This window comes from Bradyrhizobium algeriense, assembly GCF_003062295.1.
Taxonomy (GTDB): Bacteria; Pseudomonadota; Alphaproteobacteria; order Rhizobiales; family Xanthobacteraceae; genus Bradyrhizobium; species Bradyrhizobium algeriense.
On sequence record NZ_PYCN01000005.1, the window covers coordinates 1 to 228,598 of the forward strand.

Below are 228,598 nucleotides of genomic sequence, written 5' to 3' on the forward strand. Positions count from 1 at the left end.
AGCGTGCTTTGCCCACGATCCAGCCCCTCAACGAAGCGCTTCATCCGATTCCCCCGCAAATCGCGTGAGAATCATACTCCGAGAATCACTTCAATCCGCGCGTTTTCACACAGCCAGGGTCATTCGCGACGGTGTCGGGCTGCCAGCGAGCCCGGCCATGTCCGTTATGCCGCCAGCGGGTATCGACATGGTTGAGCTCCGAAGATTGCGCGATGCGAGGGAGACGCGTCATTGCAAGCGCCGCGGAGCAACCACCTCTCCTTCTGGGGAAGCATGGATTGCTTCCCCCTTCGCTCTTTGAGCTTCGGTGGACAAGTCGTCGCTGAGCCTGTCATCGGGCGCGCGTTCGCGCGACCCGGTGGCTCCCTTGCGCAAACGCTTCGCGTTTGTCGCAGGCAATGACGGCGGATAATTCTAATTCGCCGTCGCCAGCTTCCGCTGCTCGGCATCGCTCGGCCCCGCCTGCGCGATCAGCCGCTTCAACTCGGGAATGCAGGAGCCGCAATTTGTGCCTGCTTTCAGCTTCGCACCGATGTCCGCCGCCGAACGCGCGCCGCCCGCGATGGTATCGCAGATGGTGTTGCGGCCGACGCCAAAGCAGGCGCAGACGATCGGGCCGGCATTGGCGAGGCCATCCATCGATTTGCCCGACAGCAGCATGCGGCGCTGGTCGGCACTGAGCGTATCAGCGGCAAACAAACCCTTCACCACATTCCAGTCGCCGGCGTCCCGCGCGGGCCCGATGAACAGGCAGGTCTCGATGCGGTCGCCGCTAAAGCACGCCGCGCGATAGACGCCGCCGCCGAAATCCTTGTATTCGGCGAGATCGTCCGTCGTGAATGATTTCAGCCAGGATTGCCAACCCGCCAGATCGGCATTGTCGGCAAACAGGTAGCCGTGACCGCCGTTGACGGCGACGCGGGCGCTCCAGGCGTGCTCCGGCAAAGCCAGCGGCTTGCGCGACAATGCAAAGCCGCGGAAGACATATTCGTAAGGCGTAATCGATGCCGGCGTCGCCTTGTTCTCGGGCTGGCCGGAGAACGGATCGGTGATGGGCGCCACCAGCGAACCGACACGCGCGCCGGTCGCGTTGGCCTCGCTCCAGTGGATCGGCGCGAACAGCATGCCACGTTGCTGGCGTTCACTAACGATGACGCGAAGCGTGCACTGCCCGTAATCGGTGGTAACCCGCGCGAAGTCGCCGTCGGCGAGCCCGTGCCTGGCGGCATCGTCGGGGTGAACCTCTACGAAGGGCTCCGGCAAATGCTGGCCGAGCCGGGGGCTTTCGCCGGTCCGGGTCATGGTGTGCCACTGGTCACGGATGCGGCCGGTGTTCAGCCGCAGCGGCCGTGCCGCCGTGGTCTCGGTCCGCAACGCGGGAATTTCCGGTGCGACAAAGCGGGCCTTGAAATCGTTGGCGAAGAATCCACCCTCGGCGAAGAAGCGCGCCTGCGGCTCGTTGCCTTGCCGGACCGGCCATTGCACCGGCGCCATGGCGTCGAAATCGCTGTCCGACAGCGATTGCAGCGCGCCGATATCGAAATCGCGCGCGCCCTCGTTCTCGAAGGCCGAGAGCGCGGCGTGCTCGCGAAAGATATCCGCCGCCGAATGGAAGTCGAAGCCGGCGCCGAAGCCGAGGCGTCTGGCCACTTCGCCCATGATCCACCAATCGGGCTTGGCTTCACCGGGTGAGGAAAGGAACGCCCGCTGCCGCGAGATGCAACGTTCCGAATTGGTCACGGTGCCGGATTTCTCGCCCCAGGCCTGCGCCGGCAGCAGCACATGCGCGCCCACGTCGACCGTGTCGTTGGAAATCACGTTCTCGGAAACCACGAACAGTTCGAGCTTCTTCAGCGCCTCGCGAACGCCGTCGGCGTTCGGCAGCGATACCGCCGGATTGGTACCCATCACCCACAACGCCTTGATCTCGCCGCGCGCGACGGCCTCGAACATCTGGACCGCCTTCAGCCCCTCATGGGTGGCGATGCGCGGCGCCTTCCAGAACCGGCGCACGCGATCGATATCCGGCGGCGTAAATCCCATATGGGCGGCGAGCTGGTTGGCTAACCCGCCGACCTCGCGGCCGCCCATCGCATTGGGCTGCCCGGTCAGCGAGAACGGTGACGCGCCCGGCTTGCCGATCCGCCCGGCCGCGAGGTGGCAGTTGACGATGGCGTTGACCTTGTCGGTGCCCTGCGCCGACTGGTTCACGCCCTGCGAATACATCGTGACGACACGCTCGGTGCCCGCAAACATCTGGAAGAATGCCGCGACGTCCTGCTCGGAGAGGCCGGTCGCCAGCGCGGTGGCACTGAGGCTGCCGGCCATGCTGCGCGCCCGGGCGATCGCGTCGTCGAAGCCAGAAGTGTAGCGCTCGATGTAATCCCGATCGAGCGCACCGTTGTCGGCGAGGTAAACGAGCAGCCCGCTGAACAGCGCGGTATCGGTGCCCGGCTTCAACCCCAGGAACAAATCGTCGTCGCCGACGGTATCGGTCCGGCGCGGATCGATCACGATCATCCGCGCGCCGCGCTGCTGCTTGTTGACGAGCATGCGCTGGTACAGCACCGGATGACACCAGGCCGCGTTCGAGCCGACCAGCACCAAGAGGTCCGCCTCGTCGAGATCTTCATAGCAGCCCGGCACCGTGTCGGCGCCAAAGGCGCGGCGGTGGCCCGCAACCGAAGAGGCCATGCAGAGCCGCGAATTGGTGTCGACATTGGCGCTGCCGATGAAGCCCTTCATCAGCTTGTTGGCGACGTAGTAGTCCTCGGTCAGCAACTGACCGGAGAGATAGAACGCAACCGCACCGGGGCCGTCGCGCGCGATGATGTGCTGGAATCTGTGGGCGACATGGTCGAGCGCGTCGCTCCAGGCCACCCGCTCCATGATCCCCTTTCCGCAGCGGATCATCGGATAGAGCAGCCGGTTGGTCAGGCCGAGCGTCTCGCCGAGCGCCGACCCCTTCGAGCACAGCCGGCCGAAATTGGCGGGATGCGCGGGATCGCCCGATATCGCCGCCCCGCCCCGCCCGTCCGGCGTCGCCAGAATGCCGCAGCCGACGCCACAATAGGCGCAGGTGGTGCTGATGGTGCGTAGATCGGGATCGATGGCGGTCATGGCGGCAACCGGATTATGCAGCTTCCGAACGGATCGCGAGCGAGCGGCCGAACATCATATCGGCGCGAATTCTTTGCGTCGGCTGCCGCGTGCGGATCAGTTCGAGATACCAGAGCGCGTCGCCGACATCGCCGATCAGGACCGCACCGGTCAATCGCCCGCCGGCGATCACGAGCTTCTTGTAGGTGCCATGATTGATATCGGAGAGCACGATGGCCTCGCTGCCGTCGCCGCCGATGAAATCGCCGGCGGAGAACACACTGACCCCGGAGACTTTCAAATTGGTCGCAACGATGCTGCCGGCATAGGAAGCCTCACGGCCCGCGAGATGCCACGCCAACGCACGCGCCTGCTCATAGGCCGGCTCGACCAATCCGTAGCAGATGCCACGATGCTCGGCACATTCGCCGATCGCAAATACATCGCCCGCGCCGGTCTGCAAATGGTCGTCGACCACGATGCCGCGATTGACGGCAATGCCGGCTTCCTTTGCCAGGGCGATATTCGGCCGGATGCCTGCTGCAAAGATCACGGCGTCGGCCGGAATCAGGCGGCCGTCCACCAGTTCGACCCCTTCGACGCGCGTCACGCCATGGATGCGCGCGGTGTTGGCGTTGAGGAGGATTTCGATCCCCTTGGGCTCGACGAGGGATTTCAAAAGTTCGGCCGCGGGCGCGTCCAGCTGGCGCTCCATCAGGCGGTCCATCAGATGCACCAGCGTCACCGGCGCGCCGGCCTTGGCGAGACCATAAGCCGCTTCGAGGCCCAGCAATCCGCCGCCGACCACCACCACGCGCTTCTTCTGCGCAGCCAGCGCCAGCAACAAATCGACGTCGCGGCTATCGCGGAACGTATGCACGCCGGCGAGGTCGGCGCCCGGCACGTTGAGCCGCAGCGGCGACGAGCCCGTGGTCAGCACCAGTTTCGAAAACGGAACGCTCTCGTCATTCTCGATCTTCAGTTCACGGCGGTCGACATCGATCTCGGTGGCCGTGCAGCCGTATTTCAGGGTGACGCCGCGGTCGCGCCACCAGGAGGCCGGCCGCAGCTCGATGTCCTGCGAGGTGGTCTCGCCGGCCAGCACCGACGACAACAGCACGCGATTATAGGCGAGCCGCGGCTCGTCGCCGATCACGGCGATGGCGTAGCGGCCCAAGGCCACCTTGGCCAATTCGTCGACGAGGCGGGCAGCGGCCATGCCGTTACCGACGATGACAAGCGGTTCGCTCATGGTGCATCCTCATTCGGCGGCTTGGGCACCGCCGTAGGCTTCGGAGATCATGTAACCGGACAGCGTGCCGTAGGCCGCGGTCCAGGCGTCGGCGACTTCGGACGTCCAGGCCTCGCCGAGCCCTTTTTCCAGCGTCCACAACAGCGCGCCGCCAACGACGGGATAGTGCTCCGGCTTGGCGCCATAGCTGACGTGACGCTTTGCCAACGCGCTGGCGGCCGGTAACACCGATTCAAGATTGCTCAACCCGTTCACCACCACCGCCAGCGTCGTCATCAGCTTCTTGCGCTGCTCTTTCATGTCGGTGGGAAACATCGCCTTCACCGTTGGCGCGACTTCGAACAGACGATCGTAGAATATGACGGCCGCCTGCTCCGAAATCGGAGCGACTTTGGCGAAGCTCTCCTGAACCAGGTTGATTTGTATTGGATTCACCAAAACTCTCCTCGCGTGTTTTAAGGGCAATCCAGTTGGTCGTGCGGCGAGAACATTAGTTCACCGCCAACGCGAATAACGCAGCTACGCCGCCTCGACGAAGCGATGCCGCTCGTAGAGGAATTCGAGCACGCGCTGCCGGCACTTGAGGTAGCCGGGGTTGGTCGCGAGTTCGAGCCGCTTGCGCGGGCGCGCCAGCGGCACTTCCAGCACTTCGCCGATCCGTGCGCTCGGACCGTTGGTCATCATCACGATGCGGTCCGACAGCAGTACGGCCTCGTCGACGTCATGGGTGATCATCAGGATGGTGTTGCCGAGCTTCTGGTGCAGCGCCATCACCGAATCCTGCAGATGCGCACGGGTCAGCGCGTCGAGCGCGCCAAAGGGCTCATCGAGCAAAAGCACCTTCGGCTCCATCGCAAGCGCGCGGGCGATGCCGACGCGCTGCTTCATGCCGCCGGACACTTCGGACGGACGCTTGTCCTTGGCGTGGGCCATCTGCACCAGATTGAGATTGTGCATCACCCAGGCGTCGCGCTCGGCGCGGGTCTTGGTCGAGGCGAACACCTTGTCGACGCCGAGCCGGACGTTCTCATAGACCGTCAGCCAGGGCAGCAGGCTGTGGTTCTGGAACACCACCGCGCGGTCCGGCCCCGGCGAATTGACCTCGCGGTTCTCCAGCAGCACGCAGCCCTGGGTGGTGTCGGTGAGGCCGGCGACGATGTTGAGCAGCGTGGACTTGCCGCAGCCGGAATGGCCGATGATCGAGACGTATTCGCCCTTCTCGATCGTCAGGTTGATGTCCTTCAGCACCTCGGTGGTGGCGTTGCCGCGGGTGAAGGTCTTGTCGATGTGGTCGAGCTTCAGATAGGCCTGCATGATATGTTTCCTTCAGCTCAGTGCGGTGCCGCGGGTCACGATCTTCGCCATTCCCGCAATCAGGCGGTCGAGCACGAAGCCGATGATGCCGACATAGAACAGCGCCAGGATGATCTCGCTGATATGTGAGGAGTTCCAGGCGTCCCAGATGAAGAAGCCGATGCCGACGCCGCCGATCAGCATTTCCGCCGCGACGATGGCAAGCCAGGACAGGCCGATGCCGATGCGAAGACCCGTGAAGATGTAGGGCGCCGCCGCCGGGATCATGATCTTGGAGAAGAACTCCAGCGGGTTGAGCTGCACCACCGCTGCGACGTTGCGATAATCCTGCGGGATGTTGCGGATGCCGACCGCGGTGTTGATGATGATCGGCCACACCGAGGTGATGAAGATGACGAAGATCGCCGAGGGCTGGCCGTCGCGGAACGCGGCGAGCGACAGCGGCAACCATGCCAGCGGCGGAATGGTGCGTAGCACCTGGAACAGCGGATCGAGCCCGCGCATCGCCCACACCGACTGTCCGACCAGCGTACCGAGCGCGATGCCGACGATGGCGGCAATCGAGTAACCATACGCGACGCGCTGAAGCGAGGCGGACAGGTGCCAGAACAGGCCCTTGTCGATGCCGCCATTATCGAAGAACGGATCGAGGATCAGCTCCTTGGTGTCCTTGAAGACTTTCGATGGCGGCGGGAGCGTCGATCCGGTGCGGCGGCAGACCAGCTCCCAGAACAGCATCAGCAGCGCAATCACGACCAGCGGCGGCACGACGCGCACCGCGGCCTCTTTCGCCATCTTGATGTATTTCTCGGCACGGGGCGCCTGCTTCGGCGTCATCGTAACCACTGGCGCCGCCGTGTTCGGCGAGGTGCTCGAGGTGGTCGGAATGGCCACCGCGGCGGCTTCGGCTTTGATCGCGGGCATCGACATTGAAATTGTATCTCCGTGTTTCAATGAGCGGGCCGCCCGCATCCAGCGCGCGGCCCGGGCTTGATCAGACATCAACACGCTTGATCGACAGCGACTTCAGATACGCAGACGGATTTTCCGGATCGAACACCTTGCCGTCGAAGAAGGTCTCCTTGCCGCGCGAGGTCGAAGTCGGAATGTCGGCCGCGGCAACGCCCATTGTCTTGGCGGCCTCTTTCCAGAGATCCTCACGGTTGACCTTGGCGATCAGCGCCTTGCTGTCGAAGCCCGCTTCGTATTTGCCCCAGCGGATGTCTTCCGTCATGAACCAGAGATCGTGGCTCGGGAACGGATAGGAGGCAAAGTCACGCCAGTACTTCATGATGTGGGGCGAGTTCTCGACGACCTTGCCGGGAATTCCATAGTTGAACTTACCCTTGGCGCGATCGGCGATGTCTTCGACCGGGCAGTTGATCCACTGCCGCTTGCCCATGATGGTGGCGAGCTCGTCCTTGTTCTCCATCTTGTCGGCCCACTGCTGCGCCTCCATGACCGCCATCAAGATCGCCTTGGCGGCTTTCGGATTCTTGTCGACCCACGCCGCGCGCATTCCCAGCGATTTTTCCGGGTGCTTGCTCCAGATCTCGCCGGTATTGATCGCGGTATAGCCGATGCCCTGATGGACCAATTGTCCCGGCCACGGCTCGCCGACACAGAAAGCATCCATGGTGCCGACCTTCATGTTGGCGACCATTTGCGGCGGCGGCACCGTGATGGTCTCGACATCCTTGTCGGGGTCGATGCCGCCGGCGGCGAGCCAGTAACGAATCCAGAGATCGTGCGTGCCGCCCGGGAAGGTCATCGCAACCTTGGCCGACTTGCCGGCAGCCTTCTTCTTCTCGAACACGGCCTTGAGGGGCGACGCGTCAACGCCAACCTTGAGATCGGCATATTCCTTGGCGACCGAGATGCACTGCGCATCAAGATTGAGCCGCGCCAAGATGTACATCGGCGTCGGCTGATTGTTCTGCGTCACCTTGCCGGCCGAGATCAGATACGGCATGGGCGTCAGGATGTGCGCGCCATCGATGCCGTTGCCTTCGCTGCCGAGCACGAGGTTGTCGCGGGTGGTGCCCCAAGAGGCCTGCTTGGCGACTTCGACGTCGGGCATGCCGTATTTGGCGAACAGCCCCTTGTCCTTGGCGACGAACAGCGGGCCGGCATCGCTCAACGCGATGAACCCGAGCGTCGCCTTGGTGACTTCCGGACCCGCACCTTGCGCGAACGCGCCGGCGGGGAAATTCAGCCTGGCGGCGGCGAGCAGGGCCGCCGTACCGCCGGCCGCCTTCAGGAGCTGGCGGCGGCTGAGACCACGGCGTGAGGTCGGATTGGTGGGTTTCGTCATGGGCATCATTGTCCTTTTGCGTCAGTGCGTGAACGGGGCCGTCCGATTGGGGTCACCGCGCTAGGCGCAGAAAGGCACGTTCCAGGGAGGCCCCGGAATGGTGGCGACACAATTCGGATGAGTGGTCTCGAGGGACGGCTTCAATGGCGTCGACACAAGCTATTCAAGCTTCGTGCCAAGCCTTTTGCATCGCAAAAAACTTAGTTTTTTCAATTAAGTATGCGCCGGATGCGGCGGAATATCGCGCCATGTCCGGAACCGTTATTCGCATTCTAAATTTGCGATTCGCCCAATTCTTGTGCGCCGCACAAGAATTGGGCAGGCTGCATACTCGCTGCCTTAAGCGTCCTCGGTGGCCTTCGCCATCATCGGTTTCGGTGCACTTCCCCCGCCCGGCTTCATCCGGAATTCGTAGGTCATGAGGTGCCACGGGGCGGCCGCCGGCTTGCCGTCCGGCATCGTCGGATCGGTCCGCTTTTCGATTTGGGCGACCAGCTCGTCCTTGACCCCGAACACCACGTCGGAATCGAGATATTTGTCGCCGTCCATGAAGACATGCGTGATCAGCGGCTGGTGGCCGGGCGCGTCGACCAGGAAATGCACATGGGCCGGCCGCATCGGGTGGCGGCGGACCTGCAGGATCATCTCGCCGACCGGGCCGTCGGTCGGGATAGGATAGCTGCATGGCAGGATGGTTCGGAAGAAGAACCGTCCGTCGGCATCGGTGATGAAGCGCGCCCGCGAGGACGGCCCCTCCGTCGCGTAGGAAGCCTTCTGGGAATCATAGAAGCCGTCATCATCGGCATGCCAGATGTCCACCGGCACGCCGGCCAGCGGCTTGCCTTCGAGGTCGGTGACGCGGCTCTGCACGAACATCCGCTCGCCCGGCAGATTGGCCGAGATGTCGGTGCCATGCGGCGCCACCTTGTGCTCGCCGACATAGAACGGGCCGAGCACCGTGGTCTCGGTGGCGCCCTCGCGCTCCCGGTGGTTGACGGCATCGACCAGCATCGACACACCAAGCACATCGGAGAGCAGGATGAACTCCTGCCGGATCGGGGTGCACTTCTGGCCGGTCCGGGTCAGATAGTCGATCGCATATTCCCACTCCTCGAAGGTGAGATCGGTCCTGCGGACATAGTCGTGCAGCGATTTCACCAGTTCCTGCAGCAGGAATTTGGCGCGCGGATCCGGCGTATCGTCGAAACTGCGGATTACGGCGGCGGTCAGTTCGGTTTCGCTGAATTGGCGCATTTTTGCTGTCCTGCGGAATAAACGAGGGCTGGCGTCAGCCTATACCAGCGTCCCACGCCGGGTAAGCGCGGCTGGTTGGAACGGAGCACACTTTTCGGCTATCAAGGCTGCCAATAGCCAGCCGGAGACTCGTCCCGATGTTAGCCCCCACCCCCGCCTCGCCCGAGCAAGCCGGAATGTCGAAAGCGGCGCTCGATCGCCTCGAAAATCACCTGAAGCAGCGCTATGTCGACGGCGGGCGCTTCCCGGGGACGCAGCTCCTGGTCTACCGCCGCGGCAAGATCGTGCATTCGACCGTGCAGGGCTTTGCCGACCTCGAGCGCAAGGCGCCGGTCAAGGACGACACGATCTTCCGCATCTATTCGATGACCAAGCCGCTCACGAGCGTAGCCTTCATGATGCTGGTCGAGGAAGGCCGCGTCGCGCTGGACGAGCCCGTCCACAAATACATTCCGGAATGGAAGAACCTCGGCGTGTTCGTGGCCGGCACCCACCCGGCGTTCCTGACCCGCCCGCCGGCGCGGCCGATGCTGATCGTGGACCTGCTGCGCCACACCTCGGGGCTTACCTATGGCTTCCAGCAGCGCAGCAATGTCGATGCCGCCTATCGCGAGACCAAGATCGGCGAAGTGGTCAAGGCCGGCACGCTGCAAACCATGATCGACGACCTCGCAAAGATCCCGCTGGAGTTTTCACCGGGCGAGGCCTGGAACTACTCGGTCGCCACCGACGTGGTCGGCTATCTCATCGGCCTGATCAGCGGCAAGCCGTTCGAACAGTTCCTCAAGGAACGTATCCTCGATCCGCTCGGGATGAAGGATACCGATTTCTTCGTGCCAAAGGACAAGGCGCATCGCTTCGCGGCGTGTTATTCGGCCGACCCGCAGGGCGGCTTCAACCCGCTCGCCGCCGAGCGCAAGGGCACGCTGACGCTGCAGGACGATCCGGCGACGAGCTCGTTCCTCTCGCCGCCTTCCTTCATCTCCGGCGGCGGCGGACTTTGTTCGACCGCGGCCGACTACCTCACCTTCTGCCGGGCGCTGCTCAATGGCGGCGAACTCGGCGGCGTCCGCCTGCTGGGTCCGAAAACGCTGAAATTGATGACGTCGAACCACCTGCCCGGCGGCGCCGATCTGCCGGCAATGTCGCGCTCGCTGTTCTCGGAGGCCGCCTATCACGGAATTGGTTTCGGCCTCGGCTTTGCCGTCACCATGAACCCGGCGCAGACGCTGATCGCCGGCAGTCCCGGCGAGTTCAACTGGGGTGGTGCTGCGACGACCTCGTTCTTCATCGACCCCGTGGAAGAACTGATCATGATCTTCATGACGCAGGTGCTGCCGTCGAGCGCCTATCCGTTGCGGCGCGAACTGCGCACCATGGTGTATGCCGCCATCACCGACAGCAATCTCTGAGACACACGGTCATTCCAGGGTTCCGCGGCCAAGGCGACCACCACGGAACCTCGGCGCACTGTCGAGCGGATTTACATACCTCTAATATCCTTGGCGAAATTCAGCGGCTTCTCCTATGCTTCGGCCGATTGGCGCCGACCCGGGGCTTGCGTTGCCGAAACCTTCATTGCCAGTGCGTCTCGCCCTGCTGGTCGCGGGAACCACGCTGCCGCTGATCATTTTCGCGGCCGGCATCGTCTACAACAATTACAAGCAGGACCGGCAGAACGCGACCCAGCGGGTGCTCGAAACCGTGCGCAGCGTTCGCCTCGTACTCGACGCGGAGATGCAGCGGATCACCGGCGCGCTCCATATGTTGTCGCTGACAAACGAACTGCGCGACGGAGATATCGAGGGATTCCGCCGCATCTGCCAGGGTTTCCTCGACCAGTATGGCGAAGGCGGCATCGTGCTGGTGGCGAACCGCGAAGGCCGCCAGGTGTTCTCCTCGCTCACCCTGGACACGGCAAACCTGCCATTACGCAACAACCTTGCCATGGTCGAAAAGGTGTTCGCGGAAAAGAAGCCGGTCTATTCGAACCTGTTCTTCGGGTCGGTGAAGCAACGGCTGATCGTGACGGTCGAAGTACCTGTCATCCAAAATGACGAGGTGCTTTACGACATCTCTTTCAGTCCGCCGATCGAAATTTTTCAGGCCATGATCGAGCAGCAGCGGCCGAGCAAGGACTGGACCATCTCGATCTTCGACAGCGAAGGCACCAATTTCGCACGCGTGCCGAACCCGCAGGAGACCGTCGGCAAGCGTGCATCGCCCTCGCTCTATGCGGAAATGTCCCACAACCCCGAAACCACCGTGCCGACGGTATCGCTCGAGGGCGTGCCGCTGATTACGAGCTTTGCCCGCTCCTCGCTCACCGGCTGGACGGTTGCCGCCGGCATCGCCGAAAGCTCGCTGGTCGCGCCGCTCTGGCGCAACCTGGCGATAACGAGCGTGATGGGCGCTGTCCTGCTGATGGTCGGCCTCGCCTTTGCGGTGCGGATGGCGACCCAGATCGCCCGCGGCGAGATGCTTCACAATCTCCTGATCGAGGAACTCAACCACCGCGTCAAGAATACGCTCGCGGTCCTGCAGTCGATCGCCACCCAGACGTTCCGCAGCGCGAGCCGGGCGGAGCGCGAGAAGTTCGAGGGAAGGCTCGGCGCGCTGGCGGAGGCGCACAATCTGCTGAGCCAGGAAAAGTGGCAGGGCGCGGAGTTGCGGGAAGTGATTGCGCGGGTGCTGCAACCCTATCCGGAGCGGGTGCGGATGTTCGGGCCGCAGGTTCCGCTATCGCCGCGGCTCGCCGTGGTGCTGTCGATGATCGTGCACGAGATCGCGACCAATGCCGCCAAATACGGCGCGCTGTCGAACGACACCGGGACCGTCGCGGTGGACTGGGAGATCCTCGAGGAGAGCGACGGGCGCAAGCTGCGGCTGATCTGGACCGAGGCAGGCGGCCCGCCCGTCACGGCGCCGGTGCAGCGCGGCTTCGGGTCGCGGCTGATCGAGCGCAGCGCGCGCGACCAGCTCGGCGGCGAAGCGACCGTCGACTTCCTGCCGCGCGGCGTCATCTACACGGTGACTTGCGCGCTCGACAGGGACGAGTAGCTTTTTATTTTGACGCGTTTTCTTCACGCGAACCGGAATCCACTTCGCTCGAAAACGCTATGGCTACTTGAGCATTTCCGGCACGATCAGGCGCGGCAGGAACAGCGAGACGCTCGGCCAGATGATCAATGCAGCCAGCACCAGCATCATCGGTATCAGCATGATAATCGTGTCCTTTAGCGCATAGCGCAGCCGCACGCCCGCGATCGAGCAGGCAATCATCAGACACAGCCCGTACGGCGGCGTCACCAGCCCGAAGGCCAGCGATACGATCGAGATGATCGCGAACTGAACGGGGTGGAGATCGACCGACTTCGCCAGCGGCTCGAGCACGGTGCCGACGATGACGATGGCTGGAATGGCGTCGAGGAAGCAGCCTACCACCAGGAAGCAGAACGAGATGAAGAAGCCGGCCCCGATCGCGCCCATGCCCCAGGTCGAGACGTTGGCCAGCAGCTCCTGCGGAATCTTGTAATAGGCCAGCAGCCAGCCGAACGCGCTGGCGGTGCCGACGCAAAACAGCGCGACTCCCGCCAGTCGCCCGGTGTCGAGCAGCGCTTTGTAAAGCTCGCGCGCCCCGGTCTCGCGGTAGAAGAATGTCGAGAGCGCCACGGAATATAGCACCGCGACGCAGGCGGACTCGGTGGCGGTGAACCATCCCAGCAGGATGCCGCCGACGATGATGAACGGCGTCATCAACGCCGGTATCGAGCGCCAGATGGCGTAGACGATGTCGACCCAGCTGGATTTCGGGTAAGTCGGATAGCCGCGGCGCACGGCATAGACATGCACCGTCGCCATCTGCGCGCCTGCGATCAGCAATCCCGGCACGATACCGGCGAGATACATCGCCGCGATCGAGGTCGAGATCAGCCCGCCCCACACGATCATCAGGATTGAGGGCGGGATGATGACGGCGAGCACGGCCGACACCGCGGTGATGGCGATCGAGAACGAGAGGTCGTAGCCCTCCTTGGTCTGGGCATCGATGAAGATCTTGGATTGGCTCGCCGCGTCCGCGGTGGAGGAGCCGGAGATGCCGGCAAAGAACACCGACAGCACGACATTGATCTGCGCCAGCGATCCCGGCCAGTGCCCGACCATCGAGCGCGACAACGCGACCAGGCGGTCGGTGATGCCGCCGATGCTCATCAAATTGGCGGTCAGGAGGAAGAACGGCACCGCGAGCAGGATGAACGAGTTGTAGGCGTTGAAGGTCTCCTGCGCGAGCGTCATCATCGACAGCCGCGGCTCGATCAAAAGGATCGGCACACAGGCCAGGCCGAGTGCAAAGGCGACCGGCACGCGAATGATGAGCAGGCCGACGAAGACCCCGAACAGGACCATTGCGGCCTGTCCGGCAGAAAGAACATTGCCGCTCATCGTTTTGCCCCAAGCAGAATCCGCAGCTCATCAAGGATCTGTTCGCCCGCAAACACGATCCACGTCACGCCGGCCGCCGGCCAGGCGACATGAATCATCCAGAGCGGCAGATCCGCCAGTTCAGACGTACGGTTCCAGGCGAACCGCGTGAATTCGAGCCCGGCCCACACAAACACCCACGCCATCGCCAGCACGCCGAGCCGCGCGAGAATCCGCACCAAGGCCTCGCTTCGGCGTGACAGGTCGGGCCAGACGTCGACCTCGAAATGCTGCGACTCTCTGATACCGACCATGGCGCCGATCATGATCGTCCAGATGAACATGAATCGGGCCATCTCCTCGGTCCAGATGTAGGACGGAATGAACGGCGTGTAGCGCGAGATGATCTGCAGCGTGACCGGAATGACCAGGATGCCGACGCAGGCGGCCAGCAATATTTCCAGCAGTTTTGCATAGGCCGCCGTCGCTCGGCGCCATAGCGACGGGTTCGGCAGCATCGATATTTCAGTCATCATGGCTCCGGGGGATAACGATCACGGAATGGGGCAAGCCATCCGGCTTGCCCCGACTTCCTGCCGCGCGGGCAGCGACAATTCTCAGGCGACGTTGATCTTCTCGAAGATGCCTTCGGCGCCGATTTCCTTGGCGTAGGTGGCCATCACGGGATCAGCGAGCTTCTTCATGGCCTCGCGCTCCTCGAACGGAACGCGCTTGAGCTTGCCGGCCTTCTCCAGCGTGTCGAGCTTGACGACTTCCTCGCTCGACTCCAGTTGACGGCCGTAGTCGCCGGCCTCCTTGCCGGCCTTCATGATCGCGTCCTGCATATCCTTCGGCAGGGTCTTCAGCGTCTTCACCGAGAAGCAGATTGGCCGGATCGAGACCGCGTGCTGCGTCAAGTTGAGGTGCGGTGCCACTTCGTAGAACTTCATCGCCTCGACACCGGCCGCCTCGTTTTCGCCGGCCGAGATCACGCCGTTCTGGATGGCGTTGTAGACTTCGTTGTAGGCGATCACGGTCGGGCTCATGCCGACGGCGGCAAACGTCTTCGACCAGATCGGGGCGCCCTGCACGCGCACCTTGAGGCCCTTGAGGTCGGCCAGGTTCTTGAGCGGCTTGTTGGCGAAGATGTTGCGGATGCCACCGCCGGCATAGCCGATCAGAACGACCTCGGCCTTAACAGCGATTTCATCGGCGACCGGCGCCAGGATATTCTTCTCGACGACCTTGTTCATGTGCTCGATGCCCTTGAACACAAAGGGCGCATCGATGAATGGCGCCGCCTTGGCGAAGGTCGACATGTGGGCCGGCGAGACGATGCCGTAATCGACCGCCTTGCCCTGCGACATGTACTCGAAATACTGCTTCTCGAGACCAAGCGATGAATTCTTGTGCAGCGTGAAGTTGACGGGCTTGCCGTAATACTTCTTCACCAGTTCTTCAAACCGGGTCAGCGCCTTGGTGAAGGCGTGGTCGTCGTTGAACTGCACGGCTCCGTTGAGCGTGACGGGCGCTTGCGCCCGCAGGATCGATGGCATGCCCAAGACGCCGGCAGCCGCCGTCGCACCAAGGCCCGCAAGTACGGTTCTTCGCTTCATGGCGTTCCTCCCCTGTAATGCCCCGTCCCTTGTAAGCGGGACTTTGGCCTGGCCGACGACGCGGCCACTACCGCAAAGCGTATGCAAAACAGCGCGGCTGTGGAAGCCAATTTAAGTAGTACCCAAGGCCAATAGGCCGCAGACGCCGGGCCGATGATTGCAATCATTCGGCAAATCCCGCCCCGGAGGCGCGGGCCGAGCCGGTGTCCCATCCGCAAATAGCCGCAAGCACGCGTCACGGCTTCCCGGCATAATAGTTGCCGAGGCAACATCTCACGATTCCATCTGACGCCGACGACGATGTTCATTGCGCAGGCAACCGACACGCCGCAAATGTTGCGCGATGTCGGATCTGGCCCGCTCCGTCAGAGGCGCGGATGACGTGCGAGCACACGGCTTGCCGCAATTTCCCGTCACGCTTGATCCGAAAAACGGAACTGAACGTTGCTGCGTTTTGTCAGGCATCACTGCCCGCGGGCATTTTCGCGCGTTGCACGCCGATGTGGAGCCGGCACGCGCTGTGAGCGATCGCATCTTTGGCAGGCAAACCCCGTAAAAATCCGGGGCTTAAGCGCGACACAGTAATCATGCGGGCCAAAATCTGTGTCCTTTGAACTCGCGGTGGTTGTGGTTTGTCGAATATTTTGTCAAATGTAGAGGGCGGGGTTTTTCGCCAAGTTCGCCCCGGGTGCCGACAGCTTTAAGTGGTTGGCGGCGCCGGTATCAGGATGCTTCCAATGCGCGCATGCGTTTGGCTACCATCCAGTAATATCTCAGGATTCCTGTGGTTCACTTTACAACCTCACGGTTCGGACTGACTTTAAACACGGCAAATGCGGATGAACCTCTGACCTACTTTTGCCAGGGTTTCCCGATTGAAGGACGGTAAAACCAGAATGAACAGATCAGCAGCGAAGAAGATGAAACAGCGCAGCGCCGGCAAACCCGATATCGAGTTGGGCAAGCGGATTCGCCTGCGGCGCGTGGAACAGAAAATCTCTCAAGCGGAGCTCGGCGACAAGCTCGGCGTGAGCTTCCAGCAGGTCCAGAAGTACGAGAAGGGCGTCAACCGTGTCGGCGCAGCTCGTCTTCAGCAAATCGCTACCGCGCTCGACGTGCCCGTGACGTTCTTCTACGACGGCGACGGCAAGGCGCGGGAAGTCGAGAGCCTGCTGTTCCTGGACAGCGCGTTCAGCCTGAGGCTGTTGCGTGCCTACAGCAAGATCAAGGACCAGACCGTACAACGTCAGTTGGTGTCCTTGATGGAATCGATCGCCGCCAACGAGGGCTAGGCATTATCGCGCCTGGATCGCAGCACCGCGGACCCGATTAATCAACGCGAGAAATCGCCGGGTAGCCTGTTGCTGCGCTAGGCCACACATTGATCTGGCCGGAAAAGATCTTGATCTGGCCGGAAAAGATCAGCGCAACGCCATCATCTTTGGCGGAATTCGGTCGTCTGATACTTAGAACCCAGAATCTCAGGCCTCGCGGGCGCGGGCCGTTGATAAGATTTTCTGCTATTCGAACGTGGCGCCTTTTTTTATCATTGCCCAGCACTGATCCCGGTCTTGATGTAAGCCGCGAAGCCATCCGGTGTCGACGGCTCCGCCGAAACTGCCATTGGCTTGTTCCGGATTGCGTGATCAGCCATCAGCTGTTCAGGTCCGGGAGGCAACCATGACGATCCTTCAACACGGCTGGCGCTTGAGCGCTTCGCGCCGCGTCCGGCGTGCCTCGCGGAGAAGGGCCTCGCCTATGAAGGCCATGAGGTCGACATGGCCAAGATGGAACATCATTTGCCGGAATATCTGAAGATCAATCCGCTCGGCGTTATCCCGCGCCGGATGAGGAGACCGAAAGAAACACCCACGCGTCGCGGCGTGGTGGACTAGACTGCAGGCGCGGCCAGCCTACGCCCAGGCGAATTTCGGCCCCCTTTGTTGATTCCTGAAATGGACTGGACACTTCGATGCTAGACACCCCAAAGAACGCCGAAATACCTCATGCCGACGGCAAGATCCTGCAAAGCATCCGCGATGGCGTCGGAATCATCACCTTCAATAATCCCGACAAGCGCAACGCGATGTCGCTCGAGATGTGGGAGGGCCTGGGCAAGGCGCTGGTCGAACTGCGCGACAATCCCGATGTCCGCGTCGTAATTCTGGTCGGCGCCGGCGACAAGGCCTTCGTCTCGGGTGCCGACATCAGCCAGTTTGAAAAGACCCGCCACAATGCGGCGGCCTCGGAGGAATATTCGAAACGGAGCGAGGCGCAGCGCGCCCTGCTCGCGAGTTATCCCAAGCCGACGATTGCCTGCATCCGCGGCTTCTGTCTCGGCGGCGGCATGCAGGTCGCCATGCTCACCGACATCCGTATCGCCTCCGACAACAGCCAGTTCGGCATTCCCGCCGCCAGGCTCGGCATCGCCTATGGCTATGACGGCCTCAAGCATCTGGTCTCGCTGGTCGGGCCATCCTGGGCGCGGCTGATCATGTATACGGGCATGCGGATCGAGGCTGCGGAAGCCTTACGGATCGGATTGGTCGACCGCGTGCTGCCGGATGCGGAATTATGGGACGCCACCATGGAAATCGCGCGCACCATCTCCGGCAACGCGCCGCTGGCGATCAAGGCCGCCAAGATCACGATTGCCGAAGTGCTGAAGGACGAAAGCAAGCGCGACATGGACGCGATCAAGAAGATCGGCATGGCTTGCATGGATAGCGAGGATTTTCGTGAAGGGCGCACGGCGTTCATGGAAAAGCGCAAGCCGCAGTTCAAGGGGCGGTAATCTGTCGGCGAACGGAGACGGCACGCACTGCAGCCTCGGGCGCAACAATCTCCCCGTCGTCCCGGCCTTGAGCCGGGACCCATACTCCGCGGCCCATCGGTGACACGCCGGCATCCAATACCTTCCGCAACAACAAGCGCCGCAGGGTATGGGCCCCGGCTCAAGGCCGGGACGACGGGTGAAGGTTGTCCTACAACGCCGCGAGCACTGCCTTCGTGATATCCGCCGTGCCGTTGCTGCCGCCGAATTCCATCGGCTTGATTCCACCCGCATAGGCTTTGTCCACCGCGCGCTCGATGCGCTCGCCGGCTTCCGCGGCGCTTTCCAGCCCGTGCTTGTCGGCGAGCCAGTCCAGCATCATCGCGGTCGACAGCATCATCGCGGTGGGATTGGCCTTGCCCTGCCCCATGATATCGGGCGCGGTGCCGTGGCAGGGCTGGAACACGGCGTAGCGGTCGCCGATATCGGCTGATGGGGCCATGCCGAGCCCGCCGATCAGGCCGGCGGCCAGGTCGGAGAGAATGTCGCCGAACATGTTCTCGGTCACCATGACGTCGAAATCCCAGGGACGCTTCACCATCATCAGCGAGCAGGCATCGACATAGAGCCGATCGGCCTTGACGTCGGGATGGCGTTTGGCGGCGTCATCGAACATCTCGCGAAAGAACGCGAACGCCCTGAACACGTTTGCCTTGTCGACGCAGGTCAAGCCGCCGTTCGCCTTCCCGCGCGCCTTGCGGCGTTCGGCGAGGCGGAACGAGAATTCAAATAGCCGCTCCGAGGTCTTGCGGGTGATGACGAGCGTCTCGCGCGCCTCGGTGTCCGTCACCACGCCCTTGCCCATCGAGGCAAACAGGCCTTCGGTCGATTCCCGGATCAGCACGAGGTCGATGCCGCGCTGGTCGGCGCCGACGATCGGGCTCGGTACGCCCGGAACGAGCCGCGCCGGGCGCACGCCGGCATAGAGGTCGAAATGGAAGCGCAGTTCGATCTGCGGGGCGATCTCGGTATTGTCAGGGTAGCGCACCGAAGGCAGGCCGCAGGCGCCGAGCAGGATGGCATCCGCTTCCTCGCAAAGCCGCACGGTGCTGTCGGGCATCGATTTGCCGGTCGCGAGATAATTGTTGGCGCCGGCCGGAGCATCGGTGAAGCGGAATTTGAGGTCCGATGTCGCCTCGATCCTGCGCAGGACTTCCAGCGCTGGCGCCATCACTTCAGGACCGATGCCATCGCCGCCGAGCACGGCAATGTGGAGCGCGTTGTTTGCGGACATGGGATTCCTTAGGGGATCGGTGGATTTGATGTCGTCATTGCGAGCGAAGCGAAGCAATCCATATCGCGGCATAACGGATAGCTGGATTGCTTCGTCGCTTCGCTCCTCGCAATGACGGAAAGCTACGGCGTCAGCACCGCGCGGCCAACGAGTTTGCCCTTCTGCAAATCGGTCAGCGCTTCGTTCGCTTTCGCGAGCGGCATCGTCGTGACCGGAATCGGCGCGATCATCTTGTTGCGAACGAGTTCGAGCAATTCCTCGGTTTCGCGCAGATTGCCGACATAGCTGCCCTGGATCGTGATCGCCTTGATCGGGATCAGCGGCAAGGCCCAGGGCGCGCCGCCGCCGAACAGGCCGACGATGACGAGCTTGCCGCCCTTGGTCAGGCAGTCGAAGCCGAGCTGCGTGGTCTGCGCATTGCCGACGAGATCGATCACGGCGCGAATGGGTCCGCCGGCCGCCTTCGCCAGTTGCTCCAGCGCATCCGGCGCCTTGCCGTCGACGGTGGCGAGCGCACCGGCCGCTTCAGCGGCTTCGCGCTTACGCGCATCGATGTCGACGACGATGGCGCCCTTGCCGCCCATCGCCTTCAACAGCGACAGCGCCATCAGCCCGAGTCCGCCCGCGCCGAAGATGACGATCGGCGAGTTGAAGGCGAATTCGACCTTCTTCAGCGCGCTGTAGGTGGTGACGCCGGAACAGGCATAGGGCGCCGCGGTGACGGGGTCGAGCCCCCTGAGGTTCAGCAGATACTTCGGATTGGGCACCGTCATGTGATCGGCATAGCCGCCGTCGCAATAGACGCCGAGCGAGTTCGGCTTGACGACGCACATGTTCTCATCGCCGCCCACACAGGTCGCGCACTTGCCGCAACCGAGCCAAGGGTAGACCAATGCTGTGTCGCCGACCTTGAGATCGCCCTTATCGGCGGCGGTGACGTCGGGCCCGAACGCCACGACCTCGCCGACCGTCTCGTGCCCCATCGTGCGCGGCAGCGACACGCCGCGGTCCTTCAGCGACAGCGGCTTGCGGCCGTGGCCGAGATCATAGCCGCCTTCCCAGATGTGAAGGTCGCTGTGGCAAACGCCGGCCGCCTTCACCTTGATCAACACCTGCGTGCCCGTCGGCTGCGGCGTCGGCTGGTCCACCTCCTTTAGGGGTGCGTTGAACTCGGCCACCTGAAAACTCTTCATCGCTTCTCTCCCGTCATTCTAGTTCTTGAGCCCTGCGCAGACATTGCCACGTCCGTCCCATCGAGACAAACGCGTGCCGCGTTCGTCCGGTATTCAGATCAGCGGGTGATGGCCGGACACCAGTTGGCCGGGCGCCACGGCACGAAGTTCCGGAACCTCCGCACTGCATCGCGCATCCGCCCGGGGCAACAGGTGCGAAGCGACAGCCAGAGGGCGGCGCGATCGGCGACGGCGGCTCGCCCACCGGCACGGTCTCGGTGGGGCGACGCGCTCGATGACGCGGGTGACACCCGGCGACAGAGAGCGCCTGTTCCAGCGTACGCGGCTTTGCGGAACGAAAAGGAGACACAAGATAACGCAGGTTTCCAGAACAATGCTCAATTGAGCGAGCTGGCGAAACAATTAAACCGGCCTGCCCGGATCGTCACAAGGCCGCCCCAGCACATCGGTGCTGATCCGCCATCGGCATCGATCGCGAGATCAGATAGGGAAGACGCCGTGAAAATCAGTCGTGGTGGCAAATGTGCCGGCCCCGCATCAGAACTTCCCGTTGACAAAGTACATCGCGATCCAGGGTTGCCATATCACCAGCGCCAGACAGAACATCATCAGCAGGATGAAGGGTATCGCGGCAATGCAGAGTCGCCCGAACGGTTGCTTGAACGCGCTCATGGCCACGATCAGGTTCAATCCTACAGGTGGCGTGAGATAGCCGATCTCCAGATTGAGAATCATGATCAACCCGAAGATCACCTTGTCGTAGCCATAGGCCGCCGCAACGGGCGCCAGCAGCGGGGCCAGCACCAGAATCGCTTCGCCTGTCGTCATAAGACAGCCGACGAGCAGCAGCAGCACGTTGACGATCAACATGAACATCACCGGACTGGTGATGTAGCCCTGCATGGCCGTCACCAGCATTTGCGGCACGCGGTGCTCGGTCAGGATGATGTTGAGGCTGAGCGCGATCGCCAGCACCGGAAACAGCGACCCGCCGAGTTTCGAGGTATCGAGTACCACCTTGTAGAAGTCGGAGAATTTCAGCTCGCGGTGAATGAAGACCTCGACCAGCATGGCGTAGCACAGTGCCACCGCCGCGGCCTCGGTCGCGGTAAAGTAGCCGGTGTAGATGCCCCCGAGCAGGATGACCGGCATCATCGCCGACCAGATGCCGTTCCTGAACGCCTTCTTGAAGTGGGCGAAGTCAAACCGCTCGGTCGGCATATGCCGGTTGACCCAGACCGAATAGATGGACAGCACGACGGTGAGCAGGATTCCGGGACCGAAGCCGGCAGCGAACAGATCGGTAACGCTGGTCTCGGTCACGAGACCATAGATGATCATCGGGATCGACGGCGGGATGATGATGCCGAGGGTACCGCCGGACATGATCGCGCCGAGCGTAAAGTTCAGATTGTAGCCGGCCTGCCGCATCGCCGGATACATGATCGATCCAATCGCAAGCGTGGTCACGATCGAAGAGCCGGAAATCGCGGCGAATACCGCACAGGAAAGCACACAGGCCACCGCCATGCCGCCCGGCAGCGGGCGGGTGATCGACGCCAGAATATTGATCAGGCGCTGGGCGATCGAGCCGCGCGTCATCACATTGCCGCAGAGGATGAACAGCGGAATCGACAGAATCACTTCCTTGTCGAGGCCGACCCACATGTCCTCGATAATATAATCGAGTTTGGCCTGCCCCCAGACAATGTGAATGTAAGCGGCGACCGACATCAGTATGACGAGCAGCGGCTGACGCAGGATCAGCAGTGCCAGGACGATTCCTACCAGCAGGAGCGCGGTCATTCCTGGAATTCCGGCGGCAACGGCCTCAGACCCGGCCAGGCGGAAAACAGAAAATAGCGTACCGCCGCGGACACAAACCCCAAGGGAATCGCCAGCTGGAACGGCCAGACAGCCCAGTTGAGCACTGGCGCCCTCAAGTCGGTCGCCATCGAAGACTGAACGAAGTGGAAGCCGTAATAAGCGACGATCAGCAGGAACACTCCAGTGATGAGGTCGGCGAGACGGTCAAGTGAGGGGCCCCAGCGTTCCGGAACCAGATTGAAGGCCACGCGCGGCACCAGATGGGCGCCGGTAGCGGTAGCGATACCGATGCCGGCGAAGCTGCCGATCACCAGCGCAAACACAGACATCTTCTGCGCCGCAAATATTCCGGTGGCCTGCTTCAGCCCCATCAGACGGACGATCGGTCCAAGCAGTTCACGTCCGAGCACATCGAGCAACAAAATCACGGCGATGAAGGTGAAGGCCGCGACGGCCACCCAGCACTCCACGGTGTGCCAGTTGACGACCAAACTGTGGGCCCAGCGCGGCGCTTCCGCCGCTGTCGCCGCTTGCGAGTGCTCAGACATTTGCTGCGCCTGGATGAGGAGTGGGACGGGTCCAGCCGTTGCTGCGGCCGAACCCGTCCGCTGGAAGGAAGAAAATTCGGTCACTGCAAGTCTTGAGGGCGGGGCGCCCTCGGTGGCTTACACGCCGCAGCTCGCTCGTCCAGCTTCGATGGCCTTGAACAGGGCTTCACCTTCAGGGCCGATCTCCTTGATCATAGTCGGCCATACCGGCTTGATCTTCTTGCGCCATTCCTCGCGCTGTTCGCGCGTGATTTCGACCACCTGCCCGCCACCCTTGACGTGCAGGTCGCGCAGGGTCTGCTCGAAACTGCGGATTTCCTTGCGTAGCTGATCGGCCGAACGCCGCCCAATCGCCCGCTCCAGCGCCGACTTCTGATCGGCCGTGAGCTTGTCCCAGGCGGCCTGGTTCATCACGATGATGCCGGGCGCGTCCGCCAGCTCGACCCGGGTCAGCACCGGCGCGATCTTGTTGAGTCCGGACGGCAGGTAGAAGGTGACGACCTGCGCCTGCACGTCGACCAGCCCGGTCTGGAACGCCGACGATATTTCGGTGATGCCGATCGGGTTGGGGTTGGCGCCCAGCGCCGACCACAGCGCCGCGGAGACCTTGTTGCTGGCGGCGGCGGCCTTCAGACCATTGACGTCGTTGGGCGATACGAACGGCCGCTTGCCGATCACATCGCCCGTGCCGACCTCGGTCCATCCCAGGAACTTGACACCCTTCTTGGCGAGGCCGGCGGTTATCGGCGCGGTCATGTACTTGTCGATGATGCAGTCCTGCTCGGCCGTGCTGCCAAACAGGAACGGAATGCTGAGCACCGACAATTCCGGCAGCACCAGCGCCACCGCGCCGGTCGAAAAGCCGCCCATGTCGATACGGCCGCGGGCGATTTGCTGGATGGTGTCCTGCTCATTGCCGAGCTGGGCGGCGATGAAAGGGTCAATCTTGAGCGCGCCCTTGCTCTCTTCGTCGACATCCGCCGCGAAGCGCTCAAGCTGCGTTACCCAGGGCGTCTTGGCAGGGGCGCCCGTGGTGTAGCGAAGCGTCGTGGCCGGCGTGCCCTGCGCCGACGCGGTCGTGATTGACGCCGCTACACCGAATCCCGCCACAAGGAATATTCGCGCGAGCGCGCTCGAACGGATCGCCGCTTTCATGGTTGTTCCCTCCGATTTGTCATCCGTCCGGTATTCCGGATCGTGATCGCCGCGGTAAGATTGTCTGGAATTTCCGTCGCGGGCAAGGCCGTTCGCAACCCGCGGATGAAACGCCGCAAGTTTAATGTTTCGCTATGCGGATCGCGCGGTCAGCTGTGCGCGGCGGCCTGCGCCTTGCCGGCAAAGGATGCAATTTCATCCTCTGACAATCCGGTCTCCTTCAGGTAGGCGCGTGTATGTTCGCCAAGCGTCGACATGCGTCTCGCCGCCGACACGCTGGCGCCCGACATGCGGAACGGCAGGTTGAGCACCTTGAAGGTGCCGCCGCCGTCCTCGACCTCGGCCAGTGCGCCGCGATGGGCGATCTGCGGATCGCGCAGCGCCTCGGCGACGGTGCGATAGGCCGATGAGGGAACGCCGTGCGCGTTGAGCGCCGCGAGGCACTGTTCGGTCGTCACCGCGCCCGACCATGCCTCGACGCCTTCGATCAGGCTCGTCCAGTTTTCCCGGCGGTCGGAATATTTCGCAAAGCGCGGATCGCTCACCCACTCGGGGTGGCCGATCACCTGCATCAGGCTCTGAAAAGTTTTCTCGCTGGCGATCGCCATCATCACGTAGCCGTCCGTCGTCTCGATCGGACCGAACATCGGCCGCTGCGTCGGCTTCACCTCGAATTGCGACCACTGCAGTTCGTTCAGCGTCAGGCTCAGCATGGATTCCAGCATCGAGACGTCGATATGCTGGCCCTGCCCGGTTGTGTTGCGCTGATACAGCGCCGCCGAGATGGCGCCGAACGCGTAGACGCCGGTCAGCACGTCGGCATGGTAGATGCCGCAATAGTCCGGCCGGCTTCGCCCGGGCTGGTAGGCCAGATGCGCCATCTCATAGCCCGAGGCCGCGTGAATCACCGGCGCATAGGCCGGCAGCTCGGCCGACGGCCCGGTCTGGCCGTATCCCGAGATCGAGCAATAGACCAGCTTCGGGTTGAGCTCACGCAGCGAGGCATGATCGAGCTTCAATCGCCGCATCACGCCTGGCCGGAAATTCTCCACCAGCACGTCCGCGGTCGCGACCAGCCGGCGGACCGCCTCCGATCCCTCAGGTGACTTCAAATCCAGCACCAGGCTGTTCTTGCCGACATTGAGCTGGCCGAAGGCGGTCGAGCAATTATTCCGCACTGGCGGGCGGGTCCGCATCGTCTCGCCTTCCTCGGTCTCGATCTTGATAACCTCCGCTCCCATATCGGCGAGCATTCGTGTACAATGGGGGCCGGCAATCGTGGTGGAGAAATCGAGAACCCGCAGGCCTGTGAAGCTGCCTGTCAAATTCCTCTGATCATTGCCGGCTATGGTCATCGCGTGAAACTCCTTAGGCCTTTTGCGGCCATTCGTTTTGGTTGGCGGCCGAGACCCTAAATTGTGCAGCGTCGACAGGAAAGTAGTTCGCCAGGAACGATGGCCTGCAGCGCGCGTTGTGAACATGCATGGAAGTTGGACCCATTCTTGCATCAGTCTCATTGAGGCTGGAGTATCATTGCGGCTGGTACGAGGACGCATGTCTTGAAGGTCTTGTTCGTCACCACTGAAATGGATGACTTTGTCCGGGTGGGCGGGCTTGCTGCCGTATCCGCGGCGCTACCCCGGGCGCTGCGCCGCTGGAGTGACGTCCGGATCATGCTGCCCGGCTACCGGGACATCATCGAACAGTTCACCCACATTGAAATCGTTGGGGAATGCCCTTCTCTGGCAGAGATGCCCGCCTGCACGCTCGGGCGGGCAGCGACCAGGGATGGCCTGCCGGTTTATGTCCTGCTCTGCCCACAACTTTACGACCGACCGGGCAACCCCTATGGCGACGAATCGGGGCGCGACTGGCCGGACAACGACGTCAGGTTCGGCCGCTTCGCATCCGCCGCCGCCGAACTTGCCGCGGGCAGCCTGGACAAGAATTGGGCAGCAGACCTGATCCATGCCAACGACTGGCAGGCCGCGCTGGCGCCAGCCTATCTGGCATGGCGAGGCTCAAAGGTCCCCTCGATCCTGACCATCCACAACCTCGCCTATCAGGGGCTGTTCCCGCCGGACTCGCTGCGCCGGATCGGCGCGCCCGAAAGCTCCTTCCACATCGACGGGCTCGAGTTCTACGACCATGTCTCGTTCCTCAAGGGCGGCCTCGTCTACGCCTCGCATCTGACCACCGTCAGCGCCACCTATGCGAAGGAGATCACGACGCGCGAACTCGGCTGCGGGCTGGAAGGTCTGCTGCAGCGCCGCTCGAACGCCGCGCAACTGACCGGCATCTTGAACGGCATCGACGAAAGCTGGGATCCCAGCGCCTGCGCGCATCTGGCGCAGACCTTCGCCCCCGGCGATTGGGAAGGCAAGCAGGCGAATGCCGACTACGTCCGCAAGCAGTTTGGCCTGGCGCTGTCGCGCGGCCCGCTGTTTGGCCTGGTTGCCCGCCTGGTGCACCAGAAGGGCGTCGATCTCGTCCTGTCCGCGGCCGACGAAATCATCGAGGCCGGCGGACAGATCGTGGTGACCGGCAGCGGCGAGGCCCAGATCGAACAGGCGCTGGTCAACGCACACCGCCGCCGGCCGGATGCGATCGGCGTCACCATCGGCTTCAACGATGCCCAGGCGCGGCGGATTTTTGCCGGCAGCGATTTCACCCTGATGCCGTCGCGGTTCGAACCGTGCGGGCTGAGCCAGATGTATGCGCAACGGTTCGGATCGCTGCCGATCGGTCACCAGACCGGCGGGCTGGCGGAGACCATCAAGGACGGCGAAACCGGATTCCTGTTTCCGCAACCATCGGCGGAGTCTTTCCTCGGCGGCGTCAGGCGCGCGTTCGACGCCTTCCGCGCCAAGGACCGCCTCGACGCGATGCGGCGCAGCGCGATGGCGCGATCCTTTAGCTGGGATCTGTCGGCTGCCCTTTACAGCGCGCTCTATCGCAAGACGATCGCGCCTTCCATCATCGCGTGATTTGCGACTATTCCGCCGCTTCCGGCATGACTTCCATCTGCTCGTGGAGGATGACGCCGCAGAGCGGATCGAATTCGCCGATCCAGGGCTTTTTTTCGAGCACCGACCTGGTGTGACGGTAACCGGCATCCCAGCGCTGCATGATGCCGGACGGACTGAAATCGATGTCCTTGGTGTGGTCCTCGCGGCTGAGCTGCGGGGCCAGCAGCCGCACCACATGCATCCGGGTCGGGCAGCCATAACCGGTGAGCGCCCTCACCGCTTCGCTGTTGCGCTCGGACTCCGGCAGGCGCGCGGCGAGCTGGTTGATGACATGGCGCAGCCGATGCGCCTGCTGCTGCCGCGCAATGTGGCTCGCGATCCGGCTCGAATACTGCACATCCTTGTGCCGGTTCAGCACCTCCGCCATCGTGGTCGGCTCGGCGCCGGACGGATTCCAGAGGTGCACGGCGAAGATCAGCGAGTTCTTGCGCGGATTGTCGTCGAACACGGCCTCTGTCGGTGTGTTCGACAGGATGCCGCCATCCCAATAGAGTTCGCCGTCGATGCGCACCGCCGGGAAGGCCGGCGGCAGCGCGCCCGACGCCATGATGTGCCTGACGCCGAGTTCGCCATCGCGGCTGTCGAAATAGCGCATCTGGCTGGTGCGGACATGGGCGGCGCCCACCGTCAGGCGCGGCGTGCATTGATTGACCAGGTTGAAATCCACCAGCTCCGTCAGCGTCCGCTCCAGCGGCGAAGTGCAGTAATAGCCGGCATTGTCGGCGCCGAGCGGATAGCTGTCGCCGGCATGGGCCAGCGGGTTGGGCCGGAAGAAACCGGGAATGCCGTTGGTCACCGTTGACCAGTAAGAGAGCTTTTCGTTGAAGCCCGGAAAGATGTCGCGAAAACTCCAGATCGGATTCTGCTCCATCTTCTTCCAGAACTCGCGCAGGCGCGACAGCCGGTTCTGCGGCGCATTGCCGGCGATCAGGCTGGCGTTGATGGCGCCGATCGAGGTGCCGATGATCCAGTCCGGCTCAATTCCGGCCTCATGCAGCGCCTGATAGACGCCGGCCTGATAGGAGCCGAGCGCGCCGCCGCCCTGCAGCACCAGCACGACCTGGCCCGGCTCTGACCTGGCCAGCGATCGCAGGTTCGGCGAAGCGCCGACGTCCTGAACGTCCTTCATGTCACGCTCCCTGGATGTTCGTCGCTCTAGTGTGCAGTCCAGCCGCCATCGACCGGCAATGCCGTGCCGGTGATCGATGCCGCCGCATCGCTGGCGAGAAAGACCGTCAGCGCGCCCAATTCCTCAACGCTCGCAAAATGCTTGTTGGGCTGCTGCGCCAGCAACACGTCGTGAATGACCTTTTCGCGCGAAATGCCGTGCGCCCTGGCCTGGCTGTCGATCTGCGCCTCGACCAGCGGCGTATAGACATAACCCGGGCAGATCGCATTGCAGGTGATGCCGTCCTCGGCGGTCTCGAGCGCGGTCACCTTGGTCAGGCCGACGATGCCGTGCTTCGCCGCGACATAGGCCGCCTTGAACGGCGATCCGACCAATCCGTGGGCAGAGGCGATGTTGATGATCCGCCCGAACTTGTTCTGGCGCATCGCCGGCAATGCCAGCCGTGTGGTGTGAAACGCCGACGACAGATTGATCGCCAGGATCGCATTCCATTTCTCGACCGGAAACTGGTCGAGCGGCGCGACATATTGAATGCCGGCATTGTTGACCAGAATATCCAGCCGCCCGTGACTGGCGACGGTCGCCGCGATCATCTCGGCGATCGCATCACTACGGGTCATATCGGCCGCGGAATAACTGACCTCGACGCCGAAATCGGCAGCCAACTGATCTTTGGTCCTGTTGATCTCGGCCGCGACGCCAAGGCCGTTCAGCACCACCGCCGAGCCGGCTTCCGCCAGCGCGCGAGCAATCCCGAGCCCGATACCGCTGGTCGATCCCGTAACAAGCGAGACCCTGCCGGCCAGCGGCCGCACAGCCGCGGCACCTTGCGTTCTGACCTGAATATTCATGGCCGTCCTTTCGGGTGGGGAGATCAGCACCTTACGCTGACCATCTCCGCCCACCCTGCCCGGCTGCCCTCGGCTGAGGAAATGCCGTTTGGCTTCCAAAACCATACGCTGGCGCTATCGCGGTTATGGTGTCGTCGGACGCCGCGATCGGGTACGTTCTGCGCACCATAGACCGAGGCACGACCATGGAGATGCATCAGGTTCGCTACTTCCTCGCGGTTGCACGTGTGCTCAACTTCACGCGCGCCGCCGACGAGTGCAACGTCACGCAACCGTCGCTGACGCGCGCCATCAAGCAGCTCGAAGCCGAACTCGGCGGCGACCTGTTTCGCCGCGAGCGGCCCGCCGCGCAATTGACCGAGCTCGGCCAGCGCATGCATCCGCTGCTCAAGCAATGCTACGAGGCGGCGACCGGCGCGCGCGAACTTGCCTCGTCTTTCAAGAGCGGCGAAGTCGGCGCGCTCCGGATTGCGCTGACCCATTCCGTCGACCTGTCGCTGTTGATTCCGCATCTCGACCAGATCAAGCGGATGTTCAATCGCCTGGAGTTCCGCTTTCTGCGCGGCAACGCCCGCGAAGTCGCCGAGTTTCTAAAGAAAGGCGAAGCCGAGCTCGGCATTGCCGCCGAGATCAGCGAGGAGTGGGACCGGCTCGATACCTGGCCGCTGTTCACCGAAAACTTTCAGCTCGTCGTCAACAAGAATCATCCGCTGGCGGCTCGCGAGAAAATCGATTTCGGCGATCTTCGCGCCGAGCAATTGCTGTCGCGAAACTATTGCGAGCATGGCGCACGGGTGAACGCTTCGCTTCGCGAGCACGGTCTCGATGTGGATCGCGGCCATGAGATCGCTTCCGAACGCGATCTGATCGAACTGCTGGAAGCCGATATCGGCGTCGCCGTGGTGCCCGACACCGCCTCGATTCCGCCGACGCTGAAGCGTGCCCCGGTCGACGGGTTGGACGCGCGGCGGACCGTCAACCTCTATGGCGTTGCCGGGCGTGAGCGGACCGCCGTGGCATCCGCCGTGATGCGCATGCTGCGCGGCGCCGACTGGCAGCAATTCATCGGCAAAACCGCAGGCGCCTAGGGTTGTCAGGACGACCGCACGGAAGAAATAGTCCCTTTAGAAACTACCTAATCAAACGGTGGGGCCGTTGCCGCGCGATATGCCGCTTTGCTAGCTTCGCGGCATGACCTTTGTTGGAATTGCTCTAGCAAATTTGAAGGCGGCCAAGACGCGCAATCTCTTGCTGGCCGTTGCGTTCTCGGCTGCCTTTTGCCTTTTCGGCGTCCTGACTGCATTTGAGCAGGCCTTCAATGCGGAAGCCTCTACCGATGCAGGTCGATTGATAACTGTCAACAAGTTAAGCTTCATGCAGCCCCTACCGGCGACACATTTTGGCCGACTGCTGAATATCTCGGGTATTGGTGAAGCGACTTTCGCGAGCTGGTTCGGCGGTTACTACCGCGAGCCCAAGAATTCGCTCCATGCATTCGCAGTCGATCCAGCGACTTACCTGGAAGTCTATCGCTCAGACATCCTGCTTTCCGATTCTGAAAAGACGAGATTCAAACAGGATCGTCTGGGGCTTCTGGTCGGTGAAACGATGGCGGCGAAATGGGGCTGGAGGGTTGGAGATACAATTCCGGTTCTGAGTCGTTCCATTATTCAAAAGAACGGCTCTCGCTCCTGGCACTTCACGATTTCAGGAATCTTCAAGGGCGGATCGGCCCACGTCGATACCAACTTTATGTTTCTACGCCATGATTATTTCAATGATGCTCGCGCCATTGGCCAAGACACAATTGGCTGGATTGTGTTCCGCCCTCCTCCCGGTGTTGACAGCCAATCACTCAGCAATGCGATCGACCGGGAATTTCTCGTTGATCCTACCTCCACCACAACAGACACCGAGCGCAGCTTTAACAGAAGCTTTGCCGCACAGCTTGGCAATGTCGCGCTTATGACGTCGCTTGTAGTTGGCGCATCTCTGCTCACCTTGCTGATGATTGTTGTCAACACGGTCATGATTTCGGTGCGCGAGCGCCGCAAAGATATCGCCGTGATGAAGACGTTAGGATTTTCGCCGGCGCGGATTGTATCAATCTATTTTGCTGAAGTTTTGATCGTCGCAAGCTTGGGAGGGATTGCCGGAATGGTCGCGGCCTTCGGAGCGATAAAATCGATCGGCCCGATGCTGACTCAGATCGCTCCGGGAATGTCTCTCTCAGTTGAGATGTTGACGATTGCATCTCTCCTGATTGCCGCAACTTCCTTGCTGGCAGTCACGGCTCCTGCGATCTTTGTTTTACGACTGCCCGCGCTCTCATCGTTGCAGCGCTCTTAAATGACCTGACCGACGGGATGTATTCGCCGGCGTCCTTCAGCGTGACGAATTGCCGGCCATCTGGCAGCGGGATTGGATTCTCAAACTCAGCGCACTAATCGCCTCGATGTGGGAACTCTGGTTTCCGGGGCGAGTTTAGTCTCGGACAGGTTCCTCAGCGTCTGAGAGGACAGCCATGGAGCATATCCATTACCCCAATGAAAGCGTGGAATACCGGGCCGCCCGAAATACGCTTCTGGATGACGAGATTGCGCTTCGCGCGCAGATCGAGGCCGTTGCCGCGAAGCGTCGCGCGCTGCCGCCCGGCGGTGAGGTACCCGAGGACTACGTTTTCGAGTGGATCGGCAAGACCAGCATGCCGGAGAACGTGAAGATGTCCGAGCTGTTCGGTCCACACGACACGCTCATTCTGTACAGCTTCATGTACGGCCCCGAACGCGAATTGCCGTGTCCAGGCTGCACCCATTTGCTCGATGGGATAGACGGCGCTGCGAGACACATAGGCGAACGCGCTGCGCTCCACATCGTCGCCAAATCGCCAATCGCGCGTCTCGCCGCCTGGGCACACGAACGTGGCTGGGAGCATCTCTCGCTACTTTCGACCGCAGGCAACAGCTATGACGCGGACTACTTCGGTGACACGTCAAAATTTTCCAAGGGAATGCGCAGGCAACATCGAGTTCCCGACGGCGACGACTGGGACGAAACAATCTTCAACGTCTTCAGAAAGAAGAACGGGGCGATCAGGCACTTCTGGGGCTCAGAGATGAGCTTTGCCGCATCCGCTCCCAACCAGCACCATCGTGCTGGTGATCTCGCCGACCCGCTCTGGGGTCTTCTCGACATGACACCGGAAGGCCGGGGCGATTTCTTTCCAAAGGTGAACTACGATTGAACCACGCTTGACGGCGTACACAGAGCCACGTCGCTGCGCTACTGCTCTCCGCTCGCGCTCTTCAGCGCGGCGATCAGGTCGTCGATTTCCATGCGCTTGCGGAAATCAGGGTCGACGAAGCGGGCCTTCACCAATCCATCGCGGCCGACCACGAAGGTCGCCGGAATCGGCAACACCCAGCCGTCATTGCCCTGGAAGCTCGCCATGTCCTGGTATGACAGCAGCCGCTGGATTTCGCTGCCGAGCCAGATCGCAAGATTGAGCGACAGCGCGTAGCCGTTGTCGAGGTCGGTCAGTACCGGAAATGGCGCTTCCGCCTCGGACTTGAATTTCTCGGCATAGGCTTGCGTCTCCGGCATGATCGCAACCGTTTGCGCACCCAACGCCTTGATCCGGTCCTGGGCCTGGATCACCGCTCGCACATTCAACCGGCAATAAGGGCACCAATGACCGCGATAAAACATCACGGCAACCGGGCCGCGGTCGATCAGTGATTTCAGGCTGACCAGCCGGCCGGTCTCGTCCGGCAGCAGGAACGGCGGCATCACCTCGCCCGGACGCGGCGCGTTCTCGCCGCCGCCGTTCTCATTGAGCCGCGCCACCAGCCGATCGACCGCTTCGCCATAGGCCGGAAAGAACTCCCGCCCCGCCGCGGCGTAGGCCTCCAGCTGGTCGCGCAAGCTGCCTTCCATGTCACGGCATTGCTGGAACGCCTGCTTGAGGCGCTCGGCATTGGCGGATGATAGCGACGTCGTCATGATGTGCTCCGGCTTATCAGCATTATTTTCCGGTCCGGGCCGCCCCGCAAGGGCGGCCCAACGTTTCAGCAGCCAAAGGCTCAGGGCAGATAGAAGTTTCCGGTCGGGTCGAGCGTGCCGGAGGCCGAGTAGAGCTGGCCCTTGTCCATGAAGAAGACGGTATTGCTCGGCACCTTTTTGGCGTTCTTCATCATCGCATCGTGGTTCTTCGGCGTTGCCGCCATGGCCATTGCCGACATTTTCCCGGGGCCGGCATACATATAGGCCATGCCCGGATTGAATTCCCAGGGAACTTGCGAAAAGGCCGTGGTGGCAATGGCGGCAAACGCCGCGGCAGCGATCAGGGTCTTGGAAAAGGTTTTCATGGGGATTCCTCTGGATGAATGCTGACGCCCGCCAATCGGGCGCTGACCCATCAGAGGACCGCCTGACCTGAATGAGAAATGCCGTTGCACAATCGGTTCGATAGCCGCGACGCATTGAGAGCCGGCCAATAGTCCGCCGTATCGACTTCAGAGCGCATAGCGCGACGCTATGGACTTAAGAGCTAACCGGCATTTCCTCCTGCACGCGAATTCAATGATCGTCGTGGACGTAGCCGGCCGGATCATTCGGGGCCGCAAAACCTGAAGAGGAGACCACGATATGTCCAAATCCAACGTCACGTCACGTACGATCCGGCAAGGCCTCGTGCTCGCCGGAATGATCGCAGGCTCGCTTGCGACCACCTCGACCGCCATTGCGGGAGAATGCCCGGCCGGCAAGATGCAGCCAAATGTCCGCCCGATGGTCGACACCAAGCCGGTCGGCGTCACCGACGTCACGCTTGGCTCGATCAACCTCGAGAAGCAGCCGGCCAACATCAGGGATCGCGAGCTGCGCTTCCGCAAGCTGACGATCGAGCCCGGCGGCATCGTGCCCTGGCACAGCCATGACGACCGTCCCGCGCTGATCTACGTCCAGCAGGGCGAGATCGTCGAATACGCCAGCAACTGCGCCGATCCGATCGTGCACAAGGCCGGCGAGATCAGGCCGGAAGTCGCCGGCACCTCGCACTGGTGGAAGAACCTCGGCAAGGAGACCGTCATTCTTTATGTCGGCGACGTCCGCAAGGATCCGCACGACAACCACATGTAAGGAGTTGTAACGAGCGCCACCCGACGTCTCGTTGCTGGATGTGACGCCCTGGGGTCCCACGTGTCGCCCCACGCGCCCAGGCGTCACATCCTTTCTTTCTCATGAGTGACATTGAGAAGCGCCATGACGGACATTTCCGCGCACTTGAAATCGGAAGCGATGGAAATGCAGGGTCATTCACCCGGCGTGGTGCTGCGATCTCTCGTCATAGGCCTCACGGCGTTCCTGACCGTGGTCGATCTGTTCGCCACGCAGGCGATCCTTCCCTCGCTGACGCGGCATTACAACGTCAGCCCCGCCGCGATGGGCTTCGCGGTCAACGCCAGCACCATGGGCATGGCGATCGCGGGGCTCGTGGTCGGCTTCCTGAGCCCGCATATCGACCGCCGGCTCGGCATTCTCGCAAGCCTGGTCCTGCTCGCGATCCCCACCGCCCTGCTGGCTAGTGCCCCCAATCTCACCGTGTTCACGGTCCTTCGCGTCGCGCAGGGCCTCTGCATGGCCTCGGCCTTCGCGCTGACGCTGGCCTATCTCGGGGAGCAGTGCAATCAGATGGACACGGGCGGCGCGTTTGCCGCCTATATCACCGGCAATGTCGCCAGCAACCTGATCGGGCGGCTGGTATCGGCCGCCGTCGTCGATACGCTCGGGCTGGCCTCGAACTTCTACTTCTTCGCCCTGCTCAATCTTGCCGGCGCGGTGCTGGTGTACTTCACCATCCAGCGCGTCAAACCAATGCATGCGATGTCGATGGCGCAATCGCCGTTCGCTGCGACGATCGAGCATTGGCGCAACCCGGCGCTGCGCTCGGCCTTTGCCATCGGCTTCTGCATCCTGTTTGCGTTTATTGGCACCTTTACCTTCGTCAATTTCGTGCTGGTGCGCGCACCGCTGTCGCTCGGGCGGATGGATCTCGGCTTTGTCTATTTCGTGTTCGCGCCATCCGTCGTCACCACGCTGTTCGCCGGCAGGGCCGTGGCGCGCTTCGGCACGCGGCCGACAACCTGGGGCGCGCTTGCGGTCGCCGCTGCGGGCCTCCCCCTGATGCTGTCTTCGCATCTGCCCGAGGTGCTGACCGGCATGGTGCTGGTCGGCGTCGGCACGTTCTTCGCACAGGCCTGCGCCACCGGCTTCGTAGCCCAGGCCGCCAGCGACAACCGCGGCATTGCCAGCGGAACCTATCTTGCCTGCTATTTTCTCGGCGGCCTTGTCGGCAGCGCCGTGCTGGGCCAGTTGTTCGACCGCTTCGGATGGATCGCCTGCGTCGCCGGCGTGGGCGCGTCGCTGGCTATCGCAGCGCTATTGACCGCGCGCCTCACGCTCACTCAACCCGCCGGGTCTCCGGCATGAACAGCCAGATCACTGTCAGGCCCAAGGCTGCGATCCCGGCCAACCCGGTGAACGCGATGCTGCTGCCAAAGGTGTCGCTGATGTAGCCCGCCAGCACCGTGCTCAATGACGCGCCGATGCCGGTCGCGGTGCCGACGATGCCTAGCGCCAGATTGAAGTGGCCGCTTCCGAAGGCGACATCGGCCACGATCAGCGGCACCATCACGCTAAGTACGGCCGCGGTGATTCCGTCGAACACCTGCACGGCGACCAATAGATAAGGATCGCTGACAACCGCAAACAGCAGGCCGCGGATCGCCAGCGCGCCGAACGCCAGCAGCAGCAGCGGCCGCCTGCCCCACGCCTGCGCCTTGCGGCCGACCGAGGGCGAAGCCAGCGCGACGATGGCCTGCGGCACGATGATGCAGGCTGCGATCAGCACCGGCGCCCATTGGCTGGACCGCATGGTGACGACGCCAGCCATCAGCGGCAGCATGGCGGCGTTCGCGAGCTGAAACAGCAACACGCCGCCGGCAAAGATCAGCAGCGGACGTTGGCGTAGCAGATGGAAAACGCTGGTGGCCTCTTTATCGGGAACCTCCCGCACGACGGCGCCGTGGCTTTGAGCGACGTCGATCTCCTGCTCGCGGATGCTCGCAAGCGCCAGCAATGTCGGAATCGCGAGCATGAAGGTCACGAGAAACACTGCCTGGCTCGACAACAGGTAACCGGTCGCGCCCATCAGCGCCGCCGCCGAGCCGTTGCCCAGCGATGCAAAGCGGGCATTGCGCCCAAGCCGCTCCCCGATGGCGAACGGCCCGACCAGACCGAGACTGATCGCCGCGATCGCCGGACCCAGCACGCAACTCGCCAGCGCATGCAGAATGGCCGCCGCCGTCACCACCGGAAAGATCGGCCACAACGCATAGGCCAGCGCGGCGCAGCCGATGGTGGCGACCGCCAGGCCCGCCACCAGCCGCTCGGAACGCGCGTAATCGACGATAGCGCCGCCGGGCATCTGCCCGAGCAGGCCGATGATGCCGCCGATCGACAGCACAAAGCCGATCTCGACCTGCGTCCATTTCTGCGTAGTCAGATAGACCGCAATGAACGGGCCGAAGCCGGTCTGAACGTCGGCGAGAAAGAAGATGAACCAGTCGAGGCCGCGCTGGCTTTCGCGCGACGGCTTTGGCCTGCCGCCGGGCGCAGGCGGCAGCGGCACAACATTGCCCCCACCGGCGGACCGCCCTTGGCGATCGTCGTCAATCCGCCCAATCGACTGGGATGGACGCGCGAACAGGTCACGTCTCCTTCTCATTTGCGCATGATCTTCCCGGAAAGCCGGTATCCACTTTTCCGGATCATGCGCTAGTGATCGAAATCCCACGGCTGCAGACGGCCGGCCGCACCGAGAACGATAACCGGTGCGTCCTCCTTGTATTCGGGCGCCGCCGCAACCTGCGCCTTGGTCAGCTCGAGCGAGATGCTGTCACGCTTGTTGGCAACGCGGCCGAAACGCAGCACGCCCCAGTCGACGACGATCTTCCGACTGCCGACGCCGAGAAAACCGCCGAAATCGATCACGGCCGCGCGCACATTGCCCTCGCGATCCACGATCACATCGACGATGCGCCCCATATCTTCGTTCGCCGCGCTGCGAACTTCGCGGCCGAGAATGCCGTGGGCATCCCTGGCGCCAATCACGGTGACCGACGGCGGAGGCACGAGCTCCTTTGCAGCGTCGGGCGGCTTCGCTGCGTCCTGTGGCGCAGTGCGGCCACCCTGCGGCGCGCCGGTGTCCTCCGCCGCAGAAGCTGGCGGACCGCCGGCTAATCCAGCGATCAAACACAGAATGAGAATACCAATGCGCATGTGGCCTCCTGACTCCTAGATGCACGACCCGCGCATGGCTTCTAATGCGTCAATACGATCGACACCTGGATCTGGCCGCGTGTCCGCACCACCTCGAGCGACACTTCATCGCCGTGACGGCGAACCCTCAGATCGACGCTGGAAGGTCCGAGCCGCAGATCGCGCAACAGTACTTCGTTGAGGAATTCCGGCAACCGTGGATCGCGCAGACGGATTTCGCCGCGCGCGGCATCGAATTCGAGGCCGAGCGCCGCTTCCAGGAGGCTGAACGGCGTCGCGCTGGCCCAGGCCTGCGGCGCGCAGGCGACAGGATAGAGCACCGGTCCGCGCCGCCTCTCGCGTCGGAATCCGCAGAACAATTCCGGCAGCCGCCGCAGGTCCATGTAGCTCGCGGCGTCGAACAGGGCCTTGAACAGGTGCGCCACCGAATGCTTCAGGCCATAGCGCGCAAAGCCGAGCGCGATCAGCGCATTGTCGTGCGGCCAGATCGATCCATCGTGATAGGACATCGGGTTGTACCGGACTTCGCCGCGCGCAACGGTGCGGATGCCCCATCCCGAAAAGAATTTGTGGCTCATCAGTTCGACTGCGACCCGCCGCGCACGATCGGTTCGAGCTATGCCGGTGAAGAGAAGCTGGCCGGCATTCGAGGTTCGCACCTTGCACGGCCGCTTGGCACCGTCGAGCGCCACCGCATAGGTACCGAGTTCCTCGCACCAGAACGCCACCTCGAAGCGCTCGGCAAGGAGAAGCGCCGCGGATTCGAGCTGCGCCGCCCGATCGATCATTCCCAGGCGCCGGGCACAGCGCGCCGCCAGCCGCTTGCCGGCAAAGACATATCCTTGAACCTCCGCCAGCGCGATATAGCCTTCGGCGAGTTGCCCATCGGCATGAAAGATCGCGTCGAAGGAATCCTTCCAGCCCTGGTTGGCAAGCCCCTGCTCGGTGGCGCGCTGATATTCGACGAAACCGTCCTTGTCGGGATCGCCGGGGCCGTCGATCCATTGCAACGCCGCTTCGATCGCCGGCCACAACTCGGCCAGCGTCGCCTCGTCGCCGGTGCGCTCGACGTAAAGACCAGCCAGCAGAACGAACAGCGAAGTGGAATCGACGCTGCCGTAATACTGCGCGAACGGCACCTCGCGCAGCGCCGCCATCTCGCCGCCGCGCATCTCGTGCAGGATCTTGCCGGGCTCGGCATCAGCCAAGGGATCTGTGGTCTTGGCCTGGAAGAAGGCGAGCCGCCGCAACACGCCCTGGGCGATGCGCGGATCGACCCACAGCATTTGCAGCGCGGTGATCAATCCGTCGCGGCCGAACGTGGTCGAATACCAGGGAATGCCAGCATAAGGGTACCGCCCCTGCGGCGTTTCCGTCATCAGCATGTTGAGGTCGGCCATCGCCTGGCACAGCACCTCGTTGAAGATATCGTTCGACGTCTCGATGCTGGCCGCGCCGCTCGTCAAGCGTCGCATCTCGCGACGATGTGCCAACAGGCCGCGGTAGAACGGTATCGGCTTCTGCATGATCGGCTTGTTGCAGGATACCGCGACGAACAATGCGATCACTTCCTTCGGCGCCAGCTCGAAATGATAGGTCGCCGAGTTGACGGTGAGCCGTGTCGGCCGCGGCTCGAAATGCAAGGCGGTAATCCGGGTCTGGCCGTCGAGCCCGCTATATTCCAGCACGACATCGGCGGGGCCGAGCAACCGGCTGGAACCTATTCCCCGGCGCGGCCGGCGCTCGCCGCGCACCTCAAACAAATCGGCGAAATCATTGTCGAACAGCAGCGTCAGGTCGAAGCTCGCCGGCCGGTCGCCGTGATTTTGCAGGGCGATGCGCTGGTAGGCCGTGCCGCGCCACAGGAAAATCGAGCGCACGATGTGCAGCGTGTCCTTCTGCAAGGCCAGCCTGCCGTTGCGGTACACGTCGGAATTGGTGAGGTCGACGGTCAAGGCCGAATTGTCGTCGCGTAGATTGGTGCCGAGCAGCAGCGGCTGGACTTCGTCGAGCACCATCTCCAGCCGGGCGAGATAACGCGTATCGGCGTTGAACAGACCGTCGGGTCCGCCGGCAGAGGCGCCGATATCGCCATGGCTGTCCAGTACGATGAAGGTGTCGTCGTGCTTGAGTGTGCAGCGCCGCCGCGTCGCCGGGCCCGTCATAGGGATGTAGAACGACGATTCCGCAACGTGTTCGGCAGGCTCGATGGCGATCAGTTGGGTGACTTCGGCTGTCATCTGGACCTCAAGCGATTTCCTTGCGTTGTGATGGACGCATCGGGACGCAAACGCTACTGTCGCAGATCAGGCCGCATGGCTGGCGAGACGGCCCATTTCACGCGCGACCAACTCGCGATAGGGTCCCCTCCCCTGCACGAGAATATCCGGCGGTCCATCCTCGATGATCCGCCCGCCCTGCAGCACCACCACGCGGTCGAAATTGCGCAAGGTGGCGAGACGATGGGCGATGGCAATCACAGTACGCCCGCGCATCAGCCGTGACAACGCCTCGCGGATCGCCTCTTCGGATTCGCTGTCGAGCGCGGCAGTCGCTTCATCCAGCAACAGGATCGGCGCGTCCTTCAGGAAGGCGCGCGCGATGGCGATCCGCTGCCGCTGCCCGCCGGAGACCTTGATACCGCGATCGCCGACCATGGTCGCCATGCCCTCGGGGAGATTTTCGATGAAATCGCAACGCGCCGCAATCGCCGCGCGCAGGACCTCGTCGTCGGTCGCGTTCGGCCGTCCGTAGCGGATGTTTTCCATGATCGAGCGGTGGAACAGCGAGATGTCCTGCGGCACCACGGAGATTGCCTCGCGCAGGCTTTGCTGCGTCACCCGCGCGATGTCCTGGCCGTCGATGGTGATGCTGCCGTTCTGGATGTCGTAGAACCGCTGCAGCAGCGCGAACAGGCTGGATTTTCCACCGCCGGAATGGCCGACCAGTCCGACCCGCTGCCCGGGCTGAATGCGCAGGTTGAACTTCTCGAACACCTGAACGCCGCCTGGATAGTGGAACGCGACGTTGTTGAAGCCGACGGCGGCGCCGCTGCGGACCAGCGGCTCGGCCTCGGGATGATCCTTCAACTCGTGCGGCAGCAACAGGGTCGCGATCGCTTCGGTCAGGCGGGCGACGTGCTGGGTCACGTCGACCAGCGCCACCGCAAGGTCGCGCGTCGCGCTCAGGATCGAAATCCCGAGCGTGCAGACCAGCACGACATCGCCGGTGGTCGCCGCGCCCTGCTGCCAGAGCGTAATGACCCACGCCAGCAGCGCGATCGTCAACGCGATTGTCACGACGGCGTGAAGCAGCCGCAGCTTCTCGAGATAGCGAAGGCTGCGGCCACGGGCGTCGAGTTCCCGCTCGACGGTGGCGTCGAAGCGGTCGTGTTCGTAGCTGAGGCCGCAGAAAGCGCGGACCAGCGGCAGGTTGCTGATGACGTCAACCATCTCGCCGTCCACCGCGGCCGCCTTGTCAGCGAAGTCGTCATGCAGCGGCTTGCCCGCCGCGGCGAGGTGGAACATCGCCATCAACATGATACCCGCGATGACGATCAGTCCCGCAGACATCGCCAGGCTGACGGTTCCGATCAGGAGTATCGCCGAGACGGTCGCGATGCACGGCGGCAACACGTTCCAGACGAACATGTTTTCAACGGTGAAGACGGCGTTGGACGTCGCAGTGATACGGCTGGTCAGCATCCCCGGCAGCCGGTCGGAGAAGTAGCTGGGGGCGTGACCGGTCAGATGGCGGAACATGTCGCGGCGGAGATCGCCGGTGACGCCGACGAAGGTGAAGCTCGCCGTCCAGCTTGCGACCCGCCACAGCAAATTATCTGCCGCGATCAGCGACATGAGAAAACCGAATGCCAGCCATACGCTGTTCGCGTGCGCCGAACCGGCCGTCAGGCTGTCGACCAGATTCTTCACGCCATACTGCGTGCCCACCGAGCAGGCAACTGCTGCAACAACGGCAGACACGATGACCACATGGGCCGCGCGACGCTGGCGCAGATAGCGCAGCACGAAGGGAAACGGCCGTCGCACATATCCTGAAAGATTGTCCATGAGTTCCGCAAACCTGTTGAGAGTGAACGAGAATCCCTAACGCGTGTCGCACACGACGACGTGAAGAATGCCGCTTCGGGTTTCCGTGCGCATGGCCATCACTGCGCAACAATTCTGCAGCATCGAGACAGTCGTAACTGTGTTTGTGTCAAATGGCATCAGCAAGACAGTCGTGTGGAGGAAGCAAGATGTGCTGAGTAAGGGAACTTCGCAGATGCGGGAACGTTCCCGCTAATGACACGCCGGTGTCGATCGTGGGCTGAGGGCTTGTTCAACCACCATTCCAAACAGGAGACGCAAATATGCGCATCGCGCAGGTCGCCCCGCTGACGGAGGCTGTCCCCCCCAAATTGTACGGCGGCACCGAGCGGGTGGTGCACTGGCTGACCGAGGAACTTGTGGCACTGGGACACGAGGTCACACTGTTTGCCAGCGGCGATTCCCGCACCTCGGCGAAACTCGACGCCACGTGGCCGAAGGCGCTGCGCCTCGACGGCTCGGTCCGGGATCCCAACGCGCTTCATATGGTGATGCTGGAGCGCGTGCGGCAGAAATGCGACGATGAAGAGTTCGATTTTCTGCACTTTCATCTCGATTACTATCCATTCTCGCTGTTCTACCGGCAGCCGACGCCGTTCCTGACGACGCTGCATGGCAGGCTTGACCTGCCGGAGCATCAGCCGGTGTTCACAACTTTCTCCAAGGTTCCGGTGATCTCGATCTCCAACGCGCAGCGCCGGCCGGTGCCGCAGGCCAACTGGGTGCGCACCATTCACCATGGGCTGCCGGAGAATTTGCTGACGCCGCAGCCGGTGCAGCCGTCCTACCTGGCGGTGCTCGGCCGGATCGCGCCGGAAAAGGGCGTGGATCGTGCCATCCGCATTGCGACCCGATGCGGTATTCCGCTCAAGATCGCGGCCAAGGTCGATCGCGCCGACCAGGACTATTACGATGAGTTGATCTCTCCGCTCATCAAGGCCAACCCGCTGGTCGAATATATCGGCGAGATCTCAGACCGCGAGAAATCCGATTTCCTCAGCGGCGCGATCGGTCTCCTTGTTCCGATCGATTGGCCGGAGCCGTTCGGCCTCGTGATGATCGAAGCCATGGCCTGCGGCACGCCCGTGCTAGCCTATAACCGCGGGTCGGTGCCGGAGATCATCGACCCCGGCCTCACCGGCTTCGTCGTGGAAGACGAGACCAGCGCGGTTGCCGTGGTCGACCGTCTAGCCACGCTGGACCGCGCCGCCATCCGCAAGCAGTTCGAGGTCCGCTTCACCGCGCGCCGCATGGCGCTCGACTATCTCGCCGCCTATCGCGGCCTGATGGAGGAAGCCGAGCCGCGGATCAAGCTGGTCAGCAGCGCGGAGTAGCGTGACAAAGGTCGCCGTCATTGCGCGACTGTAGGGTGGGCACGCTTCGCTTTGCCTACCCTACGCCGCCGTCAACTCACCGCCGTCCGTTTCGGCTCGACGATCTCGAACATCCGCGGGAATTCGTCCATCAGCATCATCAGCTCGCCGAGCCGCGCCGGATCGCCGACGACCTTGATCTTGCCGGAGCCGACCGCTTCCGGGAACGTCGTCAGCTTGGCGATCACTTCGTCGAGCACGCCGCGCGACAGCGTGAAGCTGGCGTCGGCATCGGCGGCTCGCGCGCCGGAGGCATAGGTCAGCGCGCAATTCTCCAGATTGAGAATGAAGCTCTCGTTGGTGTCGGTAAAATTCCAGTTCAGCAAGATGCGCTTGCCTTCAGCTTTGGGGCCGTTGAGGCGCACGCCGAGCACGTCCCAAAGCTGTTCGGTGCGGAGCGCGGCTAGCGTTTCGCGCGGCATCGATGAACGCGGCGGCACTTTCGGCATGCCCTGCCGCAATTCCTGCGCGCCGAACAGATAGGCGTTGCGCCAGGTCGAACTCTCCGAGGCATAGCCGAGCTGCTCGAAGGTGTCGGCCAGCATCGCGCGCGCCGCCTGGTTGTCGGGATCGGCGAATACCAGATGGCTCACGGCTTGCGCGACGAAGCGGAATTCGCCCTTGGCAAAATCCTTGGCCGCGCGCGCCAGGATTGCATCCGCGCCACCCATATACTCGACATATTTCCTGCCGGACTCGACCGGCGGCAGCGGATCGAGATTGACCGGATTGGCGTCGTACCAGCCGAGATATTTCTGGTAGATCGCCTTCACATTGTGCCTGATATGCCCGTAATAGCCGCGGCCGTGCCAGGCGCCCTCGAGGCTCGCCGGCAAGCGGATGGTCTCCGCGATTTCGCTCGCCGTCAGCCCATGGTTCATCAGCCGGATGGTCTGGTCATGCGCGAATTTGTAGAGGTCGCGCTGCTGGCGGATCATGGTGTCGATCCGCTCGTGACCCCAGACCGGCCAGTGATGCTGGCCGCACATCGCATCCGCCTTGCCGCCCCACATCTGCAGCGCTTCGCCGAGATATTTTGACCACGCCAGCGCGTCGCGAACATCGGCGCCGCGGAACGGCAGCAGATTGTGGAAATTATGCGTACAGTTCTCCGCGAGATTCAGAAGCTTATAACGCGGGATGAAAAAATGCATTTCCGCCGGCGCTTCGCTGTTCGGCGCCATCTGGAATTCGAATTCCACGCCGTCGATGGTTCGCTTGTCACCGGTCGCGATGATCAGATCGCTGGGGCGCAGCAGCGCGACTGCGCCCGCCGCCATAGTCTTGCCGAGCCCGCAATCGACCTGCCCGCGCACGCCCTTCGCCAGCAGCGGCCCGAACTGGTACATCGCGCGACGCAGCATCGCCGGCCCCGCGATGATGTTCTCGGAGACCGAGTGCTCCATGAACAGATTGGGCGCGATGATCGGCACCTTGCCGCTCGCAAGCATTTCGTCGTCGAGCACGCCGCGTGCGCCGCCCCAATGGTCAGTGTGGGTGTGGGTGAAGATAACGGCGGCGACCGGCCGCTTGCCACGGTGCTGGAAGTACAGCTCCATCGCGGCGCGCGCGCCCTCGATCGAGGTCAGCGTATCCACCACGATGACGCCGCTGTCGCCCTCGATCAGCGTCATGTTGGCGATGTCGAGCCCACGCACCTGGTAGACGCCGGGCACCACTTCGAACAGGCCGTGATGCATGTTGAGCCGAGACTGCCGCCATAGGCTGGGATCGACGGTCGGCGGGGCTTGTTCCGCAGAGAGGAAGCCGTAGGGCTCCAGACTCCAGACCACCCTGCCTTGCGGCGATGTGATCCTGGCGTTCTCCACCGTGCCAAGGAAGCCGCGCGCGGCGTCATCGAAATCCCTGACGTCGGAGAACGGCAGCGCCTTCAGCGTCGCCGCATGCTGGGCGATGACAGAGGCGGACGCCTCCTTCGGGGATGCCTTGGGCATTTCAATCGCGGCTGGTTGGCTCATTGTTGTGTACTCCCTTGCGCAAACAAAAATCGAAAACGACGTCAGCGGAACTGCAGCCCCTCGAACTGGCCGCTGTTGCGCCATCCGTCGATATATTTGAAATAGGCCATGGCCCCCGCCGGATGGCCGACATTGAGCTTGGCCGCAGGCCCCGGCTCGCGCCCTTCATTGTTGTAGTAGCCCGGCGTGCAATCGGGCGAGCCGATCATGAGGCCGGTGCCGGTCAGCAGCAGCTCGACCCAGCGGTCCTCGGCTTCCCTGGTGACTTCGATCTCCTTAAAACCGTTCGCCTGTGCATGCCGGATCATCAGCGCAATCGTCTTCGCCGCCTCGGTCAGGTTATGCGGCACGTTGGAGATGAGATTGGCGCCCTGCGTCGGCTGGACGAAGAATGCGTTCGGAAAACCATGGACGTGGATGCCGTGCTTGGTACGCATGCCCGACGCCCAGTGGTCCGACAGTTTCACTCCGCCGCGACCGGTCAGGTCGAAGCCGGCACGCCGCTTGTATTCGGTGCCGACCTCAAATCCAGAAGCGTAGATGATGCAGTCGAACTGGTATTCCATCCCTGCGACGACGACACCGTTCTCGGTGACCCGCTCGACGCCCTTGCCGTCGGTATCGACGAGATACGCGCCCGGCGTGTTGAAGGCCTGCAGATACGAATCATGGAAGCACGGCCGCTTGCAGAGCTGGCGATACCAGGCCTTGAGTTTTGCGGCCGTCTCGCGGTCGCTGACGATGGCGTCAACCCGGGCGCGGATTTCCTCCATCTTCTCGAAATCGGAATCCTCGAACGCCGCCAGCATGTTTGGCGGGGTGCGCTGCTCACGCGGCAGGTCCATGACCCTGGCGCGAATACGCCGCGACAAATCAGTCCAGCCGTCTTGCACCAGATCTTGTTCCGCGGAGCCGCCGGCCTGGTTGGCGGTAAAGTTCTCCAGCCAGCGCTGCTGCCAGCCTGATGTCGCGATCTGCGAAAACCATTTCGGATCGATCGGCGCATTGGCTCTGATGTCGACGGAGGACGGCGTGCGCTGGAACACATAGAGCTCCTTGCAGGCGCGCGCGAGATGCGGCACGCACTGCACGGAAGTGGCGCCGGTGCCGATGATGCCGACGCGCTTGTCCGCCAGTTTTTCCATCAGCGCGCCCCTGGGGTCGCCGCCGGTGTAATCGTAATCCCAGCGGCTGGTGTGGAACGAGTGCCCCTTGAAGGACTCGATGCCTTCGATGCCGGGAAGTTTCGGCACGTGCAGCGGCCCGGTACCCATGCCGACGAACTGCGCGGTGAAGGCATCGCCGCGATTGGTGCGGATGGTCCAGCGCGATTTTGCCTCGTCCCAATCGAGGCTTACGACCTCGGTGTGAAACAGCGCGTGTTCGTAGAGGCCGTATTGCCTGCCGATGCGCTGGCAGTGCGCGAGGATTTCCGGCGCATGCGCATATTTCTCCGACGGCATGTGGCCGGTTTCTTCGAGCAGCGGCATGTACACCATCGATGCGGTATCGCATTGCGCGCCCGGATACCTGTTCCAGTACCAGGTGCCGCCGAAGTCGCCGCCCTTGTCGATGATCCTGACATCCTTGATGCCGGCTTCCGACATGCGCGCGGCGGTGGCGAGCCCGGCAAAGCCGCCGCCGATAAAGGCAAAGGTGACATGGTCGGTCTTCGGATCGCGCGGGGTGACGGGCGTATAGGGGTCGTCGAGATAATGCGCTAGCTGCCCCGCGACGCGGAGATACTGGTCGTTGCCGTCGGCGCGGAGTCGCTTGTTGCGCTCTTCCAGATACTTTTGGCGCAGTCGCTCCTTGTCGATCCAAGCGTTCTGCGCGGCCCGGGGTTGATCTGCGATCGTCATCCGAAGACGCCTTTCAAAAATTGCGAAACGTTTCTGTCTTACCACCACTCAGGATGGATGTGCGGACAGATAGGGCGAGTTTGCAATCGACCATGACGGCATCGGCTCCATGCGAAATATCTGGCGCAGATGGACTTCATCGGGGCCGTCGCCGATGCGCAGCAGACGCCCCCAGGCCAGCGCCTGATGGATTGGCGTGTCATCGGAACCGCCCATCGCGCCGAACACCTGCATGGCGCGGTCGGCGATCCGCTGCAGCATCGCAGGCACCGCGACCTTGATCAGCGACACGTCGCGCCAGGCGTCCTGGTGGCCGGCCTGATCGAGCCGCCACGCGCAGCGATAGGCGAGTAGCCGCGCCTGTTCGAGTTCGACGCGGGACTCCGCGATCCAACGCTGCACGGTGTCGTACTGGATCACGGTGCGCCCGAAGGCCGAGCGCTCCGATGAACGCACCATCATCAGCTCGATCAAAAGCTCGCAGAGCCCGATCGAGCGCATGCAATGATGGATGCGGGCCGGCCCCAGCCGAATTTGCGCGACCTTGAAGCCCTCGCCCTCGGCGCCGAGCAGGTTGGCGCGGGGTACGCGAACGTTATCGAAGGTAAGCTCCCCGATCGGGGCGACATGATCCTCACATCCAATCCAGCGCAGCCGCCGCACCAGGCGGACGCCCGGCGTATCCATCGGCACGATGATGCAGGAATGGCGGCCGGTGCGGTCGGCACCGGAATCGGTCACACCCATCACGATCAGGAAGCTGCATTTCGGATGCGCCGCACCGGTGATGAACCATTTCCGTCCGTTGATGACGTAGTCACCGCCGTCGCGGACCATCCGCGTGGCGATGTTGGTGGCATCGGATGAAGCCACATCAGGTTCGGTCATGCCGAAGGCCGAGCGGGTTTTCGATTCCAGCAGCGGCTGCAGCCAGCGCGCCTTCTGTTCAGAAGTGGCGCAATTCTGCAGCGCGATCATGTTGGGCACGTCGGGCGCCTGACAGTGAAGACTTCAGGCGCCCAGAACAGCCGGCCCATGATTTCCGCCAGCGGCGCATATTCGAGATTGGAAAGCCGGGTGCCGGGCTCATCGTCGGACAGTTCGGGAAGGCCGAGATTCCACAGCCCTGCCGCCCGCGCCTTGCGTTGAAGGTCGCTCATGAAGGACGCGGCCTCGCCTTTGGCGACGTGAGCAAGCCAGGCGCGGTGGCGCGGCAATATCTCGGCGTCGAAGAAGGCCTGCAGCTTCTCCCGCCATGCTTCCGATCGACTGGAAAGGTCGAAGTCCATGTCGCCTCCCGTTTTTCGGAAACCTAAGCGTATATCGACACGATATGCAAATTCATTTCGATATATTGACAGAATTAGGGAACCATGACCAAATTTCGACCATGGCAGCGATTTCCAGTATCGATCCCCCGAGATCCCGAACGCCGGAGGACCAGGCCGATCCCTCGTTCGCGACCACGCTGGCGCATGGGCTCGACGTGCTGGCCGCGTTCCGCAACCGTAGCGGCTCGCTGTCGAACGCCGACCTCGCGCTGCATACCGGCCTGTCGCGGCCGACGGTGTCGCGGCTGACCTACACGCTGGCGCAACTCGGCTATCTCAAGCGCGATGCCAAAGGACGCTTCCAGCTCGGGCTTGGCATTCTCGCCGCCGCCTATCCCGTGCTGTCGGCGCTGAAGGTGCGGCAACTGGCGCGGCCCCTGATGCGCGATTTCGCCGCCTACACCGGGGGCACGGTTTCCATCGCGATGCCGTTCGGCCTCGACTTCATCTATGTCGAGACAGTGCGCACCACCGACGCCGTGACGCATCTGCCGGATGTCGGCTTTGCCAGTTCGCTGGCGCCTACCGCCGTCGGCCGGGCCTTGCTGTCGCTGTTCACCAAGGAAGAGCTCGACGCCTATGTGGCGAACGTGAAGGCCGAGCGGCCGGAAGAAGCCGACTATGTGCAGGCACGGACGCTGCCGGATGTCGAGCTCTGCAAGGAGCGCGGCTTTGCGATCTCGCTCGGCGAATGGCGGCGCGAGATTTTTGGCGTCGCCGCGCCGCTGTACCGCACGCCGTCGGGCGACTGCCTTTCCGTCAATTGCGGCATTCCCTCGTTTCGTTTTAACGCCGAACAGATCGAGCGCGAATGCGCGCCGCGCATGCTGGGCCTGGCGCGCAGCATCCGCTCGCTGGTGGCCAACGACTGAATATCCCCGCCAGAGGGGCAAGCGCATCGCTCGAACGATGCGTAAATTATGGGGAGGGAAGAATGCGCCGGATCAAAACCGTGCTGGGCTTCGCCGTGGGTTCTGCCATGCTGCTCGCCAATGCCGCACAGGCGCAGGGCAATTATCCGAACCGCCCGATCCGCATCATCGTACCCTACCCCGCCGGCGGCATCGTCGACATCGTCGCCCGCGCCGTGACTGAACAGGTCGGCCGCGACTGGAAACAGACGGTCGTCGTCGAGGCAAGGCCGGGCGGCAACAGCAATATCGGCACGGCCTCGGTGGCGCGCAGCGAACCTGATGGTTACACCTGGCTCGTCACCGGCCCGGCGGCGCTGGTCAATCCGTCGCTCTACAAGGACGCCGGCTGGGACGCGCTGAGGGATCTCAGATGCGTCGGTCTTGCGGTCTGGAATCAAAGCGTAGCGCTGGTCCATCCATCGATGCCGGCCAGCACCATCAAGGAATTCGTCGAGATCGCGCGCAAGAAGCCGGGCGAACTCAATTTCGGTAATCCCGGAACTGGTTCCTCCATCGACCTGAGCGCGCAAAAACTGTTTCAGGCCGCCAACATCAAGCTGACCAATGTCGGCTACAAGGGCCAGCCACAGGCCCTGATCGACCTGATGACGAACCTGATGCATTTCGAGATCGTCTCGCTCGAACTGGCATTGCCGCACATCAAGGCAGGGAGCGTGAAGCCGCTGGCCGTCATGACGGACAAGCGTGTCGCCGACCTGCCTGATGTGCCGACGATTGCGGAAGCGGGATTTCCGGAAGCCACCTATGTACCGTGGTACGGCATTTATGTTCAGGCGGGAACGCCCGATGCCATCGTTGGCAAGATCAACGACGGCATCAACAAGGCGCTGCAGAATCCGGAGGTGCAGCGCCAGCTATCGGTCGCCAACATCCCGGGCAGGCCGATGCCGCTTACCGATCTGGCCACGCTGATGAAGGCGGACCACGAGAAGTTGACGAAGGTGATCGCGACCTCGGGCATGGCGCTGCAGTAACGCACTCGGCGCGGCCGGTTCTGGCGCTAGTTGAGCGCCCACAGATAGGCCAGCGTCGCCGCGATGCCGAGACCCGTCCTGACCGCGTGCAGCCCTCCCCACTTCAAGATGAGGGCGCGTGATTGCGGGCCGGCATCGTTCTCTGCAATCGCCTTCAACGCGCGGTTGGTCGGCATGATGCCGAGCAGCGTATAGGGCCAGTTGGCAAGAATGAGTACCGCGCCAACGATCCAGCGCCAATCGCGGGTCATCCAGGCGGCGATCAGGCCGAGCACGCCCGAAATGACCGCGCAGCTCGCCTGCATCGCAAGGCCGCGGTCGTAGCTCGGCTTCCACTGCTTCAGGAGGGCCCGGTCATCGAGGCCGAGACGCGCCGGCTGTTCGGAGAAATTGATGTAGAACGCGGCTCCGGCAAACGCGGCGGCGACAATCGTCGCAAGCTGTCCAGCAAACATGACTCACTCCGCACCGACCGTCATTGCGAGGAGCGAAGCGACGAAGCAATCCATGTCTCAGCAAGCGGAGAAATGGATTGCTTCGCGGAGCCTGTCATCCGGCGGCGCTACGCGCCGACCGGGTGGCTCGCAATGACGGCGAGGAAACTATCTCCCCTACTTCTTCACCTTGCTAGCATCCATCTTGATCGACGTATCGAGCATCTTGACCGAGAACGCGGTGTTCACATCGAACGGCTTTTCTATGCCGAGATAGGTCTGCACCAGCTCATAATCCTTCTTCATCCGCTCGGCGTCGATCCAGCCCAGTGCCTTGGTCGTGGTGAAATCGTCCGTCATCAGGAACTTAATGCGCTCCCATTGGCGCTGCTGGTTTTCCTTGTCGAGGCCGGAGGCCTGGTCGAGCAGTGCCTTGAGGCAGGGCGCGACGTCGGCGACGCAGGCGGCGTAGGCCTTCTGGCTGATCTTGACGAACTCCTCGACCAGTTTCGGGTTCTTCGCGAGATAAGCGCCGTTGACGATCAGCGAATTGCCGTAGGGGTTCAGCCCGATATCCTTCCAGTTGACGTAACCGAGATCGGCACCGAACTCGATCACCTTCAGATCGTGCTCATTGTAGAAGTCGCTGATGATATCGACGGTATGGCTCTTCAGCGCCGCGATCTTGGCGGTCGGGCCGACATTGACGAAGCTCACCGAGTCAGGCGCGATACCGGCAGCCTTGGCGAAGGCCGGCCACATCACCCGCGAGGCGTCGCCCGGCGGATTGCCGATCTTGTGGTTCGGAAAATCCTTCGGCCCGTTCACGCCATAGCTCTTCAGCCAGTAGAAGGTCTGCCCAGTGTTGGCATAGATGCTCATCAGCGCCACCACGTCGGCGCCCTTGCTCTTGGCCACCAGCATGGTCGCGAGGTCGGCGATGCCGAACGGCGAGCCGCCAGAGCCGACCTTCAGCGACGAGACACCGGACCCCTTGCCGACCTCGATGGTCAGGTCGATGCCGGCCTTCTCGTACCAGCCTTGCGCCTTGGCGTAATAGAACGGCGAGTGATCCGCCGTCGGCGTCCAGTTCAGGATCAGGTTGACGGCCTCGGCGGCCCCGCAAGGCGCAGCCGGCAGGGCCAGCGCAACCGCCAGTCCCGCAATTCTGAAAACCTTCATTGCACCCTCCTCGTTCTGCAACCGATCTTGTCGCCGCGTTCCCGTGACGCTACCAATGCAACAAGGGACCAGACGACTTGTCAACTATTTGGTTGGAAATGCCCAAAAAACGCATCGATGATAACAAGCCGCAGCGGCGCGATCCGGCCGCAACCCGCAGGAAACTGCTGACGGCGGCGCGGCGCGAATTCGCCAGCAGCGGCCTTGCCGGGGCCCGGGTCGACGAGATCGCCGCGCGGGCGGGCGTCAACAAGCAGCTTGTCTATCACTATTTCGGCGACAAGGATGCGCTGTATCTGGCGGTGCTCGAATGGGTCTACGAAGAAATCCGCGCCCAGGAGCGCAAGCTCAACCTCGAGGGATTGCCGCCCGAACAGGCGATCAAGAAACTGATCGAAAGTTCCTTCGACCACCTCGCCGCGCATCCCGACTTCATCGTGCTGCTGAACGACGAGAACCGTGGCGGCGCCCGCCATGTGCGGGGCTCGCGCAAGCTCGAGGCGATGCATTCGCCGCTGGTCAGCCTGGTCTCGACCATTCTTGGCGAGGGCGTCAAGGCAGGCATATTCCGCAAGGGTATCAACCCCGTACACCTCTATATCTCGATTGCCGGCCTCAGCTATTTCTACTTTTCGAATACGCCGACTTTGTCGGCGATCTTCGGCAAGGACCTGTCGAGCCGGGCCGCCCGGCAGGCCCGCCGCAAGCACGTGGTCGATCTGGTGATGCATTCGCTGCGACCCTAATCAACCAGATGGTTGATTACCGGGAGCGGCCGCGATAGATTGCCGCCGTGCGGCCGGGAACCGGGTGCGGGCCAAGGGAGTGTTATGGTGTCCAGCGGTGACGGCGGTTCGGCACGGTCTTTCGCGATCATCCTGATCATGCATCTGGCTGTGATCGTGCTGTGGCAGGTATTGGTCGATGCCTTCCAGGTGCCGAAATTCATCCTGCCCTCTCCGCTCGCGACCATCGCGACGCTCGGCACGCCCGGCTATGCATGGCTTTCCAATCTCGCGGTGACGGCTGTCGAAATTCTTGGCGGCTTCTGCCTCGGCGCGCTGGTCGGCATCATGCTGGCCGTGATGTTCACCTGGTCGCCGCTGGTCAGCCTGTTGCTGCTGCCGCTGTTCGTGACGCTGAACATGATTCCGAAGGTCGCGCTGGGCCCGCTGTTCATCGTCTGGTTCTCCTATGGCATCTTTCCGAACATCCTGATCGCGTTTTCCATTTGCTTCTTTCCGATATTGCTGACGACCGCGCGCGGATTGAGCGAGGTCGAGCCTGACTTGCTGGACCTCGTGAAGTCGCTGCGTGGCTCGCGGTGGACGCTGTTCCGGAAGATCCAGTTGCCGGGCGCGCTGCCTTACGTATTTTCGGGAATGAAGGTCGGCGCGATCCTGGCGGTGGCCGGCGCGATCGTCGGCGAATTCATCGCCTCCGAGCGCGGGCTCGGCTATCTCATGATCCAGGTGCAGTCCTCGCTCGATACGCCCGCGATGGTAATGGCTGTCGTGCTTCTGACATTGCTGGGCGTGGCGCTGTACGGGCTCGTGCTCGGCCTGGAGCGGATGTTCGTCGTCCGTGACATCAGGCTGCAGTAAATACGAGGAAAAGAAGAATGCTGCTGACCCGCGACACCCTGCCCGCAACGATTGCCGATATCGCCGCGCTTGACAAACTGCTGTGCCGCCCGAGCCAGGCACTGATTGATGATCTCCGCAAGGTCGACGGCGACATTATGATTTTGGGTGTCGCCGGCAAGATGGGGCCGACGCTGGCGGGTCTCGCGAAAGCCGCAGTGCCGGATCGTCGCGTGATCGGCGTCGCCCGCTTCAGCGATCCCGTCGTCAAGGAGTGGCTGCAGGCGCGCGGTGTCGAGACAATCAATTGCGACCTGCTCGATGAGGCCGCGATCAAGGTACTGCCGAAGGCTCCGAATATCGTCTTCATGGCCGGGCGAAAATTCGGCGCCGAGGGCGATCTCTCACTGACCTGGGCGATGAATTCGCACGTCCCTGCCCTGATCGCGCAAGCCTTTGCCAATTCGCGCATCGTGGCCTTCTCGACCGGCTGCGTCTATCCGTTCGTACCAGTCAGCGGCAAGGGCTCGGACGAGGACATGGCGCCCAATCCGCCGGGCGAGTACGCGCAATCCTGCGTCGGGCGCGAGCGCATGTTCGAGTATTTCTCGAAAAAGTATTCGACGCCCGGACGGCTGTTCCGGCTGAACTACGCGATCGACATGCGCTACGGCGTGCTGCACGATATCGCCAGCAAGGTGCTGCAGGGCAAGCCGATCGACGTCAGCCTCGGCCATGTCAATTTCATCTGGCAGGGCGACGCGTCCGCGCAGGCGCTGCGGTGTCTGGCGCATTGCGATACGCCGACCTCGCCGATCAATGTCAGCGGCCACGAGATTCTCGCCGTGCGCGACCTCGCCGCGAAATTCGGCCAGCGTTTCGGCCGCGCGCCTGTGATCATCGGCAAGGAGGAGCCGACGGCATGGCTCACCGACACCTCGCAGGCGGTGAAACTATTCGGCCTGCCGATCGTCGATACCGAGCAACTCATCAGCTGGACCGCCGACTGGGTATCGCGATCGATGCCGAGCCTCGGCAAGCCCACCAAATACGAGGTGCGCGATGGCCGCTATTGAGCCACTCGACATCGTCGAGCTCGGTGTCGGCGACGCACAGGCCGGGCTGGCGCTGTCGACCGAAGCGGGCTGGAACCAGAACGAGGCCGACTGGCGGTTTTTCCTGAGCAAGGGCGTTGTGTTCGGTATGCGCGACGGCGCGCGGTTGGTGGCGACTGCAGCGCTGCTGCCCTACTCGGCGGGCAACGCCTGGATCAGCATGGTGCTGGTGACCGCGGACTTTCGCCGCCGCGGCATTGCGACGAGGCTCGTCGATGCCTGCCTCGATGTGGCGAAACGGCGCGGCCTGACGGCCTGGCTGGACGCAACGCCGGCCGGTGCCGCCGTCTACGGTCCCCTCGGCTTCACCCCGACGCTGCAATTGCGGCGGCTGCGGCTGGCAAGGCCCCGCGAAGCCAAAGCGACAGAGCAGCTTTCGGCCGGCGACCTCGAGGCATTGATAGTGCGCGATGCCAGCGCCATGGGATTCGACCGCAGCGCATTGCTGTCGGAATTCGCCATGCGGTCTGGCTCCTGCGTTGTGTCCCGTACCCAGGCGATGGCCCTGATCCGGGATGGACGCGCCGCGCGGCATATCGGGCCACTGCTGGCCGATCGGACCGATCAAGCGCTGGCGTTGATAGCTGCCATCGTTAGCTCCGAGGCCGGCCCATGGCTGATCGATGCCGCTCACTCCCAGGACGAATTTCTGGACGGCCTCGTCCGCTCGGGCTGGAACATCGAACGGCCGTTTCAACGCATGCGCTTCGGCCGCACCACCATGCTGTCGGCGGAATTGCCGTTCGCCGTCGCAGGACCGGAATTTGGATAGGAATAGCAGCGATGCACCATAGCGAAATCAAAGCGGACGTTCGGAAGTTGATCGCCGACGGCACGGCACTCCCGGCGCATCCGCTCGCGCTCGATGCCAACCGCGCACTCGACGTCCGGCATCAGCGCGCGCTAACGCGCTATTACCTCGATGCGGGCGCCGGGGGATTGGCTGTCGGCGTGCACACCACGCAATTTGCGATCCGCGACGTCGGCCTGTATCGGCCGGTGCTGGAACTGGCGGCCGAGACCGCGGCCTCATGGACCAAGCGGCCGGTCGCAATGGTTGCAGGCCTCGCCGGTCCGACCCAGCAGGCCATCACCGAGGCGCAAACCGCTGTTGGCATCGGCTATCACGCGGGGCTGCTGAGCCTTGCCGCGATGAAATCGGTATCCGAGGACGCGATCATCGCGCATTGCGAGGCGGTAGCGCGGGAAATTCCGCTGGTCGGCTTCTACCTGCAGCCGGCCGTCGGCGGTGTCGTCCTGAGCGCGGATTTCTGGCGCCGCTTCGCTTCCATCGACAATGTCATCGCCATCAAGATCGCGCCCTTCAACCGCTACCGGACGCTCGACGTGCTGCGCGGCGTGACGGCCGCCGGCGCGCTTGACCGCGTCGCGCTCTATACCGGCAATGACGATCACATCCTGCTCGACCTCATGCTGCCGTTCGACCTGCGCGACAAGGGCGTCACCACCCGCGCCTATTTCAAGGGCGGCCTGCTCGGGCACTGGTCGGTGTGGACCGCGAGCGCAATCAAGCAGTTCGAGATGTGCAAGGCGGCGCGCGGCAAGGACAGCGTGCCGGCGGACCTGCTGGCGCTCGATGCCCGCGTCACCGATTGCAACAGCGCGTTCTTCGACGTCGCCAACAATTTTCACGGCTGCATCGCCGGTTGCCATGAAATCCTGCGGCGGCAAGGGTTGATGCAGGGCCTCTGGTGTCTCGATCCCGCGGAGGGGCTTAGCCCGGGCCAGATGCAGGAGATCGACCGCGTCTGCCGCGAGCATGCCGATCTCTCCGACGACGGCTTCGTGAAGGCGAACTTGCAGAAATGGCTGGCATGAGCGCCGACGAGCCCTTCATCAGCCTGCAGAACGTCCGCAAGGTCTATCGTTCCAGGGGCGCGGAGTTCCTCGCCGTCTCCGACGTCACCATGGACGTGCAGGAAGGCGAGCTGGTTTCGCTGGTCGGCCCCTCCGGCTGTGGCAAGACCACCGTGCTGAAGATCCTGGCCGGGCTGCATGACGCCGACGGCGGCACGATCAAGATCGGCAATTCGAAGACTCCGTTCGACCCGGCCCGCGATATCGGCATGGTGTTCCAGCAGGCGCTGCTGCTGAAATGGCGCACCATCTTGGACAACGTGCTGCTGCCGGCCGAGATCGTCGGCCTGCCCATAAAGGCCGCGCGGGCCCGCGCCCGCGATCTGCTCAACCTGGTCGGCCTCGCCGGCTACGAGGACAAATACCCGCAACAATTGTCCGGCGGCATGCAGCAGCGCACGGCGATTGCGCGCGCTTTCATCCATGACCCAAAACTGATCCTGATGGACGAGCCATTCGGCGCGCTCGACGCGCTCACCCGCGAACAGATGAACCTCGAAATGCTGCGGATCTGGCGCGAGAGCGGCAAGACCATCCTGTTCGTGACGCACTCGATCCAGGAAGCCGTATTCCTCGCCTCGCACTGCGCCGTGCTCACCGCAGGCCCGGCGCGGATGGCGGAATATTTCCCGATCGAGCTACCGTTCCCGCGGGCGTTGCCGATCAAGACCACGGACGAGTTCGGCGCCTATGCGCGACGGATTTATGCGAGCCTGGGATTGAGCCCTAGCGCTTGAGCCCGTTACTCATACGCCACAGGTCCGGTATCGCGATAAGCCCAGCAACTCTCCTTCGGCAGTGAAACCTGGGTCTCGACGCCCACCTGATGCCGGGCCGCGGTGCCGAGTTCAACCACCTCCAGCCGCCGGCCGAACAGCTCGATGCCATAGGCCGTCTGCGTGCCCTGATAACGGCGGTCGAGGACGCGGGCGGGAAAGATATTGGCGCCGTTATGCTGGCCGATGGTGATGTTTTCCGGTCGCAGCGCGATACGTACCTTGTCATCCGGACCGAGTGCATGGAGCAAGGCCACCTCGCCCCGTCGCCCCTCGCCAAAATCGACCGTGCCGAATTGGCCGTTGCGCGACACCAGCGTACCCGCGAGCTCGTTGGTGGCGCCGGTGAAATTGGCGACGAACAAATCCGCTGGACGGTTATAGATCGCGTCAGGCGTATCCATCTGCAACAGCTTGCCGTCGCGCATCACGCCGATGCGGTCGCCCAGCACGACGGCTTCGGCCTGGTCATGGGTGACATACAGCGCCGTCATGCCGGTCTGCTTGAGGATGACGCGAAGATCGTCGCGCAGCCGCAAGCGCAGCTTGGCATCGAGGTTCGACAAGGGCTCGTCAAGCAGCAACAATTGCGGCCGATAGACGATGCTGCGCGCCAGCGCCACGCGCTGCATCTGGCCGCCTGATAATGCGACCACCGGCCGTTCGGCATATTCCGACAGCCCGACCAGTTCGAGCGCCTCGTCGACCTTGCGGCGGGCATCGCTCCGCGAAAGTTTTCGGTGCTTGAGCGGATAGACCACGTTCTGCCGCACCGTCATATGCGGCCACACCGCATAGGACTGAAACACCATGCCGAGCTCGCGCGAACGCGGCGGCACCAGAATGCCGCGTTCGGGCGACGATACGACCTTGCCGGCGATGCTGATCTCGCCCGATGTCGGATGCTCAAGCCCCGCAACACAGCGCAGCGTCGTGGTCTTGCCGCAGCCGGAGGGGCCGAGCAGGACCACGATCTCGCCGGCCGGCACGGCAAAACTGACGCCGTCGATCGCCGGCCGGCCGATCGAAAACTGCTTGCGCAGGTCGGTGACTTCGAGGGTTGCCGTCATCGGTTCGATGATTTCCCTGATGTGACGATCATTGCCCGTAGCCGTAGGTCTTGTTCCACTCGGCCACCCAGGCCGTGTGGAGCCTCACATACTCGTCGAATTTGGGAAACCACACCTTGACGACTTTGGGATCAAAGCCTTCCGGATAGGCCGGCGGCACCTTCAGCGATGTGAGATTGCCGAGTTCCTTGATCATGAACGTCTGCCCCTCCTTCGACAGGCACCAGTTCAGAAACAGTTTTGCAGCATTGGGATGCGCGGCGGTCTTCGGAATGCCCGTGGCATAAGGATTGACCGGCGCGCCTTCCGGCGGAAAGAAAATCTGGATCGGCGCGCCATCCTTCTGCTTCGGATAGATCGCGTTGTAGAGCAAAGGCCCCATGGCGATTTCGCCGCGCACCAGCGAATCCGACATCGGCGCGCCCGATGGATACAGCACCGGACGGGTTGCGGCCTGCTTGGCCCAATAATCTTCGCCGAGCACTTGCCGTTCGAACATCACCCGCGTCCATGTGGTGCCGCCTGATGGCGCGATCACCTGCCCGGTCAATTTGTTGTATTCGGGCTTGGTGAGGTCCATCCAGGTCTTGGGCGGGTTCTTGACCAGTTCGGTGTTGTAGGCGATCGACCATACCAGCGTGGCGCGCGGCCAGAGCTGGGGCGCGATCTGCGCGTCGGGATTGTAGTCGGCCGCGTTCGGTGGTGCGTAATCCTGGAACATGTCCGCCATCGGCTGCATCAGCGCGCGGTCCGAGTGATCGACCACGTCGGCGATCAACTTTCCGGCAGCAGCTTCCGTCTTCACGCGCGTGATCAACTGGCCGCCCGGCGCACGCACCATCTCGACCTTGATTTCGGGGAAGCGCTTGTTGAAGGCCTTGATGACCTGCTGCTCCACTTCGGCGAAATTCGCGGTGTAGAACACCAGCTTGCCCTCGGCCTTCGCGGCGGCAATCAATTCGGGCGAGCCGAACTCCTGCGCCTGTGCCGCAGCGCTCCAAGTCAGCGCAAGACCGGCGATGCCGGCGATTGCGGCAAGGTTGGTGAAGATCCTTCCAGTCATAGCCAATCCTCCCCTTCGTTTTTTGTTATCCGGTTCGAGCGACACTGCTCTGCGCCGCACCGCGCGACAGCCAGTTGGCGCCGCCGATGAGAACGCCGAGCAGAACGGTTTGCACCAGGCTGAACGCGGCGGTCTTTCCAAGGTTTCCGCCTTCGTAATAGTCGAGCAACAGCACCGACATCACCATGGTGTTGCTGGTGTAGAGGAACAGCGACGAGCCGAGTTCGCGGATCGCCAGCACAAACAACAGCGTCATCGAGGCGATCACGCCCGGCCGCGCCAAAGGCAGGACGATCGTCCTGATGGTGCCGAGCATGCCCTTGCCGCAGACCCAAGCGGCTTCCTCGAGCTCGCGATGAATCTGCAGGAATGAGGTCGACAACGCCTTGACCGTATCCGGCATGAAGCGCGCGATGAACGCCAGCGCCAGGATCCAGATCGTGCCGTAGAGCCCGCCCGGAATGCCGATCCATGCCCAGAGATAGGCGACGCCGACCACGAGGCCGGGGATCGCGACCGGCAGGGTCGAGATCACGTCGATCCAGCGCCGGCCCGTCACCTGGGTGCGGTGAATGGTGTAGCCGATGGCGAAGGCGAGCGCGCCGCCGACCACAGCGGTGATGATGCCGACCTCGATCGAGTTATAGATCGAGCGCATGGTCAGCGGATTGTCGAAGATGCTGTGAAAATGCATCAGGGAATACTGCCTGGCATCGAACAGGCTGGCGACGTCGCGGATGAACATGAACTTGCGGAACGCGGCGACGATCAGCGCAAGCGACGGCAGCACCACCACGACCAGGAGATAGACGATGCCGAGGCCGAAGGTGAACCAGCGCCAGCGCCCGAGATCCAGGCTGCGCGGACGGAATGCCTTGCCGGCGACGGTGGTGTAGCTGCGGCCGCTCAGCACTTTCTGCTGCAGGAACACCAGCAGGCCGGTGACGACCATCAAAATGATCGCAACCGCGGCGGCCGTATTGTAAAGCGGCGGCGACCAGTTGGTGAGCTTGAATATGTAGGTGGTCAGCACGGCAAGGTTGGTCGGCGCGCCCAGCACCGCGGGGATGCCGTAGATGCCGAGCATGACGATGAACGACAGCAGCATGCCCGAGACGATCGCCGGCATGATCAGCGGAAACGTCACCGTGAACAGTGTCGCAAACGCGCTGGCGCCGGAAATCTCGGCGGCCTCTTCCAGGCTGGGGTCCATGTTGCGCAGCGCCGAAGCGGTGAACATGTAGACATAGGGCGCGTAGTAGATGCCGAATACGAACACCAGGCCCCACATCGAATAGAAATCGACGCGCCAATCCAGCCCGATCCATTTGAACATGGTGTTGATCAGGCCAGTTTTAGGCGAGCCGAGGATCGCCCATGCGACGCCGGCGACCAGCGGCGGCGCGAACAGCGGCAGAATACTGGCTGCCGCGATAACCCCCTTGAACGGCGTATTGGTGCGGACGACGATCCAGGAAAACAACAGGCCGACCACGACCGCGATCAGGGTGCCGCCGCCACAGGCGATCAGCGTATTGGCCAACGCCTCGGCGACATTCGGGTTCGCCAGCACGGTGAGGAAGTTGGTGACCGAGAGGTGACTGAGCGAGATGCCCTCGACCACCGGATTGGTGTCGGTGAGCGCGCCGAGCAGCAGCATCAGGATCGGATAGATGACGAGAAAGCCGAGGATCGCCAGCAGGAGCGTAACCCACGAGCCGGCCCATGCGCGCTGCCCCTCACTGGCGCTACGGATGACTTCGCTGCGCCGGCTCGTCTGTCCGTTCAACGCGTTTTCCCCTCGCCGCCGACCGTCTTTTTATGGAATTGCGGTCGCGATGCGCGGGAAGCCTAGTCGATCGCGCGGCGCGCGGAAAGGTATCCGAAAGTCGGCGCGCGGATATGGCGCGGAGGACCTTTTTTCAGATCCGCCATCCCTTCGCATACGCATCATGCAGCGGTGTGCCTGTGGCTTGTGCCGCGTCCGTAGTACACGCCGCAGCGGGCGCGACCGCCCCCCGGCGTGGAGAGCCCGACCTGATGTCACTGGATACGACCGCAAAGCCGCCCGCCCCCGCGCCAATCGACGGCCTGCCCCCGGAACTCCGGCGTTGGGCGGTCGCGGCGATCTTTACCGCGCTGGCGATGGCCTCGCTGGATACGGCGATCGCGAACGTGGCCCTTCCCGCCATCGCGACCGACCTCCATGTCAGCCCGGCCGACGTGGTCTGGGTGGTCAACATCTATCAGATCGCGCTGGTTGCGACGCTGCTGCCGCTCGGCGCGCTCGGCGAAATCGTCGGCCATCGGCGGGTCTATCTCGGCGGCCTATTGCTGTTCACGCTGGCCTCGCTCGGTTGCGCCTTCGCGTGGTCGCTGCCCAGCCTGACGGCGGCACGCGCGCTGCAGGGGTTAGGCGCCAGCGGCATCATGAGCGTAAATGCGGCGCTGGTCCGCTTCGTCTACCCGACCCATATGCTCGGCCGCGGCTTCGGCCACAACGCGCTGGTGGTCGGAACGGCGTTCACGTTCGGGCCGACCATTGCCTCCGCAATCCTTGCGATCGGAACATGGCCGTGGCTGTTTGCCATCAACATCCCCTTCGGCGTGATCGCGATCTGGATCGGCCTGAAGACCTTGCCGAAAACACCGCGCGCGAAGCACGCGTTCGATTTTGCGAGCGCGGCGCTGACCGCAAGCTGCCTCGGGCTCTTCATTATCGGCATCGGCAGCGCGGCGCATCAGGCCCATCCCGCCCTGGTCGGACTGGAGCGTGGCGCTGCATTGCTGCTCGGCTGGATGATGACCCGCAGAGATGCGAACCATCCGGCGCCGATGTTGCCGATCGATCTGTTTCGACGGCCGATGTTCGCGCTGTCGGCGGCCACTTCGGTCTGTACGTTCGCGGTACAGGGATTGGCTTTCGTCTCGCTGCCGTTCTACTTCGAGGACGTGCTGCACCGGTCCCAGGTGGAGACCGGCTTCTTCATGACGCCCTGGCCGCTGGTGGTGGCGATCATGGCGCCGATCGGAGGCCGGCTGTCGGACCGCTATCCCGTCGGCATCCTCGGCGGCATCGGTCTGGTGCTGCTCGGCATTGGCATGGCGCTGCTCGCGACGCTGCCACCGGATCCCGGCATTGCCAACATCGTCTGGCGCACCGTGATTTGCGGGATCGGATTCGGATTCTTCCAAACGCCCAATTTGCGAGCACTGATGTCGAGCGCGCCGCCGCACCGCAGTGGAAGCGCGAGCGGCATCGTCGCGACCGCCCGCCTGACCGGGCAAACCCTGGGCGCCGCGCTGGCTGCCCTGTGTTTTGCCCTTGCCGGCCATGATGGCGCGACGCTTGCATTGGCACTCGGCGCCGGGTTTGCTGCGCTCGGCAGCGTGATGAGTTTCCTGCGTCTGACCGTGGGTGCTCCGAATAGTACATGACCGTCATCGCCCGGCGATCGGGCCGACGCGATGGGTTTGGAGGACGGGTTGCGACTTCTCAGTATGCTGGCCGGCGCGTGTCTCTTGCTGTTTCCGGCCGCCCTTCAAGCCCAGACCGTCTGGGACATGCCAACGGAATACCCGCAAAACGCGATGCCGGGCGTTGGCCTGACGGCCTTCACAAAATACGTCGCCGAATCCAGCGCAGGCAAACTCGAGATCAGGCCGAGCTTCGATGCCAAGGCCGGCATCAAATCGGCCGGCATGCTCGCCGCGATTGCGGAAGGCCGGGTGCAGGCCGGCGATGCGTTCGCCGGCGCGCTCGAGGCCGAAGACCCGATCTTTGCGCTACCCTCGCTGCCGTTTCTGGTGACGTCGACCGCCGACGCCAAGCGCCTTGCCGACATCGCGCGACCGCATCTTGCGGCGGCGTTGCAGAAGAAAGGCCTGCGGCTGCTTTATCTGACGCCCTGGCCGCCCTCAGGCATTTGGTCGAAGACGCCGCTGACGTCACCGCCCGACCTCGCGGGGCTTTCCATTCGCACCTATGACAGGACCTCAACCGAGGTATTCCTAAGCGTCGCTGCCAAGGCCGCATCGATCAGTTTCGCGGACACGATGCCGAAACTGGTCGACGGCAGCATCAACGCGGTGTTGTCGTCGGGAGACGGCGGCGCCGGCCGCAAGCTTTGGGAATATCTGCCCTGTTTCAGTGAAATCACCTATTCGCTGCCGCTTTCGATCGCGAGCGTCAATCGGGCGGCCTATGACGGTTTGAGCCCGGACACGCGAGCCGCGGTCGATGCCGCCAGCCGTCAAACCGAGAGCGAATTGTGGCTCGCTCTGTCGACCCGGCTGGATGAGAACTATCAACGCATGCGCCAGAACGGCGTTACGATCGATTCAAATCCCGAGCCGTTGATCGTTGAAGCGCTGCGAACGGGAGCGGCGGCGGCGCAGCGTGCCTGGTGCACCCGGTCGGGGGCCGTCTGCGCCGAGATTCTCGACGCCTTCAAGGCCGGCAAACCATAGCGGCCTGGACGACGGCGCCAGCGATTACGAGATTGCGGTACAGCGCTCGCGGCCCTGTTGCTTTGCCATCGCCGGCCACGACGGCTCGGTGCGGGGATTGCCGCGCTTGGGAGCCTGATGAGTTTCCTGCGTCTGGCCGTGGATGCAGAACGGACATGACAGCCATGCGACGAGCACACGCAACACCGGCGGATCGGCTTTCTTCCCTACCGTAATCACGCATTTTCTTGATTTGAACGATTCCAGGTTGCAGGCCAGATTGCGCCGGGTCTCGACCGATGGGTCAGACGAACAGGGGATACGCGATGGCAAACCTCACAATTAACGGCAAAACAATCAATGTGGACGTCGAAGACGACACCCCACTGCTTTGGGCGATCAGGGAAAATGTTGGACTGACCGGCACCAAATACGGGTGCGGCATCGCACTATGCGGTGCCTGCACTGTGCATGTAGATGGAGTCGCGATGCGCTCCTGCGGCATGACGGTCAGCGAAGCGGTCGGTAAGCAGATCACCACGATCGAAGGGCTCGCCAGCAACGGCGCCCTGCACAAAGTGCAGCAGGCCTGGGTGGCGAACGACGTGCCGCAATGCGGTTATTGCCAGAGCGGCATGATCATGGCGGTTGCCGCCCTTCTCAAGGAGAAGCCGAAGCCGACCGACGAGGACATCAACGAGGCCATCACCAATATCTGCCGATGCGGGACCTTCCAGCAGGTCCGCGAGGCGATCCACGCCGCCGCGAACGCTTGAGGGGGACACCATGAACAAGCACGTCACGCCCAAACTCACTCGCCGCGGCTTTGTGATCGGCACGGCTGCCGCCGGCGCCGGCCTCGCGATCGGCCTCGACATTCCCTTCGGCGGACCGACCGTGGTTCGCGCCGCCGACGGCTCGCCCGAAGTCAATGTCTGGGTGGTGATCCGCCCCGACAACACGACCGTGATTCGCATTGCCCGCTCGGAGATGGGACAGGGCTCCCTCACCGGCCTCGCCCAGCTCGTCGCCGAAGAACTCGAATGCGACTGGTCGAAGGTCGTCACCGAATATCCGACGCCGGGTCAAAGTGTCGCACGCAAGCGCGCCTGGGGCGACTTCTCGACTGGCGGCAGCCGCGGCATCCGCTCCAGCCAGGACTATGTCCGCAAGGGCGGCGCCACCGCGCGGGTGATGCTGATCCAGGCAGCCGCGAACGAATGGAAGGTGCCGGCCTCGGAATGCACCGCCGCCAACAGCGTCATCACCCATACGCCCTCCGGCAAGACCACGACCTACGGCAAGGTGGTTGAAGCCGCCGCGAAGCTCGAGCCGCCGGCCGAGGTGAAGCTGAAGGATCCGAAGGACTGGAAGATCATTGGCAAGGGCGTGAAGCGGCTCGACACCGTCGACAAGACGACGGGTGCGATGATCTACGGCGCCGACGTCAAGCTGCCGGGCATGCTCAACGCCGCGATCAAGGATTGTCCCGTCTTCGGCGGCAAGCTGAAGAGTTTTGACGACGCCAAGATCGCCAGCATGAAGGGCGTGAAGAAGGTGGTTCGAGTCGGCGACAGCGCGGTCGCCGTCGTCGCTGATACCTGGTGGCACGCCAAGACTGCGCTCGATGCGCTGCCGATCGTCTGGGACGAGGGCGAGAACGCCAAAGTCTCCAGCGAGTCGATCGCCAAGTGGCTGGCCGAAGGTCTCGACAACGCGCAGCCGGCCTACATCGGCAACCAGAACGGCGACGCCAAGGCCGCGATCGCCGGCGCCGTCAAGAAGGTCGAAGCGGTCTACAACTATCCCTACCAGAACCACGCGCCGATGGAGCCGATGAACGCCACGGCGCTCTATACGCCGGACAAATGCGAGGTCTGGTGCGGTACGCAGAACGGCGAAGCGGCCTTTGCCGCCGCGCTGGAAGCGTCGGGGTTGCCGGCCGAAAAGTGCGAGGTACACAAGCTCATCCTCGGCGGTGGCTTTGGCCGGCGCGGCATGACCGATTACGTCCGGCAGGCAGTTCTCATCGCCAAGCAGATGCCGGGCACACCCGTCAAGCTGCTGTGGTCGCGCGAAGAGGACATGGCGCAAGGCAAGTTTCATCCGGTCACGCAATGCAAAATGACCGGGGCCTTCGATGCCGACAACAATCTCACGGCGCTGCACGTCAGATTGTCCGGTCAATCGATCCTGTACACGGTGCGTCCGGCGGCGCTAGTGAACGGCATGGATACGGCCGCGTTCCAGGGCCTCAGTCCTTCCGGCGACGCGGCGATCGGCTACTCCGTGCCGAACCTGCTGGTCGAGCATTCCATGCGCAATCCCCACGTCCCGCCCGGCTTCTGGCGCGGCGTGAACGTGAACCAGAACGCGATCTATATGGAATGCTTCATGGATGAGCTGGCGCTGTCGGTCGGCCAGGATCCGGTGGAATTCCGTCGCAAGCTGATGAGCAAGCATCCGAAGCACCTCGCCGTGCTCAACACCGTGGCCGAGAAGATCGGCTGGGGCAAGCCCGCGCCGCAAGGCGTCTATCGCGGGATTGCGCAGGTGATGGGCTATGGCAGCTATGTCGCGGGTGCCGCCGAAATCTCCGTCACCGAAGGCAGCAAGATCAAGGTGCATCGCATCGTCGCCTCGACCGATCCGGGCTACGTCGTCAACCCGGCGCAGGTCGAGCGGCAGATCGCGGGCTCCTTTGTCTATGGCCTGTCCGCGCTGTTTTACGGCGGCTGCACGGTGAAGGACGGCAAGATCGAGCAGACCAACTTCGACACCTATAACTCGATGCGCATCGCGGAGATGCCGAAGGTGGAATGCGTGATGGTGCCAAGCGGCGGTTTCTGGGGCGGCGTCGGCGAGCCGACCATCGGCGTCGCCGCCCCTGCGGTGCTCAACGCCTACTTCGCGGCGACCGGCAAACGCATCCGTTCGGTGCCGCTGCGGGACCAGAACATCACGTTCGCCTGACAATAATGGACGGCGGCCTCACCTCGAGGCCGCCGTTTTCCCATCGAGAGATTGCTGATGAACGCGTTGCGTGTCGCCATCGCGCTTGCCACGGTCGCGGCGTGGAGCCAGCCGTTGCTTGCGGCTTCCGATCCCCCGCCCGGCGCGGCATCCTGCTCCGGCTGCCATTCCGTAGGCGCAACCGCCTCGTCGATTTCGCGGCTGTATGGCCGCGACGACGGCGATATCGCAACGGCGATGACCAAATTTCGCGACGGCTCGCTTCCCGCCACGGTCATGAACCGGATCGCCAAGGGTTTCACCGACGAGGAGTCGCGCGCGATTGCGGCGTGGCTCGCGGCACAGAAATAAGGGCTGCCGGCATGGAGATCACGCATCGCATCAGCCGCCGGGAGTTCTGCCGCGTCGGTGCGGGCGCCGCAGCGACGGCGGCGTTTCCGCTGCCGACGTTCGCGCAATCGACGGCACGCGTGGTCGTGATCGGCGGCGGCTTTGGCGGCGCGAGCTGTGCGCGGGCGCTGAAACAGATTGAGCCGAAATTACAGGTCACGCTGGTCGAGCCGAACCGGACCTTCACCGCCTGCCCGTTCAGCAACAATGTCATCGCCGGACTGCGTTCGATCGAGGCGCAGCAATTCGGCTATGACAAGATCGCCGCCGGCGGCGTGACCGTGGTGGCGCAGGCGGCAACGGCGATCGATGCGACCGCGCGGACCGTCGGCCTCGCCGACGGTACCTCGCTCACCTATGACCGGCTGGTGCTGTCTCCCGGTGTCGATCTGCGTTTCGACGCGCTGCAGGGCTACGACGAGGCGGCGGCCGCGAAGATGCCGCATGCCTGGAAAGCCGGCGAGCAAACGCTGTTGCTGCGCAAGCAACTCGAGGCCATGGACGATGGCGGCCTGGTGGTGATCGCAGCTCCCGCCAATCCCTTCCGCTGCCCGCCGGGGCCTTACGAGCGCGCGTGTCTGATCGCGTATTACCTGAAAGCCAAAAAGCCCCGCTCGAAGCTGATCATCCTCGACGCCAAGGACACCTTTTCCAAACAGCGTCTGTTCCAGAACGCCTGGAAGGAGCTCTATCCGGGAATGGTCGAATGGGTGTCGCTGTCGCAGGGCGGCAAGGTGAACGCGGTGGATCCAGCGACCAATACCCTGATCACCGATTTCGGCAACCACACCGCCCAGGTGGCCAACGTCATTCCGCCGCAGCGGGCCGGCCGTATCGCCACGATCGCCGGCGCGACTGACAACACCGGCTGGTGCGCGATCGATCCCGTTACCTTCGAGTCCAAATCGGCGCCGAACATCCATGTCATCGGCGATGCCTGCCTCGCCGGCGGCATGCCTAAATCCGCATTCTCGGCCAATGCGCAGGCCAAGGCCTGCGCTCGCGCGATTGCCACGCTGCTATCAGGCGGATCGCCCGCCACGCCCAAACTGATCAACACCTGCTACAGCCTGGCGGCGCCTGACTATGGCATCTCGATCGCCGGCGTATACCAACCGAAGAACGGATTGCTGACCGACGTCGAGGGCGCCGGCGGCGTCAGCCCGCTGGATGTGCCCCGCGATTTCCGCGCACGCGAGGCGGACTATGCACAAACCTGGTTCGCAACCATTACGGCGGAAGTCTTTGGCTAGGCTCGGATTTCGCATATCAGTGCTGATCGTTGCCGGAGTGCTCCTGGCCCTGCCCGGCGGTGCCGCCGCGCAGGAACTTCGCAGCTATGCCGTCATCGGCGATGCCATTCCGCGCTCGCTGACCGGCGCGGCCGGTGATGCCGCGCGCGGACGGGCCCTCGTCGTCGAACGTTCCAGCACTTGCATCCTCTGCCACAGCGGCCCATTTCCCGAACAGAAATTCCAGGGCGACCTGGCGCCTGATCTTTCCGGTTCCGGCAGCCGCGCGTCCGAGGGCCAGCTTCGGCTCCGGCTGGTGGACGCGTCCCGTCTCAATGCCGCGACCATCATGCCGTCCTATTACCGCGTGGACGGCCTCGATCGCGTCGGGACGCTGTGGCGCGGCAAGTCGATCCTGTCGGCCGAACAGATCGAGGATATCGTGGCGTATCTCGTAAGCTTGCGCGAATAGGAAGCAATGATGCAGCAACTGCCAAATTCATCACGCCGCCAGTTCCTCGGCCTCGCCGGTGGCGCGGCCGCGCTCGGCGCGCTCCCGGTCGTGATTGTCCGTCCCGCCGAGGCGACGCCCGCGATGCTGGCGTCAGCGATCCAGAACGTCACCGGCGGCGCGGCGGTGCAGTCCGGCAAGGTCAAGCTCGACATCCCGCCGCTGGTCGAGAACGGCAACACCGTACCGATGACGGTCACCGTCGCGCACCCGATGGCCCCGGAGGATCATGTCCGGAGCATCCATGTCTTCAACGAAAAGAATCCGCAGCCGAACATCGCCAATTTCCATCTCAGTCCGCATAACGGCCGCGCGCAGGTTTCGACCCGCATCCGTCTCGCCGACAGCCAGAAGATCGTGGCGATCGCAAAGCTCTCGGACGGGTCGTTCTGGTCGGCCAGCGTTGACGTCGTGGTGACGCTGGCGGCCTGCACCGAGGAGGTGATCTGATGACCTCGGCACTGATCAACGTTCCAGCGAAAGCCAAACGCGGCGACATTATCGAGATCAAGACGCTGATGTCGCACATCATGGAAACCGGCTATCGCCATAAAGCTTCAGGCGAAGTCGTGCCGCGCAACATCATCACTAGCTTTACGTGCCGCTTCAACGGCAGCGAGATTTTCCGCGCCGACCTGTTTCCGGCAATCGCCGCCAACCCCTTCATTACCTTCTTCACCACCGCGACGGAGAGCGGCAAGTTCGAGTTCGAATGGACCGGCGACCAGGGGTTTTCCGAAACCGCTTCCGCCTCGATATCCGTCGAATGAGACGTGTCGGCGCCATAGCCGCCGCCCTATTGATGGCGGGCGCCGTTGCCGCCGCCGAAATCCCGCAAGCCGAACGCCGCTCCGGCTACGACTTCATGAAGCCGGACACCAAGGCGATGCAGGACGAGGATACCGCCAATCCCGGCATGCTCTGGGTGCTCGACGGCGAGGCGCTTTGGAAGCGCAAGCCAGGCACCGCCAACAAGGCCTGCGCCGACTGCCACGACGATGCCCGCACCAGCATGAAGGGCGTGGCCGCCCGCTATCCAGCCCTCGACAAGGCAACCGGCCGCCCTGTCGATCTGGAGCAGCGCATCAATTCGTGCCGCAGCAACCACCAGCAGGCGACGCCGCTGCCCTTCGAGAGCCGCGAACTGCTGGCGCTCACGGCCTTCGTCGCGCGGCAGTCGCAAGGCGTGCGAATCGAAACCGGCGCCGACCCACAGCTCGCGCCGTTCATCGCCAAAGGACGCGAGCTCTACATGCAGCGGCAGGGCCAGCTCAATCTCGGCTGCGCCAATTGCCATGACGACAATTGGGACAAGCGGCTCGCGGGTTCCGCAATCACGCAGGGACACCCGACCGGCTACCCGCTCTACCGGCTGGAATGGCAGTCGCTTGGATCGCTGCAGCGGCGCCTGCGCGCCTGCATCACCGGCATCCGGGCGCAGGCCTATGATTACGGCGCACCGGAACTGGTCGAACTGGAATTGTATCTAATGTCACGGGCGCGCGGGATGCCGATGGAAGCGCCGGCGGTGCGGCCCTAGTGCCGAGTTGCTCGCGGTCGTGGACTCGTTAATGCGCATGATCGACGCAAGTCCGACCTGCGCAGTCCCGAGCATGATGGGTCGGAGTTGAATCGATTCGCCGTAAGCGCGAAGCGATCTCGTGTCCTGGATGCAGCGCGAACGGCCTCCGCCAGCGCGTTCACGCGCGTCTTCGACGCGCTATGGGCGGACCCCCGCAGGTGCCCGGACACAAAATTACGAAAACAACCCCATGCAAAGTAGAATGGGCCCCGGCTCGCAGCCCTCGCGCGGCGTTGGGTCCGGGGCGCCAGAAGGAAATGGTCCGTCGTCATGGCCCAACCTTATCTCATCCCGCACTAGCTAGCGCCACATTGGCACGACCGAGGCCGCCAGCAAGAGACCGAGGATGACATTTGCGATGCGCCACTGCATCTCAGTTGTCAGGACGCACGAAAGCCAGCGACCGCCCATGCACCAGAGCGTCAGCGACAGCGTTGCAGCCAATCCAAAGACGGCGCCCAACAGAATCGCGAGACGCAAGGGCTTGTCCGAAAGACCCGCGTAGGCCGAGGCTGCAGCCAACGCCATCGTCCAGCCCTTTGGATTTAGCCAGAGCGACAGGAGACCTTTGAAAAAGCCGATCGGTGAGGCCGCGGCAACTTTCCTCGAAGCCGGAGCACCGAGACGGCCGATCGTCCACGCCAACCACAAGAGATAAGCAGATCCGGTGATACGCAGTCCTGCCTGCAATTCGGGAACGGATTGCACTATGGTTCCGAGCCCGCCGCCCGCCGCGGCAGCCAGCGAGGCAAGCCCGGTCACGATGCCTGCGATAAGCGGAACGCTTCGCGTGAATCCGAATTGTGCGCCAGAAGCTGTCGCCAACGTCGTCGCGCCTCCTGGCGTCGCCGTCGCAACGACCGCGAAGACGATAAGTGAAACGAGCAACTCCGACATCGCCGCCCTGTCATGCCTGTGGGGTCTGGCCGCCGAGGACCTGCCGGAACACCGACATGTCGATGTTGCCTCCGCATTGGATGACCCCAACGCGCTTTCCGGCCTGTCGCGCCGTTTCCTTGATCAGCGCCGCGAGCGCCGCTGCCCCTGCGCCTTCGGCGATATTGTGTGTGTCGGAATAGATGACGCGAATCGCCTCCGCGATTTCATCGTCGGTGACGCGGACGATGCGTGCCGCGCCACTTTTGATGATTTCGAATGGCTCAATCTGAGGATCGCGGCATGCCATCCCGTCGGCGAACGTCTTTGCCGACGCCGTAGGCACCGGCCGCCCGGCTTCGAACGACAGCGCGAAGGCCGGTGCATTGTCGGCCACGACACCGACTATCTCCGTCTTGAGCCGGAGCAGATCGCGCACGGTGATCAGGCCGCAGATGCCGGAGCCCATGCCGATCGGAACATAGATGACGTCCAGATCAGGCCAGGCCGTGAACAGTTCGTGAGCATAGGTCGCAACACCCTTCACAAGATCACGGTGAAATGACGGAATCAGGTGATACCCGCGTTCGCGCTCGATGCTCGCTGCAACAGCCCGGCTTTCGTCGAAGTCCCTGCCGGCAATCATCAGCTCAGCGCCAAATGCCTCCATTGCGGCATTTTTCTCAGCGGAGTTGCCTTCCGGAACGACGACAACGCAAGGCAGTCCATTTCGAATGGCGGCGACTGCGACGGATTGCCCGTGATTGCCGCGTGTCGCGGTAACCAGGCCGTTTGGCAGGCGGCCATGGCTGCGCAAGGCATCGACATAGACCAGACCGCCACGCGCCTTGAATGATCCTGTTGGAGTGTGATTCTCATGCTTGACGATAATCTCCATGCCGAACCGCTTGCAAAGCAGCGGCCAGGCATACGCCGGTGTTTGCGGCACAAAAGTACGGACGACAGTCGTCGCGGCCTCAAGCTCGTCGATGGTAAAATGCAGTGTCATGCAGCCTCACTGACTCCGACTGATATCAGTGCGCCGAGGGCGCGGCTTTCAAGAATCTGACCCAAAAGCTTGCGAAGAACCGGTCTGCCGGTGCCGGACTTTGACAATGTCTGATATGGTCAATCATGGACAAAAGCAGACAACACCAGCCCCAGCGAGGGGACTTGCCTAGAACGCGGCGCGCTCACGTTGGCCATTGCGTTGCAGAGTTGCTACCTCGATGTCCCTACGATGTGGCCTTTACGCCTGACGCGGCGATCGTAGGCTTTGCATTCGAAAGCCAGACAGGTGTCCATGCCTTTGCGACGGACCGCCGGACCGGTTTCCGGGCAAGGCCGAACGGACTGGCCTATGTACCGCCGAGTTGTGATGTCTATTCGCAATCGCACCATGGCGGCGAATATCTGAGGATTGTGATCTCTCCGGAGCAGGCAGCGGCACGCTTCCGCGACCGCCGTTTCAGCGATGCGGTGGACCCGATTGCGATACGCGCCGCGCAAAACCTCAGGGCAATCCTGCTGGCAGGTGATCCTGTCGATCCAGTCACCTTCGAGTATTGGCTCGATACGCTGACCGATCGTGTCGGCCATGTCATGGGACGGGATGAAACCAGACCGCGCGCCGGCTCCTGGATGACCGCCCGCCGCCTCAAGCATGTCGATGAACTGATCGATGCCCGGCTTGACGACAAACTAACGGTGCAGGAACTGGCCAAAAGTCTCGGCCTCTCGACTGGATTTTTCAGCCGCGCCTTCAAGGCTTCCATCGGGAAGGCGCCTCACGACTATATCATCGATCGCCGGATCTCGCGGGCGCGGACGCTTCTGCAAATGAATGCCCTTGAGCTGAGCAGCGTCGCGCTCGCTTCCGGCTTCACTTCGCACGCACACATGACGGCCACGTTTCGAAGCCGGCTCGGAGTGACGCCGAGTCATCTTCGTCGGTAAACGCTTTGGTTCAGCGCTCCGCGAACGCCTTCTCGACCACGAACTGCGCGGCCTCGCCGTGATTGCCTTCGACGAAGCCCCTGCCCGTCAACAGCGCACGCGTATCCGTCAACAGCGCCGGGCTGCCGCAGATCATGACGCGGTCATGCGCGGGATCGAGCGAGGCGAGGCCAATGTCAGCGAACAGCTTGCCCGAGTTGATGAGATCGGTGATACGGCCGCGGTTGCGGAAGGGGTCGCGCGTCACGGTCGGGTAATAGACCAGCTGGTTGCGGATGTATTCGCCGATCAACTCGTCGTTCGGCAGCTTTTCGGTGATCATCTCGCCATAGGCGAGTTCTTTCACCCGGCGGCAGCCGTGCAGCAGCACCACCTTCTCGAACCGCTCATAGGTCTCGGGATCCTTGATCACGGAAAGGAACGGGGCCAAGCCCGTGCCGGTGCCGATCAAATAGAGGTTGCGGCCGTCTTCGAGGTTGTCGATGACCAGCGTGCCGGTGGCCTTGCGGCTGACGATGATCTCGTCGCCCTGCTTCAAATGCTGGAGGCGTGAGGTCAGCGGGCCATCCGGCACCTTGATCGAGAAGAATTCGAGCCGGTCCTCGTAATTGGCACTGGCGACCGAGTAGGCGCGCAGCAGTGGCTTCTCCCCGACCTTCAATCCGATCATGGTGAACTCGCCGTTTCTGAAACGAAACGAGGGATCGCGGGTGGTGGTGAAGCTGAACAGCGTGTCGGTCCAGTGATGGACGCTCAGCACGCTTTCCTGGTTGAAATTGCTCATCTTGCCGATCCCGTCGCTGGAGGCCGATTGCGATGCTCAAATCATTTGTATACGATCATTCGTATACGAATGAATAATCCAGCTTGATCCGATCGTCAAGCCGGGCAGAATGTCCGGCGAAGGCATTGAACCAAAAGGAAAAACCATGGCCCACGATGCACCCCAGGCGACCGGACCTGGCAAGCTGGTGATCCGCAATATCGGGCTGCTGCTGTCGGGGGCCCTGGAGAAGCCGATCCTGGACGGCGACACGATCGTAGCCGAGAACGGCAAGATCACCGCGATCGGCCGCTTCAAGGACGTCAATACCGAGGGCGCCACCACCGTGGTCGATGCCAACGGCACCACCGTCGCGCCCGGCCTGATCGACAGCCACGTTCATCCCGTCGCCGGCGACTGGACGCCGCGGCAGAACCAGACCAACTGGATCGACAGCTATCTCCATGGCGGCGTCACCACCATGATCTCGGCGGGCGAGGTGCACATGCCCGGCCGTCCCCGCGATGTCGTGGGCCTGAAGGCGATGGCGATTTTTGCGCAGCGCGCATTCTGGACGCTGCGCCCGGGCGGCGTGAAGGTTCATGCCGGCGCGCCGGTCATCGAATGCGAGATGGTGGAAGACGACTTCAAGGAGTTGGCCGCGGCCGGCGTGAAGCTGCTCGGCGAAGTGGGCCTGGGCGGCGTCAAGGACGGCCCGACCGCGCGCAAAATGGTCGGCTGGGCGCGCAAATACGGCATCCAGAGCACGATCCACACCGGCGGGCCGTCAATTCCCGGCTCCGGCCTGATCGACAAGGACGTGGTGCTGGAGGCCGACACCGACGTGGTCGGCCATATCAATGGTGGCCACACGGCCCTGCCCGACGACCAGATCCGCTGCATCTGCGAGGGCTGCAAGCGCGGGCTGGAACTGGTTCACAACGGCAACGAGCGCTCGGCGCTGTTCACGCTGCGCATCGCGCGCGAGATGGGTGACCTGCATCGTGTCATTCTCGGCACCGACGCACCGGCCGGCTCCGGCGTGCAGCCGCTCGGCATTTTGCGCATGGTCTCGATGCTGTCTTCGCTCGGCGACCTGCCCGCCGAACTCGCGTTCTGCCTGGCGACTGGCAACACCGCGCGCATGCGGGAGCTGGATTGCGGCATCATCGAAGTCGGCCGCTCCGCCGACTTCGTCCTGATGGACAAGGCGCAGCATTCGCCCGGCAAGAACATCCTGGAAAGCGTGCAGCTCGGCGACCTGCCCGGCATCGGCATGACCATCATCGACGGCATCGTCCGCACCCAGCGCAGCCGCAATACGCCGCCGGCCGGAAAGGTGCCGGAGATTATCATCGGGCATTGATGTGCGCAGGCGTATCTGAGAAAGTTACGTTAAGCCTCGAAAGCGGTGAACGAATTGCCGGCCAGCCCCGACAAAACCGGGCTGCCTTAATGGCAGTCTATTGGCTCTGGTCATCGAGGGATACGTGAAGAATTCGCTGCAAGTCGCCGGCGGGGTCATCGGTGCGGTCGCAGGCTTTATCGCCACACTGCTGATCCTGGAGTTGGTCGGCTTCGGAAACCGCGCCGATCCCATCACGTCGGGTATTCTGGCGCTGCTGGTGCTCGCGCCGCTTGGCGCGATCGCGGGTCTCGTCCTCGGCACGACGCTGACGACGCGGCTGCGCGGCGGAGAAAACACCGGCGGAGTTCTCCGTAACAGCCTGAAGGCACTTGCCGTTGTCGTCGCACTCTGCGTCGCGGCCGGCACGTCCTACTATGTTTACGCCGTCACGACGGCGACGCCCTGGCTCAACCCGAATGCCGCCACCCCACTTCTCGTCTTCGAGGTGCGCCTCCCCGTCGGAGCGACATTACCGAATTCCGCCCGTGCGATGGCGATCGAACTGCAGACCGACATCAACCGCATGCCGGGTGAGCCCCGCTTCAACCAGTTCCGTAGCGACGGCGACAGGCCGGTGATCGCGGGCGACGTCGAACTGGCGTTCCGCACCGCGCACCGGCAATTGGAGATCAAGGTCAAAGACCAGCCCGACCGACTTTACCTCATCGGCCTGTCGGCCAAGGCGCCGCATGCTTCGGAGCTTGGACCATGGCAAGCCAACGGCGACGGCAGCGAAATCCGCTATCGCGCCAAATGGCCGGGACGGGATTGAGCTACGCGCGCTAGCGTTGAAACCCGCTCGTTCGATGCGGGTAAGCGTGCCACAGTATCCGATCGATACATACCGGTGGTTGGTCGAAATCAGTCTGACCGCTATCGGTGACGGTTCCACGCATTCGTGGCCGTCGCCCGCTCGCTTGCGACATACCCCCAATATGCTACCCTATTGGCCGCTGGAAAGATTGTTTGCCTCACGCTGTCATTTACAGCTCTTGGAACAATCCGAGCCATGGCCCAGATTCGTGACATCAAGTCAGGCCGATTTGGCGCGCCACCGCGCGAACCAATGCCGCGCCGCCTTGCGGCCATCGTGGCAGGCGATATCTCCGGTTACAGCCGCCTGATGCAGATCGACGAAGAAGGCACGCACAACCGTGTCAAGCGCATCGAGCGCGATCTCATCGAACCCAGTATCGTGGAACATCACGGCAGACTTGTTAAAACCACCGGCGACGGGTTCATCGCGATTTTCGATAGTCCTGTCGAAGCCGTCCGCTGCAGCATCGTGATTCAACAAAATCTGGTGGGACGCAACGCGGCACTGCCGAAGCATCATTGGATCGAGTATCGAATTGGCGTCAATCTTGGCGATGTCATCATCGAAACCGACGACGTTTACGGCGACGGCGTCAATATCGCCACGCGGCTTGAAGGCATAGCCAAGCCCGGCGAAGTCTATATCTCCGGCGGCATCTACGAGCAGATAAAGCACAAGCTGGTTTGCGGATACGAATCTCTCGGTGATCGCCATGTCAAGAACATCACCGACCCGGTCCGGGTCTATCGCGTGCTTCCCGACCCAGCCGCACTGCACGAGAATCGGAGACGACGCGAAAGGATCCTGGCCTTCCTGCTTGTTCTTGCATTACTGATCATTGCGGGCGGCACTCTCTGGTACACGCTGTGGCAACCTCGCAAGGCGACAGAACAGGCGTCGGCTCCCGTTTCATCTCCGGCGGAAGCGCCGAAGGCGCCTGCGCCTGCAGCAAAACAACAAGCGACGCCGCAACCCTCGCCTTCCGTTGCGCCAGCTCAACAACAGGCGGCGCCGCCAGCGCCGTCGGCATCTCCCGCCGCTCCCCAGACCCCGCCGTCAACGCAGGCAGCCGCCTCGGTTCGAGAGCCCGAGATGGTTTCACTTAGGGGTGGCAGCTTCACGATGGGCAGCAACGAAGATCCTTCGGAAAAGCCGGTCCGTCAGGTGACGGTCAAGCCGTTTGCGATGGGGAAATTTCCCGTCTCCGTGCGGGAGTGGAACGCATGCGCCGCTGCAAAGGCATGCGGATTCACCGCGAGCGGAAAGGACGATGCGCCGGTTGCAAACGTGAGTTGGAGCGACGCCAAGCAATATGTCGCGTGGCTCGCGGAAACCACCGGCAAGCCGTATCGGCTGCCGAGCGAAGCCGAATGGGAATATGCAGCGCGCGGCGGCACGCAGACCAAATTTTGGTGGGGTGATCAGCTTCAGCCCGGCATGGTCAATTGCAAGAACTGCAGTGACATTCCAGCCGTCGATCAGCCGGTCAAGGTCGGCAGCCTGAAGCCAAATCCGTTTGGGCTATTCGATATGGGCGGCGGCGTCGATCAATGGGTCGAAGACTGCTGGCACAGAAATTATCAAGGCGCTCCGGCGGACGGATCAGCGTGGGTCGAGAATGGATGTCCCTCGCACGTCATCCGTTCCGGCTCCTGGAGGAAGGACTCAGACTATGCCCGGACGTCAAGCCGCGGCAGCTATGACACCAACGTGAGATATCCCACCCACGGGTTCCGCGTCGCACTATCCCCCTGAGGAGCGTGAGAGGCAGTCATGAAGGTGATGCAGTGGATCGCTCTGTCAGCAGCGCTCACTTGCCTGCCGTTCGCCGCGTGCGCTCAGGGAAAGCCAGCAGCGAAGGATGCCCTTCTCTATTTCGTGTGGCCGCAGAACGGCGCCTCCATCAAAGGTGGATTTTGGTGCCGCTTTGGTCTGCGCAACATGGGCGTGACCCACGCCGGAGACAATTATCCAAACAGCGGCCATCATCATCTTCTGGTCAATGTGAACGAGCCGCTCAATCCGAACGAACCGATCCCGCAAGACAAGTCACATCTGCATTTTGGGGCGGGGCAGACCGAAGCCCGGATCGAACTTCCACCCGGCAAGTACACGCTTCAGCTCGTGCTCGGCGATGCCGAACACTACCCGCACGTTCCTCCGGTGGTCTCACAGAAAATTACCATCACGGTCAGATAGAGCAGAGCAGAACTCTCCGCCAACTTTGCATCGTTGCACTTCGAATTACCTGTTTCGCGTGATCGGCTGATTGGTGGTCCAGTCGAAGGTACCTTGGTCGCGCTCGTCGACGGCGCGCTTCCAGCCCATCTCCTCCGACCGCCGCTTGAAGTTCAGCCCCTCGGGGGAATGCCGGGTAATGCCGTCGAACACGGTCGCGATCATCTGCGTCCCCATCAGCCCCATGTTGTAGAGCGCCTGGTTGACCATCAGCTTCTGCATCATGAGCTGGTTCTGCGGCACCGTCGCCATCCGGAGCGCGAGTGCGTCGACCTCGTCGTCGAGCCTGTCGGCCGGAACGGCTTTCAGCACGAGGCCGAGCGCCGCCGCTTCGACCCCGGTGATCTTGTCGCCGGTGAACAGCATGCGCTTGGCCTTTTCGGCGCCGAGCCGGTAGACCCACATCGCCGTGGTCGGACAGCCCCAGACCCGAACCGGCGGATAGCCGATGCGGGCGTCTTCCGCCATCACGATTATATCCGAACAAAGCGCGATATCGGAGCCGCCAGCCACCGCAAAACCGTGCACCTTGCAGATCACCGGCCGCTTGGAGCGGAACAAGCTCATGAACTTGTTGGTATTGTCGGACATACGGGCGTAGTCCTGCATCGGATCCCACGGCATTTTCTGGGTGTAGCCTTTGTTGCCGGAGGCGTAAGCCGTCAGGTCATATCCGGCGCAGAACGCTCGGCCCGCCCCCGCAAGCACGATCACATGCGCGCCCGGATCGTTGTCGGCGCGCGCGACCGCGTCCGCGAGCGCGCCCGGCAGTTCGTCGTCGATCGCATTCATGACTTCCGGCCGGTTCAGCGTGATGCGGGCGATGCGGCCGTCGCGCTCGTAGAGGACTTTGGCCATGTGCGGCTCCCCTGAAAAAAGATCAGATCTTGGCAAAGTCGCCGTGGCGGCCCTTGCCGGCTGCAAAGCGCGCGGCGCCGCTGGCGCCTTCCTTGAAGATGGCTTCGACGCCGTTGGTCCATTCCTGACGCAAGGCTTCGCGAACCGGCAAACCATACGTCTCGACCACGGAGCGCCGATCAGCCCGCACCGCCGCTTGCGGAAACCGCGCGATCTCACGCGCCATGGCTTCCGCCGCGGCGCGGGCGCCACCGCTCTCGACCACCTGCTCGCACATGCCGATGCGCAGTGCTTCGTCCGCCGGCACCTTCCGCCCTGTCAAAATGATTTCCATCGCGCGGCCTTGGCCGACCAGCCGTGCCAGACGCACGCTGCCGCCGTCCAGCAGCGGGATTCCCCAGCGGCGGCAATAGACGCCGAAATAGGCGCTCTCGGCCATCACGCGGATATCGCACCACAGCGCGAGCTCCATGCCGCCGGCCACCGCCGGCCCCTCCACCGCGGCGATCACGGGCTTCGACAATTCCAGCCGCGTCGGTCCTAGCGGACCGCGCGGCGCAGGGTTAGCGCCGGTCGGGAACGCCAGGCCATCGGCGACATGGCGCTGAAAGGCCTCGCGATCGGACAGCGTGCTGGCAAATTTGAGATCCCAGCCGGCGCAGAATGCACCACCCTCGCCCCACAACACGGCGACGCTGGCGGAACCGTCGGCGTCGAATTCCCTGAAGGCCTGCGCCAGCGCGTCCGCGCTGGCGGGATCCATCGCGTTGCGCGCCTCTGCAAACCGGCTGTGGATGACGGTCCACACCGCGCCCTGCTTTTCGATCCGGACCATTTCGCTTACTCCCTTACTGTCTTGATTTGCGTGCGGCCTTCGCGTTCTTCGGCGCCGCAGACGCAAGGCATTGCGCCAGCATCATGCGAAGCAGCGTTTGCGCGCCGGTTTGCAGAAAATCCAGCCGGCCCGCGATCTGCAGCACGAGCGCCCCGATCATCTGGCTGGTCAGCAGCGCCACCCACGGCCGAACCTCTGAAGGCTTGAGGCCGCGCACTTCGGTCAGCGGCACCGCGATGCGTTCCAGCACCTTCCAAAGCGCCTGGTTGAGTTCCTCATCCGACGGCTTGCCGACGCCGAGCCGCTTGAGGCCGCGGAACGCATAGAGGCCCAGATTTATCTCGAACCGGTGATCGAGGTAGTAGTTCAGGAAGGCGCCGCAGGCCGCCTCGACCTGCGCTTCCGGCGTCCGCGCTTTAGCCACGGCCTGGGCGACGCAGGCATCGAGCGCTGCCAGCGACTGATTCAGCAGTTCGGCATAGATCGCCTCCTTGCTGTCGAACAGCGGATAGATCGCGCCCGTCGTGCAGCCGGCGCGAACCGCGATGCCGCGCATGGTGGCCCCTTCGAGCCCCTGCTCGGCGAACTCGTCGCGCGCGGCGCGCAGCAGAAGCTCGCGCTTCGCCCCCTTCACGACGTCCGACCAGTCCTTTGCGGCGGTTGCGGGCTTGCTCATGATAACAGTGTTATCAAACCATTTGCTATGACGTCAATAGTAACAGTGATTTTTAAAGGCGCGCCAATATGGCGGCGCACATCAAGTCAACGCTCGATCGATTGCACGGGGCAAGGAGCGCGGACGACGCAGGGCGTCGTCCTGCAAATAGTCGCGAGCGGAATGGCGATGATCGAAGCCGTGCTAACGCGGCGCGGATCGGTCGCACCATCGTTATTTTCGCCTGCCGTATTGGGGTGTATGGTCGATTGCGCAAACCCCGGCCGGCGGCACTCGCGAGAGGAACTTAACGCGCCGGGCATTTCTTGCTGCTGCATGCCGCTGAGCCGTGTTGCTATTCATCGAGGCAAACAGGGAGGCAGTACGATGAACATTCGGCCCGACCCCACGTTTCACGCTTCGCCAAAGCTTGCCATGGAAGCTCCGCCGGAGAGCTTCGCCTACACCGTGCTGCTCAGCCCGGACTCTTCAAAGCCGGACGCACTCGCAGTCATCGACGTCAATCCGAATTCCCAGAGCTACAGCCAGGTCGTTCACACCGTGACGATGCCGAACAAGGGCGACGAGTTTCACCATTTCGGCTGGAACGCCTGCTCGTCGTCACTATCGCCGCTCACCGGACATGCCTTCCTCGAGCGTCGCTATCTCATCATCCCCGGCATGCGGTCTTCCCGCATCTACATCGTCGATACGAAGCCGGATCCCACCAAGGCGGCGATCCACAAGATCATCGAGCCGGAGGAAATCTTCAAAAAGACCGGATACTCGCGGCCCCACACCGTTCATTGCGGGCCGGAAGGCATTTACGTCTCTACGCTGGGCGGCGGTGGCAAGAACGGTACCGACGGACCGCCCGGCGTTTTCATCATGGATTGCGAGACATTCGAGGTGCTCGGACGGTGGGAGATCGATCGCGGCCCCCAGACAATGCACTATGATTTCTGGTGGAACCTGCCACGCGACTACATGGTGACGAGCGAGTGGGGGTTGCCGCCGCAGTTCGAGAACGGAATCGTGCCGGAGGATCTGCTCTCGAACAAGTACGGTCACCATATTCACTTCTGGGATCTGCGGGCCCGGCGAAACGTGCAGACGATCGATCTCGGGGCCAATCATCAGATGGGGCTGGAAGTGCGTCCCGCGCATGATCCGGTTCGCGAGTACGGCTTTCTGGGCGCCGTGGTCGACACCACAAATCTCGAAGGCTCGATCTGGACCTGGTGGCGCGAGGGCGGCAAGTTTCACGTCGAGAAGACGGCGACGATCCCGCCCGAGGCAGCACCGAAGGAGCAATTGCCGCCGCTGCTGCAGGGCTTTGGCGCAGTGCCGCCGCTGGTGACGGACATCGACCTGTCCATGGATGACAAATTCCTCTACGTCGCCTGCTGGGGCACCGGCGAGATGCGTCAATACGATGTCAGAGACCCGCGAAAGCCAAGGCTTGCCGGCTCGGTACACATTGGCGGCATCACGCGCCGCACGCCGCATCCGAACGGCAAGGCATTTGGAGGCGGTCCGCAGATGGTCGAGATCAGCCGCGACGGCAAGCGGGTGTACTGGACCAACTCGCTGTACTCGACGTGGGACAACCAGTTCTATCCCGATGGTGTCCCGGGCGCCATGGTGATGGCCAATGCGAAGCCGGACGGTGGCCTCGAACTGGCTAGGGATTACTGGGTCAATTTCCCCGACGGATACCGGTCACACCAGGTTCGGCTCGACGGTGGTGACTGTTCGACGGATTCATTCTGCTATCCGTCGGTTTGAAATTGAGTGCAGCCGACTGGACACCTGCCTGGCTCTGGCTGGCTGTCATCGCGAGCGGCCTCTACCATGGCGTCAACCCGGGCATGGGGTGGCCGCTCGCCGTTTCGGCCGGGTTGATGGAGAAGAGTCCGCGGGCGCTAGTGGCCGCGCTTTGGCCGCTCACGGCCGGCCATCTGCTCGCGATGCTGCTGGTGATCCTGCCCTTCGCTCTGCTCGTTGCCGTCGTCGAATGGCAGCGCACGATACAGATCGGCGCCAGCCTCCTCGTCATCGCCTTCGGTCTTTATCGATTGGCCAACCGGCGCCATCCGAGAGTCCTGGCGCGGATATCGCCGGCGCAATTGGGGCTGTGGTCATTCGCCGTGGCGCTCGCCCATGGCGCCGCGCTGATGCTGGTGCCGATCTATCTCGGGCTCTGCCGGGAAGCCGAACTCGACAGCGGCCACCAGGCCGCCGGCACGCTCATCAACGCCAATCTCGGCATGGCCGTTCTGGTTGCCATTGTCCACGCCGCCGCGATGGTTGCCGCCGGCGGATGCTGCGCGTGGCTCGCCTACCGCTATCTCGGCCTCAAATTCATATCGCAGAGCTGGTTCAATCTGGATACGACCTGGGCCGTCAGCCTTATTTTGGTCGGCGCTATCGCACTGGCGCTCAATGTCGCCTAGCGCGGCAGCCGCGGCCGGCTATTCAACGCAGCTTGTCGAGTAACGCGATCAGTGTCTCGCGCTCCTTCGCATCGAGTGGCGCCAGCGTCTCCCGCGAGATCGCAAGCGCGTTCGGCGCGGCTTTTTCGACCAGTTGCTGGCCGGCACGGGTGAGACTCACCAGCAGGCGGCGGCCGTCCTCGGGGTCCGGGCTGGTCTCGGTCAAGCCGCGCGCGGTGAGGCGGTCGATCACGCCCTTGATGGTCGCAACATCCATCGCCGTCAGCCGTCCGAGCAGGTTCTGCGAGCACGGTCCGGTCTCGGTCAGTTTTGCCAGCGCCGCCCATTGCGCCGACGTCAAGTTGATGCCGATCTCGCGGGCGAAGATGGTGGCGTGACGCTGCCAGACCTGGCGCAGGATGAAACCGATCTGCTCGTCGAGAATGTAAGACGGCCGCGCAGGCTTGACGGCTCGTTTCGGCGAAACACTCCTCCCCATTTTCCCGCCTCTTCCCTTGCTACCAGCTACAGCGACAGATGCGCGTCCCGGACGTCCGGCCGCGCGTCGAGTTCCGCCATCGTGCCGCCGAAGCAGATCTTGCCACGCTCGATAATGTAGGCGCGGTCGGAGATCAGCCGCGCGAAATGCAGATTCTGCTCCGAGACCACGATGCTGACGCCTTCTCGCTTCATCGCGAGGATGGCTTCGACCATCTGCTCGACGATTTTTGGCGACAGCCCTTCCGACGGCTCGTCGAGCAGCACCAGCGACGGATTGCCCATCAGCGTCCGTGCGATGGTCAACATCTGCTGTTCGCCGCCGCTCATGCGTCCGCCCGGGCGGTTGCGCATTTCGCCGAGATTAGGAAACAGCGTGAACAATTTCTCGCGCGTCCACTGCGGCGCATTCGGCCGCTTCGGCTGGCGGCCGACTTCGAGGTTTTCCTCGACCGTCAGGTCGGTGAAAATGCGCCGCTCCTCCGGCACATAACCGAGCCCGCCGCGCACGATCGCATGCGTCGGCTCGCGCGAGACGTCCTTGCCTTCGAAGACAATCCGCCCCGAACGATTTTCGACCAGGCCAACGATGGAGCGGAACGTGGTCGACTTGCCGGCGCCGTTGCGCCCGAGCAGCGCCACCACCTCGCCCTCGCCGACTTCGAGCGCGATATCGAACAGGATATGCGCCGGGCCATAAAAACTGTTGAGATCGGCGACCTGCAGCTTCATGCGCCGGCTCCCTCGCGGTGACGTGCGTCGTAGACCAGGCCTTCGCCGAGATAGATGGCGCGCACCTGCGGGTTGCCGCGGACTTGCTCGGGCGAACCTTCGGCGATCAGGCTGCCGCGGTTCAGCACCAGGATGCGATCGGCATGTTCGAACACCACGTCCATGTCGTGCTCGGTGAAGAGTACGCCGATCGATTTTTCGCGGGCGATGCGCGCGGTCAGCCGCATCAGTTCGATCCGCTCGCGCGGCGCCATGCCGGCGGTCGGTTCGTCCATCAGCAATAATTTCGGCTGGTTGGCGAGCGCGATGGCAAGCTCCAGCCGCTTCAGATCGCCATAGGCCAGCTCGCCGCACGGACGCCCGGCATAGGCGCCCATGCCGACGAGATCGAGCAGCCGGCCGGCCTCCTCGCGCGCGTAGCGTGCGGTCGAGCCCCAGAGATTGAACAATTGCCGTCCATACGACACCAGCGCGACCTGCACGTTCTCGCGCACGGTCATGGTCGGGAACGTCGCAGTGATCTGGAACGTACGCCCGACGCCGAGCCGCCAGATCGCGCGCGGCTTCCGGCCGACCGTCTCCTCGCCGAGCAGCGTGATCCGGCCGCTGTCCGGTGTGTTCTGCCCGTTGAGCATGTCGAAACACGTGCTCTTGCCGGCGCCGTTGGGGCCGATCAGCGCGAGGATTTCGCCCGCGCGCAGTTCGAACGAAACACTGCGCACGGCATGGACGCCGCCATAGGATTTGCTGAGGCCCTCGACCGACAGCAGTGTGGGGACCATGTTCATTCGGCAACCTCTACCCGGGAGGTGGCGAGCGCAGATTTCTTGTCGTCGGAGGATCGCCGGCGATTCCAGATCGCCTCCAGCGTGCCGACGATTCCCTTGGGGAACGCCACCACCATCAGCACGATGAAGCCACCCAGCACCAGCTTGGAGAGATCGGTCTGGCTGACCAGCCAGATGTTCGCCGCCTTGAACACGATGGCGCCGATGACCGCGCCGGAAACCGTCTCGACGCCGCCGAGCAGCACCATGACCAGCGCGTCCACCGACAGCGAGATGCCGAGGCTGTCCGGAAAGACGCTTCCCTTCAGATAGGCGAACAGCGCGCCGCCGATGCCTGCAACCGTCCCTGATATGACGAAGGCCGTCCATTGTACGCGTTTGCCGTTGATGCCGATCGCCTCGCTACGCAGCGGCGAGTCCCGTGTCGCGCGCAGCGCGAAACCAAATGGCGAGAATACGATCACCCGCAACACCGTCACCGCAAGCGCGGCGATCGCAAGCGACAGCCAGTAAAAACTGGCCGGGCCCGCGGCCCACTTGTCCGGCCAGACGCCCAAAATGCCGTTGTCGCCGCCGGTTACCGTGACCCACTGGAACGCGATCGACCAGACGATCTGCGCAAAGGCCAATGTCAGCATCGCGAAATAGACGCCGGACAGTTGCACGGCGAAGAAGCCGAACACGGCTGCACCGAGCAGGCCCAGCAAGGGGCCCAGCAGTAGCGAGACGATCATCGGCAGTCCCGCCGCCTTGGCGAGGAACGCAACGCCATAGGCGCCGAGCCCGAAATAGGCAGCGTGACCGAACGAGGCGAGCCCGCCGACCGACATCAGGAAATGCAGGCTTGCGGCAAAGATCACGAAGATCGCAATCTCCGAGCCGACGGTCAGCGCGTAATTTCCTGCGAACAGCGGCAGCATGGCCGCAAGGACCAGCGCGCCGATCGACATCAGCCGCTCGCCCGAGGTCAGCGGTCGCCACGGATTGACGGTCAGCCCCGGCGTGCGGCGTGCGGCGGCCTCCGGCTTGCCGAACAGGCCCCATGGCCGCACGATCAGCACGACCGCCATCACCAGGAATACCAGGATGATGGAGATTTTCGGGAATATGAGAATGCCGAAGGCGTTCAGTTCGGACACCAGCACGGCGGCGACGAAGGCGCCGATGATGCTGCCGAGCCCGCCGATCACCACCACCACGAACACGTCGACGATGATGCGCAGGTCCAGCGCGTGATGCACGGCATCGCGCGGAATCTGCAGCGCGCCGCCAAGCGCTGCGAGAAAGACGCCGAGTGCAAACACGCTGGTGAACAGCCATTTCTGATTGACGCCGAGCGCCGCCACCATGTCGCGGTCCTGCGTTGCCGCGCGCACCAGCACGCCCCAGCGCGTGCGCTGGAACAACAACCAGAGCACGCCAAGCACGACCGGACTGAGCCCGATCAGGAACAGGTCGTAGCTCGGGATATTCTGTCCGAAGAAATCGACCGCCCCCTTGAAGCCGGGCGCGCGGCGGCCGAGCAGATCGTCGGGTCCCCAGATCAGCACGACGATATCCTGCACCATCAAGGTCAGGCCGAAGGTCGCGAGTAACTGGAACAGTTCCGGCGCATGATAGATCCGCCGCAGCAGTACCATCTCGACCAGCACCCCGATAACGGCGACGACCAGCGCCGCGACGACGATGCCGCCCCAAAAACCGAGCGCGCCGGAGAAACGCTCGGTCAGCGTGAACGCCACATAGGCGCCGAGCATGTAGAACGCGCCATGGGCGAAATTCACGATCCGCGTCACGCCGAAGATAATCGACAGCCCCGACGCGACCAGAAACAGCGACGCCGCGCTGGCGAGACCGGTCAGGAACTGAACGAAGTAAAAAGCCATGGGCGGTCCGGTTGGTGCAATCGTCAGAGCGGGCCCCTCATCCTTCGAGACGGCGCTTCGCGCCTCCTCAGGATGAGGTCTTTCTGTCTTACCTCGCCCCGCTTGCGGGGAGAGGTCGGATCGCCTCGGCGATGCGAAGCATCGTCCGGTGCGATCCGGGTGAGGGGGTACAGGTCTATCGACTTGCATAGGACTCGCGGAGAGAGCCCCTCACCCCAACCCTCTAAGAGCGAGCTTCGCTCGTCTCGACCCCGCGAAGGGCGGGGAGAGGGAGAGAGAGAAGTTCAATCCTTCGGGCGCAGCTTGGCAACCTCCGCATCACCAGGGAGATAGTCCGCCCCCTTGCGATAGACCGAGTCCACCATCACGCCCTTGCCGTCCTTCAGCGCGGTCTTGCCGACATAGGCGCCGAGCGTCGACTGGTGATCGATCTTGCGGAAGGTGATTTCGCCGAACGGCGACGGCATCGACAGGCCTTCGGTCGCGGCAATCAGCTTCTCCGGATCGGTCGAATTGGCTTTCGCAAGGATTGCCGCTGCCGCCTTGATGGTCTGGTAGCCGACGATCGAGCCGAGCCGCGGATAGTCGTTGTACTTGGCCTGATACGCCTTCAGGAACTTGTCATGGTCCGGCGTCTTGATGTCGTACCAGGGGTAACCCGTGACGATCCAGCCCTCGGGCGTCTCGTCCTTCAAGGGATCGAGATATTCCGGCTCGCCGGTGAGGAAGGACACCACCGAGCGTCCCTTGAACAGGCCGCGCGTATTGCCCTCGCGCACGAGCTTGACCAGGTCGGCGCCGAAGGTGACGTTGAGGATCGCTTCGGGATTGGCTGATGCAACCGCCTGCACCACCGGGCCCGCATCGATCTTACCCTGCGGCGGCCACTGCTCGTCGACCCACTGGATGTCCGGACGCTTCTCCGACATCAGCTTCTTGAACACCGCGACCGCCGACTGGCCGTATTCATAGTTCGGCGCAATCGTCGCCCAGCGCTTGGCTGGCAGTTTGGCGGCTTCTTCCACCAGCATCGCCGCCTGCATATAGTTGGAAGGACGAAGCCGGAATGTGTAGCGGTTGCCCTTGGACCAGGTGATGGCGTCGGTCAAAGGTTCTGCCGCCAGGAAAAATACTTTCTTCTGGTTGGCGAAATCGCTGACGGCCAGACCGATGTTGGATAGGAACGTGCCGGTCAGCATCGCCACGTTCTCGCTCGACACCAGTTCGTTGGCCGCGGTCTGCGCGTCTGCCGGCTTGCCGCCGTCATCCTTGGAGATGACGACGAGCTTCTTGCCGTTAATGCCGCCCGCGGCGTTGACTTCCTCGACCGCGAGCTGCCAGCCCTTGCGATAGGGCTCGGTGAAGGCAGGCAACAGCGAATAGCTGTTGATCTCGCCGATCTTGATCTCGCTCTGTGCCATGGCGCTGCCGGCCATGCCGGCCACCGCGATCGCCAAACCCGCTCCAAGTACGTGTCTACGTAGCATCCCTACCTCCAATGTACTGTGAAACTATCTTAAACCGTCTTCGCCTTTGACTTCCGAAACCGTCAGTCCACCGACGCGAGGCAACGGCCTGCCACTGTCGGTAACCGCAACCGCCACCATGATCTCGTTGGCGCGCGGCGCATCGTTGATCTGCACTTCCATCCCGTCGAAATGGCTGCGCACGAAGGCCGCATCCTTGTGGCCGAGCGGAATATCCAGCGTCGTTCCGGGACCGCTGCGCTTCTTCGACGACGGGATCAGCGCCGCGCCCTTGCTCAAAACTTTCCGTACCGGCGCACCCATTTTCGGATGCAGGATCGCGGCCGCGTGTTCCAGTTCGCCGTTTTCGCCGACGGCTGCGGCCTTGCCGTAGCTGTGCGCCTTGGCGCCGTCGATGCCGAGCGCCGCCACCGCTCTTTTGGAAAGTAGATCGCCGAGCTCCTCACCGATTTCGATCAACGGCGAGAGATCCTCGACGTAGCGGCCTGCAAAGGGATTCTCGATCACGGCGATCGCCGCTGCGCGCCGGGTCGGCGGCGCAACCTTCTGACCCATCTCGAGATGAGTCTCCTCGACCACCGTGACGATCTTGCGAATGATCGCGCTCATTTTATCAGCCTCGCTTCCGATCAAACATGCGCTACTCTTTCCAGTGTGCTTCCATGAAACGCCGGCGCCGCGCCTGCCTTGATCCCTGTTGCACCCACCACGGCCGTCTCGCCTAGTAGACGCAAGGCCGCACCTTCGATCAATCCCGCCGCAAGCAATTGCTGTGCCCGGCTCACCCCTGCCCTCAACGCATCGTCGATTTCGCTTTCCCCGAGCACGCCGACATCGCGGGTTACAAGGCGCGCGCCGAGATCGCTATCGGGCTGCAGTTCGTTCGCCGAGCAACGGATGATCGCGGAATGACCTGGCAGATCGACCGCGTTGGCGATGATGGTGGCGGCGGCATCTGCCTGAGATGCCGTTTTCGCCAGCACGGTGACGGCATCCGCGATCCCCAGCGAAAAACTGCGGCCGTGCCGTCCGCTGGTCGCGATGCCCCGCACCGGATCGTCGGCGTCGATGTCAATCGTTCGCATCAGGCCATGCCGGTCGGGCCGATCCATCAGGCCCACGGTAAACTGCTCGCCGCCGGCGAGATGCAGCGCGATGTCACCGCCATTGTTGACGTAGGCGCGGTCGAGCCGTGCGGCGGCAAGCATCGCGCCGAGAATCTCCTCAGCGACGCTCCCCGCCACCGCTGCCATCGGCGTGATGAACTCTTCGGTCGCAAACGGCACGACAGCCGCATGCATGCGGCGCGCGACGACGCCCTTCAGTGGGCATCGAATCGGATCGGCGGCCATTCGGAGTTCAACCAACTCCTCGCAGAGTTCATCCAGCAGGCCGGTAAAGCGCCGCGCCGCCGCCTCATACGCAGCGCGCACACCGCCTTCCCTGCCCTTCGCCTCGATGACCAGATCAATCGGACCGTCCTGCAAATGCAACCGCTTGCCGTCCGGAAGAAGCGCGATTTGCGGCAGCCGTTTCATGCGCGCCGTCCCGGGATGTAAGGCATCGGACGGAGCTCGGTATTGTCTCGCAACGACGCCAGCGGACGGACGTGATCCATGTGCCCGCCGAGCGCGGCATAATCGGAAAGCCGCAGCGTGAACTCGATCGGCGCCACCAGCGCCGGTGTCGGCACATAGCCGAAGGCGCCGGCCGGCATCTGCGTCACATCAACCATGAAGGTGATGCCCCCGCCCGGCCAGACATACACAGGCGCACCGCCGCTGGTGACCCGCGTCAGCGCATCCTTGACCGAGCGCGTCAGCCGCACCGGATTGTCGGTGACGCCGGCACGCAGCGAGCCGCCGGCGCCGCCCATGAACAGCACCGTGCATAGCGCCGGTTCGCAATTTTCCTGGATACGCTCGACCGAGAACCGAAGATCGGGTGGCATCTGCTTTTCGATCGGCCGCAGCGCTTCATCAAGCTCGTAATAGGCCGCGTGCTCGCCGGTGGTCGAGACCATCAGCATGGTCAGGCCGGGCCGCGCCTCCTTTGGATTGAACGGCCCCAGCACTGACAGCGGATCGGAAATATTGGTGCCGCCCCAGCCGGTGCCAGGCTCGGCGACCTGGAAATACCGGCCCGGCGTCGAGCGCCGCCCCTTCATCTTGATCCCGGTATCGGGAATATCGAGCAGCTTGCCGGCCTGGTGTTCCGAGAGAACGCCGGTGATGTGATCGTCCACGACCACGACTTCATCGACCTTGCCATGCCATTGCTTGGCGAACATGCCGATCGTCGCCGAGCCGCAGCCCACCCTCATGCGCTCTTCGGCAACGCCGTTGACGATGGGGGGATAGCCGGCCTGCACCACGACGGTAGCGCCGCCATCGATCGTCAGTTCCACCGGCTTGCAGTTGGAGAGGTCCATTAGCGCGTCGCAGGTGACACGGCCTTCCTTCTTGGAGCCGCCGGTCAGATGATGCACGCCACCGAGGGAGAGCATCTGCGAGCCGTACTCGCTGGTCGTCACATGGCCGATCGCCTCGCCTTCCGCGCGGACGGTCGCCGTCTCCGGGCCGAGATAGCGGTCGGTGTCGATCTTCACCTTGACGCCGCAATAGCTGAAGATGCCCTCGGTCACGACGGTGACCATGTCGACGCCATCGATCTCCGATGACACGATAAAGGGCGCGGGCTTGTAATCCGGGTATGTGGTGCCGGCGCCGATGGCGGTCACGAACACGTTCGGTTCGTGGACGATCTTGCCATCCCAATCGCCGCCGCCGGCCTGGAACGGCACCAGCCGTCCGCCATGCGATACCGTCTGTTCCAGCACGATATGCGGATCGACGCGCACCAGTTCACCGTTGTGATTGGCATAGCGATCGCACGCGCCGGCCGCGCCCGGTTTGATGTAGCACATCACCGGACAGGCATCGCAGCGGATCTTGTCGCCACCGGCGACGGTCGCATCGGTCATGAACAAGCCTGCAGTCGAGAAGGCGCCGATCGGAGCCGCTTCCTCACGGCCCGATCACTTTGTTCGTATACGAATGATGTTGCGCGCGGACGGAAACGCTGTCAAGCGGCCCCTGCCGCGAAAGGCCCGACTTGCCGCATAATACCTCATTTGCCTCGCCGCTCTGTTCATAAAGCGAGCAGCGCACTGCAGCGCGGGATCGTGCGGCTTGCACGTTTGTACACAAACGGTATCTTTCGGCAGCGTCCAGCGCGTAGTTTGCAGCGCAACGAAGGCTTAGGAGAGCATGACGCAGAGCACGATGCGCCTCACCGTCAACGGCAAGACCAGCGATGTCGACGCCGCGCCCGACACCGCATTGCTTTACGTCCTGCGCAACGACCTCGCCTTGAACGGACCGAAATATGGCTGCGGTCTCGGCGAATGCGGCGCCTGCGCGGTGCTGATCGACGGCGTCGCCGCGCGCTCCTGCGTGATCCCGATCGAGGGCTGCATCGGCCGCGACATCGTGACGCTCGAAGGTCTCGGAACGCGCGAGCATCCCGATCCCGTGCAGCAGGCCTTCATCCGCGAACAGGCCGCGCAATGCGGCTACTGCCTCAACGGCATGATCATAGCGACCAAGGCCTTGTTGTTGCGTTCCGCTCACCCGTCGGACGATGAAGTGCTGGAAGCGCTGCGCCATCATCTCTGCCGCTGCGGCGCGCATGTCGAGATCATGCGTGCGGCGATGCGGGCCGCAGGCCGTGCCGTTGAGGCGCAGGCGTGATGACGGCTCCCGACACGACCGAGGATCGCGAACGTCTGCAGGGAACGCTGTCCGTCGTTCGTCCCGCCTCCCCCGTCGAAGCCGTCAAGTTCGAGACCTTCATCAGGATCACCGCCGACGGATCGGTCACCGCCTATAACGGCCATGTCGATCTCGGCACCGGCATCCGCACCGCGCTCGGACAGATTGTCGCCGAAGAGCTCGACGTCTCCTTTGCGCGCGTCGTCGTCGTGCTGGGCGATACGTCTCTGGTGCCCAATCAGGGCGCGACGATCGCGAGCGAAACGATCCAGATCACTGCCGTGCCGCTGCGCAAGGCCGCAGCGCAGGCACGGCAGTTCCTGATCGCACGCGCGGCGGAGCGGCTGGAGCTTCCGGTCGAAGGACTCGTTATCGAGGACGGCCTGGTCCGCGGCAAGGACAATCGCAGCGTCAGCTATGGCGAACTGATTGCGGGTGAGACCATCCAGCTTGAACTGGCCGATGATGTTCTCGTGAAGTCTGTCGATGCCTACACCATTGTCGGCCAATCCGTGCCGCGCGTCGATCTGCCGGCGAAGGCAACCGGCGAATTGGTCTACGTTCACGACATGCGCGTGCCCGGCATGCTGCATGGCCGCGTCGTTCGTCCGCCCTATGCCGGCGTCGATGTCGGTGATTTCATCGGCAACAGCCTGATCGCGGTCGACGAGTCCTCCGTGCGCGACATCCCCGGACTTGTCGCCGTTGTGAAGATCGGCGACTTCGTTGGCGTCGTCGCCGAGCGCGAGGAAAATGCGATCAAGGCCGCAGCGCAGTTGAAGGTTTCCTGGAAGCCGGTGCCGACGCTGCCCGACCTGCAGAACATCGAGACCGCGCTGCGTGCCAATCCGTCGACGCCGCGGACTCTGATCGACAAGGGCAATGTCGATGCGGCGATTACCGGCGCGGCGAAGCCGATGCCGCGAACCTACATCTGGCCGTACCAGATGCACGCTTCGATCGGCCCTTCCTGCGCGGTTGCCGATTATCAGGAGGATCTGACGCGGGTCTGGTCCGGCACGCAGAATCCGCATCATCTGCGCACCGAATTGGCGCGGCTGATCCATCGCCGCGAAGCCGAGATCGAGGTGATCCGGATGGAGGCTGCCGGTTGCTACGGCCGCAACTGCGCCGATGACGTTTCTGCCGACGCAGTGCTGCTGTCGCGCGCCGTCGGCCGACCAGTACGCGTTCAGTTGACGCGTGAGCAGGAACATGCGTGGGAGCCAAAGGGCACAGCGCAGTTGATGGACGTCAATGGCGGATTGAACGCCGACGGCAGCGTCGCCGGCTATGACTTTGCCACGCGCTATCCATCGAACGGCGCGCCGACGCTGGCGCTGCTGCTGACCGGCACGATCCCGCACACGCCCGCCATCTTCGAGATGGGCGACCGCACCGCGATCCCGCCCTACGATTACGACAATCTGCGCGTGGTGGCCAACGACATGCCGCCGATCGTGCGTGCCTCCTGGCTGCGCGGCGTCTCGGCGCTGCCGAACACTTTTGCGCATGAATCCTGGATTGACGAATGCGCCGATGAAGCCGGCGTCGACCCGATCGAGTACCGCCTGCGCTATTTGAAGGACCCGCGCGCCATCGATCTCGTCAACGCAGTTGCAGAGCGCGCCGGCTGGAAGCCGCGGCCGATGCGCGAGGACAAACAGGCCGAGGGTGACATCGTGCGCGGACGCGGCTTTGCCTACGCTCTCTATGTGCACAGCAAGTTTCCGGGCTATGGCGCGGCATGGTCGGCGTGGATCGCCGATGTCGCCGTCAACAAGGCAACCGGCGATGTCAGCGTGACGCGCGTCGTGGCGGGACAGGACTCCGGCCTGATGATCAACCCGGAAGGCGTCCGCCACCAGATCCACGGCAACGTCATCCAGTCGACCAGCCGCGCGCTGATGGAGGAAGTGTCGTTCGATCGCACGTCGGTGACGGCGCGGGAATGGGGCGCCTACCCCATCATCAAATTCCCCGAGGTGCCCGAGATCGACGTCCTGATGTTGCCGCGGCAGGATCAACCGCCACTCGGCGTCGGCGAGTCCGCCTCCGTCCCCAGCGCGGCTGCCATCGCCAACGCCATCTTTGATGCGACGGGTGTGCGCTTTCGCGAATTGCCGTTCACGCCGGAACGTATCTTGCGGGGATTGCACGGCGAGGAACAGCATGCACCGGAAGCGTTGCCGTCGCCGACATCCGCGCCGCAGCCCGACCTGAACAGGTGGCAAAATCCTTTTGCCGGACGCCGCGGCGTGTTCGCGACAGCCGCAGCCCTGTGCGCCGCCGCGATCGGTATCGGCGCCGCCGTCTTGCCGTGGCGCGCGATCGCGCCGATCGCGCGGCCCGATGCCTCGGTCTATTCGGCCGCGACCATCGCCCGCGGCCAGCAACTCGCCGCGCTCGGCGACTGCGCGGTCTGCCACACCTCGGCGAACGGTATCCTCAACGCCGGCGGCAAGGCGTTGCCTACGCCTTTCGGTACGATCTATTCGACCAACATTACGCCCGATGTCGAAACCGGAATCGGCGCGTGGTCCTATCCCGCCTTCGAGCGCGCGATGCGGGAGGGAATCCATCGCGACGGCCGACATCTCTATCCGGCATTTCCCTACACGCATTTCGCCAGGACCACCGACGCCGACATGCAGGCGCTCTACGCCTATCTGATGGCGCAGTCGCCGGTGCGCGCAGAGACGCCGCAGAATGCGCTGGCGTTTCCGTTCAACCTGCGTCCACTGATGGCGGGATGGAACGCGCTGTTCCACAAGCCGAGTACGTTTCAGCCTGACTCGACCAAGTCCGAGATATGGAATCGCGGGGCCTATCTGGTCGAAGGCCTCGGCCATTGCAGCGCCTGCCATTCGCCGCGCAATGCGCTCGGCGCGGAGAAGGCGAACGCCTATCTCGCCGGCGGATTTGCGGAAGGCTGGGAAGCGCCGGCGCTGACGTCGCTGTCGCAGGCGCCGATCCCATGGAGTGAGGGTGAGCTTTACGCTTACCTGCGAACCGGCGAGTCGCGGCTTCACGGCGTCGCCGCCGGGCCGATGGCGCCCGTCGTGAAGGAGCTCACAGCACTTCCAGATTCCGATATCCGCGCCATGTCGGTCTATCTCGCTTCGTTCAATGAGAACTCCATGGATCCCGCGGCGCAGCAAGCGCTCGCCGCGAGACTGGAATCCTCGACTGGCACGCTCGCGTCGGCTGCCTCCAGCACCGGCGCCCGGCTCTACCAAGGGGCCTGCGCGGTGTGCCACGAGGTCGGCGGCGCGCCGCTGTTCGGCAGCCGGCCGTCGCTGGCGCTGAACAGCAATCTGCACAGCGCCGCGCCTGATAATCTGATCCAGCTCATCCTGCACGGCATCGCGAAGCCGGCCGCAAGCGATCTCGGCTATATGCCGGCCTTCAAGGACAGCCTGACCGACGGCCAGGTCGCGGAACTGACCGCTTATCTGCGACGGCAATTCGCCCCGGACAAGCCTGCCTGGACCGGTATCCAGGCGGCAGTCGGCCGAATCCGGCAGGAATAGCGCGCTGAGCTGCCATGTTCCGGCCAGAACCCACTAGTTGGGCGGCCTCCGGCACGGTAGAGTTCCGCCATGGCAGTTACCGACATTGCATCCCGAACCTATAACCATGGCTGGCGGCTCGACCCGATCGTGCGCAGCCTGCTCGACACCGATTTTTACAAGCTTTTGATGCTGCAGATGATCCGCGAATTCTATCCGGATCAGCGCGTCACCTTTTCGGTCATCAACCGCACGAAGCAGGTCCGCCTTGCCGAGATCATCGACGAGGGCGAACTGCGCGCGCAGCTCGATCATGCCCGCACCATCCGCTTCACCAAGAAGGAACTGATCTGGCTCGCGGGTAATACGTTCTACGGCAAGACCCAGATGTTCTCGCCCGACTTCATCAACTGGCTCGCCAGCTTTCGCCTGCCCGAATACGAATTGAACAAGGTCGACGGCCAGTACGAACTGCACTTCCATGGGCCGTGGACCCACACCACGATGTGGGAGATCCCGGCGCTCGCGATCATGAACGAGCTGCGTTCGCGACAGGCGACCAAGGGACAGGGACGTTTTGTGCTCGACGTGCTCTATGCCCGCGCCAAGGCCAAGCTGTGGTCCAAGGTCGAACGGCTGCGCAAGCTCGAAGGCTTGCGGCTGTCGGACTTCGGCACCCGCCGCCGCCACGGCCACCTCTGGCAGCGCTGGTGCGTCGAGGCGGTCAAGGAGGGACTCGGGCCTTCGTTCACCGGCACCTCGAACGTGCTGCTGGCGATGGACAACGATCTCGAAGCGATCGGAACCAACGCGCATGAACTGCCGATGGTCGCAGCCGCGCTCGCCAATTCCGACGAGGAACTGCGCTGGGCGCCCTATCGTATCCTAGATCAGTGGCGACACACCTATGGCGGCAATCTTTTGATTGCGCTGCCCGACGCCTTCGGCACCAAGGTGTTTTTGCGCGACGCGCCGGACTGGCTCGCCGACTGGACCGGCTTTCGCCCGGACAGCGCGCCGCCGATCACGGCCGGCGAGGAGATCATCAAGTGGTGGAAGCAGAAGGGCCGCGATCCCAGGGAGAAGCTGCTGGTTTTCTCCGACGGCATGGACGTCGACTCGATCGAGGAGACCTATCGCCATTTCGCGGGACGCGTCCGTATCTCGTTCGGCTGGGGCACCAACCTGACCAATGATTTCGTCGGCTGCGCGCCCGATGGTTCCGCCGATCTCGATCCAATCTCGCTGGTCTGCAAGGTGACCTCGGTCGATGGACGGCCGGCGGTCAAGCTGTCCGACAATCCCGAGAAGGCGACCGGCTCCGCGTCCGAGGTCGAGCGCTATCTGCGCGTGTTCGGAAATGCCGGCCGCGTCCGCACTCCCGTGCACGTCTGAACCCGCAAATATCAATTTCCAGCCACCTATCGACTTGACGAGCCCCGCATGCCCGCACCCAAGCCGCCTGCTTTCGAAACCCTGAGCCTGCACGCCGGCCAGCGCCCGGACCCCGCAACCGGCGCCCGCGCGGTGCCGATCTACCAGACCACGTCCTATGTGTTCCAGGATTCCGATCACGCCGCGGCACTGTTCAACCTGGAACGCGCCGGCCACATCTACACGCGCATTTCCAATCCCACCACGGCGGTGCTCGAGGAGCGCCTCGCCGCGCTCGAAGCCGGCGTCGGCGCGATCTGCACGGCGAGCGGTATGGCCGCGATGCATCTGGCGATCGCCACCCTGCTCAATGCGGGCGATCACATCGTCGCCTCCTCCTCGCTCTACGGCGGCACCATCAACCTGCTCACCCACACGCTGCCGCGCTTCGGTATCACCACCACCTTCGTCAAGCCGCGTGCGCTCGATGAATTCCGCGCGGCGATCAAGTCGAACACGCGGCTCGTGATCGGCGAGACCATCGGCAATCCCGGGCTGGAAGTGCTGGATATTCCTGATGTCGCCCAGATCGCGCATGACGCCAAAATTCCGCTGTTGATCGACAACACCTTCGCCACGCCGTTTCTCAGCCGGCCGATCGAACTCGGCGCAGATATCGTGATGAACTCGGCGACCAAATGGATCGGCGGCCACGGCATCGCGATCGGCGGCGTCATCGTCGATGGCGGCCGGTTCGACTGGCACGCTTCCGGCAAATTCCCCCAGCTCACCGAGCCCTATGCCGGCTATCACGGCATCGTCTTCGACGAGCAGTTCGGCCAGGCCGCCTTCATCATGCGCGCGCGCACGGAAGGTTTGCGTGATTTTGGCGCGTGTCTCTCGCCGACCAACGCGTTCCAGTTGTTGCAGGGCGTCGAGACGCTGGGCATCCGCATGGAGCGCCACATGAGCAATACGCTCGCGGTGCTCGAGGCGCTCACTGCCAACAAGGCCGTCGACTGGGTGCTGCATCCCGCGCTGGAGAATCATCCCGACCATCAGCTCGCGAAGCGGCTGCTGCCGCGGGGCGCCGGATCGATCGTCTCTTTCGGCATCAAGGGCGGTCGCGCGGCGGGCAAGAAATTCATCGAATCGTTGCGGATGATCAGCCACCTCGCCAATGTCGGCGACGCCAAGACGCTGGTCATCCACCCCGCCAGCACCACGCATCAGCAGATGGACGCCGCACAGTTGAAGGCCGCAGGCGTCGGCGAGGAGCTGGTGCGGCTGTCGGTCGGAATCGAAACCGTTTCCGATATCATCGACGATCTCGGCCAGGCGCTTCGCGCATCGCAGAAGGTTTGAACCATGCAGCTTTCCGTCAATGGTGCTGATGTCTTCGTTGCCACCGGCGGCCGTCCGTTCGATCCGTCGCTGCCTGCAGTGGTGATGCTGCATGGTGCGGGTTTTGATCATTCGACCTGGGCGCTGCACAGCCGCTGGTTCGCGCATCACGGCTATTCCGTGCTGGCGCCGGACTTGCCGGCCCATGGCCGTTCTTCCGGCGCGCCGTTGCCGACCATCGCCGACATGGCCGACTGGACTGCGGCGCTGCTCGACTCGGCCGGCGCGCCGAAGGCGAAGCTGGTCGGGCATTCGATGGGATCGCTGATCGCGCTCGAGACTTCCGCGCGGCATTCGGAGAAGGTCTCCGGCCTCAGTTTGATCGGCACCGCCGCCGCGATGACGGTGGGGCCCGATCTGCTTAAGGCCGCGGAGTTCAACAATCCCGATGCCATCGACATGGTCTCGATCTGGGGTCTCGGCTTCAAGGCCGAACTCGGCGGCAGCCTCGCGCCGGGACTATGGATGCACCAGGGCGCGCAGCGCGTGCTGCAGCAGACGCGGCCGGGCGTGCTGTACAACGATCTCAATGCCTGCAACTCGTATCAGAACGCGCTCGCCGCAGCCGCGCAGGTGAAAGTGCCCGCCACCTTCATTCTCGGCGAGCGTGACATGATGACGCCTGCGAAGGCCGGCAAGACATTGGCGGCGGCGACGCCGAATTCGCGCACCGTTGTGGTTCCGGGCGCCGGCCACATGATCATGGCCGAAGCGCCGGACGAGTTGCTGGCGGCGCTGCGTCAATAGTTACTGCCTTCCCGCCGGCCTCCGCTCCACTGGATGAATATCGATCGCGCACAGGCGTCCCAACCGCAGCACGTCCATCGCGAGCGTGCGGCCGATGCGGTCGCGGTCGAGGGCGCGGATCAGATCGTCGACGCCGTTGATCTCGATGCCGTCGAGCCTGATCACGACATCGCCGGGCAGCAGCCCCGCCTTCTCCGCCGGACTATCCGGCTCGATCTGCGCCAGCAGCGCGCCCATCTTGTTGTCGACGCCGGCGACCACCGCGTGACGCCGCGGGATCGGCGCGGTCTGTCCGGCGACGCCGATATAGGCGCGGCGGACGTAGCCGTGACGGATGATCTCGGACAGCACGAACTGCGCGGTGTTGCTGGCGACCGCAAAGCAGATGCCCTGCGCGCCGTTGATGATCGCAGTATTGATGCCGATCACTTCTGCGGCCGACGACACCAGCGGCCCGCCGGAATTTCCGGGGTTGAGCGCGGCGTCGGTCTGGATCACGTCTTCGATGGTTCGTCCGCTCACCGATCGGATGGATCGGCCGAGCGCCGACACCACGCCGGCTGTCACCGTCGATTCAAAGCCGAGCGGGTTGCCGATCGCGACCACGAGTTGGCCGCGGCGCAGGCTCTTGGAATTGCCCAGCGAGGCGTAGCGCAGATCGCGCGCGCCATCGGCCCGCAGCAACGCGAGGTCGGTATCGGGATCGACACCCAACACATGCGCGTCGGTGACAAAGCCTTCGATGTCGCGCAGCCTGATCTCTTTCGATGACCCGACCACATGGCTGTTGGTCAGCACGAGACCATCGGGCGAGATCACGATGCCGGAGCCAAGTCCGCCGCGCTCACGCACGCTGCGCACCTTCGGCCCCGTCTCGACGCGCACGACGGCTGGGCCGACGCGCTCGGTCACGTCGATCACGGCATTGGAATAGGCATCGAGCAAGACCCGATCATTGTCCCGGGCAGGCTCGGCCGTTCGCGATGACGGCCCGTCATCGGCGATATCTGAGGTAAAATCCAACATGGCGAGATTCCTTCGGCTCATCAGATGGTGGCCGGGAACCGGATTCGCAAGATGTCCGCGTTCGCCGCAAGGCTGGCCTGTTACGGCGCCCGCCTGAGCGTCCCCGACCTTGCTCTGACCGGATCGAGCAGCGCCCAGTCACCCTCCTCCAGCGTGTAGCCTCTCGGGAACGGTGCGCGAAGCTCCAACCCGAGCGAGCGCAACACCCGGTCGTCACGGTAATAGCATTGCAGGACGACACGAACGAGCGTCGCTGCCGCGGCGCCTCCGGTGGCGCGGAACTCGTTCGCTATCGCCTCGCGCCTGGCCGCATCGAGTTCGGCCAGGGGCCGGCCGGCGAGACGCGCGAGATGATCGAGCGCCTGCTTGACCTGCGCGGTGTCGCGGCCGAGCGTCGCCAGCATGTCGGCCTGGATCGCGGGATCGTCCGCGCCGGGCACCTTGTACTCGTCGCTGGCGGGAACGATCATCGCGGCGACGGTGCGGAGATCATCGCGTTGGGCCGAGGTCAGTTGTTTTGCTGCGGACATGTTTGCTGCGGACATGGCGGTCTCAATCGAAGAGGTTGGCAAGGCGTTGCTTCATCTGGTCGGCGACATAGAGCGCGATCGCCTGGATGGTCGAGGTCGGGTTGACGCCGCCTGATGTCACGAACACGCTGCCATCGACGATGAAGAGATTCTTCACATCGTGCGAGCGGCCCCATTCGTTGACCACGGAGCGCGCGGGATCAGTGCCCATCCGCGCGGTGCCGAGCAGATGCCAGCCGCCCCACGGAATCGGGTTGTTGATGCAGATATCGGTGGCGCCGGCGGTTTCGAGAATCTCGCGGCCGCGCGCCAGTCCATGCTCCATCATCTTCCGGCTGTTCTCGCTGATCGTGTAGTCGATCTTCGGCGCGGGAATGCCGTGGCCGTCCTTCAGCACGGGATCGAGCGTGACGCGGTTATGCTCCTCGGGCAGATCCTCGCAGATCGCGGAGACCGCAAGCCGATGGCCGTTGAGCCTGCGGAACACGCGGTGATGATCCGCGCCCCACGGCAAAATGCCTTTCTGCTCGCTCGCCACCGCTTCGAACACGGGCCCAGCACCGCGGCCGAACTGGATGCCGTAGCCGCGCACGAAGCCGCGCGACAGATCCGTGTCGTAAAACTCCTTGCTCCAGAGGCAGGTCGGCGGCGCGCGGTTACTGTCGGTCGGCTCCTTCACGAAGCCGTAGATCTGCGCATAGGGATGAAACATCAGGTTCTTGCCGACCAGGCCGGATGAATTGGCCAGCCCATTCGGGAAACGGCCGGAGATCGAGTTCAAAAGCAGCCGCGGCGTGCCGACGCCGTTGCAGGCGATGATGACGACCTCGGCCGGCTGGAACTGCTCGACGCCATCCTTGTCGTAGTAGACGACGCCCGAGGCCATGCCGTGCTCGTTGGTGAGGATCTCGCGCACCCGGCAGTGGGTCTTGAGCTCGACGCCGGCGCGAATCGCATGCGGCCAATAGGTGATGTCGGTCGAGGCCTTTGCGCCTTGCGCGCAGGCCGGCGTGCAATGGCCGAGATTGATGCAGCGCGCCCGGCCCTCATAGTCCATCGTCGCGACCGTCGTATCCGATGGCCACCAGTGCCAACCGAGCTTGTTCATGGCCTTGCCGATCAGCGGGCCGGAGAGTCCAAGCGGCTGCGGCGGCATCGGCGGGCGCGTCAGCGGCGAAAGCGGATCGCCTGAAAGCCCCGAGACGCCCATCATCCGGTCGTTCTCTTCGAAGAACGGGGTGAGTGCGTCGTAATCGATCGGCCAGTCATCAGCGACGCCATCGAGCGTCTTCACCTTGAAATCGGAGGGATGCAGCCGCGGCCAATGCGCGGTGTACATCACCGTCGAGCCGCCGACGCCGTTGAAGTTCACGACCTTGATCGGCGAATTGTCGTCGTTAACAGGATAATCCTCGGGCCGGCCGCGAATGTTGGGGCTGGTCGACCAATCGCCATAAAACTTCGCCTCCCAGTCGCGCCCGGTGCTGGGATATTCCGACGGCTTCATCCAGCCGCCCTGGTCGAGGCAGAGGATGTGCATCTTGGTTTCGGCCAGCGACCACGCCACCGCCGCGCCGGACGCGCCGGCGCCGATGATCAGGACGTCAACGGGATCGTTCATTGTGGTTCGCTTCGCTCCCTGAACTACGTCGCCTAACGGCGATCTCGGCATCACGATAGGGGCAGATGCGGCCAGCAGTAAAGCTGCGTGAGGCGGGCTTGGTCGGACAAACCTGCAACCCTGCCGCGCCTCGATACCGGTTTGTTCGCGGGCGCGAGACGGGATAGCCTTGCGCCAAACCATGAGCACGGAGACCACGCCGATTCCGGATTTCGACGCCATCATCATCGGCGCGGGCATGTCGGGCCTGTACCAGCTCTACCGGCTGCGTGAACAGGGGTTTCGCGTGCGCGTGTTCGAGGCCGGCACCGAAGTCGGTGGCACCTGGTACTGGAACCGATATCCGGGCGCCCGCTTCGATTCGGAGAGCTATTCCTACGGCTATTCTTTCTCCAAGGATTTGCTGCAGGAATGGGAATGGTCGGAGCATTTCGCCGGCCAGCCGGAGACGCTGCGCTACCTCAACTACGTTGCCGACAAGTTCGACCTGCGCCGCGATATCCAGTTTCGCAGCCGGGTGACGGCGGCGATTTATGATGAGAGCTCGCGAAGCTGGAGCGTTACGCTCGAAGACGGCAGCCGCTTCAACACCCGGTTCCTGATCACGGCGATCGGCCCGCTGTCGACCCCCACATTGCCGCGGATCGAGGGACGCGACGATTTCAAGGGCGCGTCGTTCCATACCGCGCGATGGCCGAAGGAGCCGGTGGATTTCACCGGCAAGCGCGTCGCCGTGATCGGCACCGGCGCGACCGGCGTGCAGACCATCCAGACCATTGCGGGCCAAGTCGGCCATCTCACCGTGTTCCAGCGCACGCCGAACTGGTGTGCGCCGCTGCACAACGGCAAGATCGACGCCGAGACGCAAGCGAAGATCAAGGCAGGCTATCCGGAGATGTTCGCCCGCTGCCAGGAGACTTTTGCCTGCTTCCTGCATACGCCGGACCCGCGCGGCGCGTTCGAGCTGTCGGACGAGGAACGCGAGGCGTTTTATGAAAAGCTCTATGGCGAGCGCGGCTTCGGCATCTGGCAAGGCAATTTCCGCGACATCCTGATCGACCGCAAGGCGAATGCGACGATCTCGGATTTCGTGGCGCGCAAGATCCGGCAGCGGGTGAAGAATCAGGCCGTGGCGGAGAAGCTGATTCCAAGGAATCACGGTTTTGGCACCCGGCGGCTGCCGCTCGAGACTTTTTATTATGAGGTCTATAATCAGGACAATGTCGAGCTTGTCGACATCACGGAAACGCCGATCGAGCGGATCACGCCCAACGGAATCAGGACCAGCGACAGGGAATACTCGTTCGACATCATCATTTATGCGACCGGTTTCGACGCCATCACCGGCAGCTTCGACAAGATCGATTTTCGCGGCGCAGGCGGGGTGCGCCTCAAAGATAAATGGAAGAGCGGACCGGAGACTTATCTCGGCATCATGGTCCACGAATTTCCCAACATGCTGATGCTGATGGGCCCGCACACCGCGCTCGGCAACATTCCGCGCAGCATCGAATACAGCGTCGACTGGGTGACGGGGCTTATTGGGTTTGCGGTGAAGAACAAGCTGACGCGGCTGGAGGCGACGCCCGAGGGCGTGAAATCCTGGACCGATCACGTCAAGGCGCTCGGCGAGGGACTGCTTTCCAACGAGGTCAATTCCTGGATGACCGGCATCAATTCCAACGTCGAGGGCAAGCAGACCCGCATCGTCGCCCGCTACAGCGGCAGCGCACCGGCGTATCGCGCGCGCTGCGACGGGGTGGCGGCGAAGGGGTATGAGGAGTTGAGGCTGGGGTAGCGTCATCGTCGGCCCCTCTCCCGTCATTGCGAGCGAAGCGAAGCAATCCATAGCGCGGGATGCGGAGATATGGATTGCTTCGTCGCTTTCGCTCCTCGCAATGACGGCGGATGCAGTTTCGCGATCTCGCGACGCATTGCGCCCGAGGTTTGCAATTTCGTTTGCCCTTTTCGAAATAGAGGGCGCAGGGAAGACCGGGTGCTTGCTGCACCCGCGGTCTCGCGTGCGATTTGCGCAAACAAAACTGCACACGAGCATACAGGGCAGCGGGAGCATTCCGGCCTTCCCTGCGCAATGGCTTTACGGCTTACTTCGTGCTCTTCCCGGAGAACGGCTCTTTTGCCTCCGTCGTCCCTGAGAAGCTTCGCTTCTTAAGAACTTAACGCCAGCACCGCGGCGCCCGAACCACACGACTTCGCCGTACGCATCCGGCGCGTACGTCTATCGCGCCTTCAGCGTCCATCGCATCTCACCGCGCGTTCGTGACGATGGCCAACGCCCCTCAATCGGGTGAGACGGGCGGAGTTATGGGGCTGATTTGCGTGAGAACGAAAGCGGAATATTTTTCAATCCCGGGCTTGACACAATTTCTGAAAATCAGAAGTGATTTGCCCGTCGAGCCATTTGGTCGCACGCGGCTGCCTCCACATCGTCATTGCGAGCGAAGCGAAGCAATCCATAGCGCGGCGTGCAGAGACGTGGATTGCTTCGTCGCTTCGCTCCTCGCAATGACGAAGCAGAACTACCAAGCATCGATGCACGGCCGCTTCTTTGTCGTGCGCACTTCCGGCTTCGGCACCGAGCGCAGGCCCGCCATGATCCACTGCCGCGTGTCGGCGGGATCGATCACTTCGTCGATCTCCAGCACCGAGGCGATCGAGACCGCCTTGCCGTTGGCGTAGAGCTCGTCGACCTTGGCCTGGTAGTATTCCTCGCGCTCGACGGGGTCTTCGATCGCCTCCATCTCCTTGCGGAAGCCAAGCCGGACATAGCCTTCCAGCCCCATGCCGCCGAACTCGCCGGTCGGCCAGGCCACCGTGAAGAAGGAAGCATGGAAGCCGCCGCCGATCATGGATTGCGCCCCCAAGCCGTAGCCCTTGCGCAGGACGATGCCGAACAGCGGCACGGTGAGGCTGGCGCCGGTCACGAACATGCGCGCGACGTGGCGCACGATCGCGGTCTTTTCGGCTTCGGGACCGACCATGAAGCCCGGCGTATCGCACAGCGACAGGATCGGAATGTCGAAGGCATCGCAGAGCTGCATGAAGCGTGCGGCCTTGTCGCCGGCCGGCGCATCGATCGCGCCGCCGAGATGTTTTGGATTGTTGGCGATCAGGCCGAACGGTTTTCCCTCGATGCGGATGAAAGCGGTGATCATGCCGACGCCAAAGTCGCGGCGGATTTCCAGCACCGAGCCTTCATCCGCGAGAAGATCGATGACGGTCCTGATATCGTATACCCGCAGGCGGTTTTCCGGGATCGCCCGCCGCAACAGGCGCTGGTCCGGCGCCTTCCAGTCGGCTTGCGCGCCTTGAAAGTACGACAGATATTTTTGCGCGGCGGCCGTCGCTTCCGCCTCGTCCTCCACCAGAATGTCGATGACGCCGTTCGGCGACTGGAACGACACCGGCCCCACTTCGGCCGGATGATAGACGCCGAGGCCGCCGCCTTCGATCATCGCGGGGCCGCCCATGCCGATCGACGCGTTCATCGTCGCGATGATGACGTCGCAACAGCCGAGCATCGCGGCGTTGCCGGCAAAGCAATAGCCGGAGACGATGCCGATCACCGGCACGAGGCCGGAGAGTTTTGCGAATTGCACGAAGGACGGCCCGTCGAGGCCGGTCATGCCGAGCCGGTCGGTATCGCCGGGCCGGCCGCCGCCGCCCTCGGCATAAAACACCAGCGGCATCCGCCACTGCTCGGCAAGGCCGAGCATACGGTCGATCTTCTTGTGGTTCATGTGGCCCTGGGTGCCGGCCAGCACGGTATAGTCGTAGGCGATCACCATGCAGCGGGCAGCGTCCGCACCGAATTTTTCTGCGTTCACGGTGGCGACGCCGGAGATCAGGCCGTCGGCCGGCGTGTTGCGGATGAGGTCATCGACCGTGCGCCGCCGACGCTGGGCAGCGATGGCGAGCGAGCCGTATTCGACGAAGGATCCTTCATCGACGAGCTGGGCGATGTTCTCGCGCGCGGTGCGCTGGTTGGTCTTGCGGCGGCGCTCGACCGACGCCGGGCGGTTTTCATCCAGCGTGATGGCATGACGTTCGATCAGCTCGGCCAGATCGGGGCGGATGTGATCGAGATCGACGTCCTCCTCCTCGGTCACATCATGGGCGTCGATTTCGGCCGGCTCCAGATAGAGGATCGCCTCGTCCTGCATCAGCGTGGCGCCAGCTTCCGTCGCAACCTTCGTCACCCTGCCGCCATGCGGCGCGGTCACCAGATGCTCCATCTTCATGGATTCCAACACGGCGATCTGCTGACCGGGGCGGACGAGGTCCCCTTCCCTGACATCCACCGCCACGATCGTGCCCTGCAGCGGCGCGGGAACGGGCTCTGAGCCTGCCGGCCCCGGTCCGCCAGCCGCGGCTTCCGTCATGGGTGCGCCGTCATCGGCTGCGGCGCCGGATTCAATCAGCGCCGTCTCGGCGGTCGCCTTGGCTTCGCCGACGAGATCAGCGACATGGGCCTCGATGAAGCCGGTGCTGACGCGGTTCTCGACGAAATCCGGATGCGCCAAAATCGCCGCCAGGAAGGGGATGTTGGTGGCGACGCCGCCGATGCGGAACTCGCGCAGCGTGCGCGAAGCCTTGTGCACGACGTCGGTCCAGTTACCGCCCGGCGAATGCACGATGACCTTGGCAAGCAGCGAGTCGAAGGCGGTGCTGGTGCGGTAGCCGGAATAGCCAAACGTATCGACGCGAACGCCGGGGCCGGACGGCAGGTCGAACAGCGCCAGCGTCCCGCCGGTGGGCTTTGTCCCGCCGGTCTCGTCCATCACTTCCATGTTGACGCGGAGCTGCATCGCAAAGCCGCGCGGCCTTGGGATATAGGCCTGCGCCAGACCGAGCGAACCCAGCGTGGCGCCGGCCGCGACCGCGAGCTGCGACTGCACGAGATCGAGGCCGAGCACCTCCTCGGTGACGGTATGCTCGACCTGCAGCCGCGGATTGGCCTCGATGAAGGCAAACGCCTGGTCGCTGGTTTTGGCGTCGTTATCGACGAGGAATTCGAAGGTGCCGAGGTTGTCGTAGTTGGCGGCGGCGGCGAGTTCCTTGGCGGCATCAATGATGCGCCCGCGCAAGGCGTCGTTGAGCGACGGGCTCGGCGCGACCTCGATGAGTTTCTGGTTGCGGCGCTGGATGGTGCATTCGCGCTCCCAGAGATGGCTGATGGCACCGTAGTGGTCGCAGATGATCTGCACCTCGATGTGGCGGGCGTTGCGGATCAGGCGCTCGACATAGACGCCCTCGCTGCCGAAGGCCGCCATCGCCTCGGACTGGCAGCGCGCATAGGCCTCCTCCAGCTTGCCCGCGTCGTCGACGATGCGCATGCCGCGGCCGCCGCCGCCGGCGATCGCCTTGATCATGATGGCGCCGCCGGGCCCTAAAGATTCCAGGAAGGCCCTTGCCTCTTCCAGGCTGGTCGGCCCGCTGGTGCCCTCGATGATGGGCACGCCGCATTGTTTGGCCAGCGCCTTCGCCTGCGCCTTGTCACCAAACAGGTCGAGCGCCTCCGGCGACGGCCCGACAAAGACGATGCTTTCCTCAATGCAGCGCCGGGCGAGCGTGGCGTTCTCGCTGAGGAAGCCATAGCCCGGATGCACCGCCTCGCAGCCGGTTGCCTTGGCGGCCGATATCACGGCCTCGATATCGAGATAGGCCCGCGCGCCGCGCCCGGGGATTTCGCAGGCCGCGTCGGCGGCGCGGACATGCAGCGATTGCGCATCGTCGGCGGAATGGATCGCGACGGTAGCAAGGCCGGCGTCGCCCGCCGCGCGGGCGATGCGGATGGCGATCTCGCCACGGTTGGCGATCAGCAGCTTGTGGAAGGACATCGACGTTTCCGTTCAGGCACCGGAGCGAAATGAACGGGTAACCGGCTCACCTCGTCCCGCGTGCTTCCCCATACACCAACGGCAGCACGATACGGCCGCGGTTCAATTTCTTGTTGCTGAACATGAAACCTTTGCCGGGATTCTGTGCAAGTGGAATTTCGTTCCACATCACGGAATTCACACAGCAGGATGAGGTGCTTAGCGCGTTACCGGCAGTCGAGCTGGGCTTCGAACCAGTTCTGCAGCGACGCCGACAGCGGCGGCCAGGTGCGCTGGAAGGGCGTGAGCTGCCTTGCGTTGGCCCGGTAAATTCCGCGCAGCTCGTGCTCGATCGCGGGAAGATCGACGCCGGTGCAGCGGCCCTCGCTGACGATCTTCCGGCCACCCACAACCACATCGCGCAGGAGAGAGGCGTTGCCGCGCGCGAACAGGAGATCGATCGGGTCGACCGGCATGATCTGGTCGCGGTCGAGCCGATCCAGATCGATGGTGACGAAATCGGCCGGCGCGCCCGGCGTCAATTCGCCGGTTCCGGGCGCGCCCGTCGCCTTGCGGCCATTGGCGATGGCGAGGCCGAGGAATTGGGCAGTGGTCCAGGTCCGCTGGAAGCCTAGGCCGCCGTGCATCATCTGCACCAGCCGCATCTCGCGCAGCACGTCGTCGTCCTCGTCGAGCGCCAGCCCGTCGACGCCGACCGCGATGGCGCAACCGCATCTGTGCGCGGCGGCGATCGGCGCGAGGCCCGAGCGCAAATGAAGATTGGAGGAGAAATTGGTGACGATGCGCGCGCCGGAGGCTGCGATCATCTCGATCTCGTCGGGGCGGGCATGGATGCAATGAGCCAGCGTCAGCCGGTCCGACAGGAAGCCGATGTCGCGGAGATAACGGACGATACCGTGAGGAAAATGCCGGTCCGCCCAAGCGCGCTGATAGATGGTCTCCAACAGATGCATATGGATACGGCGTCCGGTCTGCGCGGAGTTCTCCGCCACCGCCTCCAGCAGCGGTTTTGAGCACCACTGCACGCCGGCCGGGCCGAGCTGCACATCCACCTTCGGCCCTGCGATATCAGCGGCAATCGCATCCGTCAGCTCTATATAGGCTTTCGGCGACATCGGCGCGCGGACGAACATCTGCTCGATCGTGCTGCGATCGTCTTTGGAAAGGTTGGAGAGAACCGGTTCTTCATCGCCATACACGACCGGATTCTGATCGCGCACCGCAAGCGCGAAGGCGATGCGGATGCCAACGTCGGACGCTGCGCGCGCAATCGCGCCGGCCTCTTCCACCAGCGGCATGGTGCCGCTCGGGCGGGTGTAATGGATCATCATCGCCGCGCAGCCGGCGCGTGCCGAACGTGCCAGCGCGGAAGCCGCGGTCAGATAGGGATCGACCGGCGCGCCAAGCGCGGAGCGCAGGATCCAGCTTTCCAGGGGCATGCCGAGCGCGCCGAACGAGGACGCGGTCGGCCGCGCATGGTCGTGGGCATTGACGAAGGCGGGAAGAATAAGGGAGCGCGGGCTTGTGGCGGGAGGCGCTCCGGCGGAGATAGAGGTGATGGTTCCGCCATCGTACCGCAGCACGACGTTTTCCAGCAGGCCACGGTCAGGACCGGAGAACAGGCTGTGTGCGATGACTTCGGTAATCATAAGAGCGCGCCCTCTCCAATTCGTCATTCCGGGGCGATGCAAAGCATCGAACCCGGAATCTCGAGATTCCGGGTCTGGTGCTGCGCACCATCCCGGAATGACGGTGCTCGCTCACATCCCTCAGTTCGCCGTATACACCAGCTCCCGCTCCGCGCGCGGCGGCAAAAATTCGCGCGAGAAGATTTCCGCGGGCGTCGGCGTGCGAGCGAGCTGATAACCCTCGACGATGATGCCGATGGCGCGGGCCATGCGGTCATCCTTGACGTCGCCGACGCCGATCTCCTTCATCTCGGGTGAGACGATCAGCTTGTCGAAGGAATATTGCAGGCGGCGCTTTTCGACTTCGACATTGATCAGATTGTCGTAATTGACAGCGGCTTTCATCCCGGCGTTCTGATCCTTGGCGATCGCGATCATGCCCTTGTTGACGGCGCGGACGAGGCCGGCGACGGCCTTCGGATTGGACGCCAGGAGCTTGCGCGACACCATCACGCCGTTGGAATAGAGGTCGAGGCCATAATCGCCGAACTGGAACCATTTGTAGTCCTTGTCGGGATCCTGGCGGTTCAGCACGAGGTTGAAGTAGCTCGTGATGTTGAACACCAGCGCGGCGTCGATATCGCCCTTGATCAGCATCGGCTCCTGCAGGTTCGGCGCCATGTTGGAGATCTTGATCTTCTCGCCTTCGAGCTTGTTCTTCTGCGCAAACACCGGCAGCAGCCGCGTGGTCGGCGTGCCCTGCGCGCCGCCGAGCGTATGGCCCTCGAAATCCTTGATGGTGTTGATGCCGCTGGTCTTCTTGGTGACGATCGCAAACGGCGGCTGGTTCCAGATCATATAGACCATGACCGGGGCATCCTGCGGCTTGGTCGAGGCGTTCTGGATGATGGCGTTGACGTCCCCGAAGCCGGCGTCATAGGCACCCGACATGATGCGCGTCACCGTGGCGCCGGAGCCCTCGCCCTGGTCGATCACGACATTGAGGCCCTCCGCTTTGAAGAAGCCGTGGTCCTTGGCGTAGAAGAACGCGGCGTCGGAGCCTTGCGTCTTCCAGCCGAGGGTGAACTTGATCGTCGTTTCCTGGGCGTTGGCGGTGCCGGCGAACAAGGCAACTCCCAACAGCGCGGCGCTTACTCTGGCTAACATCATGGTCTCCTGGATCAAGGGTTGGATGGCGTCGGCGAAAATTTTCTTCATGTCGCGATCACGTCGTTCTTGCGGGTGGCCCAGCCGGTGACGCGTCCCTCGATCGCCGAGAAGATCACGTAGAGCGCGACGCCGAGGCCGGCGAGCACGAACAGGCCGGCGAACACCAGCGGCACGTTGAAGTTGGAGGACGCGGTCATCATGACGTTGCCGATGCCGCGGTTCGAGGCGACGGTTTCCGACAGCACCGCGCCGACAAAGGCGTAAGAGATCGCGACCTTCAATGACGCAAAGAAGAACGGCATGGTCCGAGGCAGCCCGACATTCCAGAGGATGTCGAGCTTGCTGGCGCCGAGCGCCTTCAGCACGTCTTCGAGTTCGGGCTCGGTGGTGGCGAGGCCCGTCGCGATGTTGACCACGATCGGGAAGAAGCAGATCGAGAGCGCGGTCAGCACCGCCGGCACCGAGCCGGAGCCGAACCACAAGACGAAGATCGGCACCACGGCGACCTTTGGAATCGAGGAGAAGCCGACCAGCAGCGGATAGGCGGTATCGTAAGCCGTCTTCGAAACGCCGATGACCGCGCCGAGGACTACGCCGAGGCCGACGCCGAGCACGAAGCCGATCATCGTCGTGGCCAGCGTCTGCAGGATGTGCGGCCAGAGAATCGGGAATTTCTCAAATAGCGTGACGAACACCTGCGACGGGCGCGGCAACACCAGATCGGACATCCCGGTCATCAGGCAGAACAATTCCCAGGCGACGAAGAACAGCACGATCAGTGCCGCCGACCAGGCCTTCTGGCGATAATCGAGATCGGGCATCTCAAACCGCTCCCTGTGTTGCCGAAGCTTCTCTTGACGCCGTCCGGGCATCCTCGATGAACGCGCGCAGCTTCTGGTTAAGCGCCACAAAGTCCGGCTCGAACGTCATCGCGACCGTGCGCGGCCGGGCAAAGGTGACGTGGCTGTCATCAAGGATCCGGCCGGGCCGCGCGCTCATCACGCAGATGCGGCTGCCAAGAAACGCCGCCTCGCGAAGATCGTGCGTCACCAGCAGCACGGTCGGCTTGTGGGCGATCCAGAGGTCTTGGAGGATCGACCACAGTTCTTCCCGCGTGAACTGATCGAGCGCGCCGAAGGGCTCGTCGAGCAGCAGCATGCGCGGCTCATGGATCAGCGCGCGGCACAGATTGGCGCGCTGAAGCATGCCGCCGGAGAGTTGCCAGGGGTAGCGGCTGCCAAAACCCTTGAGGCCGACCTGCTCCAGAAGCGCGTTGGCCTTGTCGCGAAATTCCGTCTTGCGCAGCTTGCGGAATTGCGAACGAAACGGTTCGACGATCTTGAGCGGCAGCATGATGTTCCGCTCGATCGTCATCCAGGGCAGCATGGTCGGATTCTGGAACGCCATGCCGACGCGGAGCGCCCGCGCCGCCACTTCCCGGCCGCCGACGATGACCACGCCGGTGGATGGCTGCACCAGCCCGCTCACCAGCCGCAGGATGGTGGACTTGCCGCAGCCGGACGGCCCGACGAGAGCGACGAACTCGCCATCGGCGATCCGCAGCGTCGTGGTGGAAAGGGCCGGCACTGCGCGGTCGCCACGGCCGAAGGTGACCGAGGCCTCTGACAGTTCGATGGCGATGGGTGCGGCGGAAGCCGGAACCGGCGAGCCAGAGAATTCGGAATGTGGTTGCATGCGCATCATGGCTCGAAGTGCATGCAAGCCGGATGCCAGCGAAACTTGCCTTGGAAATCAATGGTATCGCAGATGATCGCCGAAGCGGACGGATTCCTTTTGTGCAATCCGGTCCTCAAACTGCATGCAATTGAGGCGCTCAATCGGTGCGCAATTGTGATAAGAGAGCGCCATTCGAGGCCCAGTTTTAAGGATTCGCCGATGGCGCCCCGCGCCGCCAGCAAAACCGCTGAACCGTCCGACAAGGTCGGCGTGATCTGCCGCGCGCTTCGCCGCGCCATCATCGAGCAGGCGCTGGAGCCCGGCGCGAAATTACCGGAGGATTCGCTCGGCGAAAGGTTCGGCGTCAGCCGCACCATCGCCCGCCATGCGCTGGGCCAACTGGCCGCCGAGGGGCTCGTCGAGCTTCGCCGCAACCGGATTGCCGTCGTGGCGACGCCAAGCTGGCAGGAAGCGCGCGACGCCTTCGATATCCGGATCGAACTCGAACGGCTGGTGGTGCGGCAACTCGCCGGCAAGCTGACCAAGAGCCAGGTCGCGGAACTCAACGCCCATGTCGACGCCGAGGACCGCGCCCGTGACGGTACGGACGCGGTGTCGATCAGGCTGGCGACGGAATTCCACATCCTGCTCGCCCACATGACGAACAGCCCGATCCTGGTGCGCTACGTCAGCGAGGTCGCTTATCGCTGCTGCCTGACGCTGTCGCTGTACAGCCGCCCGCATTCGTCGGAATGCGCGATCAACGAGCATCGCGCGATTATCGCAGCACTGGTCAAGGGCGACGACGCCAAGGTGATGAGCCTGATGCACAGCCACCTGGATTCGGTCGCCAACCGCGCGCTGGTGGCTCCTGCCCCGCAGCGCGGCCGGGATCTGCTGGATATTCTGGCGCCGTATGCGGACGAGGCGGATAGTGCCCGCGTGGTGAAACTGCCGAAGGTGGTCAGGGCGAGATAATCGGTCTTCGTCATGGCTGGGCTTGTCCCGGCCATCCACGTCTTGCTTTCGGTCGTGCTGCCAAGACGTGGATGGCCGGGACAAGCCCGGGCATGACGAATGTTACTAGTTCACGCCTCAATCCCCATCTGCACCAGAATCCGCTCGGCGCTGTCGTTCCAGACGTCCATCTTCACGATCTGGCCGCTCCTGACCACGAAGCGGTCGACGTAGCGGTTGCCTTCGAAAGGCGTGCCGTCGAGCCACTCGCCGTAGAGCGAGCCGACGCTGTAGACGATGGTCTCGTCCGCACCCGGACAAACGTCGAAGCGCTCCATCTTCTTCTTGACCCAGCGATAGCGCCGCGCGTTGAAGCCGGTCGGCCCGCGCGGATGATCGAACTCGCGCCCGCCAGTGAAGGTGATGATCGTGCCGGGCTTCATGTAGGCCGACGCAGCCTCGGGATCCGGAATCATCGACGCCGTGAGATAGGCCTCGACCACTTCGGTGTCGGACATCCCCTTGGATTCGGCTTTCGCAACGGACATGGCGGTTTCTCCTGATGGACATACTACAATCGGACCGCCAAACTGCATGCACATATTTTGAACAATTTAGCCTCGAAACTGCACACAATCTGGAGCTGCTCCGCGCGCGGGCTTCCGCTAGGCTCGGGGCCTGCTCCAGCCTGCTCGGACCCATGAACGCGAAAACGGCCTTCGACCTCATCTTCCGCAACGCCAGAACCCGGACCGCAGCCAACCCGGTCGATATCGGCGTCACCGGCGGGCGCATTGCAGCGATCGAACCGCGGCTTGCCTGTGAGGCGGCCGAGATCGATGTCGGCGGCAGGCTCGCCCTGCCCGGCTTCGTCGACACCCACATCCACCTCGACAAGGCCTGCCTGCTCGGCCGCTGCGGCCACGACCACGGCAGCGTCGCTGAGGCCATCGCCGCGGTCGCGGCCATGAAGCGCGATTTCACGGTGGAAGACATCTATGCGCGCGGCGCGCGGGTGATCGAGCGCGCCATCGTGCATGGCACGACGCGCATGCGCACCCATGTCGAAATCGATCCGCGCATCGGCCTGCGCGGCTTCGAGGCGGTCAAGGCGCTGAAGCGCGCCTATACCTGGGCGCTCGATCTCTCGCTCTGCGTGTTTCCGCAGGAGGGCCTGACCAACGATCCCGGTGCTGAAGAACTGCTGATTGCGGCCTTGCGTGACGGCGGCGACGCGATCGGCGGCTGTCCCTATATGGACACCGACCCGAACGCACATCTCGAAAAGATTTTCGGCCTGGCGCAGGAGTTCGATGTCGATATCGACCTGCACCTCGACTTCGATCTCGATCCGTCCTGGTGGCATCTCGAGGAGGTCTGCCGCCAGACCGAACGGCGCAACTACCAGGGCCGCGTCGCGATCGGTCATGCCACCAAATTGTCGGCGCTGCCGCCGGATCGGCTGAAGGCGGCCGCAGCGCGGCTGGCTGGATCGGGCGTCGCCGTCACCGTGCTGCCCGCGACCGATCTCTATCTGATGGGCCGCGACGCCACGCACAATGCGCCGCGCGGGCTGACGGTGGCGCACAAGCTCGTCGAAAGCGGCGTCTTGTGTTCGGTCGCGACCAACAATGTGCTCAATCCCTTCACCCCGTTCGGCGACGCCTCGCTGCTGCGGATGGCGAATTTCTACGCCAATGTCGCGCATGCCGGCGTCGGCGAATTCGACGCCTGCCTCGACCTCGTCACCGAGCTGCCGGCGCGGCTGATGAACCTGCGGGATTACGGCATCGCGCCGGGCAACCCGGCCGATCTGATCATCCTCGACACCGACAGCGGCGCAAATGCGATTGCGGAACTGCCCGACATGCTGATGGGATTCAAGAACGGCCGGCAGGTGTTCGAGCGGCGGAAGCCGACGCTGTTTCGACCGCAAGCATAGCCGCTCCGCAACCTCGTCATGGCCGTGTCACCCGGCCATGATGACGGAGCCGAGCGATGCTTCGAGGCGCCGGGCGAACCATGCAGGCCGTGCTCTGCCTTATGCGTTGCCCTGCAATTGACGGCCCTACCAATCATTGTTGTTATCGGCCAACCACAACAACAAGCCACGGGGCAGGAAATCATGAAAAAGGCCGCTCAAATAAGAAGCGTCGAAACGCTCGCCTGCGACGCCGGCTGGCGCAACTACCACTTCGTCAAGATCATGACCGAGGACGGCATCGTCGGCTGGAGCGAATATGACGAGGGTTTTGGCGCGCCGGGCGTGACGGCTGCGATCGAGCGGCTCGGCGCGCGTGTGGTCGGCAAGAACGCCTTCCAGCATGAGCGGATTTATGCGGAACTGTTTGCGGCGACACGACCGGCCGCGGGCGGCGTGGTGGCGCTGGCGCTCGGCGCCATCGAGAACGCGCTGCTCGACGTCAAGGCGAAGGCGCTGGGCGTGCCCTGCCACGAGCTGCTCGGAGGCAAGATCCGCGACCGCATCCGGGTCTACTGGTCGCACTGCGCGACCTGGCGCATCAACCATCCCGACTGGTTCAAGCCGGCGATTACCGATCTCGATGGCGTGAAAGGAATCGGCCGCGAGGTGCGCGAAAAGGGCTTTACGGCGATGAAGACCAACATCTTCGTCTACACCGACGGCAAGCCGCAGGGCTGGCGGCCGGGCTTCGGCTCGCCGTTCGAGCCGGAGATCAATGTCGATCGCAAGGTGCTGCGAAACCTCTGCATGCATCTGGAAGCGATCCGCGATGGCGCCGGCCCCGATGTCGACCTGCTGCTCGACCTCAACTTCAACGCCAAGACGGAAGGCTACCTGAAGATCCTGCGGGCCATCAAGGACATGGACATGTTCTGGGTGGAGATCGACACTTTCAATCCGCAGGCGCTGGGATATATCCGCCGCCAGAGCCCGCACCCGGTCTCATCCTGCGAGACGCTGTTGGGCCTGCGCGATTTCCTGCCCTACTTCAGCGAACAGGCGATGGATGTCGCCATCATCGACACGCCCTGGAACGGGGTATGGCAATCGATGAAGATCGCCGCCGCCGCCGAGCACTTCGAGGTCAACGTCGCCCCGCATAATTTCTACGGCCACCTCTGCACCATGCAGAACGCACACTTCTCCGCCGCCGTGCCGAATTTGCGCATCATGGAAACCGATATCGATCGGCTGGCGTGGGACCATGAACTGTTCACGCACGTGCCGGAGATCGTCGACGGCCATCTCATCATGCCGGACCGCCCGGGCTGGGGCACCGAACCCAATGAGGAAGGCCTGCGCGCCCATCCGCCGAAGAGCCAGGGCGGGCTGCTGAATTACGGGCAGAAGAAGTAGGCGCCGGTACCGCGTAGGATGGGTGGAGCGCAGCGATACCCATCGACCATAGTGCAAGACGCTGATGGGTATCGCTTCGCTCCACCCATCCTACAGTCGCTCAGTTATCATTCGGCGCGCTCGCGAACGCGCTCTCGATCACGTCGCCGATCGGCTGCCAGGTGTTGCCGTCGAACTGCACCAGCCGCATCTGCTTGATCGGGTGGAAGTCGGCCGGACCGGTGTTGATCGCAATTCCCGGAAGCACGACCGGACTCTGGTAATTCCTCAGCGACGCCGCCTGCCGCATGATGTTCTCGCGCGACAGGTCGTCGCCGCACTGGGTCAACACCTGGACCAGGGTTTGGGCCGCCGCGTAGCCGAAGATGGCGTAGCTATCCTCCTTGTCGCCGTCGGGATAATATTTGTCCATGAACGCGAGCCACCCTTTGATGGCGGGATCTTCCTTCCAGGCGGTGTCGCTGGCATCCTTCAGAAACGAGGTGGAGATTACGCCGACGGCGTTCTGAAGCCCCGCCGGTCGCAGCGCGTTGGCGATCGAAGCTGCCGCATTGACCAGCAGCAGGACGGGATGCCAATCCAGCTCGGCCGCTCTGCGGATGGCACGCGCCGAGATCGGCGGCGCGCAATTGAGCACAAGCACGTCGGCCCCGGAGTTCTTGAGGATGTCAACCTGGGTATCGATTGACATGTCCGCATCAATGGCGATGTCGGCCACGATCATGTTGGCGGTGAGGCCGAGCCCCTCCTGCAATCCCCGGAACAGATCGCGGCCGAACTGATCGTTCTGCCACAGCACGGCGATCTTCCTGCTTGGATAGGCGGCCTGGATGTAATTGGCATAAATCCGCCCCTCGGCACGAAATGTCGGCTGCCAGCCCATCGTCCATGGAAACCGCTTCGGGTGCGCCCACTCTTCGTCACCGGAAGCGACAAAGAGCTGAGGGATGCTCCGCTCGTTGAGATAGGTTCGCGTCGCCAGATTGCTCGGCGTGCCGAACGATCCGAACATCAGGTGCACGCGCTCCTGCTCGACCAGTTCACTGGTGTGCTCGACCGCCGTTCTCGGATTTGAGCTGTCATCGCGGGAGATGAACCTGATCTTGCGCCCATTGATACCGCCGCGCTCATTGATCATGTCGAAATAGGCGGCCTCCGCCCTGCCGATCGAAGCGAACGCGGCCAGCGGCCCGGTATAGGGCATGATGTTGCCGATGCGGATTTCGGTGTCGGTAACGCCAGCGCCGTGGACCGGCTGCGTGGCCGCTGAAGCCCATACCAGTGCGGCGGCGAGAAACGATACAATACGTCTGGCTTTTGTTGTTGTTTGCATCGACATGGCCTCGAACGCCAAGCTCGCGGGGAGCTTGTGACGCCAACCCAGCGGAAGTGATGATAGCGCGCAAGATCCGGTTGTTGAACTCAAATGTTGTGGCAGGCCGGTAGCCGGTAGGATGGGAAGGCCGGAATGGTCCGCAGCAGCGTCGACAGCATGTGGCCGCAGGCCAGCGCCAACAGCGCAAAAATCAGCGCGCGGATGTTGGTATCCGCGTCATCGGCCTTGCCGCCCATAAGCCGTCTCGCCCCAAAATTGTCTTGGGGCGCGAGGTATCACCAACAGGGTGGGAACGCGAATCCGGCGGGGCTGCCCGATCAGCTCTTGTGGAACACCAGTGTCCGCAGTTCGATGCTCTCGCGGGGGGCCGCGTCGGCGGGCGTGGTCGGATCGGTGAAGGCGGTATGCGGCCCGAACCGCGTGCGGCCGTCGGTTGCGGAATCGTAGCACTTCAGCAGCAACGCCTCGTCGGTCCTCATTTCCGGGATGTAGTACCAGCGGTGGTTCGGGTTGTATTTCACGGAATAGGTTTCGCCGCTGCGGTTCGGATAGATCAGGTCGGAGGCTATGAGATCGCCCGCCTCGACCGTCTGGCCGTCGCACATCGCAAGCGGCGTATCGCGCAAGGGACCGCGGATCGGCCGCCAGACATTGATGACCTGCACGCGCCCCTTCAGGAGTTCGTCGGCCTCGTCGGGAAGGTGCTCGCGAACGCGGTTGGCACCCGAGATGTCGGTCTGGTCGACATGGACCCGCGTGGCCGGCTGCCGCGGTCCGGCGCCCCTGATATCGGCGGCGCCATCGACGCGCTTGCGCACGGTGTGGTCGAAGATGAAGACGCGGTCGGCCTTCAGCGTCGCCTTCAGAAAAGCTTCCACGGCAGGGTAGTAGACGCCTTTCACTTCCTTGTCGTCGTAGAAATCCTTGACGATGGTGGGATGGCGGACCAGCGCAAAGCCTTCACGGTCCAAGGAGAGGTTGCCGGCGATCAGGCGCGCATCGAAGATCGGGACGTTGTGCGGTTCAGGCAGCGCGGTGGATTTGGGTTCGCCGGGCGGCGGATCGAAGGCGTAGGTACGGGGCTTTCCCGGGGTCGGCGCGAGATAGTTCAGCTCGGCGGTGACGAAGGGAAGCGATTCGAGTTTTGCTTGCTGCAGGCCCATGGTGCTGGACTCCATTGTTTGTTCTGTTTCATCTTGGTTCGCCCGCCGAGCCTCACAAGGCGCTTTCGAAAATAGCAAATTTGTCATTCCCGACCGCGGCAAACGGGAAAAATCCTTGTCCAAAGCGGCCGTCGAAACGGACGGTATTTCCGGCCTTCACGCGTTCGTCGTTGCGGGAGCAGCCGTTACAGGCCGGCTCCCTTGCCAATCGCCTCGGAAAACGACCGGTCGACGATATCGGCCGCATTGAGGTTCTGCTTGATCAGCTCCGAGCGGAAATAGAGATCGATGGTCTTCTGTTCGTCGGCAACGACGCCGTCATCGATCGGCGTGATCTTGATCTTCGCCCGGGTCAGCCAATTGAGCGGCACTGACGTCGGAATATTCATGAGTTTGCCCCAGGTCTCGGCATAGCTACCCACGTTCCCGGTGGACCATGCCCGCGCCGCGGCGAGACGGCGCACAAAATCCTCAAGCTCGGGGCGCTTGTCCCTGATCGCGGTCGGCGTCGCGACCTGGAAGCCGAGGCCGGGCGTGAGGCCCTCTCCCGTGATGACGCGCCGGGATTTGAACAACACCTCTTCCTGGCTGACATAGGGTTCCCAGGTCGACCATGCATCGACCGAGCCGTGGGTGTAGGCGACCTTGGCATCCGATGGCGCGAGGAACGCGATCTTGATATCATCAAGCTTCCATCCCCTCGCCTCCAGCGCCGCAAGAATCAACTGGTGCCCGATCGAGCCACGGCCGGTCGCGATCTTCTTGCCGCGCAGATCGTCGAAACTCTTGATCGGCGACTGTTCCGGCACCAGGACTGCGAGTCCATCCCGCGACTGGCGCACAGCAGCGATCGCCTTCACGGGCACGTTGGCGGCAGCCGCGAAGGTGAACGGCGCGTCCCCGACCAGCCCGGTCTCGATCGCGCCGGCTCCCAGCGCTTCCAAAAGCGGCGCTGCGGCAGGAAACTCCTTCCACTCGATCTTGTAAGGGACATCCTTCAACACGCCGGCGGCTTCCATCACGGCCTGCGAATTGCCCTTCTGGTCGCCGACCCGAAGCGTGGTTTGCGCCGAAGCGAGAACGGCGGAGCCGAGCAACAGCCCGGCGGCAAGTGCGAAACGGATCATTGCGCGGCCACGCCATGCGCCAACTGGCGATCGGCGATCAGTTTTCGCGTCAGCGGAATGAGCTCGCGGCCATATTCGATGGCGTCGATCAGCGGATCGAAGCCGCGGATCAGGAAATGACTGATGCCGAGATCGTAATAGTCGCCGAATACTTCGGCGACCTGCTCGGGCGTGCCGACCAGCGCCGTAGTGTTGCTGTTGGCGCCGGTCAGTTTGGCGATCTCGGTCCATAGCCGCTTGTCGATCCGCGTGCCCTGCTCCGCCAGTGTCAGCAGACGCCGGGCGCCTGCGGTCGCATGACCATCGGCAGGCTTGCGATACCCGGTCTTGTCCTGCAGCGTGGTGGCGCGGGCGAGAATATCATTGGCCTTGGCCCACGCCTTTTCTTCCATCTCAGCCAGGATCGGCCGCACCGACAGGCTGAAGCGCGGCGTCGGCCGGCCGTATCTTGCGGCAGCGGCGCGCACGCGCATGGTGACGTCGCGGACCTGTGCGTAGGATTCGCCCCACAGCGCAAACGTATCGGCGTGCTTGCCGGCCACCTCGATGGCCGCATCCGAACCGCCGCCGACGAAGGTGTAGATGCCGCCGGGATGATGGGGCTTCACTTGCGAAAACCCCTTTTCGACCCTGTAATATCTGCCGTCGTAATCGAACGGTTGTTCGCTGGTCCATTCGGCGCGAAGGATGTCGAGGAATTCGCTGGTCCGCGCGTAGCGCTCGTCCTTGTCGTCGAGCGTGTTGCCGTCCTGGCGCAATTCGGTCGCGTTGCCGCCGGTGATGACGTGAAGCGACACGCGGCCGCTGGAAAGCTGGTCGAGGGTTGCAAGCTGGCGCGCCAGCAGCGTCGGCGCGGTAAAGCCCGGCCGCTGCGCGATCATGACCTTGAGTTGCCTCGTGATACCGAGGACGTGCTGGCCGATCTGGAGGGCGTCCGGCGTGGTCGAATGAAACGCCAGCAGCGCGCGGTCGAAGCCGGCCAACTCGTGCGCCTTTGCCACCGTCTCGATATGGGTGGGATCAAGGACGGGACCGGACCGTACGATGGTCTCGGACGAATTGTTGTTCGAGATGAATCCGATGAACTCGACGGACATGATATGGCTCCAGTTTGGGGAAGGTTCAGAGGCCGAGCGCGAGACGGCCGGCGGAGATTCGGGTGGTGTCGTCCTGCGGGGTGTGAACGCGCCCGCACAGCACGTCGCGATAGTGTCGCTGCAGCGGGTTGGTTCGCGACAGGCCGTGATTGCCCGCCAGCGACAGCGCATCCTCGACCACGGCGACCGCGTTGTTCGTCACCGTCAGCTTGACGATGTTGGACTCGATGGCGCTGAGCGGCAAATTGTCGTCGAAGTCATCGGCGAAACTGCCGATCAGGCGCGCATTCACCGCAAGCCGCGCCTCGATGCCGCCGAGCACTTCCTGCGCCCGCGGCAAGGTCGCCAGTGATGCGCCAAGATTGGCCGGGACGCGATCCCCTAAAAAGCCAACCAGCCAGTCGCGGGCGGCGCGGGCGACACCGTCGTAGATGGCGGCAATGAAAATGGCGTGGACCGTCGCCTGGGTGAAATCAGGCGTCCGCCATTCGTCCGGCAGGCGAACGTCGATCTCGTGGTCGAGCGGAAAGATGACGTCCTCGAAGATGACGTCATGGCTGCCGCTGGCGCGAAGGCCAAGATGATCCCAGGTTTCGACGATCCGTGTGCCTGGAAGGCCCGCCGGCACGAGAAACATCCCGACGCGCGTTTCGGCCTCGTCGGTCCTGGCCCAGACCGCATACCATTTCAGGATCGGCGCACCCGTCGAATAGATCTTGCGGCCCGACAGCCGCCATCCGGTTTCAGTGCGCCGGGCGATCGTCGCGGGCAGCCCTCCCCGTGCCGGCGATCCCAGTTCGGGCTCGACGCGAAGGGCGTTGACCAGGGCAACGCCCTCGACCGTCTCGCGGGCGAGCTTACGGGACAGCCGGGCGGGCCAGAGTGAACTGCGCGCCATCACGAGGTGCTGAATGTAATGCATCGACAGGACGAGCGCGGTCGACGGATCGGCCTTGCCGATGATGCCGAGGATACGCGCCGCCTCCGCAGCGCCCGCGCCCCCGCCGCCCAACGCAGCCGGCACCGTCAGCGCCAGCAGGCCCGCTTGCGACAGATCCTCGAAATTCCGGAAAGGAAAGCTGCCGTCGCGGTCATGGACAGGCGCACGCTCCGCGAATGCCTTGGCCAGCAGCGAAGCACGCGCGACGTTGTCAGGCTCAGCCTGCCGTGGCGGCTCTCTCGCCGCGATGTGGCCCGATGCCGTCACCACGTGGCGTCCAATCCAAGCAAGCCGAGAATCTGTTTGCGAAGGTCGGCGAGGTAGGGATCGCCGCGATGGCGCGGATAAGGCCGGTCCACCAGAATGTCAGCTTTGACACGCGCGGGCCGGTCGCTGAGAACGATGACGCGATTGGCAAGAAACAGCGCCTCTTCCGCGTCGTGGGTGACGAGCAGCGTGGTAAAGCCCTTGCGTTGCCAGAGCGAGACAAGTTCGGCCTGCATGGTGATCCGCGTCAGCGAGTCGAGCTTGCCGAGCGGCTCGTCGAGGATGAGGATTTTCGGATCGTTGACGAGAGCGCGCGCCAGCGCTACGCGCTGGGCCATGCCGCCCGACAGCTGATGCGGATAGGCGTTGCGGAACGCCGACAACCCGACGAGATCGAGTGCCGAGTCGACCCGCTGCCGCTGGCTATTCAGGATACCCTGCGCCTCCAGGCCGAGCGCGACGTTGTCCCAGACCGAGCGCCAGGGAAACAGCGTGGGATCCTGGAAGACGACGACCCGCGACGGATGCGGTCCTTTGATGCGGACATCGTCCTCGCGCAAGACGCCGGCGCGTGGCGCTTCCAGTCCTGCGACCAGCCGCAGCAATGTCGACTTGCCGCAGCCGGATGGTCCCAGCAGCGCGACGAATTCACCGGGCTCGATGATCAGATTCACGTCTTCGAGCACCGGGAGTGCAGCACCGTCGATATCGAAGGCATGGCTGACATGTTCGACATCGAGCGCAGCACCGGTCGTGGGATAGGTGATGGTCTCTGCCGCAGCCTGGGCTACCATTTCACGACACCTTTCTGCCAGACCAGCATGCGGTCGCGTGTCCTGAACAGCAGCGTGATGGCGCCGGAGCACAGCAGCGACATCACGATCAGCGCCGCATACATGTTGGCGTAGGCCGCCCAGCCCTGCGCCCATTGCAGGTACCAGCCGAGGCCTGCCTTGACGCCGATCATTTCCGCCACCACCAGCACGGCGAACGACGATCCGAGACCCATGAACAATCCGACGAACACGTGGGGCAACGCCGCCGGTATGGCGACCTTGAGCACGAGGAACGACGGCTTGGCGCCGAGCGTTCGGGCCACGTCGTAATAGGCGTTGCTGACGCTCGCGACGCCCGACCAGGTGAGCACCGTCACCGGAAAGCCGGTCGCCAGCGCGATCAGGAACGTGCTGGCGCTCCAGCTCGAGGGAAAGGTGAAGAAGGCGATCGGAAGCCACGCCGTTGCCGGCAGTGGACCGATGAAGCGCAGTACCGGGTGTACCCAGTAACCGACGCTTCGCGACCAGCCGATTGAAACCCCGGTCAGGAAGCCGACGGTGGCCCCAATAACATAGCCGCCGAGCTGCAGCTTCACCGACGCGAAGACGCTATCGAGCAGTTTCGGCAGATCGTCGGTATAGACTTCGAGAATGGCCTGCGGCGGCGGGAAAAACGGCAACGGCAGCCACGCAAACTTTGCGGTCGCGACCTCCCACAGCGTCAGGAACAGACCGAGCGCGACAAGCCACGGCGCGCGGCGACGCAGGGCGGGCCCCGCGGGCCCAAGGAAGTCGGCGCTCAGCGTACCGAACAGCGCCACCGCTGCGATCACGAACGCGGCAATGCCGAGCGCGTAAGTCCGCGACCAGTCGCCGAGGTCCGGCCACCACAGGCATGACAGGCCGAACGCTATCCACGCAGCGGCCGCGGCAACCCCGATGCCGGAGCTTTTCAGCCAATCGCCGATCGCTTCCGCACGAGAGCTGGATGCGCGCGAGCCCTCGACGGAAATCGCATCAGACACCGAATACGTCGACATAGATCTTCTCCGCGAATTTGGCCGTATCCGTGCTCGGCTTGAAGACCGAAACCGTCTTCAGATCATCAGCGTAACCCTTCAATTCGCGCTTGAGCACGTCGCCAACGGGATGATGGTGATGGGTATGGTAGCGCGCCATCGCTTCGAGATCGGCCAGCGTCGCCGCCTTTGGCGCATAGGGCTGGAACGATTTCGCAGCCTTGTCCGGGTTCTGCGCGGTGAACATCGCCGCATCCAGCAGCGCCTGTGTGATGGCGCGGGCGAACTGCGGCTCGTCGCGCACCAGACTGCCGCGCAGCCCGAGGATGCAGCAGCTCTTGTCTCGGTATTCGCCATCGAGATTGGAGGCGACTTCCTTGTACTGGGTATCCTTCAGCCAGAGATGGGCAAGCGGATCCGAAGCCAGGAACGCCTGAACCTCGCCTTTCTCGACGGCGAGGTTGAGAAGATTCCCGGGATAGGCGCGCCAGTCGACTTCCTTGTTGGGATCGATGCCCTGCTTGGCGAGCTGGATCGAGAAAAAGTTCTTGTCGGGCCCGGCGAGATCGCCGACGGCGACGATCTTGCCCTTGAGATCGGCGAGCTTGTCGACACCGGAACTGGTACGCGTCAGCACGCGCATGCAGCCGCCATGAGTGCCCGCTGCGATCTTGACGTCAAACCCCTGCTCCAGCGGCTTCAGCCAGCGCAGCGCCATGCCAAGGCCGGCATCGGACTTGCCGGTCGCGATCGCCTCCAGCAACTGATCGGTCGAGCCGCTGTAGTTGATGAGTTCGACGTCGAGATTGTGTTTCTGGAAAAAGCCGTACTCGATCGCGATCGGAACCGGCGCGAGGCAAACCGCGCCGGCATTCCACGAGAGTTTCAATTTGCGCGGCGTGCCTGTGACGGGCGACGCATCCGACGCCGTCCTGCAGATCGAAAATTCCGAAAAGTCGATCGTGGGCGTTGCAGTGCGAAACGGCAGCGCCTGCGCGCCGATAACACCGAACGGCGCCGCCAGCGCTGCGGCCGCACCAGAGCGCAACAGCGTTCGCCGGTCCAGCAAGGGTCTGCCGGGCTGCTTTTCTTCTGACATTCTTCTTCTCCTTATGCGGCAGGCACGCGACCACGCTCGCGCAACGCAGGGCGCGATGCCGCCTGGCACCGTGAATTGTTTGATTTGGTTCAGTCCCGACGAGAGTTTCTGCTGCTCGTTCCGCTGAAGTTGACGCTCAAGATGATGCGCGGCAACAATGGGATCGTCAATAAAATGGAATTTTGAATGTTGAAACGGACGGAGAGTTTATCTCCCTGTTCCTCACCTCCGACGGTCGAACGATTTTCGCGCGGCCGGTTTCGGCTCAACGCATAGGCAGAACCACATGCAAGTCACGATGAAGGATAGAGTCGCTGTCGTCACCGGCGGCAGCAAGGGCCTTGGGCTCGCGGTTGCAAGGCAATTCGCCGCATCCGGGGCCAAAGTGGCGATCCTCGCGCGCGGTGCCGCCGACCTGAAGGCGGCACGGGAACTGCTCGCGAAGGATGACGTTGATGTCCGCGACTATGTCTGCGACGTCGCCAAGGCTGCCGACATTGCCAAGGCGCATGAGAAGATCACAACCGATCTCGGCCCGGTCGATATTCTCGTCAACAACGCCGGCACGGCGCGGACGATGGCGTTCGAAAACATCTCTGACGAAGCCTGGCAGGAAGACCTCGACCTCAAACTGTTTGCTGCGATCCGTTTCTCCAGGCTGGTCTGGCCGGGCATGAAGGCGCGCAAATGGGGCCGCATCATCAACGTGCTCAACACCTACGCCAAGGCGCCGGCGGCATCCTCGGCGCCTACCTCGGTATCGCGGGCGGCCGGCATGGCGCTGACCAAGGTGATGGCTGGCGAAGGCGGCGAGCACAACATCCTGGTCAATGCCATGCTTGTCGGCCTGATCATGAGCGATCAATGGGTGAAGCGGCACGCGGCGCAGGCGCCGGACACGGATTTTGAGGTGTTCGCCAAAAACCTCGCCAAGGGTACCCCGCTGGGGCGCATCGGCACGGCGGAGGAATTCGCCAATCTGGCCTGCTTCCTCGCCTCCGAGCAGGGATCGTTCATCACCGGCACCGCCATCAATGTCGATGGCGGCCGTTCGCCGGTGGTGTAAGGACGCATTGGCGTTGAAGGCGCGGCGCGTTCAAATTACCTCGCCCCGCGTGCGGGGAGAAGTCTAAGTTCGCGCTAGCGAATTTCGGGTAAGGAGGGCACTCCGCGAGTACCTCTCTAGCGAGGTTGCAGAGGCAGCCCCTCACCCCAACCCTCTCCCCGTGAAGAACGGGGAGAGGTAGAGATTCTTAAACCGCGTCCTTGGCGGCCTTGACCGGGCGGGCCCGGACGATCTTGCGGGCCGGCTTGGCCTTGAACATCATTTCCTCGCCCGTGAAGGGGTTGGTGCCCTTCCGAGCCTTGGTCGCGGGCTTCTTGACCACGACGAACTTTGCGAAGCCGGGGACGAGGAATACCCCGTTCTTCTTGAGCTCCTTGTGGCCGACGTCAACGAGCGCTTCCATCACGCCCTTGACCTCTTTCTTCGAAACTTCGGTGGTGGTCGCGATCTTCTCGATCAGCTGCGACTTAGACATTTGGGTAGCCATGGTTGCTCCATTGATTCTGGCACAGGCGACGATATGGCGGAAACCGCCTAAAAAACAGGGTTTCCGACATTCTGCACAACTATCTCGCTAATCGAGTTGCACTGATTCGTCCAATTTTGGCTGGTTTTTAGGCCTCCGAAGCTGTGCGGAGCCTTATTTTAGGGGGATTCCGCCACTCCTGAGGGCCCCTTTCCGGACAATCTCAGACTGCCGGGCGGCCCGTGCCTCTATTCTGACGGGCCTTGATTTCGCCCCCTAGCGAAAAAACGAGCAGGCCGATGACGCGCTGAGCATGTTGTTTTCAGGAAGGATTTTCCGCTTCACATCGCGATTAGAAAATGACTCGCGTTCCCGTTCCATCGTAACATCCCTCGCAAGGCGGACGCGTGAACGGTTCGCCATTAATAGTGTGTCTGGAGACTTCGCATGGATTTGACGCGCCTTGAGATCAATCGCCGCACCGCGCTGCTGACGTCGGCGGCCATCGCGGCCAACGTGATCAATCCGATGCGGGCCTTTGCCCAGGAAACCCCGCGCAAGGGCGGCGTGTTCAACGTCCATTACGGCGCCGAGCAGCGCCAGCTCAATCCGAGCATCCAGGCTTCCACCGGCGTCTACATCATCGGCGGCAAGATCCAGGAAAACCTCGTCGATCTCGACGCCAACGGCCAGCCGGTCGGCGTGCTCGCCGAAAGCTGGGAGGCCTCGCCCGACGGCAAGACGGTGACGTTCAAGCTGCGCAAGGGCATCAACTGGCACGACGGCAAACCGTTCACCTCGGCCGACGTCGAATTCACCGCCATGAACATGTGGAAGAAGATCCTCAATTACGGATCGACGCTGCAGCTCTTCCTGACCGCGGTCGAAACGCCGGACGCCCAAACCGCGATCTTCAGGTACGAGCGGCCGATGCCGTTGAACTTGCTGCTCCGCGCCCTGCCCGACCTCGGCTACATCTCGGCCAAGCATCTTTATGAGAGCGGCGATATCCGCCAGAACCCGACCAACCTCGCTCCCGTCGGCACCGGCCCGTTCAAGTTCGTCAAATATGAGCGCGGACAATATGTCATCGCCGACCGCAATCCCGACTACTGGCGCCCGAACGCGCCCTATCTCGACCGGATCGTCTGGCGCGTGATCACCGATCGCGCCGCGGCTGCGGCGCAGATGGAGGCCGGCGAACTGCATTACTCGCCGTTCTCCGGCCTGACGATCTCGGATCTCGCGCGGCTCGGCAAGGACAAGCGCTTCATCGTCTCCACCAAGGGCAATGAAGGCAACGCGCGCACCAATACGCTCGAGTTCAACTTCCGCCGCAAGGAAATGTCCGACATCCGGGTTCGCCGCGCGATTGCGCATGCGATCAACGTGCCGTTCTTCATCGACAATTTCCTTGGCGATTTCGCCAAGCTCGGTACCGGGCCGATCCCCTCGACCTCGGCCGACTTCTATCCGGGTGCGAACACGCCGCAATACCCGTACGACAAGGCTAAGGCCGCAGCGCTGCTGGACGAAGCCGGCTTCAAGGCAGCCCGTGGCGGCACGCGCTTCTCAGTCAAACTGCTTCCCGCGCCGTGGGGCGAGGACATCTCGCTGTGGTCGACCTTCATCCAGCAGTCACTGGGTGAAATCGGCATCCCCGTCGATATCGTGCGCAACGACGGCGGCGGCTTCCTCAAGCAGGTTTATGACGAACATGCCTTCGATCTCGCCACCGGCTGGCACCAGTACCGCAACGATCCCGCCGTCTCGACCACGGTCTGGTATCGCTCGGGCCAGCCCAAGGGCGCGCCCTGGACCAACCAGTGGGGCTGGGAAGACAAGGCGGTCGACAAGACCATCGACGATGCCGCGACCGAAGTCGATCCGGCCAAGCGCAAGGCGCTCTACGCCCAGTTCGTCAAGGAAGTGAATACGGAGCTGCCGGTCTGGATGCCGATTGAGCAGATCTTCGTCACCACGATTACGGCGAAGGCACGCAACCACTCCAACACCCCGCGCTGGGGCTCGACGAGCTGGCACGATCTTTGGCTTACAGCATGATCCGGAAAAGTGGACTCCGGTTTTCCGAAGAGATCATGCTCAAACAAAAAAGAAAGCGGAATGACGAAAGCCATCGCGCGCTGACGCCTTATCCGACAAGATAGGCGTATGCGTATCCTCGGCCTTGCGGGGCGGCGGCTGGCCGCCTCGATCCCGACTCTAATACTGATCCTGATCGGCGTGTTTCTGCTGCTGCAGTTCGCGCCGGGCGATACCGTCGACGCCATGATGGCGCAGATGGGCGGCGGCGACGCCGCGACCGCCAAGGAGCTGCGAAAATTCTATGGCCTCGACCTCTCGATCCCGGCCCAGCTCGGCAATTATCTGTGGCGGCTGGTGCGGCTCGATCTCGGCTTCTCCTCGATCTACGGCAAGCCGGTGGCCTCGGTCATTCTGGAACGGCTGCCGCCGACGATCCTCTTGATGACGGCGTCGCTGTCGTTCGCGTTCTTCTTTGGGCTCGTGTTCGGCGTGATCGCCGCCCGCGGCGTCAACCGCTGGCCGGATACGCTGATCTCGACGCTCGGCCTGATCTTCTACGCCACGCCCTCGTTCTGGTTCGGATTGATGGCCATCGTCGTGTTCTCGGTCTACCTGCAATGGCTGCCGCCGGGCGGTTTCGAGGACATCGGCACGGTGCGGACCGGGATCTGGCGCGTGTTCGATATCGCCAGCCATCTGGTGCTGCCAACGCTGACGCTGGGGCTGATCTTTCTGGCGATTTACCTGCGCATCATGCGCGCCTCGATGCTGGAAGTGCTCAACCTCGATTATGTCCGGACCGCACGTGCAAAGGGCCTCGACGAGACGCGCGTGGTGACGCGGCATGTGCTGCGCAATGCGCTGTTGCCGATGGTGACGCTGATCGGGCTGCAGGCCGGCACCATGCTCGGCGGATCGGTGGTGGTCGAAAGCGTGTTCTCGCTGCCGGGCCTCGGGCGGCTCGCCTATGAATCGGTGGTGCAGCGCGACCTCAATACGCTGCTCGGAATCGTGTTCGTCTCCGCGCTGCTCGTCATCATCGTGAACTTCGTCGTCGACCTCATTTATGCGCGGCTCGATCCGCGCATTACGGCGGGTTGAAGCGATGGATGCGGTCAAGCGCTATTTCCGAAGCCCCGCCGCCGTCGCCGGCCTGATCCTGCTCGCGATCGTGATCGCCATGGCGATCTCGGCCGGCTTTCTCTATCCGCGCGATCCGCTCGCGCTCGCCGGCCGCCCCCTGATCTGGCCGTTCGCCAATCCGCGCTTCCTGCTCGGCACCGATAATTCAGGGCGCGATATCGCCGCCCAGATTTTCTATGGCGCGCGGATTTCGCTTTTGATCGGCGGCGTCGCTACCGCGATTGCGATCCTGATCGGCATCCTGGTCGGCGCCTTCGCCGGCTATTACGGCGGCTGGGTCGACAATGTACTGATGCGGGTTACCGAGGCGTTCCAGACGCTGCCGAACTTCGTGCTGCTGCTGGTGCTGGTCGCCGTGTTCGGCTCGACGCTCACCACCGTCACCATCGCAGTCGGCGTGGTGTCGTGGCCGGCGCCGGCGCGGCTGACCCGCGCGGAATTTTTGTCCTTGCGCAACCGCGAATTCGTCCAGGCCGGGCGAACGCTGGGGATGAAAAACATCCAGCTCATCTTTGGCGAGATCCTGCCCAACGCCCTGCCGCCGGTGATCGTCTACGCCAGCGTGGTGATGGCGGTAGCGATACTCCTCGAAAGCGCGCTCGCCTTCCTGCGGCTGTCCGATCCCAATGTGGCGTCATGGGGCAACCTGATCGGGCTGGGCCGCGACGTGCTGCGGGTGCAATGGTATGTCTCGGCGATCCCCGGCATCGCCATCCTCGTCACCGTGCTCGCGGTGTCGCTGGTCGGCCAGGGGCTCAACGATGCGCTCAATCCGAGGCTGAAGGGCCGATGAGCGGGACCGAAACCATCCTCTCGCTGGATCGCCTGAGCGTCCGCCTGCCCCGCGGCGCGGACCGGACACATGCGCTCAGGGACGTGTCGCTGGAGATTGACTCCAACGAAATCCTCTGCGTGGTCGGCGAATCCGGCTCCGGCAAGTCGATGATGGCCAACGCCGTCATGCGGCTGTTGCCTAACGAAGTGACGATCGACTGCGGCCGGGTGATGTTCGAGGGCCGCGACCTCTGCACGGCAACAGTTGCCGACATGCGTGAGGTGCGCGGCGCCGGCATTGCGATGATTTTTCAGGAGCCGATGACGGCGCTCAATCCGCTGCGCACCATCGGCGACCAGATCGCGGAAATGTTTTCGATTCACACCGAACTGTCGAAGGCGGAGATCGGCGCCAAGGTACTCGCCCTCCTCGCCGACGTCCGCATTCCCGATCCCAAGGTGGCGGCAAAGGCCTATCCGCATGAGCTGTCGGGAGGCCAACGCCAGCGTGCCATGATCGCGATGGCGCTGGCGCTCGATCCGAAGCTGCTGATTGCCGACGAGCCTACGACTGCCCTCGATGTCACGACGCAGGCGCAAATTCTAAAACTGATCCGCGACCTGCAGCAGCGCCGCAAAACCGCGGTCATGTTCATCACCCATGATTTCGGGGTCGTCGCCGAGATCGCCGATCGCGTGGTGGTGATGCAGCACGGCGCCATCGTCGAACAGGGCACGGCGGCGGACGTGCTGCACCGTCCGAAGCACGCCTACACCAAACAGCTCATCGCCGCCGTTCCGCCGCTAAAAGCGCCGCCGCCGCGCGCACTGGCGGCCGACAACATCCTGACGATCACGGATGTCTCGAAGACCTATCGCACCGGCGGCTTTCTGGGGCGCGGCGCGCGGGTGACGCCGGCCGTCAAGAACGTATCGCTCAAACTGCCGCGCGGCGCCACGCTCGGCATCGTCGGCGAGTCCGGCTCGGGCAAATCGACGCTGGCGCGCTGCATCGTGCGGCTGATCGATCCAGATGCCGGGTCGATCGTGCTCGATGGCAGCGACTGCGCGAAGATGACGCGTGAAAAAGTCCGCCGCGAGACGCGGCATATCCAGATGGTGTTTCAGGACCCGTTCGCTTCCCTCAATCCGCGCCGCAAGGCGGCCGAACTGGTGGCGCAGGGCCCGATCGTGCACGGCGCGCCGCGCGCGCAGGCGATTGCGGATGCGAAGGAGCTGTTCGCACTGGTCGGGCTAGATCCTTCCTCCGCCGACCGTTATCCGCATGAGTTCTCCGGCGGCCAGCGCCAGCGCATCGGCCTGGCGCGGGCACTGGCATTGAAGCCGGACGTCCTGGTCGCCGACGAGCCGGTCTCGGCGCTCGATGTCTCCGTGCAGGCGCAGGTGCTGAAGCTGCTTGCGGAATTGCGGGCGCGACTCGGGCTTTCCATCGTCTTCATCACGCACGACCTGCGTGTTGCCGCGCAAATCTGCGACCTCGTGGCCGTCATGAAGGATGGTGAAGTGGTGGAACACGGGCTGGCGGGCGAAGTGTTTGGCAATCCGCAGCACGCTTACACGCGGGCGCTGCTCGACTCCATCCCGGGCGGAGAGTTTGCAAGGGAGCACGATACGGCGGCGGTGTAGCAGCTCCGCATCCCCGCCCTTCGCGGGGTCGAGACGAGCGAGGCCCGCTCTTGGAGGAAGATCCTTTCTTGCAGGCAACTGATCGTTCTGCTTAGTTTAGCCAGCCAATCAAGCTCAAGGAAACAAGAAGTGGCACTCAAAAACGTCATCGGAATCGATCACGCCGTGGTCATGGTGAAGGACCTCGACAAATCAGCCGAGAACTACAAGCGGCTGGGCTTCACCGTGTCGCCGCGCGGCACCCACAGCGCGCATATGGGATCGGGCAATTACACCATCATGTTCGACCCCGACTATATGGAATTGCTCGGCGTGCTCAGACCGACGGAACATAATGAGCCGGCGCGGGCGTTCCTCGAGAAGAACGGCGAAGGCATCGAGCGTATCGCCTTCACCGCCGTGGATTCGGCGCGGGGCGCGGAAGAAATTCTCGCGCGTGGTTATATCCCCGTTGGCCCAACGGATTTCGAGCGGCCGGTGACGCTGCCTGATGGCACGGAATCCGAAGCCAGGTTCCGGACCTTTCAATGGCCGACGGTGGAAGCGCCGGGCGGCGTGCGTATCTTTGCCTGCCAGCACAAGACGCGCGAGACGGTCTGGATTCCTGAACTGATGAAGCATGCCAACGGCGCGAAGCGCCTGAAGCAGGTGCTGATGGTTGCGCCGGAGCCAGCCAAGGAGGCCGCTCATCTGTCGAAGCTGATCGACCGCGAGGTACGCAACGAGTCCGATGGCGCGATCGCGGTGCCCTCGGGCGGCGACCGCGCGGACTTCGTATTCCTGACGAAAGGTCAGCTCGGCAAGCGCTATCCCGGCGTTTCGCTGGCCGGCCTGCCGGAACGCGGCGGCGCAGGCCTTGTGATCGTGGCCGATGTCGCCGCGGCGGAGAAGGCGCTGGGTCCAGCCGGCGTGAAAAGCCCAGGCGGCATTGTGGTGCCACCAGCCGAGGGCAACGGCACGATGCTGGCGTTTGTCGCGGCGTAGCCGGCAGCGCCAGTCGCGCTGCATCGGGGAAGCCGGAACATGGCGAAGGGCAGAAGCGAAGCGGACAGCGATACGGCGGCAACCCGCCGTGGTCGCCCCCGTTCTGCCGAGACCACCAACGCCATTCTGCAAAGCGCCTACACGCTGATGGCGACTACGGGTCTCGCCGCCACCAGTATCGATGCGGTTGCACGGCATTCCAACGTCTCGAAGATGACCATCTACAAATGGTGGCCATCGCGAGAGGCCTTGCTGATAGATGCGTTCCTGAACCATGCCTCGCTGATGCTGCCGCTGCCGGCCACCGGCGCGCCGGCGGAACGCCTGAGAAGCCACGCCGCGGCTTATGCGAAGGCGCTGCTGGGCGAGTTCGGCAGGGTACAACTCGCGGTGATCTCCGAATGCATCTCGAACACAGGGTCCGCGGAGATTTTCTACGAGCGCTATCTCGGATATCGAAGAACCGCCCTGGTCGAATTGATCGCCGCCGGCCAGCAGGACAGAAGCATTGGCGCGACCGGGACACCGGAGGACCTGTACGACGCGATCTATGGCAGCCTGTTCTACCGCTACATCTTCGGAATCAAGCCGATCTCGCCGGCACATGCCCGCAATCTCGTCGACACCCTGCTGATGATCAAGAACCGCTGACGCCGCCGGCCGCGTCAGCTCGCGCGCGGCGGAACCACGCCCACGTCTCCCGTGTCACGGCCCGATAGCCCTGCCCCCGGAAAACGATCTGATCATCGACGACCCGGTTCAGCTTCGGCAGCGCATGAAACGGGATCGAAGGATAAGCGTGGTGCTCGACGTGATAGGGCATGTTCCACGCAAACCATCTCATGAGCATGCCGGTGTAGGTGGTGCGGGTGTTCTGGAAGGCGCTTCGCGTCCGGTCACAGCCGGTATGCTCGGCATAGAGATAAGGGCGCAAGAACAACTGGCCGACGATCAGCGGAACGATCCACACCCAGAGCAGAAGCGCCGTATGCAGCGTGAGCGACGCGAGCAGCAGCACGACATAGAAAGCGACATAGAGGCGCGCTTCCTTCACGACGATGTGGCGCTTGCCTTCCGGGATCCAGGGAGCGGAGGCCTTGCCGGTAAAGGCATGGCGAAGCATCAGCCCTACCCGGAAAGCGACCTGCCGAAGGCCGGTATAGGCGACTGCGAGTTGCGTATCCGAGGCGGGGATCGGGCCAACAAGCAGTTCCGGATCCCGATCCGGATCCTGCGTGTAGCGATGGTGGTCCCAGTGGAACAGGCAATAATATTCGTAAGGCAGTCCGATCGCGAATGAAGACAGATGACCGAGTGCGAGATTGAGCGCGCGGCTCCGAAACGCCGTCTTGTGGGCGGTCTCGTGCACGACCATGAACAGGAAGGCGACGAAGTAACCCTGCACGACGATGAGCGGCAACGCCCAGGCCAGGCCATAGGTCGAGGACACCAGCCAGATCAGCGTACCGAAAATGCCGATGGCGCCGTAGTGGCTGACCGCGCGAACGATGCCTTGAAGGTCGGATCGCGCCGATAGCTCGCGCAGCGCGGCCGAGTTCAGCGGCTTCTCTCCCGTTGCAGTGATGGCAGTGCTCATGGTCGCAATCGCCTCCCAGGATGATTTCAACTCTGCAGCAGCGCCGATATTTCGGCGGTGATGAACGCGCGATCCGCGGGATTGTTGACCGGATTTCCGGCGCGGTGTCCGTGGATCGAGGGAATCGGACGGAGTTCGGCTGACTTCGCGTTGACGAGCCGGCTGATCTCTTCCTCGTTGTCGCTGACATCGAAGTAGCGGTCCGTCTGCCCCGGCATCAGCAGAACCCGCGCCTTGATCGCCGCGAGCGCTCGGACCATGTCGCCGCCGAATTCCGGACATTGACTGATATCGCCGCGCTGCCAGATGCCGATCTGCGCCAGCAGATCGTTGGCATCACGGCGCGAGAAGGCTTCATCCCAGGAACGCGTCAGGTAATCTTCCAGCGAGCTGAAGCCGAAATCGCGCCACACCTCGTCCCGGTAATAGGCGTGCGACATCGCCCATCCGGCATAGACGCGCCCCATGGCGCGCAGGCCGGCGGCAGGCCTGGCGACGAAACGACCGTCCCTGAACGCGGGATCGGCGGTGAGCGCGGCCTTCACGCCCTCGAGGAAGACGTGATTGTAGGGCGAGCATCTGGCGCTGCCGCACACAATGGCCGCCCGCTCCACCATGTCAGGATGGCACGCCGCCCAGTGGTACGCCTGCATGCCGCCCATGGACCAGCCGTAGACCAGCGCGATCGTCGAAATCCCGAACTGCTCGACCAGAAGGCGGCGCTGGATCGCCACCGCATCGTGATAGCTGATGGCTGGAAACGGCGTCGCTTCCGAATTGGATGGCGACGAGGACAGGCCGTTGCCGAACAGGTTTGGAATGACGATGAAGAAGCGCTCCGGATCCAGGATGCCGCCGCGCTGCACCAGCCATTCCGTGTCGGTGTGCTGCGCGCTGAAGGACGTCGGATAGACAATCACGTTGTCCTTCCGCGCGTTCAGCGTGCCATAGGTCTTGTAGGCAAGACGCAACGAGGGGAATACGACGCCCGACTGCAGCAAAGCGTCTCCGGCGTGGAAGACCTGATAATCACCGCTGGTCGCCATATCGTCACCCTTGTCGGCGCGCGTAACCGGCGCAACCTTTAATGTACAAATCGTACATTATTTGGATGAGATTGCAACGGCATTGTTGCGGCCTTGGAAACGCACGCTGGCGCGCCTCGAGACCAGGTCTCATGTCAGACCATATGGTGCGCGTGTCTCTACGAGGCCGCCCACCGCGCCTCATTCGGCCGGGGCTGCTGCGACCTCCGAATGCGAGTAGTCCACACCTGGACTGGTCTTCGCCAGCGCGAACAGACCTGCCGCCATGACCGCATAGGCCAGCGCGACGCCCGGCGTGACGCCGAGGCCGCCGCCGATGCCGACGGCTTCGCCGTGCATGAAACCGAAATAGGTCATGACCGCACCGGCCAGCGCAAACGCGGATGCTTTAAGAAAATCGCGCTCGATCACGAACACGCCGATCGCGCCGAGCACCAGGCCGGCGAGGATCGAGCCGCCGCCCATCACTTCGAGGCCGTGATAGAGCACGCCCTGCTGCGGCAGCGCTGATATTGCGGCGGACTTGACCGCGTCGACCTTGTCGGCAGCGAGCCCGCCGACGGCCTGCGCCGCCGCGATCGTCGAGCCGAGCATGGTGTCGATCTGCAGTTTTGCCCAGGCAGCGAGATGCGGCGTCAGCGCCAGCACGATGGCAGGCGCATGCTTGACCGGCGTGGTCTGGAACGCCTGCGCGCCGATCAGCATGCCGATATAGAGCAGGATCGGCGAGATCGCGACCACGGGCACCAGCGCCAGCAACACCGAGATGATACCGAACCATGACAACAGCACCACCATGATGCCGGTCGCCGCCGAATAGCCGATCCGGCCGCCCATCGCCTTCCAGCCGGGGTGGCCGATGTAGACGGCGTTGATGAAGGGATTGCCCATCAGGCAGCCGATCAGGCTGACGACACCGTCGGCAGTGAGAACGCGCGTGGTCGGATATTCGTCGCCGGCCGCTTCCGCGCTTTCGACGTTATCCATGGCCTCGACGAGATCGTAGATGCCGAACGGGATTGCCGTGACGAGAATGATGCCGAGGAATTCGAAGCCGGAGAAGACGTGACCGATGGCCGGCAACGGCACCGAGAAGCCGAAATTCGCAAAGGCATCGCCGACGCCCTTCAGGCTCAAACCGCCGAGGCCGAGACCGAACAGGTTCGAACCCCAGGCGATGATCATACCCACCGCAATGGCGACGAGGCCGGCCGGCATGCCCCTCCAGTATTTCACGCCGCCGAACCAGCTCACCAGGATGATGGCAAAACACACCAGCCCGATCTGCGGCGTCATGTACATTTCGAGCGCCGGGCGCATCGAGATGAAGGTGACGGAGACACCCGCGAGCGTGCCGAGCAGCGCCGCGCGCGGGGTGATCTTTCTGATATAGGGCGCGATGAAGCCGCCGATCATCAGGATAAAGCTCTGGAAGAACACCCAGACCAGGCCGGCCGACCAGCCCTTGACGGGATCGCCGGTCTTCAGCGTGATCGGCAGCATGATCACGAAGGTGACGATGAACATGTGCGGGACGCTGACGCCTGATGGCAGCGCGCAGACGTCGCTGCGGCCGGTCTTCTGCGCAAGTTTGTAGGCGAGATACGCATAATAGAACGTCGAGAGGCACATCATCAGGCCGAGCGCCGGCAGGATGCGGCCGAACACGATCGAGTCAGGCATCTTCAGCACGAAGCGCAACAGCCCGGTCAGCACCAGCATGTTGACGAGAATGTTGGTGCCGAAGCCGAACAGCGCGTTCCAGTCGCCGGGTGTCCACAATGCCGGCTTGAAAGTGGATGTGCCTGATATTCCTGTCGCACTCGTGCTCATCGTTATGCCCCCGCTGCTGCCGTTCTTGGAATCTCCAGTGAAAGCGCCTCCAGCACCGCGGCCGAGTCGGAGACCCAGCCGAAAATGCCGCCCTGGGCCTTGATCATTTTCAGGCCCATCTCGTGAAACTCAGGAAAGTAGGATGCGCAACCATCCGCCAGCACCACGCAGCGATAGCCGCGGTCGTTGGCTTCGCGCACGGTGGTGTTGACGCAGACCTCTGTCGTGACGCCGCAGACCAGCAAATTCTCGATGCCGTAGCGCTGCAGCACCTCGCCGAGCTCGGTGGCGTAGAACGCGCCCTTGCCCGGCTTGTCGATCACGATCTCGCTGTCGAGCGGATACACTTGGGGAATGATGTCGTGGCCGGCCTCGCCGCGAATGAGAATACGCCCCATCGGCCCGGGATCGCCGATGCGCAGGGACGGCGCGCCGCGCTCGACCTTGGCCGGCGGCGCGTCCGACAGATCGGGCAGATGTCCCTCGCGGGTGTGGACGACGAGCATGCCGGTCTGACGCGCCGCAGCCAGCACCGCTGCGATCGGCTGCACCGCCCGCGCGAGCTGGCTGACGTCATTGCCGAGTGTCTCGCCGAAGCCGCCCGGCTCCATGAAATCGCGCTGCATGTCGATGATGAGAAGCGCGGTCGCCGCCCAGTCGAGCTCGATCGGCTCCGGCTCCGCTCTGAGCTTTGCTGAGTTCGCCATGACGTACGCGCCCCGAACGAGAGAACTCTCAAAGAGAAGTCAAGCAAGGCGCGTGCCATTGTGTACAATGGCGACGGGCGATCGGCCTGGAGAAAATCAGTAGAATTGTCAGCCCGTTATTCGCCGATGCCGATCGCGGCACTCCTTTATCGAACGCACCACAAGCGAGCAGCTGCCCATTAGCTGTGCATGCTGCGATTGCGCTTGCCCGACCGAAGAACGAACGATCTGTCATTTCCCGTTCGCACCTGTCCTAACAACTGGACCAGCCAGGCAAGGCCGGCATCCATCATCGCTACCTTCGGAAGGACGACATTGATCGAGAAGCGCGGCAGCGGCAGCGGCGCCTTGACGGCGGCGACGTTGAAGCGGGCGCCATGGATCTCGATAAACCGTCGCGGCAGCGCGGAGACCATCTCGGTTTCGGCCAGCACCGAAAGGGCAAAACTGAAGTTTGGCACGGTCAGGGCCACGCGCCGCGTCAGGCTTTTCTTGGCGAGTTCAACATCCACGAATCCGGTAACATCACCGGTATGCGAAACGACGAGATGCTCCATTTCGCAGTAGCGCTTGAGGGTCGGGTTGCGCTGGAATGAATGCCCCTTTCTAACGGCGATGACGAACTCTTCCTCGTAGAGCTTCTGTTTGTGGAAACGGACCGGAATATCGTCAAAGGGAATGATCGCGATATCCGTCGTCCGGTCTTCGAGCTCCTTCAACGCATCCTTCCATGCCAAATGAGGAGCGGTGAACCCTTGCACCGGAAGAAGCTGCCGGATGCCGACATCGACACCCGGCGCCACCCCACGCAACGTCTCCAGCAGCGGAGGCAGAATGACCGACGAAATTCCATCCGGCGCGCCGATGACGAAACGTCGTGTCGAATGCCGTGGATCAAATGGCGTAGACGACGAAACCACGCCGCGGATACGCGCGAGAATTTCAGCGACTGATGGCGCGAGCTGGAGGGCGCGCTCCGTCGGAACGACGCCTTTCGGGGTCTTGAGAAACAAGGGATCGCCCAGCAGCGTACGCAGGCGGCCAAGTCCATGGCTGATGGCAGAGGGCGAAAGATGCAGCCGCTCCGCCGACCGGCCGACATGCCGCTCCTGAAAGACGATCTCGAACAGTACGAGAAGGTTGAGATCGATCCGGGAAAGGTCAATTTGGTTCAGCATAATGCTGAAATCATATCACTGGATTCATCATGATTGAAATGGGATTTGGGCGGCACAGCCGGTCAGTCGCCGGCCCCACGCGAATGGACACCGAAATGTTCAAATTGAACCGCTGGAGGCGCTTGGCGCTGAAGGCCGCGCTTGCAATGCCGTTGTCGGCCAGCGCCGCACAGGAGCCAATGTCGACAAGTTCGGAGCAGGAAGTTGCTGATCTGGTCAGGAAAACCGAAGCGCGGGCTTCGGCTTTCATGCGCGGCGATATGGACAAATGGGCCGGCCTCACGCGCATCGCGGACGACTTTACCCTGATGCAGCCGTTTGGCGGTGAAGCCAGCCGCGGCTTCGACATGAGTCCCGAGCGGCTGGCGCGGCTCGCCAGCTATTTCAGAAACGGCGACGCCAAAGTCGAACTGGTCCAATCCTACGCGTCGGGCGATCTGGTCGTCCTTGCAGTGATCGAGCGTGAGCACGGCGAAGTCGGCGGCTTGCCGGACCAGGACTGGTCACTGCGGGTGACGCTGGTCTATCGCAGGCAAGGCGCGGAGTGGTGGCTGGTTCACCGCCACGCCGACCCGCTCGTGCGTAACGTCGGGCTTGAAACAGCGGCCGCGTTGGCCCGCGGTGCAACTCTCGACAAGAAATGAGGCGGTCTAGCTCCCGTCAAGTAGCGGCGTCCCGAATGCCCGCCGCCAGACCGACAGAAAACGCGGAAACCAGGAGTGGGCGTCTGCGCTCTGATAGGCCCATGTGCGATATTTCTGTCCCTTTTCGGACAGGAGCTCCTGGTATCCGCCGTGCGTTTCGGTCGCAGTACGAATGTCCCTCAATATATCGCGGGCGTAGGGCCGGTACCTGTCGGAGCCGGAGTGTTCATCGTAGTCCAGCATGCGATCGGCAAATTCGACGTTGAATGTCGGCCAGCAAGAACGTCCCTGGTAGGCCGGAGCCGCAATCTTGTGGATCATCTTGTTCTGCGGATTATCCGCCGATACCAGGAAGTGAGATGTATCCGGGATTCGAAACCGCGGCTCGCCAAGTATCAGATCCGTCGTGGCTGCGAACAGCGCGCGTTCGCCCGCTTCGCCCAGATCCCAAAATCCCTGATGCACATTGACGAAATCCAGCGCAATGCAAGACGCCGCCGGTTCGCTCCTCAAGTCCAGAGCATGCCTGATATAGCCAAGCTTGCCGAACAACCCGAGCAGCTCCGTCTTGTATTGCGAAAGCTCGCGTCCGAGCAGCTCTTCCAGCTCGATCCGGTCGACCACCCCCAACCGTATGCCGCGCACAAAGGTCGCGTAGACGCATGCATTGGTGACAAAGCGCCTGCGTTCGGCACGGGTATCGGTTGCCGCGGAACGCGGTGCGGTGACGTCGCACAGCAAAGCCGCGACGCCGCCGTCCTCGAACGGCTCCAACGCTTCCGCGAGTTGAAATATCGCGTTATTCAGATCCTCGCGATATTCGGCAAGCAACAAGCGGCCGGCATGAGCGCCCTGTGACATCGCCAAAAACGGCGATGCCCTTTGGTCCGCACGCACGATTTGTTCCAGGCCTGCGAGGATGCCCAACAGCGTGTCCGACGGCAGCGAGAAGTAATTGACGCCGATGTACCGGTCGCCTCCCGCGGGAACAATGGTCGTCGTGACGACATTGGCGCGGACGGCCTCCAGCATCAGCCGGACGCTTTTTTCGAGCAAGCGAACCCGGCGGACGGCATCCTCGGAATCCATGATGGTCTCGGGATCGAGAACATCGGGATAAAACCAGGCAAAATCCCGAGGATAGTAGGCGGAGGCGTGCGGCGCCCCCGTGACCAGAAAGACTTCCTTGGGAGAAAAGGCACTGTTGACCGAGTGCCTGTACAGCTCGTCGATCCCACCCGATGCGTGAGATTTTCTCAGGAATCGATCACCGAGAAAATTTAGGGCCTGAATACCGTTGGCGACACCGGTGGCCAACAGACCCTGGTAAAACCGGTATTCGCGACGAGATGAAAATGGAATGTGACGATTCATATGCTTGGATGAAACCATGTCCGGCGGGTGTCGAGTGTCAGTGGTTACCCCAGACATCATAGATTCGTCTTTCTGTCAGATGAATCGTGATGTCATCGCATTGTCACAAATGGACCGTGCGTAGAGCGCAGCGAAACCCATCACGCCTCCGCGCAATGATTGGGTTTCGCTTCGAGACTGGGCAAGAATCCTGGTCGGCTGGGCAAACGAGTGTACGATTCGACTGATGACAAATCATACCTTCAAGACCGGTGTGTTGACCGGAACCAGCCGAGCCTTCTTCCTGCGCGTGTTGAAGACTACGTGGATCGCGACAATCCAGTTCGGGCCATTGACGCTTTTGTCGAGACGCTTTTGTCGATGCGCTGGACGTTGAGAAGCTTGGCTTTTGCCATGCGTCAAGTTCGCGAGAGGCACGCCTCTCGCGGGCGACGGTAGCAAAAGAGCCGTTCTCCGGGGAGCTCGCTATAACTAATCCGCCCTACAGATCTCACCGCAACGCCGCCGTCGCCAGCGCGTGCTCCACGCAATTACTCACATGGGCGCGCAGCGTTTCAGCCGCGTTCGCGGCGTCGCGCTTCAGTGCGGCCTCGAGCAGCGCCTTGTGCTGGGCGGCGGGCTCGTTGCCGCGGTAGCTGAAGGCGATCATCTGGTAGCGGAAATATTTGTCGAACACCAAGGCATGCGTCTCCATCAGCATGCGCGAGCCGCAATTGGAAATCAGCGCCTGATGGAATTCGCCGTCATAGCGCTTCCATTGCTCCAGCTCGCCGAGGCCGGTTTCCATCAGCCGCTCGGTTGACGCCAGCTTGTGATGGGCGGAGACCACGCGCCCTTCCCACTCGACATCGGCATTGGCGAACGACACGCGCATTGCATGCTGCTCCAGCAGCAGCCGAAGCTCCGCAAGCTCCCGCAAGTTTCCGGCCGAGATCGGCGCCACCTCGAAGCCGCGCCTGCCCTCGGCCAGCACAAAGCCTTCCGCGGCCAGCCGGTTGAGGATTTCGCGCAGCGTCGAGACGCTGACGCCGTAATCCTCCTTGAGGCCTTCCAGCCGGAGCTTCTGTCCCGGGCGGAGCCGGCCGAACACGATGTCGGTGCGGATGCGGCGATAGCCGTCATCGCCGACCGCTTCCTGCTCTTCCGTTCGTTCAACCAGTGTCATTGCCAATCCATGCGCGAGCCAGCCAACCGGCAAGTGCCATGTCAGCTGATTCCGCTCAAGGCGCCCTCTCGTCCTATATAACATATTTCATCTGATAATTCTTATTTTATATTTTGACTTTGCTTTTCTCATATGAATACTCCCCTTACCGCGACGTCAGAAGATCGCGAACCAACCGGGGAGAAACCGCCATGCGGATCGGATTACTGTGCGCTGCTGTCAGCCTTTGTGCGCTTGTGGGGACACCGGCTGCCGCCCAAGTGCAGGAACGCACCATCCGCTGGGGCCACCTCAACAACACCGACCACCCGATCAGCTTTGGCGTGAAGAAGTTCGCCGAGGTGCTGGCGGCCAAGAGCGGCGGCAAGCTGAAGATCCGCGAGTTTCCCGCTTCCCAACTCGGCAACGAGATGCAGCAGCAATCGGCAGTGCGCGGCGGCACGCAGGAAATCCTCTCGGCGTCGACGACTTCGCTCGCGAGCGTCGTCAAGGATCTCGGCCTGTTCGACTTCCCCTTCATCGTCAGCACGTTCGAGCAAGCTGAAGCGCTGGCCCAGGGCCCGTTCGGCAAGGCGATGCTCGACACGTTGCCTGAGAAAGAGCTGGTCGGTCTCGGCTATTGGGGCCTCGGCTTCCGCAACGCCACCAACAGCAGCCGCCCGATCGCGAAGGTCGAGGATTTCTCCGGCCTGAAGCTGCGCGTGATCCCGAACCCGGTCTATCTCGAAACCTTCAAGGCGCTGAAGGCGAACCCGGTGCCGATGGCGTTCGGCGAATTGTACACCGCACTGGAAAACAAGACCGTCGACGGCCAGGAGAATCCCTACAGCGTCATCCTGTCCAACAAATTCTACGAAGTGCAGAAATACGTCTCGGCCACCAACCACACCTTCACCCAGAACGTCATCATCGTCAGCAAGAAGTTCTGGGACGGCCTGTCGGTGGAAGAGCAGAAGATGCTGCGCGACAGCTTTGCCGAGACGCGTGAATACCAGCGCGATCAGACCAAGCTGGCGGCGGAGAAGGCGCTGGATGAACTGAAAGCCAAGGGCATGCAATTCAACGAGATCGCGCCCGCCGAGTACGCCCGCATGCAGGACGCCACCAAACCGGTCGTCGAAAAATTCTCGGCCGAATATGACCCGGCGCGCGTAAAGCTCTTCACAAGCGAACTGGCGCGCATCCGCGGCGCCAAGTAGGCCGCCGAGAAAACTGTCATGGGCGCAATCGAGCGGCTGATCGACCTCTACTGCCGGCTGCTCAGGGTCGCGATCGCGGCGTGCCTCGCCGCGATGGTGGTGCTGGTCTTCACCAACGTCGTGATGCGCTATGTCTTCAATTCAGGCATAGCAACATCAGAGGAACTGTCGCGCTGGCTATTGGTCTGGCTGACGTTCCTCGGCGCCATCGTGGCGCTCCGCCAGCATGCCCATCTCGGCGTCGACACGCTCGTTCGCGCGCTCCCGCCGCGCGGAAAACTCGTCTGCTTCGTGCTGAGCTATCTGCTGATGCTATACGTGGATGCGCTGCTGACGCTCGGAAGCTGGAAACAGGCGGTGCTGACCTTCGGCGACACCGCACCCGCATCAGGCATTTCGGTCGGGCTGTTCTTCTATTCCTCCGGGCTCGTGTTCGGCGTGTCGGCCGCCGTGATCCTGCTCGTTGATTTTATACGTGTGCTGAGCGGATCGGGCTCCGAGGAGGACCTGATCCTCGTGAAGGAAAGCGATGAGCACACCTGATTATCCCCTGAAGACGCGGAGGCGAGCGTGACGCTCGCGGTCTTCACCTTCTCGCTGCTCGGCGCGATGGCGCTGGGCATGCCGATTGCGTTTGCGCTGATCGTCTGCGGCGTCGCGCTGATGCATTCGCTGGACATTTTCGACTCGCAGATCGTCGCCCAGAACATCATCAACGGCGCTGACAGTTTTCCCCTCATGGCCGTGCCATTTTTCATGCTGGCCGGCGAGGTCATGAATCGCGGCGGCCTCGCCAAGCGGATCGTCGACGTCGCGCTTGCGCTGGTCGGCCACATCAAAGGCGGCCTCGGCTACGTCACCATCCTCGCCTCCTGCGTGCTCGCCTCGCTATCGGGCTCCGCGGCGGCGGATGCCGCGGCGCTGGCGGCGCTGCTCGTGCCGATGATGGTCGCGGCCGGCCATCGCAAAATGTATGCGGCAGGCCTGGTCGCCGCCGGCGGCATCATCGCGCCCGTGATCCCGCCGAGCATCGGCTTCGTGCTGTTCGGCGTCGCCGGCGGCGTCTCGATCTCGAAACTGTTCCTGGCAGGCATCTTCCCCGGCCTGATGCTCGGCGCTGGGCTGTGCTTCGCCTGGTGGTGGGTCGCGCGTCAGGAGAATGTCGAAAGCCCGCCGCGCAAATCGCTCCGCGAGATCGTCTGGGCCTTCGTCGACGGCTTCTGGGCGCTAATGCTGCCAGCGATCATCATCGTCGGCCTGCGGTTCGGCGTGTTCACGCCGACCGAGGCCGCCGTCGTCGTCGCCGTCTACGCGCTGTTCGTGGCAACCTGCATCTACCGGGAACTGAAGATCGGCGACCTCTACGAAGTCTTCGTCTCGGCGGCGCTCAGCACCAGCGTCGTCATGTTCCTGGTGGCGGCAGCGCTGGTGTCGTCCTGGCTCATCACGGTGTCGGAAATCGCCACCCAGATCGTCGACCTCGTCCGCCCCTTCATGGGCAACCAGACGCTGCTGATGCTCGCGATCATGCTGCTGGTCGTCATCGTCGGCACGGCGCTCGACATGGCGCCGACCATTCTGATCCTCACGCCGATCCTGATGCCGATCGTCAAGCAGGCCGGTATCGACCCGGTCTATTTCGGCGTGCTCTTCATCATCAACTGCGCGATCGGCCTGATCACCCCGCCGGTCGGCGTCGTCCTCAACGTCGTCTGTGGCGTATCGCGTATCAGCATGGAAGACATCATCAAGGGTGTCTGGCCCTTCATGATCGCCCAGCTGATCGTGCTGTTCCTGATGATATTGTTTCCGTCCATCGTCACCGTGCCGGCAAAATGGTTCGGCGGCTGACATGTGGCCGCGATCGGCTACACTGCCGCGTCATTATCCCGTGAAAGGCATTCCATGCGCATCATGATCCTCAATGGCCCGAATTTGAACATGCTCGGCATCCGCGAGCCGCACATCTACGGCTCGACCACGCTCGACGCCATCAAGGCGTCGTGCGAGGAGTTCGCCGCCTTCACCGGCACGCAACTAGCGTTTCACCAGTCGAACCACGAGGGCGAGCTGGTCGACCTGATCCAGTCCGCGCGCACCTCGGCGGACGCGCTCATCATCAATCCGGCCGCCTACTCCTTCACTTCGATTGCGCTGTTCGACGCCATGAAGATCTTCGAGGGCCCGATCTACGAGGTGCACATCTCCAACATCCACGCCCGCGACGAGCTGCACCGGCACTCCAAGCTTTCGGCCGCGGTGAAAGGCGTCATAGCGGGCCTCGGCCCCTACGGCTACATCGTCGCCATGCAGGCCGCACTGCAGGCTGCCGGCCAGTTGCCTGCGTCGCTGCCGGCGGCGGTACGCGTCGGCCCGAAATGACGGATGGAGGCTGACATGCAGGGAGCCGGTTACCTCGCGATCTGGAGCGATCTGACGCCGCAGGACGAAACCGACTGGGCGCACTGGATCACGCGCGAACATGCCGCCGAACGGGTCGGCGTCAATGGCTTCCTGGCGTGCCGGATCTTCCGCGCGCTGGGCGTCTCGGTGAACCGCTACTTCATCCTCTACGAGCTCGAGGACGAGCGCGTCGTCGGCGGTGCGGACTATCTGGCGCGGCTGAACGCGCCGACGCCGTGGTCGCAGCGGATCATGCCCAAGCTCGGCAATTTCGCCCGCGGCGGCGGCCGTATCGCAGCTTCAACCGGCACCGGCCAGGGCGGCATCGTCGCGCCTCTGCGCCTCGACGCCACGCCGTCCTGGGACGCCGCCACGCTCGTCGCCGAGCTCGCCCGCCTCGACCGCATCATCGCCGCGCGGGTCCTGCTCACCGACATCACGCAGACCTCGATCAAAACCCGCGAGAAGGGCATGCGAGCCAACGACGGCTCATTCGCCGCCCTGCTACTGATCGAGGGACTGGACGAAGCCGCCGTCCGCGACGCGCTCCACCATTTGCGCAAGACGCTCCCTGCCGAGGATCATGGCGCAATCGATAGTCTACCGCTCTACCGGCTCGCGTTCAGCCTGCCGAAGCGGCTGCTGCCGGGCTAGGAGAGTCGACGGTCAGCAAAATTGCGAAAACAACCCCATGCAAAGTAGAAATGGGGCCCGCTCCATCCGAAAACACAAGATCTAGACTAGCGCAAACGCTTCGCGTTTATCGCAGACAATGACGGTGAAACGCTACGCCTTCGCCGGCCGCAACATACGCGTGACGCTGCCGAACGCCCAATCGATGACAGGCCAAAACAACAGCACAATCGCGAGCGTGGTGATCGAACCGACGAGACCGTTCGACCAGAACACCTTCATGTCGCCGCCGGAGCCGATCATCGACAGGCGGAACGCATCCTCGGCGCGGTTGCCGAGCACCAGCGCCAGCGTGAACGGCGCCAAGGGAATGCCGATTTTTTTGAACACGTAACCGACGACGCCGAAGCCCAGCATCAGCCAGATGTCGAACATCGCGTTCTGGATCGCGTAGGCGCCGATCGCACAGGACACCACGATCATGGGCGCGACCGCTGCGAACGGCACGCGCAGGATCGAGGCGAAGATCGGCACCGTCGTCAGCACCAACACGAGACCGACGACATTGCCGAGATACATCGACGCAATCAGGCCCCAGACGAAATCCTTGTGCTCGACGAACAGCAACGGACCCGGATTGAGGCCCCACACCATCAACCCACCGAGCAGGATCGCGGCGGTGCCGGAGCCGGGAATGCCGAGCGCGAGCATCGGCAGCAGCGCCGCGGTGCCCGAAGCATGGGCCGCGGTTTCCGGCGCGAACACGCCTTCGATGCGGCCCTTGCCAAAGCTGTCCTGGTCCTTGGAGAAGCGCTTGGCGAGGTTGTAGCCCATGAAGGAGGCGGCAATCGCGCCACCCGGGGTGATGCCGAGCCAGCAGCCGATGAACGAAGAACGAAACAGCGTCACCCAGTATTTCGGCAAATCCTTCCACACCGACAGCACCACGCGCAGGGAGATGCCGGCGGCGTGGCCGCGCAGCGCAAGCCGCTCTTCCATGGTGAGCAGGATTTCGCTGATGCCGAACAGGCCGATGACGGCGACCAGGAAGTTGACGCCGCGCAAGAGCTCCGCCGAACCAAAGGTCATGCGCAACTGGCCGGACACGGTGTCCATGCCGATGCCGGCGAGCAAGAGGCCAAGCGACATCGAAATCACAGTCTTGTGCTTGGCTTCGCGGCCGAGGCCGACGAAAGAGCAGAAGGTGAGCAGATACACCGCGAAGAATTCAGGCGGCCCGAATTTCAGCGCGAAGGAGGAGATCATCGGCGCCAGGAACGTGATCAGCATCACCGCGACCAGCGAGCCGATGAACGACGAGGTGAAGGCCGCGGTCAGCGCTTCCGCCGCCCTGCCCTGCTGCGCCATCGGATAGCCGTCGAAGGTGGTCGCGACCGACCAGGCCTCGCCGGGGATGTTGAACAGGATCGATGTGATCGCGCCGCCGAACAGCGCGCCCCAGTAGATGCAGGACAGCATCACGATCGCCGAGGTCGGATCCATGGTGAAGGTCAGTGGCAGCAGGATCGCCACGCCGTTGGGACCGCCGAGCCCCGGCAGCACGCCGACGAAAATGCCGAGCACCAGGCCGAGCATCATCAGCAGCAGCGTTTTCCACGTCAGCAGCACGGCGAAGCCGTGCATCAAGAGGCCGAGAGCTTCCATCAATCGATCCCCGGTATTTCGTCATTGCCTGCGACAAACGCGAAGCGTTTGCGCAAGCGAGCAAAGCGACGAAGCAATCCACGCTTTCTTTGCGGCACCATGGATTGCTTCGCTTCGCTCGCAATGACGGAAAGAGTCATGCCAAACCCGTTAGCGGCCGAGCGCCGCTTCGAGCGGGCCCTTTGGCATAATGACGTCGAAGGCGATGTCGAAGGTCACGAACATCACGGCGGTGAACACCAAGGCGGTGAGCAACGATTTCCACAGCGCGATCTTGCCGACCATGCGCATGAAACCGCCGATCAGGAGGAAGCTCGCGACATAGAGCCCGAGGAACTGCATGGCGAGGCAGAACAGCACCGTCGGCACGAACACCGCCATCACGCGGCGAAGCTGCGCCCGCGTCACGAACACCTCGGAAGCTTCCCGGCGCGACAGGAACGCGGCGACCAGGCCATAGAGGCTGGCGCCGGCGAGGATGATCGAGAGATAAAACGGAAAGTAGCCGGACTGCGGGCCGGTCGATTCCCAACCGGCTCCCGTCCGCCAGTTGTCGTACCCGAGTGTCGTTGCGAGCGCGAGCAACAGGAGGCAGACGACGACGTCGGCCGCGCGAACGCTCGTCACCGTAGGCGAGTCGGCTTCGGGTGCGGTCGGATCCTCGACGACGATTTCGATGTCGGTATTGGACATGGAGACGGTGACCCCCGATACGACAGACCTGAACGGGGATACGTGCCGACGTCGCCGGCGTCAATGTCCCGCGCTGCGCTCCGGGAATGCGCTCGCAAGTGCAGCACGCTCCGGGCGCAGCAGGCCGCGTTCGGTGATCAATCCCGTCACCAGCCGCGCCGGCGTGACGTCGAAGGCGTAGTTGGCCACAGGCGAGCCTTCGGGAACCACGCGCACGGTCTCGACGCGCCCATCGGCGGTGCGGCCGGTCATGTTCGCCACTTCGTCGGCGCTGCGCTGCTCGATCGGAATCTGCCTGATGCCGTCATCGATACTAAAGTCGATGGTGGGCGATGGCAGTGCAACATAGAACGGCACGCCATTGTCGTGCGCGGCGAGCGCCTTCAGGTAGGTCCCGATCTTGTTGCAGACATCGCCATTGGCGGCCACGCGGTCGGTGCCGACGATCGCGAGATCGACCATGCGATGCTGCATCAGATGGCCGCCGGTGTTGTCCGGGATCACCGTATGCGGCACGCCGTGGTGGCCGAGTTCCCAGGCGGTCAGCGAAGCGCCCTGATTGCGCGGCCGGGTCTCGTCGACCCAGACATGAACCTTCAGGCCGCGATCATGCGCCAGATAAATCGGGGCCGTCGCCGTGCCCCAGTCGACCGTCGCAAGCCAGCCGGCGTTGCAATGGGTCAGGACGTTGACGGGCTCGCCGGGCCGCTTCGTCGCCGCGATCTGCTCGATCAGCGCCAGACCGTGCCGGCCGATCCCCTGGTTGATCGTGACGTCTTCCTCAGCGATTTCGACCGCGCGCCGGTAGGCCGCCGCGACGCGTGCCGACGCCGGCAATGGCCGGAGCAAGCGCGCCATCTCGTCGAGCGCCCATTTCAGGTTGCTCGCCGTCGGCCGCGCCGCCAGCAGCATGGCATAGGCGCGGTCGAGCGGCGCATCGGAAGCGTCGGTACGCATGGCGAGCGCCATGCCGTAAGCCGCCGTAGCGCCGATCAGCGGCGCGCCACGCACCAGCATGGACCGGATGGCCTCGGTCGCGTCCTCCGCGCTTGCGATGCGCGCCACCACGAATTCATGCGGCAATCGCCGCTGGTCGATCGCGCCGACCGTCCAGCCGTCGTCCTCGAGCCAGATGCTGCGAAAATGTCGGCCGTCGACCTTCATGAGTTCAACACCCTTCCCGCCACCGCATCGAGCTTGGCGAGTAGTCGTGGATCGCGCGCTTCCGGCGCCGTGATCAAGGCAGTGTCGAGCGCCTTGTCCGATCCAACAGGACACGGCTCATGCTCGCGCGGAAAATCCCTGGCGAGACGCGCGACAAGCCCCTTGGCCTTGCCGGCATTCGAGTTCAGCACGCGAATGATATCCTGCACGGTGACGGCGTCGTGATCGGGATGCCAGCAATCGAAATCGGTGACCATCGCCACGCTGGCGTAACAGATCTCGGCCTCGCGGGCGAGTTTGGCCTCGGGCATGTTGGTCATGCCGATCACCGAATAGCCCTGCGCCTTATACGTAAGGCTCTCGGCGAGGCTGGAGAATTGCGGCCCCTCCATGCACACATAGGTTCCGCCCTGCACCGCCGCGATGCCTTCGGCTTTGGCGGCCGCCGCCAGATGCACATGCAGCCGCGGCGACACCGGATGCGCCATCGAGACGTGGGCAACGCAGCCCTTGCCGAAGAACGAACTCTCGCGCCGGTAGGTGCGGTCGACGAACTGATCGACGAGGACGAATGTGCCGGGCGGCAGCTCCGCCCTGAACGAGCCGCAGGCCGACAGCGAAACCAGGTCGGTGACCCCGACCCGCTTCAGCACGTCGATATTGGCGCGGTAGTTGATGTCGGAGGGCGACAGCACATGCCCCTTGCCGTGCCGCGGCAGGAACACGATCGGCAAGCCTCCGATCACGCCGCGCGTCAGGGCTGCGGACGGCTCGCCCCAGGGGCTCTTGATGATCTCCTCGCGGACGTCCTCCACCCCCGGCAGGTCGTAGATGCCGGATCCGCCGATGATGCCAAGCACGGCACGCGTCATGACTTCTCCCAGTCAGGATTTCACGCAAGATGTTCGACTATACTGCGGCGCAATAATCAAGCATTGTCGCGCGGTTGCAAGGGGTCTTCAAATGCCGACCACGAAGGACCGGGAAAAACGCCAGTCGATCATCGATGCCTGCCGCAGCATGAATGCGCTCGGTATCAACCAGGGGACATCAGGGAATATCAGCCTGCGCCATGGCGAGGGCCTGCTGATCACGCCGACCAGCACGCCCTACGAGGCGATGAAGCCCGAGCAGATCGTATTCATGGGCCTGGATGGCTCGCACGATGCCGCCCAGCGGCCGTCGAGCGAGTGGCGATTTCACCTGGACATCCTGAGAGCTCGGCCAGAAATCAATGCGGTGGTCCATGCCCACCCGATCTATTCGACGATCCTCGCCATCATGGGCCTGGAAATTCCACCGATCCACTACATGATCGCGTGTGCCGGCGGCGACACCATCCGCGTCGCACCCTATGCGACGTTCGGCACGCAGGAACTTTCGGAGCACGCCGTGCGCGCGCTGGAAGGCCGGCTGGCCTGCCTGCTGGAACACCATGGCATGATTGCGGTCGGCGCATCGCTGTCGAAAGCGATGTGGCTTGCCGTCGAAGTCGAAACGCTGGCCCGGCAATACCACGGCTGCCTGCAGATCGGGACACCGCGCCTGCTGCCGAAGGCCGAGATCGAAAACGTTCTCGGCAGGATCGCGGGATACGGTCCTGCCGACAAATAGCGATCGGCCTATTTCGCGACGAAGCCCGCTTCGTTCATCAGCGCTGTGTTGAGCTTGTCGTCCTCCTCGAGGAACTTCAGCATGTCCTTGCCGGTGAGGAAGATCGGCTTGAGCGCCTGCTTCTCCATGTACTCCTTGTACTCCGAAGTCTGCGTCACCTTCTGGAACAGGTCGACATAGAACGCCTGTTGTTCCGGCGTGACCTTGCCGGGCAGGAACATCGCGCGCAGCATCAGATACTGCACGTCGAGCCCCTCCTCCTTGCAAGTCGGGATGTCGTTCCAGGATTGCGTTTCGGTGACCTTGGTCTTGTAGGAGATGCGCTCCTTGTCGAACACGCACAGCGCGCGGACCTGGCCGGCGCGCCAGACTTCGAGATTTTCGGATGGGTTGTTGACGTTGGCTTCGGTGTGCTTGCCGACCAGTTGCGTCGCCGCCTCGCCGCCGGACTTGTACGGCAGATAGGAGAATTTCGCGCCGGTCTTCTGCTCCATGAACACGGTGAGCACGTGATCCTCGCGCTTGGAGCCGGTGCCGCCCATCTTGAACGGCGAGCCTGCCGCCTTGGCGGCCGCGATGAAGTCCTTCACCGTCTTCGGTCCGTCGGCATTGTCCCACAGCACGAATTGATCCATCGCGACGACCGATACCGGCGTCAGGTCGCGCCAATTGAAAGGGATCTTCGCCGACAGCGGCAGCATGTAGATCAGCGAATAGGCGATCAGCACCTTGTTGGCATCGCCGTCGCTGGACTTCATGTACATCAGCGCCTCAGCGCCGGACGCCCCGCCCTTCAGCGACACAACCATCGGCTGCTTCATCAGATTGTTCTTCTGAATGGCCGCCTGCATCATCCGCGCCATCTGGTCGGACGCACCGCCTGCGCCGGCCGCGACCACGATTTCAACCGGCTTGGTCGGCTCCCAGGCGGCAAGCGCCGGGGTACTTGCGATCATGGCCGTCAAGGCGGCCGCGGCTTTCAGCATCTGTCCCACGAGGTTTCTTCCCTATGTATTTGCAAGACTTTGTAAAATCAGACTTGGCTGGTTGCTTGCCACATCTTGCGAGCGAACCGACGAGAGTTCAAGCTGCACCGCAATGTACCGCCCTATGACTTTCGCATGAGGCGCAAATCTTTCCCGCAGGAGGTTCGTAGCTACGTACAGCCGATTCAATCTCGCCGCTTTTCCGTTGCATGGCTGTGAGTGGGCCCATTTAATGCACGCTACAAGGTAAATCAGGGGGAGAAGCTGAATGAGAAGGATTTTGATAACCGTCCTCATGGGCGCGACGATAACCCTCGCCGGATGCGGACGGGATCCGGGACCGAAGGGGGATGCCGGCCCACAAGGACCAGCCGGGCCGCAGGGCGCGCAGGGCTTGCAAGGCGTGCCCGGCCCTCAAGGACAACAGGGCGCTCAAGGGCCACAGGGTCCCCAAGGGCCACAAGGACCGCAGGGCGCTCCCGGCGCAAAAGGCGATCCCGGACCGGCTAGCGCTTCCATCAGATCGGTTCAGGCGAGCGGCGAGGTCAGTTGCGATGCAAATGAAAACCTGGTGTCGGTGTTCTGCCCGTCTGGCGGTGCATCCGATGGCGCCAAGTGCGGCACCGGTCCGGCCGTCGGTCTTTGTCTTAAAAAGTAGCCGTCCTACCGCGCTGCGGTCCAACGAATGACGCGCCGGCGAGGAAGCATGAAGGTGTTCGCGATTGGTTTGGTCCTGGCTTGTCTTTCCACCGTCGCGGACGCCGGTTCTTCAATAATCGGTGCGGGCTCTCAAACCTGCACGGCGTGGACCAACCGCAAAAAGAATGCGGTCGTCAAAGGAAGCTTTGAATCCTGGCTGGTTGGATTCATCAGCGGCCTGAACATCAGCGGCGAACGGGACATGGTTGGCGGCGGCGACTTCGACGCGATCATTGCGTGGATGGATCAACGTTGCCTCACAACCCCCTCAGACAGAATAGGTATCGCGGCGCTCGACCTGGGTATGGAACTGGCAAAAAAGGCAGCCAGACCATAGTGGGCGGTCTTGACCGCTTGCTGCCCCGTTCGACTACTTGCCCTTCCAGTTCGGCGTGCGCTTGTTGAGGAACGCGTCCATTCCCTCGCGAAAATCCTCGCTCATATAGGCGCGCAGGATCAGGTCCTCGCCCTCGTCGCGCGTCAGCGTCCGCCGGATGCGGCGTACCGCTTCCTTGGTGACCTCGAGCGTGATCGGCGCATGGCTGGCGACGAGCTTCGCGGTTTCATCGGCGCGGCGCTGCAGCGTCGCGACATCAGGCACCACCTCATTGAGCAGCCCGAGCGCCAGCGCTTCCGGCGCCTCGACCAGTCTCGCCTTGAAGATCAGGTCCTTGGTCCGCGCCGGGCCGACCAGCGAAACCAGCCTGGAGATATTCGACATCGACAGGCAATTGCCGAGCGTGCGCGCGATCGGAAAGCCGATCCGCGTGGTTTCGGTGCCGATGCGAATGTCGCAGCACGCCGCGATCCCGGCGCCGCCGCCGGTGCAGGCGCCGGCAATCGCGGCGATGGTCGGCACCCGACATGCCTCCAGCGCGCCGAGCACCCGATCGATCCGCGCTTCATAATCGAGCGCATCCTGCGCGGTCTTGAAGGCGCGGAACTGCGAGATGTCGGTGCCCGACGCGAACGCCTTGTCGCCGGCGCCGGTCAGGATCATCGCCTTGATCGAGCGATCATTGTTGACGGTTTCGCAGATCGCCGCCATCTGCTCGTACATGGCAAAGGTCAGCGCATTGCGCGCCTGCGGACGGTTGAACGTCAGCCGGGCGATGCCGTCCTCGACGGAATAAATCAGGTCTTCGGTCGCAGCTACCGGAGCGTTCATCGCAGCTCTCTCTGTTGTTGTTTCGGTCAAACGATCTCAGGCAACGGCAGCCTTCGGCATCGATACGATATCGCGTCCCTTGAGCACGTCCATGGCCGCCAGCACGCCGCCGCCGCGATGCGGCACCTTGGCGAGATCGAGGCCCATCTCGACGCCCGACAGCGTGCCCATCAGCATCAGGTCGTTGAAGTGCCCGATATGACCGATCCGGAACACCTTGCCCTTGATCTTGTTCAGGCCGGTGCCGAGCGACATGTCGAAGTTTTCCAGCACGACCTTGCGGAAATTATCGGCGTCATGGCCTTCCGGCATGACGACGCCGGTCAGTGCGGGCGAGTGCGCGCCCTGCTCCTGGCATTGCGTTTCGAGGCCCCACACCTTGGCGGCGGCGCGCGTCGCGGCGCTGTGGCGCTTGTGCCGGGCGAAGACATTCTCCAGGCCCTCTTCCTCGAGCATGTTGACCGCCTCGCGCAAACCGAACAGCAAATTGGTCGCGGGCGTATAGGGCCAGGTGCCCGCCTTGTTGATCGCGATGACCTCCTGCCAGTCCCAGTAGGAGCGCATGGCGGGGTTTGCCTTCGCCACGGCAAGCGCCTTTTCCGAGATGGCGTTGAAGCCGAGACCCGGCGGCAGCATCAGGCCCTTCTGCGATCCCGCGACCGACACGTCGATGCCCCAGGCATCATGCTCATATTCCAGCGATCCGAGACCGGAGATGGTATCGACCATCAGCAGCGCCGGATGATTGACGCGATCGAGAATCTTGCGAACTTCCTGCGGATGGGTGACGCAGCCGGTCGAGGTCTCGTTGTGAACCACGCACACGGCCTTGATCTTGTGCGCCTTGTCGGCCGACAGCCGCGCCTCGATCTGCTCGAGGTCGGCGCCGTGACGCCAGTCACCGGGCAGGAAATCGACTTCGACCTTGAACTTCTCGGCGATACCGCGCCACAGCACGGCAAACTGCCCGGTCTCCGCCATCAGAACCTTGTCGCCGGGCTGCAGCGTATTGACAAGGGCTGCCTCCCAGGCGCCGGTGCCGGACGACGGGTAGATGATCACCGGCTGCCTGGTGCGAAATACCCGCTGCATGGCTGCCAGAACGGCATGACCGACCTCGGCAAACTCGGGACCCCGGTGGTCCATGGTCGGCATGTCCATCGCGCGCAGTACCCGGTCCGGCACGTTGGTCGGTCCCGGAATCTGCAGAAAATGCCTTCCAGTATGCACGGTCATGGGCGTCCTTCCCGGTATTACCTTGGCGTTTCGAGCCGCTCGAATATCACCATTTGGCGGGCTTGTCGCCCGCCGGACGCAGCACGTCAATGCATAAGGAGCAGGGCTTGAGCGGCGCCCGCCGGGCAGGCGCGAGCTGCCGGCTAGCTGCCGACGACCTTGAGATGCGCCGGGGAATTGCCTTGCGGACGCTGCTCCAGATACTTCATCGCGGCATCGACGCCTCCGGAGCGGTGCGGTACGCCTGCGACCGACAAGCCCATCTCCACACCGGTCAACGCACCGAGCAGCGTGAGCTCGTTGCATTCGCCGAGATGGCCGATGCGAAACACCTTGCCTGCGACCTTCGACAGGCCTGAGCCGAGCGACATGTTGTAGTTGTCGAGCACGACCTGGCGGAATTGATCGGCGTCGTGCCCCGGCGGCATCAGCACGGCGGTCAGCACGGGCGAATACTCCTGGGGTTCCTGGCAGAGCACCTCCAGCCCCCAATGATTGACAGCGGCACGCGTCGCTGCGGCGAGCCGCTGGTGACGCGCGAACACATTATCGAGCCCCTCTTCGAGCAGCATCGCGATCGCTTCGCGCAGCCCGTAAAGCAGGTTTGTCGCCGGCGTGTACGGGAAGAAGCCCTTCGCGTTCGGCTTCAGCATTTCCTCCCAGTCGAAATAGGAGCGCGGCATCCGGTTGGTCCTGGCAGCGGCGCGGGCCTTCTCCGAGATGGCGTTGAAGCCGAGGCCGGGCGGCAGCATGAAGCCCTTTTGCGAACAGCTGACGCTGACATCGACCTTCCATTCGTCATGCCGGTAGTCGACCGACCCGAGCGAGGAGATGGTGTCGACCATCAACAAAGCGGGATGTCCGGTCCGGTCGATCGCGGCGCGGATGTTGGCGATACGACTTGTGGCGCCGGTCGACGTCTCGTTATGGACGACCATCACCGCCTTGATCGCGTGTTCGGCGTCATCTGTGAGTCTCGCCTCGATCTGGGCGGGGTCGGCGCCGCGACGCCAATCGCCGGCAATGAAATCGACCTCGATCCCGAAACGGCCCGCCATCTGGCGCCACAGGGTCGCAAAGTGGCCGGTCTCCACCATCAGGACCTTGTCGCCCGGCGAAAGCGTATTGACGATCGCGGCCTCCCAGGCGCCTGTCCCTGACGACGGGAAGATCATCACCGGTCCAGCGGTCTGGAAAATCCGCTGGCTACCCTCCAGCACCGCCCGCCCGAGTTCGGCGAAATGGGCGCTGCGGTGATCGATCACGGGCATGTCCATCGCGCGAAGCACCCGGTCGGGGACCGGGCTCGGCCCTGGAATCTGCAGAAAATGCCGTCCTTGCCGCATGACAACCTCCCAAAAAGTGCCTTGAGCGCCATTTTGCATTCATTTTTTGCCTTTTCAATCTAATTTTGGTATTCGATTTAGTCGTCGACGCCGCAGATTCCGCAAACTACTGTTATGCAAATGAAATCCACGATTCCCGAAGCCGGGGTGCCGATCGCCCAGTCCGACCGCCAGGAGGCCTCGCTTCACGGCGAAATCCTGCTGCGGCTTCGCGATTACGTCGTCGAAGGCAACATTCCAGAGGGTGCACGTGTTCCGGAACGGCAGCTCTGCGAGATGCTTGGAATCTCCAGAACGCCGCTGCGCGAGGCGCTCAAGGTCCTGGCCGCGGAAGGCCTGATCGATCTCCTGCCCAACCGCGGCGCACGCGTGCGCCAGCTTAGCGAGCGGGATCTGGCGGAGCTTTTCGACGTAATGGCCGGGCTGGAAAGCCTCGCCGGACGCCTGGCCTGCGAGGCCATCACGGACGAGGAAATCGCCGCGATCGAGCGGCTGCACTATGAGATGTACGGCCATTACCTCAATAGCGACATGCACGGCTATTTTCAGGTCAACCAGCGCATCCACGAGAGCATTGTTGCCGCCGCGCGCAACGAGACCCTGCGCTCGGCCTACGCCAGTTTTGCCGGCCGGATCCGCCGCGTCCGCTATTCCGCCAATTTCGCGCGCAAGCGGCAGCGCTGGGGCGAAGCCATGCGCGAGCACGAAGCGATCCTGGATGCGCTGCGCCGTCGCGCCGCAAGCGAGCTGAGCGACATCCTGTTCCAGCACTTGCGCAACAAGCGAGCCGCAGCCATTGAACATCTGGCCGTGGCACGGGATGCCACCGCAGCCGCGACTGCGGGCAGCTAGCTTGCCGATTATGAATTCATAATGTAATTCGTCCTGTAAAAAGTGCATAATCCCGTTGAGGGGTTACAACAGCCCTCTTGGATCGCTTTGGATTTGGGATGAAAAACGCCTCAACGCTCGAGCGACGCCTGCGGTCAGACCTGACCGGCGACGTCCTTTTCGACGCCTTCGACCGCGGCCGCTACGCCACCGACGCGTCGTTTTACCAGATCATGCCACTCGGGGTCGTGATCCCCCGTACCATCGATGAGGCGCTGCGCGCGCTTGCGATCACCCGCGACGACGGCCTGGTCGTCACTCCGCGCGGCGGCGGCACTTCGCAGTGTGGCCAGACGGTCAACGGCGGGATCGTCGTCGACTTCTCCAAGCACCTGAACCGCATCCTCTCGCTGGATGTCGAGAACCGTACCTGCGTGGTCGAGCCCGGCATCGTGCTCGACGATCTCAACCGCCAGCTCAAAAAGCACGGGCTCTGGTTTCCGGTCGACGTCTCCACCGCCTCGCGCGCCACCATCGGCGGCATGGCCGGCAACAATTCCTGCGGCGGCCGTTCGCTGCGCTACGGCACCATGCGCGACAACACGCTATCGATGGATGCGGCGCTGGCCGACGGCACGCTTCTGCATTTCGGCGAGGTCCCGCGGGATCTGGCGCGGGTGAACTCGCCCCAGAGCGGGCTTGCGCTATTCCGTGACATGCTCGATCTCGGCGAGCGCGAGGCCGCCGAGATATCGGAGCGGTTTCCAAAGGTGCAGCGCCGCGTCGGCGGCTACAATCTCGACGCGCTGGTGCCGCGCAACGCGCCGAACAACATGGCGCATCTGCTGGTCGGCTCCGAGGGGACGCTGGCCTTCACCACGCAGGTCGAACTCAAGCTGTGGCCTGTCATCCGCAACAAGGTGCTGGGTGTCTGCCATTTCGGCAGTTTTTACGAGGCGATGGATGCGGCGCAACATCTGGTGAAGCTGCGTCCGATCGCGGTGGAACTGGTTGATCGCACCATGATCGCGCTCGGGCGTGACATCGCGATGTTCCGGCCCGTAATCGAGGCGACCGTGCGCGGCGATCCGGATGCGCTGCTGATCGTCGAATTTGCGGAAGAGGATCAGCTCGACAATCTGCAAAAGCTAAAGCGGCTTTCCGAATTGATGGCAGACCTTGGCTTCGGCTGGAACCATCCGCAGCGCAAATGGGGTGGTGTGGTCGACGTCATAGAACCCGCGACGCAGACGGCAATCGCGGATTTCCGCACCTCCGGCCTCAACGTCATGATGTCGATGAAGCAGGAAGGAAAGCCGGTCTCCTTTGTCGAGGATTGCGCGGTGCCGCTGCCGCATCTCGCCGACTATACCGAACGGCTCAACGCCATCTTCGCCAGGCACGGCACGCGCGGCACCATGTATGCGCATGCGTCTGAAGGCTGCCTGCATGTGCGCCCTGTCCTCAATTTGAAGCTCGAAAAGGACGTCAAGGCGATGCGGGCCATCGCCGAAGAAACGTTCGAGATGGTGCGCGAATACAAGGGCTCGCACTCCGGCGAGCATGGCGACGGGCTGGTTCGTTCCGAATTTCACGAGGCGATGTTCGGCTCCCGCATCGTTGCGGATTTCCGGGAGGTCAAGCAGCGCTTCGATCCGGACAATCTGCTCAATCCCGGCAAGATCGTCGATCCGCCCAAAATGGACGATCGTTCGCTGTTTCGTTATCGGCCGGACTATCGCATAGATGAGCTGAAGACCGTGCTCGACTGGTCGGCCTATCCCGGCGCCGGCGGCGGCTTTCAGGGCGCCGTCGAGATGTGCAACAACAACGGCGCCTGCCGGAAGCTCGAGGGCGGCGTGATGTGTCCGTCCTATCGCGCGACCCGCAACGAAAAGGACGTCACGCGAGGCCGCGCCAATACGCTGCGGCTGGCGATCTCGGGCCAGCTCGGGCCGGATGCCCTGGCCTCCGACGAGATGATGGATACGCTCAAACTCTGCGTGTCCTGCAAGGCTTGCCGTCATGAATGCCCGACCGGCGTCGACATGGCCAAGATGAAGATCGAGGTGCTGGCTGCGCGCGCGGAGAAACATGGGCTTTCGCTACGCGACCGGTTGGTCGGCTATCTGCCGCGCTATGCGGATCTCGCCTCCCGCTTCGCTCCCCTCGCCAACTGGCGCAACAACAGTCCGTTGCTGCGTGCACTGTTCGAGAAGTTGGCCGGCATCAGCGCGAAGCGCGCCCTGCCCGCGTTCCGCCGCGATGTGTTCAAGGCCGGCGCCGAGGTCTTCGGTGCCGCCGACGGCCATGAGGTCGTGCTGTTCGCCGATACCTTCAACCGCGCCTATGAGCGCGAGAATCTCGATGCCGCCTTGCGGGTTTTGGTTGAAGGCGGATATCGCGTGCATATGCCAAGACCTGTCGACCGCGCCCGTCCGCTGTGTTGCGGGCGGACATTCCTCTCAGCCGGCCTGGTCGAACAGGCGCGCCGCGAACTGGATCGTCTGGTGGTGACTTACGCCCCATTCGCCGCGCGCGGCGTGCCGATCGTGGGGCTGGAGCCGAGCTGTCTGCTGACGCTTCGCGACGAGCTGCTCTCGCTGCGCTCGGACAAAGACGCAAAGACCGTCAGCGCACACGCATTGCTGTTCGAGGAGTTTCTGGTTGGCGAGGCGGAAGCCGGCCGCCTGAAACTGCCACTCGGCGCCATGCCGGCGAAAGCGCTGGTTCACGGCCACTGCCATCAAAAATCATTCGGCGCGTTCAAGCCGGTCGAAAAAATACTTCGCCTCATTCCCGATCTCAGTGTCGAAACCATCGAATCCAGTTGTTGCGGCATGGCCGGCGCGTTCGGCTACGCCGCCGACACCTATCAAGCCTCGATGGAGATGGCCGAGCTGTCGCTGCTGCCGGCGGTACGCCAAGCCGACGTGTCCACGCTGATCGTCGCCGACGGCACCTCCTGCCGGCACCAGATCAAGGATGGCACGAACCGTGCAGCGCTGCACGTCGCCCAGGTGCTCGCGATGAGCCTCGACAGCGCGCGGCCCAACCAGTAATCCCCACTCAATCGCAAAGGAACTTATTCATGGCCGAACTTACCCTCGACGTCGCCCGCAAGATTCTCGATGCCGCCCTTGCCAAGGGCGTCGAGAAGAAACTGAAGCCGCTGGTCATCACCATTCTGGATGCCCGCGGCTGTGTGAAGGTCACGGCGGCGCAGGATGGCACCAGCCTGATGCGGGCCGAGATCGCGCACGGCAAGGCTTATGGCGCGCTCGCGATGGGCATGGGGTCGCGGGCGTTGTTCCAGCGCGCGCAGGAGCAGGCCTACTTCGTCAGTGCGGTGAACACGATGGCCCAAGGCCGCCTTGTGCCGGTGCCCGGCGGCGTGCTGATCCAGGGCGATGGAGGCCTGCTCGGCGCCGTCGGCGTCAGCGGCGACACGTCCGACAATGACGAGGCTTGCGCGGTCGCTGGCATCGAAGCCGCCGGACTGAAAGCGAATGTGGGGTAAACGTCTTCTACGCCCCCGATTGATCTTGGCTGACTGCCTCGTGCGTTGATGGCAAGAACCAGCGGTCGAGCAGCGTCTCAACCTCGGGCCGTGTCAGATCTCGATCGCGGCCGGGATCTGTCCCACGTTGGTTTCCTCGATCATACAAGGCCGCCAGCCGCGCAGCGCCGAGGACGTTGCTCGTATTTGCCCTTCTCCAATTCAAGATAAGAACGGACGCCTCTTCGGGAACCTCGTCATTGGAACTCGTTTCGGATGTAGAAAGCCGACTTGGCAACTACACATGCGTATTGTAGTTTATCGGCGGCGCTTCCTTGGCGGGGACAAGTCATGATCGAAGCCATTTTGCTGATTGTCGGCGCATACATCATCACGGCCGAAATTGTTCGACGGTGGCGCGAGGCCGCCGAACGCGCGAAGTCGAGGAATAACCGCGCATAAGGGCTGCCTCGGTCGTGTCCATGGAGGCTATGGAACCGTCCTATCGAGCTATTTGCCCGGCCATGACGGCTTGCGCTTTTCGCCGAACGCCTTGAGGCCCTCCTTGGCGTCTTCCGTCATCGCCAGCAGCGCGATCTGGCTTTCGGTATAGGCGATGCTCTCGTCGAACGACATCGAGGCGATCGCCCGCATCGCATATTTGCCGCGCCGGATCGCCGTCGGCGACTTGTCGACGATGCGGCTGATCAGCCAATCGACCTTGGCGTCCAGTTCAGCCGAGGGCACCACGTAGTTCAGGAGTCCAGCCGCCTGCGCGGTATGCGCGTCGAACGGTTCGCCGGTCAGCGACCACTCGCTGACCAGCCGCCTCGGTGCGATCGACTGCAACAGGCTCAGCACCTGCATCGGGAACACGCCGACCTTCACTTCGGGTAGGCCAAAAATCACATGATCGGCGGCGACCGCCATGTCGGTCATGCACAACAGTCCCATGCCGCCGGCCATGCAGACGCCGCCGACGCGGGCGATCGCGGGCTTGGTGGCGTTCTGCGACAGCCGCAGCAGATCGGCGTAATCGACATTAGGCCGGGAATAATCCATCGCGAAGGCAGCGCCGCTGTTCTGCAGGTCGGCACCCGCGCAAAACGCCTTGTCGCCCGCGCCCGTCAGCACGATAACGCGGACCTCCTTGTCGTCATGCGCTTCGCGATAGCCGCGGGCGATGCCGGCGACCACATCGGCATTGATGGCGTTGCGCTTGTCGGGCCGATTGATGGTAATCCAGAACGCCTGTCCGCGCTTTTCGCGTATCACGCTGCTCGTGTCGGTCATTGTCCTGCTCGCCTGGTTTGCCGTTGCACGGCAAGCATTTGCGGCAGGATGGCAGCGGACTGCAAGCGGGAATTAGCCGGCGGGCGCAGCCTTCTTCACCCAGACCTTGTTGTCATGGAATGCCGCGCCACCGACGGGAGCAACAGCCTCAGCTCCGGTCAGCATGTTGATGCCGCGGCCGCCGATATGCGCCTTGTTTGGATGGATGGATTCGGCGATCAGCACGCCGCGGCGCACCCCGTCAAACAGTTTCACGGTCAGCGTGGTTTCGCCCCGCATGTTGCCGAGCGTCACGGCATCGCCATCGGCAATCGAAAGGCTTGAGGCGTCTTCGGGGTGCATCATCACCGTCGGCGCACCCTCGCGAGCCTGCGATCCCGGCGTCTCGTTGAAACTGGTGTTGAGGTAGCTGCGCGACGGCGAAGTGGCGAGGCGGAACGGATGTTTCTCATCCGCCTCCTCGATGATCGTCCAGTGATCGGGCAACGAGGGCATCTCGGCCCAGGGACCCAGGCCCGGATTGCCGACGGGCGGGTGCGCCCAGTCGGCCTTGAAGTGGAACTTCTTGTCCGCGTGCGCGAAGCCGTCGAGATAATGTGAGGTGCGGAAATCCGGCTGGATATCGCGCCACAAATCCGCTTCCAGCGTTTCGATATCGCCGTGGCCGCTCTTCTTCAGCGTCGCGTCGATCAGCTCGCGCGGCGTCATCTCAAACCCGGGGTGAACGGCGTTGAGCCGGCGGCCGAGGCCTTGCAGCACTTCATGGTTGGAACGGCACTCGCCGGGCGGATCGACCAGCTTGGCGCCGACCGAAATATGCTGGTGCCCGCCGCCGTAATAGAGGTCGTCGTGTTCCATGAACATCGTTGCCGGAAGCACGATGTCGGCCATGACGGCCGTCTCGGTCATGAACTGCTCATGCACCGCGACGAACAAATCCTCGCGCGCGAAGCCCTGACGCACGAGTGCCTGTTCAGGCGCCACCGTCACCGGGTTGGTATTCTGGATCAGCATCGCCTTGACCGGCGGCCCACCCTTCAAGGCTTCGGCGTCGCCGGTCAGGATACGCCCGATCAGGGACTGATCGAGCCAGCGGGTTGTGCTGTCGATTGCGTCATGCCCCTCGATGATGGATTCGTCGAACTTCCAGATCGAAGCATTGTTGAAGAAGGCGCCGCCACCTTCATACTGCCAGGCGCCAGTCACCGCCGGGATGCACAGCGCTGCATGCATCTGTGCCGCACCGTTGCGGCTGCGGGTAAAGCCGTAGCCGAGGCGGAAGAACGAACGTTTGGTTTGGCCGACAACGCGCGCGAATGCCTCGATCTCTTCCACCGGCACACCCGAGATCGCTGAAGCCCATTCCGGTGTGCGGGTCTTAAGGTGCGCCTCGAGTTCGTCAGGACAATCGGTGTAGCGATCCATATAGGCGCGATCCGCGTAACCCTCGCGGAACAACACGTTCATGACGCCGCAAGCGAAGGCGCCATCGGTACCCGGCCGGAGCAGTATCTTGATATCGGCCTGCTTCATCGTATCGTTGTTGTAGACATCGATCGCCGCGATCTTCGCGCCGCGCTCCTTGCGGGCGCGCGAGGCGTGGGTCATCACGTTGACCTGGGTATTCACCGGGTTGGTGCCCCAGATCACAACGAGATCGGAGACCCCCATCTCGCGCGGGTCGACGCCAGCGATCTTGCCAGTGCCGATGGCAAACCCGATGCGCGCGATGGTCGCACAGATGGTGCCGTAGAAACGGGAATACTTCTTCACATGCGCGAGGCGATTGATGCCGTCGCGCATCACGAGCCCCATGGTGCCGGCGTAGTAATAGGGCCAGACAGACTGAGCGCCGAATTCACGCTCGGCCTGATCGAAACGCGCGGCGATTTCGTCCAGCGCTTCATTCCAGGAAATTCGCGCGAACTGGCCGGAGCCTTTGGGTCCGGTGCGGCGCATCGGGTAGAGTAGCCGATCGGAATGATGAATGCGCTCGGCGTAGCGCGCGACCTTGGCGCAGACGACACCGGCGGTATAGGTCTGCAGCTTGGAGCCCCGAACCCGGCCGATCGAACGGCCCTCGATCACCTCGATGTCGAGCGCACAGGCCGACGGACAATCGTGCGGACAGGTGGAGTGGCGGATAGCGACCTTGGCATGCTGGTTCATGCGTTTCTAGGTAACATCAAACGCCGCGGTCGCCGAGAGGGTTTGTCCGGCAGTACACCTGCAAAAACGGCCTTTAGCTATGCATCAGGCGCCCAAATAGGCGCCGCCATTGGTGTGGATGGCCTGCCCGTTGATGTAGCGCGCGCCGGGCCCGCACAGAAAACGCACGGTTGCGGCGACGTCTTCCGGCATGCCCCGATTGCCGGTGATGGTCTGGTGAGTCAAATGATGCGCCGGCTCCGGTCTGTCCTTGGGCCGTGGCGTGCCGATCAGCCCGGGAACCACGCAGTTCACGGTGATGCCGTCATCGGCAAGATCGTGGGCCAGCGCCCGCGTCAGGCCGATGATGCCGGCCTTCGCCGTCACCACATGCGCGCGGTTCTTCGCGCCCGTATGCGCGCTGAGGCCGCCGATATTGACGATGGCCCCCGCGCCCGACCTGCGCAGCGCCGGCAAGCAGGCTTTTACGCAGAGGAACGCGCCGTCGAGCGTAACGTCGAGGATTTCGCGCCACGCCGCATAGCTCATCTCGGCGAACGGCTTCTCGCGCCGCAGCGCCGCGTTGTTGACGAGGATATCAATACGGCCGAATTGCTTGACGGCCGCATCCGCCATTGCCTGCACCGCCACAGCGTCGGCGACGTCCCCGATATGAACCAGCGCCTTGCCGCCCGCGGCTTCGATCTCGCGGGCGACGGCGTCCACCTCGGCGCGGTTGCTGCGTGCATTGACCACGATTGACGCGCCACCCTCCGCCAGCGTCAGCGCGATCGCGCGGCCGATGTTGCGGCCTGCGCCGGTGACGATCGCGACCTTGCCGGCGAGTTCCTGGGTCATGAGTCGCTACCCGCGCAATGAGGAAAGATCGATACGGCCATTATATAGCCCCGCCATCAGTTTCAACGCCGCATCGCTTTGTGCAGCGCTCCAGCCGCCGTGCTCGCCATTGAGCAAAAACTTGTCGGTCACATCCTGCCGCGTCAGTGGCTCCTGCGCGCCGCCCCGCAGATATGGCCGCCGCTCTTCCACCACGCTGCCATCCCTGAGGGTGGCGCGGATGTGGCCGGTGTAATTGTTCGGATAGGGGTTGTGCGGATCGATCACGAACTTCACCTTGGCGGCGAGTGCCAGCACGCGCGGATCGCGGATCGCATTTTCGGTGAACGCGCCAAGCCCGACGCCGCCATGCACGAAGCCGGTAGCCAGCAGATAAGGCACCGCGAATTTGGCGGCATAGCCGTTGCGCGGACGTTGCTTGTCGGCCAGCGGCTCCCATAGCCGGTGCACCGTCCCCTCCGCCACCTCGCAGACGATCTCGGCGACGTTCTCCGGCTCGATACCCCGCGCAGCCAGCCGGCGCGCGCAATCGATATAGGGCTGCGCCATGGTCCCGCATGGATAAGGCTTGAACGCCAGCGTATCCGTCACCCAGCGCGTGCCAAAATCGCCGGTCAGCGCGTCATAATCGCCCTCCGTGGTGTGCGCGAAGCCGTGGAACAGCCCGTGCACGCCCTCGAACACCGTGCGCGGGCCAACGAACCCTGCCCGTGCCAACAGCGCCGCGCGGATACCCGATTGCGCCGCCCATCCGGCATGCAGACGTTTGGTCCAGGCGCCTTCCGCAAGATATTCGATGATGCCGCCGGCCATGCTGCCGGCGACGCCGAGCGCATCGACGATCTGCCTGGCATTGAGGCCGAGTGACGCACCGACACCGGCAGCCGCGCCCATCGCGCCGAAGATTGCCGTCGGATGAAAGCCGGCCTTATGGACGGCTTTCGGCACCACGAGGCTCAACCGGCACAGCACTTCGGTACCGACGGCGATCCCGATCAGCGCCATGCGACCGTCAGGATTATGCCGCTCGCAGGCGGCGAGCACCGCCGGCACGATCACGGCGCCGGCATGCACCGGGCCGCCCTCAAAAGTGTCGTCGAAATCCTCGCCATGCGCGGCCGTGCCGTTGACGAAGGCGGCGCCCGCCGCATTCAGGGTGCGCTTGTGCCCGATCGCCGTGCAGGGACCATCATCGTCGTAACCCGCCAACGCGCTTCTGACGTAGTCCTCGTTGCGCGCGGTGACGCATAGCCCGACCACGTCGATCAGCAGCTCCTCGCATTTGCCCACGGTTGCGGCCGGCAATGCGCCGCCCTGCAGTGCGACGATCTTTTCGGCCAGTGTTTCAGCGACCGAAGTCTCAGGCAGTCCGGAGGCCATAGCGGTCAAATGCGGAAGATTTTTGTGTAGCGCGCCTTGATCGACTCGCTCTCCTTCTCCACCGCCGCGGCGTCGTCCTTCATGGTCTTGATGTCCTTGAGCGACTTGCGCCCCGCCTTCTCGACGGTTTGAGAATGCACCGAGCGGAGGCCGCCGACATCGACTATGAGCTGCTGCGCCTCCCGGCTGAGACTGAACGACTGAAACAGCCTTGCCGCGTTCGGATTGGGCGCATCCTTGAAGACGCCGTTCGGTCCGATGATCAGCGGCGACCCTTCCGTGGCGTAGACCGGCTCGACCGGACGGCCCGCCTCCTTCATCTGGAAGATGTTGTATTCGTTGCCGTCCGCCATCACCGCGCGCTCGCCGAGATCGAGCTTCTTCGGCGGATCGGCCGACGACTGCACCTGCATGATGTTCTGCTTGGCAAGCTGTTCGAAGAAGCTCCAGCCGAGATCGCGTTGCATCTGGTAGGTCGCGGTCATGATGGTGCCGCTGTAGCCCGGATGTGCCTTGACGATCTTGCCCTTCCATTTGGGGTCGAGCAGATCGGCAAAACTCTTCGGCGCGTCCTCCGCCTTCACCAGATTGGTGTTGTAGGCGATGATGCTGAGCCAGACGCGGAAGCTGGCAAACTGGCCGTCCGGGTCCTTGTGCTCGGCCGGATAATATTTTGCGACCTCCTCCGGCACGTAAGGCGCCAGAACGCCGTCGCGTTTCCAGACGATGAAATGCGCGGCATCGGACGAGTTCACGATATCGACGGCATGGATGTTGCTGGAATATTCCTGGCCGATACGCTGGAACACGCGCTCCGCGCCGGTGCGTTCGACGCGGACGGCGATACCAGGGTATTTCGCCTCGAACGCCTTGGCCAGCTTCTCCGCGACCGGCAAATCGGTCGAGGTGTAATATATGACCTTGCCTTCTTTCTTCGCCGCTTCGATCAAAGCGGGCGTCACCGCTTCCGGCGGCGGCGCAGCGGCCATCACGCGCGTGGAGAATGCTGCGCCTGCGAGAGCAGCACCGGCGCCAGCCAGCACATGGCGGCGTGAAATCCCTGGGTGTTTCATGTTTTCGAATCCCCGCGCTGTCGGCGAAGTTAGATACCCCTGATCCCCCGCATTATTCCTATGGATGGCCCGCTGTCCATCGCCGGTAGCGCCTGGCGATGGCCGCTAAGCCTAAATGCTACTGCGCGGGACAGGCCGCGCCGGTCTTCACCCAAGCTTCGACCAGGGCACCGGCCTGCTTTTGCGTCCCCGGCGCGGGGCTGCGGCCTCCGCCGGGGACCCAGGCCCAACCAACCAGCGTGTCTTCGCCGATATGATGGATGAGTTCCTCGACCTTGCGTCCACCGTTGCGTGCGGGGTCCTTGAGCTGCGCGCAGATTTCGGCAACCGTCTTGCCCTCCCACGCCATTTCGCGCGGCGCTAGATGCCATTCCGGATGGCCCGGCATGCGGCCGGGTTCGAAGTTCGCATGCTTGTGACAACTCGAGCAGCGCATCGCCGGAAGGCCATGACCGTCCGCGCCGCGCGTGACCGGCGGTTGGTGCAGCCGGCCCTCGTCGCCTTGCCGCGGCCGATCGGTTGCGGGATGGCAATTCGTGCAGCGCGGATGGGTCAGCACCTTGCCCAGTTCGGTAAACATGGCCGCCGATCGCGCATCCGTATCCGATATCGACGCGAAGCTTTCCGGGCTTGCAAGCGATTGCGGTGCGGTTTGGGAAATGGCGTAACCGGTAAACATGCTCGCCGCGATCGCAAGCACGGCGACAGCAAGCTGAAACCGCAATTCCGATTTCATGTCGATTGCCCCCGGCGTTCGCTTACTGGTTGGCCACGAGATAGCGCCTGGAATCTGCGAGGATCACATCCCGCACGGCTTCGTGGTATTTGATGTAGCCGGTGCAGCGGCAGATATGGCCATCGAGCGCCTCAGTGATGGTGTTTTCGAGATCAGCGCGCTTCACGGGCGCCTTTGCCAGACGCTCCAGCAGAACCTGGCCCTCATTGAGGAAGCCCGCGGTGCAATAGCCGCACTGGAAGGCGAAGTGCCGGATGAAGGCCTTTTGCAGCGCCGTTAGTTCGTCGCCCTTCGCATGTCCTTCGACGGTGCGGATGGTCTTGCCGTCAAAACTTGCCGCCGAGGCGACACAGGTTGGGCTGGTGTAGCTCGTGCCATCGGGATCGTCGACGATCACGGCGCAACTCAGGCACTGCGCAGCTCCACAGCCGAACTTGGTGCCGGTCATGCCGAGATACTCGCGCAAAAAATCATTCATCGAAAGTTCGTCGCGCACCTCCACCGGCCCGTGCGCCCGGCCATTGATCGTGAGGCTCAATTTGGTCACGCCAAAACTCCCTTGAGCAGGTTTGCCGTCACCGGCAGGGACTGAAACCGGCGGCCGGTCGCGTCGAAAATCGCGTTCAGGATGGCGGGCACCACCGGAACCATGACGACTTCCGCCATGCCCTTCGGCGGCTCATCCGGGGTCAGCGGCGGCAGCATTTCGATTTCGAGGTCATGCAGCGGCAGGTCCGATCCGCGCGCGACGAGGTATTGCCCGAGATTCCACCGGCCGTTGCCGGGGCCGCCTTCAAAGGGCGGCAGCGTCTCCAGCAAGGCATAGCTGACACCCATCGCGAAGCCGCCTTGCGCCTGCCCCATCACCACCTCGGGCACGAGCGCCTGGCCGCATTCGAATACGCTATAGGCCTTGGCGATGCGCAGCGCGCCGGTCGCGCGCTCGATCTCGATACGGACCAGCGTGCCGCACATCGAGGTATAGCTGGTGCCGATCCGGTTGTTGTCGGTCGGCGGGAATTTGACGCTGACGCGGTTGATGCGCTCGAACTTGCCGTTGCCCCTGCGCAAGGCCAGCGCGTCGATATCGGCGCGATATTGTTCGCCAAAAAGGGGAAAACGCGCGCGCGACCATGCCCAGCGGGAAAAGCTGTGGGCCACGGCCCCGGTCACGAGGTTGCGCGCATGCGCTCTTGCGGCGAGGGCCGGCAGCGGCAATGGCGCAAGACCGGGCACGACGAGATGCCCGTCCTTCCATTGCGCCTTCGCCCAATCCTTTGCGCGCGGATCATTCGGCGCGATGCGCCATAGTTCCAGCGCCGCCGGCCACAGGCCGAAACGGAAGATGACGCGCGCGGCTTCGGCAACCGAGTGGGTACCGACATGCGCGCCGATCGAGGCACTGGTCGCCGAGCTGATGGCGGGCACCCAGCGCGGATTTTTCTCCGCGGCGTCCTGTGTCTTCTGGTCCATCGTGTAGGGATCACCCGATGTGACCAATCCGAGGGCGTCGTAGGTGTCGACACGCGCCACCGAGACTTCGTCAGCGACCACACCGAGATGGATCGCGACCCGGTTGGCAAGCGCGGTGCCGATGCCGTTGCCCATCTCGGTATGATCGCTATAGATCGTGATCTTGCCGTCGGGAGACAGCTCGACACGCCCCAGCGAACAATCGGCGCCGGTGCCATAGTCCTTGGTCACACACGCAACACCGGTACCGACGAGCATGCCCTGCGCCGCGGCGGATTTCTGCTGCGCGCGTTGCTGCCAGATCGGATGCTTCTCGAGCTTATCCAGGATTTCAGTGGTGCGGACCGAAACGCCGTAGGGATTACCGGTCATGGTCCGGCCCTTGGGCGCGAGCGCATTGCGTCGCCGGAACTCGATTGGATCAAGCGGCAAGGCAGCCGCCACTTCGTCAACCAGCGCCTCCAGCGCCGTCATCGTCTGCAGCGTGCCGTAACCGCGCATCGATCCCGCGGTCACGCCGCGTGAATGAACGGCGACCGTGGTCACGTCGACCTTCGGCACATCATAGATGCCGATCGCGGCGGTCGCGCCGACGGTTGCCACATTGACCGAGAAATTGGCCAGGCCGCCGCCATCGAGAACGTGGTCGGCAGCGAAAGCCTGAATTTTTCCGCTTCCCCGGTCGACCCCGATCCACGACCGCATCTTGAAGGCGTGGCGCTTGATGCCGCCCTGAAACTGCTGATAGCGGTCATGTGCCAGCCGCACGGGATGACCGGGGAAGAACATCGCCGCCAGCGCCACATACAGCACGAACGGCGTGTGATCGCGGCCGCCGAAGCCGCCGCCCATATAGGTGAACTGGGTATTGATCCGCGCCGGCTTGAAGGGAGCGCGGGCCTCGCCAAGCAGATGCGCGATCGACTCCGCCGCCTCATAGGGCGACTGCACGCCAAGCACAAGCTCGAGGCTTGCGCTGTTCCTGCTGTACCACGCGAGGCCGGTCTCCGGTTCGAGAAACATCGGATCAACCGATTGCGTCTCGAATTCGCGATCGAGCACCAAGAGATTCGGATTTTTGGCCGCCAGTTCAGCCCGGATCCGCTCGCCATGGGTCGCGGCCTTGGCGTAGGCGGCCTCGGTGTCCTTTGCGGCCGGCGACCATATCGGAAGCGGTGCGTTCTGTGACCGTCCCGGGCTGACCCAGCCGGCCAGGATCGGTGAATAGACGTCAGGCGCGTCCGGCGTTGCACCGGCCACGCGCGTAAAACGATAGGCGCCGTAGGCCGGCATGGCGACGGGGCCGGTTTCCTCGCCGAACCTCACGAACGTTCCATCGCGCAATGCGAGGCGCGCCTGATCGAAGGCGTCGAACGTCTCGAATATCAACAGCCCGACGGGCTGCCCCAGATAGAGCGGTGTCTTGCCAAGCGGACAGAACAGGTCGCCAGTATAAAATTCGGGAACGCGGGCGCCGATCTTGTCGAGATCGGCTGATGTCACCACGACCGACGGTTTCATCGCGCCGCCAAGCCGCGCGAGATCCATTCCGAGATAGACGTGTGTCGCATCCGGCGCGCGGATCAGCATCGCGTGCGAGGTATTGGCCGGCCAGCCCGGAAGATCGGCGGCGCGGACGTCGGATGCGTAGAGCTTCGCGCCGGTTACCTTGGCCGTGCCATCGACCCGGCCCGCGCCATCGGCGGCCGGGTTCCAGTTCGAGCGCCCCGGAAGCGACGCGCGCGGGGGCAAGGAGGCCGCGTCCGCCGACCCCAAACGCGACAGGCTGAGCGCGATGCCGCCCGCCGATACCCAATTCAGAAACTCGCGTCGCGAAGGCCGCATGCTCTCAACCTTTTGCCCGAACTACTTCAGATCGGCGATGGTCGCAGGCCCCGGCCCCGGCGTGACCAGTGTCGGCCACTGCTTCGAGCCAAAGGGAACGACGGGCGGCAGGAACGGTGTCATGCCGCGCTTGCCGGTCTCGGCGATGATCGCGGCACGCGCATCGCCACCCATCAGTTCGTAATCCATCAGATGGTAATTGCCGAAGAACAGCGCCCCGACGGAGCGGTCGGCGATGATGCGGGTCAGCGATTCCAGCATGTCCGCAGGCGTGGTCGTGAAGGAAATCGTCTCGATCAATAACAGGCGGTTATTGATGGCGTCGGGGCCGAAGAATTGCGCCAGCACGCTGAACAGCACGTTGTTCTGGCGCGCGACGTAGATCGTGTTGCTGGCGGCATAGGTCTTGTCCCAGTCGGCGCCGAGCTGCTTCTTCCATTCGGCTAGCACCGTCATCCAGTGAGCGACCTGCGTCTGGGCCGCCCAGGCGACGTTCTTGGCCAGATATGGCGCCTGCTTCTTGCCGAAAGCTTCGAGCGCCGCGAAAGGAATGACGCCCCTGGCAACGCATTCGTCCATGAAGGCGATGTTGTTCTGCAGGATGGTGCGGTTGTTGTCGCGCCAGTCCGGCTCCATCGGTGTCGCATCGAGGCCGTCGAGCGCCGACTGCATGCGGCTGCGATAGGCCAGCATCGAGCTGCGCCAGGACTTGTCATCGGCATTATCGATGTAGGGACCGACGACCTGGGCCAACGCCATCGTGCTGTGGCCGACGGACTTGAGCAATTGATACACGATCGGCACCTGCGGCGCGTCGATCGGCGCCATGCCCGGTCGATAGAGGATCATCCGGCCGCCGGCGCCTGAGAACAGGCCCAGGATCACCGGATGCCTGCTCAGGATGTTCTTCTGGAAAACCTTTGCTGCATCGCCATAGAGCTCGAACATGCCGGTGTTGAGCGCCAGCATATTCCTGGTCGCGACATCCGAGGGCGTTGCGGCGGTCTTGCCTGATATCGGCGCCATGTAAGCAGGAAGTGTCTGGGCGCCGGCAACGGTCCCGCCGGAGACCATGATTACAGCAATGGCCAGACTGGTGCAGATCCTCATGGCGCGTTCCTTGTAGTCGACCTGAAATTGTCTGGGTCCAGCGCGACGAATACCTGATTCTGGGACTAGCGGTCAGTGCGCGGATGGCTAGACTTGAGCACTAGACTTGGCACGAGGCCGGTAAACGGGCCCTTGCAGAAAAAGAGTCAGTTGGGGAGGTCGATATGATGCGCTTGAGAACGGCGCTCGCGCTGGCGGCAATTGTTGCGGCGCCACCTCTTCTGGCGACGCCCGGCCTCGCGCAGGACTATCCGTCGCGGCCGGTGAAGGTGATTGTTCCATTCGGCGCCGGGGGGCCGGCCGACGTCACCGCCCGCCAGATCGGGAGCATTCTGCAGGAGAGTTTTGGCCAGCCCTTCGTGGTCGAAAACCGTACCGGCGCCGGCGGCGTGATCGGCACACAGGAAGCCGTCAAGTCGCCGCCCGACGGCTATACGCTGCTGATGATGTCAAACACCCAGACGGCGAATGAATCGCTGGTTCCACAGCGTAAGTACGAGTTGATGCGCGATCTCGCGCCGATTGCGCCGGTCAATTACTCCGACCTTGTCATCGTGGTTCATCCCTCCGTGCAGGCGAAGACGCTGCAGGAGTTCATCGCGCTTGCCAAATCGCAGCCCGGGAAGCTGAACTACGCCTCATCAGGCCAGGGCACGCCGTACCACATGGCGGGCGAGCTGTTCAAAGCCATGGCCGGCATCGACGTCTTGCACGTGCCCTACCGCAACAGCGGCGAGGCGCGCAGCGGCGTGATCGGCGGCCAGGTGCAGATGATGATCGACGCGGTTCCGGCGATGGCCCCCAACGTCGCCGAAAATCACGTGCGCGCACTGGCCACCACGGGCAAAACGCGCTCGACTGTCCTGCCCAATGCGCCGACGGTGATCGAGGCGGGCATTCCCGGCTATGAGGCCACCATCTGGCTCGGCCTGATGGCGCCCGCGGGCACGCCAAAGCCGATCATCGACAAACTCAATGCGGCCGTGAACGCGATCGTGAAACGACCCGATATCGTCAAGCTCTGGACCCAGCAGGGCGCTGTTCCTATGTCGATGACACCGGAGGAATTCGACAAATTCCTGCGCGGGGATATTGTGAAGTGGGGGGAAGTCGTCAGGAAATTCGACAGGCCGCCGCAATAAGAAGTCACAAGAGAAGGTTCGCCCTCGATGCCGAGCGTTCGATTTCGCCTCAACGGCGCCGAGACCGAGATTGACGCCGATCCCGACCGGTCATTGCTGGATATTCTGCGCGGCCAGATCGGCATGACCGGGCCGCATTTCGGCTGCGGCGCAGGCGAGTGTGGCGCCTGCAATGTGATCGTCGGCGACCGCGCGGTATCTGCCTGCGACACGCCGCTGTGGTCGGTGGCAGGCAAGGACGTCACGACCATCGAAGGACTGGGAACGAGCGAGCGCGCGCATCCGCTGCAGCGCGCCTTCATCGCCGAGCAGGCACTGCAATGCGGCTATTGCGTCTCCGGCATCCTGATGAGCGCCGCCGCGCTGTTGAAGCGAAATCCGTCACCGACAGGCCGGGAGGTGAAGGAAGCGCTCGACCGCAATCTCTGCCGCTGCGGATCGCATAATCGCATGGTGCGCGCCGTGCTGCGCGCGGCGGAAGAAATGACGGCAGGATGAACCAGCCGGCTCCCTCCCCGCCCGCACTGCCGGTAAGCCTTGCGGCGAACCCGAAGCTGTCGTCGTGGCTGAAATTCTCAAGCGACGGACAAGTGACGGTCTCGCCGGGCAAGGTGGAGATCGGGCAAGGCATCGTGACAGCGCTGGCGCAGATCGCCGCCGACGAACTCGATATCGATCTGTCACGCGTGCAGATGATCCGCGCGTCGACCGCCACCAGCCCCAACGAGGGCGTCACGTCGGGCAGTCTCTCCATCCAGCAGTCGGGCCGCGCGCTGCGCCACGCCTGCGCGGAAGTTCGCCGGCTCTTTCTTCAGCAGGCGGCGGAACGGCTGGGGGTCGAGATCGATACGCTCGACATCGAGGACGGCACCATTTCGGGTCCCGGCAATGTCAGGACCAGCTATTGGGAGCTTACCGAGGAAGTCTCGCTCGATCGCGATGCCACGCCCGGAGTAACGCCAAAGATCGCCTCGCGCCGGGCACTGGCCGGGAATTCAATTCAGCGGATCGACGTTCCGGACAAGGTTTTGGGCCGGCCGCGATTCATCCACGATCAGGCGCTGGCGGGGATGCTGCATGGCCGCGTACTGCGGCCGGACAACGCGCGCGCGAAACTTACCGAATTGAAGGAGGATGGCGCGCGCACGGTGGCCGGTCTTGTTGCGGTCGTGCGCGACGGCAGTTTTGCCGGTGTCGTCAGCGAGACCGAACATGGCGCGGAGGCGGCCCTCAATTCGCTACGCAAAGGCGCGTCCTGGTCCGACGGCGAGCCCCTGCCCGACGAAAACGATCTGGCTTCATTCCTGAAGGCTCAGCCGTCGGAATCGACGATCATCGACAAGAAAACGGCCGTGTCACCCGGCGCGGCGGCGCGCACCATCCGGCGGCAATTTACCCGCCCCTATATTGCCCACGCGTCGATCGCACCGTCCTGCGCGATGGCGCAGTGGCACGGCGACCGCGTCCATGTCTGGACCCACAGCCAGGGCGTCTATCTCCTGCGCGCCGATCTGGCGCTGGTTCTCAAACTACCGGTCGAGAACATCACCGTTGAGCACATGGAAGGCGCCGGCTGTTATGGGCATAACGCCGCCGACGATGTCGCGCTCGATGCCGTGCTGCTCGCCAAGAAAGCCGGCGGCCGGCCGGTACGGGTGCAGTGGTCGCGCCAGGGCGAGATGTCGGATGCACCTTTTGGGGCGGCGATGGCGATCGAGATCGAGGCCGATCTGGATGCGCAGGGAGAAATCGTCGACTGGCGGCACTCGATCTGGAGTAACGGTCACGCGGCGCGGCCGGGGCGCGCGGCACAGCCTGCCTTGCTGGCGGGGTTCGAGCTGGCGAATCCTTTTCCGCGCATGATCTCGACCAATCCGCCGCAGGCCAATGGCGGCGGCGGCGATCGCAACTCGATCCCGCTCTATGATTTTCCATCCTGGCGCATCGAAAGCCATCGCCTGACGACGATGCCAATCCGCACTTCGGCGCTGCGAACGCTTGGTGGGCAGGGCAATGTGTTTGCGATCGAATCCATCCTCGATGAAATCGCCGCCGAGCGCGGCGAGGATCCGGTCGCGTTCCGGCTGCGCCACTTGCGGGATGAGCGGGCCAAGGATGTCATCCGCGCCGTTGCCGCTCGCACCAAGTGGAAACCCCAGAAGCAGCCCGGCGTCGGTCGTGGCATCGCCTTTGCCCGCTACAAGAACACCGGCGCCTATTGCGCTGCGATCGCCGAGATCGAGAGCGCCGAGGATATCCGCGTCAGAAAGTTGACGCTCGCAGTCGATGTCGGCGAAGCGATCAATCCCGACGGCGTCATCAACCAGATCGAGGGCGGCGCCATTCAAGCCACGAGCTGGGTGCTGAAGGAACGCGTCCGCTTCGACCGGCAACGCATCACCAGCACGAGCTGGACGGAATATCCGATCCTGCGTTTCAGCGAAGTGCCCGACGTCGAGGTTGAGGTTATCCGGCGTCCGGACATCGATCCGGTCGGCGCAGGCGAGGCTGCCCATGGCCCGGTTACGGCAGCCATCGCCAACGCCGTGTTCGACGCGCTCGGCGTGCGGGTGCGCGATCTGCCGATTACGCGCGACAGAATCATTGCCGCGATGGAATTGAGTTCATGAACACCCTGAACATCCTGAGCGGCGGCGCGGCACAGGGCCTGGTCGCAAGCCTGACGCCGGCCCTCAAGGCCCTGACCGGATTCGATATCACAGGCGAGTTTGGCGCGGTCGGCGCCATGGCCGACAAATTGCGCAAGGGCACGCCGGCTGACATCATCATCCTGACCGCGGCGCTCGTCGTCAAACTGGTGGAGGAGAAGCTGGTGATTGCCACCTCGATGGCCGATGTCGGCCTGGTCGAGACCGCCCTCGCCGTCCGCGCCGGCGATCCCCCGACCGCGGTCAAGGATGCCGCTGATTTGCGCGAGGCTTTGCTGGCGTCGGACGCGATCTTCGTGCCGGATACCAAAACCTCGACGGCTGGAATTCACGTCGCAAAAGTCCTTGATCAGCTCGGCATCGCGGAAAGGGTCGCCACCCGCCTCAAAATTTTCCCGAATGGCGCGACGGCGATGCGCGAACTGGCGGCATCCGAAGCGCGGCGTCCGCTCGGGTGTACGCAATCGACTGAGATCATCAGCACCAAAGGCGTAACCCTGTCCGGCTCACTGCCGCAGGGCTGCGAACTTGCAACCATGTACACGGCGGGCATCACGATCGCCGCTGCTCACCCGCAACAAGCCCAGGACCTGATCGACTTGTTGAGCGGCGCCGGGCAACACGAACAGCGGAAACGCGCCGGCTTCATCGGCCGCCGGGGCCAGGCGCTCATAGGTGGATGAGCCCCTGCGGGCGCGCGCGGCACAAAACCACTGCGCGGCTCGATTTTCGATTGTCAAAGCCAATTCATATACTAATATATCAATCGAGAAAGCAGCCATGCCCGCCCGCGCATCGAAAAAGACGGATCCAACGGTTCGCCGAATGGCCACCGGCACTCGCCGCAGCGGCAGGCCTCGCGCGGCGACGGCGGCGTCGAAGATCTATTCCGATCTTCGGGTCGAACTGGTGTCGCTGCAGCGCCGGCCCGGCGAGGTCATCTCGGAAGCGGAAATCGCGCTCTCCTACGGGGTGAGCCGCACCCCCGTTCGCGAGGCCATCCTCAAATTATCGGATGAGGGCCTGCTGGAGATCTATCCCCAGTCCGGCATCTTCGTCTCGCGCATTCCGGTGGCGGCGCTCCCCGAGGCCATCATCATCCGCAAGGCGCTGGAAGAAACCACCGCGCGGCTCGCCGCAGAGCGCGCGACATCGAGCCAGATCCTGGCACTGCAGTCGATCCTGGAACGGCAGCGCGAGGCCAGCGCCGCCGGAGACAGCGATACGTTTCATCAGGCCGACGAAATGTTTCATGCTACAGTCGCCGATGTCGCAGGCTATCCCGGAATCTGGAAATATATCCAGCAGGTGAAGGTCCACGTCGATCGCTATCGCCGGCTAACCCTGCCCCAGCACGGGCGGATCGCAAAAGTGATCGTCGAACACCAGGCCGTCCTCACCGCGATCGAGGCGCATGACGCAGAGGGCGCAAGGCGAGCGATGGAAGTCCACCTCGAAAGCCTTCTCGAGAACATCTCGGCCACTCAACACATCAATCCGGAGTACTTCGACGAGCGACCCTAGAGTTCAGACGTCCATAAAACGATAAACAACATCAGGGAGGAACACCATGAAACGCCGCGACTTCATCAAGCTGAGCGCAGGGCTCGGGGCCACGATGGCGGCCACGACGCCGCTATCATCCGCATTTGCTCAAACGAAAATGGTGCTGAAGGCATCGGACGTTCATCCGCTGGGCTATCCGACGGTCGAAGCCGTCGTCCGCATGGGCAAGAAGCTGGAAGCCGCCACCAACGGCCGGCTGACGATCCAGATGTTCCCGTCGATGCAACTCGGCGGCGAAAAGGAAATGATCGAGCAGGCCCAGCTCGGGGCGCTGCAGATCGCCCGCATTTCGGTCGGCGCCGTCGGCCCCGTGGTGGACGACGTCAATGTCTTCAACATGCCGTTCGTCTTCCGCAACTCCAAGCACATGGAGAAGGTGATCGACGGCGAGATCGGCGACGAATTGCTGGCGAAGATCTCAGCGACCGAAAAGACCGGCCTGATCGCGCTGTGCTGGATGAACGCCGGCTCGCGCAACGTCTACAACAACAAGCGGCCGATCCGGACCATTGCCGACCTGAAGGGCCTCAAGGTCCGGATGATGGGCAATCCGCTCTTTGTCGACACGATGAACGCGCTGGGCGGCAACGGTGTAGCCCTCGGCTTCGACCAGGTCTTCAGCTCGATGCAAACCGGCGTGGTCGACGGCGCGGAAAACAATCCACCCTCCTTCATCGCGCAGAACCATTATCAGGTGGCCAAGTATTTCACGATGACCGAACACCTGATCATTCCGGAGCTTTTGGTCTTCTCGCGAATCTCCTGGCAAAAGCTCTCGCCTGAAGATCAGGCGCTGATCAAGAAGCTTTCGAAGGAAGCGCAGGCCGAGCAGCGTGTGCTCTGGTATGAAGCGGAGAACGCCGCAATCGAAAAAATGAAGGCGGCCGGCACCGAGATCATCACCGATATCGACAAGAAGCCGTTCCAGGATGCCGTCAAACCGGTCTGGGACAAATACGGCGCGAAATACGCGGCGATGGTCAAGCGCATCGAGGCGGTGAACTAGCGCCCGGCTCGCGATTGGCGGGTGGCCGGACGACGTCCGTCCCGGCCACCGCCTCTCCGCGCCGCCGAAGCGATTTGAAGCGCCGTTATTCTCCGAGGTCAAAATGTCCAATTCTGCGGCCGGAACCCTCCGGCGTGTGACCGATGCGGTTTACTGGACCGGCGCCGTGATCGCCTGCGTGGCGCTCGTGCTGGTCTCGGCGGTCATTCCGTGGGCCGTCTATACCCGATACGTCCTGAACAGCGCTGCGTCATGGCCCGAGCCGATGGCCGTGCTGCTGACTGTCGGCATCACTTTCATCGGCTCGGCCAACTGCTATCGCCAGCGCATCCACATGAACATGACGGTTGGCACCGACTTGCTGCCGCCGCTGCTGCGACGCGCCTCGCTGTTCCTCAGCGAAGTCTTGATGGGAGTGATTGCGATCTTCATGGTGGTGTGGGGACTGCGGCTCGTTCACACCACCTGGGATAATTCGGTGGACGAATTTCCGTGGCTGTCGGTCGGCATCACCTATCTTCCGATCGTGGTCAGCGGCGCCATGATGCTCCTGTTCGTCGTCGAACGCCTGACCATCGGCCCGCCGCCGCGCGACGGCAGCGACGCCCACGTACCGGTCGAGTAATTGCCATGGATATCGCGGTTCTGCTTCTCAGCATGTGCTTCTTCTTCGCGATCGGCATGCCGATCGCCTATGCGCTGGCGCTGTCCTCGCTGGTCGGCGCGCTCTGGATCGACTTGCCGGTCGGCGCGGTCATGCAGCAATTCGCCAGCGGCGTCGGAAAGGTTTCGATGCTGACCATCCCGTTCTTCGTGCTGGCAGGCGCCATCATGGCCGAGGGCGGCATGGCCAAGCGACTCGTCGACTTCGCAGCCGTCGTCGTCGGGTTCACGCGGATGCGGGGCGGCCTCTCACAGGTCAACATTCTCGCTACCACGATCATGAGCGGCATCTCCGGATCGTCGGTTGCCGATACATCCGCGATCGGTTCGGTGATGATTCCCCAGATGGCCGCCAAGGGCTATCCGCGGGTGTTCGCAACCAATGTGACCATCAGCGCCTCGCTGCAGGCGATCATCATTCCGCCGAGCCACAATTCGGTGATCTATTCGCTGGCGACCGGCGGCGTGGTGTCGATTACCAGCCTGTTCCTGGCCGGTGTGATTCCCGGCCTGCTGCTCGGCTTTTCGCTGATGGTGCTTTGCCTGTTCTACGCATACCGCGACAAGCATCCCAAGGGCGAGCCGGTGCCGATCCGGCAGGCGATCAGGATGCTCGGTGATGCCCTATGGGGGATTGTGACGCTGGCGATCGTGCTGGGCGGCATCCTCACCGGCGTCTTCACGCCGATCGAGGCGGGTGCGGTCGCCTGCGTCTGGGCGTTCTTCGTCACGATGTTCATCTACCGCGACTACAAATGGTCCGAACTGCCGCTGCTGGTCTACAAGACGCTGCAAACTGTAGCGATGGTGCTGACGCTGGTAGCGACGGCATCATGCTTCGGCTATGTCGCCGCCCTGATGCAGATGCCGGCGAAAATGACCGAATTCTTCGTTGCCATATCCGCCAACAAATACGTGCTGCTGATGTGGCTGAACATCATGCTGCTGGTGCTGGGAACGGCGCTCGATCTCGCTCCCCTGTTGCTGATCTGTACACCGATCCTGCTACCTGTCGTGAAGAGCTTCGGAATCGATCCGGTGCATTTCGGCATCGTCATGCTGCTCAATCTCGGCATCGGCCTGCTGACGCCGCCGGTAGGGACGACACTGTTCGTCGGCTGCGCCATCGGCAAGGTTTCGGTCGATGAGGTGATGCGCGGCATCTGGCCGTTCTATTACGTGATGTTTACGGTGCTGATGATCGTGACCTACGTGCCCTGGCTGTCGCTGGCGCTGCCGAGGGCGTTCGGGTTCTAGAACAGGCGCCGCAGTTCGCGGCGGGGAGACTTTGCGTGGAGATCGTCGACCTCAGCCGTGAGCTCTATCACCGCACGCCGAGCTATCCCGGCCACCCTCCCGTCATGCACGGCGTCTGGAAGACCCACGAAGAATCCTTCGCCGAGTCCGGCAATGTGCACGGGCTGGCGTCGATGTTCATCTCGATGGTAGACCACGCCGGCACCCATATCGACGCGCCCAGGCATTTCGGCAAGAGCGGCATCTCCATCGACGAGTATCCGCTGGAGAAATGCATCGTGCCGGGCATCTGCATCGACCTGCGCCACATCGCGCCGCGCGCCGAGATTACGCCTGCCGATCTCGAGGCGGCGGTGACCAAGGCCGGTGTGCCGGTGCCGAGGGGCGGCACCGTGCTGCTCTGCACCGGTCACCACGCGCGAACATTCCCCCACAAGGAATATTCGATCGACAACTCCGGCGTGAACGTTGCCGCCACCGAGTGGCTGGCGCAGCAGGGCGTCGTGCATTTCGGTATCGATTCGATGCGGCCGGGCCCCGAGGGCAAGGTGAATGCCCTCGTCCACAAGGCCTGCCTCGACCTCGACATCACCCATATCGAGAGCTTGTGCAATCTCGAAGCGCTGCTTGGCCGTAGCCAGTTCACCTTCATCGGCCTGCCCATGAAGTGGCGCGGCGGGACGGCTTCGCCGATCCGCGCCGTTGCAGTGTTTGACATGTGAAGCAAGCGAAGCGCCGAACCGGCGTAACGTCTTCGACAAAGGCGGCATCCAACCGCCTACCCCGATCTTCCTTTCGGACAAGGCGCGTATGGACGTGCCGTGAAAGCTTGCCTAAACTCATCCCAATAATGGCCGATGCCGGGGCAAAGCGGCGCGGATAATCGGGCGGGAACACCCGTCGAATCAGGGGAGGAAAACATGGACCGTCTTCGGCGGACTAATCGCGCTGTCCTATTTGCATCAGTCGCGGCGACGTCGCTGGGGCTGGCGGTACCCGCGTCTGCTCAGGAAACCTTCAAGCTCGGCATCGTGACGTTCCTGTCGGGGCCAGCGGCGGATAGTTTTGGCGTTCCTGCCCGCAACGGCGCGCAGTTCGTCATTGATCAGCTGAACAAGGGTTCCGTGCCCTCGCCTTACGAGAAGGTCGGATTCGGCGGCATCAAGATCGAGCCCATCATCATCGACGAGAATGGTGGCGCCACCAAGCAGGTGCAGGAATTACGCAACCTCTACCAGCGCGACAATGTCGACGTCGTGCTCGGCTATATCGGCTCTGGCGACTGTCTTGCCGTGGCGCCGATCGCCGAAGAGTTGAAGAAGATGCTGGTGCTGATGGATTGCGGAACGCCGCGCATCTTCGAGGAATCCAAATACAATTACGTGTTCCGCACCGCCGCCCATGCGACGATGGATAACGTCGGCCTGATCAGGTACATGAAGGCCAAGAACATCAAGATGGAAACGCTGTCGGCGATCAACCAGGACTATGCCTGGGGCCAGGATAGCCGGGCTGACTTCGTCGCCGCCGCCCAACAGCTGTATCCGAACGTCAAGGTTCAGACAGACCTGCTGCCCAAGTTCGGCGCGGGTCAGTACGGCACCGAAATCTCTGCGCTGGTGGGCGCCGGCTCCGATGTGGTCTATTCGAGCCTGTGGGGCGGCGATCTGCAGGCCTTCATCCTGCAGTCGGCTCCCCGCGGATTGCCGAAACGCAGCCAACTGGTGCCCGACGGCACGATCATCGGCGCGCGCGGCGCCTATGGCCTGATGTCGCAGAAATCCCCTCTGAACGATTGGCTGTTCAAGGGATACGAGGCCGCCAACGGCGTCTATCCGGTCCAGGCCGCCTATCGCATTACGCAATCGATTCTTGGATTGAAGGCCGCGGTCGAAAAGGCCATGAGCAAGAACGGCGGAAAGAAGCCCTCGACCGATGAAATGGTCGCGGCAATGACCGGTCTGGAGTGGCCGTCGCCCGGCGGACTCATTCAGATGAAGCTTGCCGACGGCCATCAGGCGATCCAGCCGATCGCGATCAGCCGCACCAAATACAATCCAGATCTCAAGCGGGTCGATCTGGTCGATATCCAGTACTTCGCCGCCGAATGCGTCAACCCGCCCCCGGGCGTGAAGTCGATCGACTGGATCAAAGGCGGCATGCAGGGCGCCAAGTGCAATTAGGCCGCACTGGTATCCAATGAGCACATATGGCGGCGCGTGATTAAGCTCCGCGCCGCCTTTTTCTGCCCACCGACAACCCGCGTGACTCAACCGCCATGAATTTCTTTTTGACGATCATTCTCGATGGCCTGATTCAGGCCTCGTGGCTGTTCATCGTCGCCCTCGGCCTGACGCTGGTATTCGGCGTATTGAAGATCCTCAACATCGCCCATGGCAGCTTCTACGCCCTGGGCGCCTATATCGCGGCAACAGCGGTAACCATGGTGGCCGCGCGCGGCCTTCCCCCAAGCGTTGGTTTCGTCGCCATGCTGCTCTCGATGGCGCTGATCGCGTCCGCCGTCGGACTTCTGCTGGAACGCGGCCTCCTGAAAATGTTCTACGGTCGCGACGAAGTAGTGCTGCTGCTGGTGACCTATGCCGTGTTTCTGATCCTGGAAGACGTCACCAAACTGATCTGGGGCGTTAATCCGATCTATGCGACGCAGCCATATGAGCTGTTCGGCAATCTCGAATTCGCCGGGCTTTATTACGTCGGCTACGATTTGGTGCTGATACCGATCTCGGCCGTGGTCGGCTTTGCAATCTGGTTCGGCCTCAATCGCACCGTGATCGGCAAGATCGTGCTAGCCGTCATACATAACGAGGAAATGAGCGTAAGCATGGGCGTACGCGTCAACCGCGTCTATGCGATTGCCTTTGCGTTCGGCGTCCTGCTCGCCGCGCTTGCCGGCGCCCTGACCGCGCCGAAAATATCGATGCAGCCAGGCCTCAGTTCGGACGTCATCATCCTGAGCTTCGCTATCGTGGTGATCGGAGGGCTGGGCAGCGTCGAGGGCGCGGCAGTCGGCGCTGTCCTAGTCGGGCTGGCGCGCGCTGCTTCGGTGCATCTCATGCCGCAAGCCGAACTGTTCATGATCTATTTGATCATGGCGGCAGTGCTGATGTTTCGCCCTGAGGGCCTGTTCAAGCGCGAGACGGCAAGGCGGATTTGATGAGGAAAGGCCTGCATCCCCTGGTCATGATCGGTCTTGTCGCTGCGGTGACGCTGGCCGGCCGCGCGCTGCCGACCTGGACTTTGTCGCTGGCGACGATTGCCGCCTCCAATGCGCTGATCGCCCTTGGCATCGTCGTGCTGGCGCGCACCGGCAACGTGTCGTTCGGCCAGGGCCTGTTCTTTGCCGCCGGCGGCTATGGCGTGGCGCTGATCGCCAATGCCTGGGGTCTCACCGACGCGGTGGCGCAGGTGATCGTCGGCGCGGCTTGCGGCGGCCTGCTCGGCCTGGTCATCGGGCCGCTGATCGCGCGCTACAGCGGGATTTTCTTCGGCATGCTGACATTGGCGCTATCGATGGTGTTTTACGGCGCGCTGGTGAAATCGACCGCGCTTGGCGGCTCCGACGGGTTCAATGTCGGGCGGCCGAGCCTGTTTGGCATGAGCTTCACCGATCCGCGCGAGGCCGACTTTATGCTGTATGCCGTCTCGGTCATCGTGACCGGATGCGCCGGTATCGCCGCGACCATCCTGTTCCGGTCCGAATTCGGGCTTGCCAGCCTGGCGGTGCGCGAAAACAATCTACGAGTCGAATATCTCGGACTCTCGGCCAATCGGATCGTATCGATCAATTTCCTGATCGCCGCCATCTTCGCCGGCGCCAGCGGCGCCTTTGCCCTGATGGCGCAACGGCATATCGATCCGCAATTCGCATACTGGACCACATCGGGCGAATTCGTCTTCGTGGCGGTGCTTGCCGGCAACCAGAGCGTGGCCGCCGTCTTCGTCGCCTCGATGGCGCTGGAGCTGGTCCGTTCGTTCTCGAACCTCTATTTGCCCAATACCTGGCAACTCGTGCTCGGCGTCTTCCTCCTGGCCGTCATTCTGTTTCTGCCGCGTGGCATCGGTTCGCTCTGGGTCAGGGACCGGCGCAAGCGGCGCATCCCGGCGACCGCACCCCTCACCGCCGAACGAGGAGCCGCGCCGTGAACCCGGTTCTTTCGGTGCGCCGGCTCGAAAAGCGCTTTGGCGCGGTGGTTGCGGCCGATGCGCTTACCCTTGATGTTCCGGCCGGTCAGAAGATCAGCCTGATCGGCGCCAACGGCGCAGGCAAAACCACCTTCGTCAACATGGTCACCGGCTATCTCAAACCCGACAGCGGGACGATCCTGCTCGATGGATTGGACATCGGCAGACGCTCGCCACGCAGCGTAGCCCGGCTTGGCATCTCCCGTTCATTCCAGATTCCGCAATTGTTTGTCGAGCTCACCGCTGCCGAAAATCTCGCTGTGGCGATTTCCGGCATCGGCACACGGATGTCACTCGGGGCGCCGGCAGAGGCCCAAGGTCGCCGCGACAAGGCCGTCGAGCTGCTGGAACGCTTTGGCCTTGCCGATCTGGCCGATCGCCCGATCTCGGAGCTTGCGGGCGGCGTGCGCAAACTGATCGACATCGCCATGGCATTGGTGCGTCGCCCAAAACTGCTGCTGCTGGATGAGCCGACCTCCGGAGTATCGGCGGAAGAAAAATTCACGACCATGGATCGCGTTATTCACGCCGTCGCGCCCGACGCCGCGACCATCGTATTCGTCGAGCACGACATGGAAATCGTCAGCCGCTATGCCGATCGCGTCGTGGCGTTCTATCAGGGTCGGATTCTGGCCGACGGGGTGCCCGCCGAGGTCCTGAATAATCAGGAAGTCCGCCGCTACGTCACCGGAGGTGTGCGATGAGCGACGCGACGCCATTGCTCGCGATCGACAATCTTGTCGTCGAGATCCAGTCGATGCCTGCATTGCGCGGCTTTACGATGCACGTCGCGAAAGGTGCCATGGTCAGCCTGGTGGGCCGCAACGGCGCGGGCAAGACGACGCTGATGCGTTCGATCATGGGGCACCTCACGCCGGCCAGGGGCATGGTGCGGTTCGAAGGCAGCGACCTGACGTCCCGCCCGCGCCATGCGCGCGCGGCGCTCGGGATCGGCTATATGCCGGAAGATCGCTGCCTGGTGCCGCAGTTGACGGTCGAGGAAAACATCATGTTGCCGCTGTGGGTCGCGCGGCATCTCGACCGCAAGGCCCGGCTCGACTTCGTCTATGGGGTGATCGGCGAACTCACCGAGATGCGCCAGCGCAAGGCGCTATTGCTGAGCGGCGGACAGCAAAAGCTGGTCGCGCTCGGCCGGGCGCTTGCCATTGGCACCAAATGCCTGCTGCTCGACGAGCCGTTCGAAGGCATCGCGCCAGCGCTGTCGGAACGGCTGTCGGAGGTGCTTGCATCCCTCAAGGGCAAAGATCTGACCTTGCTGATGTCGCAATCGGACCTGAATCACTCGCGTGGGCTGATTGACGTGGAATTCACAATTGAACGTGGCGCCAATCCCGTAACCGCCAGTCAATGAGCCCTGAGCGTCCGGACTTCACTGGCCGGCTTCGTGACGGGCATCGCCGGTCATTCGCCATCGTGCCCGGACCCCGCTTCCGCCATCTCGCGCAGCATCTCGGCATTCAGCACAACGATGGCACCGTGCTCGAGACGCACCCAATCGCGGCCTGCCCAGGCGCGCAACTGCTTGTTGATGCTCTCCCGGGTCATGCCAACCATCTCGCTGATCTCCTGCTGCGTGATCGCGATGGTTCGGCCCTGCGGGGCAGAGGTGTGCTTTTCGGACAGGCGAAGCAGCGCACTGGCCAGCCGTCCCGGCAGATTCTGCAGGATAATCTGCTCGACCTGATCGCTGGTCGACCGCAACCGCTCGCAGAGCAATTCGATAAATTTCATTGCCAACGCCGGTTGAGCCTTCACAAAGGGGATGAATTCGCGCCGGTCGATAACGAAGAGTTCGCAATTGCTGTTTGCGATGGCATCGGTCGAGCGGGCTTGTCCGTCGAGCAGCGCGATCTCGCCGAAAATTTCCCCCGGCCCAACGATGTTCAGGATTGCATTGCGGCCATCCGGCGAGGAAATACTCATCTTCACCGTACCCGAAATGACCGCGTACAGGCTGTGGCCGGGGTCCCCTTTGGAAAACAGCGTGGTCCCCCGCTTCAGCGAGGAGTGCTTGGCGTAACGGCAGAGCTGCTCGAACGCCTCTGGCTCGAGGTCGGCAAAAATCGGGTGCTTGCGCAAGACCGACAGTTTGCCGCTCGAGAACCCGTGAGCTTCACCCGTCCTTTGTTGAGGCACGTCAGTCAAACTCCAGAGAAAGCTGCAGGGGATGCAGCCCTTCCGTAATCAACGCCGGTCAGCTTTTCAACCGGAAAGCATCAAAACGCGTCGATTTGGCGGCCGGAATGCGAAAACGATGCCCAGCGTTAACGCTCCAATAACCGTGGAACCTGCGACAAGATAGTACAGGTACAATAGCTACCCTCAGCGGGCTGACAAGCAGCGGGGTCGCCGCCTGTCCCCATAGGTGGAAAACAGTATCACAAAAGCGGCCATAAACCCGTAAACCAAGCCCGTCGCGTAGAAATAGCCGGATGCCGCAGAGACAACTCCTTCGGCATGGGTAAAAAGACCTGCGATCGATCTTCCCGAAAACGCCACTCCAACCAGGGGGTAAGACGGCCCAGCCATGTCGCATATTGCACCATCCCCTCGGTGAACCTTTCCTCGCACGATCGCACTAACGGCTCGACCATCCGTTGAACATCAGGCCGCGCACAGACCCGAAGACACTCGACCCGGCGGCGCTTTGATCAGCCGTTGAGGAGATCCGAACGCGAGCTGCCAGAACAAAAGACCTAACAGTCCATATACTGGCGACTACCAGCGGCGTAACCAGATTCGCGGAGCTTATGCGTGGGGGGCCGGTCCCTGTGCGATGGGCGCCGAGTACTACGTTGGCCGCGGCGGCCGGCGTTACGCCTGCTACTGATTGGAGACAGGCCACCGGCGTCCGCGGCGTCATCCGCCCGGCGGCTATTCCTTGGCGATTCCCGTTTCCCTGATTACGCGCTCATACTTGGCGAGTTGATCGCGCGTCATGGCGCGCAACTCCGCCGCCGAACTGCCGCGCACCGCGAAGCCCAGCTCTTCAAGTTTGCGGCGCACGTCGGGATCGCCGACCGCCTTCAACACTTCGGCATTCAAACGGGCAATGATGTCCTTCGGGGTGCCGGCAGGGGCCAGAATTGCAAACCACGAGTTGAAGAAAAAGCCGGGCAGGCCGGACTCCGAGACGGTCGGCACATCAGGGAATTGCGACAATCTCTTCTCGGTGGTCACCCCGATCAGCCTGAGTTGACCGCCGCGCACGAGCGTTGCGACCGTGCCCAGGCCCTGGAAACCTACGGGAATCTGGCCGGCGGCAATGTCGGTTGCGGCTTGGGTGGCGCCCTTGTAGGGCACATGCGTCAGCGATATGCCGGCAGCCGACGCGAACATCGCCATCGCCAGATGCTGCGGGCTTCCTGGCCCGCCCGAGCCATAATCGATCTTGCCGGGTGCCGCCTTCGCGGCCGCGATCAGATCTGCTGCGCTCCTGAAGCTCGCCTGATTGTTGGCAATCAGCCCCCACTCCACCGTCGCAACCAGCGACACCGGCTCGAAATCCCTGAGGATGTCCCAGCGCATTTTGGACTGCAGGTTCGGCACCATCGTCATGATGCTGTCGTTGAACCCGCCAATCGTGTAGCCGTCCGGCTCGGCGCGGGCGACCGCCTCCGCCCCGATCAGCCCCGACGCGCCCGGCTGGTTCAGGATCACGATCTGCTGGCCCATATTGTCAGCCATCTTCTGGGTCACGATCCGAGCGGCAACATCGACCGCACTTGCCGCGGCCAGCGGCACGATCATCTTGATCGGCCGGTCGGGATAACTCCCCTGCGCGATCGCGTGGTGGCTTGAGAACAGCGCGAGCGCGGGAATCAGCAAATGGACCAGACGCATACATTTCCCCCGATCGGGCAGGCTTAACGCAATCGCAGCCGCCTCTTGAGGAAAGATTGCGCTCGAACTCTCCGCTTTGCAATCGGCCCGGAAGGTGGACTGCGCCGGGTAGCAAATGCCCACCAAGGGGCGCGGTGACTAAAGGAGCTTGCCGTCCGGTCCAAAAAACGGATGCGGCCCGTCGAAGGTACCGATGGGGACTTGATGGGTCACAACCGTGCCGAATCTCTCGCCCGGAAACCAGCTATGGAGATGGAAAGCCGGCGGCTCGACCTTGAAGGAGGGTTCGCGCAGTTCGGCCAGATCGAGATCGACGGCATGGTTTGGGGCCGGACAGATCGTGGTCGGCACGCCCGCAAACATGGTCAGTGTCGCGCGATGGACATGCCCGGTTGCGATCAACTGCACGCGCGGATGATGGCGCACGATAGGCGCGAGTTCGCTTGCGTTGAGGAGATTCTGGCGGTCCATGTGCCAAATGCCCGCCTTGAACGGGGGATGGTGCAAAAACAGCAGTGCCGGCCGGTCGGGCGACGAAGCCAGAGTAGTATCAAGCCATTGCAGCGTAGGCTCTTCGAGTTCGCCATGCGGCTTTCGATGTACGCTTGAATCCAGCAACAGCAGATCGAGCCCGGCGACCTCGATCTTCTGATTGAGCGGCCCTGATACGAAGGCATACGAAGCGGAAGGAAACGCGGCGCGCATCAACTCGCGCGAATCGTGATTGCCGGGAATACCGGCGAACGGAAGCTTGAGTGGCGCCAGCAGCCGCTTGAGATATTGATATTCCTCAGCTGTCGGCGTGTCGGCGAGATCGCCGGAGATCACCACAAAATCCGGCGCAGGGTCGAATGCGTTCAGTGCTGCAATGCAGCGTTCGAGCGCCTTTGCTGTGTCGACCTTGCCGTAGGCAAGCGATCCCGGCGGCTTGATATGCAGGTCGGAAATCTGGGCAATATGAACCGGTTTTGGCGACATCGGCCTTTTCAATTTTCAGGCGGCAACAGGCGGACGGCGTCCGGCGAAATCGACAACCCGATGCGCTCGCCTGCCTTGGCTTGAACCGTATTCGGCGCGTCGACGGTGAGCAACCTGTTGGACGCGCTGCTGACGACCAGCCGTTGCCTGTCGCCTATGAAGCTGACGCTGTCGATGATACCCGAAAGCGACGCGCTTCCGGCTGACGTCACGCGAATGGTTTCGGGGCGGATCATAGCGACCGCCGCCGGCATGTCCACATCGCAGCGAATCGGCTGCCGTCCGCCCGGCAACACGAGATGGCCGCCCTCGATGGCCGCTTCGACGATATTCGCGGCGCCAATGAATTCGGCGACAAAGCGACTTCGCGGCGTGAAGTAGATCTCGCGCGGCGTGCCGATCTGGGCAATCGCTCCCTTTTGCATGACGACGACGCGATCGCCAAGCTCCATGGCCTCGGACTGATCGTGCGTCACATAAATCGTGGTGATACCCAGCGCGCGCAGCAGGCGGTTCAGTTCGCCGCGCAGCCGATCGCGCAACGCAGCGTCGAGCGCGGTCAGCGGCTCGTCGAGCAACAGGATGCCCGGCCGGATCGCAACCGCACGCGCCAGAGCGACGCGTTGACGCTGCCCGCCGGAAAGCTGGTCGATGCGGCGGTTCTCAAGCCCGGAGATGTTGGTCAACGCCACCAGTTCGGCGATGCGTGCCGCCCGCTCCCTGGCCGGTATCCCGCGGATCTTCAGACCATAACCGATATTGTCCGATACGGTCATGTTGGGGAAAAGCGCGTAAGACTGGAACACCATGCCGACGTTGCGCCGCTCGATCGGCACTGCCGTCATATCCTTGCCGTCGAACAGCACCCTGCCGCCGGCATCGGGCGCTTCGAGCCCCGCGATGATGCGCAGCATGGTGGTTTTGCCGCAGCCGGAGGGGCCGAGCAGCACCAGCGTTTCGCCACGCGCGATGTCGAGCGTCGCAGGTTCGAGCGCGCGGGTTCCGTCGGCAAACGTCTTGCCGCAGGCCTCGATATGCACCGAGGCGCCATGCCCGGCCTGCGCACTCATCTCTTCTGTTCCTTCTCGGCAAACAATTGCATGGCAACCAGCAGCGGGATGATCATCACGAAGAAGATCAGCGTATAGGCCGACGCCACCTCCAGCCGCATCGAGGCATAGCTGTCGGCCAGTCCGATCGGCAGCGTCTTGGTGAGTGGCGTGTGCAGCATCCAGGTCAGGTTAAATTCACCGAGCGACAACGTCACCACCATCAGGCTGCCCGCCAATATCCCCGGCGCCGCGTTGGGCACGATCACGTCGCGGAAGCGACGCCACGGCGATGCACCGAGCGATGCTGCGCCCTCGTCCAGCGTCTTGATGTCGACAGTCGCGAACACGGCCATGACCGATCGCACCATGAAGGGCATGGTGAAGATGACATGGCCTGTGAGAATGAATAACCAGGAGCGGCGAAAATCGCCAAACCCGCCATAGGTCAAGAGCAATGCCAGCGCGATGGCCAGGCCAGGGATCGCCAACGGCAGGGTGATGATCTCCTCGACAATCCGCGACAGGCGCCCTCCCCGCACATGCAAGGCATAGGCGGCGGGAACGCCCACGGCGAGCGTTACCGCAAGTGTCGCAAATGCGACTACGAAGGACAGCAGGATGGTGCCGGCATAGAGCTGCCATACCTGCACGACCCATTGCAGGGTCACGCCCGATTGGATGCCACGGAAATAATTCACGGTCACGCCGGCGGAAATCGACAGGATCGCCGGTACAACCAGGAATGCGGCGACCAGCAGTGTGAAAATGAGTTGGCCGGTGAAGATCAGGCGATCGCGCATGGCCTCATCCAGCCGCCGCGACGGCGCTTCCGCTGAAGGAGCGAGCAAGCGCAAGAATAAACCAGGTGATGACGCCAAGCCCGACCGACAGCGCGGCCGAGATGGAGAAATTCGCAGCCAGCGTGAATTCGGTATAGATCAGCATCGGCAGTACATCGATGTTCGTCGCCAGCGTAAACGCCGTACCGAACGCGCCCATCGCGGTCGCAAAGGCAATGGCGCCGGAAGCAACGAAAGCCGGCGCCAGCGCCGGCAGCACGACATCGCGCTGCACCGCCCACGGGCCCGCGCCGAGCGAACGCGCGGCTTCCTCCAGGCCGACATCGAGCTTCTGCACCGCGGCCATGATGGTGAGAATGACGCGCGGGATGGAAAAATACAGATAGCCGAGAAACAGGCCGTAGATCGAATAGGCGAAGACCAGCTTCTCGCCAAACAGCCGGTTGGAGAAATCGCCGATCAGGCCCTGCCGCCCGGCGAGGAGAATGATCATGAAGCCGACCACCACGCCGGGAAACGCCAGTGGAAAGGTCAGCATCGCAATCAGAACAGCGCGACCCGGAAAACGATGCCGTTGCAGGAACATTCCAGCGATCGTCGCCACGATCAGGGTCACAATAGTGGTCGCGGCGGCCAGCAGGACGGTGTTGACAAGCGTCGCACGGTAACGCGGCTCGGTCAGGATCGCGAGATATCCCGCGAGCCCCTGCGGGCCTTCCGCGCCGGTCACGACGAGCCTTGCCATCGGCAGCAGAAAGAACGCCACCGTCACCACCGCAAGCGGCAGCAGGCAGAACCAGACAAAGGACCTATGTGACATCAGAAGATAGCGCCCCGGCGAGAGGCGCCATATTGCCTCAGCGGACCTCGGCGAGATAGCGGTCGACAAAGCCTTTTTGCATGTTTTCCATCTGGCCCCAGTCGACGTTCTTCGCGCGCGCATAGTCGCTGTCAGGCAGGAACTTCTTCTTCACGGCTTCGGGCAATTCGATCGGCCGCGCCGGGCGGAGGTAGGCGTTGGTCCAGATCGCCTGTCCCTTGTCGGACAAAAGATAATCCAGCACCTTCTTCGCCTTGTCCTTGTCGGGTGCGTTCTTGACGAGGCCGACGACGTAGGGAAACACCACCGATCCCTCGCAGGGAATCACGAATTCAAAATTGCCCTTTTCTGAGTATTTCGCGCGATAGGCATTGAAATCATAGTCGAACAGGATTGGCATCTCGCCGGAGACAACCCGGGCGTAGGACGTCTGCTTGGGAACGATTGGATCATTCTTCCGCAGATCCTTGAAGAAATTGATCGCGGGATCGAAATTCGCCTCGGAGCCGCCGAGCGCCAGATTGATCGCGACCGCGCCGACATACCCGACCGCGGCCGACGACGGATCGAGATAACCGACCATGCCCTTATAGTCGGGCTTCAGCAGATCCTTCCAGCAGGCCGGCACCGGCTTGCCGCCGAGCGCGTCCTTGTTCACGAACAGGCCAAGCGTGCCGGAATGAATCGTGGTCCAGTAGCCGTCGGCATCTTTCAGGCCGGCGGGGACCTGGTCCCATTTCGCCGGCTTGTAAGGCTCGAGCGCATCCTGCGCTTTTGCCTTCATGCCGAAGGTGACACCGAAATAACCGATATCGCCGACGGGATTGTTTTTCTCGGCGAGGATCTGAGCCAGCGCCTGGCCGGAATTCTTGTTATCGTGCGGAATGTCGTAGTTCAGATCGGCCTTGATCGCCTTGAGCATCGAAGCCCAGTCCGCCCATTCCGGCGGGCAATTATAGCAGATGACGTCGGCCGCTTTGGCGGACTGCCAGGGCGCGATTAGCGACAGCGCCAGCAAGGCAAGTACAAAACGGACGGTCTTCATGGGTGTCACTCCGGTTTAGGCGGCAATTGACGATCTCATCACCGACCGGTGTGCAAGTATAGGCCGCGTATGAAGGTTTTGCGACAAGCCGTTTTTGCTATGCAGCAAACCTGCACGACGCCAGCGGCATCCGGCAATTTCGCTGGCCGGCGATTTCCGGTAGCATCCGGCGCTAGAGGAGAGACTCATGTATCAACCTCCAGGCGTGAAGACCTCGCCCGATCTTCTAATTCCTGACCGGATGAGAGCCTGGGTGCTCGGCGATCCGGATCAGCTCCTGCTGCAGGAGAAGCCAGTACCTGTGCCTTCACGCGCCGAAGTTCTGATCCGGATCGATGCCGTTGCGATCTGCGCCACCGATCTCGAAATCATTCATTCGGGATCGCCGGCCAGCATTGAAGGCGGCCTGCCCTTCAACAAGAATTTCACGCCGGGCCACGAGTATATGGGCACGGTCGCCGCGCTCGGACCCGATGTCGACGAATTCAAGATCGGCGAGCGGATCAGCGTGGAGATCCACGCCGGCTGCGGCCAGTGCAAGCGCTGCCGCCAAGGCATGTATACCTCATGTCTGAATTACGGAAAGCCGGTGAAGGGCCATCGCGCGAACGGCTTCACGACGGACGGCGGCTTTGCCGAATACGCCGTCAATCACATCAACACGCTGGCGCGGGTGCCCGATACCATGAGCGACGCCGAGGCGACGCTGGTCGTCACCGCGGGTACTTCGATGTATGGGCTTACGGAGTTGGGAGGGTTGGTGGCCGGCGAGAGCGTCGTGGTGATCGGTCCGGGACCGATCGGGCTACTCGCGGTCGCCGTTGCCAAGGCGCTCGGCGCCAGCCCGGTCATCCTGACCGGGACACGCAACAGGCGGCTGGCAATCGGCCGGGAGCTCGGCGCCGATCGTGTCGTCAACATCAACGACGAGGACGCGGTTGAGGTCGTCAGACAACTCACCGGCGGTATCGGCGCGGACTATGTGGTCGAGTGCGCCGGCAACGAGGCGACGATCAACCAGGCCATTCACATGACCAACCGCGGCGGAAAAATCTGCCTCGCCGCGTTTCCGCACGATCCAGTCACGATGGATCTCGCGCATCTCGTTAAGAACAATATCTATACTTTCGGAATTCGTGGCGAAGGCCGCAGCGCCACCTGCCGCGCCATGGCGCTGATGGCGGAAAAGCGTTTCGATGCCACGAAGATCCACACGCACACATTTCCGCTGGCCGACCTGCCGACCGCGTTGCGTTATGCCCGCGAGCGCGTCGAAGATGCGATCAAGGTCGTTGTGACCAACCGGCAGGCGGGCGCGATCGCGAACGCGGCGGCCGAATAGCGCGAACGGGCGGCAGTCGCCGCCCTTCGAACTTCGTACTAAATTCGTCCTAAGGCGGCCAGGACAACCTGAGGCGTCAGAGGAATCTCCATGATAATTGTCCCAAACGGCCTAAGTGCGTCATTGACCGCATTGGTTACCGCCGCTGCCGCACCTGCCGTGCCAGCCTCACCCGCACCCTTCGCGCCCAGCTCGGATTCCATAGTCGGTGAGACCACATGCCCGACATCGATATCCGGCATCTCACCAGACATCGGAACCAGATAATCGGCCATGTTGGCGTTGGTGAGTTGGCCGCGCTCGTCATACACGCATTTCTCGAACAGCGCGGCGCCAAGGCCCTGCACCACGCCACCCCTGATCTGCTCATCGACCAGCTGGGGATTGATAATGGTGCCGCAATCCTCGACCACCCAATGCTTCAGCAGCTTCACAAAGCCGGTATCGATATCGACCTCCAGCCAAGAGGCCTGAACGCCATTGGTGAAGGCGAAGGGGTATTCGCGCGGGACAAAATGCCTGACAGCCATCAGTTCAGGCTGAATGCCCGGCGGCAGCGTATCGGGACGAAAATAGACAATGCGAGCAAGCTCGCTCAAATCGATCCGCGGCGTACCATCGACGGCATTCACGACACCATTGTTGACAATGTCGAGCTCCCCTGGCGTCGATTGCAGGACGGCGGCCGCTACGTCGAGGATGTTCTTGCGCAGCCCCTTGGTGGCTTGAAGCGCGGCCTCTCCACCGATACCAGCGCCGCGCGAGGCCCAGGTGCCTCCGCCGTACGGCGTATTGTCGGTATCGCCCAGGATCACGCGGACCCGATCCATCGAAACGCCAAGCACACTTCCGACGATCTGTGCCGTGAGCGATTCCGATCCCTGTCCCTGTTCGGTGATACTTGTTTGGCAGATCACTGCCCCCTGCGCGTCGAGCCGCACCGCGACGCCATCCTGCGAGGATATCTTCGCACCGCCGACGCCATAAAACGCCGCGCTGGGATTGGTAACCTCGATGAAGCTGGCGATGCCGATGCCCCGGTGGATGTTCTTCGCTCGCAAGGCGGTCTGCTCGGCGCGCAACGCGTCGTAGTCCATCATCTTGACGAGCTTGGCAAGTGCTGCATGGTGCGACAGTTGCTCGAAGCGCAAGCCTGACGGCGAAGCGCAGGGGTAACCGTCATCGGCGATCAGATTACGGCGGCGGATCTCGATCGGGTCCATGCCGATCTTCACGGCCGCCAGATCGACCAAGCCTTCCGTCACCGAGCAGGCGATCGGATGGCCGACGGCGCGGTACTGGCACATCACGTTCTTGTTCTGGAACACGACGCGGGTCCGCGCGCGATAATTCCTCGTCACATAGGGACCCCCGACGAGATTGACGACTTGATTGGCCTCGATCGCGCTCGTGCGCGGGTACATCGAATAGGGCCCGATGCCCGTGAGATCGTCGATCTCGAATGCCGTAATGGTGCCATCGCGCTTGACGCCGATCTTTCCCTTGCAGCGATGGTCCCGGGCATGAATGTCGGTATTGAAGCTCTCGACCCGGTCGGCAACGAATTTGACCGGACGCCGCAGCAGCTTGGACAGCGCATAAGTCGCCATCTCGTCGGCATAGATATGGACCTTGATGCCGAAGGAGCCGCCGACGTCCTTGCAGACCACGCGGACCTGCGATTCCTTCAAACCGAGATGAAGCGCCGCAATATTTTGTACCATATGCGGCGCCTGCGTGCCTTGATAGATGGTCAGTCTGGCTTCCGCGGCGTTCCAGTCCGCCACCACCGCGCGCGGTTCGAGTGTCACGCCGGTGTGCCGCCCGAAAACAAACTCCGCCTCCACCACCTCGTCGGATTCGGCAAAGGCTTGATCGACGGCACCCGCATCGTGATTGCGCTCAAAAGCCAGGTTGTCGCCCAGCGAAGCATGAATCACGGCTGTCGCTGGATCGAGCGCGGTGCGCATGTCCGTTACGGCATCGAGCTCCTCATAATCGACCGAGACAAGCTCCGCGGCGTCCTCCGCCTGAGCACGACTGCTCGCCACCACGGCCGCGACCGCTTCGCCCTGCCAGCACACGCGGTCAACGGCGATGGCGCTTTGCGGAGCGGATTTGAGGCCCTTCAAATGCGAGAGTACGCCGACCCACGGCGTGATAACGGTCGAGAGTTCGTTGCCTGAGACGACGGCGATCACTCCCGGCATCTGCTTGGCCACTGAGGCGTCGATGCCATTGATCTTCGCGTGCGCGTGCGGCGAGCGCAGGAACACGACATGCACCATGCGCGGCAACTCGATATCGCTGACATAGAGCCCCCGCCCCTGCATCAGCCGGTCGAGATTCGGCCGCGGTACTGTCTTGCCGATATAGGAGTTCGGACGGTCCAGCGCGGAAAGCGTTTCAGATTTTTCCTGTGCTGATGTCATGGCAAGCGTCCGGCGCGCGCCCGCGCTGTGGTCTCGATGGCGTCGACGATGGCCTGGTAGCCCGTACAGCGGCAATAGTTTCCGGAAAGATGTTCGCGAATCTGTTCTCGATCCGGACACGGCGATTGCTTCAGCAGATCCTGCGCCGCCATCAACATTCCCGGCGTACAGAAGCCGCATTGCAGCGCGTTACGTTCCCGGAATGCAGATTGCAAGTCGGCAATCTCGCCGCTGTCGGAGACCCCCTCGATCGTCTCAACCATCGCGTTGTGCGTCTGTACCGCAAGCAACAGGCAGGAACGGACGATATCGCCATTGACACGGACCGTGCATGCACCGCACACCCCGTGTTCGCAACCGACATGCGTGCCGGTCAGCTCGAGATGCTCGCGAAGAAAATCCGCCAAATTCAGGCGCGGCAGCACATTCGCTTCCACACGCTCACCATTGACGACAAGCGAAATCGCAACCGCACTCGTCACGCCGAAGCTCCCGTGCGGAGATCGGGGCGATCGAGCAGCGAGGATACGCAACGCGCCAACAGAACCTTCGCCAGATGCCGGCGCATGGCAGGCGTCGCCTGATGATCCTCCAGAGGGTCGAGTTCTTCATCCAATGCAGAAAACGCCTCGGATAACACTGCTGGCGTGATGGCGATATCGACCAGTTTGCCGGCGGACGCGGCTAGCATCGGGCGATCGCCGACGGCAAAGAAACCAAGGCGAAGATCAGTAAACCGCCCATCCCTGACGAAGGCCTGCGCCGCGAGACCGACGATCGCGTAGTCGCCATGTCGGCGGGCGAACTCATGAAAGAAATGCGTCGAATTTTTCGGGGGCACCGATAGTTCAATGGCGACCAGAAGTTCCTGCGGCGTAAGCGCAGTTTCGTAGATACCGGCGAAGAACTCGCTTGCCGCAATCCGCCGCTCGCCGCTTGGCCCGCGAGCAATGATGGTGGCACCGAGCGTGAGCATGCAGGCAGGCAGTTCAGAGGCCGGGTCTGCATGCGCAAGACTTCCCCCGATGGTGCCGCGGTTGCGGATCGCAGGATGGGCAACATGGGCCACCGCATCCGCCAGCAAGGGAGCACGGGCTGCTATTTCCGGAGATTTCAAGAGATCGGCGTGGCGTGTCAGCGCGCCGATGGTAAGGACGTCTCCCTTCACCACGACCCCACGCAACTCGGCCAATTCACCGATATCGATAATGAGTTCGGGCGCGATCAGGCGCAGATTCATCGCCGCCAGCAGGCTCTGGCCGCCGGACAGCACCCTTGCCTTTTCGCCATGCACGGTCAGCAATTCCAGCGCATTTGCGACGCTGGTTGCGCGGGCGTAAGCGAAAGCCGAGGCTTTCATTTTTGGCGTGACCTCCCCGGCCAATTATCTGTATTTTTGCAGGATTAGAGGGCTGGGATCAACAAAGGTCAAGTTTGTTATCGGGTGAATATTTCGACTTTGAGCTTGTTTTCGAGCGACGAACGACGCACGTTCTGTGCCGATTAAAAAGCCTGCCTTTGGGGAAGAGCAGACCATGAAGCTTGGGTTCTTTGCGATGCCAATCCATCCTGTCGACAAGGATTGGCGGCTTTCGCTCAAGGAGGACCGCGAGGCTTTCCTGCTGGCCGATGAACTCGGCTTCACCGAAGCCTATGTCGGCGAGCACGTCACCGACAGGGCCGAGAATATCACTTCCTGCATAGCTTTCATCGCGTGGCTCGCGGCGGCGACCAAGCAGATCAAGCTTGGCACCGGCACCGTCAACATGCCGAACGCTCACCCGGCGGCGATTGCAGCCTCGATCGCGATGCTCGATCATATGCTCGACGGCCGCCTGATCTTCGGCATCAGCCCCGGTGGCCTGCTATCGGACGCGGAAGTGTTCGGCAATCTCGAAGCGGACAGGAACGCCATGTTCCTGGAGGCGATCAATCAGGTGCTCCAGATCTGGGCCAGCGAGCCGCCCTATAATCTGAAAGGCCAATTCTGGAACATATCGGTTGAGAAAACCCTGATCGAAGACATCGGCCAGGGCTTCATTCCGCGCCCACTGCAACGGCCGCACCCGCCGATCGTGGTCACTGCGGTGGCGCCGTTCTCAAAGGGTGTCACGGAAGCCGCCGCGCGCGGCTGGGAGCCGATCTCGGCAAACTTCCTGATGCCGGCCTGGGTGAAAAGCCACTGGCCGAAATACGTAGAGGGATGCGAACGCGCCGGCCGTCCTGCGGATCCGGCGAATTGGCGCGTTGCCAAGAGCGTCTTCGTCGCCAAGGACCCAGCAACGGCGAAGGCCTACGCCACCGATCCGAATGGGTCCTATGTTTATTACTATCGCTCGCTGTTCACCAAGCTGAAGCGCGGTGGCCGCCTCGAATTGTTCAAGACGCGCCGCGATCAGCCCGACGACGAGGTGACGCTGGAGTCGATTTGCGACAAGCTGATCATTCATGGCACGCCGGAGAGCGTGGCAGATCAACTGCTGGCGTTTCAGGAGGAGACCGGGCCTTTTGGCACATTGCTCTATGCCGGCAAGGATTGGAAGGATCGCGAACTCGGACGCCAGTCAATGATCATGATGACCGAAAAGGTCATGCCACGAGTCAATGCCGGTACATCCAGCGGCTCCAGGGCGGCCGAATAGTCCACCTAGATCAGGAAAGCTTGCCGTGGCCTTGAACGACCGCATCCCCTATCAAGCGCAAGTCGACCGACCGAAGCTGACGCTCCCCGGCGGCAAGAGGCTTGCGGTGTGGGTTATCCTCAATGTCGAAGAATGGCGGATCGAGAACGCCATGCCTCGCACGGTGCTGAGCCCGCCGATGGGTCAGCCGCTATTGCCCGACGTGCCGAACTGGTCATGGCATGAATACGGGATGCGCGCCGGCTTCTGGCGACAGTTCAAGGCGCTGACCGATCGCAAAATACCGGTGACGTTGGCGATCAATGCCAATGTCTGCAACACCTACCCGCGTGTCGCGTCTGCTGCTCTCGACGCCGGATTCGAATTCATGGGTCACGGTTTCGTGCAGGGGCCGATGCACAAGGTCGAGAACCAGGCGGATGCCATCAAGCGCTCGGTCGAGACAATTTCCAAATTTGCGGGGAAGCCACCGCGGTCATGGGAAAGCCCGGGCCTCACGGAGACCGAAGAAACCCTTGATCTGCTTCGCCTCAACGGCATCGAGTATGTCGCTGATTGGGTGATCGACGATTTGCCGCAGGACATCGCCACGCCTCACGGCACTATCACCACAATTCCCTATTCGGTCGAAACCAACGACATCGTCATCCATGCGCTGCAGCATCTGCCTTCCGAGCAATTCCTGAAACGCTGCACCGATCAGTTCGACCGGCTATATCTCGAAGGCGCGTCGAACGCGCGGATCATGGCAATATCGATTCACCCCTACATCACCGGCGTGCCGCATCGCATCAAATATCTGGAGGCGCTGCTCGACTACGTCCTCGGTCACGACGGGGTGGCACTGATGACGGCCAGCGAGATTGGCGACTGGTATCGCGCAGAGATGGCAAAGAATTAAAATTGCGGCTCTACCGCAGGACCGCAAGCTTCGGCGGTCCGTTCACGAGGACGCCTTGCCGTCCCCGGCAATAAAACGGCCGAAGCTGCCGCGTGCGAACAGCAGGGGTTCCTGCCGATTATAGGTGTAAGCTTCGACGGCACCCAGGAAGATGATGTGGTCGCCGCCGTAATACCGATTGGCCGCGCGGCATTGGAAATTGGCGACGCTGTCGGTCAACACCGGCGCGTTGCCAAGCCCCGGCGTCCAGCTCACGCCAGCAAACTTGTCGTCCGACGATTTTGCAAACTGCGACGCCAGTGCTTGCTGGGAAGCTCCGAGAACATTGATCGTGAAATGGCTGGCATTCTGGAAGATCGTGAGTCCTTGGGAAAACATCCCCAGACTCCACAACACCAGCGGCGGATTGAGCGACACCGAGGCAAACGAGTTGCAGGTCACGCCATACGGCCTTCCATCCGCCGCCATCGCCGTGACGATAGTGACGCCTGTGGCGAACGTGCCAAGTGCATTGCGGAAGTCCCGGGGATCGATCGCCGAGTTGTCGCTGGCAAATTCATTGGCCGGATCGGCTGGATGTTTGGGTGCGTCAGACATCCGCCAGCCTCAGAGCGTCAGATTTTCGGACGGCAGGCCAAGCGCCACGCGTCCATAGTTGGTTCCCGCCGCATCAAAATTGAATGCGAGGTGCGAATTCACCGCGTGGGCGTCGCGGAATTGCCGCTGCAGCGCGCCTGACGTGAACAGACTGCGCGCACCGCTTGCCGCGAACAACAGCGAGACCGCTTCGGTGCAGAGCTTCACCGAAAAAGCGCCATCCCGCCGAAGTCGCGTCTTGTCCGCAAGATCCGGGACGTGGCCACGCCTTGCGTCATCCATCGCATCGATGCAGTTCGTGCGCATGACGAGGCGGGCAGCGTCGATCTTGGCGGAGGCCTCTGCGATCTTGATTTGGGTCGTCTGCAGGTCGCTGAGTTTGGCACGATTGTAGGTCGAGGCCCGATGCCGCGCCAATTCGACGTAGTCATTCAGACAGGCTTGCGCATTACCCAAGCCGACACCCGACAACACGTAAGGAAAGAGAGAGAATACCGGCAGCGCATACAGCGCGTTTGGGTTGACCATGCTTCCCGGCGTCGGTCCGCCGGTCAGGTCACTGACCGCGACGGTCATTTTCTCCGCAACAAAGGCATCCTCGACCCATACGTCGTTCGATCCGGTACCGCACAGTCCCGTCGCATTCCAGGTGTCATTGATCCTGTACTCACTCCTGTTAAGCAGGAATATACGATATTCGATGCCGTCAGCCTCATCGTCCGATGACACCACGCCGGCAAGCATGTTCCAGTCGCAAGATTCGACGCCCGAGGAGAACGGCCAGTGACCACGTAGGACATATCCTCCATCCGCCTTTCTCGCGCGGCCGGCTGGAAAGATGAAGGACGACGCGATCAACGTATCGGCATTCCTGCTCCAGACGGCGTCCTGCGCTTGCCGGTCAAACATGCCCAGCATCCAGTGATGACTGGCAAGATTGGCGAAATTCCACGCCACGGAAGCGTCCGCCTGCCCCAGCGCGTCGGCGCAATCGACCAGAGCCACATAGTCAAGCTCGGCACCTCCAACGCGCTTGGGTTGCACGATTCGGAACAGGCCGGCGTCATGCAAATCGCGCTCGGTCTCCGGCGGCAGGCGCCGAAGCTCTTCCGTCTTTGAAGCACGCTCGCGCAATTCCGGAATCAGGGCCTTGGCACGCGCAACCATGGCGACATAGCTGTCCGCACCCGGCCCCGCGGACGAACCTGCATCCGGCTTTCCGCCGCCTCCCGCCATGCTGTTTCCTCGCCTGCTCCGTTGGTGTGCGCCGCCCGAGCCTTGCCAGTCTACCGCCTGACCGCCAATGATCAAGGCGTACAGGAAGCATGGCTACTCCGCCACAAGGCGCTGGCCCCTAAAACGCAAAAACGCCCGGTGGCTGCAAGGCCACCGGGCGAGTAGAGCAATTTGCGGTACACAACGGACGAGCCGCTATTTCACGTCCTTGCGCCAATAAAGCGTATGCGGCCAGGCCCAGGGAGCCTTGGGGTTGAACAGGCGATAGCCCGCGCGGATGAAGTTGTTGGCTGAGTGCATATTATCTGTGGTGTCAGAGATGATCGAACACCACCCATTCAGACGCGCACGCGCCTCCATGGCGCGCATCAGGCGCAACTGAAGCCGACGCCCGCAATGCTCCCCAAGCACACCAACGCGGCAAAAATAGCCCGCATTGAAAACATGGGTGGATGGAATGATGCCGGCGAACGCGACCGGCTCGGTTCCACGAAAGGCAAGCCACCAGTGCCCTTGATCAAATTCGGGAACGGGGGCGGCGTCAAGGAATGTCAACTGATGAAGTTCCCCGAGCGTGTCCGCAACATCATCGTCATTCCCAATGACGCGCTCGATCCGATGAATCACTTCGAGCGCACCGTCGCCGCTGTTCTCCAGCGCCTGCGTGGCCTTGCCCCAGCCGCGATCGAGAATGGCGTTGGCGGCCGAGACGCGGGCGGCGGGTGTTGCATCCTTGCATCGCATGATGCCGACGAGAACGCGGATCGCGGTCCTGGTGTGGCTCCGTGCAAGAGATCGAATTTCAACAAGAGTCTTGGCCACGCTAGGTTTCTCGCTTGATCGGTCCGGCATGCTTGTCTGGCGCGATATCGACAGGACTGATAGCGGGATCCTGCACGGCCGAGCGGAAAGCAATCGTCGGAAAATCTGTTTGTGTGTCGTCCTGTTTGGGACGCGTGATGAATTGAATGATTTCGGCACTCACGACAATTCCTCCGATACGGCGATGACAACGAGGCCGACAAGCGCGAGCGATATCAGATAGGCGGTCATCGGCTTCTCTCCGGGAAAAGAAACGTGCGGCATGATCGCGGTGCAGGCGCAGATCATTTGGGGCGCGAACCTTATCCCGTCAGGGGCCGCGTGCGGCGGTGACGATCCGCGCCGCAAGCCGGCGCGTTCGCGCGTGCCGGCCAATGGTGTGTGCGATTGAAGGCTCGGACGACGGCGCGCTCGCGACGCCCGGCGGGGGCGTTGGGAGTTGCGGCGTCGATGTGCGGCCGCCGTCCGATTGGGGGATTTCAAACAAAAAGCCCGCGACGGATTGCTCCGTGCGGGCTTTATGATTTTCGCGATGATGACCTTATGCCGGTGATTTGCCCGACATGTCAAACCGTTTTCAAGCGGTCACCGAATTACGGAAAGTTCGGCAAACGGTTTCGACAAATTGAAATCGGTCTGGCCGATTGTTTTGTAAAACGAAAAAGCCCACCACCGTTTCCGGCGCGGGCTCTACGATATCGGCGATGGTGTCAATGTGCCCCTGATTTGCCCGACGCGTCAAGTGGTCTGAGCAAACAGATTCAGATCGGGCATCGAAAACGAAAATTGTTGGGCCGTGGATGGCGCAACCCGCGGCCCAACAGAGCGCAAGGAGGCCTTCAGATGTTTTTCGTTGCTGCCATGCTCGCGATTCTGTCGAGCTTGTTCTATGCGGCGGGCCATCACGAGATCGGTTCGCTGGGCGTAGCGATGTGCCAATACGGCAGCTCGTTTTGCGACAATCCGCTGCTCGTGCTGGTCGCTGCCGGGTTGGCTGCGTGCTGGGGCGCATTCGTCAGCGTGCGCCGACGCGCTCGTTCGAAGCCCGCGAATTTCTGTGATGATGCCGTTATGCCGGTGATTTGCCCGACGTGTCAACGTCGCGCTCTACCGAGGCGCCGCCGGATTAACCGGGTGAACGGGCTTCGGTACGAGTGGCTCAGGCTCCACCTGCAGCTTCGGCTCGGTCGGCATGACCTGTGCGCCGGCTGCCCGGGCAGCCTCGCCGGTGGAGCTGTAATTCGCGATCACGGCCGGCCGTACCTTCGGCTGATTCCATAGCCCGTGGGTGACGATCAGCATCCCGAGCACGCCGAAAACCGCGACCGCAATCGCAACCTTCAGCGGCGCGCCACCATGTCGATTCAAACGATCTTCCGCCAGATCCTTCGCCATCCGAAAATCCGTGTTAATTTCCTCTGACGAATCAAATCCTGGCGACGACGAAGGTTCCTCCATTGACCCGGCAAAGCGGCGATAACTGGCAGGGAACAATTGTCCTGGCCGTGTATTGACAGGACGTCAGCCGCCACCCCGGCAAGCGATCGAGTGAGTTGCAGAACGTGAAAATCGAAACCTCAGATCCATCGCAACCCGGCATGGCCGAACGCGCCATCGACACGGCGACCGACGTATCGCGCACGCTCACGGAAGTGTCTGCTGCGCTGCAGGCTGCGGTCGGCCGTCTCAGCGACACGATCACGGCGGCACGGCAACCGGGAATGCCGCTATCGACCATCAGTGCGATTACCCGCGAAGCGCCGCTGACCAGCCTGTTCGTCGCTTTTCTGTTCGGTGTCGCGATCGGACGCCGCCGCTAGCGCGCCTCCTCAGAACTTGCCTTTCGTCGAATCTTTTGTGGCCGATATGACGCCGCCCGTGATCTGACGCATATGTTCGCCGGCGTTGGTGAACTGGCTGCGCAGGAATTCAGACTGGATCCGCATCGCTTCCTGGAGGTCGGTCGCGTGAACGAGTTTGCGGGCATGCTCGAAGGCTGCCTTCATATTCTGCTCGGTGAACGACAGCGCCTGCCTGGAAATTTCCGTACCCGCACCGGGCATCGACGTCATGGACTTTCCGGCGGCATCGAAGAACATGCCGAACGCCTTTTCTGCCTGATCGATGGTTTTCTCGGCCAGATCGCGCAGCTCGGCCGGGACTTCGAGTTTCGGTTCAGTCATGGTCGCTTCTCCAATGTCGACTTTGGCAGGTTAGCACAATTCCCGGCTGCGTCTGCGTCGTATTGGATCGAGCTCCGCCAGGGCACAGGCCTGGCTGTCGGCATCCGGCCGGCCCAATCCCAACGAATGGGGCCAAAGGAATGATTTCCTTTCCTCGCGACCTAGCCATACGGATGCGGCGCCGGATTCCAATGGTGGCAACAGTGTGGCATAGTGATTCGGGTTAAGGGATCGACTGTCGGTGGCGTTGCGTCTCTGTTTTTTAAGTCTCTCTTGGGACATGGGGATAAAATGCTGCAAACGCTTCGACCGACGCCTACCTGCACGCGCTTTCAAACCAGCATAGAAATGCCTTGCATGAAATGCGGCGCACAGATGCGGCTGGCCACGATCGAGCCGCGCGACCAGAATTACGACGTCCTGACCTACCGCTGCACGCCTTGCGATTCCGGCGAAAGCTTCCTGAAGGCGCGCTGACTATGATCCGTTCAGCGCGGCCGTTCCGGCCGGCGTCAGGACGAGACCTTCGTCGCGCACTTCGACCAGGCCGAGGCCCGTCAATGTCCTTAAATCTTCCTCGCTGACCGGCGACATTTTCAGCCGGCGAGCCTGAATATCCCGCAACGTCCAGCGAAGGCCGATAGCCTTCTCGAGGCTGAATTGAGCGAAAGGATTTTCTGCCATTCGCTCGCGACTACTTGGCCATGGGAGATCAGACTCGTGTTTGGCGGCGCCGTCCTCGGCGCAGCTGATAATGCGGAGATGCCCCGCCAGGTTCCCTGACGAGCCACCAGCTCGGGAAATGACAGGGATGGTTTCAGGCGAAAAGACCCGGCGCGGCCGCCCTTCTCAATAGCGGTAGGGCTCGATATCCAGCAATGGAAAGGCGCTGAACACGCTCGGCAGATTCGTCGCGGTCGCGGCATGCAGATAAGACTTGTCGAGTTCGGCCAAGCTGGTGACGCCGAGCAGCCCGAGACAGCGGATAACCTCATCTTCCAGCAGCTCCAGCATCCGCACGATGCCGGCTTCGCCCGCGGCTGCGAGCGCCCAGCATTGCAGCCGGCCGATGCCAACCAGATCAGCCCCGGAAGCGATCGCCTTTACGATGTCGGTGCCGCGGCAGAACGAACCGTCGACCACGATCTTGGCGCGGCCGGCAACGGCGTCGACGATTTCCGGCAGGACGTGCATGGACCCTCGTCCATGGTCGAGCTGGCGGCCGCCGTGGTTCGACACATAGATCCAATCCACGCCATGATCGAGCGCGATGGCGGCGTCTTCCGCAGTCGCAATGCCCTTGATCACCAGCGGAATTTTATACTTGTGCTTGATCAGCTTCACCGTGCGCCAATCCAGCCCCTTCTGGAAGTCGCCGCCGGTAGCGCGGATGCGGCTTTCGCGGACATACCGCTTGGCGATATCGCGCTCGCGCCGACTGTAATGCGCCGTGTCGACGGTCAGGCAGAACGCGGCATAGCCATTATCAATCGTTCGACTGACAACGTCCTCGACGAAGGCGTCATCACCGCGGACATAGAGCTGGTAAATGCGCAGCGCGTCGGGCGCACCCTTGGCGGTCGCCTCAAGTCCTGGTTCGGACACCGAACTCAGCATGTGGGCCGCGCCGAACCGACCGGCTCCCCGCGCGACGGCCGCGCCTGAATCGGGATCGAAAATCTCGAGTGCGCCGACCGGCGCAATCATGACCGGCAGGCGCAAGCGGCGGCCGAATACCTCGGTCGACCCGTCGACCTCAGCAACATTGCGCAGCACCCGGGGCCGGAATGCAATCTCGTCGAGCGCCATGCGGTTGCGGCGCATGGTGGTCTCCGTCTCCGAGGCGCCGACGATATAGTCCCATGCGTTCTGGTTGAGTCGGGCGCGGGCTTTGCGGACGAATTCGTGGAGATTCTGGAATTCTTCGCCGCTGGCGCCGAGTTCGACATTCCTCGCCGGCCGGCTGGGCGTCCCGTCGTTCATGGTACTTCTCTCCCATTTTGCCGGCACATTAACCGCAGACAAACGGGAAAAGCTACAGCTTTGAAAGAGTTAGGCGTCGTGCAAACGCAGGGATGTTATTCGTTTGCAAGATGCATCAAACCTGATCGGTGCCGCTCAGGCCGTATTGCCCGGCTTCCCGAAAGCCCCCGCCTCGGCCAGATCAACGATACGTCGCTCATCGTAGCCGAGGGTCTTTCGGAGCACCTCCCTGGTATGCTCGCCGAGCAGCGGCGCCGCCACGGGATCGACGGTTGGCGTCAAGCTCATTTGCAGCGGCGTTTCAATATTGGGGACGGCGCCCGCGGTCGGATGCGGAATCCGGCTGAGGCGATGGCGCTCGCGCACCTCCGGCGCGTTGAAACCTTCCTCTACGGTGCGCAGATAGCCGACCGGTATGTTGGCCTTCTTCATCTTGGCCATCCAGTGCTCAAGGCTGTCGCTGGCAAAGATACCGGCGATGATGGCGCGCAACTTTTCCTTGTTGGCGGTTCGGTTTTTCCTGTGGGCGAACTCGGGATCGGTGACGAGGTCCGGCCGATCGAGCACATCCACCACGAGCCGGCGGTACAGGCGGTCGTTGGCGCAGGCCATGTAAAGCGGCCCATCAGATGCCTGATAGACGCCGACGGTGGGCGAGCCGTTCGGCGAATTTCCGAAGCGGCCCGGGTTCGCGCCGCTGATCAGATAGGCCATGCCGTAGAAACCGGTCATCGCCACGGCGGTGTCGATCAGCGCGACCTCGACCTGCTGGCCGCGGCCCAGCCGGTCGCGAGCTATCAGCGCCAGCAGGATGGCGTTGCATGCCGACATGCCCGTCGCCATGTCGACGATCGGCGGACCGGTCCGCACCGGCTCCCCATCCGGAAATCCGTTCAGCGACATGAAGCCGCTTTCGGCCTGTGTGATCGGATCAAACCCCGGACGCAAGGCGAACTCGCCCTTGCGGCCATAGGCCGAGATCGAGCAATAGATCAGCTTCGGATTGGTCGGCGCGACGGAGGCATAGTCGAGACCGAACTTCTTCATCACGCCGCCGGAGAAATTCTCCACGACGACATCCGCTTTCGCGATCAGTTCGCGGGCGACTTCGAGCGCCGCAGGATTGTTGAAATCGAGCGCGATGCCGCGCTTGTTGCGATTGAGGCCAAGGAAGGCCGCGCTCTCGCCGCCGATTTCCGCATGTTCATAATGGCGGGTATCATCACCCCCGTCAGGGTTTTCGATCTTGATCACTTCGGCGCCGAAATCGGCCAGCGTCTGCGTGCAGGCAGGGCCGGCAACGACCCGGGTGAAATCGACGACCAGCAGACCATCCAGCGCAGTCGGTTCGCCCTTTACGCGCGGCGTTCGCTCCGGCAATTGCGGCTTGGCAGTCATCTCCGGCATTTCCCCTTGTTATTCTGCCTGGCGAAACGAAGGTTTTCGCCGCGACTTCAAGGCTTTCTTACCGGAACCAGACGGGTAACGCCAAACCCCGATTTTGCAGGGCGGGACCTGCCGCTGACATAGCTCTCATGACGGCGCGCGGGGGCGCGGCATTGCCCTCGCCTCCAAGGCTGGCACCCCAAAAAGACGTCGCCCGCCCCGGTCAGGTCCGGGAGTCGAGCGACGCCTTATCGATGCGCAGACGCTGCGAACAGCGTTCGCGGCGCCTTTACATGCCCGTTTTCCTACTCGGCGATCATCTCACCGGACCCGCCAAGCTCGGCGGGGAAATCCTTCAGTTTGGGCAGCCCATCCCGCATCGGCAGCACCGTCTCGGCGTAATTGACGTGAACGCCAGGCGTGAAGGGGAGTGTCGGCAGAATTGCCGCGAAGACATCGACCAGCCCGAGCGTCGGATGATTGGTCATCAGGTGACCGCCGCACTCCGCGCAGTACTTGCGCTGGCTCATCGGAGTCTTCTCGAACGTCGCGACATGTTGCGCCCCCGCCGTGATCCGCACCGCTTCCGGCTTCCACAGGGTGAACGCGTTCACCGGTCCGCCGGACCACGAACGGCAGGAACGGCAATGGCAATAACCCATTCCCTCCGGCGCACCCGTGACCTGGACCTCGACCGCACCGCAAAAACAGCTTCCGGTATGCTTCATCATTTCTGTCTCCTTGATTGAGAAGTGATCACGCCGGCCTGCGCCACGGGAATAGCATGGAAACGCGCTCCCGATAACGGCGATATTCGTCGCCGAACATGCCGACGAGATCGCGCTCTTCGAGCATGATGCCGACGAAGATGTAGGCCGTGGTCACCGCCGCAAACAATAGATGCCCGGCGCTCATCGTCGGGGCAGCCCAGAAGGCGATGATGAAGCCGAGATAGATCGGGTGCCGGACAAAACGGTAGAAGAACGGCGTCCGGAAGACGGGCGCCGGCATCTCGCGTCCCACGAGATTGTTGGCGACCTGGTGCAGTCCGAACAGTTCGAAATGATTGATCAGGAAGGTGCTCGTGAACACGATCACCCAGCCGATGAACGACAGCGTGGCGATCACCATGGCCATTTCCGGCTCCTGGACGTTCCAGATCACGGCCGGCATCGGACGCCATTGCCAGAACAGCAACAGAAGCGTCAGGCTTGCACACAAAACATAGGTGCTGCGCTCGACCGACTTTGGAATAAACTGCGTCCACCAGTGTTTGAAAAACTTACGCGCCATGACGCTATGTTGAATGGCAAATAACGACATCAGACCGAGATTCACGATAATTGCCTCGAATATCCCCGTACTCGCGCCGCTATCGATCGCCTTCGGCACGGCGAGCCCCGATACGAACCCGATGGCGTACAGAATCGTGATCAGAAATGTGAGATAGGCCACACCTCCGAAAAGAAATGCAGTGAATCTTGGGATTCGATTACCCGGCATCGCCGGGCTGATGGCTTGGGTTTCCGTCATGAAATTGGCTCCGCTGCAGACAATAGGATTGCAACCCCCGGTTTGGCAGAATGCACGGAGAATGGCGCCAGGACTTTGCCTGACGCTTGATCTCTTCATGAGGCGGACTTGATTGTTTCTTGAGAAAGGTGCGGTAGCGCACGTGAAATTCAACTTCGATAATCACGTCCTGGACACCGATCGTCGCGAGCTGCGCCACGGCGGCGAACTGGTAGCGATGCAGCCGCAAGTGTTCGACTTGCTGGTTCACCTGTTGAAACACCGCGATCATGTGGTCAGCCGGAACGATCTCATTGCGCTGGTGTGGGGAGGACGGAACGTCTCGGACTCGACGCTGGACAGCCGGATCAACGCCGCCCGAAACGCGATCGGCGACAACGGCAAGGAACAGCGGCTCATTCGTACCATTCCCCGCAAGGGGCTTCGCTTCGTCGGCGCCGTGAATGGGCCGTGCAATGCACAGACCGCTTCGGCGCTGGAAACAGAACAACCGCGTTCGGGGTTAGCGCTGCCCGACCGGCCGGCAATAGCCGTGCTGCCGTTCGACAATATGAGCGACGACCGCGAGCAGGAGTATTTTTCCGACGGAATCAGCGAGGACATCATCACCGCGCTGTCGAAACTGCGCTGGTTCTTCGTGATCGCGCGCAACTCGTCGTTCACCTACAAGGGCAAGGCGGTCCAGATGAAGCAGATCGCTGCCGAGCTCGGGGTGCGTTACGTGCTCGAAGGCAGTGTGAGAAGGAGCGGCGATCGTGTACGCATTACTGCGCAGCTCAACGATACCGCAACGGGCAGTCATATCTGGGCGGAGCGTTTCGACCGCGACCTCACCGACGTTTTCGCCGTGCAGGACGAGATCACCGACGCCATCGTCGCTGCGATCGAGCCGCAGATTTACGCCGCGGAGAACTTTCGCAGCCGGCGCAAGCCGCCCAACAGCGTCGACGCGTGGGATCTGGTGATGCGGGCGCTGTCGCATCACTGGCGGGTGACGCGTCCCGACAGCCTCGCCGCGCAGGCGCTGCTGGAACGCGCGATTGCCATCGATCCGAACTACGGCCAGGCGCTGGCCCTGTTCGCGACCAACCACATGTTCGGCGTGCATCTGGGCTGGACTGATCTTGCAACTGCAGCGCCTGTCGCCGAGCAAGCGGCATTGTCGGCAATTGCCGCCGATAGCGAGGATGCCTGGGCGCATACGGCCCTCGGCAGCGTGTATTTCTCCACACGCCGGCTCGACCATTCGCTGGCCGAGTTCGAACTGGCGCTCCAGCTCAACCCGAATTTCTCGCTGGCGCAGGGGTACTACGCGCTGGCGCTGTCCTATAGCGGGCGGTGGACGGATGCCTATGCGGCGACGCAACGCGCCATCCGCCAGAGCCCGCGCGATCCCTCTTCAGCAATCTATTACGGCGTTGCGGCCTACGCCCAGTTCGTCGGAAAGAACTATCAGGAAGCGATTGCACTGGCGCGCGAGGCGACCCGTCAGCGCGGCGACCTCACCGGCGCCTATCGGGTGCTGACGGTCGCGGCCGGCATGACTGGCCAGATTGAACTCGCCCGGACCGCACTTCACGAGTTGCGCCGGACCCAGCCCAATATTTCGCTCTCCTGGATCGCGACGCAGTTACCCTGGAAGCACGACGCCGATCGCGAGCACTATCTCGAAGGCTTTCGCCGCGCCGGTCTGGAATGAGCTGCGGCGACGAGCCCTGAACTACTGCTGCTTTTCCCAGAACGACAGCAACCCCTGCGAGGCCGAACCGCCGATCACACAGGGGATGCCGACCGCGACCTGCCCCAGCGCAGCCGCAGAGACGCAACCGAGCGCGACCGCTCCGACACCGACCTGACCCCAGAAGCTGAGGTCGCGGCGGCTATCGGAGCCCTTGATCTTGAGTTCATCCACGGCGGCAAGCGCGTCCTTGCGGAGCGCTGCGATTTGCACCGTGTCCGCCGCCTCGACCACTTCGGCGAGCGGCGCCTTGACCGCCGCGGGCTGTCTGGCAAGTTCGCTGCGGAGATAATCGCGCAAACCGGCGTCGCGGATCGCATAGCTTGCCAGTGTGTATCGCGCCATGCTTCCGACCGTCAGCTTGTCGACCGTGTCGCGGCTCTTGCTCCACGGCAGCATCTGGATGATGCGCTGGATAGGCGCATGCGAGCCGGTCGCAAAATAGTAGCCCCACAGCGTATCCAGCAAATCCTGATTGCTCGCAAACGTGAGCGTCGTGTTCAGCTTCCGCTCGTCCTTGGCGAAGGGATTCTTGGTGAAGGCGCCGCGCAACTTGTCCATCACACCGGGCTTCATTTCCTCCAGCGGGATGTCGGTCAAGGTCGGCAGCTTGCCCGCCAGGTAGGCGTCGATCATGACCCGCCGGCCCGGCATCCGTGGCGCGACCCGGCGCAGAACGTTTCTCCAGTCGGGCAGCCCCGAATAGGCGATGGCACGGACGATCACCCATTCGTCTTCCGGTCGGACAGGAAAGAAACCGGCGATGAGTTGCTCGGCCTTGGCAGGGTTTGAGCCGATCGCACCCGCGATAAAGCCGAGATAGATTCCGGCATTCTCCGGTTCCTTGAACGTCTGCGAATGAAACAGCACGCGCACGGCTGCCGGGACGTGGGCATAGTCCGGCTTGGCCCTGTAATTATAGATCCATTGCTGGACCACGCCGAGCGAAGCACGCGGATCGACCTCCGGCGTCTTCTCTGCATGCGCGGGCTGAATCAGCATGAGCGCGGCGGCGACGAAAGCTGCATAACGCATGTGATGCTCCTGTGAGCGTAGACGCATGCACGGTTCCGTACGCGAGCGTCCCTGGCTCTCTCGATGGCGAAGCATGAAGCGGGCATTGCGACAATTCTGAGAAAGTCCGCATTAAGAGAAGGCGTCCAAATTGTGGCACATCGCCCGCAACTCACCTTATCCCAGACATTTTTTTGCCCTGCGCGGGCAATTCGATCTCAGCCGATCAATAGGAGCCCCGCGGGACGTGGGGATCACAGAGATTAGACGCATCACGCAACGCGACCGGACCGTTTTTCGGCTTGCCGGCGCCCTCGGATTGATTTTCGCGACACCCGTCGTCGCAGAAATCGCCTCGCCGTCGCAAGCGTCTGTCATCGTCGAAGGCAATCGCCGCGTCGACGCCGAGACCGTGCGCTCCCACTTTCGTGCAGGCCCTGACGGACATTTCGACGAAGCCGCGCGTGACGCTGCGTTGAAAGCGCTGATTGCAACGGGCCTGTTTGACAAGATTTCCATCGAACGCGCCGGCGAGCGGCTTGTGGTGCATGTGTCCGAAGCGCCCGTGCTCGACCGCGTCGCATTCGAGGGCAACAAGAAGGTCAAGGACACCGACCTTGCCGTTGCCGTCGAAGCGAAGCCGCGCGGCTCGCTGCAACGCGCCACCGTGCAAGCCGACGTCGGCCGCATCATCGAGGCATACCGGCGTGCCGGCCGCTCCGAGGTCCGCGTTGATCCGCAAATCATCGACCGCGGCAACGGCCGGGTCGACCTCATCTACGCCATAGCGGAGGGGGCAAAAACTCCGGTGCGGCAGATCGACTTCACCGGCAACAAAGTCTTCGGCAAGCGGCAGCTCAGTGCCGTGATCAAGACCTCCGCCACCCACATGCTGAGTTTCCTGACCGGCGGTGACGCCTACGATCCCGACCGGATCGCGCAAGACGAGGAACAGCTGCGGCTTTACTACCGCAGCAAGGGTTATGCCGACGTCAGCGTCTCATCGGCAAAGGCCGAGTATGATCCGGCGACGAAGGGTTTTACGCTGAGCTTCGCAATCGATGAGGGTCCGCTCTATCGCTTCCGGGAAGTCAGCGTCGCCTGCAACGTTCCGGGCATGGATTGCGACAAGCTTCGTGCGCTCCCTACCGCGCACCCGGGCGCGGTGTTCGACGGCAACGCCCTGGACAAGACCACCGAACTGCTGGCGATCGAAATGGCAAAGCTTGGCTATCCCTTTGCCCAGGCGACCCTCCACCTCACCCGCGATGCCAACGCACAACGCATCGACGTCGCCTTCGTGATCGAACAGGGGTCTCGCACCTATGTCGAACGGATCGAGATCCACGGCAACACGCGCACCCGCGATTACGTGATCCGACGCGAATTCGATATCGCGGAAGGCGACGCTTACAACAAGACGTTGATAGACCGGGCCGAGCGGCGTTTGAAGAATTTGAACTACTTCAAAACGGTGAAGATATCGAACAGGCCGGGCTCGGCCCCGGACCATGTCATCCTCGATGTCGAGGCAGTTGACCAGGCGACCGGCGATTTCAACGTCGCCGGCGGTTACTCGACCACCGATGGCGCGCTCGTCGAGGTCAAAGTCGGCGACCGGAATTTCTACGGCACGGGCAAGAACGTCCAGGCCGCCTTCACCTACGGCCAATATGCGCGCGGGGTCAATCTGGCCGCGTCCGAACCCTATTTTCTCGGCACCAAGGTCGCGGCGGGGATCGAACTCTTCGGCCGCCAAAGCGACGCCAACAGCTACCAATCCTACGGCACCACCACCTACGGCGCGAGGCTGCAGCTGGGGACGCCGATCAACGAGCAACTCGGCGTGCAGTGGCGCTACTCGATCTACAATCAGAATATCACGCTTTCGCCGAACAGCTCGGGCCTGACACCATCGCTGGCCGTCCGGCAAGCGGCGGCCGCCGGTCCGACCTGGGTCTCCGCCCCCGGCAGTACGACGACCTACAGCACGCTGGACAACACAAAGAGCCCGACCAGCGGAATTAGGTCGCAGCTCAGCCAGGACCTGGCGGGACTTGGTGGTGATGTGAAATTTCTGAAGACGACGGAAGACGTGCGCTACTACAAATCAATCAACAGCGACCTCGTTGGCATGGTTCGCGCCCAGGGCGGCTACGTGACTGGTTGGGGCGGCCAGCAGGTGCCGCTGATGAACAATTTCTTCGGCGGCCCGACCATGGTGCGTGGCTTTGCCCCCAATGGCTTCGGCCCGCGCGACCTGACGGCGGGCACCACGATGGATAATGTCGGCGGCAGCGCGTATTGGGCAACGACCGCCGAACTGCAGAGTGCAATCCCCGGCGTGCCCAATGAATACGGCCTCAGGGCCACGGCCTTTGTCGATGCCGGCAGCGTATTCCGCTACAGCGGATCGACGGCAGGGCTTCAGGTCGCCAACAAGAATGTCGTGCGCTCGTCGGTCGGCGCAGGCCTGACCTGGGCCTCGCCGTTCGGCGCCTTGACCGTCGACTACGCCATACCGCTGAGCAAGGCTGCCTACGACGTAGTACAGCCGCTGCGATTCAGCGCGGGAGGGTTTTGACGGGGACAGGATGCTCCGTCGCGAATCCATACAACAGCGCCAGCCGGTCGAGGCATTCGCGGAATCGTCTTGAAAAATAGTCGCTCCAGCGTTTGGTACACAGGCCCCTCCGCTGGCCGATCTGCTCCATGGTCAGGCCCTGGACCAGGACGTCATGCACCAGCGCCGAGCCGTCCGCGCCGAGTTCGCGTTCGGCCCGGTTCAACCGCAGCACGGCCTTGCGCTGGCCCTCGGTGATCGGTTCGCGGCTCTGCCCGCCATCGACATATTCCCGGGTCGGATCGACCGCGCGCGGCCCGCGTTCGGCCTTCTCCCAATCGCTCTGGAACGCACGCCCCGCCTGATACTGCGCCTCGTCGATCTGGCGATGGGAATGCAGCCGAGCGAGCGGATCGTTGCGGATCGACCGCAGCGCAACGATCTTCTCGCCCGGCTCCAACGCCAGGGGATTATCGACCTCGACGGTTGCGACTTCAGCGTTGCGTAGCAGGTCGCGGGACCTTCGGTCATGTGCCTTGGCGGGATTGTACGGCTTTCGGCGTTTGGCTCTCGGCATCTGATGGACTCCTCGAAAACTGTGGAATTCGGTTTCGACCAGAAGATCTATTCGCTTGATGCGCCCGATATCTCGTCACGTAGCAGTTCGGATAATTCGTCCCTACGGCCGCAGCCCACCGGCTGAAGTCCGATCAGCGCACGCAGATGAGCGATCCGATGACGGCGCGGCAACTGTTTCAGCCTGTCGGCCACGCCTGTGACAGCAGTGTTCTTCATGCCGCCTCCACCACGCGCAATGAAATAGTGCTCACCGCACGCTCGGCGGGCACGATCGGATCGCGGCTCAGATGAAAATGGGGAGTACAATAGCTCGAACCCGGGCGGCGCGGATGACCGCAGAAAGTGATCGCCTCGCTCTCTTCATCGCCGCCGTAGGGATAGCGGCAGTCGCCGCGCTCCAGTTCGATCAGGGAGAGATGCCGCGGTTCGATCGCCACACAACGCAGCTTGACCGGCTTGATCTCTTTGAACACCGGCGTCGGCCAGGGAAGCGCAAGCGTCCTGAAATCGCTGGGACTGGGTTCAGCGATCTCGTGCAGCTCAGCAGGCTTGGTCGGCATCGACGGTTGCTGGCGATCGTCCGGTCCCAGCCCCAGGCGCCGGGCGCGTCCGAGCGCAGCACTGCGGGAGTAGGACGTATTGAATCGTGAATTGATGGCTCGCGCGGCTTCCGAAAAGGTCATGCCTTTGGCAATAAATTCCCGCAGCGCGTCCGAGTGCTCGGGCGCCCAGTTCGACAGTTCCATTTGTTATCCTTGCTCTTGTCAACGCCGCCCGACGCCGACAATCAATTTCTGATATTCCGAAATGAAAGTCAAGCTTGATTTCGGATAATCGGAACTGCTATCATTTCCGAAATTCGGAAAGGTCCGACCATGCTGGATATCAGATTGATCGAACGGGGGCTGGAAAAGCCGGGCAAGACCAAGGGCGGATTGGCCACCGCGATGGGCGTTCGTCCTGGCGCGGTTTCCGAGATCCTGTCCGGGATACGCCTGATCAAGGCGTCCGAAATCGCGGCGATCATCGAGTATCTCGAACTGAACTCGGTGCCGATCATGGGCCGTGTCGGCGCCGGCGCCTCGATCGAGCCGGAACACGAGCAGGTGCCGCCGGAAGGCCTCGGCGAGGTCGAACTGCCTTTCCCGATCGCCGAAGAGACCATCGCCTTCGAGGTAGCCGGCGATTCCATGCTGCCGAAGTACGAGAATGGCGATGTTATCGTAGTCTATCGCGAGCAGAGCCACCCGCTGTCGAGCTTCTACGGCGAAGAAGCCGCCGTCCGCCTGAAAACCGGCGAGCGTTATCTGAAGACGATCGAGCGGGGAAAATCACCGACCTCGGTCAACCTCACGAGCTTCAATGCCAAGCCGATCACCGGCGTAAAGCTGGAATGGATCGGCGAGATCTGCGTCACCCTGCCCAGGGGCCAGATCGAGCGATTGCGCAACAAGGCGGCGGCCCGGGCGCGCAAGGCGACAAGGGCAACGGGCGGCCGCACGCCGGACAAATAGCAATCGCCGTTGCGATTTCCGAATCGACTGATTCTGTCGATGCCCGCGACCGCCTTTCCCTCCTCATGGCATAATTTCTGCTTTTCCGAATTTTTACTTGACTAATTTCTGATTTTCAGAAATAATGCCATCGTCGTTTTTCCGGTGCGCGGGATGAGGTCAGATCGCCAGCATGCAGTATTTCGTCGTGATGATCGACTACGGCCGCCGCGGTCGCGAGGCCATCGTCGACCCGGAAATCACAAGGCGCGAGGTGATCTCCCGGATCGCGTCAGGTGAATACAGCAATATCAGCTTCATCCATGAAATCGCAGATTGCTCGGTCGAGGATATCACCGCCGAGATTCTCAGCGAAGCGGCCCTGCCCGATATCGGCCCGGCGGGCGCCGATCTGCAAGCCAGCCAGTTCGATCACATCCGCGACTTGCGCAAGCACGAGCGGGCGTGACCCACGTTCGGCCGCGCTATTCCCTCAAAACATTGTGATTGTTGGACGGACTTGAATCGCCGACAACGCGCTTAATTATTCTTCACGTAAAGTCTATTCCGACGGTGCGGACAATCGCGCTAGATTCGCGATTCGATTCCTCCGATTTGCAAAGTTCTTAACCCGCAATGTATCCGTCAATGAAGGCTGAGCTCGCTGCGCGCGACGGCGATCTCCGACTCTGTCTCCTGCTTGGTATCGCGGCCTGGTTTCTCTTTCTGGATCACGTCCCGCACAATGCGGTCAGCCTGCTGACCATACGCAACTTCGGATTCAGCGGCGCCACCGACCTGTTCGTATTCGTCGGCGGTTACACCGCTGCCATCCTCTATGGAAGGATGATGCTGGAGCGCGGATTCGTCGTGACGGCAACCCGCATCTTCAAGCGGCTGTGGCAGCTTTACGCCGCCTATATCGTCCTATTCGTGATCTATATCGATCTGATCGGATATGTCGCGCGCCAATCCGCCGCGCCCGCACTTATCGGCGAATTCAACGTCACGGGCATCGTCGACCATACGGTCCGGACACTGATTCACGGCCTGCTGCTTCGGGCCAAGCCGCTGAACCTTGATGTGTTGCAACTGCTTATCGTATTGATGGCGGCCTTCCCGTTCGTTCTGTTCGGCATGCTCCGCCGGCCGAATGTCACCATGGCGGGGTCGATTGGTCTCTACGTCGCCGCCCGTCAGTTCGACTGGAATTTGTCTGCGTTTCCGGATGGACGGTGGTACCTCAACCCGTTCTGCTGGCAACTCCTGTTTGCGCTCGGCGCCTGGTTGGCATTGAGCGGCGCCAATCAAATACGCGCTATACGTACGCTTCAGGAACTCCCGATGCTGCGCGCTGCGGCGGGGCTGTACCTGCTCTTAGCTCTGGCGGTGACGGTGGCGGTGAAATTTCCCCAGGCCGGTATCGTCCCGGATCTGCTGCGCGACGTCTTTGTTCCCAACGACAAGGAAAATCTCGCCCCTCACAGGGTGCTTCACTTTCTCGCGCTGGCTTTTCTGTTTGCCTACATGGTGCCGCGAGACTGGTCCGGTTTCCGGTGGCAAACGTTGCAGCCGGTCATCAAATGCGGCCAGGAGTGGCTGGCGGTGTTTTGCGCGGGGGTGTTTCTTTCGTTTGCCGGACACCTTGTCCTGATCACGGGCCCGGATTCGCTCGCCATGCAGATCCTGGTTAGCTTTGCCGGAATTTTGATCATGACGGGCGTGGCCTACTACGTATCGTGGTCAAAACGGCAGGATCACAAGCCTGCATTCCGGCCCCAGGCGATGACGGGGTTACCTGAGGAGGGCCGGTTCGCCAAATAATTCGCGCCGGACTTCGTCCTGCGCCACCGCTGATCACATCATATCGCTGTCCGCGCCGCGCGATCGAAAAGCCTCGACGACATCAACAAGCCCGTACAGCCCGGCCAAGAGCGGCCGCGCCGTCGAGTCGCCGGCGGAATTGCGCATCGGTGTCCCTTCCGGAAGGGCAAAGGTTGCTGCAAACTGCATATGTAGCCTGCGATTCGTAGATGTCTTGAGGACCCATGAACGAGACTCTGATATCCGCCTGCACCATGTTTCTCGTTCCAGCAACGCTCTTGTTCGGTGCTTTAGGTGTCGCGAACTCATCCTTTCTCAAGATGCTGGTCTGCCTGCTTGGCGTGGCCACGACGGGAATATGGCTTTACCGGATATGGTGGTGGACGAGCCTGTCTTTGATCGATCGCAGAACGGCGCTTGGTCTCGCGGGCATGTTTGCGTGCGCATGGGTAGTGACATTCCTGGTGCAGTTGAAGAATGCATTCTCGCTGCGCTAGCGCTCATTGGGTGATCAGAGCCTGCTCGGGAAAGAGAATTTCACTTTTGCTTCAATCCATCATTGGCAGCACCGGCGAGGCCTCACGCAATCATATGCAAATTGGCAAGACCCACATGGCGCGAAATGCCAAGCGGCCCGCGCGATCAATCAGTCATCGGGCGGCGTAGGTACTCCCGGAGCAGCGGTGTGCGATGTCGTAGAATACCGTGGGTCTTGGCGCTCCCTGGGGAATGCCCCTTTCAACCGCATCTCACTGTCGCCCAACATGGCGGCGTCGAGCCTTCCTTCGGCCGACGCCGCCACGGCGCAGGTAAAGATGCGATAGAACTGCGCTCCGTCGAAGGCGACCAGCAGCAGATCGACACCGGCATTGAGCGCCTCGACCACCGCCGTACAGACATTGCGTTGATAGATCGCCCCCATCACGAGGTCGTCGGTCATGACGACGCCTTGATAATTCCATTTCTTGCGAACGATGCCGTCGACGACTCGTTTGGAGTGCGACGCCGCGCGATCCGGATCAACGGATGTCAGTCTGACATGCCCGATCATCAGTTGCGCTTTCGAGCCGGCCAGCACCTTCCTGAACGGAAGCCAGTCCGACGCTTCGAGTTCGTCCAGGGGCGTATCCAGATCGGCGCTGAAGTGATGGGTGTCGGTTCGTACGCGTCCGAGCCCCGGAAAATGCTTGACCGTCGCGCCAACGCCTGACGCTTCCAGCCCGTTGACGTAAGCTCGCGCGATATCGGCGACGATGGCCGGATCATCGGAAATCGCGCGGTAGCGAATCAGCGTGTTGAAATCGAGCCGGTTGCGCTTCATCTCGGGGCGCAAATCCAGCACCGGCGCTAGGTTCATGTTGACGCCGAGCGCCGCCAACTCCTGCCCGTGCGTACGCCCGAACGCCTCCGCCTTCTCGGCGCGAACATCCGGCGCCAGGCTCGCAAGGGTCGATAGCGCCGGCAACTTGGTCAAGGGCGGCGCCAGATGCGATACGATGCCGCCTTCCTGGTCGGCGGCGACGATCAGAGGCGGCAGGCCGGCCGCACGCCGCTTTTCTTGCAGCGCGGAGATTTCTTCTTTCAGACGCGCCGCCGTCGATCCCGCGATATTGTGCCTGGTGATGTAGACACCGGAGATCAGGCCCTTCTCGGCAAGAACGGCCACCTCAGGGAATGACGAGTATCCCACGATGAAGTGTCGCCCAAGGCTTCGCGCCTGTGCAGCGCCGATTTGCAAGACGCTCCGCTTGCGCCATTCAAACGAAGTATGCGCGCCGAGCATCGACAGCGATGGCAGGCACCACAGCAGAATAAGCAACCGTCCGGCGACGCCTCGCCTCCAATAGCCGCGGCGGATGAGGACCACCGCGGCGATGATGCTCGCTGCCGCCAGAACAATGTTGCCTGGACCCCGCAGCGCAATCAGGTAGGGATCGTTCTTGTTGACAGCTGCGAAAACGAAGACTGGTCCGGCGAGCCAGACGAGGATGATGCCGATACGCTTGAGGATTTGCATGAAAAGTTTGGGGGCTTTGCGGAGACGGGGCGAGACGATTGCCCGTATCAAACTTGCCCGGCATGCGCGAGCGCATAAGCGCGCCTGCACGGAAACTGCATAAGAATCCTGAACTCTTGCAGAGGGTGCTCCAAGCAACTGCACAACCGCATCGGATAGTCCGAACTGCAAGCCAGGGGCGATTGATCGAATGCCTGTTCCCACGAGACTAGCCAACGACGGGTGGTGGCTGTGCGAGCGCACCGCGACGGCGCTGGTTTGCAATTTTCCTCTCCAGACAGGTAGCGCAATAATGGCTGATTTCACCGCGCCGGCGTTCAATGCCGGCTCCGCTCAGGAAGGCACCTTTCCCGCCAAAGCAGCCATTGTTCTCGTGTTGGCAGCGCTGGCCGACTGGCTGTTCTACGGGCACGGCATTGGAATATCGGCCGCCATCTTTGCAGTCGCCGTGGCCTGCGGCTCGCTACTCGCCAACCTCGCAATCTTGAACCGAAGGCAGGCACTGCCGGCGGGCGCTCTCCTGCTGGCCGCCCTTGTCCCCGCTATCGAGGAATTCAACGTCGCGTCTCTGACCTTCATGGTGCTGGCTCTCGGCGTAGGCCTGCTGCTGACGACCAATCGCGATCGGCATCGTCTGCCCGAGCGAGCCGCGGCGTTATGCGATCTTTATCTGGTCGGCCCCTTCAGATTTTTCCGCGACGCCATCGGCGCGTTCAATCTGCCGGCACTGAGGACCGGGTTTGCCGTCTGGTTCATCCCGATCGTTTTCGGCGGCATCTTCGTGTTTCTGCTAGTATCGGCCAATCCATTGCTCGAGAAGTGGATCGGCTTGCTGAACCCGGGTAACACGGCTTCTTACGTGAGCCTCGGACGCGTACTGTTTTCGACTGCGGCGCTGTCGATCGTATGGCCCTTTATCCACGTCCGGTGGAGCGGCAAGCGCGAGATGCCGACAGGTTTAGCCGAAGCTGCGGCACTGGCGCGGGGAATACCATCGGGCCAAAACGACTTCTTCGGTGTTGCGACGATCCTCCGTTCGCTAATCCTGTTCAATTTGCTGTTCGCCGTTCAAACCGTTCTCGACGTCGCCTATCTCTGGGGCAACGCGACCCTGCCGGCTGATATCAGCTACGCTTCATATGCGCACCGGGGCGCCTATCCCCTCATTGTCACGGCGCTATTGGCGGCCGGCTTCGTTCTGGCCGCCATGCGGCCCGGTGGGCCGGCCGAGCAATCAAGGGTGATCCGCCCGTGGCGCAAAATGTCCTGCTGGTGCTGTCATCGATCCTGCGCCTCGACCTCTATGTTCAAATCTATCTGCTGACCTGGTGGCGCGTCGCGGCCTTCATCTGGATGCTACTGGTCGCGTTCGGACTCGTGCTTATCGTCGCCCGCATCGTTCTGAACCGCTCGAATGGCTGGCTGATCCGCGCCAACCTCCTCACCCTGACGGTAACGCTCTACATCTGCTCGCTGGTCAATTTCGCCGCCATCATCGCCGACTACAATGTCAGCCATAGCCGCGAAGCCGCCGGCAAGGGCGTGTGGATCGACATGAACTATCTGTTTTCCCTTGGGCCGCAGGCATTGCCGGCCATCGACCGGGCCATTGCCCTTCGCAGGCTCGATCCCACCCTTGTTTCCCGCCGTAGTAGCCTTGTAGAACAGCAACGAAGAGAGGTGGTATCCTGGCGGAGCTGGGGCCTCCGAAGTTGGCGGCTGCAGCGCATCCTGGACGCCCCACCGAAGAGTTCGACCACAGGCTAGTACGACTTCCCGGAGAGACCTTTGACGCACCGCATTCTTATCGTCGACGATGACCTGCACATTCGCGAGGTCATCCGTGTTGCACTGAAGAAGGCCGGGATGACTGTCTTCGAGGCGCGCGACGGCAAGGAGGCGTTGACCCGCTTCGCCGCCGACAGGCCGGATCTGATCATTCTGGATATCGGCATGCCGGAATTCGACGGCCTGGACGTCTGCCGGGAAATCAGAAAGTCCTCGGACGTTCCGATCCTTTTTCTCTCCGCCCGCGACGACGAGATCGATCGCGTCCTGGGCCTGGAGATCGGCGGTGACGATTATGTCACAAAACCCTTCAGCCCGCGCGAACTCGTGGCAAGGGTGAACGTCATCCTGCGTCGCATGGCTTCGCGCGGGCAGGATGCCAAGGCGTCCATGGCCGCGCTGTCGCAAGGCAGGCTGTCCGTCGACCCCGAACAGCATCTCGCCGAGTTTGCGGGAACCCCGCTTCGGCTGACGGCCATCGAGTTCGGAATTCTCAGGGCATTCCTGACAAGGCCGACGCTTGTCTTCAGCCGCGAGCAGATCATGAACGCCGCCTATCAGCTCAACATCCAGGTATCGGACCGCACCATCGACAGCCACATCCGCAATATCCGCGCCAAACTGTCTGCCGTGAACTGCGACAACGTCATCGAAACCATTCACGGCGTCGGCTTCAAGCTCGGCCGATGCGAGCCGCTGGCATGATAGCGCGCGCACGCGAGAAATGGCGACCGTCGGTGGGGCAGGTCATTTTTACTGCGCTTGCCGCTGCGGCGATGCTGCCTTTGGTCGGGCTGTTCTTCTTTCGCCTCTACGACAACCAGCTCATTCATCAGACCCAGGCCGAACTGATCGCGCAAAGCCGGGTGCTGGCCGCGGTCTATGCGCGCGAAGTGGAATCTCGCCTGGGCGCCGGGATTACGCTTGGCGCTGAAATTCCGCCTGAGGCGCGACCTGATCGCGAAGACCGGCTAACGCCGATCCGGCCCTCACTCGACCTCGCCGCCGGCGCCGACCTGCTTCGGCGGCGGCCCGACGCACTTCCGGCCAGCGCGCCCGCGTCGCAGCCCTATGCCGAGATCGGCGCGCGGCTGATGCCGATCATACTTGAAACACAGAAAGTTACGCTGGCTGGATTCCGTGTTCTCGATCCCCGCGGCGTCGTGATCGCCGGACGCGACGAGGTAGGTCAATCGCTGGCCCATATCGAGGAAATCGCCACCGCGCTGCAGGGTCAGTATCGGGCGGCCCTGCGGATACGCAAACCCGACAAGCCGCCGCCTCCGATCTACTCGATCAGCCGCGGCGTCGGCGTGCACGTGTTTTCGGCGATGCCCGTGATCGTCAACAACCACGTGGCGGGTGTCATCTATACCTCGCGAACGCCGAGCAACATCTTCGATCATCTCTATCAGGAGCGCCGCAAGTTCATTCTGGCGGGACTGACGGTCATTTTGGCGACCATCGCCATCGGCCTGGTTTTCTCCCGAACCATCACCCGCCCGATGCGCGAGCTGGTCGATCGCGCCGCGCGCATCAGCCGCGGCGATCGCGACGCATTCCAGCCGCTCGCCCATTACGGCACGCGCGAGTTCGCCCAGTTGTCGCACAGCTTCCTCGACATGGCTGAGCAATTGGCGAGGCGGTCGGACTACATCGCGACGTTTTCGGCACACCTGACCCATGAACTGAAGTCGCCGCTGACATCGATCAAGGGGGCCGCCGAACTGCTGCTGGATTCACTACAAAGCAAATCCGACAATCTTACCCGGATGGAACAGAAGAATTTCATATCGAACATTCTGGGCGACACCGGGCGCCTGGAAGCTATGACCCAGCGGCTGCGTGAACTAGCGCGCGCCGAGGCCGCGCCGCAGAACGAGCAAACCGAATTGTCACAGGTTGTCGGGGGGTTGAAGAGCCGATTCCCGACACGAGCAATCGAGGCAACCGGTAGCCTCGAGCGCCCAATCGGGATGTCCAGCGAAAAAGCGCTGATCGTGTTGTCGCATCTGACCGACAACGCCATCCGTCACAACGCGAAGACAGTGCGGCTCGAAGCGACCGAGGAAGATGGATCCGTCAGGATAACGGTCAGTAATGATGGCGATCCGATATCCGAAGCAAATCGGGAAAAGATCTTCGATGCCTTCTTCACCACACGCCGCGACACAGGCGGCACGGGAATGGGGCTGGCCATCGTCCAGGCCGTTATGACCAGCCACGCCGGATCGATCCGGCTACTGCCGTCCGATCAGAGCGTTGCGTTTGAGCTCTTGTTCCCGGCTGCCTAGATTGAGCAGTCGCCTCAGACCCGCTCGATAATGATCGCCGGCGCCATGCCGCCGGCGGCGCACATCGTTACCAGCCCCCGTCTGAGATCGCGCCGCTCCAGTTCATCAAGCACCGTGCCGATCAGGATCGATCCGGTTGCACCGATGGGATGGCCGAGTGCGATCGAGCCGCCATTGACGTTAACCTTCTCGCGGTCGAGCTTGAGGTCGCGGATGAACTTTTCGGCGACGACCGCAAACGCCTCGTTGATTTCAAAAAGATCGATATCGTCGAGCGTGAGGCCGGCCTTGGCCAGCACCTTGCGGGCGGCCGGCACTGGCGCGTTCAGCATCAGGGTCGGCGAGTCCCCCATATTCGCCATCGCGACGACGCGGGCGCGCGGCCTCAGGCCATGGGCTTTTGCGTAACTCGGCGACGCCAGCAAGATGGCCGCCGAGCCGTCCACGACGCCGGAGGAGTTACCGGCGTGATGCATAAAATTAATGTCGAGGTCGGGATATTTGTCGAGGATGAGCTTGCGGTAGGTTGTCCCCTTGTCGTCAAGCGCATAGTCAGC

At 62.8% G+C, this 228,598-nt stretch carries 213 protein-coding genes and 1 pseudogene (1 of these 214 cut by a window edge); 94 read left to right on the top strand and 120 right to left on the bottom strand.

Annotated elements, in window-relative coordinates:
- Nucleotides 1-414: 414 nt before the first annotated feature.
- The 7 genes from C7G61_RS12960 to C7G61_RS12990 all read right to left on the bottom strand — a co-directional run bounded on the left by C7G61_RS12960 (nt 415) and on the right by C7G61_RS12990 (nt 9,233).
- On the bottom strand, nt 415-3,120 hold the full coding sequence (locus C7G61_RS12960) for a nitrate reductase (RefSeq protein WP_108514502.1): 2,706 nt from the start codon (nt 3,118-3,120) through the stop codon (nt 415-417).
- 13 nt (nt 3,121-3,133) lie between these two features.
- The gene (locus C7G61_RS12965; protein ID WP_108514503.1) at nt 3,134-4,351 is read right to left on the bottom strand and encodes an NAD(P)/FAD-dependent oxidoreductase; all 1,218 of its coding nucleotides are present in this window, start codon (nt 4,349-4,351) and stop codon (nt 3,134-3,136) included.
- Nucleotides 4,352-4,360: 9 nt separating this feature from the next.
- On the bottom strand, nt 4,361-4,786 hold the full coding sequence (locus tag C7G61_RS12970; RefSeq protein ID WP_108514504.1) for a globin family protein: 426 nt from the start codon (nt 4,784-4,786) through the stop codon (nt 4,361-4,363).
- Between the two features lie 84 nt (nt 4,787-4,870).
- Nucleotides 4,871-5,665: an ABC transporter ATP-binding protein gene (locus C7G61_RS12975; protein ID WP_108514505.1), complete on the bottom strand. Its 795-nt coding sequence runs from the start codon at nt 5,663-5,665 to the stop codon at nt 4,871-4,873.
- A 12-nt stretch (nt 5,666-5,677) separates the two neighbouring features.
- On the bottom strand, nt 5,678-6,595 hold the full coding sequence (gene ntrB, locus C7G61_RS12980) for a nitrate ABC transporter permease (protein ID WP_190241787.1): 918 nt from the start codon (nt 6,593-6,595) through the stop codon (nt 5,678-5,680).
- Between the two features lie 64 nt (nt 6,596-6,659).
- Nucleotides 6,660-7,979 carry a CmpA/NrtA family ABC transporter substrate-binding protein gene (locus C7G61_RS12985; protein ID WP_108515027.1) on the bottom strand — a complete coding sequence of 440 codons (1,320 nt, stop codon included), beginning with the start codon at nt 7,977-7,979 and terminating at the stop codon, nt 6,660-6,662.
- Nucleotides 7,980-8,318: 339 nt separating this feature from the next.
- Complete coding sequence (locus C7G61_RS12990) at nt 8,319-9,233, bottom strand: intradiol ring-cleavage dioxygenase (RefSeq protein ID WP_108514506.1); 915 nt, start codon at nt 9,231-9,233, stop codon at nt 8,319-8,321.
- A 137-nt stretch (nt 9,234-9,370) separates the two neighbouring features.
- Here C7G61_RS12990 and C7G61_RS12995 point away from each other — a divergent pair, with 137 nt between their 5' ends.
- Together C7G61_RS12995 and C7G61_RS13000 are read left to right on the top strand one after the other, a co-directional pair.
- Nucleotides 9,371-10,645 carry a serine hydrolase domain-containing protein gene (locus C7G61_RS12995; protein WP_108514507.1) on the top strand — a complete coding sequence of 425 codons (1,275 nt, stop codon included), beginning with the start codon at nt 9,371-9,373 and terminating at the stop codon, nt 10,643-10,645.
- 151 nt (nt 10,646-10,796) lie between these two features.
- Nucleotides 10,797-12,293 (top strand): sensor histidine kinase, encoded by a 1,497-nt coding sequence (locus C7G61_RS13000; RefSeq protein WP_190241815.1) that lies wholly within the window; start codon nt 10,797-10,799, stop codon nt 12,291-12,293.
- 63 nt (nt 12,294-12,356) lie between these two features.
- Here C7G61_RS13000 and C7G61_RS13005 read toward each other — a convergent pair whose 3' ends face one another.
- The 3 genes from C7G61_RS13005 to C7G61_RS13015 form a co-directional block, all read right to left on the bottom strand.
- On the bottom strand, nt 12,357-13,676 hold the full coding sequence (locus C7G61_RS13005; RefSeq protein ID WP_108514511.1) for a TRAP transporter large permease: 1,320 nt from the start codon (nt 13,674-13,676) through the stop codon (nt 12,357-12,359).
- Nucleotides 13,673-14,188: a TRAP transporter small permease gene (locus tag C7G61_RS13010; protein ID WP_108514514.1), complete on the bottom strand. Its 516-nt coding sequence runs from the start codon at nt 14,186-14,188 to the stop codon at nt 13,673-13,675. Before C7G61_RS13010 ends, C7G61_RS13005 begins: the two co-directional genes overlap by 4 nt.
- Nucleotides 14,189-14,272: 84 nt before the next feature.
- On the bottom strand, nt 14,273-15,271 hold the full coding sequence (locus C7G61_RS13015; RefSeq protein ID WP_108514516.1) for a TRAP transporter substrate-binding protein: 999 nt from the start codon (nt 15,269-15,271) through the stop codon (nt 14,273-14,275).
- A gap of 896 nt (nt 15,272-16,167) precedes the next feature.
- On the opposite strand from C7G61_RS13015, the gene C7G61_RS13020 reads away from it, so the two are divergent.
- The 3 genes from C7G61_RS13020 to C7G61_RS13030 all read left to right on the top strand — a co-directional run bounded on the left by C7G61_RS13020 (nt 16,168) and on the right by C7G61_RS13030 (nt 18,065).
- Nucleotides 16,168-16,563, top strand: coding sequence for a helix-turn-helix domain-containing protein (locus C7G61_RS13020; protein WP_028347342.1), 396 nt, complete (start codon nt 16,168-16,170; stop codon nt 16,561-16,563).
- Nucleotides 16,564-16,971: 408 nt separating this feature from the next.
- On the top strand, nt 16,972-17,166 hold the full coding sequence (locus C7G61_RS46990) for a thioredoxin domain-containing protein (RefSeq protein WP_274542274.1): 195 nt from the start codon (nt 16,972-16,974) through the stop codon (nt 17,164-17,166).
- Between the two features lie 77 nt (nt 17,167-17,243).
- Nucleotides 17,244-18,065, top strand: coding sequence for an enoyl-CoA hydratase (locus C7G61_RS13030; RefSeq protein WP_108514518.1), 822 nt, complete (start codon nt 17,244-17,246; stop codon nt 18,063-18,065).
- 190 nt (nt 18,066-18,255) lie between these two features.
- Here the strand turns inward: C7G61_RS13030 and C7G61_RS13035 are convergent, their stop codons facing one another.
- The 6 genes from C7G61_RS13035 to C7G61_RS13065 all read right to left on the bottom strand — a co-directional run bounded on the left by C7G61_RS13035 (nt 18,256) and on the right by C7G61_RS13065 (nt 25,416).
- The gene (locus C7G61_RS13035) at nt 18,256-19,338 is read right to left on the bottom strand and encodes an isocitrate/isopropylmalate dehydrogenase family protein (protein WP_108514520.1); all 1,083 of its coding nucleotides are present in this window, start codon (nt 19,336-19,338) and stop codon (nt 18,256-18,258) included.
- A gap of 122 nt (nt 19,339-19,460) precedes the next feature.
- On the bottom strand, nt 19,461-20,531 hold the full coding sequence (locus tag C7G61_RS13040; RefSeq protein ID WP_108514522.1) for an alcohol dehydrogenase: 1,071 nt from the start codon (nt 20,529-20,531) through the stop codon (nt 19,461-19,463).
- Between the two features lie 537 nt (nt 20,532-21,068).
- Nucleotides 21,069-22,337, bottom strand: coding sequence for a TRAP transporter large permease (locus tag C7G61_RS13050; RefSeq protein WP_108514524.1), 1,269 nt, complete (start codon nt 22,335-22,337; stop codon nt 21,069-21,071).
- The gene (locus tag C7G61_RS13055) at nt 22,334-22,906 is read right to left on the bottom strand and encodes a TRAP transporter small permease (protein WP_108514526.1); all 573 of its coding nucleotides are present in this window, start codon (nt 22,904-22,906) and stop codon (nt 22,334-22,336) included. Before C7G61_RS13055 ends, C7G61_RS13050 begins: the two co-directional genes overlap by 4 nt.
- Before the next feature lie 117 nt (nt 22,907-23,023).
- On the bottom strand, nt 23,024-24,061 hold the full coding sequence (locus C7G61_RS13060; RefSeq protein ID WP_108514529.1) for a TRAP transporter substrate-binding protein: 1,038 nt from the start codon (nt 24,059-24,061) through the stop codon (nt 23,024-23,026).
- Between the two features lie 149 nt (nt 24,062-24,210).
- Nucleotides 24,211-25,416: a CaiB/BaiF CoA transferase family protein gene (locus C7G61_RS13065; protein ID WP_108514531.1), complete on the bottom strand. Its 1,206-nt coding sequence runs from the start codon at nt 25,414-25,416 to the stop codon at nt 24,211-24,213.
- Between the two features lie 204 nt (nt 25,417-25,620).
- Between C7G61_RS13065 and glgA the strand changes: the two genes are divergently transcribed.
- Complete coding sequence (glgA, locus tag C7G61_RS13070; protein WP_108514533.1) at nt 25,621-27,048, top strand: glycogen synthase GlgA; 1,428 nt, start codon at nt 25,621-25,623, stop codon at nt 27,046-27,048.
- 7 nt (nt 27,049-27,055) lie between these two features.
- On the opposite strand, the gene C7G61_RS13075 is transcribed toward glgA, so the two are convergent.
- Together C7G61_RS13075 and C7G61_RS13080 are read right to left on the bottom strand one after the other, a co-directional pair.
- Nucleotides 27,056-28,219, bottom strand: a complete 1,164-nt coding sequence (locus tag C7G61_RS13075) for a patatin-like phospholipase family protein (RefSeq protein WP_108514535.1) — start codon at nt 28,217-28,219, stop codon at nt 27,056-27,058.
- A gap of 26 nt (nt 28,220-28,245) precedes the next feature.
- Nucleotides 28,246-29,070 (bottom strand): 3-hydroxybutyrate dehydrogenase, encoded by an 825-nt coding sequence (locus C7G61_RS13080; protein ID WP_108514538.1) that lies wholly within the window; start codon nt 29,068-29,070, stop codon nt 28,246-28,248.
- 185 nt (nt 29,071-29,255) lie between these two features.
- Here C7G61_RS13080 and C7G61_RS13085 point away from each other — a divergent pair, with 185 nt between their 5' ends.
- The 3 genes from C7G61_RS13085 to C7G61_RS13095 all read left to right on the top strand — a co-directional run bounded on the left by C7G61_RS13085 (nt 29,256) and on the right by C7G61_RS13095 (nt 32,314).
- Nucleotides 29,256-30,158, top strand: coding sequence for a LysR family transcriptional regulator (locus C7G61_RS13085; RefSeq protein ID WP_108515029.1), 903 nt, complete (start codon nt 29,256-29,258; stop codon nt 30,156-30,158).
- Between the two features lie 103 nt (nt 30,159-30,261).
- Nucleotides 30,262-31,419, top strand: coding sequence for an ABC transporter permease (locus tag C7G61_RS13090; RefSeq protein ID WP_108514540.1), 1,158 nt, complete (start codon nt 30,262-30,264; stop codon nt 31,417-31,419).
- A gap of 175 nt (nt 31,420-31,594) precedes the next feature.
- On the top strand, nt 31,595-32,314 hold the full coding sequence (locus C7G61_RS13095; protein ID WP_108514542.1) for a DUF899 family protein: 720 nt from the start codon (nt 31,595-31,597) through the stop codon (nt 32,312-32,314).
- Between the two features lie 38 nt (nt 32,315-32,352).
- Here C7G61_RS13095 and C7G61_RS13100 read toward each other — a convergent pair whose 3' ends face one another.
- The gene (locus C7G61_RS13100) at nt 32,353-33,072 is read right to left on the bottom strand and encodes a peroxiredoxin-like family protein (protein ID WP_108514545.1); all 720 of its coding nucleotides are present in this window, start codon (nt 33,070-33,072) and stop codon (nt 32,353-32,355) included.
- Nucleotides 33,073-33,152: 80 nt separating this feature from the next.
- Nucleotides 33,153-33,437 (bottom strand): hypothetical protein, encoded by a 285-nt coding sequence (locus tag C7G61_RS13105; RefSeq protein ID WP_108514547.1) that lies wholly within the window; start codon nt 33,435-33,437, stop codon nt 33,153-33,155.
- A 280-nt stretch (nt 33,438-33,717) separates the two neighbouring features.
- Between C7G61_RS13105 and C7G61_RS13110 the strand changes: the two genes are divergently transcribed.
- Both C7G61_RS13110 and C7G61_RS13115 read left to right on the top strand, forming a co-directional pair.
- Complete coding sequence (locus C7G61_RS13110) at nt 33,718-34,209, top strand: cupin domain-containing protein (protein ID WP_108514549.1); 492 nt, start codon at nt 33,718-33,720, stop codon at nt 34,207-34,209.
- A 123-nt stretch (nt 34,210-34,332) separates the two neighbouring features.
- Complete coding sequence (locus C7G61_RS13115) at nt 34,333-35,559, top strand: MFS transporter (RefSeq protein ID WP_108514551.1); 1,227 nt, start codon at nt 34,333-34,335, stop codon at nt 35,557-35,559.
- Here the strand turns inward: C7G61_RS13115 and C7G61_RS13120 are convergent.
- The 4 genes from C7G61_RS13120 to C7G61_RS13135 form a co-directional block, all read right to left on the bottom strand.
- Nucleotides 35,531-36,856, bottom strand: a complete 1,326-nt coding sequence (locus C7G61_RS13120; RefSeq protein WP_108514554.1) for an MFS transporter — start codon at nt 36,854-36,856, stop codon at nt 35,531-35,533. The two genes, C7G61_RS13115 and C7G61_RS13120, sit on opposite strands and share 29 nt — an antisense overlap.
- 50 nt (nt 36,857-36,906) lie before the next feature.
- Nucleotides 36,907-37,410: a PRC-barrel domain-containing protein gene (locus C7G61_RS13125; protein ID WP_108514556.1), complete on the bottom strand. Its 504-nt coding sequence runs from the start codon at nt 37,408-37,410 to the stop codon at nt 36,907-36,909.
- A gap of 41 nt (nt 37,411-37,451) precedes the next feature.
- Nucleotides 37,452-39,650, bottom strand: coding sequence for an amylo-alpha-1,6-glucosidase (locus C7G61_RS13130; protein WP_108514558.1), 2,199 nt, complete (start codon nt 39,648-39,650; stop codon nt 37,452-37,454).
- A 66-nt stretch (nt 39,651-39,716) separates the two neighbouring features.
- Nucleotides 39,717-41,480: an ABC transporter ATP-binding protein gene (locus C7G61_RS13135; RefSeq protein ID WP_108514561.1), complete on the bottom strand. Its 1,764-nt coding sequence runs from the start codon at nt 41,478-41,480 to the stop codon at nt 39,717-39,719.
- A 302-nt stretch (nt 41,481-41,782) separates the two neighbouring features.
- Between C7G61_RS13135 and C7G61_RS13140 the strand changes: the two genes are divergently transcribed.
- Entirely contained in the window at nt 41,783-42,853 is a 1,071-nt protein-coding gene (locus C7G61_RS13140) for a glycosyltransferase family 4 protein (protein WP_108514563.1), read from the top strand.
- Nucleotides 42,854-42,924: 71 nt separating this feature from the next.
- Here the strand turns inward: C7G61_RS13140 and C7G61_RS13145 are convergent, their stop codons facing one another.
- From C7G61_RS13145 to C7G61_RS45990, 4 genes are read right to left on the bottom strand one after another with little or no spacing between them, the layout of a single operon-like run.
- On the bottom strand, nt 42,925-44,871 hold the full coding sequence (locus tag C7G61_RS13145) for an alkyl/aryl-sulfatase (RefSeq protein ID WP_108514566.1): 1,947 nt from the start codon (nt 44,869-44,871) through the stop codon (nt 42,925-42,927).
- 41 nt (nt 44,872-44,912) lie between these two features.
- Nucleotides 44,913-46,733: a flavin-containing monooxygenase gene (locus tag C7G61_RS13150; protein WP_108514568.1), complete on the bottom strand. Its 1,821-nt coding sequence runs from the start codon at nt 46,731-46,733 to the stop codon at nt 44,913-44,915.
- Nucleotides 46,734-46,781: 48 nt separating this feature from the next.
- The gene (locus C7G61_RS13155) at nt 46,782-47,711 is read right to left on the bottom strand and encodes an acyl-CoA dehydrogenase family protein (protein ID WP_244608289.1); all 930 of its coding nucleotides are present in this window, start codon (nt 47,709-47,711) and stop codon (nt 46,782-46,784) included.
- Nucleotides 47,708-48,022, bottom strand: coding sequence for an acyl-CoA dehydrogenase family protein (locus C7G61_RS45990; RefSeq protein WP_244608275.1), 315 nt, complete (start codon nt 48,020-48,022; stop codon nt 47,708-47,710). Before C7G61_RS45990 ends, C7G61_RS13155 begins: the two co-directional genes overlap by 4 nt.
- A 101-nt stretch (nt 48,023-48,123) precedes the next feature.
- On the opposite strand from C7G61_RS45990, the gene C7G61_RS13160 reads away from it, so the two are divergent.
- Nucleotides 48,124-48,936 carry an IclR family transcriptional regulator gene (locus tag C7G61_RS13160; RefSeq protein WP_190241788.1) on the top strand — a complete coding sequence of 271 codons (813 nt, stop codon included), beginning with the start codon at nt 48,124-48,126 and terminating at the stop codon, nt 48,934-48,936.
- A gap of 62 nt (nt 48,937-48,998) precedes the next feature.
- Complete coding sequence (locus C7G61_RS13165; RefSeq protein ID WP_190241789.1) at nt 48,999-49,973, top strand: Bug family tripartite tricarboxylate transporter substrate binding protein; 975 nt, start codon at nt 48,999-49,001, stop codon at nt 49,971-49,973.
- 26 nt (nt 49,974-49,999) lie between these two features.
- On the opposite strand, the gene C7G61_RS13170 is transcribed toward C7G61_RS13165, so the two are convergent.
- Nucleotides 50,000-50,428 (bottom strand): anthrone oxygenase family protein, encoded by a 429-nt coding sequence (locus tag C7G61_RS13170; RefSeq protein WP_108514576.1) that lies wholly within the window; start codon nt 50,426-50,428, stop codon nt 50,000-50,002.
- Nucleotides 50,429-50,584: 156 nt separating this feature from the next.
- The gene (locus C7G61_RS13175; RefSeq protein WP_108514578.1) at nt 50,585-51,589 is read right to left on the bottom strand and encodes an ABC transporter substrate-binding protein; all 1,005 of its coding nucleotides are present in this window, start codon (nt 51,587-51,589) and stop codon (nt 50,585-50,587) included.
- A 98-nt stretch (nt 51,590-51,687) separates the two neighbouring features.
- Here C7G61_RS13175 and C7G61_RS13180 point away from each other — a divergent pair, with 98 nt between their 5' ends.
- From C7G61_RS13180 to C7G61_RS13205, 6 genes are all read left to right on the top strand, one after another.
- Nucleotides 51,688-52,335, top strand: coding sequence for a TetR/AcrR family transcriptional regulator (locus C7G61_RS13180; protein WP_108515031.1), 648 nt, complete (start codon nt 51,688-51,690; stop codon nt 52,333-52,335).
- An 84-nt stretch (nt 52,336-52,419) separates the two neighbouring features.
- Nucleotides 52,420-53,193 (top strand): ABC transporter permease, encoded by a 774-nt coding sequence (locus tag C7G61_RS13185; protein WP_108514580.1) that lies wholly within the window; start codon nt 52,420-52,422, stop codon nt 53,191-53,193.
- 17 nt (nt 53,194-53,210) lie between these two features.
- Entirely contained in the window at nt 53,211-54,248 is a 1,038-nt protein-coding gene (locus tag C7G61_RS13190; RefSeq protein WP_108514582.1) for an NAD-dependent epimerase/dehydratase family protein, read from the top strand.
- Nucleotides 54,235-55,059, top strand: coding sequence for a GNAT family N-acetyltransferase (locus C7G61_RS13195; protein ID WP_108514584.1), 825 nt, complete (start codon nt 54,235-54,237; stop codon nt 55,057-55,059). The genes C7G61_RS13190 and C7G61_RS13195 overlap by 14 nt, the downstream gene beginning before the upstream one ends.
- Before the next feature lie 11 nt (nt 55,060-55,070).
- Nucleotides 55,071-56,126, top strand: coding sequence for a dihydrodipicolinate synthase family protein (locus tag C7G61_RS13200; protein ID WP_108514587.1), 1,056 nt, complete (start codon nt 55,071-55,073; stop codon nt 56,124-56,126).
- Nucleotides 56,114-56,902, top strand: coding sequence for an ABC transporter ATP-binding protein (locus C7G61_RS13205; protein WP_108514589.1), 789 nt, complete (start codon nt 56,114-56,116; stop codon nt 56,900-56,902). Before C7G61_RS13200 ends, C7G61_RS13205 begins: the two co-directional genes overlap by 13 nt.
- A 5-nt stretch (nt 56,903-56,907) precedes the next feature.
- On the opposite strand, the gene C7G61_RS13210 is transcribed toward C7G61_RS13205, so the two are convergent.
- The 3 genes from C7G61_RS13210 to C7G61_RS13220 are packed head-to-tail and all read right to left on the bottom strand — an operon-like array spanning nt 56,908 to nt 60,863.
- Nucleotides 56,908-58,011, bottom strand: a complete 1,104-nt coding sequence (locus tag C7G61_RS13210) for an ABC transporter ATP-binding protein (RefSeq protein ID WP_108514592.1) — start codon at nt 58,009-58,011, stop codon at nt 56,908-56,910.
- A gap of 28 nt (nt 58,012-58,039) precedes the next feature.
- Nucleotides 58,040-59,074, bottom strand: a complete 1,035-nt coding sequence (locus C7G61_RS13215; RefSeq protein WP_244608276.1) for an ABC transporter substrate-binding protein — start codon at nt 59,072-59,074, stop codon at nt 58,040-58,042.
- 25 nt (nt 59,075-59,099) lie between these two features.
- A complete protein-coding gene (locus tag C7G61_RS13220; protein ID WP_244608277.1) occupies nt 59,100-60,863 on the bottom strand; it encodes an ABC transporter permease in 1,764 nt (587 codons plus the stop codon).
- 251 nt (nt 60,864-61,114) lie between these two features.
- Here C7G61_RS13220 and C7G61_RS13225 point away from each other — a divergent pair, with 251 nt between their 5' ends.
- Together C7G61_RS13225 and C7G61_RS13230 are read left to right on the top strand one after the other, a co-directional pair.
- The gene (locus C7G61_RS13225; RefSeq protein WP_108514594.1) at nt 61,115-62,512 is read left to right on the top strand and encodes an MFS transporter; all 1,398 of its coding nucleotides are present in this window, start codon (nt 61,115-61,117) and stop codon (nt 62,510-62,512) included.
- Between the two features lie 48 nt (nt 62,513-62,560).
- The gene (locus C7G61_RS13230; RefSeq protein ID WP_190241790.1) at nt 62,561-63,544 is read left to right on the top strand and encodes a TRAP transporter substrate-binding protein; all 984 of its coding nucleotides are present in this window, start codon (nt 62,561-62,563) and stop codon (nt 63,542-63,544) included.
- Nucleotides 63,545-63,568: 24 nt separating this feature from the next.
- Here the strand turns inward: C7G61_RS13230 and C7G61_RS13235 are convergent, their stop codons facing one another.
- Complete coding sequence (locus C7G61_RS13235) at nt 63,569-63,763, bottom strand: hypothetical protein (protein ID WP_108514598.1); 195 nt, start codon at nt 63,761-63,763, stop codon at nt 63,569-63,571.
- 86 nt (nt 63,764-63,849) lie between these two features.
- Between C7G61_RS13235 and C7G61_RS13240 the strand changes: the two genes are divergently transcribed.
- From C7G61_RS13240 to soxA, 8 genes are read left to right on the top strand one after another with little or no spacing between them, the layout of a single operon-like run.
- Nucleotides 63,850-64,299, top strand: a complete 450-nt coding sequence (locus C7G61_RS13240; RefSeq protein WP_190241791.1) for a (2Fe-2S)-binding protein — start codon at nt 63,850-63,852, stop codon at nt 64,297-64,299.
- A gap of 10 nt (nt 64,300-64,309) precedes the next feature.
- Complete coding sequence (locus C7G61_RS13245; protein ID WP_108514602.1) at nt 64,310-66,496, top strand: xanthine dehydrogenase family protein molybdopterin-binding subunit; 2,187 nt, start codon at nt 64,310-64,312, stop codon at nt 66,494-66,496.
- 57 nt (nt 66,497-66,553) lie between these two features.
- Entirely contained in the window at nt 66,554-66,847 is a 294-nt protein-coding gene (locus C7G61_RS13250) for a c-type cytochrome (RefSeq protein ID WP_108514605.1), read from the top strand.
- Nucleotides 66,848-66,858: 11 nt separating this feature from the next.
- Nucleotides 66,859-68,139: an FCSD flavin-binding domain-containing protein gene (locus tag C7G61_RS13255; protein WP_108514607.1), complete on the top strand. Its 1,281-nt coding sequence runs from the start codon at nt 66,859-66,861 to the stop codon at nt 68,137-68,139.
- A gap of 19 nt (nt 68,140-68,158) precedes the next feature.
- Complete coding sequence (gene soxX, locus C7G61_RS13260; RefSeq protein ID WP_244608278.1) at nt 68,159-68,590, top strand: sulfur oxidation c-type cytochrome SoxX; 432 nt, start codon at nt 68,159-68,161, stop codon at nt 68,588-68,590.
- Between the two features lie 9 nt (nt 68,591-68,599).
- Entirely contained in the window at nt 68,600-69,079 is a 480-nt protein-coding gene (locus C7G61_RS13265; protein WP_108515038.1) for a SoxY-related AACIE arm protein, read from the top strand.
- Nucleotides 69,079-69,399 (top strand): thiosulfate oxidation carrier complex protein SoxZ, encoded by a 321-nt coding sequence (gene soxZ / locus C7G61_RS13270; protein WP_108514611.1) that lies wholly within the window; start codon nt 69,079-69,081, stop codon nt 69,397-69,399. The genes C7G61_RS13265 and soxZ overlap by 1 nt, the downstream gene beginning before the upstream one ends.
- Nucleotides 69,396-70,169 carry a sulfur oxidation c-type cytochrome SoxA gene (soxA, locus tag C7G61_RS13275; RefSeq protein ID WP_244608279.1) on the top strand — a complete coding sequence of 258 codons (774 nt, stop codon included), beginning with the start codon at nt 69,396-69,398 and terminating at the stop codon, nt 70,167-70,169. Before soxZ ends, soxA begins: the two co-directional genes overlap by 4 nt.
- Before the next feature lie 342 nt (nt 70,170-70,511).
- Here the strand turns inward: soxA and C7G61_RS13280 are convergent, their stop codons facing one another.
- Together C7G61_RS13280 and C7G61_RS13285 are read right to left on the bottom strand one after the other, a co-directional pair.
- Nucleotides 70,512-71,108: a LysE family translocator gene (locus C7G61_RS13280; protein WP_108514615.1), complete on the bottom strand. Its 597-nt coding sequence runs from the start codon at nt 71,106-71,108 to the stop codon at nt 70,512-70,514.
- Between the two features lie 10 nt (nt 71,109-71,118).
- Nucleotides 71,119-72,096: a threonine dehydratase gene (locus C7G61_RS13285; protein WP_108514618.1), complete on the bottom strand. Its 978-nt coding sequence runs from the start codon at nt 72,094-72,096 to the stop codon at nt 71,119-71,121.
- A gap of 233 nt (nt 72,097-72,329) precedes the next feature.
- Between C7G61_RS13285 and C7G61_RS13290 the strand changes: the two genes are divergently transcribed.
- Nucleotides 72,330-73,043: a helix-turn-helix transcriptional regulator gene (locus C7G61_RS13290; protein WP_190241792.1), complete on the top strand. Its 714-nt coding sequence runs from the start codon at nt 72,330-72,332 to the stop codon at nt 73,041-73,043.
- A 10-nt stretch (nt 73,044-73,053) separates the two neighbouring features.
- Here the strand turns inward: C7G61_RS13290 and C7G61_RS13295 are convergent, their stop codons facing one another.
- Nucleotides 73,054-73,827 (bottom strand): ferredoxin--NADP reductase, encoded by a 774-nt coding sequence (locus C7G61_RS13295; protein ID WP_108514622.1) that lies wholly within the window; start codon nt 73,825-73,827, stop codon nt 73,054-73,056.
- A 145-nt stretch (nt 73,828-73,972) separates the two neighbouring features.
- Between C7G61_RS13295 and C7G61_RS13300 the strand changes: the two genes are divergently transcribed.
- The 4 genes from C7G61_RS13300 to C7G61_RS13315 all read left to right on the top strand — a co-directional run bounded on the left by C7G61_RS13300 (nt 73,973) and on the right by C7G61_RS13315 (nt 78,230).
- A complete protein-coding gene (locus C7G61_RS13300; protein WP_108514624.1) occupies nt 73,973-75,172 on the top strand; it encodes an amidohydrolase family protein in 1,200 nt (399 codons plus the stop codon).
- 124 nt (nt 75,173-75,296) lie between these two features.
- Nucleotides 75,297-75,986 carry a hypothetical protein gene (locus C7G61_RS13305; protein ID WP_108515040.1) on the top strand — a complete coding sequence of 230 codons (690 nt, stop codon included), beginning with the start codon at nt 75,297-75,299 and terminating at the stop codon, nt 75,984-75,986.
- A gap of 237 nt (nt 75,987-76,223) precedes the next feature.
- Complete coding sequence (locus tag C7G61_RS13310; RefSeq protein ID WP_108514626.1) at nt 76,224-77,786, top strand: SUMF1/EgtB/PvdO family nonheme iron enzyme; 1,563 nt, start codon at nt 76,224-76,226, stop codon at nt 77,784-77,786.
- A gap of 18 nt (nt 77,787-77,804) precedes the next feature.
- Nucleotides 77,805-78,230, top strand: a complete 426-nt coding sequence (locus C7G61_RS13315; protein ID WP_108514628.1) for a DUF4399 domain-containing protein — start codon at nt 77,805-77,807, stop codon at nt 78,228-78,230.
- Nucleotides 78,231-78,275: 45 nt separating this feature from the next.
- Here the strand turns inward: C7G61_RS13315 and C7G61_RS13320 are convergent, their stop codons facing one another.
- Genes C7G61_RS13320 through C7G61_RS13330 form a run of 3 tightly spaced genes read right to left on the bottom strand, consistent with a single transcriptional unit; the run spans nt 78,276 to nt 80,638 of the window.
- Nucleotides 78,276-79,127: a crotonase/enoyl-CoA hydratase family protein gene (locus C7G61_RS13320; RefSeq protein WP_108514630.1), complete on the bottom strand. Its 852-nt coding sequence runs from the start codon at nt 79,125-79,127 to the stop codon at nt 78,276-78,278.
- A 22-nt stretch (nt 79,128-79,149) separates the two neighbouring features.
- Nucleotides 79,150-79,962, bottom strand: a complete 813-nt coding sequence (locus tag C7G61_RS13325) for a crotonase/enoyl-CoA hydratase family protein (protein WP_108514632.1) — start codon at nt 79,960-79,962, stop codon at nt 79,150-79,152.
- 13 nt (nt 79,963-79,975) lie between these two features.
- The gene (locus C7G61_RS13330) at nt 79,976-80,638 is read right to left on the bottom strand and encodes a TetR/AcrR family transcriptional regulator (RefSeq protein ID WP_108514634.1); all 663 of its coding nucleotides are present in this window, start codon (nt 80,636-80,638) and stop codon (nt 79,976-79,978) included.
- 366 nt (nt 80,639-81,004) lie between these two features.
- Between C7G61_RS13330 and C7G61_RS13335 the strand changes: the two genes are divergently transcribed.
- On the top strand, nt 81,005-82,405 hold the full coding sequence (locus tag C7G61_RS13335; protein WP_108514636.1) for a selenium-binding protein SBP56-related protein: 1,401 nt from the start codon (nt 81,005-81,007) through the stop codon (nt 82,403-82,405).
- A 2-nt stretch (nt 82,406-82,407) separates the two neighbouring features.
- Nucleotides 82,408-83,073: a hypothetical protein gene (locus tag C7G61_RS13340; protein WP_108514638.1), complete on the top strand. Its 666-nt coding sequence runs from the start codon at nt 82,408-82,410 to the stop codon at nt 83,071-83,073.
- Between the two features lie 22 nt (nt 83,074-83,095).
- On the opposite strand, the gene C7G61_RS13345 is transcribed toward C7G61_RS13340, so the two are convergent.
- The 8 genes from C7G61_RS13345 to C7G61_RS13380 all read right to left on the bottom strand — a co-directional run bounded on the left by C7G61_RS13345 (nt 83,096) and on the right by C7G61_RS13380 (nt 91,426).
- Nucleotides 83,096-83,551: a MarR family winged helix-turn-helix transcriptional regulator gene (locus C7G61_RS13345; protein ID WP_108514640.1), complete on the bottom strand. Its 456-nt coding sequence runs from the start codon at nt 83,549-83,551 to the stop codon at nt 83,096-83,098.
- Between the two features lie 26 nt (nt 83,552-83,577).
- Nucleotides 83,578-84,282 carry an ABC transporter ATP-binding protein gene (locus tag C7G61_RS13350; protein ID WP_108514642.1) on the bottom strand — a complete coding sequence of 235 codons (705 nt, stop codon included), beginning with the start codon at nt 84,280-84,282 and terminating at the stop codon, nt 83,578-83,580.
- The gene (locus C7G61_RS13355; protein ID WP_108514644.1) at nt 84,279-85,070 is read right to left on the bottom strand and encodes an ABC transporter ATP-binding protein; all 792 of its coding nucleotides are present in this window, start codon (nt 85,068-85,070) and stop codon (nt 84,279-84,281) included. The genes C7G61_RS13350 and C7G61_RS13355 overlap by 4 nt, the downstream gene beginning before the upstream one ends.
- Entirely contained in the window at nt 85,067-86,956 is a 1,890-nt protein-coding gene (locus C7G61_RS13360) for an ABC transporter permease (RefSeq protein ID WP_108514646.1), read from the bottom strand. Before C7G61_RS13360 ends, C7G61_RS13355 begins: the two co-directional genes overlap by 4 nt.
- A gap of 284 nt (nt 86,957-87,240) precedes the next feature.
- Complete coding sequence (locus C7G61_RS13365; RefSeq protein WP_108514648.1) at nt 87,241-88,443, bottom strand: ABC transporter substrate-binding protein; 1,203 nt, start codon at nt 88,441-88,443, stop codon at nt 87,241-87,243.
- Nucleotides 88,444-88,467: 24 nt separating this feature from the next.
- A complete protein-coding gene (locus tag C7G61_RS13370; RefSeq protein WP_057833511.1) occupies nt 88,468-89,052 on the bottom strand; it encodes an amino acid synthesis family protein in 585 nt (194 codons plus the stop codon).
- A gap of 20 nt (nt 89,053-89,072) precedes the next feature.
- The gene (locus C7G61_RS13375; RefSeq protein ID WP_108514650.1) at nt 89,073-89,981 is read right to left on the bottom strand and encodes a UPF0280 family protein; all 909 of its coding nucleotides are present in this window, start codon (nt 89,979-89,981) and stop codon (nt 89,073-89,075) included.
- Nucleotides 89,978-91,426: a 6-hydroxynicotinate reductase gene (locus tag C7G61_RS13380; RefSeq protein WP_108515042.1), complete on the bottom strand. Its 1,449-nt coding sequence runs from the start codon at nt 91,424-91,426 to the stop codon at nt 89,978-89,980. Before C7G61_RS13380 ends, C7G61_RS13375 begins: the two co-directional genes overlap by 4 nt.
- 286 nt (nt 91,427-91,712) lie before the next feature.
- On the opposite strand from C7G61_RS13380, the gene C7G61_RS13385 reads away from it, so the two are divergent.
- The 5 genes from C7G61_RS13385 to C7G61_RS13405 all read left to right on the top strand — a co-directional run bounded on the left by C7G61_RS13385 (nt 91,713) and on the right by C7G61_RS13405 (nt 99,253).
- Nucleotides 91,713-92,195, top strand: a complete 483-nt coding sequence (locus C7G61_RS13385; RefSeq protein WP_108514652.1) for a (2Fe-2S)-binding protein — start codon at nt 91,713-91,715, stop codon at nt 92,193-92,195.
- Nucleotides 92,195-95,749, top strand: a complete 3,555-nt coding sequence (locus tag C7G61_RS13390) for a molybdopterin cofactor-binding domain-containing protein (protein WP_108514654.1) — start codon at nt 92,195-92,197, stop codon at nt 95,747-95,749. The genes C7G61_RS13385 and C7G61_RS13390 overlap by 1 nt, the downstream gene beginning before the upstream one ends.
- A gap of 69 nt (nt 95,750-95,818) precedes the next feature.
- The gene (gene pncB / locus C7G61_RS13395) at nt 95,819-97,123 is read left to right on the top strand and encodes a nicotinate phosphoribosyltransferase (protein ID WP_108514656.1); all 1,305 of its coding nucleotides are present in this window, start codon (nt 95,819-95,821) and stop codon (nt 97,121-97,123) included.
- Nucleotides 97,124-97,171: 48 nt separating this feature from the next.
- On the top strand, nt 97,172-98,467 hold the full coding sequence (locus tag C7G61_RS13400; RefSeq protein ID WP_108514658.1) for an O-acetylhomoserine aminocarboxypropyltransferase: 1,296 nt from the start codon (nt 97,172-97,174) through the stop codon (nt 98,465-98,467).
- A gap of 3 nt (nt 98,468-98,470) precedes the next feature.
- Nucleotides 98,471-99,253 carry an alpha/beta fold hydrolase gene (locus tag C7G61_RS13405; RefSeq protein ID WP_108514660.1) on the top strand — a complete coding sequence of 261 codons (783 nt, stop codon included), beginning with the start codon at nt 98,471-98,473 and terminating at the stop codon, nt 99,251-99,253.
- On the opposite strand, the gene C7G61_RS13410 is transcribed toward C7G61_RS13405, so the two are convergent.
- The 3 genes from C7G61_RS13410 to C7G61_RS13420 all read right to left on the bottom strand — a co-directional run bounded on the left by C7G61_RS13410 (nt 99,254) and on the right by C7G61_RS13420 (nt 102,430).
- Nucleotides 99,254-100,279 carry a S1C family serine protease gene (locus tag C7G61_RS13410; RefSeq protein WP_108514662.1) on the bottom strand — a complete coding sequence of 342 codons (1,026 nt, stop codon included), beginning with the start codon at nt 100,277-100,279 and terminating at the stop codon, nt 99,254-99,256.
- A gap of 80 nt (nt 100,280-100,359) precedes the next feature.
- The gene (locus C7G61_RS13415) at nt 100,360-100,809 is read right to left on the bottom strand and encodes a hypothetical protein (RefSeq protein WP_108515044.1); all 450 of its coding nucleotides are present in this window, start codon (nt 100,807-100,809) and stop codon (nt 100,360-100,362) included.
- 22 nt (nt 100,810-100,831) lie between these two features.
- The gene (locus C7G61_RS13420; protein ID WP_190241793.1) at nt 100,832-102,430 is read right to left on the bottom strand and encodes a GMC family oxidoreductase; all 1,599 of its coding nucleotides are present in this window, start codon (nt 102,428-102,430) and stop codon (nt 100,832-100,834) included.
- A 181-nt stretch (nt 102,431-102,611) separates the two neighbouring features.
- Between C7G61_RS13420 and C7G61_RS13425 the strand changes: the two genes are divergently transcribed.
- On the top strand, nt 102,612-104,228 hold the full coding sequence (locus C7G61_RS13425) for a flavin-containing monooxygenase (protein ID WP_108514664.1): 1,617 nt from the start codon (nt 102,612-102,614) through the stop codon (nt 104,226-104,228).
- Nucleotides 104,229-104,970: 742 nt separating this feature from the next.
- On the opposite strand, the gene C7G61_RS13435 is transcribed toward C7G61_RS13425, so the two are convergent.
- From C7G61_RS13435 to C7G61_RS13455, 5 genes are all read right to left on the bottom strand, one after another.
- Nucleotides 104,971-108,291 carry a carboxyl transferase domain-containing protein gene (locus C7G61_RS13435; RefSeq protein ID WP_108514668.1) on the bottom strand — a complete coding sequence of 1,107 codons (3,321 nt, stop codon included), beginning with the start codon at nt 108,289-108,291 and terminating at the stop codon, nt 104,971-104,973.
- A 206-nt stretch (nt 108,292-108,497) separates the two neighbouring features.
- A complete protein-coding gene (locus C7G61_RS13440) occupies nt 108,498-109,940 on the bottom strand; it encodes an amidohydrolase family protein (protein ID WP_108514670.1) in 1,443 nt (480 codons plus the stop codon).
- Between the two features lie 120 nt (nt 109,941-110,060).
- Entirely contained in the window at nt 110,061-111,086 is a 1,026-nt protein-coding gene (locus C7G61_RS13445) for an ABC transporter substrate-binding protein (protein ID WP_108515049.1), read from the bottom strand.
- 47 nt (nt 111,087-111,133) lie between these two features.
- A complete protein-coding gene (locus tag C7G61_RS13450; RefSeq protein WP_108514672.1) occupies nt 111,134-111,910 on the bottom strand; it encodes an ABC transporter permease in 777 nt (258 codons plus the stop codon).
- A gap of 1 nt (nt 111,911) precedes the next feature.
- Nucleotides 111,912-112,790, bottom strand: a complete 879-nt coding sequence (locus C7G61_RS13455; RefSeq protein ID WP_108515051.1) for an ABC transporter ATP-binding protein — start codon at nt 112,788-112,790, stop codon at nt 111,912-111,914.
- 195 nt (nt 112,791-112,985) lie between these two features.
- Between C7G61_RS13455 and C7G61_RS13460 the strand changes: the two genes are divergently transcribed.
- A complete protein-coding gene (locus tag C7G61_RS13460; RefSeq protein WP_108515053.1) occupies nt 112,986-113,744 on the top strand; it encodes a GntR family transcriptional regulator in 759 nt (252 codons plus the stop codon).
- A 110-nt stretch (nt 113,745-113,854) separates the two neighbouring features.
- Here C7G61_RS13460 and C7G61_RS13465 read toward each other — a convergent pair whose 3' ends face one another.
- Nucleotides 113,855-114,271: a nuclear transport factor 2-like protein gene (locus C7G61_RS13465; protein ID WP_108514674.1), complete on the bottom strand. Its 417-nt coding sequence runs from the start codon at nt 114,269-114,271 to the stop codon at nt 113,855-113,857.
- A gap of 152 nt (nt 114,272-114,423) precedes the next feature.
- On the opposite strand from C7G61_RS13465, the gene C7G61_RS13470 reads away from it, so the two are divergent.
- Together C7G61_RS13470 and C7G61_RS13475 are read left to right on the top strand one after the other, a co-directional pair.
- Complete coding sequence (locus C7G61_RS13470) at nt 114,424-115,665, top strand: amidohydrolase family protein (RefSeq protein ID WP_108514676.1); 1,242 nt, start codon at nt 114,424-114,426, stop codon at nt 115,663-115,665.
- A gap of 183 nt (nt 115,666-115,848) precedes the next feature.
- On the top strand, nt 115,849-117,063 hold the full coding sequence (locus C7G61_RS13475) for a mandelate racemase/muconate lactonizing enzyme family protein (RefSeq protein WP_108514678.1): 1,215 nt from the start codon (nt 115,849-115,851) through the stop codon (nt 117,061-117,063).
- Between the two features lie 100 nt (nt 117,064-117,163).
- Here the strand turns inward: C7G61_RS13475 and C7G61_RS13480 are convergent, their stop codons facing one another.
- From C7G61_RS13480 to C7G61_RS13515, 9 genes are all read right to left on the bottom strand, one after another.
- Complete coding sequence (locus C7G61_RS13480) at nt 117,164-118,396, bottom strand: ABC transporter substrate-binding protein (RefSeq protein WP_190241794.1); 1,233 nt, start codon at nt 118,394-118,396, stop codon at nt 117,164-117,166.
- A gap of 89 nt (nt 118,397-118,485) precedes the next feature.
- Nucleotides 118,486-118,635, bottom strand: coding sequence for a hypothetical protein (locus C7G61_RS44585; protein WP_190241817.1), 150 nt, complete (start codon nt 118,633-118,635; stop codon nt 118,486-118,488).
- Between the two features lie 81 nt (nt 118,636-118,716).
- Nucleotides 118,717-119,562 (bottom strand): CmcJ/NvfI family oxidoreductase, encoded by an 846-nt coding sequence (locus tag C7G61_RS13485; RefSeq protein WP_108514682.1) that lies wholly within the window; start codon nt 119,560-119,562, stop codon nt 118,717-118,719.
- Nucleotides 119,563-119,747: 185 nt separating this feature from the next.
- Nucleotides 119,748-120,689: an ABC transporter substrate-binding protein gene (locus C7G61_RS13490; RefSeq protein ID WP_108514684.1), complete on the bottom strand. Its 942-nt coding sequence runs from the start codon at nt 120,687-120,689 to the stop codon at nt 119,748-119,750.
- Nucleotides 120,686-121,786, bottom strand: coding sequence for an LLM class flavin-dependent oxidoreductase (locus C7G61_RS13495; protein ID WP_108514687.1), 1,101 nt, complete (start codon nt 121,784-121,786; stop codon nt 120,686-120,688). Before C7G61_RS13495 ends, C7G61_RS13490 begins: the two co-directional genes overlap by 4 nt.
- Nucleotides 121,787-121,811: 25 nt before the next feature.
- A complete protein-coding gene (locus tag C7G61_RS13500) occupies nt 121,812-122,996 on the bottom strand; it encodes an acyl-CoA dehydrogenase family protein (protein WP_190241795.1) in 1,185 nt (394 codons plus the stop codon).
- A complete protein-coding gene (locus C7G61_RS13505) occupies nt 122,990-123,787 on the bottom strand; it encodes an ABC transporter ATP-binding protein (protein WP_108514690.1) in 798 nt (265 codons plus the stop codon). The genes C7G61_RS13500 and C7G61_RS13505 overlap by 7 nt, the downstream gene beginning before the upstream one ends.
- Nucleotides 123,781-124,809, bottom strand: a complete 1,029-nt coding sequence (locus C7G61_RS13510; RefSeq protein ID WP_108514692.1) for an ABC transporter permease — start codon at nt 124,807-124,809, stop codon at nt 123,781-123,783. The genes C7G61_RS13505 and C7G61_RS13510 overlap by 7 nt, the downstream gene beginning before the upstream one ends.
- Nucleotides 124,787-125,887: an ABC transporter substrate-binding protein gene (locus C7G61_RS13515; protein WP_108514694.1), complete on the bottom strand. Its 1,101-nt coding sequence runs from the start codon at nt 125,885-125,887 to the stop codon at nt 124,787-124,789. Before C7G61_RS13515 ends, C7G61_RS13510 begins: the two co-directional genes overlap by 23 nt.
- 298 nt (nt 125,888-126,185) lie before the next feature.
- Between C7G61_RS13515 and C7G61_RS13520 the strand changes: the two genes are divergently transcribed.
- The gene (locus tag C7G61_RS13520) at nt 126,186-126,953 is read left to right on the top strand and encodes an SDR family oxidoreductase (RefSeq protein ID WP_244608280.1); all 768 of its coding nucleotides are present in this window, start codon (nt 126,186-126,188) and stop codon (nt 126,951-126,953) included.
- Nucleotides 126,954-127,140: 187 nt separating this feature from the next.
- On the opposite strand, the gene C7G61_RS13525 is transcribed toward C7G61_RS13520, so the two are convergent.
- Nucleotides 127,141-127,440, bottom strand: a complete 300-nt coding sequence (locus C7G61_RS13525) for an HU family DNA-binding protein (RefSeq protein WP_027536409.1) — start codon at nt 127,438-127,440, stop codon at nt 127,141-127,143.
- A gap of 426 nt (nt 127,441-127,866) precedes the next feature.
- Here C7G61_RS13525 and C7G61_RS13530 point away from each other — a divergent pair, with 426 nt between their 5' ends.
- The 6 genes from C7G61_RS13530 to C7G61_RS13555 all read left to right on the top strand — a co-directional run bounded on the left by C7G61_RS13530 (nt 127,867) and on the right by C7G61_RS13555 (nt 134,664).
- Nucleotides 127,867-129,483, top strand: a complete 1,617-nt coding sequence (locus C7G61_RS13530; protein ID WP_108514698.1) for an ABC transporter substrate-binding protein — start codon at nt 127,867-127,869, stop codon at nt 129,481-129,483.
- Nucleotides 129,484-129,591: 108 nt separating this feature from the next.
- Complete coding sequence (locus C7G61_RS13535) at nt 129,592-130,566, top strand: ABC transporter permease (protein ID WP_108514700.1); 975 nt, start codon at nt 129,592-129,594, stop codon at nt 130,564-130,566.
- Nucleotides 130,567-130,570: 4 nt separating this feature from the next.
- The gene (locus tag C7G61_RS13540; protein ID WP_108515057.1) at nt 130,571-131,401 is read left to right on the top strand and encodes an ABC transporter permease; all 831 of its coding nucleotides are present in this window, start codon (nt 130,571-130,573) and stop codon (nt 131,399-131,401) included.
- A complete protein-coding gene (locus C7G61_RS13545) occupies nt 131,398-133,029 on the top strand; it encodes an ABC transporter ATP-binding protein (protein ID WP_108514702.1) in 1,632 nt (543 codons plus the stop codon). The genes C7G61_RS13540 and C7G61_RS13545 overlap by 4 nt, the downstream gene beginning before the upstream one ends.
- A gap of 129 nt (nt 133,030-133,158) precedes the next feature.
- A complete protein-coding gene (locus C7G61_RS13550; protein WP_108514704.1) occupies nt 133,159-134,013 on the top strand; it encodes a VOC family protein in 855 nt (284 codons plus the stop codon).
- Between the two features lie 39 nt (nt 134,014-134,052).
- The gene (locus C7G61_RS13555; RefSeq protein ID WP_108514706.1) at nt 134,053-134,664 is read left to right on the top strand and encodes a TetR/AcrR family transcriptional regulator; all 612 of its coding nucleotides are present in this window, start codon (nt 134,053-134,055) and stop codon (nt 134,662-134,664) included.
- Here the strand turns inward: C7G61_RS13555 and C7G61_RS13560 are convergent.
- The 5 genes from C7G61_RS13560 to C7G61_RS13580 all read right to left on the bottom strand — a co-directional run bounded on the left by C7G61_RS13560 (nt 134,651) and on the right by C7G61_RS13580 (nt 140,317).
- Nucleotides 134,651-135,610 carry a fatty acid desaturase gene (locus C7G61_RS13560; RefSeq protein ID WP_108515060.1) on the bottom strand — a complete coding sequence of 320 codons (960 nt, stop codon included), beginning with the start codon at nt 135,608-135,610 and terminating at the stop codon, nt 134,651-134,653. The two genes, C7G61_RS13555 and C7G61_RS13560, sit on opposite strands and share 14 nt — an antisense overlap.
- 26 nt (nt 135,611-135,636) lie before the next feature.
- Nucleotides 135,637-136,656, bottom strand: coding sequence for an alpha/beta fold hydrolase (locus C7G61_RS13565; RefSeq protein ID WP_108514708.1), 1,020 nt, complete (start codon nt 136,654-136,656; stop codon nt 135,637-135,639).
- Nucleotides 136,657-136,836: 180 nt separating this feature from the next.
- The gene (locus C7G61_RS13570) at nt 136,837-138,489 is read right to left on the bottom strand and encodes a regulator (protein ID WP_108514711.1); all 1,653 of its coding nucleotides are present in this window, start codon (nt 138,487-138,489) and stop codon (nt 136,837-136,839) included.
- A gap of 2 nt (nt 138,490-138,491) precedes the next feature.
- On the bottom strand, nt 138,492-139,196 hold the full coding sequence (locus tag C7G61_RS13575; protein ID WP_108514713.1) for a cysteine hydrolase family protein: 705 nt from the start codon (nt 139,194-139,196) through the stop codon (nt 138,492-138,494).
- A 179-nt stretch (nt 139,197-139,375) separates the two neighbouring features.
- The gene (locus C7G61_RS13580; protein WP_244608293.1) at nt 139,376-140,317 is read right to left on the bottom strand and encodes a LysR family transcriptional regulator; all 942 of its coding nucleotides are present in this window, start codon (nt 140,315-140,317) and stop codon (nt 139,376-139,378) included.
- On the opposite strand from C7G61_RS13580, the gene C7G61_RS45995 reads away from it, so the two are divergent.
- Together C7G61_RS45995 and C7G61_RS13585 are read left to right on the top strand one after the other, a co-directional pair.
- Nucleotides 140,246-140,407, top strand: coding sequence for a hypothetical protein (locus C7G61_RS45995; protein WP_244608296.1), 162 nt, complete (start codon nt 140,246-140,248; stop codon nt 140,405-140,407). The two genes, C7G61_RS13580 and C7G61_RS45995, sit on opposite strands and share 72 nt — an antisense overlap.
- A gap of 89 nt (nt 140,408-140,496) precedes the next feature.
- Nucleotides 140,497-141,018: a YybH family protein gene (locus C7G61_RS13585; protein WP_244608281.1), complete on the top strand. Its 522-nt coding sequence runs from the start codon at nt 140,497-140,499 to the stop codon at nt 141,016-141,018.
- A 6-nt stretch (nt 141,019-141,024) separates the two neighbouring features.
- Here the strand turns inward: C7G61_RS13585 and C7G61_RS13590 are convergent, their stop codons facing one another.
- Together C7G61_RS13590 and C7G61_RS13595 are read right to left on the bottom strand one after the other, a co-directional pair.
- On the bottom strand, nt 141,025-142,392 hold the full coding sequence (locus C7G61_RS13590; protein ID WP_108514717.1) for a hypothetical protein: 1,368 nt from the start codon (nt 142,390-142,392) through the stop codon (nt 141,025-141,027).
- A 490-nt stretch (nt 142,393-142,882) separates the two neighbouring features.
- The gene (locus tag C7G61_RS13595) at nt 142,883-143,557 is read right to left on the bottom strand and encodes a GntR family transcriptional regulator (protein WP_108514720.1); all 675 of its coding nucleotides are present in this window, start codon (nt 143,555-143,557) and stop codon (nt 142,883-142,885) included.
- 191 nt (nt 143,558-143,748) lie between these two features.
- On the opposite strand from C7G61_RS13595, the gene C7G61_RS13600 reads away from it, so the two are divergent.
- From C7G61_RS13600 to C7G61_RS13620, 5 genes are read left to right on the top strand one after another with little or no spacing between them, the layout of a single operon-like run.
- Entirely contained in the window at nt 143,749-144,756 is a 1,008-nt protein-coding gene (locus C7G61_RS13600; RefSeq protein WP_108514722.1) for a TRAP transporter substrate-binding protein, read from the top strand.
- Nucleotides 144,757-144,783: 27 nt separating this feature from the next.
- On the top strand, nt 144,784-145,299 hold the full coding sequence (locus tag C7G61_RS13605) for a TRAP transporter small permease (RefSeq protein WP_108515064.1): 516 nt from the start codon (nt 144,784-144,786) through the stop codon (nt 145,297-145,299).
- 27 nt (nt 145,300-145,326) lie between these two features.
- Nucleotides 145,327-146,607 carry a TRAP transporter large permease subunit gene (locus tag C7G61_RS13610; protein ID WP_108514724.1) on the top strand — a complete coding sequence of 427 codons (1,281 nt, stop codon included), beginning with the start codon at nt 145,327-145,329 and terminating at the stop codon, nt 146,605-146,607.
- Between the two features lie 54 nt (nt 146,608-146,661).
- Nucleotides 146,662-147,138: a type II 3-dehydroquinate dehydratase gene (locus C7G61_RS13615; RefSeq protein ID WP_244608283.1), complete on the top strand. Its 477-nt coding sequence runs from the start codon at nt 146,662-146,664 to the stop codon at nt 147,136-147,138.
- A gap of 15 nt (nt 147,139-147,153) precedes the next feature.
- Nucleotides 147,154-147,813 carry a hypothetical protein gene (locus C7G61_RS13620; RefSeq protein WP_108515068.1) on the top strand — a complete coding sequence of 220 codons (660 nt, stop codon included), beginning with the start codon at nt 147,154-147,156 and terminating at the stop codon, nt 147,811-147,813.
- A gap of 132 nt (nt 147,814-147,945) precedes the next feature.
- On the opposite strand, the gene C7G61_RS13625 is transcribed toward C7G61_RS13620, so the two are convergent.
- From C7G61_RS13625 to C7G61_RS13640, 5 genes are read right to left on the bottom strand one after another with little or no spacing between them, the layout of a single operon-like run.
- A complete protein-coding gene (locus C7G61_RS13625) occupies nt 147,946-149,457 on the bottom strand; it encodes a tripartite tricarboxylate transporter permease (RefSeq protein WP_108514726.1) in 1,512 nt (503 codons plus the stop codon).
- Nucleotides 149,457-149,597, bottom strand: coding sequence for a hypothetical protein (locus C7G61_RS44590; protein ID WP_190241797.1), 141 nt, complete (start codon nt 149,595-149,597; stop codon nt 149,457-149,459). Before C7G61_RS44590 ends, C7G61_RS13625 begins: the two co-directional genes overlap by 1 nt.
- A 10-nt stretch (nt 149,598-149,607) precedes the next feature.
- Nucleotides 149,608-150,150 (bottom strand): tripartite tricarboxylate transporter TctB family protein, encoded by a 543-nt coding sequence (locus C7G61_RS13630; RefSeq protein ID WP_108514729.1) that lies wholly within the window; start codon nt 150,148-150,150, stop codon nt 149,608-149,610.
- A 60-nt stretch (nt 150,151-150,210) separates the two neighbouring features.
- The gene (mtnA, locus tag C7G61_RS13635) at nt 150,211-151,314 is read right to left on the bottom strand and encodes an S-methyl-5-thioribose-1-phosphate isomerase (RefSeq protein WP_108514731.1); all 1,104 of its coding nucleotides are present in this window, start codon (nt 151,312-151,314) and stop codon (nt 150,211-150,213) included.
- Nucleotides 151,311-152,186: an S-methyl-5'-thioadenosine phosphorylase gene (locus C7G61_RS13640; protein WP_108514733.1), complete on the bottom strand. Its 876-nt coding sequence runs from the start codon at nt 152,184-152,186 to the stop codon at nt 151,311-151,313. The genes mtnA and C7G61_RS13640 overlap by 4 nt, the downstream gene beginning before the upstream one ends.
- 91 nt (nt 152,187-152,277) lie before the next feature.
- Between C7G61_RS13640 and C7G61_RS13645 the strand changes: the two genes are divergently transcribed.
- Nucleotides 152,278-152,928 carry a class II aldolase/adducin family protein gene (locus tag C7G61_RS13645; RefSeq protein WP_108514735.1) on the top strand — a complete coding sequence of 217 codons (651 nt, stop codon included), beginning with the start codon at nt 152,278-152,280 and terminating at the stop codon, nt 152,926-152,928.
- A gap of 8 nt (nt 152,929-152,936) precedes the next feature.
- Here C7G61_RS13645 and C7G61_RS13650 read toward each other — a convergent pair whose 3' ends face one another.
- Nucleotides 152,937-153,914, bottom strand: coding sequence for a Bug family tripartite tricarboxylate transporter substrate binding protein (locus tag C7G61_RS13650; RefSeq protein WP_420836760.1), 978 nt, complete (start codon nt 153,912-153,914; stop codon nt 152,937-152,939).
- A gap of 706 nt (nt 153,915-154,620) precedes the next feature.
- On the opposite strand from C7G61_RS13650, the gene C7G61_RS13660 reads away from it, so the two are divergent.
- Nucleotides 154,621-154,950 carry a hypothetical protein gene (locus C7G61_RS13660; protein ID WP_108514742.1) on the top strand — a complete coding sequence of 110 codons (330 nt, stop codon included), beginning with the start codon at nt 154,621-154,623 and terminating at the stop codon, nt 154,948-154,950.
- A gap of 33 nt (nt 154,951-154,983) precedes the next feature.
- On the opposite strand, the gene C7G61_RS13665 is transcribed toward C7G61_RS13660, so the two are convergent.
- From C7G61_RS13665 to C7G61_RS13675, 3 genes are all read right to left on the bottom strand, one after another.
- A complete protein-coding gene (locus C7G61_RS13665) occupies nt 154,984-155,781 on the bottom strand; it encodes an enoyl-CoA hydratase/isomerase family protein (RefSeq protein WP_108514744.1) in 798 nt (265 codons plus the stop codon).
- A gap of 36 nt (nt 155,782-155,817) precedes the next feature.
- Entirely contained in the window at nt 155,818-157,017 is a 1,200-nt protein-coding gene (locus C7G61_RS13670; RefSeq protein ID WP_108514746.1) for a pyridoxal-phosphate-dependent aminotransferase family protein, read from the bottom strand.
- A gap of 143 nt (nt 157,018-157,160) precedes the next feature.
- Nucleotides 157,161-158,363 carry a pyridoxal-phosphate-dependent aminotransferase family protein gene (locus tag C7G61_RS13675; protein WP_190241798.1) on the bottom strand — a complete coding sequence of 401 codons (1,203 nt, stop codon included), beginning with the start codon at nt 158,361-158,363 and terminating at the stop codon, nt 157,161-157,163.
- 120 nt (nt 158,364-158,483) lie between these two features.
- On the opposite strand from C7G61_RS13675, the gene C7G61_RS13680 reads away from it, so the two are divergent.
- The 3 genes and pseudogenes from C7G61_RS13680 to C7G61_RS13690 all read left to right on the top strand — a co-directional run bounded on the left by C7G61_RS13680 (nt 158,484) and on the right by C7G61_RS13690 (nt 162,714).
- Nucleotides 158,484-159,215, top strand: a complete 732-nt coding sequence (locus C7G61_RS13680; protein ID WP_190241799.1) for a GntR family transcriptional regulator — start codon at nt 158,484-158,486, stop codon at nt 159,213-159,215.
- Nucleotides 159,216-159,313: 98 nt separating this feature from the next.
- Nucleotides 159,314-162,290: pseudogene (locus tag C7G61_RS13685) on the top strand (FAD-binding and (Fe-S)-binding domain-containing protein); the annotation flags it as partial.
- The gene (locus tag C7G61_RS13690) at nt 162,286-162,714 is read left to right on the top strand and encodes a GlcG/HbpS family heme-binding protein (RefSeq protein WP_108514755.1); all 429 of its coding nucleotides are present in this window, start codon (nt 162,286-162,288) and stop codon (nt 162,712-162,714) included. The pseudogene C7G61_RS13685 and the gene C7G61_RS13690, both read left to right, overlap by 5 nt.
- A 489-nt stretch (nt 162,715-163,203) precedes the next feature.
- Here C7G61_RS13690 and C7G61_RS13695 read toward each other — a convergent pair whose 3' ends face one another.
- The 9 genes from C7G61_RS13695 to C7G61_RS13735 form a co-directional block, all read right to left on the bottom strand.
- Nucleotides 163,204-163,986, bottom strand: coding sequence for an enoyl-CoA hydratase/isomerase family protein (locus tag C7G61_RS13695; RefSeq protein WP_108514757.1), 783 nt, complete (start codon nt 163,984-163,986; stop codon nt 163,204-163,206).
- A 72-nt stretch (nt 163,987-164,058) separates the two neighbouring features.
- On the bottom strand, nt 164,059-166,155 hold the full coding sequence (locus C7G61_RS13700; protein ID WP_108514759.1) for a molybdopterin oxidoreductase family protein: 2,097 nt from the start codon (nt 166,153-166,155) through the stop codon (nt 164,059-164,061).
- Nucleotides 166,156-166,239: 84 nt separating this feature from the next.
- Nucleotides 166,240-166,992 carry a 3-oxoacyl-ACP reductase family protein gene (locus C7G61_RS13705; protein ID WP_108514762.1) on the bottom strand — a complete coding sequence of 251 codons (753 nt, stop codon included), beginning with the start codon at nt 166,990-166,992 and terminating at the stop codon, nt 166,240-166,242.
- 6 nt (nt 166,993-166,998) lie between these two features.
- Entirely contained in the window at nt 166,999-168,372 is a 1,374-nt protein-coding gene (locus tag C7G61_RS13710) for an MmgE/PrpD family protein (protein WP_108514765.1), read from the bottom strand.
- A gap of 5 nt (nt 168,373-168,377) precedes the next feature.
- Nucleotides 168,378-169,445, bottom strand: coding sequence for an ABC transporter substrate-binding protein (locus tag C7G61_RS13715; RefSeq protein ID WP_190241800.1), 1,068 nt, complete (start codon nt 169,443-169,445; stop codon nt 168,378-168,380).
- 118 nt (nt 169,446-169,563) lie between these two features.
- A complete protein-coding gene (locus C7G61_RS13720; protein ID WP_108514769.1) occupies nt 169,564-170,181 on the bottom strand; it encodes an Isoquinoline 1-oxidoreductase subunit in 618 nt (205 codons plus the stop codon).
- A gap of 22 nt (nt 170,182-170,203) precedes the next feature.
- Nucleotides 170,204-170,728 carry a (2Fe-2S)-binding protein gene (locus C7G61_RS13725; RefSeq protein ID WP_108514772.1) on the bottom strand — a complete coding sequence of 175 codons (525 nt, stop codon included), beginning with the start codon at nt 170,726-170,728 and terminating at the stop codon, nt 170,204-170,206.
- On the bottom strand, nt 170,725-173,499 hold the full coding sequence (locus tag C7G61_RS13730) for a xanthine dehydrogenase family protein molybdopterin-binding subunit (RefSeq protein WP_108514774.1): 2,775 nt from the start codon (nt 173,497-173,499) through the stop codon (nt 170,725-170,727). Before C7G61_RS13730 ends, C7G61_RS13725 begins: the two co-directional genes overlap by 4 nt.
- 21 nt (nt 173,500-173,520) lie before the next feature.
- Nucleotides 173,521-174,609: a hypothetical protein gene (locus C7G61_RS13735; protein ID WP_108514776.1), complete on the bottom strand. Its 1,089-nt coding sequence runs from the start codon at nt 174,607-174,609 to the stop codon at nt 173,521-173,523.
- Between the two features lie 167 nt (nt 174,610-174,776).
- Here C7G61_RS13735 and C7G61_RS13740 point away from each other — a divergent pair, with 167 nt between their 5' ends.
- The 14 genes from C7G61_RS13740 (at nt 174,777) to C7G61_RS13805 (ending at nt 188,487) form a co-directional block, all read left to right on the top strand.
- Nucleotides 174,777-175,751, top strand: coding sequence for a Bug family tripartite tricarboxylate transporter substrate binding protein (locus C7G61_RS13740; RefSeq protein ID WP_108515070.1), 975 nt, complete (start codon nt 174,777-174,779; stop codon nt 175,749-175,751).
- A 27-nt stretch (nt 175,752-175,778) separates the two neighbouring features.
- On the top strand, nt 175,779-176,249 hold the full coding sequence (locus C7G61_RS13745) for a (2Fe-2S)-binding protein (RefSeq protein ID WP_108514779.1): 471 nt from the start codon (nt 175,779-175,781) through the stop codon (nt 176,247-176,249).
- Nucleotides 176,246-178,381 carry a xanthine dehydrogenase family protein molybdopterin-binding subunit gene (locus C7G61_RS13750; protein ID WP_108514781.1) on the top strand — a complete coding sequence of 712 codons (2,136 nt, stop codon included), beginning with the start codon at nt 176,246-176,248 and terminating at the stop codon, nt 178,379-178,381. The genes C7G61_RS13745 and C7G61_RS13750 overlap by 4 nt, the downstream gene beginning before the upstream one ends.
- Entirely contained in the window at nt 178,378-179,103 is a 726-nt protein-coding gene (locus C7G61_RS13755; protein ID WP_108514783.1) for a molybdate ABC transporter substrate-binding protein, read from the top strand. Before C7G61_RS13750 ends, C7G61_RS13755 begins: the two co-directional genes overlap by 4 nt.
- Nucleotides 179,104-179,245: 142 nt before the next feature.
- Nucleotides 179,246-179,944 carry a GntR family transcriptional regulator gene (locus tag C7G61_RS13760; RefSeq protein WP_244608284.1) on the top strand — a complete coding sequence of 233 codons (699 nt, stop codon included), beginning with the start codon at nt 179,246-179,248 and terminating at the stop codon, nt 179,942-179,944.
- Between the two features lie 46 nt (nt 179,945-179,990).
- Nucleotides 179,991-180,992, top strand: coding sequence for a TRAP transporter substrate-binding protein (locus tag C7G61_RS13765; protein WP_108514787.1), 1,002 nt, complete (start codon nt 179,991-179,993; stop codon nt 180,990-180,992).
- A 103-nt stretch (nt 180,993-181,095) separates the two neighbouring features.
- Nucleotides 181,096-181,617, top strand: a complete 522-nt coding sequence (locus tag C7G61_RS13770) for a TRAP transporter small permease (protein ID WP_108514789.1) — start codon at nt 181,096-181,098, stop codon at nt 181,615-181,617.
- A 5-nt stretch (nt 181,618-181,622) separates the two neighbouring features.
- Entirely contained in the window at nt 181,623-182,912 is a 1,290-nt protein-coding gene (locus C7G61_RS13775) for a TRAP transporter large permease (protein WP_108514791.1), read from the top strand.
- 35 nt (nt 182,913-182,947) lie between these two features.
- Nucleotides 182,948-183,634 (top strand): cyclase family protein, encoded by a 687-nt coding sequence (locus tag C7G61_RS13780; protein ID WP_190241802.1) that lies wholly within the window; start codon nt 182,948-182,950, stop codon nt 183,632-183,634.
- A 198-nt stretch (nt 183,635-183,832) separates the two neighbouring features.
- On the top strand, nt 183,833-185,095 hold the full coding sequence (locus C7G61_RS13785; protein ID WP_108514795.1) for an ABC transporter substrate-binding protein: 1,263 nt from the start codon (nt 183,833-183,835) through the stop codon (nt 185,093-185,095).
- A gap of 95 nt (nt 185,096-185,190) precedes the next feature.
- Nucleotides 185,191-186,087 carry a branched-chain amino acid ABC transporter permease gene (locus C7G61_RS13790; protein WP_108514797.1) on the top strand — a complete coding sequence of 299 codons (897 nt, stop codon included), beginning with the start codon at nt 185,191-185,193 and terminating at the stop codon, nt 186,085-186,087.
- Complete coding sequence (locus C7G61_RS13795) at nt 186,087-187,076, top strand: branched-chain amino acid ABC transporter permease (protein ID WP_108514799.1); 990 nt, start codon at nt 186,087-186,089, stop codon at nt 187,074-187,076. Before C7G61_RS13790 ends, C7G61_RS13795 begins: the two co-directional genes overlap by 1 nt.
- Complete coding sequence (locus C7G61_RS13800) at nt 187,073-187,819, top strand: ABC transporter ATP-binding protein (RefSeq protein WP_108514801.1); 747 nt, start codon at nt 187,073-187,075, stop codon at nt 187,817-187,819. Before C7G61_RS13795 ends, C7G61_RS13800 begins: the two co-directional genes overlap by 4 nt.
- A complete protein-coding gene (locus tag C7G61_RS13805) occupies nt 187,816-188,487 on the top strand; it encodes an ATP-binding cassette domain-containing protein (RefSeq protein ID WP_108514803.1) in 672 nt (223 codons plus the stop codon). Before C7G61_RS13800 ends, C7G61_RS13805 begins: the two co-directional genes overlap by 4 nt.
- 50 nt (nt 188,488-188,537) lie before the next feature.
- On the opposite strand, the gene C7G61_RS13810 is transcribed toward C7G61_RS13805, so the two are convergent.
- The 7 genes from C7G61_RS13810 to C7G61_RS13840 form a co-directional block, all read right to left on the bottom strand.
- On the bottom strand, nt 188,538-189,272 hold the full coding sequence (locus C7G61_RS13810; protein WP_108514805.1) for a Crp/Fnr family transcriptional regulator: 735 nt from the start codon (nt 189,270-189,272) through the stop codon (nt 188,538-188,540).
- Between the two features lie 738 nt (nt 189,273-190,010).
- A complete protein-coding gene (locus C7G61_RS13815) occupies nt 190,011-190,979 on the bottom strand; it encodes a Bug family tripartite tricarboxylate transporter substrate binding protein (RefSeq protein ID WP_202975773.1) in 969 nt (322 codons plus the stop codon).
- Between the two features lie 138 nt (nt 190,980-191,117).
- Nucleotides 191,118-191,957 (bottom strand): phosphodiesterase, encoded by an 840-nt coding sequence (locus C7G61_RS13820; protein WP_108514807.1) that lies wholly within the window; start codon nt 191,955-191,957, stop codon nt 191,118-191,120.
- An 8-nt stretch (nt 191,958-191,965) separates the two neighbouring features.
- On the bottom strand, nt 191,966-193,027 hold the full coding sequence (locus C7G61_RS13825; RefSeq protein ID WP_108514809.1) for an ABC transporter ATP-binding protein: 1,062 nt from the start codon (nt 193,025-193,027) through the stop codon (nt 191,966-191,968).
- The gene (locus C7G61_RS13830; RefSeq protein ID WP_108514811.1) at nt 193,024-193,809 is read right to left on the bottom strand and encodes an ABC transporter permease; all 786 of its coding nucleotides are present in this window, start codon (nt 193,807-193,809) and stop codon (nt 193,024-193,026) included. Before C7G61_RS13830 ends, C7G61_RS13825 begins: the two co-directional genes overlap by 4 nt.
- 4 nt (nt 193,810-193,813) lie before the next feature.
- A complete protein-coding gene (locus C7G61_RS13835; RefSeq protein WP_108514813.1) occupies nt 193,814-194,629 on the bottom strand; it encodes an ABC transporter permease in 816 nt (271 codons plus the stop codon).
- 37 nt (nt 194,630-194,666) lie between these two features.
- On the bottom strand, nt 194,667-195,674 hold the full coding sequence (locus C7G61_RS13840) for an ABC transporter substrate-binding protein (RefSeq protein WP_108514815.1): 1,008 nt from the start codon (nt 195,672-195,674) through the stop codon (nt 194,667-194,669).
- A 187-nt stretch (nt 195,675-195,861) separates the two neighbouring features.
- On the opposite strand from C7G61_RS13840, the gene C7G61_RS13845 reads away from it, so the two are divergent.
- Nucleotides 195,862-197,016 (top strand): zinc-dependent alcohol dehydrogenase, encoded by a 1,155-nt coding sequence (locus C7G61_RS13845; protein WP_108514817.1) that lies wholly within the window; start codon nt 195,862-195,864, stop codon nt 197,014-197,016.
- 38 nt (nt 197,017-197,054) lie between these two features.
- Here C7G61_RS13845 and C7G61_RS13850 read toward each other — a convergent pair whose 3' ends face one another.
- Genes C7G61_RS13850 through C7G61_RS13860 form a run of 3 tightly spaced genes read right to left on the bottom strand, consistent with a single transcriptional unit; the run spans nt 197,055 to nt 200,808 of the window.
- Nucleotides 197,055-199,448, bottom strand: a complete 2,394-nt coding sequence (locus C7G61_RS13850) for a xanthine dehydrogenase family protein molybdopterin-binding subunit (RefSeq protein ID WP_108514819.1) — start codon at nt 199,446-199,448, stop codon at nt 197,055-197,057.
- Nucleotides 199,445-199,930, bottom strand: coding sequence for a (2Fe-2S)-binding protein (locus C7G61_RS13855; protein ID WP_108514821.1), 486 nt, complete (start codon nt 199,928-199,930; stop codon nt 199,445-199,447). The genes C7G61_RS13850 and C7G61_RS13855 overlap by 4 nt, the downstream gene beginning before the upstream one ends.
- A complete protein-coding gene (locus C7G61_RS13860) occupies nt 199,927-200,808 on the bottom strand; it encodes an FAD binding domain-containing protein (RefSeq protein WP_108514823.1) in 882 nt (293 codons plus the stop codon). The genes C7G61_RS13855 and C7G61_RS13860 overlap by 4 nt, the downstream gene beginning before the upstream one ends.
- Nucleotides 200,809-200,983: 175 nt before the next feature.
- Between C7G61_RS13860 and C7G61_RS13865 the strand changes: the two genes are divergently transcribed.
- Together C7G61_RS13865 and C7G61_RS13870 are read left to right on the top strand one after the other, a co-directional pair.
- On the top strand, nt 200,984-202,090 hold the full coding sequence (locus C7G61_RS13865) for an LLM class flavin-dependent oxidoreductase (protein WP_108514825.1): 1,107 nt from the start codon (nt 200,984-200,986) through the stop codon (nt 202,088-202,090).
- 25 nt (nt 202,091-202,115) lie between these two features.
- The gene (locus tag C7G61_RS13870; RefSeq protein ID WP_108514827.1) at nt 202,116-202,991 is read left to right on the top strand and encodes a polysaccharide deacetylase family protein; all 876 of its coding nucleotides are present in this window, start codon (nt 202,116-202,118) and stop codon (nt 202,989-202,991) included.
- A 42-nt stretch (nt 202,992-203,033) separates the two neighbouring features.
- Here C7G61_RS13870 and C7G61_RS13875 read toward each other — a convergent pair whose 3' ends face one another.
- The 4 genes from C7G61_RS13875 to C7G61_RS44600 all read right to left on the bottom strand — a co-directional run bounded on the left by C7G61_RS13875 (nt 203,034) and on the right by C7G61_RS44600 (nt 205,809).
- Nucleotides 203,034-203,588 (bottom strand): flavin reductase family protein, encoded by a 555-nt coding sequence (locus C7G61_RS13875; protein ID WP_108514829.1) that lies wholly within the window; start codon nt 203,586-203,588, stop codon nt 203,034-203,036.
- 9 nt (nt 203,589-203,597) lie between these two features.
- A complete protein-coding gene (locus tag C7G61_RS13880) occupies nt 203,598-204,824 on the bottom strand; it encodes an acyl-CoA dehydrogenase family protein (protein ID WP_108514831.1) in 1,227 nt (408 codons plus the stop codon).
- A 195-nt stretch (nt 204,825-205,019) separates the two neighbouring features.
- Nucleotides 205,020-205,646, bottom strand: a complete 627-nt coding sequence (locus C7G61_RS13885) for a GNAT family N-acetyltransferase (RefSeq protein WP_338026078.1) — start codon at nt 205,644-205,646, stop codon at nt 205,020-205,022.
- Between the two features lies 1 nt (nt 205,647).
- Nucleotides 205,648-205,809, bottom strand: a complete 162-nt coding sequence (locus tag C7G61_RS44600; protein WP_190241803.1) for a hypothetical protein — start codon at nt 205,807-205,809, stop codon at nt 205,648-205,650.
- Between the two features lie 99 nt (nt 205,810-205,908).
- On the opposite strand from C7G61_RS44600, the gene C7G61_RS46995 reads away from it, so the two are divergent.
- A complete protein-coding gene (locus C7G61_RS46995; RefSeq protein ID WP_274542271.1) occupies nt 205,909-206,037 on the top strand; it encodes a hypothetical protein in 129 nt (42 codons plus the stop codon).
- Nucleotides 206,038-206,384: 347 nt separating this feature from the next.
- Here the strand turns inward: C7G61_RS46995 and C7G61_RS47200 are convergent, their stop codons facing one another.
- Nucleotides 206,385-206,744, bottom strand: a complete 360-nt coding sequence (locus tag C7G61_RS47200) for a hypothetical protein (protein ID WP_190241804.1) — start codon at nt 206,742-206,744, stop codon at nt 206,385-206,387.
- Nucleotides 206,745-206,753: 9 nt separating this feature from the next.
- Nucleotides 206,754-207,041 (bottom strand): hypothetical protein, encoded by a 288-nt coding sequence (locus C7G61_RS13895; RefSeq protein WP_108514833.1) that lies wholly within the window; start codon nt 207,039-207,041, stop codon nt 206,754-206,756.
- A gap of 203 nt (nt 207,042-207,244) precedes the next feature.
- Between C7G61_RS13895 and C7G61_RS13900 the strand changes: the two genes are divergently transcribed.
- Nucleotides 207,245-207,466: a hypothetical protein gene (locus C7G61_RS13900; RefSeq protein WP_190241816.1), complete on the top strand. Its 222-nt coding sequence runs from the start codon at nt 207,245-207,247 to the stop codon at nt 207,464-207,466.
- Nucleotides 207,467-207,475: 9 nt separating this feature from the next.
- On the opposite strand, the gene C7G61_RS13905 is transcribed toward C7G61_RS13900, so the two are convergent.
- The 6 genes from C7G61_RS13905 to mddA form a co-directional block, all read right to left on the bottom strand.
- A complete protein-coding gene (locus tag C7G61_RS13905) occupies nt 207,476-207,829 on the bottom strand; it encodes a phasin (protein ID WP_108514838.1) in 354 nt (117 codons plus the stop codon).
- Between the two features lie 477 nt (nt 207,830-208,306).
- Nucleotides 208,307-208,513, bottom strand: a complete 207-nt coding sequence (locus C7G61_RS13910) for a hypothetical protein (RefSeq protein ID WP_108514840.1) — start codon at nt 208,511-208,513, stop codon at nt 208,307-208,309.
- Nucleotides 208,514-208,678: 165 nt separating this feature from the next.
- The gene (locus C7G61_RS13915) at nt 208,679-209,812 is read right to left on the bottom strand and encodes an alpha-hydroxy acid oxidase (RefSeq protein WP_108514842.1); all 1,134 of its coding nucleotides are present in this window, start codon (nt 209,810-209,812) and stop codon (nt 208,679-208,681) included.
- 135 nt (nt 209,813-209,947) lie between these two features.
- Nucleotides 209,948-211,210, bottom strand: coding sequence for a CaiB/BaiF CoA transferase family protein (locus tag C7G61_RS13920; RefSeq protein WP_108514844.1), 1,263 nt, complete (start codon nt 211,208-211,210; stop codon nt 209,948-209,950).
- Between the two features lie 293 nt (nt 211,211-211,503).
- Nucleotides 211,504-211,926: a GFA family protein gene (locus tag C7G61_RS13925; RefSeq protein WP_108515076.1), complete on the bottom strand. Its 423-nt coding sequence runs from the start codon at nt 211,924-211,926 to the stop codon at nt 211,504-211,506.
- 28 nt (nt 211,927-211,954) lie between these two features.
- A complete protein-coding gene (gene mddA / locus C7G61_RS13930; RefSeq protein ID WP_108514846.1) occupies nt 211,955-212,731 on the bottom strand; it encodes a methanethiol S-methyltransferase in 777 nt (258 codons plus the stop codon).
- 142 nt (nt 212,732-212,873) lie between these two features.
- Here mddA and C7G61_RS13935 point away from each other — a divergent pair, with 142 nt between their 5' ends.
- Nucleotides 212,874-214,430, top strand: coding sequence for a winged helix-turn-helix domain-containing tetratricopeptide repeat protein (locus C7G61_RS13935; RefSeq protein WP_108514848.1), 1,557 nt, complete (start codon nt 212,874-212,876; stop codon nt 214,428-214,430).
- A gap of 21 nt (nt 214,431-214,451) precedes the next feature.
- Here C7G61_RS13935 and C7G61_RS13940 read toward each other — a convergent pair whose 3' ends face one another.
- The gene (locus C7G61_RS13940) at nt 214,452-215,504 is read right to left on the bottom strand and encodes a hypothetical protein (protein WP_108514850.1); all 1,053 of its coding nucleotides are present in this window, start codon (nt 215,502-215,504) and stop codon (nt 214,452-214,454) included.
- A gap of 298 nt (nt 215,505-215,802) precedes the next feature.
- Here C7G61_RS13940 and bamA point away from each other — a divergent pair, with 298 nt between their 5' ends.
- Nucleotides 215,803-218,067 (top strand): outer membrane protein assembly factor BamA, encoded by a 2,265-nt coding sequence (gene bamA / locus C7G61_RS13945; RefSeq protein ID WP_108515078.1) that lies wholly within the window; start codon nt 215,803-215,805, stop codon nt 218,065-218,067.
- Here the strand turns inward: bamA and C7G61_RS13950 are convergent.
- Genes C7G61_RS13950 through C7G61_RS13955 form a run of 3 tightly spaced genes read right to left on the bottom strand, consistent with a single transcriptional unit; the run spans nt 218,048 to nt 219,371 of the window.
- The gene (locus C7G61_RS13950) at nt 218,048-218,623 is read right to left on the bottom strand and encodes a DUF6456 domain-containing protein (RefSeq protein WP_108514852.1); all 576 of its coding nucleotides are present in this window, start codon (nt 218,621-218,623) and stop codon (nt 218,048-218,050) included. The two genes, bamA and C7G61_RS13950, sit on opposite strands and share 20 nt — an antisense overlap.
- Before the next feature lie 47 nt (nt 218,624-218,670).
- Entirely contained in the window at nt 218,671-218,841 is a 171-nt protein-coding gene (locus C7G61_RS44610; RefSeq protein ID WP_190241805.1) for a hypothetical protein, read from the bottom strand.
- Entirely contained in the window at nt 218,838-219,371 is a 534-nt protein-coding gene (locus C7G61_RS13955; protein WP_108514854.1) for a GcrA family cell cycle regulator, read from the bottom strand. Before C7G61_RS13955 ends, C7G61_RS44610 begins: the two co-directional genes overlap by 4 nt.
- A 129-nt stretch (nt 219,372-219,500) precedes the next feature.
- Here C7G61_RS13955 and C7G61_RS13960 point away from each other — a divergent pair, with 129 nt between their 5' ends.
- From C7G61_RS13960 to C7G61_RS13975, 4 genes are all read left to right on the top strand, one after another.
- Complete coding sequence (locus C7G61_RS13960) at nt 219,501-220,139, top strand: S24 family peptidase (RefSeq protein WP_108514856.1); 639 nt, start codon at nt 219,501-219,503, stop codon at nt 220,137-220,139.
- Nucleotides 220,140-220,311: 172 nt separating this feature from the next.
- Nucleotides 220,312-220,587 carry a hypothetical protein gene (locus C7G61_RS13965; RefSeq protein WP_108514858.1) on the top strand — a complete coding sequence of 92 codons (276 nt, stop codon included), beginning with the start codon at nt 220,312-220,314 and terminating at the stop codon, nt 220,585-220,587.
- 167 nt (nt 220,588-220,754) lie between these two features.
- Nucleotides 220,755-221,942 carry an OpgC domain-containing protein gene (locus tag C7G61_RS13970; protein WP_108514860.1) on the top strand — a complete coding sequence of 396 codons (1,188 nt, stop codon included), beginning with the start codon at nt 220,755-220,757 and terminating at the stop codon, nt 221,940-221,942.
- Between the two features lie 224 nt (nt 221,943-222,166).
- Nucleotides 222,167-222,439, top strand: coding sequence for a hypothetical protein (locus C7G61_RS13975; RefSeq protein ID WP_108514862.1), 273 nt, complete (start codon nt 222,167-222,169; stop codon nt 222,437-222,439).
- A 149-nt stretch (nt 222,440-222,588) separates the two neighbouring features.
- Here C7G61_RS13975 and C7G61_RS13980 read toward each other — a convergent pair whose 3' ends face one another.
- Nucleotides 222,589-223,959 (bottom strand): glycoside hydrolase family 3 N-terminal domain-containing protein, encoded by a 1,371-nt coding sequence (locus tag C7G61_RS13980; RefSeq protein WP_108514864.1) that lies wholly within the window; start codon nt 223,957-223,959, stop codon nt 222,589-222,591.
- A gap of 292 nt (nt 223,960-224,251) precedes the next feature.
- On the opposite strand from C7G61_RS13980, the gene C7G61_RS47000 reads away from it, so the two are divergent.
- From C7G61_RS47000 to C7G61_RS13995, 4 genes are read left to right on the top strand one after another with little or no spacing between them, the layout of a single operon-like run.
- Nucleotides 224,252-225,283: a DUF4153 domain-containing protein gene (locus tag C7G61_RS47000; RefSeq protein ID WP_274542272.1), complete on the top strand. Its 1,032-nt coding sequence runs from the start codon at nt 224,252-224,254 to the stop codon at nt 225,281-225,283.
- The gene (locus tag C7G61_RS47005; RefSeq protein WP_274542273.1) at nt 225,211-225,726 is read left to right on the top strand and encodes a DUF4153 domain-containing protein; all 516 of its coding nucleotides are present in this window, start codon (nt 225,211-225,213) and stop codon (nt 225,724-225,726) included. The genes C7G61_RS47000 and C7G61_RS47005 overlap by 73 nt, the downstream gene beginning before the upstream one ends.
- Before the next feature lie 21 nt (nt 225,727-225,747).
- Complete coding sequence (locus C7G61_RS13990) at nt 225,748-226,452, top strand: response regulator transcription factor (protein WP_108514866.1); 705 nt, start codon at nt 225,748-225,750, stop codon at nt 226,450-226,452.
- A complete protein-coding gene (locus tag C7G61_RS13995; protein WP_420836759.1) occupies nt 226,449-228,041 on the top strand; it encodes an ATP-binding protein in 1,593 nt (530 codons plus the stop codon). The genes C7G61_RS13990 and C7G61_RS13995 overlap by 4 nt, the downstream gene beginning before the upstream one ends.
- A 14-nt stretch (nt 228,042-228,055) precedes the next feature.
- Here C7G61_RS13995 and C7G61_RS14000 read toward each other — a convergent pair whose 3' ends face one another.
- A protein-coding gene (locus tag C7G61_RS14000) for an acetyl-CoA C-acetyltransferase (RefSeq protein WP_108515082.1) crosses the window boundary here: on the bottom strand, nt 228,056-228,598 show its 3' portion. It continues 690 nt past the right edge of the window; 543 of the gene's 1,233 nt are visible here — the last part of the coding sequence; the start codon falls outside the window, past its right edge — the gene reads right to left on this strand; the stop codon is at nt 228,056-228,058.

Coding starts and splice junctions, on each gene's coding strand:
- C7G61_RS12960 (WP_108514502.1), bottom strand. CDS start 3,120: ATGACCGCCATCGATCCCGATCTACGCACCATCAGCACCACCTGCGCC.
- C7G61_RS12965 (WP_108514503.1), bottom strand. CDS start 4,351: ATGAGCGAACCGCTTGTCATCGTCGGTAACGGCATGGCCGCTGCCCGC.
- C7G61_RS12975 (WP_108514505.1), bottom strand. CDS start 5,665: ATGCAGGCCTATCTGAAGCTCGACCACATCGACAAGACCTTCACCCGC.
- ntrB (WP_190241787.1), bottom strand. CDS start 6,595: ATGTCGATGCCCGCGATCAAAGCCGAAGCCGCCGCGGTGGCCATTCCG.
- C7G61_RS12985 (WP_108515027.1), bottom strand. CDS start 7,979: ATGACGAAACCCACCAATCCGACCTCACGCCGTGGTCTCAGCCGCCGC.
- C7G61_RS12990 (WP_108514506.1), bottom strand. CDS start 9,233: ATGCGCCAATTCAGCGAAACCGAACTGACCGCCGCCGTAATCCGCAGT.
- C7G61_RS12995 (WP_108514507.1), top strand. CDS start 9,371: ATGTTAGCCCCCACCCCCGCCTCGCCCGAGCAAGCCGGAATGTCGAAA.
- C7G61_RS13005 (WP_108514511.1), bottom strand. CDS start 13,676: ATGAGCGGCAATGTTCTTTCTGCCGGACAGGCCGCAATGGTCCTGTTC.
- C7G61_RS13010 (WP_108514514.1), bottom strand. CDS start 14,188: ATGACTGAAATATCGATGCTGCCGAACCCGTCGCTATGGCGCCGAGCG.
- C7G61_RS13015 (WP_108514516.1), bottom strand. CDS start 15,271: ATGAAGCGAAGAACCGTACTTGCGGGCCTTGGTGCGACGGCGGCTGCC.
- C7G61_RS13020 (WP_028347342.1), top strand. CDS start 16,168: ATGAACAGATCAGCAGCGAAGAAGATGAAACAGCGCAGCGCCGGCAAA.
- C7G61_RS13030 (WP_108514518.1), top strand. CDS start 17,244: ATGCTAGACACCCCAAAGAACGCCGAAATACCTCATGCCGACGGCAAG.
- C7G61_RS13035 (WP_108514520.1), bottom strand. CDS start 19,338: ATGTCCGCAAACAACGCGCTCCACATTGCCGTGCTCGGCGGCGATGGC.
- C7G61_RS13040 (WP_108514522.1), bottom strand. CDS start 20,531: ATGAAGAGTTTTCAGGTGGCCGAGTTCAACGCACCCCTAAAGGAGGTG.
- C7G61_RS13050 (WP_108514524.1), bottom strand. CDS start 22,337: ATGACCGCGCTCCTGCTGGTAGGAATCGTCCTGGCACTGCTGATCCTG.
- C7G61_RS13055 (WP_108514526.1), bottom strand. CDS start 22,906: ATGTCTGAGCACTCGCAAGCGGCGACAGCGGCGGAAGCGCCGCGCTGG.
- C7G61_RS13060 (WP_108514529.1), bottom strand. CDS start 24,061: ATGAAAGCGGCGATCCGTTCGAGCGCGCTCGCGCGAATATTCCTTGTG.
- C7G61_RS13065 (WP_108514531.1), bottom strand. CDS start 25,416: ATGACCATAGCCGGCAATGATCAGAGGAATTTGACAGGCAGCTTCACA.
- C7G61_RS13075 (WP_108514535.1), bottom strand. CDS start 28,219: ATGAAGGACGTTCAGGACGTCGGCGCTTCGCCGAACCTGCGATCGCTG.
- C7G61_RS13080 (WP_108514538.1), bottom strand. CDS start 29,070: ATGAATATTCAGGTCAGAACGCAAGGTGCCGCGGCTGTGCGGCCGCTG.
- C7G61_RS13085 (WP_108515029.1), top strand. CDS start 29,256: ATGGAGATGCATCAGGTTCGCTACTTCCTCGCGGTTGCACGTGTGCTC.
- C7G61_RS13090 (WP_108514540.1), top strand. CDS start 30,262: ATGACCTTTGTTGGAATTGCTCTAGCAAATTTGAAGGCGGCCAAGACG.
- C7G61_RS13095 (WP_108514542.1), top strand. CDS start 31,595: ATGGAGCATATCCATTACCCCAATGAAAGCGTGGAATACCGGGCCGCC.
- C7G61_RS13100 (WP_108514545.1), bottom strand. CDS start 33,072: ATGACGACGTCGCTATCATCCGCCAATGCCGAGCGCCTCAAGCAGGCG.
- C7G61_RS13105 (WP_108514547.1), bottom strand. CDS start 33,437: ATGAAAACCTTTTCCAAGACCCTGATCGCTGCCGCGGCGTTTGCCGCC.
- C7G61_RS13110 (WP_108514549.1), top strand. CDS start 33,718: ATGTCCAAATCCAACGTCACGTCACGTACGATCCGGCAAGGCCTCGTG.
- C7G61_RS13115 (WP_108514551.1), top strand. CDS start 34,333: ATGACGGACATTTCCGCGCACTTGAAATCGGAAGCGATGGAAATGCAG.
- C7G61_RS13120 (WP_108514554.1), bottom strand. CDS start 36,856: ATGAGAAGGAGACGTGACCTGTTCGCGCGTCCATCCCAGTCGATTGGG.
- C7G61_RS13125 (WP_108514556.1), bottom strand. CDS start 37,410: ATGCGCATTGGTATTCTCATTCTGTGTTTGATCGCTGGATTAGCCGGC.
- C7G61_RS13130 (WP_108514558.1), bottom strand. CDS start 39,650: ATGACAGCCGAAGTCACCCAACTGATCGCCATCGAGCCTGCCGAACAC.
- C7G61_RS13135 (WP_108514561.1), bottom strand. CDS start 41,480: ATGGACAATCTTTCAGGATATGTGCGACGGCCGTTTCCCTTCGTGCTG.
- C7G61_RS13140 (WP_108514563.1), top strand. CDS start 41,783: ATGCGCATCGCGCAGGTCGCCCCGCTGACGGAGGCTGTCCCCCCCAAA.
- C7G61_RS13145 (WP_108514566.1), bottom strand. CDS start 44,871: ATGAGCCAACCAGCCGCGATTGAAATGCCCAAGGCATCCCCGAAGGAG.
- C7G61_RS13150 (WP_108514568.1), bottom strand. CDS start 46,733: ATGACGATCGCAGATCAACCCCGGGCCGCGCAGAACGCTTGGATCGAC.
- C7G61_RS13155 (WP_244608289.1), bottom strand. CDS start 47,711: ATGATCGCGCTGCAGAATTGCGCCACTTCTGAACAGAAGGCGCGCTGG.
- C7G61_RS45990 (WP_244608275.1), bottom strand. CDS start 48,022: ATGGACTTCGACCTTTCCAGTCGATCGGAAGCATGGCGGGAGAAGCTG.
- C7G61_RS13160 (WP_190241788.1), top strand. CDS start 48,124: ATGGCAGCGATTTCCAGTATCGATCCCCCGAGATCCCGAACGCCGGAG.
- C7G61_RS13165 (WP_190241789.1), top strand. CDS start 48,999: ATGCGCCGGATCAAAACCGTGCTGGGCTTCGCCGTGGGTTCTGCCATG.
- C7G61_RS13170 (WP_108514576.1), bottom strand. CDS start 50,428: ATGTTTGCTGGACAGCTTGCGACGATTGTCGCCGCCGCGTTTGCCGGA.
- C7G61_RS13175 (WP_108514578.1), bottom strand. CDS start 51,589: ATGAAGGTTTTCAGAATTGCGGGACTGGCGGTTGCGCTGGCCCTGCCG.
- C7G61_RS13180 (WP_108515031.1), top strand. CDS start 51,688: ATGCCCAAAAAACGCATCGATGATAACAAGCCGCAGCGGCGCGATCCG.
- C7G61_RS13185 (WP_108514580.1), top strand. CDS start 52,420: ATGGTGTCCAGCGGTGACGGCGGTTCGGCACGGTCTTTCGCGATCATC.
- C7G61_RS13190 (WP_108514582.1), top strand. CDS start 53,211: ATGCTGCTGACCCGCGACACCCTGCCCGCAACGATTGCCGATATCGCC.
- C7G61_RS13195 (WP_108514584.1), top strand. CDS start 54,235: ATGGCCGCTATTGAGCCACTCGACATCGTCGAGCTCGGTGTCGGCGAC.
- C7G61_RS13200 (WP_108514587.1), top strand. CDS start 55,071: ATGCACCATAGCGAAATCAAAGCGGACGTTCGGAAGTTGATCGCCGAC.
- C7G61_RS13205 (WP_108514589.1), top strand. CDS start 56,114: ATGGCTGGCATGAGCGCCGACGAGCCCTTCATCAGCCTGCAGAACGTC.
- C7G61_RS13210 (WP_108514592.1), bottom strand. CDS start 58,011: ATGACGGCAACCCTCGAAGTCACCGACCTGCGCAAGCAGTTTTCGATC.
- C7G61_RS13215 (WP_244608276.1), bottom strand. CDS start 59,074: ATGACTGGAAGGATCTTCACCAACCTTGCCGCAATCGCCGGCATCGCC.
- C7G61_RS13225 (WP_108514594.1), top strand. CDS start 61,115: ATGTCACTGGATACGACCGCAAAGCCGCCCGCCCCCGCGCCAATCGAC.
- C7G61_RS13240 (WP_190241791.1), top strand. CDS start 63,850: ATGGCAAACCTCACAATTAACGGCAAAACAATCAATGTGGACGTCGAA.
- C7G61_RS13245 (WP_108514602.1), top strand. CDS start 64,310: ATGAACAAGCACGTCACGCCCAAACTCACTCGCCGCGGCTTTGTGATC.
- C7G61_RS13250 (WP_108514605.1), top strand. CDS start 66,554: ATGAACGCGTTGCGTGTCGCCATCGCGCTTGCCACGGTCGCGGCGTGG.
- C7G61_RS13255 (WP_108514607.1), top strand. CDS start 66,859: ATGGAGATCACGCATCGCATCAGCCGCCGGGAGTTCTGCCGCGTCGGT.
- C7G61_RS13265 (WP_108515038.1), top strand. CDS start 68,600: ATGCAGCAACTGCCAAATTCATCACGCCGCCAGTTCCTCGGCCTCGCC.
- soxZ (WP_108514611.1), top strand. CDS start 69,079: ATGACCTCGGCACTGATCAACGTTCCAGCGAAAGCCAAACGCGGCGAC.
- soxA (WP_244608279.1), top strand. CDS start 69,396: ATGAGACGTGTCGGCGCCATAGCCGCCGCCCTATTGATGGCGGGCGCC.
- C7G61_RS13280 (WP_108514615.1), bottom strand. CDS start 71,108: ATGTCGGAGTTGCTCGTTTCACTTATCGTCTTCGCGGTCGTTGCGACG.
- C7G61_RS13285 (WP_108514618.1), bottom strand. CDS start 72,096: ATGACACTGCATTTTACCATCGACGAGCTTGAGGCCGCGACGACTGTC.
- C7G61_RS13295 (WP_108514622.1), bottom strand. CDS start 73,827: ATGAGCAATTTCAACCAGGAAAGCGTGCTGAGCGTCCATCACTGGACC.
- C7G61_RS13300 (WP_108514624.1), top strand. CDS start 73,973: ATGGCCCACGATGCACCCCAGGCGACCGGACCTGGCAAGCTGGTGATC.
- C7G61_RS13310 (WP_108514626.1), top strand. CDS start 76,224: ATGGCCCAGATTCGTGACATCAAGTCAGGCCGATTTGGCGCGCCACCG.
- C7G61_RS13315 (WP_108514628.1), top strand. CDS start 77,805: ATGAAGGTGATGCAGTGGATCGCTCTGTCAGCAGCGCTCACTTGCCTG.
- C7G61_RS13320 (WP_108514630.1), bottom strand. CDS start 79,127: ATGGCCAAAGTCCTCTACGAGCGCGACGGCCGCATCGCCCGCATCACG.
- C7G61_RS13325 (WP_108514632.1), bottom strand. CDS start 79,962: ATGGTCCGGATCGAAAAGCAGGGCGCGGTGTGGACCGTCATCCACAGC.
- C7G61_RS13330 (WP_108514634.1), bottom strand. CDS start 80,638: ATGAGCAAGCCCGCAACCGCCGCAAAGGACTGGTCGGACGTCGTGAAG.
- C7G61_RS13335 (WP_108514636.1), top strand. CDS start 81,005: ATGAACATTCGGCCCGACCCCACGTTTCACGCTTCGCCAAAGCTTGCC.
- C7G61_RS13345 (WP_108514640.1), bottom strand. CDS start 83,551: ATGGGGAGGAGTGTTTCGCCGAAACGAGCCGTCAAGCCTGCGCGGCCG.
- C7G61_RS13350 (WP_108514642.1), bottom strand. CDS start 84,282: ATGAAGCTGCAGGTCGCCGATCTCAACAGTTTTTATGGCCCGGCGCAT.
- C7G61_RS13355 (WP_108514644.1), bottom strand. CDS start 85,070: ATGAACATGGTCCCCACACTGCTGTCGGTCGAGGGCCTCAGCAAATCC.
- C7G61_RS13360 (WP_108514646.1), bottom strand. CDS start 86,956: ATGGCTTTTTACTTCGTTCAGTTCCTGACCGGTCTCGCCAGCGCGGCG.
- C7G61_RS13365 (WP_108514648.1), bottom strand. CDS start 88,443: ATGCTACGTAGACACGTACTTGGAGCGGGTTTGGCGATCGCGGTGGCC.
- C7G61_RS13370 (WP_057833511.1), bottom strand. CDS start 89,052: ATGAGCGCGATCATTCGCAAGATCGTCACGGTGGTCGAGGAGACTCAT.
- C7G61_RS13375 (WP_108514650.1), bottom strand. CDS start 89,981: ATGAAACGGCTGCCGCAAATCGCGCTTCTTCCGGACGGCAAGCGGTTG.
- C7G61_RS13380 (WP_108515042.1), bottom strand. CDS start 91,426: ATGACCGATGCGACCGTCGCCGGTGGCGACAAGATCCGCTGCGATGCC.
- C7G61_RS13385 (WP_108514652.1), top strand. CDS start 91,713: ATGACGCAGAGCACGATGCGCCTCACCGTCAACGGCAAGACCAGCGAT.
- C7G61_RS13390 (WP_108514654.1), top strand. CDS start 92,195: ATGACGGCTCCCGACACGACCGAGGATCGCGAACGTCTGCAGGGAACG.
- pncB (WP_108514656.1), top strand. CDS start 95,819: ATGGCAGTTACCGACATTGCATCCCGAACCTATAACCATGGCTGGCGG.
- C7G61_RS13400 (WP_108514658.1), top strand. CDS start 97,172: ATGCCCGCACCCAAGCCGCCTGCTTTCGAAACCCTGAGCCTGCACGCC.
- C7G61_RS13405 (WP_108514660.1), top strand. CDS start 98,471: ATGCAGCTTTCCGTCAATGGTGCTGATGTCTTCGTTGCCACCGGCGGC.
- C7G61_RS13410 (WP_108514662.1), bottom strand. CDS start 100,279: ATGTTGGATTTTACCTCAGATATCGCCGATGACGGGCCGTCATCGCGA.
- C7G61_RS13415 (WP_108515044.1), bottom strand. CDS start 100,809: ATGTCCGCAGCAAAACAACTGACCTCGGCCCAACGCGATGATCTCCGC.
- C7G61_RS13420 (WP_190241793.1), bottom strand. CDS start 102,430: ATGAACGATCCCGTTGACGTCCTGATCATCGGCGCCGGCGCGTCCGGC.
- C7G61_RS13425 (WP_108514664.1), top strand. CDS start 102,612: ATGAGCACGGAGACCACGCCGATTCCGGATTTCGACGCCATCATCATC.
- C7G61_RS13435 (WP_108514668.1), bottom strand. CDS start 108,291: ATGTCCTTCCACAAGCTGCTGATCGCCAACCGTGGCGAGATCGCCATC.
- C7G61_RS13440 (WP_108514670.1), bottom strand. CDS start 109,940: ATGATTACCGAAGTCATCGCACACAGCCTGTTCTCCGGTCCTGACCGT.
- C7G61_RS13445 (WP_108515049.1), bottom strand. CDS start 111,086: ATGTTAGCCAGAGTAAGCGCCGCGCTGTTGGGAGTTGCCTTGTTCGCC.
- C7G61_RS13450 (WP_108514672.1), bottom strand. CDS start 111,910: ATGCCCGATCTCGATTATCGCCAGAAGGCCTGGTCGGCGGCACTGATC.
- C7G61_RS13455 (WP_108515051.1), bottom strand. CDS start 112,790: ATGCGCATGCAACCACATTCCGAATTCTCTGGCTCGCCGGTTCCGGCT.
- C7G61_RS13460 (WP_108515053.1), top strand. CDS start 112,986: ATGGCGCCCCGCGCCGCCAGCAAAACCGCTGAACCGTCCGACAAGGTC.
- C7G61_RS13465 (WP_108514674.1), bottom strand. CDS start 114,271: ATGTCCGTTGCGAAAGCCGAATCCAAGGGGATGTCCGACACCGAAGTG.
- C7G61_RS13470 (WP_108514676.1), top strand. CDS start 114,424: ATGAACGCGAAAACGGCCTTCGACCTCATCTTCCGCAACGCCAGAACC.
- C7G61_RS13475 (WP_108514678.1), top strand. CDS start 115,849: ATGAAAAAGGCCGCTCAAATAAGAAGCGTCGAAACGCTCGCCTGCGAC.
- C7G61_RS13480 (WP_190241794.1), bottom strand. CDS start 118,396: ATGCAAACAACAACAAAAGCCAGACGTATTGTATCGTTTCTCGCCGCC.
- C7G61_RS44585 (WP_190241817.1), bottom strand. CDS start 118,635: ATGGGCGGCAAGGCCGATGACGCGGATACCAACATCCGCGCGCTGATT.
- C7G61_RS13485 (WP_108514682.1), bottom strand. CDS start 119,562: ATGGGCCTGCAGCAAGCAAAACTCGAATCGCTTCCCTTCGTCACCGCC.
- C7G61_RS13490 (WP_108514684.1), bottom strand. CDS start 120,689: ATGATCCGTTTCGCACTTGCCGCCGGGCTGTTGCTCGGCTCCGCCGTT.
- C7G61_RS13495 (WP_108514687.1), bottom strand. CDS start 121,786: ATGTCCGTCGAGTTCATCGGATTCATCTCGAACAACAATTCGTCCGAG.
- C7G61_RS13505 (WP_108514690.1), bottom strand. CDS start 123,787: ATGGTAGCCCAGGCTGCGGCAGAGACCATCACCTATCCCACGACCGGT.
- C7G61_RS13510 (WP_108514692.1), bottom strand. CDS start 124,809: ATGTCGACGTATTCGGTGTCTGATGCGATTTCCGTCGAGGGCTCGCGC.
- C7G61_RS13515 (WP_108514694.1), bottom strand. CDS start 125,887: ATGTCAGAAGAAAAGCAGCCCGGCAGACCCTTGCTGGACCGGCGAACG.
- C7G61_RS13520 (WP_244608280.1), top strand. CDS start 126,186: ATGAAGGATAGAGTCGCTGTCGTCACCGGCGGCAGCAAGGGCCTTGGG.
- C7G61_RS13525 (WP_027536409.1), bottom strand. CDS start 127,440: ATGGCTACCCAAATGTCTAAGTCGCAGCTGATCGAGAAGATCGCGACC.
- C7G61_RS13530 (WP_108514698.1), top strand. CDS start 127,867: ATGGATTTGACGCGCCTTGAGATCAATCGCCGCACCGCGCTGCTGACG.
- C7G61_RS13535 (WP_108514700.1), top strand. CDS start 129,592: ATGCGTATCCTCGGCCTTGCGGGGCGGCGGCTGGCCGCCTCGATCCCG.
- C7G61_RS13540 (WP_108515057.1), top strand. CDS start 130,571: ATGGATGCGGTCAAGCGCTATTTCCGAAGCCCCGCCGCCGTCGCCGGC.
- C7G61_RS13545 (WP_108514702.1), top strand. CDS start 131,398: ATGAGCGGGACCGAAACCATCCTCTCGCTGGATCGCCTGAGCGTCCGC.
- C7G61_RS13555 (WP_108514706.1), top strand. CDS start 134,053: ATGGCGAAGGGCAGAAGCGAAGCGGACAGCGATACGGCGGCAACCCGC.
- C7G61_RS13560 (WP_108515060.1), bottom strand. CDS start 135,610: ATGAGCACTGCCATCACTGCAACGGGAGAGAAGCCGCTGAACTCGGCC.
- C7G61_RS13565 (WP_108514708.1), bottom strand. CDS start 136,656: ATGGCGACCAGCGGTGATTATCAGGTCTTCCACGCCGGAGACGCTTTG.
- C7G61_RS13570 (WP_108514711.1), bottom strand. CDS start 138,489: ATGAGCACGAGTGCGACAGGAATATCAGGCACATCCACTTTCAAGCCG.
- C7G61_RS13575 (WP_108514713.1), bottom strand. CDS start 139,196: ATGGCGAACTCAGCAAAGCTCAGAGCGGAGCCGGAGCCGATCGAGCTC.
- C7G61_RS45995 (WP_244608296.1), top strand. CDS start 140,246: ATGGCTGATGGCAGAGGGCGAAAGATGCAGCCGCTCCGCCGACCGGCC.
- C7G61_RS13590 (WP_108514717.1), bottom strand. CDS start 142,392: ATGAATCGTCACATTCCATTTTCATCTCGTCGCGAATACCGGTTTTAC.
- C7G61_RS13595 (WP_108514720.1), bottom strand. CDS start 143,557: ATGACACTGGTTGAACGAACGGAAGAGCAGGAAGCGGTCGGCGATGAC.
- C7G61_RS13600 (WP_108514722.1), top strand. CDS start 143,749: ATGCGGATCGGATTACTGTGCGCTGCTGTCAGCCTTTGTGCGCTTGTG.
- C7G61_RS13615 (WP_244608283.1), top strand. CDS start 146,662: ATGCGCATCATGATCCTCAATGGCCCGAATTTGAACATGCTCGGCATC.
- C7G61_RS13620 (WP_108515068.1), top strand. CDS start 147,154: ATGCAGGGAGCCGGTTACCTCGCGATCTGGAGCGATCTGACGCCGCAG.
- C7G61_RS13625 (WP_108514726.1), bottom strand. CDS start 149,457: ATGGAAGCTCTCGGCCTCTTGATGCACGGCTTCGCCGTGCTGCTGACG.
- C7G61_RS44590 (WP_190241797.1), bottom strand. CDS start 149,597: ATGACTCTTTCCGTCATTGCGAGCGAAGCGAAGCAATCCATGGTGCCG.
- C7G61_RS13630 (WP_108514729.1), bottom strand. CDS start 150,150: ATGTCCAATACCGACATCGAAATCGTCGTCGAGGATCCGACCGCACCC.
- mtnA (WP_108514731.1), bottom strand. CDS start 151,314: ATGAAGGTCGACGGCCGACATTTTCGCAGCATCTGGCTCGAGGACGAC.
- C7G61_RS13640 (WP_108514733.1), bottom strand. CDS start 152,186: ATGACGCGTGCCGTGCTTGGCATCATCGGCGGATCCGGCATCTACGAC.
- C7G61_RS13645 (WP_108514735.1), top strand. CDS start 152,278: ATGCCGACCACGAAGGACCGGGAAAAACGCCAGTCGATCATCGATGCC.
- C7G61_RS13650 (WP_420836760.1), bottom strand. CDS start 153,914: ATGCTGAAAGCCGCGGCCGCCTTGACGGCCATGATCGCAAGTACCCCG.
- C7G61_RS13660 (WP_108514742.1), top strand. CDS start 154,621: ATGAAGGTGTTCGCGATTGGTTTGGTCCTGGCTTGTCTTTCCACCGTC.
- C7G61_RS13665 (WP_108514744.1), bottom strand. CDS start 155,781: ATGAACGCTCCGGTAGCTGCGACCGAAGACCTGATTTATTCCGTCGAG.
- C7G61_RS13670 (WP_108514746.1), bottom strand. CDS start 157,017: ATGACCGTGCATACTGGAAGGCATTTTCTGCAGATTCCGGGACCGACC.
- C7G61_RS13675 (WP_190241798.1), bottom strand. CDS start 158,363: ATGCGGCAAGGACGGCATTTTCTGCAGATTCCAGGGCCGAGCCCGGTC.
- C7G61_RS13680 (WP_190241799.1), top strand. CDS start 158,484: ATGAAATCCACGATTCCCGAAGCCGGGGTGCCGATCGCCCAGTCCGAC.
- C7G61_RS13690 (WP_108514755.1), top strand. CDS start 162,286: ATGGCCGAACTTACCCTCGACGTCGCCCGCAAGATTCTCGATGCCGCC.
- C7G61_RS13695 (WP_108514757.1), bottom strand. CDS start 163,986: ATGACCGACACGAGCAGCGTGATACGCGAAAAGCGCGGACAGGCGTTC.
- C7G61_RS13700 (WP_108514759.1), bottom strand. CDS start 166,155: ATGAACCAGCATGCCAAGGTCGCTATCCGCCACTCCACCTGTCCGCAC.
- C7G61_RS13705 (WP_108514762.1), bottom strand. CDS start 166,992: ATGACCCAGGAACTCGCCGGCAAGGTCGCGATCGTCACCGGCGCAGGC.
- C7G61_RS13710 (WP_108514765.1), bottom strand. CDS start 168,372: ATGGCCTCCGGACTGCCTGAGACTTCGGTCGCTGAAACACTGGCCGAA.
- C7G61_RS13715 (WP_190241800.1), bottom strand. CDS start 169,445: ATGAAACACCCAGGGATTTCACGCCGCCATGTGCTGGCTGGCGCCGGT.
- C7G61_RS13720 (WP_108514769.1), bottom strand. CDS start 170,181: ATGAAATCGGAATTGCGGTTTCAGCTTGCTGTCGCCGTGCTTGCGATC.
- C7G61_RS13730 (WP_108514774.1), bottom strand. CDS start 173,499: ATGCGGCCTTCGCGACGCGAGTTTCTGAATTGGGTATCGGCGGGCGGC.
- C7G61_RS13735 (WP_108514776.1), bottom strand. CDS start 174,609: ATGAGGATCTGCACCAGTCTGGCCATTGCTGTAATCATGGTCTCCGGC.
- C7G61_RS13740 (WP_108515070.1), top strand. CDS start 174,777: ATGCGCTTGAGAACGGCGCTCGCGCTGGCGGCAATTGTTGCGGCGCCA.
- C7G61_RS13745 (WP_108514779.1), top strand. CDS start 175,779: ATGCCGAGCGTTCGATTTCGCCTCAACGGCGCCGAGACCGAGATTGAC.
- C7G61_RS13750 (WP_108514781.1), top strand. CDS start 176,246: ATGAACCAGCCGGCTCCCTCCCCGCCCGCACTGCCGGTAAGCCTTGCG.
- C7G61_RS13755 (WP_108514783.1), top strand. CDS start 178,378: ATGAACACCCTGAACATCCTGAGCGGCGGCGCGGCACAGGGCCTGGTC.
- C7G61_RS13760 (WP_244608284.1), top strand. CDS start 179,246: ATGGCCACCGGCACTCGCCGCAGCGGCAGGCCTCGCGCGGCGACGGCG.
- C7G61_RS13765 (WP_108514787.1), top strand. CDS start 179,991: ATGAAACGCCGCGACTTCATCAAGCTGAGCGCAGGGCTCGGGGCCACG.
- C7G61_RS13770 (WP_108514789.1), top strand. CDS start 181,096: ATGTCCAATTCTGCGGCCGGAACCCTCCGGCGTGTGACCGATGCGGTT.
- C7G61_RS13775 (WP_108514791.1), top strand. CDS start 181,623: ATGGATATCGCGGTTCTGCTTCTCAGCATGTGCTTCTTCTTCGCGATC.
- C7G61_RS13785 (WP_108514795.1), top strand. CDS start 183,833: ATGGACCGTCTTCGGCGGACTAATCGCGCTGTCCTATTTGCATCAGTC.
- C7G61_RS13790 (WP_108514797.1), top strand. CDS start 185,191: ATGAATTTCTTTTTGACGATCATTCTCGATGGCCTGATTCAGGCCTCG.
- C7G61_RS13795 (WP_108514799.1), top strand. CDS start 186,087: ATGAGGAAAGGCCTGCATCCCCTGGTCATGATCGGTCTTGTCGCTGCG.
- C7G61_RS13805 (WP_108514803.1), top strand. CDS start 187,816: ATGAGCGACGCGACGCCATTGCTCGCGATCGACAATCTTGTCGTCGAG.
- C7G61_RS13815 (WP_202975773.1), bottom strand. CDS start 190,979: ATGCGTCTGGTCCATTTGCTGATTCCCGCGCTCGCGCTGTTCTCAAGC.
- C7G61_RS13820 (WP_108514807.1), bottom strand. CDS start 191,957: ATGTCGCCAAAACCGGTTCATATTGCCCAGATTTCCGACCTGCATATC.
- C7G61_RS13825 (WP_108514809.1), bottom strand. CDS start 193,027: ATGAGTGCGCAGGCCGGGCATGGCGCCTCGGTGCATATCGAGGCCTGC.
- C7G61_RS13830 (WP_108514811.1), bottom strand. CDS start 193,809: ATGCGCGATCGCCTGATCTTCACCGGCCAACTCATTTTCACACTGCTG.
- C7G61_RS13835 (WP_108514813.1), bottom strand. CDS start 194,629: ATGTCACATAGGTCCTTTGTCTGGTTCTGCCTGCTGCCGCTTGCGGTG.
- C7G61_RS13840 (WP_108514815.1), bottom strand. CDS start 195,674: ATGAAGACCGTCCGTTTTGTACTTGCCTTGCTGGCGCTGTCGCTAATC.
- C7G61_RS13845 (WP_108514817.1), top strand. CDS start 195,862: ATGTATCAACCTCCAGGCGTGAAGACCTCGCCCGATCTTCTAATTCCT.
- C7G61_RS13850 (WP_108514819.1), bottom strand. CDS start 199,448: ATGACATCAGCACAGGAAAAATCTGAAACGCTTTCCGCGCTGGACCGT.
- C7G61_RS13860 (WP_108514823.1), bottom strand. CDS start 200,808: ATGAAAGCCTCGGCTTTCGCTTACGCCCGCGCAACCAGCGTCGCAAAT.
- C7G61_RS13865 (WP_108514825.1), top strand. CDS start 200,984: ATGAAGCTTGGGTTCTTTGCGATGCCAATCCATCCTGTCGACAAGGAT.
- C7G61_RS13875 (WP_108514829.1), bottom strand. CDS start 203,588: ATGTCTGACGCACCCAAACATCCAGCCGATCCGGCCAATGAATTTGCC.
- C7G61_RS13880 (WP_108514831.1), bottom strand. CDS start 204,824: ATGGCGGGAGGCGGCGGAAAGCCGGATGCAGGTTCGTCCGCGGGGCCG.
- C7G61_RS46995 (WP_274542271.1), top strand. CDS start 205,909: ATGATCGCGGTGCAGGCGCAGATCATTTGGGGCGCGAACCTTATCCCG.
- C7G61_RS13895 (WP_108514833.1), bottom strand. CDS start 207,041: ATGGCGAAGGATCTGGCGGAAGATCGTTTGAATCGACATGGTGGCGCG.
- C7G61_RS13900 (WP_190241816.1), top strand. CDS start 207,245: ATGGCCGAACGCGCCATCGACACGGCGACCGACGTATCGCGCACGCTC.
- C7G61_RS13905 (WP_108514838.1), bottom strand. CDS start 207,829: ATGACTGAACCGAAACTCGAAGTCCCGGCCGAGCTGCGCGATCTGGCC.
- C7G61_RS13910 (WP_108514840.1), bottom strand. CDS start 208,513: ATGGCAGAAAATCCTTTCGCTCAATTCAGCCTCGAGAAGGCTATCGGC.
- C7G61_RS13915 (WP_108514842.1), bottom strand. CDS start 209,812: ATGAACGACGGGACGCCCAGCCGGCCGGCGAGGAATGTCGAACTCGGC.
- C7G61_RS13920 (WP_108514844.1), bottom strand. CDS start 211,210: ATGACTGCCAAGCCGCAATTGCCGGAGCGAACGCCGCGCGTAAAGGGC.
- C7G61_RS13925 (WP_108515076.1), bottom strand. CDS start 211,926: ATGAAGCATACCGGAAGCTGTTTTTGCGGTGCGGTCGAGGTCCAGGTC.
- mddA (WP_108514846.1), bottom strand. CDS start 212,731: ATGACGGAAACCCAAGCCATCAGCCCGGCGATGCCGGGTAATCGAATC.
- C7G61_RS13940 (WP_108514850.1), bottom strand. CDS start 215,504: ATGCGTTATGCAGCTTTCGTCGCCGCCGCGCTCATGCTGATTCAGCCC.
- C7G61_RS13950 (WP_108514852.1), bottom strand. CDS start 218,623: ATGCCGAGAGCCAAACGCCGAAAGCCGTACAATCCCGCCAAGGCACAT.
- C7G61_RS44610 (WP_190241805.1), bottom strand. CDS start 218,841: ATGAAGAACACTGCTGTCACAGGCGTGGCCGACAGGCTGAAACAGTTG.
- C7G61_RS13955 (WP_108514854.1), bottom strand. CDS start 219,371: ATGGAACTGTCGAACTGGGCGCCCGAGCACTCGGACGCGCTGCGGGAA.
- C7G61_RS13960 (WP_108514856.1), top strand. CDS start 219,501: ATGCTGGATATCAGATTGATCGAACGGGGGCTGGAAAAGCCGGGCAAG.
- C7G61_RS13965 (WP_108514858.1), top strand. CDS start 220,312: ATGCAGTATTTCGTCGTGATGATCGACTACGGCCGCCGCGGTCGCGAG.
- C7G61_RS13970 (WP_108514860.1), top strand. CDS start 220,755: ATGTATCCGTCAATGAAGGCTGAGCTCGCTGCGCGCGACGGCGATCTC.
- C7G61_RS13975 (WP_108514862.1), top strand. CDS start 222,167: ATGAACGAGACTCTGATATCCGCCTGCACCATGTTTCTCGTTCCAGCA.
- C7G61_RS13980 (WP_108514864.1), bottom strand. CDS start 223,959: ATGCAAATCCTCAAGCGTATCGGCATCATCCTCGTCTGGCTCGCCGGA.
- C7G61_RS47000 (WP_274542272.1), top strand. CDS start 224,252: ATGGCTGATTTCACCGCGCCGGCGTTCAATGCCGGCTCCGCTCAGGAA.
- C7G61_RS13995 (WP_420836759.1), top strand. CDS start 226,449: ATGATAGCGCGCGCACGCGAGAAATGGCGACCGTCGGTGGGGCAGGTC.